This window comes from Vibrio echinoideorum, from assembly GCF_024347455.1.
Classification (GTDB): Bacteria; Pseudomonadota; Gammaproteobacteria; order Enterobacterales; family Vibrionaceae; genus Vibrio; species Vibrio echinoideorum.
The window spans coordinates 864,705-1,095,390 of sequence record NZ_AP025484.1; the positions used below are offsets into that span (position 1 = coordinate 864,705).

Below are 230,686 nucleotides of genomic sequence, written 5' to 3' on the forward strand. Positions count from 1 at the left end.
TAAGGTTAGTCGGACGTGAACATCACGATCTGCCGCTTGCTTTAGCTCGTTTAGAAGCATCAAACCAAGCGTGTCACGCTCCCAAGAGAAGTAAGTCATATCAATCGAGTGTTGTGCTTGGCGAACGAGCTCGATACGACGAGCGAAGGCTTCTGGCGCAGTCGGGATCAGGTACACCTCAGCGTGATGTTCTGTGCTTTTCCAGTTTGCTTCGAAGTCAGGTTCAACATCGGGATAAGGTTGGGCGCAGCCAGTAACTAAGATCGACAAAAATAGCACCATCAGCGCGTGAATACGAGTGAAGTACATTGTGATGTTCCATAAAAATAGGGTAGAGGTGACAATGGCCAGATAACTGGCCATTGCGGGAGTGGTTGATGATTAAACGTTAGTCCTGATTAGGGATTTCGTAATCAGACATGTATTTTAAGGTAAGCCCAAGATCATTTAAGCCTTGAAGTCTGCCGTTAAGCATACTGTCATCTTCAGATTCGTTGAATCGAACATCCCAATTGTCTTCAATGGTTATTTGACCGTCACCATCGACGAACAGTACATTATCTTGTTGCTGGCTGTACTCATAGTCGGTAAACAGATTGTCGCTGAACCATAGGCGAGACATGTCGTTCATCAAAGCTTGGTCTTTTGAACTTAGGCTCACTTCTGAACCGTCTAGTTTATACGGTTTGTTGAAAATAAACGGCAGTTCTGAACCACCACAAGCACCGGATATACAAGCAAACGTTTTTAGCAGGTCACCGATATCTAAATCGCCATCTTCACCTTGAGTGTTGTATGTCCAAACGTTAAAGCTTGGCTTATACGCAAAGTGGTACATAGATACTGGGGTATTCATATCTTCAGAAGAACGAATCGCTTGGTTACGAGCAGGGGCTTGGAATAGCATGTCATTCATCAATGTCTTAAATTGGGACATGTTCTTCGTTGCACCACCAAGTTCATTCTCAGACCATGGCGCGTAATCGGATAAACCTAATACATCATTGTTGAAGTCGGCATTTCCTAGACCGAAAAACAGCTTAGCTACCGCTTCGTACGCCGTTGATGGCAACAAGTCGAGTAGGTCACCCAGTTCTATTTGAGTTTGAACTTCATCTAACGAAAGCGTTGATACCATATCGATTACTCGTTGTTGGTTGTCATCAACTTGAAGCCATACCGCTAACTCCAAACCTTTATTGCCTTCGCTAAGTGATTCAAAAGTACCGTTGTCGATGTCCTCTTGTAATAACTCCAAAATCGTTGGAATCAAGAACGTGAGGGCAGGTAACGTACTCATAGTGTTAGCGTCTTTTTCATTGTTACCGATGACAGTTGGTACTGAAAAACTTTCAAATACCGGTTGGTTGGTTAGGTGTAAACCTTGATTTGTACCATTTCTGTCTATATATGGTGCAAATGGCATTAAATTGGACATTGGAGTATTGCTATCATCATTTATAACCCCTAGCACACTGCTTTCAACCCAATTTAGCACCTTGTTTACTGGTGAAAGTAAGGTGTCACGTTGTGCTTCGAGGATCTTGTCTAGTGTTAAATTTTGTTGTTGATCGATAGAGTCATCTGCACATACAGTTATAGTTGCTAAATATGGCAGGTCATCGGCGATAGATTCCAAAACGTTTTGTATGTCCTCTGGCAGTATATCCAAAGCCAGTAAAGCTTCTAAAGCGACTTTTAAGGCATTCAATTGAGTCTTTGTATCAGTTGTCTCTAATGCTTCACACACAGAAACACTACTATTTTGTGCTGTTGCGTTGCTTTTGTATTCAAAACCGTAAGGATTACTCTGCATAATCGCACGATTAAAGTACTTCATGTCACCGTTAACATTGACTATAGAGTCCACCACGTTATCTTGTTGAAGAACACCCACAGACATCGCACCTGAGCCTTGTCCCATCAAAGTGACATCTTCAGCATTACCGCCAAATTTAGAAATGTTCTTGTTCACCCATTGAAGCGCACGTTTTTGGTCACCAATGCCGAAATTACCACCTTTTTCGTCGTCTACCCACATGGATCCCAAAAGACCCAAACGGTAATTAAATGTCACGTAAATAAACGGGTTACCTTCATCCGCGCCTTGCGCTACAACCGTATCACCTTGGATGAGCGGCTCTGCACCAGAGCCATATTCAAAGTCACCACCGTGGACGAATACATAAACCGGTAGATCTGCATCAGTATCTACGCCTACTGGACGCCAAATGTTAAGGTTCAAACAGTCTTCAGATTGTGTCTGTGAAACGGTCTTCAATTGAGGACATGCATCACCAAAGGAAGTGGCATCGACAATGCCTTCTGAGTTCAACAGCTCAGTCAGTTCTACAGGGGTGCTGTGCTCAAAACGTTCAGCATCCGCAAAGCGAATACCTTTGAAGGTTTCAACAGAAGCCAGTTTGTCGTCTTTGGTATTTGAAGTTAGAACCAACTCTTCTTTGGTCGCTTTTATCGTTACGTCACCGATTTGAGCATCGAATGGTTTAGCCGGTGCCGGAACTAGCGGTTCTGGTTTGTCTGGGAGTGGAACTGTAGGGGCGGTATCTGTATCGCAACCTGCTAACGCAGCAGCAATAGTAAGGGCGATCATAGAGCGGTATGCAATAGTCATAAAAAGAGTTTCCACAATAGTATTCGGCGTAGTCTGTTTAATCGTCATCTACGTAGATAACAGAGCTACAAAATTTCTTATCAAGAACAACCTGGTTTTAAGGGCTAGGCTGGAACCCCAAGCTCAGTGACTAGAATCGATAGCCAAGATTCAGCGTTACAGCCGAACGAGTTTCACCTTTGTTGTACAACACGGTCATGTTGTAATGCTTGCCGATCTGTTTGTTAACCCCTGTTAGGAATGCCCACTGATCGATGTCGACACCAACGTCATAATCAAATTCGATGTCATCGGTTTTTACAGTGCCTTGCATACGAGAATTTAAACCTTGGTATTCAGCACCAACGAAAAATTGAGCTCGATAATCGACAAACTGGTAACCCAACATGGGTTGAACAGTGACAATGCCATCGCCCCAATCATCCATTCCTTTCAGGCGTGTTTGTGAATAGGTACCTGTGACTGAGGCAAAGAACTCTTTGTAACCAACAGATAATGTGGTGCCCGCACCGCGTAAGTCATATTCAAGATGAAGTGGTACATTCAAACGGCCACTGTTACATAAGGCAGAGACACCTTCGCAAAGTGCGTTACCTAGCCCAGGCAATTTGTCATTGAGTTTGTCTTTTAGGTATTCACCTGCTGCGCCGGTATAAGCCGCATCCACATTCGCATCAACGTTTACCTTTCCTACATATCCGAATACATTCCAGAATGGCAGGATATTTACGTCACCGCGTATCGAAATGCTTTCTGCTTTAACTGTCGCAACGCTATCTTCAGGATCAAATAAGTCATTCAAGCGAACACCACCAATCACGTAATCAGTCATTGGAATGTCCATGTCTTGGTTGCGATAAGCCACTGATACACCGAATGGAAGAGGCAAATCAATGCCTTGACGGCGCACCATGTCACCCATTAACGGAAAAACTCGGTCTAGCTTGACGCTCGCTTCTTGCATTCTTGGGTCTGATACTTCCTGAAGTCTTTCTTCATTCAGAACTTGTACACCGTTGTCGTCTTCATATAGTGCAACGGGCTCAACTAAACTCGTCATCTTCATGGGTTTGTTCTTTGATGTACCTATGACTTCAGTTGTTTTACTTGTAATAACAACCTTTCCAGAATCCAATGTGTAAAACTTAATCTCTTGACGATAGTTTTCTACTTTGTATACGTGGTGATTAAATGGCTTATCGTTAGTGATCAGCATGCGCCTAGGTTCGCCATCGATTAACTCAATGTCGACATTCAAAAAACGGAAATACGCGATGTCTTGAGGCAGTCCATACTTAGAATAATCGAAGCTGATGATTACCTTGTTATCGTCAATTTCTTTCACGCGCACTGAGGATGAATCAAAGCTTTCAGCGTAATCACGTAAGCGATATTCGGTACGTGTGAACGCTTCGATCTCATCTAGCAAGTTTTCGTTCTCATCGATTTCTTCTGGGTTGTATTTGATACGAAGATCGATGTTGCCTTTGCTGTCGGTGTTCTTGACGAGGTAGACGCTTGAGTCACGAACGTCATCACCAACTTGCAGAGTACGATGTGCGTGTTCAACTAAGTGCTCACCTTGTACTAGTGAGCTGATTGCTAGCTTTGGCAAGTCATGACTGATGCCATATTTGTCAAACAGTACTCGACCTTGCTCTTTGACTTCAGTGTAAGTCTTGGTTTCTGCTGCTGACGCAAAAGTGGGAGTAGTAAGTAATAGGGCGCTCGCTAACACAGAAAGAGTATGGGTCTTACAGGCGCTGTTGCGGATTTCAAAAAAACTCATGACGGTTTCCACGCTGAGTGGCCTCAAACCTTCGAGGCTCAAACAGTCGATGTAAAACTGAACTTCGTGTTCAGTTGTTATGTATCTATCCATTAGGATTGCTAGTGTGAATGTCGCGACTAAAAATGCATTGCGTCAATCAATGAGAGGATTTTAAGAGCAGGTGGTAAATCGCGTTAATCGCGTTTGATGGATGCTATCCTACTTAAATAAATAACCATTATAAAATATTGATTTTTATAGTTTTTATCGGATATAAAAACGGCTTGCTAAGTAAAATACTTGGCAGACCGTATTGTTATCGTGGTTTATGTATTGAGCTTTAAGCGGTGACCTTCACTCTAAATAGATCAGTAAACAGCTTGGCTATCATTAAAATGATTAAAATATTAACCAACATTAATAGCGGCGTTTCAATTTGGTAAACGGGCGTAAGGTTGAGAGCTCCAGATGTCAGTACAACTAACAAATTAACACCTAGTATCCGATGCACCATGAGTTTAGGCGTGGCGAACACTTTCCATATCACCATAATGTTAAGGAAGTAGAATAGACCGAGCTCCCATAACTCTGTCATTAATGGCATCACAAAGATGTATTGCAACAGAATCACCGATCCTGTGCCCAAAACACCATAGAAGGCATCCTTAATAACGCTTGGTGGCATGGTCGGCACCATAGAAGAGAATACACTGGCTAACATAGGAAATATAAACCCGCCCGGCACTGGGAGATAAATCCAAATCAATAGTGATGTGATAAACATCGACACGCCTTGCAGCACTTTGCGCCCATCTTCATTCAAATGTTCAACAAACGTACGATGAGCATGATGCCAAGACACTTCTTTATGATCGCCCATTACATTGAGTTCACCTTCAACAAGAGATTGATCTGGTGTTAATACATCGAACGTCTTCAAGTTCTTAATAATAACCGACCACTGGATACCCAAGTTAGATTCGCTGTTACTTTGTTTGATTAATACATCTTGGATATGCGCCATTTCATCGATACGCAAACGCCATGTTTGGATGTTCTCTTTAAGGTGGTAACTTCCAGTCAGTGGCAAATCTAAAAGTTGATACAGCTTATCAATATTTGCGGTGTTGTTTTCAAGAGCGGCAATGTCGATGTCGAATGTTTTTTTCATTGCATCTAATAACGCTTGTTTACTTGTTTCGAAACGTTGTACAAAGTTGAGCTCAGTATTCACAGGCCACACGATGCGATACACAAAAGAGAAGACCATAACTCCTAGCAGTGTCTCTTGAAGCCTAAGAACAGCAAAGTGAAAGGTGGTTTGGCTATCAAACCCGCCCATGCATGCAACAATTGAACACACGGCAAATCCAATTGAAAAGATATAACCGTACTTCTCGTCGCTCGACATCAAGATACACACACCAAGGAACAGGGTGAAAAATGTAAGAAACAAGAAACGATCTTGAGAAAACATGGCGATAAGGAAAAAGGCATAACTGGTCCCTAACAAGGTTCCCATTAACCGGTTATGGCCTTTGTTTATTGAATGGGCGAAGCTCTCGTTCAATGCCATCACTGCTACGGCTATCGCAGCCCAATACGGTTTTTCCCAACCAAACCACAATGCTAGGCAGATTGCGATAACGATAGAGAGTGCGGCTTTAATCGCGTCTTTAGTCGATGCATTGAACATTAGAATCACCTAGCTATTTTTGATTATTTTAATCGAGGCAGTCATACCAACGCGCAGTTGTACGTCTTCTGGTATTTTGTTTAGCTTTACTTTGATTGGGATGCGTTGAGCTAAACGTATCCATTGAAAGTTTGGATTAACGTTTGGCAACAAATCATTGCCTGTGCTGCCGTCTTGCTTGGCAATACCAAAGCCAATACTTTTGATATGTCCTTCTAGTTGAACATTGTTGTGCATCATTAAGGTCACATAGGCAGTGTCCTGAGCGTCGACGCCGACTAAATCTGTCTCTTTGAAATAACCTTCAATCCAAAAGCTATCTTCATCAATTAACGCAACCACAGGTGAATTCGCGACAGCTTGAGAACCTACACGTAGGTTCAGGTTAGTGATGTAGCCGTTAGTAGGCGCGTATACCTTGGTGTACTCAAGGTTCAAATGTGCTTCTTCTACGTTAGCTTTTGCTAGTTCTACATTCGCGGCGCTTGTTTCTACAGCGTTGTTTAAGTTGTTTAGAGTAAGAACGGGTACTGCTCCGGGTGTTCTTTTCTCTAAATTCAAGGCGCGTTGCTCTTCATTTTTGGCTTTGGCGAGTAGGGCAAACGCTTGTTTTTGAGTGGCAAGTGCTTTTTTGTAGGTCGCCTTGTAAATACTCGGATCGATTTCAAAAAGAAGATCGCCTTTTTTCACTTTAGAGTTATCTTCGACATGTACTTCAATCACTTGACCCGTTACTCGAGGTGTAATCGAGACAATATAAGCACTAACTTGTCCGTCTCTGGTCCACGGATTGCTTGAGTAAGATTGGTAATAGCTATAAACCACAGTTCCCGCTGCTGCCAATAATAAAAGTGTGATGAGATAACGTTTGATCACAGTAAGTGCCTCAAAAAATGGTAATAAAATGGCCGATAGCGCCAGTAAAAATCACGATTAAGCTCAGTTCTGCTATTGCAGGAAAGGCGACGTACTTATGAAGGCCAAACCTTGTAGCGATTGACCCTGTCAGCATTGTCAATATGTAAGCCAGTGCGATAACCAATAACAGCGGTGGGAAGTAGACTTCACCCCACACAAGTTCATGTGGCATTGTGTTCATGGTTCTTTTCTCTATTTGTTTGATGAATACAAAGATAACGGAATTCGATTTATTGTGATAATCGCGTATAGAGGATCGGATCCATCAAAAGTCCGAATTTATTCGGTGACTATGTTCACTACATCTTTCTTTAGTGCCGTAAGCCAGTAGAACAAGGGCAGGTAGGTTACCGTTCTGGTTTCAAAAACATTTAATCGCAATTTATTTCGAAAATAACCTGCTTCTTCTAGTGTCAGATAAATGCAGTTAAAACAACGACTTTAGAGTTAAATTACGCATTAATAGCTCTCCAAATAGTCAAAGTGATGATTTGATCCATCAAATGAGATTACATATTAAAACCTTTTGTTCTTAATATTCGATTCGAAGCAACGAGATGCTTTATTTATTTTGAATAATCCAACAAATATCATTATTAAGTTATTCGTTAGATTATTTACTCCTTATATTTAGTAACAAGAGTAAATTTGTCATGGACATTATTTCTAATCTGTTTGACATGGCACCATTTGTCGCACTATTTATTACACTTTCATTGGGTTATATGGTTGGTAAAATTACTATCGGCCGATTTGTTTTAGGCGGGGTAGCCGGAACATTATTAATGGGTGTAATTATTGGGCAATTTGGTGTTCAGATTGATCCCGGCGTAAAAAGTATTTTCTTTGCGCTCTTTATTTATGCTGTGGGTTATCAAGGCGGTGCGCAATTCTTTAAAGCCCTTAACTTCAGAACAATTAACATTCTGCTCTCTGCGGTTGTTATGACGGTTTCGGGCTTATTGTGTGTGCTTGCTGCTGCTTGGTTATTTGACCTAGATAGAGGTACAGCTGCAGGTCTAGCGGCTGGTGGCTTAACTCAATCTGCGATCATTGGTACTGCAGGCGATGCGATTGCACGTTTAGGCGGCGTATCTGAAGAAGCCAAACACCTGATGCAAACAAATGTCGCTGTTGGTTACGCGGTAACATATATCTTTGGTTCTTTAGGGCCAATCTTGATGGTGACTTGGGTATTCCCAACACTGATGAAATGGGACATTCGAGCTGAAGCGATAGCCCTAGAAGAAAAAAACTCTAGCGGTAAACGCGAACTGGCACCTGGTGAATTTAATGCGGTTACGGCATTAGTTACCCGTGCGTTTAAAGTGAGTTCTGGAGACAAGTTAGTCGGAAATACCTTAGCACAGTTAAATAACACATCGCTTTCTGCTTGTATCGAATTGATTGAGCGTGATGGCCATGAGCTTAATGCAGACAAGTTCACAGTACTCAAAGAAGGTGACATCATCGTTGTAACTGGTCGTAGAAATGCGGTCCAAGAGTTACAGGGTAGCGCTCGTGGCAAAGAAGTATCTCTTCCTGAAAGCTATGAAATTATAGAAGAAAATCGTCAACTTATCGCTGATAACCGCAAGCTGATTGGTTGTTCGCTAAGAGAAATCAAAGACAGCTCAAACGAACGTTCATTCCGTGGCGTGTATGTGACAGACTACATGCGTGCAGGTACTTCAGTGGCCATTACTGAAAACCTTATTGTTGAAAAGAACGATGTTATCCAGCTAACGGGTACCGCTCAAGACATCAACCGAGTTGAAAAACACATCGGTAAGCGCATGGGTTCAGCAGCCATGACTGACTTTGTCATTCTTGGCTTGGGTATGGTTGTTGGTCTGCTTATTGGTTTGATTAGCTTTGAAATCGCTGGTATCCCAGTAACGATCGGTTCTGGTGCAGGTTGTTTGATCTCTGGTTTATTCGTTGGCTGGATTCGAAGCCGAAACCCTCACATTGCACAGTTTCCAGTTGGAGCCGTTAACTTTATTCGTGACTTTGGCCTAGCAGCTTTTGTTGGAATTGTGGGCCTACAAGCAGGCCCTCAAGCGGTTGATACCATCAAAGAGCACGGTATGTCACTTCTGTTCTTGGGTATGGCAGTCACCATCATTCCACAGATTATTTCATTCTTCTTCTCGTACTTTGTGTTGAAGATCAAGAACCCAGTAGAAGCTTTAGGTTGTGTTACTGGCGGACGCAGCGCAAACCCTGGCTTTGCGGCATTAATGGAAAAAACAGGCAATGCAACACCTGTATTTACTTTCACAGTAACTTACGCAGTAGCTAATGTTCTACTTACATTGTGGGGTCCCATCATCGTCGGCATTATTACGGTTAATGCGGGTATGTAATTGAACCTAAGAATTAATTACCGATTTAAAAGACACTAAAAAATTATCACCTTATTAAAAGGCCTACCCAATAATGAAATAGGATAGGCCTGAATAATCATACTTAAATAAACACTTCATTTTAATTGAAAGTGTTTAAGATTAAATTATTAGGTAAATATCATGACTAAACAAAATACAACTATCGACTTTTCCAAATTCGCTGATTTAAGCCCGTTTGAATTAAAAGACAAATTAATTGAAGTTGCGCAAACAGTACCAGACCGTACTTTATTAGATGCAGGTCGTGGTAATCCTAACTTCCTAGCAACATTGCCACGTAAAGCATTTATTCGCTTGGGTGAATTCGCAGTAATGGAAGCGGAGCGCACATACTCTTACTTAGATGGTAGCTTTGGCGGCATTCCAGATGGTGTTGGTATTGTTGAGCGTTTTGATTCTTACGCAAACAACAATCAACAGAACCCAGGTGTTCAATTCATTGAAAAAGCTCTGAGCTACGCAAAAGATCGCTTAGGTATCGAGAAGCAAGTGTTCTTAAATGAGCTAGTGAATGCGTATTTAGCGTGTAACTACCCAGTACCACCACGCATGCTGACGAATATCGAAAGCGTTGTAAAACAATACATTGCAGAAGAGATGTACGGTCCAATGCCAATGACGACAGATTTCGATCTGTTTGCAACGGAAGGCGGTACGGCATCGATGACGTATACGTTCCAAACCATGTTTCACAACGGTCTACTAAAGAAAGGCGATAAGGTTGCGTTAATCACACCAATCTTCACACCTTACCTAGAAATCCCAGAGCTTTCTGAATACGAACTAGAAATTGTTGAGCTTCGTTTAGATGAGACAACATGGCAGCTACCTATGTCTGAAATCCAGAAGCTTGAAGACAAGGACATCAAACTGCTATGTGTGGTAAACCCAGCAAACCCTGCATCAGTGAAGTTCTCTGATGAGACTCTGAATAACCTTTCAGACTTCGTTAACACACAACGTAGTGATCTGTTCATTATCACCGATGATGTATACGGTACATTCGCAGACGATTTCGTTTCACTGTTTGCCAAACTTCCATACAACACGCTTTGTGTTTACTCATTCTCTAAGTACTTCGGTGCGACAGGCTGGCGCCTTGGCTCGATTGCGATTCAGCACAACAATGTGTTCGATGATGCAATGCGCAGCCAACCAGAAACTCGTCAGCTGGAACTGGATGATCGCTACAAGACGCTAGACCCAGAACCACGCGGCATTAAGTTCATTGACCGTATCGTTGCAGACAGCCGAAGTGTTGCATTAAACCACACTGCCGGTCTTTCACTACCACAACAAGTTCAAATGGCGCTGTTCTCATTGAACTGCCTAATGGACTCAGAGCAAAACTACAAAGAAGCGTGCAAACGTATTATTCGCGAGCGTTACAAAACTTTGTACAAAAATATGGGTATTGAAATTGAAGAAAACGAAGACCGTGTGGACTACTACACATTGCTTGAGCTCGACACTTTGGGCGGCAAATTGTACGGCCCAGCTTTCGTTGAATGGTTCAAAGCGAACGAGAAGGGTAAAGACTTCCTGTTCCGCCTTGCACACGAAACTGGTGTTATCTTGCTTCCTGGCAAAGGCTTCGATGTAGTACACGCTTCTGTTCGTGTGTCACTGGCTAACCTGACTCACCACGAGTACGAACTGATTGGCCGCGCAACACGCAAGGTGTTAGACGAACACTTCGCTGAGTTTCAAGGCGAATAAATTTTAGTCAAACTTAAAACCGAAGACTCGATTTTAAGTCAATGACGTTCAACTCACTAAGAATAAGCCTCGGCGATGTCGAGGCTATTCCGACCAAATAAGCACAATGGTTAGAAGGCAAAAACTGCTTATCTTGACGTTCCGTTGTGTTTATTTAGTCGTCTTACCCTAGTAATCCAAAATCTAATTCAAAATGAAAAAAGAGCGGCGTATGAAAAGCATTATTTCTATTCAATCTCACGTGGTTTATGGGCATGCAGGCAACAGCTCTGTGGTTTTTCCAATCCAAAGAATGGGACTCGATGTGTGGCCAATCCATACTGTTCAGTTCTCTAATCACACTCAATATGAACAAGGTTGGACGGGGCAAACATTTAGTTCGGACGATATTCGAAACTTAGTTCGAGGATTAGACAACATCAGTGCGTTGAAAGATTGTGGGGCGGTCTTATCGGGCTATCAGGGAAGTGCAGACCAATGCAAAGCGGTTGCCGAGGCGGTGAACCTCATTAAAGAAAAGAACCATAGTGCACTCTATGTTTGTGATCCTGTCATGGGTGACCCAGATAAAGGTTGCATTGTTGATGAGGGCGTTAAAGCGGCTATTGCCAAACACTTATTGCCTATTGCAGATGTCATCGTGCCAAACCAATTTGAGCTGAGCGAATTGACCAATACAAAGATCTACTCACTTTATGATGCAGTTACAGCCTGTAAGAAAGCTCTGGAACTTGGGCCAAAGATCGTGCTAGTGAAACATCTGCAATCATTACCTGACGACGCATTCAGTATGATCCTAGCAACGAAAAAAGCATGCTATTTAGCTCAAAGACCGAACATCGAATTTGATAAACAGCCGGTTGGTGTAGGTGACCTTATTTCTGGCCTCTTTACCGCAGGGTTAATGAAAAGGATGTCTCCAGTCGCTGCATTTCGACATACGAATAACGCCGTTTATGGTGTGTTGGAATTGACAAAGAGTTACGGCACTTGGGAGCTACAAACGATTAACGCTCAATATGAATTTGTTGAACCAACCCATGACTTCAATGTAGTCAAGATCGGATAGGCCTATACGTTATTTATAGCGTTAGAACTCATGGAAGCTTGAACCGCACGTAACTGATTGAAGTGTGGTTTTTTCGATGGGTAGCGTCCTCCAAACGAGATTACGAGTTAAGCCGGATCCTAGCTATATTACGACCACAAAGAGATGGACTTCACTTTATCCCTATTTATTAACCTCTCTGTTTTTTATTTCTCTTTTTATTAAACAGAGTCTCTGGATTATTTTAGAGAACATTAAATGAGCCTAAATATGAACCGTCTAATTTCTTCGGGTTTTACTGTAGCTATGTCTTTGCTCGTGGTGGCTTGTAGCTCACCTCACACATTGGATGTACGCGTAAACAAAGACAATTACAAAGAAGTCACTGTAGAAGATGCATCATCAATAGCAGAGCCACTGCGTATTTGGGCGAGTGAGGCGCCAGACTTCTTATACTCTGCAGACGATCAAACCACGCCGATTACTGTATCAGGCGATCAACTGAACATCTTGGCATTGTCAGGAGGTGGCGCAAACGGAGCTTTTGGTGCGGGTATCTTGATAGGGCTTGAAGAATCAGGCCAGCTGAAGGACTACTCCATAGTGACTGGCATCAGCGCAGGAGCATTAATGGCACCGTTTGTGTTTATCGGGGGAGACGCGTTTTCGAAGATGAAAGAAGTAATGTTGAACATCAATGATAAATCAGTGCTCGGAAAAAAGAACTTTTTGAACACTGTCTTTAAAGATGCGTTTACCGATGGAGAACACTTGTACCAGTTTATTGCTGAGGCTTTCCCTGAACCAATGATTGAGCAAATTGCAACGCAACATCGCAGCGGCAAACGTCTGTTTATTGGCACCACACATTTTGATTCTGGCGAACTTGTCATTTGGAATGTGGGTGCAATAGCAAACAGTGACATGCCAAATAAGTCTGAACTCATTTATAAGGTCTTGGCGGCAAGTGCTTCCATTCCCGGAGTATTCCCACCGCAGTTCATCAATGTGGAACATGAAGGTGTAATTTTTGAAGAGTTGCACGTCGATGGCGGTTTAGCGACTCAAGTGTTCTTCAATCCATCTAACTTCGATTATCAACAGATCTCAGATTCACTTGGGTTAAAGGCGCCACCACAACTCGATGTTATTCGAAATGGCTCGCTGAAAGCACCGTATCACTCGCTCAGAGATAAGGGACTCGATTTGGTAGCAAAGAGTGTATCAAGCCTGACTCTTGCTCAAACACGTGGTGACCTATATCGAATGAAATACATCAGTGAAATCAATAATATCGGTATGCAATTCACTTATATGGAACACGACTTTGGATATGCGAAACGCACCAAAGACATGTTTGATGAACATTACTTATTAACCATATATGAATATGGTTATCACAAAGCAACTCAGGGGGAACCTTGGGTAACAGAATTACCTTAATTAGGGATATTGTAAAATGAATAAAACAGCATTAACGCTACTTATCATGGCAACGTCTAGCGCTGCAGTGGCACAAAACGGGACCTCAATGGATCAACAGAAAGTCGATAATGACATGCTACAACTGGTCGACGTTCAACAAGAAGCGGCGTTGCTCATGGTTGAAGAAAATTCAGATTACGTGGCGATTGATTACATTGGTTTGTGGGTTGAAGTGAACAATTACGTTACACACCAAGAAGCCAAGCAACGCCAACTTCAAAAAAACACCAAAAAATACATTTACTCGCAAACGGGTGAAACTCTAGAGTCCATTGAGCAGCGTATTGCTGAACATATTCAAGCGGATCAACCTAGATATTTCAGTGTCGATGTTTACCGCAATTACCACGGTGATTCAGGCGACTTTAACTACTTAGCACGAGTTATCGAATACATTTAAGTTATTCGTTACACATCAATGATAGAACCTACTGACTTAAGTAGGTTTTTTTATTTAAACCAGACGAATTCATTTCACTATTATTATTCTGACAAAGTAGATATTTCGTCAACCTGTGATAATTTAAATACATAACGACTAAAAGTAAGCACAACAAAATGAATTTCAGCATTGAACAACTTCTCGCGTTTGTGACTGTCTATGACCAACTGTCTTTCAGCAAGGCTGCGGTTAAGCTTAACAAGCATAGAACAACAATCGGCCAGGTTATTACTAACCTTGAAGACCAACTCGCGGTAAGTCTATTTGAAAGGGTTGGACGATCGGTTAAGCCAACAGAAGATGGCCACCATCTCTATCACTATGCTAAGCAAACGATTGAACAAGCACGCACTTTCGACAAGGTAGCCTTGAGCTTGTCTTATGGCGGTTTGGAAAACATTACTTTTGCTTATTCAAGTGTGATACCTCATCAAATACTTGTGGATATTCGAAAGAAGTTGCGTCGCGATTTCCCGATGATGCGAGTGAATTTTCTAGTACGAAATAAGAAAGACATTAAACAAGGCCTTCAGAGCGGTGAGTATCATTTTGGACTGGTCAACGTGCATGACAGTCGTGGAATACACAGCTTTGATGCCACCTTTTTAGGCCATATAGAATTTTTTCCTTTCGTCCAAAAAAATGGCGAGTTTTCTACTTTAGCAAAAGAAGATGTACTTTTAGCGCTAAGAAATGCGAAGCAGTTTGTCTTAAGATCCTTCATTGAAGAAGGAATGTCCGAAAAAATAACCGTTAGTTCTGACAATGAAGAAGTAGACCAATTAGCGCTAGTTATCAAAATGGTTGAAGCAGGTCTAGGATGGGCACTTCTACCAAAAACGTTCGCTCATTCTGAATTTTCGCATTACGACATCGAACCTATACAATCGTCTGAAATGGAACAAGGATTTAAATTTGGCTTTGCACTGTGGTGCCCTCATTCTAAACAAATTAGTGAAGTTAAGTCATCAGTATTAGCAGTTATCAAAGAAAACGTAGAGCGATTGCTAAAACGAGATTAATGAACCAATAACACAGTTTATTTGCTTATAGAGGCTCATTTATATGAGCCTTTTTCGTATTTATCATCTTTAGAATGATTTGATTTTGTAGGGCTAGATCCTCCATATGAGAGTAGGGCAATACCACAGTTTGACCTATTCTAACCTTGTCGATTAAGGACCCCCTTTATTGGCAATAAGTGTTTAATTTCTATGTTTATTGCAAGGAAGCAAACTTTCGGCCGGGTTTTATTACCCGGCCTTTTTTATTGAGGCCAATCTTATGAATCGCTGTGGCGGCTTTGCTCTTTTTGCTTGCTCTTTGCTTACAATAACGCCTTCCTTGGCATCGTTTTATGATCCTGTTGATGGTCAATTTGATATGGGACATCACATAGCCGAAAACGCTCATGGTTTCTTGCCTATTCCCATTTTAATTACTGAACCTGCGGTGGGCTACGGTGGCGGTGTAGCAGGGTTGTTTTTACATGAAACTGAAGAAGAAAAGCGACAACGAAAGCAGGCTGCTCTTTCTGCCATTGATGGTGGTGCTCAACTTGTACCCTCAGCAATGTCAGTAGTTGGCGCGGTAGGGACAGAGAACGAAACATGGTTTGTACTTGGGGGGCACAGACGTTCATGGATAAATGATTCAATTCGTTACACGGGAGGTGGCGGCTTTGGTGTTGCGAATTTGGATTTGTACACATCAATTAACTGGGGACCGATAGACCATGATCTTAGAATAGGCACATCAACTTCAGTGGCCGTGCTTTCACAAAAGGTACAGTTTAGGATCGGACAGTCGCCTTGGATGTTGGGGATAAAACAGTTACTAGCTAAGTCTGAGATTGAATTTGATAATACGGTTTTAGACCGAATTTTGGGTAATGAATCGGTTACTTCTGGTCTAGGGTTGGAAGCTGAATATGACACAAGAGATAATCTATTTTATCCAACCAAAGGTTACAAATTGTCTGCAGACTACATGGTGTACGACGATGCGATTGGCAGTGATTACAATTACCGCAATTTGAACATAGATGGCGAAGCCTATATCCCAATCACTCAGAAATGGATGCTAGGGTTAGCCGCGAATTATCAAAACTTCGACCAACAAGATCGCCTTGTCTCCCCAACAGCGAAGCCATATGTGTCGTTGCGCGGAGTATCTTCTTATCGCTACCAAGGTGATGAAATTGAAACGATACAGGGGCAGCTCACCTATAGTATTAATCATCGTTGGAAGGTGTCTGGGTTCTACGGTTCTGGTACTGCAAAGCAAGATAATATCGTAAGTCACGATAGCACCATCAATGCTGGAGGTGTTGGTTTCCGATACCAAATTGCAAGACGTTATGGTTTGCATCTTGGAATGGATTACGCGCAGAGCCATGAAGAGCGAGCTATCTATTTTAATGTAGGCAGTGGTTTCTAGAGCAACCCATGAGTTGAAATTCCCCCAAGAAAAAAGGCGCTAACCAGCGCCTTTTTTTTAATCACTTTCTTACAGTAAGATTACTTCTTACGGCAGAACTCAGCGATTACGTACACTGATTGACCGCCGTTTGTTTTACCAGAAACAAGCTTAGGATCGTCACCAACGCTGATACCACGGATAACAGTACCTTGCTTAATCACTTGGTTAGTCCCTTTGATTGGCAGATCTTTGATCACTGTTACGTCGTCACCTTTTTTAAGCTCAACGCCGTTTACATCAAGAGGTTTGTCGTCATCAGACATGCCGATTTGCGCCCAAACAGACGTTTCTTCTTCAAGGTACATCATGTCTAGCAGGTCTTGAGCCCAACCTTCTGCGTTTAGGCGAGTCAGTTGACGCCATGCAGTAACTTGTACTGGCGCTTCTTGGCTCCACATGCTGTCATTTAGGCAACGCCAGTGGTTGATATCTTTCGGATCGTCAATCTCACCAAGGCATTTGTCACATACCATGATGCCGTGATCCACTGTTACGTGGCTGTGTGGCGGAACTGCGTATGCAGTAAGAGAAGAATCAGAACCACATAGTTCACATTTAGATTGGCAGCGTTCTAGCATCGTAGCTTCAGAAGACATAATGGACTCACATTAATTAGGTATTAAATTACGGGGCTATTATCCACTTTATTTGTAATAAAGAAAGAGGTCGTACGGTATTCTGTCTTGATTAATTTTAGCTGAGATCAACCATTTGTGTTTTAAGGTTCTATGCAAACGGTTAACTTGGGACGATGGGGTATCGATAGATACAAAAATGCCAGCGGTTAGGCTGGCATTTTGTATTGATAGAAATAGAGATGCTATTCCAAAACAGTTCCCGCATTTGAAACGGAATCCAATTTGTTGTCCACTAAAAAATCTACAACTTCAGCTTGCATCTCTGCGTAATGAGCTGAATCAAGAGGTGTCGGAGTCGTTGTATCTCTCGGTAATACAAAAGTACTGTGAAAAGCAACATCATTAAACTTAACAAAGTCTTTGGTGCCATTTGGTGTCGTATTACTTGAATCAACAACAGTTAAACCAAGCTTTGTCGCCAAGGGAGTTGTTCCTGCAAACGGAGCGTTTGCCACAGTGTTTGGCACTGTTTCGTCACCTTGCACTTGACCCATGTAAATTGGCATCAGAGTAGGAGCTTCTAGCAAGTAATCAGCATTTGTGTAAGGGTCAATGGTATCTAACACGGTTTGTGCCGCATACGCGAACTGTTGAAAAGCGGCTGTCATGGTTGCTTTCTGTGCTGCAGTCGCGTTTGCTTCAAACGTTTGGTAGCACTGCTTACTAGAAAGGCTTCCACAGTTTGCGGTTGCGAAACCTGCGTATTCAGTTGAAGCGCTCAATGCAACGCTGTGCTTAACTTGAGGACCAAACTCTGTAGAACCCAGTAGAAGGTTAGATATCTGACCGCCTGAGTTTTCTATAGCTGCTGCACTGAATGAATAAAGCGAATTAGCTGCGACACTACCGAGCGTACGGTTAGAGGCTGCAACTGCAGTCGTTCCAACAATACCGCCTAGTGAGTGACCTAGAAACTTAACTTGCGAGCCTTTGGTTAAATCAAAACCTTTAAGTGGTGACGCGCCTAACAATGTTGCTTGTGATGATACGGCTAAAGCCGCGCGTAAGCCCATTACATCAAGCGCACTTTGGCGCACGTTATCGCGAGCGACGGGTAAGTTCGCTAAGTTTAGATAAGCCAGAACGTCAGCGTTTGCCGAACGAGTATCATCCAAACTACGTGTACCGTGGAGCGGTAAGTCAATCGCTAAAACAGCTGTTCCGGCTCGTGCTAAGTTGTAGGCAAATGCGTAAGCGTTTTCTTTCGCTGAGGTGATACCGTGTTGGTAGATCACTACATTAGCAGGATCAGAACCATTCGGTGTAAACAACAAGAATTCAACAGCTTCCAATGATTTAACTTGTGGGATAGGAGAGTACTTGGTGAGCACTCTTTCAATATCAAGCGGTGAGCCGTCAGCCAGCGTTAAATTTAAACCGATTAACTTCAGCTGTTCAATTTGACTCGTCGCTAATATGCTTGTGTCGATGCCTGCAGCAACTAACTGGGCTGCCATATTGGCTTGCTCGGCACTATTACTTAAAGCATTTGAGACCTTAGCCAGGCTAGGCATACCCGATTCGAATGGCTGTGCATTCCATTCAGTAGCACTTGTTTCTAGATAATAAGGTAATTGAACGAAACCTTGGCTAACATCAACATTGTCAGTGGCACCGTACATAAATTCGATGGCTCCTTTGGCTTTCGCGATTGTTGCTGCTTCTCCGCCGCCAATGTATTTGTCAAAATCAACATCGTTAGTTAATGCGGTTTTGAACGTTTCAGTAGAAACAAACTGCATTGCGTAAGCTGTTGTAAGGTCGACAGAATTAGGGTTTGCACTGCCTTTCCAGACACCATTAAGGTTTGCAGATGCTAATCCTGTTGCGGTTGCAGCCTTTGTTGCGAAAAGAGAGCTGCCAACCGATTCGGTTGTAAACCACGTCGAATAGATGATGTCTTTGCTATCAAGGCTAACCTTGCCGGCTGCATTAGCCCCTGCAAAGATTGTCTCTACACCCTGAGTTACCTTCTGCGCTTGAGCAAGGCTACCTTCTGTGTAAGTTACTGCACTCGATTTCAGCGCAGCATAACTTGCCGACATGCCAACAGGATCGCCATTAACATCCGTTAGTTCATTGGAAAGTGACAATACGTATTCACTTGAAGCATCTAAGGAATCATTGAACACAATTGTGAATGTGTCAGTTGAGGCGCTAGATAGAACGTTGAAGTCGGTACCTAGGGTCAATACTCCAGCAACACTTGGTGCGGTTTCAGAAGTAAGTGAGCCGCTAAGTTTTAGTAGGTAAACACCACCAGTTGCGACACCATCAGCTAAACCAGTACCTTCAAAGTCCATGATTATTGGCATTGAGGTAGACCAACCATCCATTGTATTCATTGCTGCAATAGGGTTGGTTAATGAGTCATTGCCACTAGTTGGCAAGCCAAGTGTACCGTCGGTAGCATCCATTAACGCGAAACTAGGAAGAGGAACAGCAATATCAGCCCCCGTTAATTGAAACTTGATGCTCGTCGCTTGTGCGAGTGAATCTTGAATGTATTGCTCATATTGAATCGTTGTTGATGCACCTGAACTCGAAGAGTCATCACCACAACCTGCAAGAAACATTGCTGACGCAAGCAGCGAAACATTAAATAACTTTTTCATGTTTTAATTCCGTTTAGTTGAAGGTGTAGTTCATTTGAATCGCAGATAGATAAGCAACTGCATCACCAGAGAATTCAAGTTCCTGACCAAGTTCATTGGTTTCAGTGAAATCACCTTCTTTACTTTGAACAAGAGCGAAACCAGCATCGATCGAAAGGTTAGGGCTGTATTGATAAGTCAAACCTGCGCTGTACCAGAAACGGTCGCTGTCAGGGATGCTTAATGTGGCTTCACCAGCTTGCTCGTCATAAGCCAAACCAGCTCGTAAGGTCCATTCTTGGTTCAACTGGTAAGTTGCACCCAGTGAGTAACGGTTATTGTCGTCGTAGTCTTCAGTCTTTTTAAAACACTCGCCATTTGCACAATCTGAACTCGTCGCTTTAAGCTCTTTAAAGCTACTCCATCCAGTTTGTTGCCAGCCGTAGTGAATCGCCCATTGATCGGTCAATTGGTGGAAAGCTGAAATTTCAATAATTGAAGGCAACGTGATCTTTAAACGGCCAGTTGTCGTCGTAGCACTGCCTTGCACGATGCTGCCCGTGTAATCAGTAAAGTCACCATCATCAAAGTCGAGGTCTACCTCTGAACGATAAGCGATAGAGAATCGGTTGTTTTCATTCAGTTCATATAACGCACCTACGTTCCAACCAAATGCAAATGTTTCACCTGTCATGCTGATCAGTTTTGTAGAGGCAGAGTCACCAGTAATGTTCGAGATAGAGCCTTGGTGACGGTTAAGTTCAGCCTCGGCGTAAACAAGGTTTGCACCCGCACCGACACTAAATTGATCATTAATACGATAAGCGACATTAGGGTTTACGTTTACTGATATCAGTGAAGTGTCACCAGCAAGGTCGCCCGCATAAATATCATCTGGGTAATCGGTAGCAACTCCATAGTTAGAGAACATACCTATACCCCAAGCCCACTTGTCATTGATTGGGCTGATGTAGTAAGCCGCAGGTACAACCTGAAGAGGAGCAACATCTTTAGAGGTTTGGCTTTGACCACCAGAACCTGGGACGTTGTTTTGTGTGATGTCTACCTCTGGATCAACGATAGAAACCGCGCCTGAAAACTGGGCTGTATCAAATAGGGTCATTGCGGCGGGGTTTCTCGCTAGTACACTCGCGTTATCAGCTACCGCACCTTCACCAGAGAATGCACGTCCAAGACCTGAAGCAGAATGTTCAGCAACTTGGAAACCAGCAGCAAGTGAATTGCATGCAAATAGCACAGAAAGTGAAACGAGAGAGCGTTGTATTGTTTTCATCCTTGACCCTCCTAGGGCATCAAATCTCATTCTTATTGTTGAAAATACAGGGAGCATTCTTGTTAGTGATGCTCTTATGTGAATGATATGTTAAATACATGTTTCATGCAAAGTCAAAGAATGAGTTGTCATTTTGTGAAGTTATGTTTTAAGGGGGCGGGACTTTAGCACTAATAATATAATTACAATCAATGGTTTATTTGTGGTTGGAGGTGTGACCAGAATGTTTATACACACTATGGGTATAAATAGTGTTCAATTGCTCAATATGTAACAACTTTGTTTATGTTTACCGTTAATCGCTAAATCGGCATAATGTTCATTCATTTGGAACGTCATTAAATTGGAATTTTAGTTTGGAATTACTCGCGATAGAGTTTCTTGGTAAACCGCTTCGTTTAGAGGGGTCAATGGCAGGGTGGCAACAGTTATTTTGGAATAACACATTGGTGTCTCAGTTAGATGCGACCACAGATCAAGATGATGCGAGAACGCATACTTTTACGCTGCGATCTGGCGAAGATACGTTGCAGTGTCACGTAGAGGCATTGGTTCAATGGCAACCATTTGAGATGACGTACAAAGCGTCGGTTAATGACCAAATCATCACCGAAGGCAATCGCAACACTAAAGATATCGAGCAACAAACACCCGTTGTAGCACCTAAGTCAGAAAAGCGTTTTAGCTTAATAGGGTTAGTGTCACTCGGTATGAAAGCCCTCAAGAGTGCCAAACTAATTAAGGTAGTACTCGCCTCTGCGAGTTTAGCGGCTTACTCATGGCTTTTTTCAATTCAGTTCGCTTTGGCCTTGATTGCTTGTCTAATGTTTCATGAATATGGTCATATCAGAGCGATGAAGTACTTTGGTATGAAGACCAAAGGCATCTATTTAATCCCATTCCTTGGTGGCTTGGCGTTATCGGACGAAAAGATTAATACACGCTGGCAAGACGTGGTTATCTCGATTATGGGACCACTGTTTGGGTTGATATTGTCGTTGGTGTTTATGGTGTTGTACTGGGCGACGGGTGAGATGTTCTTTGCTGGGCTTGCGGTATTTAATGCCTTGTTAAACCTGTTCAATCTACTGCCGATCTTGCCTCTTGATGGCGGCCATGTGCTGAAAAGTATCAGCTTTTCGATGAACAGCGTGCTTGGCATTGTGCTTTGTGTTGCAGCAGCGGTTGCTGGCGTCGTATTGAGTTACCAACTGAACTTAACCTTGTTTGGTTTCTTATTGATCATGGGCAGTGTTGAAATTCTATTCGAATGGAAAGGACGGCATCACAGTCATTTATTGCCTTTAGACAAATACGGCCAAGTCGTATCATTCCTTTGGTATGCGGGCTTAGTGAGTAGTTTAATCGGCGTTATCTGGTACTTTGCATCAACTGGCGATCAGTTATTAAGCTTACCGCTCCAAATTCTAGGCACTTAATCTGCAAGTTAACGTGGTTCGAATAACTCGTTAGCTTGATTCACTAAAAACGCCCTAACCAATATGGATAGGGCGTTTTTGTATTTGAGGCTCTAAATTTAATCTAGCATCAGGTTACGCTTTGCAATTTGGCCTTGATGTTCCAGATTGAGGTAACGTTTTTATTTTCGCTTGCAGATCTTTAATACGCGTATTGTGGGAAGGGTGCGTAGAAAGTAATTCGGGAGGTTGGTTCCCACCTGATGCTTTCGCCATGTTTTGCCACAAATCGACACTTTGTTTTGGATCGAACCCAGCTTGAGCCATGTACTCTAAGCCTACAATATCGGCTTCAGACTCTTGAGTTCGGCCATAAGGTAGAACAACACCGTATTGAACACCTAAGCCTAACGCAGCCATCGTCATACCCTGATACTGTTTGTATTCTGATGCGCCTAGCGCGACGCTAGTAATAGATAAGCCCGTATTAGCGATTTGAGACTGAGATAGACGCTCATTACTGTGGTCAGCGAGAACGTGAGCCACTTCGTGTCCGATAACCGTTGCGAGTTGGTCTTGATTAACTGCAACATTGAGTAAACCAGTGTATACGCCAATTTTTCCACCAGGTAGCGCAAATGCATTGACTTGGTCGCTATCAAAAACAACGACCTCCCATTCACTAAAGCCTTGCTTAGGAATGTGTTGAGTAATACTGTTCGCTACACACTGAACATATGCGTTGGTTTTTGCATCTTTACTGATCGGCTGTTCTTTCTTCATTTGTTCAAAAGATTGCGCTCCAAGCTGAGACATATCTTTATCTGAAAAAAGCAGCAATTGGTTTCTTCCTGTTGGGGAAGCGCTACATGCTGTCAGGCCTGCAAGTGTGAGAAGCGAGGCAAACTTCGTCCATGACGTCATACAATATCCTCTGTGTATTCGGTTTTTATGCATGTTAACATCAACTTGCGTAATATCTAATAGCTGTAAGATAACTATTGTATTTAAGAGCATTGTTATCGTTAAGAACACCATTAACGTCAATCAATCTGCTCACGTACTAACAAAGTCAATAATTAAGGAACCCACATGAGTATTTGGAAAAAGCCCGTTGACCTAGATACCTTCAACGCGACCTCAAAAAACACCTTAATTGAGCACCTCAACATTGTTTACACCGAAGTTAACGATAATTCTTTGGTGGCAACGATGCCTGTTTGTCACTTTACACACCAACCATTAGGTATGCTTCATGGCGGCGCGTCCGTCGTTTTAGCTGAAACGTTGGGTTCACTCGCGGCAAACTTTTGCGTTCCTGATGGTTACTATTGTGTAGGGTTAGATATTAATGCTAACCACGTTCGATCGATGCGTGAGGGGCATGTAATCGGCACTGCCGAGCCCATTCACCTTGGCGTATCTACCCAAGTATGGCAGATAAACATCACTGATGAGCGTCAACGCTTGGTGTGTACAAGCCGCTTAACCATTGCGGTTAAGAAGCACAAGCGTTAAATGAATTCGTAATATTTAACCTGTAATTATATTTAAGATAAGCATTTTGAGAAACAGATGGTCATAACGTTTAAAAGTGGAAAAGTTATTGCAACGGCACATGAACTGGTTGTTCGCCTAGATGGAGAGCATAGGGTGACATTACAAGCTCAAGTTGATGCAATTCAATTGATTGGAAAAGGGGCAAATGTTATTTCAGCCAATGGTTCTGAATGCAAATGGTCGATTAAGTTAGACAATGAACAACAGCTCCGCGACATAGCCAATGAAATCGGCTGCGATGTGATGTAATTACCGGCTATAACAGCGTTTATTCAAGCCTTTGTCTTCCTGCTGAGGTTACTCAACCGACTCACATTCATAATCTCTTCGCAAAAAATTATAAGTTCGATTGATTTTGACTCGTAAAATAGGGAAACTGAATTTAATATCCTTTGAATAAGTTTTCCTCTTTATGAGTAGCCCGAGACTTCGCGTTCAATTTGAAACCCTGTTTGAGTACTTTGACGGTAAAGATTCTAATGTTCAGTTAGACGACATTACCGATGTTCTCTGTTGTACGCGCAGAAATGCCCGAATGGTGCTTAACAAACTCGAAGAAGAGGGGTGGGTAGAGTGGCTACCTGCTGCGGGGCGAGGTAAATTATCTCAACTTATCTTTAAGCAGAATCGTTGCGATGTAAGTGAAAACTTAGCACGCCGCTACTTAGAAGAGGGTAAAATTGGGCAAGCACTGTCGGTACTTGACCACAATGCAGCCAAGCTTACTCAAGTTATTCAAAATTACTTGGGCGTACAGTATCAAGAAGGTGAACAAGTTATTCGTTTGCCTTACTACCGTCCACTTTCCATGCTTAACCCAACTAAATCGATGCGACGTTCTGAACAACACATCACGTGTCAGGTGTTCAGTGGGTTAACGCGTCTCGATGAGAACGATCAGCTACAGCCTGATCTTGCGCATTCATGGCAAAAGATTGACGACCACCAATGGCGATTCTTCTTGAGACCGGGCGTTCGTTTTCATAACGGAGAACCGTTGTTAACCAGCCACGTTGTGGATACGCTTCTTTTGCTCGAACCACTCAATATGTTCTCTCATATTAAAGATGTCTCATCACCGGCCAATTGCGTGGTTGATGTCTTTCTAACGCGTCCAGATAAGTATTTTCCCCTCGCGCTCACTGAATCGGTCGCTAAAGTCACCTTACCGATGATTTTACGTGGAGAAGACTATGATATTCGTCCTATTGGTACTGGCCCTTATCGCATTGAAAAGAACGATGAAAAGCAACTGGTATTAACGGCTTTCAACGGATACTTTGGTTTTAGACCGCTGATTGATCGCGTTGAAGTTTGGGTAGTCGATGAAGCTTATTCATCAATGGTTTACCCAAGCCTCTCTAAACCAGTAATGGCAGATCGTGGTGATAGCGATGAAGTTGAACTTGATCCGGGTTGTACGTATTTACTATTGAATAGAAAGAAGGGCATCGCTCAAGATCCTGCATGGGCTCAGTTTCTATCTAACGCGTTGAATGCAGCTGATCTGTTTGTACATATTCCGAAAGAGACGGTTATCGACTTGGGTGTACTGCATGCTTACGGAATCAAACCCGGTTGGTATGACATCAAGTTAAAAACACCAGTTTGTCCACCAGCAAGCGCTAAACCAACCATAAGATTGGCGTACCAATGTCAACACCCAATGTTTCCAACGCTTGCCAAAGCCATCGTTACCGTATTGAAGCAATATAATGTCGACGTAGAACTTCACGGTTACGAAATTGACCCTCCACACGCCGACAATGTTGATATTTGGATTAACCCTATGGGTATCGCCAATAACCGAGATGATGCGTTGGCCGGTTGGTTAATGGATTACAGTTTTCTTGATGAGTCTAGCCCTGAGGAAGATTTTGACCAATGGTGTCACATGATTGATCGTTGGCGCTCAGGTGAGTTCGACCAATTCCCAGCAAGGCAATTGGGTAAGCAACTAGTACAAAGTAACCAGTTGATACCGATGTTCCACTGCTGGTTAGGTGTGAACAAAGATCAGTGTGGTACGTTGCAAAACGCTAAATGCAATGCATTAGGTTGGTTCGATTTTAGCCAAGTTTGGGTTAAGCCAGAAGTTGATTGAAACCCAAGAATACTCAATTAGGACAAAACGATGCAAACTGTGATGATCACATTTATTACGCTGGTGGCATTTGCTGCCAATTCAGTGTTGTGTCGCTGGGCATTAATGGATCAAACGATTGATCCTTTGAGTTTTTCGATCGTGCGTATTTTATCTGGTGCAGGTACATTGCTGATCTTATTAACTTTATCCTTCCAATCTAAACCCAGACCTAAGCCTGATTTTGATGTATCTGCCAAAGTTACATCAACTTATGCAAAGCTCCAGTCTCAGTTTCAACTCACCTCAATATTGTCACTGCTCGTTTATATGTTTGGTTTTTCGTTCGCTTACTTAGAGCTTGGAGCAGGGCTCGGAGCACTGGTGTTGTTTGTCGCAGTACAATTTACAATGATCGCCGCGCATTTATTCTCGGGAAACAGAATGTCATCGCTTGAGTGGTGCGGTTGTTTGTTGTCTGTCGCCGGTCTCGTTTACTTACTCATGCCGACTGAATCTACACGATCTCCAGATCTAGTCTCTATTATATTGATGTCGCTAGCCGGGGTTGGGTGGGGTGTTTACACGTTGGCAGGAAAGAAATCTTCAAACGCACTGCAATCGACGACCGCTAACTTTGGATTTAGCTCGCTAGTTATCCTTGTAGGTTTAAGCTTTCTAGTTGTAATACCTAATGCAATGCCTCAAGTGTCTATCAGTGAGCAGGGTTTGATTTACGCGGTAATATCAGGATCTGTCGCTTCTGGTGTGGGTTATAGCTTGTGGTATTACGTTGTGAAAAAGCTCAATACCGTGGTGGCGTCTATTGCGCAGCTTTCTGTGCCGGTTATCGCGACGCTTGGCGGCGTCTTATTGTTGTCTGAACCCGTAACCATTCAGTTTGTTATCTCATCAACGGTTATTTTACTCGGGATAAGCCTGGTTCTTATCGCTCCAAAACTTAACAAATAGCGAGTAACCCATTAATTTCCATGGCTAAACCAAACAAGAAACAACCAACCAAAACGGTTCAGATTTTCTGTGCGAAATGCAAAGCTCAACTTTTTAAGTATCGAAAGGGAGGCAAAGGCGCGCTCGTCAAGTGCTTTAAAGAGCGCATCGTTGAAGATTTCACAAAAGAGCCGTGTATCTGTCCTGAATGTGGAATTGAATTTGCGCGCGATACCTTAGTTCGAGGCACTCCTGCTTACAAGTTCATCGGCGGCAAAGTGACTATGAAGTAAACGCTAGCTATAAAATGAAAGTTTACGATGAAATAAAAAATGCCACAGCACATAACGTGTGTGGCATTTCAAATCTGTTTTTGAAGTTCAGGATCAAAGGCTAATATGAATGAGTTCTGACTCGCCCTTGAAGCTTAAGCAGTAGTAAGGAAACTACTGCTCCGGTTGTATCGCAAAGCATGTCTTTCTGTGCATCCCAAATATCACCTTGTGAACCAAGGAATGCGATACCTTCATCACCACCTGCAATCTCCGCATACCACCACTCTATAATCTCGTAACCTGCGGCAACACTCATGATCGCAAATAAGGCAAAGAAACATGACAGTACCGGTTGAGCCAGTTTCTTACGAATTAAATACTCAGCGAGCGGGTAAGCGTAAAGGCCAATAGAGAAATGCGCGACACGGTCAAAGTTATTACGCTCAGAACCGATCATATTGTTAAACCAATCGAATGGCACTTCAGCGAACGTATATTTTGCGCCAATCGTGTGCAAGACGAGCCAGATAAACATCAAACCGTAAGCGGTTTTTGAAAACGTTAGTTTTGTGGATAACCACCAGATCCCGATGAGAATACATAATGCAGGCACAATCTCAGCTATCCACACAGCTCGGGATACGGGAGCAAATGCAGAAAATAAAAAAATGACCAAATAGAATGAAGTTAATGCAAGTAAAGGTCTATTTTGAGCAAGAGGCGTAGTTGTCATATCGAGATCTCTCATCGAAGTTTTTAATAGTGTTACATAATAATGAACAGCGTTCAATTGTGGTCAAATTACTAAACTTGTTGAAAACTGGCGTTATCGCCCAGTATCTAGACAAACGGTTGCGAGAGTTTCATAAAAGTTTGATTTACGACAAGGCGAACCATAAAATCCCTCTATAAATACATAACAAGAAAGAAAGTCATGAAACTGGAAACTGTCGATTATCTTGCTGACGATGCAGCAGAACAATTTGTTCGCTCTCTACGTGAAACTGGATTTGGTGTTTTGAAAAACCACCCAATCCCAAAAGAGCTTGTTGAGTCTATTTACGAAAACTGGTACCAATTCTTCATTTCAGAAGATAAAGAAAACTTCCATTTCAATGTTGAAACACAAGATGGATATTTTCCACCTTCAGTGTCGGAAGTTGCAAAGGGCCACACTGTAAAAGATATTAAAGAGTACTTTCACGTATACCCTTGGGGCCAGATCCCTGAACAGCTGAAAGAACAGATTCTAGATTACTACCAACGTGCTAATGCTTTCGCTCAAGAGCTATTAGGTTGGGTTGAAGCGCATGCTCCTAAAGAAGTACAAGAGAAGTTCTCAATCGCGCTTTCTGAAATGATTAACGGTAGCGAACAAACACTGCTTCGCGTTCTTCATTACCCGCCAATGCAAGGCGATGAAGAGCCGGGTGCTATCCGCGCAGCAGCACACGAAGACATTAACCTGCTTACCGTTCTTCCTGCTGCAAACGAACCTGGCCTTCAAGTTAAAGCTCAAAACGATGAGTGGTTAGATGTTCCATGTGATTTCGGTAATATGATTATCAATATCGGTGACATGCTTCAAGAAGCGTCAGGTGGTTACTTCCCATCAACGACTCACCGTGTAATCAACCCATCAGGCGAGCGCCAAGAGAAGTCGCGTATTTCTCTACCGCTATTCTTACACCCGAAACCAGAAGTTGTGTTGTCAGAAAACTACACTGCGAATGAATACCTGATGGAACGTCTGAGAGAACTTGGCGTTATCTAGTTAGGGAAACTTCATATTCCAAAGGGCCAGCTTAATGCTGGCCTTTTCTTTATATAGTCTAACTGATTGAAATTTATTTGATTTGAAACTCGACAAACAGCCATAAATCGCTTTCAATTAAAATACTTCAATGCATCTGATAATGATACGACTTAATTATGTTAGATAAGCTAAATTCATCGAGCCATCAAGATATAAGCCTCAGTTTTCAAGCTCATATGGAAAACCCTTTGCTTTGGCCGATTATGGAAGTGCTTAAGCAAAAGCCAAGCGGCTGGAAAGTACACACATTGGCGGTTCACCTTAACGACCTTGGATTTGTGCCGGTGCTAGACCCAGCGCCTGAGAAAGAGTTGTTTAAAAAGAACTTCCTCATCATGAATGCGCTTTATCAGCTTCAAGAAACCTTACACCCTGATGGTTGGCTACAAGTCCAAGCGATGGACATTGAATTGATGAATGGTCGGTATCACGGAAGCAGTCACAGCATCGATCATCAAGACCCACTGCGAGAATACTACATTAATTGGGTTAACTATGAAGCGGACGAGGGCGAAGTCAAAAGGCTGCTGAACGAGTTCTGGACTCGGTACAGAAAGTTTGTCGGTGGTGATGAACTCGATATGGATAGAAGCCGAGCGTTAAATTTGTTTGAGTTACCGTTGGACGCGACTCACCATGAGATTAGAAAGCGATGGCGACAATTGGCTTTGCGCTGGCATCCAGATCGGGACGAGGGAAATACGGCGAAATTCCAGACGCTCTGTGAAGCATGGAATGTATTACGAAGCTCGTAATCGAAAGTAACTCTTATTGCGCGGTTTATGACCCTTTAGATAAAGTGAAATTTAGGCCCTAATATATAAAATTGAAAAGCCCCACATTGTGAGTGACACAAGTGGGGCTTTGTCGTCATTACGCTATGTTCTGTAACTATATTAAGCGTCGTTACTACTTCATTTAATGGTGCTACGACTGGTCTTTGCTTTCACCACTTTTATGCTCAAATGCATAATCGAGTACTTTACGGATATATGGCGCGCCAACTTTTGAACCGCCGTTGCCGTGCTCAATGACCACCGTCGCGACATACTCAGGGTGCTCGTAAGGTGCGAAAGCCGTGTAAAGCGCATGGTCGAGTAAATGCTTAGCCAACTTCTTCGAGTTGTAGACCTGATCTTTCGCAAGATCAAATACTTGTGCCGTACCTGATTTTCCGCCGCTAGTGTAGTTGGTTCCCTTAAATGCGCGTCTACCGCTACCTCGACTACCGTGGTTTACCAGTCTCATTGCATTGATGGGTACATCCCATATTTTGTCAGGGACTTCAGTGATAGAAGGCATAGGTTCAGGTGTAACGAGTTGTTGTGTGTCAAAATCTTCCCCGTGATCTAACGTTGCTCGCAGAATATGCGGGGGCATGACTTTGCCATGATTGATCAATACCGACGTTGCTTTAGCTAATTGCAGAGGTGTCGAAGTCCAATAACCTTGACCAATACCGATCGGGACTGTATCACCCTGATACCAAGGAGTACGGTAGCGCATCATTTTCCAATCACGAGTCGGCATGTTGGCGTTACTTTCTTCATAGATATCAATACCCGTTGGTTTACCAAAACCAAAACGATTCATCCATGCCGAAATACGATCAATACCTAAATCAAAAGCGGTTTGATAAAAGAATGAATCAACGGACTCTTCTATGGCTTGCGTCACATCGACAGGCCCATGTCCCCAGCGTTTCCAATCTCGCCAAGCTTTAGAGTTTGGTTTAGAACCCGGTATTCGCCAAATACCATGGTCGTTACGAATAGTGTTTTCCGAAATAACATGCTCTTGCAACCCAGCGACCGCCATAAACGGTTTAACGGTAGAAGCGGGGGGATACACGCCTAATGTTGTTCTGTTTACCAATGGGTGGGCTGGATCGTTCAATAAAGCTTGATAATTCTTAGTCGAAATACCATCAACGAACAGGTTTGGATCGTAGCTAGGGCTGGATGCCATCGCTAAAACACTATTATCTTTAGGATCAAGAATCACAGCGCTGCCAGTGCGATTATCGAGTTGTTCGAACACGTATTTTTGTAGCTCGATGTCGATATTCAAGACAATGTCTTTACCCGCGACTGGCGGCACATATTGAATAGTTCTCACGACACGACCACGGCTGTTGACTTCTACCTCTTGGTAGCCTTTCTGCCCGTGGAGTAGATCTTCGTAATATCTTTCTACACCAAGCTTACCAATGGTTGTAGTGGCTTGATAGTTCGATTCTTTGCCTTGCTCTTCCAGTTTTCTTAGGTCGCTGTCATTGATATGTGCGACATACCCTAAAACATGGGTTAACACTTCACCGCTAGGGTAATAACGCTTTAGGCTAGTATCGATTGATAAACCGGGGAATTGATATTGATGAACAGAAAACTTAGCGATCTCTTCTTCAGTGAGGTTTTCCATTATTGTCACTGACTTAAAGCGACGAGTGTTGTGGTAACGCTTTTTGAAACGGACGATTTGCTCATCATTGAGCGGAATGAATTTGTTGAGCTTATCGAGCATTACCTCAACGTCATCAGTTTTCTCTGGAATCATGGTTAGATCAAAGACGAGCTGGTTTTCAGCCAATAACACTCCATTGCGGTCGTATATCAATCCTCGAGTAGGAGCGATAGGCAACACTTTAATCCGGTTACCATCGGCGCGGGTCTGGTAACTTTCAAAACTTTGTACTTGAAGCCTATAAAGGTTTCCAACTAAGACGAGCGTAAAGAGTAAAATCCCGATAAATGCAACGGCTACTCGGTTTCTAAACAGGTTTACTTCTCTTTTATGGTCACGCATTTTTACGCGTTTGTGGTTCATCAAAACCTCAGTTCGTTACATTTGGTTACACTTGTCGAGGCAGGACTTTATCTGAATATCACTATGGCTTTGTAAAAGCTATGTCATGATTTATAAGATAATACGAGATAACTAATGTAACGAGGGTAACTAAACTGAGTTAGTCGCGGGTGGGGTGGAGATTCACGAGAAGAGTTATTAAATATAGGAGAAAAAACGGCCCTCAAAAATGAGAGCCGCAGTTCTGGATTATAGATGCTTAGGTAAAATTTAGTTCGAAGGTTTGAACTGAGATTTACGCATTCTGTTTAGCGCAGCCATTACATCCAATACTCTTGGTTTCGCTAAGTCGCCGTAGTTTGGCATGTTCACGTGCCACTCATCGCTTAAGATAGCGCTAAACTCTTTAGCAGGGTTGTTTGACCAACCTGGGGTTTGTGCAAACTGGAACCATGCCCAACCAATCGCGTTAACTTCTGATGTTGACTCTAACTGCTCTAATGCAGAAAGGTCCGCAAATTCCTTACCAAAACGTAATGACTCTTTACCTTTCGCGTTAACACGGAATTTACCGTCAGTAAGAATATTCATCAGTGCTGCGCGGTTCAACGAGCGAGGAACAAAAGTTTCTAATGCCGTCTCACATTCATTAGTTCGCTGAGTAGGGTGTTGAGCTATCACTTCTTGTGCTTTTTCAGTTACGTCTACCGCTTGGTAGTCGTGCATTTGAATCACAGTGTCTGCCACATCTAAGTAATCGCCAGAACCGCCCATTACCACGATAGTTGAGATGTCCATCTCTTCACGAAGTTGTCCAATACGATCAACAAGTGGAGTGATTGGTTCAGCCCCTTTAGATACTAGCGCTTGCATACGTTCGTCACGAATCATGAAGTTAGTCGCTGACGTGTCTTCATCAATAAGTAGTGTTTGAACGCCTGCTTCAATTGATTCTTGTAACCAAGCCGCTTGTGATGTCGAACCAGACGCATCTTGTGTGCTGAAATCAGACGTGTCTTTTTGCATAGGTAAATGGTTGATGTAGTTTGAAAGGTTCAAGTTATGGACACATCGACCATCTTCTGCGCGGATCTTCATAGTATCAGTAGCAGTCACAATACCTTCACGACCATCGCCTGGAATATGGTTGTAGATAGAACGTTCAACGGCGTTCAATAACGTAGATTTACCATGGAAACCACCACCAACGATCAGTGTGATACCTTTAGGAATGCCTAAACCAGTCACATCACCTTGGTTTGGTGTGTTTAACGTAACACTCAAAGACTCTGGTGCTAGGAAAGGAACCGCGCCTTTCATTGGTAAATCGCAGTTACCCGCAATACGAGGTAATACGCTGCCATTTGCTACGAATGCCGTTAGGTTGTTTTCTTCCAATTGAGCGCGCAATGCGTCTTGGTCTTCAACGGCTTCACAATGTTTAATCATCGCTTCGATGTTGAGTTCGCGTTCCAGAGTTGCGCGACGAATAAACTTAGGCAAATAGAACGTAATGATGTTGATTGCTTTCTTTGCAAGAATACTACGACCATCAGCTGGTAGGTTGATACGAAAACGAATTTCGATACCGTGCTCGGTGAAAACCACAGATGTGTTATCTAAAACAGTTTGACCTGTTAGAGCGATAGACACTGTCGTTTCTTGCTTGGCAAATTCAGAGAAGCTACGTGCAATGAAATCACGTGCTGCTACTTGGTATTCGTAAGACTTTTCTTTAAGCCAATCTAACCCTGTTAACGACCAAGCACGTGTTGCGCGAAAACGCGAAGAAGATGCATAAGGGTCACCTTGAACGTGGTCGATGTGTAATTCGAAATCAGCAAAGTCGTATTGACCTTTAATTTGTTGATATGCGCGGAAGTTTTGTTTTTCGAGCTTTTTAAGCTTTGCAGTCAACTGATCCATAACGAGGAATGCCTATATAAAGGGAAGATAAAACAGAAAGGCGGCGATTATAAAAATCACGACCTATAGAGTAAAGAGAAAGTAGGCCTAAATCCAAAACTAACTGATCTTTTTCGCTTTAAGCGTAGCGAGTTGTCCCTAAATAGTTTTGATTGATTAAGCTGTGTTCGAATTCTTGGCTCGGCATCGGTTTACCATATAGGTAGCCTTGTCCCACATCACAGCCTTCATCAATAATAAATTTCTCCTGAACTTCGGATTCTATGCCTTCAATAGTGACTTTTAAGTCGAGTTTTTTTGCAATTTGGACAATAGAGCGGACAATTTCTGAATCTTCTTTTGAGTTCAACATCTGGTCAATGAAGCTTTTATCAATTTTGATTACATCAAACGGGAATTTCTTAAGATAACTGAATGAGGCGTAACCCGTACCAAAATCATCTAGTGACAATGTAACGCCAATGTCGTGTAATGACTCTAACGTATTCTTGGCAACAACCTCATCTGCGATCAGTCCGCTTTCTGTCACTTCAAGTTCCAAGAACCGAGGTTCAAGGTGATACGTTTCCAATAGATGGACAACTTGTTCAGCGAAATGTGCGTTCTTAAGTTGTATCGCTGACACATTAACGGCCATTTTGAAGTCATCAACGTATTCAGACCATTCTTTGGCTTTTTCAATCGCGCGGCGTAGTACAAAGCTACCCACTTCGAAAATTAGACCGTTTTGTTCGGCCATGTGTATCAAGGTTTCGTTGGAAATGTCGCCTAACACAGGATGGCGCCAACGTAACAGGGCTTCAGCACCAACCCAACGATGAGTTAACGGGCATACTTTTGGTTGAAAGTAGAGCATGAGATCATCATTGCGAACCGCTTGCAGCAAATAACCTTCAATTTTATTGATGTGGCTCTGTTCTTCTGTATGAGATTGAGAGTAGTAAGCGAACTTTTGCCCTGAATCTTTACAGGCAAGCATCGCTTCTGAGGATTTTTGCAACACACTTTCTGCATTGTCTTCACTATTTGTTACCGCAATTCCGATAAACGCATGCAAGTGCACTTTGTCGTTTTCAATAGCAAATTCGGAGTGACCCACTTTAATCAAAGTTTGGCAGAGCTCTTCGAGGCGATGGTCTAAATCCTTAACACTGAACGCAAGTACAAGATCGATAGAAGTAGGGCGCGCTGTTATTACCTCAAGATCGGAAATGCTGTCGATTCGTTGTCGGTATTCGACGAGCACTTGATCTAACGCGTTATAACCATAGCGTGCTTGTATGCGTCTTCCGTTAGTAAATCCAATATGGACAACAGCGAATGAACAATCAGTCAGCTTTGTTTTAGACAATAGTTTGTGATTTAAGCGGGATTCAAAGGCGTTGCGGTTTAAAAAACCTGTCCCTAGATCGTGATTCTTTTGGAAGTTAATCTTTTGTTCGGCAGCTTTGCGCTTGTCTATCTCTTGGTTTAACGAATAGTTAAGACTTGCGAGATCTTTCGTTCGAGTGTAAACACGGTTCTTTAAGTCGCGATTCATCTGAGTCAGTTTCGCGTGTTGGAACAGAGTTTTGAGCTGCGACTCTATAGACGTACGGAAGCTTTCTAGTAATTTGATGTAGGTAGGTGTGTAGTGGTTCTCTTTAGAATCTAAGATACATATGGTGCCGAAGAGTTCACCGTTCGGCCAGAGTAACGGGATACCACAGTAAGAGATTAAACCGAGCTCCACATCTGGGTTGTTTTCCCATTTCGGATCGGCTAACGCATTGGGCACAACGAGTTGTTGCTTAGACTCCATAACACTTTCGCAATAAAGCCCATTTCCCAAGGTTTCCGTATCACCTTTGTTATATGGGTTGTTATCACTGTTACTGGTTGAGAATACTTCGATATAATTGGAGTGAACACGCATGATAAGTGCAGCTGGCACTTGAGTGATTTGAGCTAACAGGTCAACGATATTTTGCCAACTGGACCCCATATCGTCAGGAATATCTAAATCTATAGTTTTGATTTTCTTCATATGACTCCGAGTCAATTATGCTAAATGCATCAACACATCCTGTGTTAATTATGATGAACCCAAAAAATAGTGAACCTTACGCCAACTAAGTATAAGAAATGTTGCAGAAAAAAACCTCTGCAATTTTGCAGAGGTTTTCAAATATGAATCTGGGTCTCAGTAATGAGATAAGTTTCAATTAAGGCTTTAACTTTATAAAATCTTCAGAGCTAAGTCTCTCGTTATAGTCTACCGATGGTTGAGCAAAACCATTTAACTGCAAAAACTCTTCTTTAAACCCTTTGTAGTCACCCAAGGTTTGGAAGTTTTTCTCATCCATTCCCTGGAGTAGCTCCGTAACATGAGCTTGTGTCTCTGGGTCTAGCTCCCACTCATCCATTCGTATGAGGCGTTCGCCATCAAGCGGTACTTTCGATTGGCCGTATAACTTGCTGTTAAACAGACGCTGCATCTGTTGGATACATCCTTCGTGCGTCTCTTTCTCTTTCATGACTTTATACAAAGCGAGCAGGTAAGGGCTTAACCCCGGAATGAATACGCTTGCCTTTGTGACCAATGCCTTACAAACCGTTGCATAAGCATTACCATCAAAATTTGCGAGTTCAAGGTTGAGCGCATGGCTTGTTTGATGAAGATCGATCTTAGCGCGGCCTAGAGTGCCATCTAAATAGATAGGATGTGTGACTTCTGGGCCAACGTAAGAAAACGCGATCGTCTTGCAACCTGGGGCGATAGATTCCGCGTTGATTAGCTCGTCGATCCAGTTTCCCCAATCCTCTCCGCCCATCACCTTAAGTGTACTTTCGGCTTCTTCTTCCGTTGCAGCTTCAAGTGTGTTGTTGTCCCAGCGGTCGTTTTCAAGGGAAATAGTGGCTCCGGTAACGCTTTCACCGATTGGTTTAATCGCAGAACGCCAGTATTCGTCGGAGTCCGGTTTTGGTCTGACGCCTGCTGCAAGGCTGTAAATAATAAGATCGACTTCACCTTCAAAATAGGTTTCGATTGCTTCTACAACTTGGGTTCGTGTCTCTTTTGAAAATGCGTCGCCGACGATGTTGATCGCAGTACGTTGTTCACGTTCCGCTTCTTTTTTGAAGTAGATGTTGTTGTACCAACCGGCACTGCCAAGAGATTTTTCGTTTGGACCACGTTCGAATGAAACGCCGATGGTGTCAGCTTTTGCACCGCCAAAGGTGAGAGCGATGCGGGCGGCAAGGCCGAAGCCTGAGGAAGCGCCGATAATCAGTACTCGTTTAGGGCCGTTTTTGATTTGCGGCGCACTCTTAACAAACTTGATTTGTTGCTTTACGGCTTCTTTACAGCCAAGAGGGTGAGCGCTTTTTGCTACCACACCCTTGATAATTGGTTCGATCAGCATAAATAACCTCACAGTTAACGGTGATATGCACTCAGGCTAACGTAAAGCTGTGTAAAATTTATTGAGCTAGACCATTAAAACCTAAAGATACTGATATAATTCTTCGGCGACGAATTGAGCGATCCAAGGTTGAGCTTCTGGTTTTGGATGCAATCCATCGTTCATCATCCACTCAGGTTTAAGGATGATATGCTCTAGAAAAAAGGGCAGAATCGGTACATTTTTTTGATCAGCAAGAGACGTAAAAACGTATTCAAATTGCTGGTTGTAACGTTTACCGTAGTTCGGTGGGATTTTAATCTGCATCATGATTGGCTCAGCACCGGCCGCTTTTATTTGGTCAATAATTTTTTCTAAATTTACTGACATTAGCTTAGGCGGGAAGCCGCGAAGACCATCATTAGCTCCAAGTTCAATAAGAACGGCATGAGGAGCATGTTCTTCAAGCAGTTGCGGTAAACGTGCTAAACCGTTGCCCGTTGTGTCACCAGAGACACTGCCGTTAACCACAGTAATCGCTTTATCATGCTTGGTTAGGGCGTCTGGCAGCAAACTTGGCCAACTCTGTTTGATATCCATGTTGTAGCCAGCACTCAAACTATCGCCAAGTATCAATAAAGTAGCGTTTGGAGCTGACGTAGGATTTTGAACTAGATCAGTATTTTGAGCCAAAGAAGCCGTTGAAAATAAAATAAAAAATAAAAAGGAAATTAGTCGAGTCATGCATACATCCATCATAAAAGCAGAAGCTGTGTCCAAGACAGTGTCTACTAATCAAGAACATTTAACAATCTTAGAACACGTCGATATTGATATTCGTGAAGGCGAAACTGTGGCGATTGTGGGGACCTCTGGTGCTGGCAAATCGACCTTGATGACATTACTTGCAGGCCTAGATGTTCCAACAACGGGCGAAATCAGTTTGTTAGGTCAGCCGCTTTCACAACTTGATGATGAAGCGAGGGCTAAGATCCGCAGTGAGTCTGTCGGGTTTGTATTTCAGAGCTTCTTGTTAATTCCAAGTTTATCTGCACTGCAAAATGTCACGCTACCTTGTTTGCTTAAAGGCGAAGATGAAGACATCGAACGTGCGACCGCTTTATTAGAATCTGTTGGCTTAAAAGACAGGCTCGATCACCTACCATCTCAGCTATCAGGCGGTGAACAACAAAGAGTCGCTTTAGCCCGCGCCTTTATGATCAAACCAAAAATCTTGTTTGCGGATGAGCCTACCGGCAACCTCGACCAACAAACGGCAGCAAAAATTGTTGAGCTGTTGTTTGAACTCAACTTATCCCATGGCACAACACTGGTCTTAGTGACGCACGATCCTAAGCTAGCACAGCGTTGCCAACGGACTTTGAAAATGCACGTCGGTCATATAGAGGAAGTCTAAATTGAATTCATCAAACGGACTGAATAAACGCCTGTTCTCATGGAGCATCGAAGAGATTCGACACGGTCAGTTGTGGCCAGTTTCCATAGCATTAACATTGATCATTGCATGTGTTTTCGCGCTGTCGGCGTTGGCCGAACGTATGGAGCAGGTGATTGTTAAACAGGGCAAAGATGCGCTGACTGCCGATAGTGTGTTCATCTCAGCAAACCCAATTCCACAACCTTTACTCGACCTCACTCACTTTGAACAGTTAGAAAGCTCTCAGTTAACTCGTTTTTCAACCATGGCATTCAGTGATAACTCAATGCAGTTAGTCACGGTTAAAGCCGTTGAAAGTAATTACCCATTACGTGGTGAAATGATACTGGAAGGCGCAGATAACGCGGCAAGTAATCATGTGGAACCGGGTGAACTGTGGCTTGATGAACGTATTTTTGCGCAATTAGAAGTTGAAATAGGTGACAATGTCACGATAGGCGATGCGGATTTAACGATAACAGGGCGAATCACTCAAGAGCCAGGTTTGAGCTTTAACCCATTCCAGCAAATGCCTGCCGTACTAATTCATACAAGTGACATCGATGCCACTGGAGCGATTCAACCGGGCAGCCGTGTAAGCTTTAGGCTGTTTCTAAATGGTGATGATACAAAACTGAAAGTCGCACAAGACAGTATCGAACTGACGCCGAGCGATCGCTGGCGCACGCAAGATTCAGCAAGTCGCACTAACGACATGTTCGAGAGCACAACTCAATATCTTTCGTTAACCGTTGCTATCGTTGTGATCATGGCTGCGACCACTTTGGTACTTACTTGCCAACATTATGTTGCGAGTCGCCGTAAAACCATTGCGATGCTTAAGAGTTTAGGCGCGAGCAAGCAATGGATCATTAAATGGTTGTCGGTTCAGGTATCTCTACTGGTGCTTATTGGTGCTGTGCTAGGGATTACCATAGGTATCGGCCTGGAGTTTTTACTGCGTATACCATTGGGTGATTTGTTACCAACACCACTTCCTAGCTATGGTATTGAACCCGTCATTTTAGCGATTCTATCAAGTATCCTCATTGGTGTGCCTGCGCTTGGTATTCCGTTAATTGGCTTGGTAAACACCTCGGCAATCAGCGTGATTCAATCGAGTCACCAGTCAAGTGAAAGCTACAAGAAATACTTGTTGTTGCTGGTACCTATAATTCCAATGATGCTGATGTACGGCGACAATCTGTTGGTATGGATAGTTCTAGCAGGTATCGCTTGCTTGTTTTTAGTGCTCGCGATTGTAAGTACGCTTGTTCTGCGTTTGGTTGGTAAACTGCCGACGTCGACATCTATGCGTTTGGCATTAAGCCGAATTAATCGCACACCATTAGCAACAGGGATTCAATTTGGTTCATTAGCGCTGTCTTTGATGCTGCTATCGATCATATGGTTAGTGAGAAGTGACTTGTTGTCAGATTGGCAGCAAACTTTGCCCGAGAACGCCCCCAATGCGTTTGCGCTTAACATTGCGAGCTATGAGAAAGACAGCTATCTGGCGACCATCGATTCGAATGAAGTAGAGCGTACTCAAGCGTTCCCGATTATTCGTGGTCGATTAACCACAATTAACGGAGTGGAAGCTAACGAGTACAGTGATAAGTCCGAAGGGACGGACGCACTGAGTCGAGAAATCAACTTCACTTGGGGTGATAGTCTACCTGAATACAATGAAGTGCTAGAAGGCGTATGGACACAAGAGCAGGGCGTGTCTGTTGAATCTGATGTTGCTGATCAACTCGGATTAAAAATTGGTGATGAACTGTCGTTTACTATTAACAGCCAAAGTGTTTCTGCCAAGGTTAATAGCATCCGCAAAGTAGAGTGGCGAGAAATGAAGCCGAATTTCTACTTCATCTTTACGCCAGATATTTTGAGCGAGATTCCTTCTACTTGGCTCGTGAGTTTCAGACTAGAGGAACAACATAATCAGATGCTCAACGAACTCTCTCGAAATCACCCAACCGTGAGTTTGATGGATATTCGTAAGATGGGTAGCAAGATCCAAGAGTTGCTCAAACAGATTGTTTGGTCGATAACCGTACTTGCGGCTTTGGGTGTGGTGGCGGGATTGTTGCTAATTTTTACTCTATTGCGACTGAGCTTGTCTCAAAGACAACAAGAAATACGTTTGTACCGCACGTTAGGTGCGAGCAAGAAGAGAATTCTCAATACCATTTGGTGTGAGTATGGATTGATGGCATTGGTGGCGGGGTCTATTGCTGCATTGGGTTCAGAACTCAGCGTTGCCGGTGTGATGAACTTTGGTTTCGAATTAGAACCGTCGCTTCATCCAATGCTTTGGGTAGTTTTACCTATCCTTACCTTCATCACATTAGCTGCTGTGGTGAATAGTTTGATCAAACGGTTACTTGCGCCAATGAACAAAGATTTTGGATAGCAATTAACTTTTAACCACTAGTAAATAACCTTTAACCATTAACCATTAGCAAATAACGAATTCGACCCAAACTTAACAAACGGTCTAAAAGTGAATTATTTATACTTAATAATGTACTATTTATAATATCTCGCTTTGGACCATTTTTTATTTGACCAGCTTCTAGCATAAGTAAAAAATTTCACACCTCAAAATCGGTATTTTTTAGCATTATTTGAAAGTAGTTGCGCAATAATGCCTTTTTAGCGAGCAACGGTTAGTCCCTGTAAATAAAGGGTTTGCGCAACTTAGCAAGTACGTTATCAACAGTTATCCACAAAAACGGTGGATAACTTTAGGGATAAGTTAACATCATTGTTTTACGAGTACTGAGGCAGCCTTTATGTGGCGTCACTTAGGACAAATTTGACTGTTAGAATAACCTTTAAAACTCTATCTGGAGTTATTGAGTCAAGAGATTATTTATGTTTTTTACATAGATATTAATAACCGCCAAGCTAAGACCTTGAAAAAAATGTGTTTTAATTCGTCGCAGAACAAAAGTAGAATAGAGGCAGTTAATCATATTCTACAGAACACGATGAACCACAACAAAACGGATACAAATCAACCTTCTATTGCCATTGTTGGTGGCGGCATTGCCGGAGCGACAAGCGCGATTCACTTTAGTGAGTTGGGTTTTAAGGTCACTATCTTGGAAAAAGGGCCGAGTTTGGTTAATGGCCCACCCATTTGCCACCTGCACGCGGGCGGCAATTTGTATCGAGATATTTCTGTAGAGCAATGTCTTCAACTGCTCACTCAGTCAATTGATACCGTCCGCTTATTCCCCCACACGATCAATATTCGCCCAACAATCATTGCTGTGCCGCATAGTGATGGTGGGGAACCGATGGATCTGCTTCCTCGTCTAAAGATAATCAAAGACTCTTATGCTGACCTTGTTAAACAAGACAAAAGCAACCAAGTACTTGGTGACCCGGAAGAGTATTACAAGCTCTATAGCAAAGACGAGTTGTTAGCGCTTTCTACAAGAATTCAACCGCTAAGACCCATTTCACTTGATGACTGGTGTATTCCTTTTGCTAAGCATACTAATTTGGACACGCTTAAGTACCCGGTAGCGATGGTGCAAGAGTATGGCTGGAGCGTATTTCGACTTTCAGCGACGGCTCAATTGTCTTTAGATAAGCAACCTAATTGTACGGTGTTAACTAACAGTCGTTTAAAATCAGTTGAATCGACGGGGCAAGGTTGGTCTTTGACTTACTCGAACCACGATAACCAAAGCCAACACCTAACGACGGACTATTTGATCAATGCGAGTGGGTTTGAAACTGGCATCGTTGATGATTTTGTCGGTTCTAAGCAGCAAAGACTCGTTGAGTTTAAAGCCGCATACGTTACTGAGTGGCCATACTCTCAAGAATGTAAAGAAGAGTGGCCAGAAGTTATCTTTCATGGCCCGAGAGGCACACCACAAGGTATGGCTCAATTGACTCCGTATGCTGATGGCGTGTTTCAGTTACATGGCATGACAGAAGGGATTACGTTGTTTGAAGGCGGGCTGGTATCGTCTTCGACGAATTCGTCACAACCTCAGTTACCCTCTAAACTTCTTAAGAAAATCGTCTCCGGTTGGAGCGAAGAGCAACTTGAGTTAAGAACCCGTGCTGCAATTACTCATATGTCTCAGTTTATCCCAAGTTTTCGTTCTGCACAGGTTGGCGGAAAACCTCTTTTCGGCGCACAGCAGATTCCTGGAACCGATCCGAGTTTAAGAGCTTCTGACGTTTCATTCTGCGGTGATCGCTACGCTCGACTTGAAGTGGTGAAAGCGTCTTCAACGTTAGAGGCTGCGCAAAAGGTTGCTCAGTATTGGTTTGGTGTGACGAACACGGCATCGATCGAGGATGCACACTCAGTGACAATGTCACTTAACCTAAATGATATTGAAAACAAAGCGATAGATTTGACACAGGAACGTGGATATCCAGATGCTCTTGCTAAAATATCAGGGCAAGATCACCACTAAAAGCTGGTTCAGCCCTGTTGGTGCCTAAAACCAAGACCCACAAAAATTAAATCCAGCTTACTAGCAAGCCGTAAGCTGGATTTTTAATTTAAACACCTTTTGATGCGAACTTAATCGCGGAAACTTCGAATAGCAATTCTAAACAAAAAATATCAATAACCGAAAAACTGCGCCCACTGACACCATACATCTTGTAACCCTAAGCGATCGCCTTTGCTAAAAGATATCTGATGCCCCGGTTTTGCTTGTGCCAAACGTGGCAAATCGATTCTAGCCACACATCCAACCTTCGGATACCCACCAATCGTTTGTCGATCATTGAGTAACACAATTGGTTGTCCATCTTGTGGTATCTGAATGGCGCCAAGGGCAATGCCTTCCGACAATAACGTAATGTCAGGTGAGTCGACCGACTCGCCACTAAGTCGGTAACCCATGCGATTTGAATTTTGATCAACGTTATATTGCGCGTTATACAAGGTTTCTTTTGCTAACTCCGAGAATAATTCACTTTGATAACCTTCGATAACTCTCAAGTTTACGGGCAAGTTGTAATCAGGTTTATATCGGAAGGTAACACTCAGCGGTTTAAAAGGGCGAATAAGGGAGTGTTTGATAAAGCCAATTTTTTGTCCTTGCTGGCAGGGTTCTCCATCTTGCGTTAATCCACCAATCTTTTCACGAGTCACTGTAGAACAGCTATCAAGAGTTGATGGAACATCGAAGCCTCCTTTAATCGCTAAATATGCTCTTAATCCATTTTTAGGTAGGCCAAATGAGAGAACTTGCCCTTTGAACGCTTGGAAAGTACTCCAGTTATTTAAAAGCTTACCATCTAACTTCGCTTGTAAATCGCCACCGCATAACGCCATCTCACAGTCAAAATCTACTTTTAGAGCACATTGACCGAGTGTAATTTCCAACGCCGCTAAGTTAACGGCATTTCCTAAAAGATAATTGGCCCAACTATAAGAGTAATCATCAACTGGGCCGCCTTGTGTCAATCCAAGGTGAGCGACACCAAATCGGCCAAAGTCTTGAATCAAACTCAAAGGGCCAGGTTTAACGACTGTAAGCGTCGGTTTATCAATTAATTTACCCATGAATGATATCTCCGCCAAGCTCTATAAACCTAAGATCCATAAACTCATGTTTTGATATCGCTTTAAAACGGACAGTATCGCCAACATTAAGCAGTGACAGTGGGGCTTGTGTAGTATCTGCGTTCTTCAATTGGCTGTGGTCAAACAGTGACAAAGGACAATTGCCAATAATGTTCCAACCACCTGGTGACTCTGATGGGTAAACCGCTGTTTTTGAGCCTGCAATAGCGATACTTCCTTTCGGAACACTTAAGCGCGGGGTTGAGTGACGTGGTAACGCAAGCTCACTAACCACATCCGACATAAAGGCAAAGCCGGGAATAAATCCTATCGCACTGACAATGTAAGTCTGAGAGGTGTGATACTTAATAATGTCCTCCATCGATAAACCTTTTTCTTGATACCTATCTAAATCGAGCGCGGTTTCAGGTGAATAATAGGAGGGGAGTTCAATAATATTGAGCGTTGCTTGAGTCTCTGAGAAGGAAGAAAGCGCTTTAGCTAACAGCGAATTAAGCTGTTCGATAAACTGTTGCTCTGAAATTCGATAAGGTAAGTAGTCAACCAATATAGTGTGATAAGCGGGTGTCACATTCATCAAAACGGTTGTTAAATTCTGGCGAATAGCATCAGAAAAGTGTGCTATATACTGCGCATTGATAGCATTGGTGTCGCCTTTTAAATCCGGCAACGTTAACGTGACTAGAACGCTACATTCGGCAACCGGCACTATATTAAATTCAATCGGATTCGTCGTCATTTCGCTTCCATACGTTTAGCTCTTTTGTTTCCAGACTTAGCTTTTCTAACTTCCATGTTTTAAGTCACACACAGAATTTAGCAGTTAATGGTTAAGCGTGCGATGGAGTTACGCTTCGTACTAATTAAATGCATTAAGATCTTGTCTGATTTTTCTAATGAGTGCGATGGATTGAGGATTATCACCATGCACACAAATGGTATCGGCCTCAATGGGCAGCCTTTCACCCTCAAGCGTCGTTACCGAACCATAATTAACGATCTGCATGACTTGGTTATAGATGTCATCTTGATTAACATAAACCGAGCCTTTCTGAGTTCGTGGCGCGAGTTGGCCATTATTCAAGTAAGCTCGATCTGCGAATGCTTCAAACAATAGAGGTAAGTCGTGATCGTCAGCAATATCTAAATACTGTTGGTTATCAGAAGAAGAGAGAATCATCAGAGGGATATTGAACTCAGCCACCGCTTGAGCGACTGCGTTAAAAACATCGGTGTTTGCCATCATATCGTTATAAAGGGCACCATGAGGTTTCACATACCCAACAGAAGTATGGTTATAACGGCAAAGCGCTTGTAATGCGCCCACTTGATAACAAACTAATTCACTGATTTCATCCATGGTATGCGGAATTGAGCGACGTCCAAACCCTACCAAATCTTGGTAGCCAGGATGGGCGCCAATTTGAGTATGGTAATGCTGCGCAAGTTTGATTGTCTTTGACATCACGTGAGGATCAGACGCATGAAAGCCACAAGCGATGTTTGCCATATCGACCCATTCCATGACCGACTCATCATCCCCCATCTTCCAGTTGCCGAAACTCTCTCCCATATCGCAATTAAGCAAAATCTTCGTCGTCACTTGCCACTATTCCTTTAGCTTTAGGTATCTAATGACACTCTTATATATGAACAAATTAAACAGTGACCTAATTCAAAGTTTTACTACTGTTAATCTAGCACTCATTATTAATGCAGAGTGTTCGTTCAATGTTCGGTTAAAGAATGTTCAATTCTGGACTTTGTGACTAGATCACACGACATAATCACGCGATATATTGAGCCAAATGAAAAGAAATTGGTCAGTTGATGCTCTTTAAAGAACATCAATGAAACTAGGCGTTTGTGAATTCACTGTAAGTTGTTGTATCATAAGCGATAGGTTGAATATTTTAATTAAAAGGTCTGCTAAACATGAATGTTTTAGTTACAGGTGGCATGGGTTACATTGGTAGCCATACAAGTATCCAAATGATCAACGCGGGAATGACACCTGTGCTTTTTGATAATTTGTACAACAGTAAGCCAAGCGTTCTAGATCGTATCGAAAAAGTATCTGGTGTTCGCCCAAACTTCATTGAAGGTGACGTTCGTGATAAAGCACTTTTGACTGAAACCATGAAGCAACACAACATTGAAGCAGTTATCCATTTTGCTGGCCTAAAAGCGGTCGGTGAATCTGTAGCTAAGCCTCTTGAATACTACGACAACAATGTTAATGGATCTCTAGTTCTTGTTGATGCGATGCGTGACGCTGGTGTGAAAGCCCTAGTATTCAGCTCTTCCGCAACGGTCTACGGCGATCCCGCGAGTGTTCCTATCACAGAAGATTTTCCCACAAGCGCAACTAACCCTTATGGTCGCAGTAAGCTAATGGTTGAAGAGTGCTTAACGGACTTCCAAAACGCAAACCCAGATTGGAGCATTACACTACTGCGTTACTTTAACCCAGTAGGTTCACATCCAAGTGGTGAGCTAGGCGAAGACCCGCAAGGTATTCCAAATAACCTAATGCCATTTGTCTCTCAAGTTGCGGTTGGCCGACGCGAATCTCTGTCTGTGTTTGGTAGCGATTACCCAACAAAAGACGGTACTGGCGTACGTGATTACATCCACGTAATGGACCTGTCTGATGGTCACATCGCAGCCCTGGAGAAAGTAGGGCGCAAAGATGGCCTTCATATCTACAACCTTGGTACTGGTAACGGTTCAAGTGTATTAGACATGGTTAAAGCGTTCGAGCAAGCAAGCGGTAAAAAAATCCCTTACAACTTAGTTGAACGCCGTCCTGGTGACATCGCAGAATGTTGGGCGAACCCAGCTAAAGCTCAAAAGGAACTGGGTTGGAATGCAACGCGTACACTGTCTGATATGACCGAAGATACATGGCGCTGGCAGTCAACGAACCCTGATGGTTTCCCTAGCTAACCCATTAGCTTTACGTATGATTAATGTACAAAAAGATGCTTCAGGGCATCTTTTTTGATCTAAATCGAATAAAAAGTAAATTAGTGGTTAAAAAGTATCATTCTGTATCCGCTGTGTTATCATGCTCGCGAATTATATGTTTAATGTTAATTTTCTTTGGAGTTAATCATGGAACTAGGCCTAATTATCACTTTCATCGTTGCTGCTGCAGTAATGGTTAAGAAAGAGATGGCAGAGAAGTAATTTCACTTATTACCTTTTTTATACAATTTTTAGTGAAATAAACAAAAGCCAGCATTAAGCTGGCTTTTTAGTTTCTGCTACATTAGCTTTTCGGTATCAGCTATTTAACGAATTAGAATTCGTAGTTTGCAGATAGACCCCAATTACGACCTGGTTGAGACTTAAAGTCTGTGTTGAACTGAGAGTCGTGTGCGCTGCCAGACATGTCACTGTATAACCAGTACTGCTTGTCTAATGCGTTAAACAGACCCGCTCGCAAAGTTAAATCAGTAATAGGGCGGTAGTAAGCTGTTAAATCAACAACTGTGTATCCAGATACATCTACATTGTCGTCAGCATTCCACTCATCTTTAGCCGCAACCATTTTGATATTTAGAGCAGAACCAAAGGTTTCACGCTCAATACCAAGGCCGATTGTACCTGTTAGAGGTGCTACCGAATCGATTGATTTACCCGTTGACTTATCTTCACCATCAGCATAAGCGACTGCTAATCGAGTGTATGTACCGAATGGTGCATCAATCAAGCTATCAAGGTTTATGGTAGAAGAAAGCTCTGCACCGTAAATCGTCACTTCATCTAGATTTTCTTTAGTAAATACGTCTTTACCGCCTTGTTGGCCAGTTTTCGTCTCATTGATGAAATCAGTGTAGTCGGTGTAGAAGGTACTTAATTCGAAGCGAGCGTGTTCATTGCCACCACGAAGACCAAGTTCGTAAGAGATACTTCTTTCAGCTTTGAGATTTGGGTTCGCTTCTACAATAGCGCCTTGGTTGTAGAAATAGTAAAGGTCATAAACGGAAGGGGCCTTAAAACCTTGGCCAATTTGACCAAATACAGCTAGGTTATCGTTGATGTGGTAAACAGAACCTAACTTAGCAGTGAATGCATCATCTTCATTCTTGTCATATTCAGTCGTGTAACCATCATCTGTTGATGGGTCAGCGACAAATGAGTCGTAACGAAGACCACCAGTTACGATCAATTTATCTTCCATGAAGAACGCTTGATCCTGAACGAACACACCCCATTGAGTAATTTTCGCATCTGGTATACCAGTGCTGCCTGGAGTAACTGTTCCTTGGTCAAATTTATGATCTGAGTTATCTAGTTCAAAGTCGTTTTGTAAGTAAGTGAAGCCATAAGTAAACTCATGATCAGCACCGTCGATATTCACTAACTTAGAAAGCTGTGTATCAAGCTGCATGTTTACATCTGATGCATCACGCTCACGAAGTCGGCGTCCGTAGAAGCCAGTAGTATCGTAGTTTTTATTTAGAGTGCTTGAGTCTTGGTAGCTAAGAGACCAATCCAAAGAATCCGCAATAGATGAATTTAGCTTAAGCTGCTGCTCTAATGTTGCACGAAAACGCTTGTTGGTGTCTTCGTTATAGTTATCCGTGTATACAAAGCCCGGCATGAGCTGATAACCGTTGTAATTCAACTCATCTTCGTCATACTGGCGCTGATAATGTTCTAGAGTCACCCCAATCTTGTTTGAATCGGATATGTTGTAGAATGCTTTAGCTAAGAAGTTACTTAATTCCGTATCGGCTGGGTTAGCAGCACCACGATCTGGGCCTTCAACTTCGCTTCCAGACGAATGAGTTTCAGTTTCATGGCCTTGAGCGTATGTAGCCATAACGATAGTTTCTAACTTATCTTTGCGCATCGCCCATGAAAGGGTATTTTTGAATTGTTCATCAGCTGATGTATAGCTAGATTTGATACCAAAACGATTTTCATCACCATCAGTTCTTAGCATATCTTCTGGGTTCTTGGTTCTTAGCAGTACAGCACCGCCAATTGCATCAGAACCGTACAACGTAGAAGCAGGTCCTTTATTCACCTCAATGACACTCAATGTGTCGACTTCAATCGCATTTGAATATTTACGTTGCTCTGAAGCACCAGGGTTGTATGGGGTAGGTTGTTGAACACCATCGATCATTAATTTAACGCGATCACCTTCAACACCACGGATATTGAAACCCGAAATACCAAAACGGCCACTGCCTTGCGCTTCGACGCCTGGAGTGTATTGAAGAGCTTGCTTAATGTCGTTAGACATTTGATTATCAATGTCTTCCGAAGACACAGATTCAATTGAGCTCGATACATCCTCTTTGTTTTGTTCAGTACGAGTTGCCGATACAACAACCTCGTCAAATAGGGCATAATCTTCAGCAAAGGCCGAGGTTGATGAAAGCGCTAAAACGATTGAAGCAGAGAGTAGGGATTGCTTATACATCTGATAGTTACCTTAATTCCATAGTATTATCTTGATTTGCGAAAGATGATATTGGATCTAAATGATAATTACTATTATTTGTATTTGAATTTATTTTCGATTTTGTCAGTCTAAACCTGCTTTAACCGTATAACTCGTTGTATTTTAAAAGCTTTAAACGTTCCATTTAGCTGGTGAATACTTAAATTTTTGTGATTAACCTCTCATTTATAAAGTTGGATACTGATGTATAGCCCAATAACACTTGAAGCACTACATATACTCGATGCCATCGATCGTCGTGGGAGTTTTGCCGCTGCAGCGAATGAAATGGACCGAGCACCTTCTTCATTGAGTTATCAAATACAAAAGTTAGAACAAGATTTGGATATCATGATTTTTGACCGCTCAGGGCACCGTGCAAATTTCACGGAGGCGGGGCAGTTAATATTAGAGCAAGGTAGAATCATTCTTGGCGCTACTGAACAACTCGTTAATGACGCGAGTATTCTTGCTAATGGCTGGGAGTTAGATCTAACCATCGCCTTTGATGGCATTATCCCTATAAACAACTTTTTCCCACTGGTCGATGAACTCGGAAAAATCAGTAAGACACGCGTTCGTTTGCAAGAAGAAATTTTGGCGGGGTGTTGGGAATCTCTCACTGATGGTCGTGCCGACTTACTCGTATGCCCGAAGCTCGATACAATACCAAACGATATGAAAAGTGACGTGATTGGTAAAATGGAAATGGTCTGGGTCGCGGCATCAAACCACTACGTTCACAAACGTTCCGGTGAGTTTGACCAAAAGGCCAGAGAAAGTTACAGGGTAATCGCAATTGCGGATACAGCCCGTGACCAACCGGCTTTAAGTATCAATATTCTAGAGAAACAACCCCGTTTAACAGTGACGAGCTTCCCTGCAAAAGTAGAAGCTCTGACGACGGGATTAGGGATTGGCACCTTACCGAGTGTTATTGCCGAGCCTTTGATTGAATCTGGCGTTCTACAGCAAATTTCGGGGACAGAATCACAGCCGATCGATATCGTTATGGCTTGGCGACGCAACAAAATGGGCGACGCCAAATCTTGGTGTATTCAACACCTTAAAAAGACATGGTCACTCAAGTAACGGTAACACCATATCCGCAGTACCATCTTCAAAACTAATATCTAGCTCAAACCCCAACTTTTGAGCTAGTGTCAGCATCCCTCTATTCGTTGGCATCGTCATCCCAGACATTTGCTTAGTCTGCTTTGCTCGGCAGTAATCAATAACCTTAGTCAGAAGAATTCGACCTAAGCCGACACCTTTCAGATCAGACCTAATTAATATGGCAAACTCTGCATCTGTGTTCTCAGGGTTAATCAGTGCTCTTGATACGCCGATAATCGCAGGAACACCTTGTTCTTTACGAACAACCACAAAAGCAATCTCTCTATCGAAATCAATCTGAGTAAAGTTAGCTAATGCCTCATGGTTGAATTCTCCAACATCACTAAAGAAACGTTTATAAAGATCTTCTTTAGATACGCGATTAATAAAGTCAGCATGAAGCGGTTCATCTTCAGGAAGAATAGGGCGTAGCAACACTTCGGTGCCGTCCTTGAGTACGATATTCTCTTCAAGCTCGACCGGGTAAGGGCGAATCGCAAGACGTTCTTGTGGATCGCCTTCGTACGCTTTCAAGATGATATCGGCATCTAATATCGTGAACTTGTCACCATTGGCCAGTACTGGGTGGATATCCAAATCATGTATTTCAGGGCAATCCACTACCATTTGCGATATACGAACCAGCAACTCAGAGAGTCCTTCAATGTCGATCGGGTTAGGCAGTTTTTGCAGGCGAATCTTGCCACTTTTTATCGCCCTAATTATCAAGTAACGCGCCAGTGTCATATTCAATGGTGGGAAAGCTGCAGCGGCATCAATTGACTCATCCCACTCAGAGCCCCCTTGACCAAGCAAAATGATTGGACCAAAGGTTTCGTCTGTAGTGACTTTCACTCGTAGCTCTTGGCCGCCCGCAAGTTTCGCCATTCCTTGAATCAACAGGCCATGTATATGTGCCGTAGGGAACGACAACTGAGATCGATCGAGAATCGCCTGAGCCGCATTTGCGACTTCATTACTGTTTCGTAAGTTGAGCATCACACCTTGCACATCTGACTTATGCGCAATATCTGGCGAGCGAAGTTTTACGGCAACCGGATAACCAATTGTTTCAGCGATGTGCACCGCTTCACTAGGGTCAGAAGCAATCCAAGTCGGCAATACCTCTAGGTTGAAATGTTTGAAAAATTGACTGTTTTGGTGGGTATCAAGACTAACTGTATCTTTATCCAGTAGTTGTCGTTCAATCCAGTTTCTTGCATCAGCTAAGTCTTCAATGTGTACTTTCTCGGCCGTGGTTGGCGTTTCCATCAATTGGCGCTGATTACGTCTGTACTCGACCAGGTGCATGAACGCGACGACTGAACTTTCTGGTGTACGATAGGTTGGGATTCCTGCTTCTGTAAACAACTTTCTAGCAGGTCTTGCTGTCAGCTCACCAGACCAATTAGTTAGAATATTGAATCGCTTATGACGAGGGTGTTTCTTAATTGCTTTAATAATTCGCTCAGCTGTTTGGGCTGAATGAGCAATTGCAGAAGGGCTGTGCATAATAAGAATTGCATCTGCTTCATCACCACCAAGCAGAGTGTTAATCGTATCGATATAACGTTGATCACCGGCGTCGCCAACAATATCAATCGGGTTGCTATGCGACCAACTTGATGGCAATACTTTGTTTAATCTCTCTAGCGTTTTTTCTGATAACTCAGCAAGCTTGCCCCCACGATCAAATAAGGTATCCACGGCCATAATTGCAGGGCCACCACCATTGGTGACGATGGCTAACCGCTCACCACGCAGTGGCACTGAGTGAGTTAATGTTTCTACCGCAGCAAACAGTTCATGTAAGTTCTTAACTCGTAACATGCCGCTACGTCGTATGGCTGAGTCATAGATAATATCTAACGTGTCAGCACCGCCAGTATGCGCAATTGCAGCGGCTCTACCTTTCGCAGTTCGTCCGCCTTTTAACACCAGAATTCGTCGGTTACGAGATGCGGCACGTGCAGCCGAAATAAAGCGTCTTGCATCTTTAATGCTGTCAACATAAAGCAAGATTGCTTCGGTGTGAGAATCGGTACTTAGATAATCCAATAGCTCTGAGAACTCAATGTCACTGCCATTACCTATCGAGATAAATGCAGAGAAGCCGATTTCTTTGTCGTTAGCCCAGTCGAGAATAGTGGTACATACGGCTGCCGATTGCGAAACAAAAGCAATTTTACCGGGCAGCGCAGTAACTGGAGAGAAAGAGGCGTTTAGTTTTAACCATGGAACAATGATGCCAAGGCTATTTGGGCCAAGCACACGGATATTGTGTTTTTTGGCAATCGCTAGGCATCGGGAATCAAACGTTTCACCGTTGTCACTAGTCTGATGCATGTCTGACGAAAGAACAATTACGCAAGCAATGCCTTTCTCCGCTAACTCTTCAAAAATGGCCACATTCCGTGTTGCGTTAGTACATAAAACCGCGAGGTCAGGCACGATAGGTAGCGACAAAATGTCCTTGTAAGAAAGTACCCCCGCGACAGAATCATATTTCGGTGTAACGGGCATGACCGCACCTTTAAAATCCCCGTGCAGCAAATTGTTCATAACGATATATCCCGCGCGCGTTTCTTGTTGAGAAGCACCAACAACAGCGATTGAACGGGGTTTGAGTAGGGGATCAAGATGATTCATAGACATATCCTAGCAATGCACGTAGGTTCATCGTAACTTACTTTTCACTCACGGGTTGATGGCAAATTCACCGAATTAAGATGAATAAGCAAACACTGGATAAAGTTTGTGAAATAGGTCACCCACTAATGGTGTATAATCTCAAAGTTAACTTGATTCTAAACCGACGTATCGGCATGATTTATAGTAATTATTATTAAGGATATAGAGCTTTCCATGAAAAAATTTGCAATTGTAACTTTGCCACTGCTCTTGGCTGCATGTGTATCGGACGACTATGTTACAAATGTAACTTCAGATAGTTATCAAGAAGAGTACAAAACTGCCAAGGTTGAAGCTCCAGTTGTATCTCAATCTGAGCAAACAGGTGTTGTTGAAGAGAATGTTGTCAACGTTATCAAGACAGAGCCTGTTGAACAAAAAGTGGCTCAAACAACGAGAGCTAAGCCAGTTACAACAGTGACAGGCCCAACGAAGAAACAACAAGACATGAACCAACGCTTTGGTTACACGGTTCAAGTTGTTGCTGTGGGCAGCCAAAGCAAAGTCGACTCTTTCGTGAAAATGCTACCAACGACTTCTCAGCCAGTTTGGGAAAACTACAAAATGGTTAACGGCACTAAGTGGTTCACAGTCCTTTACGGTGACTACGCAACACGCTTAGAAGCTAAAAAGGCAATCTCAACGCTGCCAACCACTTTCCAAAACTTGAAGCCGTTTGTTAAGAGCATTGATGACATCAAGAACTCTGAATACCCAACGCTTAACAAGTTGAACTAAGTTTTAATTCAGAAAGAGGGAGCAAATGCTCCTTCTTTTGTTTTAAGACGAACCGTTTTGTTTAATAGTTAATCGCTCGTTCTTTCGGACACAAATTTAACGTTCAAAACACTGTACCTATCTCGACTTTTGTTTATCATTGAAGTCAGTATTCCTAGTTTCAAGGACCGAATTTACCCATGAACACCACAAACATCCTTCTACTTTGCGGCGGTGGATCTTCAGAGCATGAAGTGTCTTTAGTTTCAGCCAATTACCTTTTTGAACAACTCAATAGCGTTCCAGATTTTAACGTTGTAAGAGTTGAGATTAAAAACGAAGGCTGGTGTCTTGATTCAGGTGAATTGGTTTATCTCGATATCAACAATCAAGCTTTACGTGGCGATGGACTCGATTCAAAAGTAGATTTCATTGTGCCTTGCATTCACGGCTTCCCAGGTGAAACGGGTGACATCCAGTCACTGTTTGAACTAGCTAAGATTCCGTACCTAGGTTGTGGTTCTGAAGCAAGCAACAACAGCTTTAACAAGATCACTTCAAAGCTTTGGTACGATGCACTGGGCATTCCAAACACACCGTATTTGTTCTTATCAGATAACAACGACCAAGCTCATTCACAAGCGAGTCAAGCTTTTGAAAATTGGGGCAAAGTGTTCGTGAAGGCGGCTCGTCAAGGGTCTTCTGTAGGTTGTTACCAAGTTAACCAAGTGGAAGAGTTAAGCGAAGCGATCAATAAGGCGTTTACCTTCTCGGATCAAGTGTTGGTTGAGAAATCAGTTGTGCCTAGAGAGCTAGAAGTTGCCGCTTATGAAATCGATGGTGAACTACACATTAGTAAGCCAGGAGAGGTGATTGCACCTAATGGCGCATTTTACTCTTACGAAGAGAAATACAGCTCAGACAGCCACTCAATTACCGAAGTTGAAGCAAATAACTTAACAGATGAACAACTAGAACTAATTGCAGACAGTGCACGCAAAGTATTTACGCAAATGAAGCTTCGTCACCTATCTCGTATCGATTTCTTCTTAACGCAAGACAACGAAATTTACCTGAATGAAGTCAATACTTTCCCAGGTATGACGCCAATTTCCATGTTCCCTAAAATGGTTGAGCATGATGGCCACAAATTCAGCCAGTTCTTAGAGAACTGCGTGAGAACGAGCCTCTCTTAGTTCATCTTATCCCAAACGCATCTTAAATCTTAAGATTATCAAAGTAGTGCCTTGAGCTCATAGCCAAGGCACTAGTCATTTTTATAACCAAGTAGTTTATTAACTGGGCCCGATTATTTGATCCCCGAGTGCTTATTGCAAACCTCTTTGGCGATAACCCTTTGGTTTTATCGGCTTATTGCCAAGGTACGATAGCTTTAAATTTCATTTTCTCATTTTCGGCGGTACCAACATAACCCACATATTGCGCGGGCATTGCAGGGCTGAGCCAACGACCAAAATCCTGAATTTCTCTTACCTTAAGACCTTGTTTCGAAAGCTCTTGTGCCGCACCTACACGGATCGAATTCCCTGAAAAGTGATGATTTTCTGCGAGAGCAAGCATATCGCTCGCTCTTCTTAATATCCTGTAAATAGACGAATCATCCAAAGGTTGAAGCCCAATGTTCTCATGCTTATCTATCGCACGAAACACGGGGAATTCATCATCTGTACCAGTAAAAGAAAGCCAACGTTGTAAAGTCACACTTGCTACTGGCGACAACTTATACGCAGAATCTTTAATAGTTATCTTGTAGCCTTCGTTACAGCTATCAACATCTCTCATTGATAATGCTTTGAGCTCTGAACGCTTTAAAGCGCATTCGAACATCACATTATAGATTGCAATATCACGAATCTCTTTTAAGTTTACATTCTCATGCGAAAGCAGCGTGTTCAATTCGGTGAGGTGTGCAGATGTCATTGCATTGGTTTGCTTAGCGTCACCGGCCATCTGAGCTTGCAAGTGGAGCAGGGTAAAGCGAACTTGCCTATGTTTAATTGGGTTGGCAAAATTGAGCACAGTGTGTAACAAACTAAGTGTTGCAGTGTAACGTTTTAACGATGCGTATTTTCTATCGTTAGATTCAGTTTCGAGGAAACGACGAATAGCAGTGATAGATGCAGGGAGAGTGTTGATACGATTTTTAGTACAGAACGCATGATAGCGATTCCAATCACTGTAGATACCTAAAAGTGAATTATGAGAATACTGATGCCCTGTTAACTCATCTATAATTTCAATTGTCGCATTGCTGTTCAATTTTTCAACAAATGAATTAATCGTCACAAAGTCAGTTAAAATAGGGACTTTTTTTCTCAAATTACCATACCTCAACAGCTGTTTTTACCATATTATGCTTGATATCATTAAAAGTATACTTATGATTAATGCAGTGAAAACAAAAAGATGATTAATAGATATGGCTAATTCAATTTACCGAAGCGTCCACCTACAATCGATGGATGCTAACAACACCATTTGGCGTGCTAAGTTAAAAAACAATGTTATTCAGGGCAACCTAGCTGCCGTGAAGAAGAGTATTGATTGGTGGATTGACACTGCGTCTATTATTGACCCTAAAGAGTTCACGGCGTTAAATAAGTCGAGAGGAACTGGTGGCCTAACTGAAAACTTCAACGGCTATCAGATCAAGAATGACACCGGTGAGCCTAACGCGTGGTATTGCATGTTTAACGGGCGTCTTATCAAAGGCGGCAAGATTGCAATTCAGCGTCATATAGAAGCTTACTTACTCGCAAAACAAAAAGCAGAGCAACAAAAGAAGTAAATTATGAGCCTAGTATATTCAACAGAAACAGGTCGTATCACACCTGAAGAAGAGAAAGTCCAACGTCCTAAAGGCGATGGTATCGTTCGAATCCAAAAAGAAACCAAAGGCCGTAAAGGCAAAGGCGTTTCTATCGTAACGGGCTTAGACCTAGATGACGCACCTTTAAAACTAATGGCAGCGGAACTCAAAAAAGTGTGTGGCTGCGGTGGCTCAGTAAAAGATGGCAACATCGAGATTCAAGGCGACGCTCGTGACAAGATCAAAGCACACCTTGAAAAGAAAGGTTACAAAGTTAAATTCTCAGGCGGTTAATCTCTAACTAATACCAGGGTTAAAATCGAAGATTATTATCACTGGATATTAGGTATTTTATGGTAAATAGCCATTATGGTTAAATACACAGTATAATCAGAGAATATCGACACCGAATAAAGGCAGGGCATCACATAGAGATACCTGCCTTATAAACACCAAAACCAATTTAACATAACGTACATAATACGCACTAAGAGTGTAAGCGCAAAGTTGTAATGTCACTATTTTCCAAAGTTAAAATGTCCCTTTAGCTCATCACCACTAGGCTTAATTGATATTGGTAAACGCTATGGACATAACAACATGCTGGTGACTATGAGTGATTCAGAGATCAATCGTTTTAAAGTAATTGAAGATGTGTGTCAGCGACGGATACGTCGGGCCGATGCTGCCGAGATCCTCAGCTTGAGTGTCCGTCACATCCAACGCCTGATGAACCGACTTCGTAAATACGGTGCGAACGGATTGGCTCATCGCGCTCGCGGTAAGCCTAGCAATCATCGTTATTCAAGTGGTTATCGAAACTCGGTGCTAAGCCTTGTCCGTGAAAACTACAGCGACTTCTCACCAACACTCGCTCAAGAAAAGTTATCTGAGCTGCACAACTTGCCCATATCAAACGAAACTTTACGTCAATGGATGATCGCCGACGGACTGTGGCTTCCACATTCACAACGCAAACCTCGGGTCTATCAGCCTCGTTACCGTCGTGATTGCTTGGGTGAACTTATCCAAATTGACGGCTCCCATCATGACTGGTTTGAAGGCCGCTGTGACAAATGCTGCCTATTGGTGTTCATTGATGATGCGACTAGCCGTCTGATGAACCTAAGATTCAGCGAGACAGAATCCGCGTTTGACTACATGATGACCACGCGTGAATACCTCAATGAGCACGGTAAGCCCATCGCATTTTACAGTGACAAGCACTCTATTTTTCGAGTGAATCAGGAGAAACACAAACAAGTTGGCCAAACTCAATACGGGCGCGTGTTGAAAGAACTGGCGATAGAACTCATCTGTGCCAACAGCTCCCAAGCCAAAGGCCGCGTTGAGCGAGCCAACCTCACGCTGCAAGACCGACTGGTTAAAGAGATGCGCTTACAAGGTATCGACACCATCGAACAAGCCAACGCCTGGCTTCCCTACTTCATCGCCGATTTTAACCATCGCTTTGCTAAGCCCGCTCAATACCCAAAAAACATGCATCGTCCGGTTCGAGAGTCCAAGCAAGAACTCGACGATATTTTCAGTTGGCAAGAAACCCGCAAGCTCTCAAAGTCGCTGACATTTCAATACGATAAAGTGATTTATCTCATTGAACCTACTGAAGAAAACAGCCGACTAGCGCACGAACATGTCAAGGTACTCGACTACCCAAACGGTGAAATCGCCATCCAATACGGGCATCGAAAACTCGAATTCAAAACCTTCGACAAACTCGAGCACGTTCAACAAACCCAAATCGTCGACAACAAACGCCTCGGCCAAGTTTTAAAATTTGCTCAGCAACAACAAGAAGAATTCGAACAACAACAGCAACGAACCCGCAGTAAGAAAGCGCCCAAGCGCCGTGCACAACAAAGAGCCCTTCAAACAGCCCCTCGAGCCATCAACCCAGTGCTCACCGAACCATTCAAAACCTCCAGTCGAAAGACCTAACAACGGGACATTTCTATTTGGGACAAATGAGGACATTTTAAAACGGGATTGACAAAGAGTGTAAGCGCAAAGTTGTAATGTCACTATTTTCCAAAGTTAAAATGTCCCTTTAGCTCATCACCACTAGGCTTAATTGATATTGGTAAACGCTATGGACATAACAACATGCTGGTGACTATGAGTGATTCAGAGATCAATCGTTTTAAAGTAATTGAAGATGTGTGTCAGCGACGGATACGTCGGGCCGATGCTGCCGAGATCCTCAGCTTGAGTGTCCGTCACATCCAACGCCTGATGAACCGACTTCGTAAATACGGTGCGAGCGGATTGGCTCATCGCGCTCGCGGTAAGCCTAGCAATCATCGTTATTCAAGTGGTTATCGAAACTCGGTGCTAAGCCTTGTCCGTGAAAACTACAGCGACTTCTCACCAACACTCGCTCAAGAAAAGTTATCTGAGCTGCACAACTTGCCCATATCAAACGAAACTTTACGTCAATGGATGATCGCCGACGGACTGTGGCTTCCACATTCACAACGCAAACCTCGGGTCTATCAGCCTCGTTAAATCTCGCTCTAAAGTTTATGTTTGGGGCATATGAGGACATTTTAAAATGGCATTGACATGTTGACTATTGATGTTAGTGCTCAAACTGAACCCTGCGGAAATGCCGAAGTTCAAGCATGATCAAAACGATTTGTATGATATATCAACTCTAAGTAATATGTGCCGCCTCTCTTCTAGCCAAGCAGAAAACCGCTAGTTTACGCTATTCAAACAAATCAAATTGGTTATCATAATTAATGAAAAATCGTTCTAAAATACTTGTCCCTTTGACATTCGGCATCTTTTCATCATTGTCGGCCTACTCCAATGAAACCACACTCGATCAAAATACATCATACGACAGAGTTTATGTAGGTTACCAAGCGTTAGATGATAAGTACTCAGAATACAATGGTATTAAGATCGGTTATACGAACCAAATATCTAACGGCGGAATTTTGCTTGGCGGTGAATTTAGCTATAACAAGTCAACCAACACTTATTACGACGCAACGTTAGTTGACTTAAACTTCAATGCTGGATTTGATGTGGTATCGTTGTGGTTTGAAAGTGATTACAAAATCGTTCCTTACATAAAACTTGGTCTTGGTTCTTACAAGGAAGATTATGGAAATGTAGACATTTCGGATTTCGGTATCAGCCGTGGTCTAGGAGTACGCTATATAGGAAAGCATGGCTTGTACCTTGACGCTAGCTTACAGAAGCAAAACGTTGACGTAATGGGTTTAACTACTGTAGACATAAAATGGACTGGCCTATCCCTCGGCTGGTCATTCTAAGATCATCTACTAATGAAAATTTTTCAAACAAGGTAACATCGTGGAACTTATATTCTATGTGATTGCATTTGGCATCACGATTTACATTTTTCTACTACCGACAACCATCTCAAGACGAAAAGACCACCCACATAAGACTGCAATAGCAACACTAAACATAGTTGGTAGTCTTTTCTTTGGTACTGGCTGGCTAATAGCCCTAATTTGGAGCTTGATGAACACTAAGCGGCTATAGCGTTAAGATAACCTGTTACGATTCCGTAGCGGTCGTCGAACTAGTCATTTCTAATGAATTCCGACTAAGTAAATATATAAAGACTATACGACGCATGAACTTAAAATTTTCGCAATAGGTATTATTAATTACGAACTGAATTTCTTGTGGATTCAAAGGTTATGCATACTGACGTACTTATAAAGTGACACTGCAACTAATATGGGTACTAACTAGTGAATTAGAAGTCTAAAACCAAACACTTCAAATTACTGTATAAATACACAGTTAAATTATTATCCCCGTAAAACCGCACTTATTGACCAAATAACAATAAAAACGACATATTCCTTTCTGTTTTTTATTTGGCAGTCACCCTGCTATCACCTATCTCTTTCCGTACGATAATGGGCAAGAACCCAAACAGAAACTAAGGGCAGGAACGTTGCTTCATTACGCAAGTCAAAAGATGGAATTGAGGACGCCTTGCGCAACAAGGAAAAACCATTCACATCGCGTTGTTTGATTTAGACCATTTTAAGCAGATCAACGATCAACATGGCCATGAAGTGGGTGACAAAGTACTTATTCAGTTTGTCGCAACGGCGAACGAGAGCCTTGGTGAGCAGTACTTGCTTTATCGCTGGGGTGGTGAGGAGTTTCTACTCGTTTGCCTCGAGCAAACTGCGCTACAGTGTAACGAATCTATCGGTAATCTTTACCTAGCAATGGACCAAAGCCTTTGGCCTAAAGCGCTTAAAGTAACCGTTTCGACTGGAGTAACGCAGCTCAAGGAGCATGAATCGATACGTACAGCCATCAAACGTGCAGACAAAGCACTCTACCAAGCGAAAGACAACGGACGAAACCAAGTCGCTACATTTTATTAAGGCTCGCTAAACTGGACTGCAGTTACACATTCAACGCTCTGCCTATACTCAATCAACACGTAATCAACACCCTGTCGATATCTACTCTCCACTTAAGCACCCGTTAGATTCTTAAGTGCTGACCAAACAAGCCCATAAGCTTTGCTGTCTCATCAGAACTCAAATCGATTCGTATGCCTATAAGCGCACTCTCGCCATCTGCTATAACACCGTTTGCTAGAAAACCATCTGTAATAACGCAATCAATAGCATTCTCAGGTTGATACGTATCGTTCCTGAATCGCTCTATAAACAGCTCTTCCGTACGCCTCTAAGCTTCCTAAGCACTTGTTTTAAAGTGCACATATTTGGCTAGTAAAGCGTGCTCTAACCAGTGGTTAGTCACTCGCGGTATCGGTTTTGAATATTACCATCGTTACTTATCTCGCACTGTTCTTAGATGAAATCCTCATTTGTCTTCTTCTGAACATTCATGCACTCGTATCCGCTAAAAATAGAAGTCACAACGTCACTAGCATTAAAAAACGCAAAATATTTAATCACTTAGACTTGGTGGCATAAATGCTGACACCTAAAGTGGCGATTGTTTTACTTTCAGATTTAGTTGTAATTTAATTACAACCCAAAGCCAAGGAAAGCCTGAAAAGTGGATTACTCCGACGTAACTTACTGAATAAAAGGCATTTAAGGGTTTTGGGTAGATCGGGATCTAGGGTAACTAAAGAGTTCGGATGTACGAGATAATATACTAGAGGGTAATATATTTAGTTATAGTGCACTAAGGCGTTAAAAAAGAAGGGCTGATGCCCTACTCTTCTTTATTACTCATTTCTTCACGAATTTGCTCAGCAACAATTTTGATGGCTTGTCCTGTGCTGATGCCCTGGGTCATCATTTCTTGAATTCGTTCAACAGCTTTCTGTTGTTCTTCGTGAGAAAGGGTTGGTAAGTCGTTTAGCATGCTCTGCTCCTTTATTTAGGAGCAGAACTATATAAGGACTGTTAGTAACTAGCAAGGAAATTGATTGAAGCACCCATTGCATTTTCGTTTGTGTAGTTCGCACTTAGATCTAACTGGAACAGGTTGAGTGGCGAGATACCAATACCGGCTGTGACTGTTCCTTCTGAATCAGAGTAAGCCAGGTTCTTGTAGTACCCTCCCCTTAACTTAAGCTGACGTAGAAGATCGACTTCGGTACCAACACGAATCATCTGTTCGTTATCAGCAAACGAAGTAAACTTCTCAGTCTCATTCAAATCGTAATCGACACTGAACGTAAAGTAGTCAGACACGATACCAGCACCCACAGTGTAAACTGGTTCAAGTTGATAAGTGTATTTACCGCCAACTTGATGTGTAGCACTACTTGTACTGCTGTTTAACGTTTTAGTCGTATCTTTGGTTTCGATGTCTCTAGAGATCAAGTTAGTTGCCGCAATACCCACTCGGAATGGGCCGAAGAACCAAAGCGCACCAGCATCCATGTTGAATGCCGTCTCACCATCACTGTTCTCTCTAACGTCAGACAAGTCGTAATCATTAACCGACGCAACGTAGTTGTATGTGTAAATACGTTGGATCTTCGGTGTGATACCAAATGAAATATGTTGGCCCATAAAGGTTTGGTATTTTGCTAGAGAAATCCCTACTTCTGTTACGCCGATTGAAACTGCTTCAACGGTAGACAGCTCAACTTTATCTTCATCCGAACCTGTCGTGTAAACATTAGGTGTCGCGAATGATTCTGTGTAGGCTTTAGCGAAAAGGTTTGCCGCGATAAATTGATTAGGAAGAGCAAAGGCTACAACGCCACCCAGTTCAACATTGGCTTGGTTGCCGTCTAGTTTATTAAGAGCAGCATCTAACTCAGCGGTATTTGATGCATCAACAACACTATCGATGTTCGATTTCATATCGTTAGGGTCATTATAACTACCGCCAAAACTTGGCGTGATCATGCCCATATCATCGTTACGACGATAAATAGCTACCAATGCTGGGTTATAGAATGGAGCGGTTAGGAAGTTTGCTGAAACAACACCAACACCGCCCATCGCATCGCCACGCGCTTCAATGGCGTAGTTTGCTGCTGAAAGAGGAAGACTGGCGAATGCAATTGACGCTGCGAGTAGTTTATTAGTTTTTTTCATGCCGTTTATCTTTGTTAGATCCCTTACATAGTTAACGGCACAATTTTAAATTACTTTAACTCTTCTTCGCTAGAAATATCATAAGTTTTACTGATAGTTTGTGCTTGTTCTATCGCTATGTCACCTTGCCAACGTGAATGCACCATTGAAACGGCTAATACATAACGATCATTAGGCAATTCTTCACCCGTCAAACTCATCGGATAATCAGATTCATAGCTCTTACCCCACACCTTTTCATAGTGTTCGTCTATATAATCGTACAAACCAACTTCTAATTTAGGCAGTGGACAATAAGGATTAAGCAGTTCTTTTTTATCAATTAGCCATGTATCTTTTGACGCCCAACGAACTTGCTGACGCATGACGATCTCACCAAGGATAATCCAAGTACTCCAAGAGTTACCCCCATCACTTTTAACATTTAAGCGATATAAACCCGAATCAAGCTGAGACGTCAAATTGTAACGCTTATGGTAAAGGCTAGCAGAGGTGTTGTTGACGAGTTCATCGTCTTTAGAGAATTCACTATCAGACGAAACGACCTTATCGACCCACTTTTCAAAGGTGATATCTTGAATGTTGTTTTTAGACTCAACATCAATCGCGACGCGGAAAGTATCTCGGCCTGGGCTCTGAATGATGTGTCTTTTGACAACCACTGAGCTGATCCAATCCGGTAAGGTCTTTTTGGTGAGGGTTTTACCGCAATCTTTGTTCAATGCTTGATGGAACAGTTCATTGAGGTGATCTTCTCGAGACTGAGAAGAGTTAATTTGCCAAACTTCCACTAATGAATCAAACATCTGAGATAAATCGTTATCCAATAGATGTTTATGAACTTGGGTTAGAGCATCGCTACTCTTAAACCAATCTGCGGCGTGCGCGGTATTGAAAACGCTCGACAGCATTAGTAGTGGAAGTAAGGCTTTTTTCATTACGCTTTCATCTTATAACCGACGCCGCGCAGCGTTTCGATTTCTAGACCTGGAAGCTTCTGTCTTAATTGTAGTACGTGAGTATCTACAGTACGTGTTGTTGGGAAGTGGTTGTAACCCCAAACGTGGTCAAGCAGTTCATCACGAGTGAATACGCGGCCGAGGTTGCTTGCCAAGAACAATAATAAATCGAATTCAGTACGTGTTAGCGTGACTTCTAGTTCATTGAAAAACACTTCACGTGTCGCTTTATCTATGACAAGATTTTGAGCCATAACTTTTGATGCATCTTGCCCTTCAGAATCCGGTAGGCGAAGTTGAGCACGAATTCGAGCAAAAAGTTCAGCCTCTGCAAATGGCTTAGTGAGATAATCGTTCGCACCTGAATCTAGGCCCGCTACTTTATCTTTTACTGTTACGAGAGCCGTCAGCAAAATAACCGGGATATCTTTCTTTTTCTTCCAGCTTGGAAGTGAATCTACTGAGTCACCATCAGGAAGTTGACGATCTAGAATGACTAGATCCGCTTGCTCCCAATAGCCTTCAACTTCAGAGATCAGCTCTGCATGCAAACATTCATATCCAGCTTGCTCAAGGCTAACTAATAAACCGTCAGCTAAATTTTTATCATCTTCAACGAGAAGCAATGTCTGTTTCACAAGGTATCTCCAAAATAAATGTTGTTGGGGGGCCTATAAGCGTCATGTGACCGCCCATTTTTCCGACCATAGATTCCACTATCGTCAGACCTAAACCGAGTCCACTCTTACTTACGAATGGCTTTCTTAGTTGTCCCCAATCTTTGCGGGATAAGTCTCCATTATCTATAACTTTGAATGTCAGCTTCTTGTCAGAAGTATTCAGTTCTAGTATCACTGGAGCAACACCGTATTTCACGGCATTTCTGATTAGGTTGTCGATACACGTTCCTAACCAATATACGTTCACTTTTGCAGCAATGTCTTTATTCACACGCAGTTCAATTCCTGGTGCGAAATCTTCTTCAACTTTGTATTGCAGCCACTCTTCTACGCTTGGTACCCACTCTGTCGCTAATGGTTGGTTATCCGACTGCAAATAGTCTTTACTCGCTTCTGCTAGTTGTCTTAAACGGCGAGTGTCTTCACATAATCTACGAAACTCATCATATACCGTTTCCGGTAGCTGTTCGAACTCACGTCTAAAGCCTTCAACAGTCAGTGACAAACTTGCAATCGGTGTTCTTAGTTCATGCGTTAAGATTTGAAGCACCAGCATGCGGCTTTTCATCTCTTGCTTCTTACTATTCCAACGGTAAACCGCCCAACCTAAGACAAGCAAGATGTTAGCTATCACCAAGATAAACATGGCGATTTGAAGAAGCTCGGAATGATCTTCTATCTCCCAACAAACGTTACCGCGTTGGACAAAACAACTGTTACCTTCTGACGATAAGCTGAACGATAAGCCGGCAAGTGTCGCGTTTTCGTTCCAAACTGGCTCTTTATACAAATAGTATCGATCGCCGCGTTTAACCCACATTTCATCTAGTTCAACAAACATACTCGCACCGGCTAGCAGCGCCGTGATGGCTTCATTGTCCATTTGTTGTAAACGAGAGAGCAGTTCGTCATGCTCAGTATTTGGGCGCTCTTGGATATGCATAAAACGCTTTAAAGAGTCGAACTTGTCTGGGTACTTCTCAACGTATCTTGCAGCATATGAACCACCACCCGGATGAATCAAACCACTACGGCTAAACCAACGATCGGAAAGCTTGGTTCCTTTACATAGTGCTCGCGTAAAAACCAAAGGCTCTGTTATTAAAGGACTTAATGGTAATTTTCCGCTACAGGTTTTTGATAACTGGTATAAGCGTTGGATGTCTTTTAATGGATATTCTGCTGTTTGTGGCAGCATCGAAGACGGCATGATCAAACGAGTCGGATAATCAGCTTGAAGCAGTCGAATATCATAAGATTCAACCGCCGTTTCATGATCAAAGAGTTTGGTAAAGTTATCGATACGCTCAGGCAGAGAATCAGCAAACGCGTTTACTGAGACCGATAACGTAGCAATAAGAAGAGTAAATGTTCTTTTGATGATCACAAACCAACGCAAATTCATATAGATCAATCAAATATATACCATTCCCTATCAAAGATAAATTTTTAACCGCATGAAAAATAGTGTTGATTACCAGTGACAACGATTGCGCTGTTGGATTCTGGAAAATATAACGGATACATTTGTCCCTAACCTACAAATAGTAGCTCTGGGCCCCAGATAGGTAAACTGGATCTCTAGAGAGATAAGCAATGGCACTTAATAGATAAACAAGCGCTTCAAAAACAAAAAAAGGAGCTCAAATGAGCTCCTCAGTATTGCAAGGTGTTTAGCCTTTATAGATGCTCTAAGATACCCAAGCAACTCTGTTTAGCATCACCAAACAGCATCTGCGTGTTATCTTTAAAGAACAATGGGTTTTGCACACCTGCATAACCCGTGTTCATAGAGCGTTTGAACACGACAACGTTTTGAGCATTCCAAACTTCCAACACTGGCATTCCTGCAATTGGGCTGTTTGGATCTTCTAATGCTGCTGGGTTCACGGTGTCATTTGCACCAATAACCAATACAGTATCTGTCTCATTGAAGTCATCATTGAGCTCGTCCATTTCAAGAACGATATCGTATGGTACTTTTGCTTCAGCGAGGAGTACGTTCATGTGACCCGGTAATCGACCCGCAACTGGGTGGATACCAAAACGAACGTTGATACCTTGCGCTCTTAGTTTTTCAGTGATTTCATGCACTGGGTATTGAGCTTGAGCTACTGCCATGCCGTACCCTGGAGTGATGATCACTGACTTAGAGTTCTTAAGCATGTCCGCCACATCTTCAGCAGATGTTTCGCGGTGTTCACCCTGTTCTTCATCACTGTCAGAAACAACGACTTCTTGGCCAAACCCACCAGCGATAACGCTAATGAACGACCGATTCATCGCTTTACACATGATGTACGACAGAATTGCACCTGACGAGCCAACCAACGCACCCGTTACGATCAACAGGTCGTTTGCAAGCATGAAGCCTGCTGCTGCTGCTGCCCAACCTGAGTAAGAGTTCAGCATTGAAACAACCACTGGCATATCTGCACCGCCAATCGATGCCACTAGGTGGTAACCGAATGCGAATGCGATAAGTGTCATCAGCATAAGAGCAAACATGCTGCCATCAGCTTTAACGAACATAATCATTAGCAATGTAGAAGCAACGATAGCCGCTAGGTTCCACTTGTGCTTATGGGGGATGTTCAATGCAGACGATGAAATAACACCGCGTAGCTTAGCAAATGCCACAATGGAACCGGTGAATGTAACCGCACCAATAAACACACCAAGGAACACTTCAACCAAGTGGATAACATGCTCTGCATGCGTTGCAGCTACTGGGGCATCAATGTAACTGTTGTAACCAACAAGTACCGCAGCCATACCTACGAAGCTATGCAGAATTGCCACCAGCTCAGGCATTTCCGTCATTTCTACTTTTTTAGCAAAGTGAATGCCAATACCACCACCGATCACCATTGCAATGATGATCCAAACAATACCTGCTGAGTGAGGGCCAAAGATCGTCGCGATCAATGCGATTGCCATACCTGTAATACCGTAATAGTTACCTGCACGTGCAGATTCCTGTTTCGATAATCCAGCTAAGCTCATGATAAAGAATACAGCAGCAACAATATAAGCTGCTTGTACTAATCCTTCAGACATCTGTTACTCCTTAGTCTTTACGGAACATTTCAAGCATACGTTTGGTCACGGTAAAGCCACCAAAGATATTGATACTTGCAATTAATACGGCAATAAATGATAAGAACGTGACAACGCCACTTCCTTGTCCTATTTGTAACAGTGCACCTACCACAATAATCCCTGAAATCGCGTTCGTCACCGACATCAAAGGAGTATGCAGAGAATGGCTTACATTCCAAACTACGTAATAACCCACCACACAAGCGAGAACAAAAACGGTAAAGTGAGATAAGAACGCAGCAGGAGCAACCGAAGCTATCCAAGCAAAAGCACCGACGGCAACTGCCATGCCAGCCGCTTTCTTAATTGGAGAGACAGGTTCTTGAACTTTTGGTTCAGGTCTCACCGCTTTCGGCTTAGCTTGTTGTTGTGGTTGAGCTGACACTTGAATTGGTGGAGCTGGCCAAGTTATCTCGCCTGCTTTAACTACTGTTACACCACGCAGTACAACATCTTCAAAGTCGATATTGATGTTGCCGTCTTTTTCTTTGCAAAGCAATTTCAGTAGATTAACCAAGTTAGTTGCGTACAGTTGAGATGACTGGGTCGGCAATCGACCTACCATATCGGTGTAACCGACAACTTTCACACCATTCGCGGTTGTGATTACTTGGTCTGCAACCGTGTATTCACAGTTACCGCCATTGGCAGCCGCAAGATCCACAATCACGCTACCTGCGCTCATGCTGTCTACCATATCTTTGGTAATCAGTTTAGGTGCAGGACGCCCTGGGATAAGAGCCGTAGTAATGATGATGTCGACATCTTTCGCTTGAGCCGCGTAAAGTTCTTCAGCTTTCTTGTTGAATGCTTCAGACATCTCTTTTGCGTAGCCATCACCAGCGCTTGTATCTTCCTTGAAATCTACTTCCAAGAATTCAGCGCCCATAGACTCTACTTGTTCTTTCACTTCAGAACGAACGTCGAATGAACGAACAATCGCACCTAAACTACCTGCAGCGCCAATCGCCGCTAGGCCAGCAACACCCGCACCGGCAACCAATACTTTAGCTGGTGGAACTTTACCTGCCGCCGTAATTTGACCTGTGAAGAATCGACCAAACTCATGCGCCGCTTCGACAACAGCACGATAGCCCGCGATGTTTGCCATAGAACTTAACGCATCTAACGCTTGAGCTCTCGAAATACGAGGTACAGAATCCATCGCCATCACATTGATGTTACGAGTGGACAGTTGTTCCATTAATTCCGGGTTTTGAGCAGGCCAAATAAAGCTGACCAATGTAGCGCCATCTTTTAGTAATTCGATTTCATTTTTCGTATCGTCAACGATTGGAGCGTTAACTTTAAAGATAATATCGGATTTCCAAGCTTCATCTGCGGTAACAACTTTTGCTCCAGCTTGTTCATAAGCTGTATCGTCAAAACTTGCTAACGCACCTGCTTGTGATTCAACACAGACTTCAAACCCTAATTTTAGAAGCTGTTCTACCGATTTCGGTGAAGCAGCGACTCGCGTTTCACCTGCGAGTGTTTCTCTTGGTACACCAATTTGCATAGCGATTCCTTGACTATTGGCACAATGACTTATTCGTTTGTATCTAACGACAACTAATACTTCAAGCGTTTTGTTCAAAGAACAGGAAAAGTTATTACTTATAACGATTTAGTTGAGTTTTAAGCACTTCATTTCAACAAATGATGGCCTTCTCGAACAAAGAGGTCAAACCACTCACCAATAATCCTTTTAATAACAACCTACTAGCTGTTCTTTATCCCTAAAACTAAAAAGAGCTTTCAGCATATACACTGAAAGCTCTCTAAATGATGACCAACATCAATTCTAACCCTAATTGGTTAGCTAAATATATTGTCGCCCATTTGGTCAATGAACATCTGCGATTTTTTGAGCATCAATCCATTGGCGTCTTCTTTGTTTGAAACAACATCAGAACGAATAAAACGATGCGTTTTGATTTCACCGTCGATCTCTTTCTCAATTCGCCCAGCAACACGGTACTGACCAGATTCTGCAATGGCGTCTTGGTAAATATTGAATCCTTTATATTCCACAGGCTCAATGTCTACTTTTTGTTCGGTTTTTTCTTTGCCACCAAATAATCTAGAAAAGAATCCCACGTTTTTACTCCTTAAATAATCGTACTGACCTTAAACTATCACGACTATTTGCCGTTCAACAATGGCTTTTCATACCATTGCAATTCTACGTCATCATCAAAATTGTGTTGACTAAAGATAACCGGCATATTGTCCTTACGATCACGTCTTCGATCGTCAATGATCATGCTCTCTGCATTTTTAACCGCGATCTCACTATTTCGTTTATAGAGCACCAATTTGTCTTCTGGTAGCGCAGCAAGAAAGTCGATATCAAAACGAATATAAATAGGTTTTAACTGACCTAACGCCAAACAAGCAAGATCAGCTAACTGTTCGTTGGTATAACTAGACACATATTCCTCGGTAATCAAAACATGACCAACGAGTGTTTCCATATAGTTATGTACATCCACACTAATTTGCATACTACACCTCCGTTTGTAGTGTTCAATAATGTTGCTCTTTACTCTTAACAACTTACCATGACTAACCGCTTATTGATGTTAACGACTTACGTTTTGTTAAGTATCTATAACGACTAATTAATTTATCATATATACTGTGTAGTTCGTTCTATGGTTAATAGCAACTCAAATACATATAAATGTGGTTGCACCAATAGCGACCTATGACCATGTTTTTGCTCTAATTTACGCAAAAAGCTTGGCAATCGCTTGTTTAACCGTATCCTACGTATAAAATTAAATTATAAGATCATCAGTACACTTAGGCTCACCACATAAATGGCATTTTCTTTTGTAACGTCGAGCTTGTTTCGATTTTGCTTTCCCTTACTTCTATTAGCAATGTTACTCGTAGGTATGAATAACGTCATTCTTGTGACGAGTTCAAACTTAGGGTTTGCTAGCAACCTCCCATATATTTTGTTGAGTGTTGCCGTTCTGTTATGTCACACATTCAGACAGGGTCGTATGGCAATGGTATCTTTTACCATGCTTGTCGCGTACCTAATCATCCAAATTCGTTTGCAAACGCCACTCAATACTGGCACCACTTTATTAGAACTTTCTCTGCTTGCTACCTTGCTTCCTGTTACCTGTTTGTTGGTATACGCATTTCCCGACAATGGCGTTAACTCAAAGTCGATGTTCTTGTATGCGTTAGTAGTGGTGCTGTTTATGGTTTGGGCACAGCTTATCGTTTCTCACTTCCATGCCGGAGGTTTCGAATCATGGAGCGAAGGTGTGCTGTTTACGGTAAGAGATTTTTCTAAGCTGCCATTTGTTCTTGTTTTGTATAGCCTCTGCTTATTAGGCTTAACGGCAATTTTAGTTCTGGTCTATAACCGCTCTATCGATGTTGTGGTTTATAGCGCGATCTTGCTTGGCTCATGTACTTTCATCTTTTTTGATGTGCAGTACATCTCAAGCACTATGTTTTCTTTGTCTGGGACGTTGATAATCATCTATGTGATGTCAGCAAGCCACGATATGGCCTTTAATGACCAACTGACTAACATTCCTGGCCGACACGCTTTAGAAGTTGATATGAAGCACTTAGGGCGAAAATACTCGATGGCGATGGTCGATATTGATCACTTCAAGAAATTTAATGATACCTACGGCCATGATATTGGTGATGATGTTCTCAAGTTAGTCGCACGCCTTATCACAGAAACTGGTGGAGGTGCTCGCGCCTATCGCTACGGTGGTGAGGAGTTCACTATCATCTTCAAAGGTAAGCGCACTGAACAAGCGAAAGAACACCTACAGACGTTAATCTCTGAGATTCAGAATTACGACATGATTATTCGCAATACTCTCGATCGTCCTGATGACCATGAAGCCGGTATGAAAAAGCGTGGCCAGAGTAGCAATCCGACTAAAGTGGTGAATGTGACGGTAAGTATTGGACTGTCTGATAGTACGACTACTAAACAACCTGAAGAGGTTTTGAAGCTTGCTGATAATGCACTTTACAAAGCCAAGGAAACAGGCCGAAACAAGCTGTGTGTTAGTCGCTAGAAGCGTCAATAGCTGCTGTAGCTATCAACTAACAGCTAACAGCTAACAGCTAACAGCTAACAGCTAACAATAACTAAAAGGCTCAATAGCTTAAGTATCAATAACTAGTTACTAATAACCAGTAAACAGAGCATTAATAACTGTATGCTTTAATGACGAGAAGAACCACTAGTTATAAGTTCCATGTGTAATAGACAGGGAGATTAATCTTGGTTGAAGAAGATAACTAAGCTCCCTCCTTTCAGACTACTTCCGTAATTGATCGTAAACCCAATTCCAACATTATCAACCCAGTCGTTAAATAGATTTGGGTTGAGTAGCCAACCTACACTGCCTTCGTAATATGACGTTGTACCCATAGAAGCAACGGTATCACCACCGATATCAATTCTTCTTATACTGGAGTACATAGAAGTAATGTTCTTATCCCAGCGTATTAAGTCATAGAAAATCTTGGCTTCATTGGCGATATACCAACCTTCGGGATATCCAACGTTGCCATTATTAGCCTCTCCCCAACCTATACCATTGAAGTAATGCCAACTAGTACTTAACTTGTATTTTCCCCAGTCATTCTTGTCTTCAAAGGTCAATTTAATCTTAGGTTCAATGATGTAAGCCCATGCATCGGTATTGAGATAAACGTTATCCAATTGATCTTTAATAGGCTCAAGCAATGATGAACGATATTCGAAGTCATTACGGTAATAAGATATGTGGTTACCAATAGCAGAACTGAAACTCCAGTGCTCATCTAATTGGGATACATTCGCAAATTCTACATAGCCAGAAATGACTGATTCTTTTTGAAAATCGCTTTTCACCGTAGACGCGTACGAAATGTCCTTCTCAATACGCAGTGCTGACAAACGCAATGTTATCTCTTGATGATTATCTTCAATATATTCAGGTAGTTCAAACGTATACGGAAGGCTGATTGAAGTAATATCTTTTCTGCGACTTACAGAGTCTTTTGAACCAATATCTTCGTTATCTAAACTAAAGACTTTGTTTGGATCAAAATTATTAATACCAAAGGTAAACACGTCGGTATCGTTAAGCAGTACGCTCGTCGCGAATGTTCGCTCGATGTCCTTTCTGAATGAATCTGTCAACGAGTTTGCATTACCTATTGTAGGAAAGATAAAACAAAGCAGTGGAAGTATGGTTGCCCTGTTTATATTTACCCTAGAGCATAACTTTGAATGTGGCATTTCTTTTATCACTAAATCGGCTTCCTAGCTCAATGCTATTAGAAGTATAAATTCAATTATCTAAAAGAGCTCACCAACTAACGTGCAAGCTCCAAAATAGTTCGCTGTATAAAGGTATTTCTACCACTTTGCTTTGCTTGATAAAGCGCCTGGTCAACCTTGTCGTAAATAGAGGCCGTAGATTCATCACCTCCGGGTACAAATGACAACACACCTTGTGACACTGTCACCCTATCAGATACTGTTGAATGATCGTGTGCATAGTTCATTTCATGCAGCGCTTCTTTGACTCGGATAGCTTGTAACTTAGCCGTTTCACTGTCGGTATCACTCAGAATCAAAACAAACTCTTCACCACCATAACGCCCCACATACTCACCCGCACGAACGAAGAGTTGCTTTAAGGTCGTGGCAAGGCCTTGTAAGCAGGTATCCCCTTGAATATGCCCGTAATTATCGTTGTAAGGCTTAAAGAAGTCTACATCTAATAAAATGACTGTCATGGGTATATTACGCCTTCCATGCCATGCAATACTTTCTTCAAGCTTAGTGTCCATATATCGACGATTATACAGTTTGGTGAGACCGTCTTCGTTGGCTTGTTGCTGTAGGAGTATGTTGAGTTCTTCGAGTTTGGCAGTACTCTGCTTTAATTCTCGTCGCATGTGCGCGATACGCTGCATTGCGATCAGCTTGGAATTCAAAACAACTTTGTTAACTGGCTTAATCAGGTAATCGTCACCGCCCGCATCAATCGCCTTAGCAATCATTGCGGGCTCTTCGTGACCACTCAAAAAGATGATAGGAACCCATTCAGGGAATCGACTGCGAACCTCATTAGCGACTTCAAAACCATCCATGTCTGGCATGCTGATATCGAGTAGTACGAGTTCAGGATCAAAATCAGAATAAACATTCAGGGCTTCCTTTCCGCTGCCAACAGCTTCAACAATATGACCTAATTGCTTAAGTCGAATAGCAAGTTGCATCCGGTCAAGTTGAACATCATCAACCAGCAATATGCGCATCGAAGATCCCTTTTCTATCATCACATCACCTTTATCTAGTGTTGAATATTCAAAGTAGCTCAAATTTGGGCTTAAATCATGCCCTAATCTCTATATTATATTGACTTTTTTACAGATCTTTTTAGCATTGTTTCTTTTTAAAGAGAAATACTATGTCAGACGCTACAAACAACGAAGTACAAGAAATCGATTTAACCACTATCTCACCAGAGCTTCGCCAAGTTATCGAATTTGATGAAGTGCCTAAAGAGATGCACAACATGGTTACTTCTATTCATGAGGTGTCTGAAGAAGCAGTGCGTGAAACTTGGAGCAGCCTTCCAGCAAGCGCACAAAATGTTTTAGACAACTTTGAGCAATTCCACGCTCTAATCTCTGTTAGCCAAGCTTTCGCTGGCGTAAACATGATGGAGGAGTTCCCTACTCTTAAACTTCCAGAAGGCATGTCTGATGAAGAAAAAGAAGAGTACCGAGCTCAACTGCTTGACCAAATTTTACATAACTGTGTAAAAGACATGGCTAAGCAAATCAAGAAAGCGCGCCGTGATGCTATCTTGAAGCGTGATTTCAAAGAAGTTTTCATCCGCTAAGCTATTCATCGCACCTAAATTTAGGTTGAATGCTTAACGAAAACTTAATGATTAAGCCGCATGTTACTTCAAACACGCGGCTTTTTTATGTCCGCCGCTTTTTCCTGTCGTTGTTCTTATCGTCTGCTACCGCTCTTGCTGTTGTACAGCATTATGCTTGTGCACTCATACAGTGTGGCGCATAACTGACACTTATACCGTATAAAGATGACGCATGTACCCATTCATGGAATCAAGATCGAATTTTGAGATTCCCTTAATCCAAAATACCAAGAGCGACACTAAGACTTTCTATAATGCAGAGAAACGTTGAAACCCTCAGAGGGTTTAAGCACCGCAACACTTTAATGTGTAACCGCAATATCTCTTTGAGCGACACTCACGCCCTTAATTTGCGCGTAAACTCGTTGACCAATTTCTAGGTTTAATTCATCTAGCGCCCACAATGTGATGGTGGCCCAAAGATAACATCCAGGTTCTAACTCCAGCTCAACAGCCACACTCTGTTTGTTAGAGCCCTGCTGATGCGTCTCTACGCTTCGAATGGTTACAGGCAGAATATTACGTATCGAAGTCCTTTGCGGCTGTTCTAGCGCAATAGAGACGTCATTTGCCCTAACTTGCAGCCTTACCGCCGCCCCAATTTCACTCGATACCTTCTGAACCCATAAAGACGTCGATTTTCCTAGCATTAACCGAGACAACGCATAATCATCATTGTGCTCTGCAAGCGTTGCTTCAAATAACGAGCTTTGCTCTGAGAAAGATTGCCATGGCTGCATGGCTCTTGAGGCCCATACATCTTCGGTTACTCCTGATGAAATAACTTTACCTTGATCAATAATCACTAGGTGATTCGCCAAGCGTAAGATCTCATTAAGACTATGGGTGACATAAATGATCGGAATTTGAACGGTTTCGGATAAGTTTTCTAGAAACGGCATCACTTCACGCTTTCGCGGCAAATCGAGAGACGCCAACGGTTCATCCATCAATAAAATACTTGGCTTAGATAACAATGCTCGGCCAATCGCCACACGTTGCTTTTCACCACCAGACAAACGCGCTGGATAACGATCGAGCAATGAACTCAAAGATAGCAACGAAACGATTTGATCGTAGTGCGTGTTATCAATGCCTTTCATGCCATATTTAAGATTAGACGACACCTTCATATGCGGGAATAAACGTGATTCTTGAAACACATAACCGACATTGCGTCTGTGAGTTGGCAAATTAATGCCGTTAGCGCTATCAAACAAAGTCGTACCAGACACACTGATCATGCCTTTATCTGGTTGTTTAAGACCACTAATCGCGTTAATGAGTGAGGTTTTCCCCGCACCGGAACGCCCAAAAATCGCAGTGATACCATGACTAGGTAACGTTAAATCGATATCAAAAAAAGTGTCACCAAGCTGTTGTTGATATTGAAGGATCAGAGCGCTCATGCGTTTCCTCCCAGTCGCTGTGATGATTTTCTATTTAACCACTCAGATAACATCAGCGAGCTAAGCGCAATCACAATAGAAATGACGCACAAACGCGCCGCTTCCATTTCAGCGCCGGGGGTTTCGATAAACGTGTACATGGCCAATGGAATGGTTTGAGTTTCACCGGGGATATTGGAAACGAAGCTTATCGTAGCGCCAAATTCACCCAGGCTTCTCGCAAAAGAAAGCATGGTGCCAGTGATGATCCCAGGGATCATCAAAGGTAATGTGATAGTGAAGAATACTCGAATCGGTGAAGCGCCCAATGTGGCTGCGGCCTCTTCGAGTTTACTGTCTACAGTTTCTAAGCTCAGTCTGATAGAACGGACCATTAACGGCAACGCCACGACTACACAAGCAAGTGATGCGCCCTTCCAGCTAAAGCTAAATACAATACCGAATACGTCATTGAGCCAAGCTCCTATAATGCCTTGCCTACCCATCATCACCAGCAACAAATAACCGATGACCACAGGTGGAAGCACCAAAGGCAGATGGACAACACTTTCTACAATGCTTTTGCCCACAAATTGTTTTTTAGCAAGCAACCATGCTAAACCGATGCCGATAGGAATAAGCCACAAGATGGCAAAACCAGCGACTTTCAAGCTCAGCATTAAGGCTTGGTATTCGTATTCCGATAAATACATCATTTAACGCACTTCAAATCCAAAACTGTTCAAGGTGTCCTTCGCTTTTTCGCTGTTTAGGAAAGTATAAAACTCTTCTGCGACGACTTTATCGCTTAACTTCGCTACAGGGTAACGTATCGGCGTATGTAAATTTGATGGAAATGTCGACACGAGGTTCACTTCTTTAGAAAGCAACGCATCGGTTTTGTAAACAATGCCAAGCTTAGCTTCACTACGCTCTACCAAGGCCAATGCCATACGAACATTGTTACTTGGTGCCAATCGAGTCTTCACATCATCCCATACACCTAACGTTTCTAGCGCTTCTTTCGCATAGATACCCGCAGGAACCGACATAGTGTTGCCAACCGCAAGTCTTTCATTCGTGAGTAGTTTAGCCCATTGCTCACCGTTTGAGAGATCCAAAGATATTGGCGTCTCTTTAGGGGAAATCAGTACAAGCTCGTTTTCACACAAATTTGTGACATTGTCACTAGAAACCAATTGACGGTCGACTAAATGCTGCATCCATTTTTCATTAGCCGAGATAAAAATGTCTGCTGGCGCCCCCCGTTCAATCTGTCGCACTAATGAAGACGTGCTCGCATAGACTGGAATAACATCGACAGAATGGTCTTTCTCAAACTCTTCAACCAACAAATTAACCGCATTCGTCATAGATGATGCGGCATAAACTCGTAGCTTTTCCGCAGCCAAAAGATGACTAGAACTCAAGGCCGAAGTTAAGGCGATGGTTAAAAGGATGACTTGCTTTTTCATTGTGATCACTTATCTATTGTTCGTTTCAGTTCTTGAGCTCGCTTTCAAGTTCAGACTTAACTGTTTAACGCAGGCTAAGGCTTTTAGCTCTGAGTGAAGCTATTAAGTCAGACATAAGCTTTTGAATTCAGGCTAAAGTTTTACATTCGACCTAAATTGTTAATTCCGGCCAAAGCAAGTCAAGATTTAAATGCTCTTCTATGGCATCAGCGATTCGATTAATACCCAGTTCTTTAAGCTGTTCGTGGTCAATCGCTGTCACATCATTGGCTCCTGCCCATTCGCAAATAAGCAACAACGCATCACTGTTATCGAATACGCCATGCAGGTAAGTACCAAAAATTGAGTTATCTTGATTCACAGCGCCATCAAGGCTGCCCGATTCTAACTGAACTGGTAATACTGTTTCTTTGACATCAGTCCTGCCTACGTGGATTTCATACCCTTTTACTTGTGCTGTTTTGCCATCCAGCGTCATAGTAGCGCGAACGTTTGTTAAGGTTTTCTGCTGTGTAAGTGTCGTTTCAGAATCAAGATACCCTAATCCTTCACTGCTGCCGGGCGTACCTTCAACACCATCAGGATCGTGAATGATCTTTCCTAGCATCTGGTAACCGCCACAGATACCCATCACTTTGCCGCCCAGGCGCAGATGACGTTGAATGTCTTTGTCCCAACCTTGCTCTTTTAGGTAATCCAAATCTGCTCTTACTGATTTTGTACCCGGCAAGATAATCAAATCAGCGTTGTTTACACGCTCGCCTTTGCCTACGTAGCGTAGATCAATGGAAGGATTGAGTCTTAGTGCATCAAAGTCTGTGTGGTTACTGATTCGAGTTAGAACAGGCACCACGACTTTAAGTTTAGCTTCTCCTTCAGACTCTTGAGCTGAAGTGATGGCATCTTCCGCTTCTAGGTTAAAACCATGAAGATATGGCAATACACCTATCACTGGCTTGCCGGTTTTCTCTTCTAGCCAATCAAGTCCAGATTGAAGTAGCGCGATATCGCCTCTAAAGCGGTTTATCACAAAGCCTTTTACGCGAGCTTGTTCAGACTCAGATAACAACTCTAATGTGCCGTAGAGGTGCGCAAAAACGCCACCACGATCAATATCGGCAACAATGATCACCGGGATATCCGCCTTTTCAGCAAATCCCATGTTCGCAATATCATTTTCGCGAAGGTTAATTTCAGCTGGGCTGCCCGCACCTTCAATCATCACGCTTTCGTATTCTTCAGAAAGTCGGTCAAACGAGTCAATAACCGTATTCATCGCGATTTTCTTATAATCATGATAACCCGTCGCTTCCATGTTACTGATCGCGCGGCCTTGAAGAATAACTTGTGCACCCGTATCTGAATTCGGTTTTAACAATACAGGGTTCATGTGAACGGTAGGTTCAATATTACAAGCTTGCGCCTGAACCGCTTGAGCACGGCCAATTTCGCCACCATCTTTCGTCACAGCACTGTTTAAAGCCATGTTCTGTGGCTTGAAGGGTGCCACTTTGATTCCTTTTCTTGCCAATACACGGCATAAACCTGCCACCAAAACACTTTTCCCGGCATCTGACGTTGTCCCTTGAACCATAAGGGCGCTTAATGGTGCTCGCATTCGTACTTAAATCCTTAATTTCTTAATTTCTTAATTTCTTAATTTGCAATTTATAGCTGTGGGCAATATTTCTATTACTCCATCTTAACGCCATTGCCGAGTAGATGCTCAATAAAATGAATGGAAAATGAATGTGTTACTCACTCTGGATTCAACCCAAGTGTTGTTTAATAGCTCCATCGAAACGGAACGTCTCCGCAAAAAATTCTTTAACTTAAGAAAACGTTTCAACTAAAAAACAACACTTAAGGATTCATCATGAAAACAACTGTATTAGCTATCGCAACCACTATTATTCTTGCTCCTACTTTCGCAATGGCTGGTGACCACCACAGCAATAGCAAGCACGAGAGCGCTATTGCCTACACTGGACCAATCGAGACGGTTTCTGTTGCTTCTCTACTTGAAAACACAAGCATGTTTTCAGAACAAGACACCGTTGTTGATGGAAAAATTGTTCGCCAACTAAAAAGCGATACGTTTATCTTCTCTGATGGACAAAGCGAAATTCAAATCGAACTGGATGATGACATTCGCCTAGCTGCGCCACTGACTGCTGATACAAAAATTCGTATCTTTGGTGAGTATGAAGGTGGTAAAACACCTGAAATCGAAGTTGATCACATCCAAGTGTTATAAGCAGAAAGCTTAAATAACTTGCTGTAAATAATAAGCTTCAATAAATTGGCCTGCATATTGCAGGCTTTTTTGTATATACTGCCGAAAATACAATTTATATGGAGTCACCATGCTAGGTCGCACAAACAAGACTGTCCTTTTAGGACTAGCTGCACTGTGTTCATTCTCTGCGTCTGCAAACAACTTTAACTACAACACATTCGAGCTGCGCATGGGGACGAGCCCTAGTACGTTTGGTGGTGAAGTCACAACCATGTTTACCCAAAACTCTCATTTTGTTGCTCGTATCGATTCAGAATTTGAAAGTGATTGGGACGCAGCGGTAGGTATGGGATTCCACGGCCCAATTAGTCAATTTGCTGACGTTACTGGTCAAATGTTACTGCATAACATCGAACGTAATGACGACAACCACATCAAAACTGAAGTAAACATCGGTTTGAGAGCATGGATTTTGGCGAATGTTGAACTCAATGCACGCCTTGGTCAGTTGATCGATAACGATGACACACGTTCGATTGTTGGTGTAGGCGCACGTTTTCACTCAACAGACCAACTTTCTGTAGGTCTAGATATGCGTAATAACGGTACTTACGGACACCAAATCTTGATGTCAGCTCGATTCGGCTTCTAAGCTGACTTTGATTTCAATACTGGATTCGCTTTCTTAGCTAGGTTCGGTTTCTTAAATTAAATCTACACCTAAGCTAGAGTTACTTCTAAGTTATAGCTACTTCTAAGTTAGGTGTCGTTCATAAGCAATGATACAACGACATGAATTAAAAAAGCCCCGAGCATAATCATGCTCGGGGCTTTTTATTGTTCGCAGTTATCGCTCGCTTTTAGCTGTGTTAACACTTAGCGAGCAATTTACTTCTACAGAGCAACCATCAGCATCTTTTTCTGATGATCTAAGTACTCTTCGTAAGTACCTTGGAAGCTTACCAACTGTTGGTCTTTCACATCAATAATGTGTGTCGCTAATGACGAAACAAACTCGCGGTCATGGCTGACAAAAATAAGCGTGCCAGTGTAAACCTTCAGTGCATCATTAAGCGCTTGGATTGCTTCCATATCCATGTGGTTAGTTGGTTCGTCCATAACAAGCACGTTGATGTCTTGCATCATTAACTTGCCAAATAATAGACGGTTCTTCTCACCACCTGAACAGTTGCGAGCTTGTTTGTTCGCATCATCAGCAGTAAACAATAGACGACCAAGAATGCCACGTACCATTAGATCATCGTGCTTCACTGTACGCCATTGTGAGATCCAATCAAAGATGCTCAGATCGTTATCAAAGTCAGTTGTGCTATCTTGCGGGCAGTAACCTACAGAAGCATTTTCAGACCACTTAACGATACCTTCATTTTGCTCCAGTTCTTGAACTAGGCATTTTAACAGGGTGGTTTTACCTACACCGTTCTCACCGATAACCGCAAGACGTGTCCCTGCTTCGAGTAACAGATTACCATCAGAGAACAGAGTCTCTCCATCAAAACCATGGCCAAGCTCTTTAAGCTCTAGTGCTTGGCGGTGCAGTTTCTTACCTTCACCAAAATCAATTGATGGGCTCATACGGCTCGATGACTTCACTTCATCAAGCGTGATTTTATCCATCTTCTTCGCACGAGAGCTCGCTTGTTTTGCTTTAGATGCGTTTGCACCAAAGCGGTTTACGAAGTCTTGAAGTTCACTGATCTCAGCCGCTTTCTTAGCATTGTTCGCTAAAAGTTGGTCACGAATCAAGCCAGACGCTTCTAGGAAGTACTCGTAGTTACCTGGGTAAACACGCAGCTCGCCGTAGTCAATATCCGCCATATGCGTACATACCGAGTTCAGGAAGTGTCTATCGTGCGAAATGATGATCATTGTACATTTACGCTGGTTTAACTCTTCAGCAAGCCAGTTAATCGTGTGAATGTCCAAGTTGTTGGTTGGTTCATCAAGAAGCAGGATATCTGGGTTCGCGAACAATGCTTGCGCCAATAGCACACGCAGTTTCCAACCTGGAGCAACTTGCTGCATCAAGCCGAAGTGAAACTCTTCTTCGATACCCGCTTGAATTAGGATGTCACCGGCACGGCTTTCTGCTGTGTAGCCATCCATTTCCGCAAATTCGCTTTCAAGTTCCGCGACTTTCATGCCATCGTCTTCGCTCATTTCTGGCAAAGAGTAAATGCGGTCACGTTCTTGTTTTACTTCCCACAGTTTTCTATCACCCATGATCACAACGTCGATAACGCTGTATTGTTCAAAAGCGAACTGATCTTGGCTTAGGACACCCAGTTTTTCTCCTGGAGTAATAGAAACGTTGCCCGAACTTGGCGCTAATGCCCCACTTAGGATTTTCATGAACGTTGATTTTCCGCAACCATTGGCGCCGATCAAACCATAGCGGTTGCCGTTACCAAATTTAGCAGAGATGTTTTCAAACAGCGGCTCTGCGCCAAATTGCATTGTGATGTTCGCGGTAGATATCAAAGAACTAATTCCTAAGCGTGTACTGACAGATAATTATTAGGCGGATTGACGCGCCTAAATAAGAAATATGAAAATATGGATTAAACATAAAACGAAGCGCGGATTATATAGAGATCAGGATCACATTGTCGAGGTTAAACAGTGAACGGATAGCGAACAATTCACAATTAAGTGCATTTAGTCGGTTATTACGCCATAAATAGAAAAAATCCCCACCAATTCCATTAGCAGGGATTCCATTTATCAAAAATAAAAGTGTCAGATCTCGTCTGAACTACTACAGCTTCTCGCTATTTAGTTATTTTTTTCTGAACATATTTCTGGCCCACATCGACAACCGCAACGTCTCTGAAGAAACTTCTACCCAACAGAAGTGGGAAAGAAAGATGCGTTCGGTCTGCTAACGTAAACTCGGTTTTATCTTTTAGATCACCAATTTGAATCGCAGCTACAACCACAGCGCGTCGTTGTGTACCTTCAGCGCTCGATTGCTTGATCTTAACCCAACGCTCTACAGGTAGGCTGACCTCTTCAGTTGTTATACCGTCATGTTCAATCTTGAACTTAACCCAGTCTTTTCCGTCACGTTCAAAATCAACGATATCCACCGCACTGATTGAAGAAGTTGTAGCACCCGTATCAACACGAGCTTTAAATGCTTCTTTAAGACCAGGGACAAACACCCACTCTTCTTCACCAAGGATCAGTTTACCATCGCTCGTCTTTGTTACTTTTTCTACTGGTTTTTCAACGGGTACAGGTTTTTTCTCTGGCTCAGTTGGTTTTACTTCGTCTGGCTTCTCTGTAGGTTCTGTTACTTTCTCGCCTTCAGTTACATCACCTTTCGAAGAATCATCAACAACCGGTTGTTCTACTTGAGGCTTTTGCTCTGGCTCGACAGGAACCTGAGTCGTCGTCGAACAAGCAAAAAGACCGCCACTTAACATTAGAGTTATAATCGCTTTCCAGTTATACATTCAGTCACCTTCTATTTTGATACGTTGGCTATCGCTTTTGCTACATAAGGGATATGGGATTCAGAAAGACCTGCAATATTGATGCGTCCATCACCAACACCGTAGATTCCATATTCTTCACGTAATTGATTCATTTGAGTTTCTTTAAAGCCTAGTACAGTAAACATACCTTTATGGCTTTCAATGAAATCAAAGTGTGACGTGTTGTAAGTATTCCGCAATTCATCGCATAAGCTTTGACGCAGATTTATCAAACGTTGCTGCATTTCGCTCAGCTCTTGTTTCCAAATCGTGGTTAGCTCTTGATTCTGAAGAATTGTTTTAACCAAAGCGGCACCATGATCTGGCGGCATTGTGTAAGTTGAACGAGCAAGCGTGAGAAGCTTACCTTTGGCATTGCCAACATGTTCGCTGTTTTTACCGATCACGATAGCTGCACCCGTTCTTTCGCGGTACAAACCAAAATTCTTCGAACAAGATGTCGTGATAAGCATTTCTTCAACATTGTTAGCCATATGCTGAAGACCTTTCGCATCTTCTTCTAGGCCGTCACCAAAACCTTGATAGGCGATATCAACGAACGGTAAGAAACCATTTTTCTGTGATAGTTTGGTAATTTCCTGCCATGCTTCAAAGTTGATGTCGGCACCCGTTGGGTTATGACAACAACCGTGCAGTAATACCACATCTGAAGGTCCGGCTTTCGCTAGGTCTTCCAGCATTTTTGCAGTATCAACTTGCTTCGTTTCAGGACTGAAGTAATTATAGTAGCGAACTTTTAAGCCAGCCGCTTCCATCACCGGTTTGTGGTTAACGTAGCTTGGGTTTGAAATCCAAACTGTCGTGTCTGGCTGAGAAACTTTCATCAAGTCACCCAACATACGAAGTGCACCACTTGCACCTGGTGTTTGAATCGCAGCAACGCGACCCATTGCAGAAGTCCCTTTAAGCAGCAGATCAACCATACTCTGGTTAAACTCTTCACAGCCGGCTAGGCCAACGTAAGCTTTGGTTTTTTGAGTTTCGACAACAATATCTTGAGCCATAGAAACGGCTTTCATGATAGGTGTCTCACCTTGATCGTTTTTGTAAACACCAATGCCTAAATCGACTTTATCAGTGCGAGGATCACCGCGGTAAGCGACAGATAGAGATAGAATTGGATCTAAAGTTGGTTTTGGTAGATGTGAAAACATGAAAGTCACAACCCTTTGAAATTCAAGTAATGACCTCCAAGTTATCATTTTATTTACAATTTAAGAAACAGAAATTCATCAAAGTTTTGATTTTTAGGAGATAACTCTAGTTGAATCCAGTGCATCCTAGCAATCCCTACGCCAGATAGTTCAATATTCCATCAATTTACAAATTTAACTACGTCATAAAATAAAAAAGCCTCAGCAAAGGGGCTGAGGCTAACTATTTGTACTAATGTAGCATGTCGTAAATTTACGTTAGTCCACTAAAGCTGGAACCGATGAATAATTTGGTTTGAGCTGCCTCTCCAATCTAACATTGGATCCGCTTTGTCTTGCTCGAAGCGACCGTCAATCAAAGTATCTACGTATTCAAGTACTTGTTTCTGTTTATCATCCAATTCGTCGAGTTCGTAACCCGTCCACATCCAAATGTCTTTCCCAGCACATTCCGCCCTTACTCTCTGAACCAACTTAAGTACTTCAGACACGTTTGCAGGATGCAAAGGGTCACCACCAGAAAGCGATAAACCACGACGTTTGATTCGCGGATCGTTGAGATCAGCAATAATGCGGTCTTGCAGCTCTTGTGTAAACAAGTGCCCAGAATCCAACCTTTGCGTCGACTGGTTATAACACCCACGGCATTGATGCACACAACCCGACACAAACAAAGTGCAGCGAGTGCCAGGGCCATTTACAACGTCGATTGGGTGATATTGGTGATAATTCATAAGGCAGTATTAAAAACTCGTTATTGCTTAAAATTTGATGCGAGAACTTGAAGTTTGATGCTCAGCGGTTGGAACTAGCGACTGACGTAAACTGAAACGAAAGAATTGGTATCGACATAAAGCCGATACCAATCTTGTTTCTTAAAACGTAACGCTTGCTAAGTTAACTAGCTAAAGGCGCTTAAACTAATACACTAATACACTTAGGCACTTAGGCACTTAAAGATGCTTCACACGACGTTTAACTTCTTCTTGCTTGCCGAAGTTAAATGGGCGTGCATCAGGGCTACCAAGGTAACCACAAACGCGGCGTGTTACTGACACTTTCGTTGAGTCGTGATTACCACACTTAGGACACGTAAAGCCCTTACTTGTACAATCAAACTCACCGTTGTAACCACACTCGTAACACTCATCAATCGGCGTGTTGGTGCCGTAGTAAGGAACACGTGTGTAGCTGTAGTCCCATACGTTTTCTAGCGCTTCGATGTTCTTCTGCATGTTCGGGAATTCGCCGTAACAGATGAACCCACCGCTAGAGATTTCTGGATAAGGCATCTCGAAATCGATCTTGTCGTATGGGTTCACTTTCTTCTGTACGTCTAAGTGGAAGCTGTTGGTGTAGTAACCACGGTCTGTTACGCCATCAATCACACCAAACTCTTTGGTATCGATGCTGCAGAAACGGCTACATAGGTTTTCACTCGGTGTGCCGTATAGGCTGAACGCGTAACCTGTTTCTTTCGTCCAAGATTCCACTTCACGCTTCATGTACTCGACCAGCTCAAGCGCTTTAGCACGCATTTCGCCATCGTCGTACAAGTGAATGTCAGTGCCGTAAAGTGCTGTCATCGCTTCATGGATACCAATGTAACCAAGAGAAACAGATGCACGGCCATTCTTGAAGATATCGGCAATAGAGTCGTCCGCTTTCAAACGAACGCCACACGCGCCTTCCATGTATAGGATTGGCGCAACACGCGCTTTCACGTTTTCTAGACGAGAAATACGAGTTTCTAGAGCACGACGAGCCAGCTTCAATTTTTCATCAAGCAGTTCGTAGAACTTAACCATATCTTGCTTCGCGTTAATCGCGATACGTGGCAAGTTCAAGCTAACAACACCTAAGTTGTTACGGCCTTCGTGAATCAACTCACCATTTTCTTCGTAAGTATTCAAGAAGCTACGGCAACCCATAGGCGTTTTAAATGACCCTGTCACTTCTACTACTTTGTCGTAGTTAAGAATGTCTGGGTACATACGCTTAGACGCACACTCAAGTGCCAATTGCTTGATGTCGTAGTTTGGATCTTGCTTCTGGTGGTTCAAACCATCTTTGATTGCAAACACCAGTTTAGGGAATACCGCTGTTTTGCGGTTCTTACCCAAACCTGCGATGCGGTTTTTCAAGATAGATTGCTGGATAAGTTTCGAACCCCAGCTTTCGCCAAGACCAAAGCCAAACGTAACGAATGGTGTTTGTCCGTTAGCCGTGTGCAACGTGTTTACTTCGTACTCTAGAGATTGGAACGCGTCGTAACACTCTTTCTCGGTACGAGAGATAGCAAAAGCTTCTGGGCTATGAATGTCCCACTCTTTCGCTAGCGATAAGTGCTTTTCGTAACTCGCCATCACGTAAGGTTCTAGAACCTCGTCGATACGGTTAATCGTAGTACCGCCGTAAATATGGCTCGCCACTTGCGCGATGATCTGCGCGGTTACCGCTGTTGCTGTAGAAATCGATTTAGGTGTGTCGATTTCCGCGTTACCCATCTTGAAGCCATGCGTTAACATGCCTTTCAAGTCGATAAGCATACAGTTAAACATTGGGAAGAACGGTGCGTAGTCTAGATCGTGGTAGTGAATGTCACCACACTCGTGAGCTTGTACGATGTCACGCGGCAAAATGTGAGTTTTTGCATAGTGTTTAGCCACGATACCCGCCAGCAAATCACGCTGAGTTGGGATAACTTTACCGTCTTTGTTGGCATTCTCATTGATCAGATCAACATTGCTTTCTTCGATCAAACCTTCGATCTCACGTGTTAAAGCGCTTTGCTTTTCACGTGCGATGTCGCGGTCATGACGATATTCAATGTAGGCACGAGCCAGAGACTTATACGGCCCCTGCATTAGCTCGTTCTCGACCAAAGTCTGAATTTCAGAAATATGAACTTCATCGTAGTCTTCGAGCTTTAACTCAACTGCTAATGCCACATTCAGAGCATAAATAGCAATTTCCTTATCGGCTTTGTCTGATGCTGCTTCCACTGCAGCTTGGATACGATCTCTACTGAATGGAGCTCTTGAGCCATCACGCTTGATTACGATTGATTTCACCACTTCTCCTTACTCTTAAGGTATTCACAGACTTATCCACAAACACACTACATAGAGCGATTTATCGTTTAACTAACACTAGATATTGTGGCGTATTTAACGAGAACCACCAACTTTGAGTATTGATTTGGATCAATAAAACGCTCAGGCTGAACAAGATAAATTCAATATTATTACGCTAGTTCTCAAGTCGAAAAGAAACAATGTAACAATAAAAAAACTGCTAAAAAGAGTTGAATTTTTGGTAAGTGTTGTAGGATAACGGCTCAACTATATTGGATGACAGAATTAGGGATATTTGGAATGAAACGACTTCAAAATTGGATATTGTTAGGTTGCTTAATCAGTAGCCATGCATTTGCTGAACCTTTGAGCATATCCAGTTGGAATATCGAATGGTTATCAACCAACGAGGCTGTGAATAAGTTTTCTTCCAAACGTGCTCAAGCGGATTTCGATAAACTCGAACAGTATTTCCGATCCTTAGATGCCGATGTTGTCGCTTTTCAAGAGGTCGATGATGTAAAAGCTATTCAGCGTATTGCTGGCGATCACTACGATATATTAATGTCTGACCGAGCATTGCCAAAAAACAACAACCATCAATTCAAAGAAGTGAACCAATACACAGGTTTCGCGGTACGTAAAGGAATAGCACTGACCAACTACGCTGATTTCCCTCTTGAAACGAGTGCTAATAGTAAGCTGAGGTTCGCCAGTTATATAGTGTTAGAAAGGGATGCAAAGCCAATTCACATGTTGTCAGTGCATTTAAAGGCGGGTTGTAGCGGCGCGTATAAGTCTAACCGTGACTGTTCAAGGCTCAAAGACCAAGCTCAACAGCTGAATAAGTGGATACAGCAAAGGGAACGTAAAGGCGAAGACTACGCGATTCTGGGCGACTTTAACCATAACCTCTCCTATTCAAGAGATTGGATGTGGAAAGATTTGACGCAAAATACCAATGCTCAGTTGGCAACAAGAAAAACTCGAGCAGATTGTAAAGTACGCTCAAACCGCAACAATCACCGTACACATCAGTTTCGTTCGGTGATTGATCATATTGTGGTGAGCAAGTCCTTGGATGCCTCTCCTGCGAAACAAAAGGTATTTGAAACGCAGGATGTGCTGGACTACAAACTCAGTGACCATTGCCCGGTTTCAACGACGATCAACAGTAAGTTATAGATAACTGCAGATTGTAGATAAGTGCAAATAATAGAAAACAGTAGATATAGAAAGAGGCTGACTGGCTTTTACTGAAAGCGAGTCAACCTCTCTATTGTGTCAGCTCAGAGCGAAACATCTCAAAGCCCGTGCTATAAATGATAGGTATCATGCTAACAGGTTTTGCTTGTACGGCCCGCTATCCACATCCCCACCAGCATACTTAAGACGAACAGCCATACCGTAGGGTTACCGCCACTAAGGCTGGTTACTGCAGGTCCCGGGCAAAAGCCTGCAATCCCCCAGCCTAAACCAAAAGCAGTTGAACCCAAGATCAACTTTCTATCTATTAGTGGATTATTACTGCTATCTAAAGGTTCACCATTAATGGCTTTTGCGCGCTTTTTAATGACCAGATGATAAAACGGAGCGAAGACCAACAGCGCGCCACCCATGACGAATGCCAAACTAATGTCCCAGTTATCGGTAATGTTTAGGAAGCCGAGTACCTTCTCAGGATCAACCATACCTGAGATAATCATTCCTGACCCAAACAGAATACCTGCGACCAAACCGACAACGATAGTAAATGAAGCGTTTTTCATTATGCCCCCAAGCCAATCAGGTTCTTGATAAACACGGTTACGATTGCCACGCCCATAAATACGCAGGTCGCAACAATAGAACGTTTAGATAAACGAGCCATTCCCACAATGCCATGGCCGCTAGTACAACCATTTGCTGTTTTAGTACCAAAGCCAACCAAAAGACCAGCAATAATGACTAAAACGAAATTCATCTCTTCTAACTGTGGAAGTTGGTAACCTGTCGGGATTAATAGCCAACCACTTATGATCATTCCCACAACAAAGGCGATGCGCCAGTGCTTTTCGGTCTTCTCAACGTTGTTACCCGTACCTGATTGAGAAGCCTTGCTTGCACTATTATTCGAACCTGATGGCAGTAGTCGGCTAACAATACCGCTGATTCCTGCTACTCGCCCTATGCCTAACATAAGTATAATTGCCGACGCACCTAACAACATGCCACCGAACAATGCATCCCAAGGTATTAAACCCATCACCGACCTCTCCTATCCACAAACATCATAAACTCATAACAAACTATAAATTAGAGTTTACTAATAAATGTAAATTAGTCAATGCTAATGTAGAGCTAGTATGTTTCGTTTTGTAAGTCTGGAATAGAAAGCGCCCCGCATTAAAAAAGCCCCTAGGCGTTAACCTAAGGGCTTATTATTTGATTCGGTTATATTTTATCAGTTATTTAGTCTTGTTCTTTTCAGCTATCCACTGCGACATGTACTTGGTGCTCGCCATGCTGTGGTGCTTGAGCATTGAACCAAAGAAGTTATCCAGTCGATGAGATTCAAGTTCAGACTCTAACGCAGTTAATCGCTCAATCAATGCGTCGCCGAGTTGATTCTGCTCGTAGTACGCTTCAAGGATTGAATGACATTGGCTTTGTGCTTTCAGCCACTTCTCTTCATCTTTATAGAGGGCAACTGCAGCTTCAACAAACTCGTCGATATCATCGGCAACCGCACCAGGCCATTGCAGTTCGCCTTGCGGTAACATGCCTTCGCTACCAATTTCACTGGTCACGTTCGGAGTTTGTAGCTTCATCGCATCTAGCAACTTGCCTTTAATGCCCGCACCAAATCGAAGGGGTGCAACACACACACGAGCTTGTTCCATCACTTCTTGAGCGTCTTTCGCCCAACCTTTGATATGGAAACCGGTTTTAGGGTTATGCAATGCCGTCGCTTTCGGTGGCGGGTACGATCCATAAATGTGAAGTTCTGTGTCAGGCAACTGCTTACGAATCTTCGGCCAAATCTTTTGTAACTGAAGTACGGCATCCCAGTTCGGTGCGTGTCTGAAGTTACCTATCGTCATGAAATGCTTACGCTCTTCAAAGCTTTTCGTGCTTTCAGCTAGAGTGTTGAGATCAACCATGAACGGCAAGTGGTGAAGCAGTGTTGGATCGATATTGAACTCAGATTTAAGCAGATCCATCTCATAGCTAGAAATGATCAACGAAAGATCACAGCGTAAAATCGCGGCAATTTCACGTTTAGCCAAGTCACTGTACAAATGCGCTTTAGTCAGTTCTGTCTCTTTCTTAACAGCTTCATGTCGAGCATTACGTAGGAACTGCAAATCTTCCGTATCCAGCAACTTAAATGCATTCGGGCATACCTTCTCCACACGCCATCCAAATTGCTCTTCCATCATAAAGCGGTCAAACATCACGACATCAGGTTGCAGCTCTTCAATGTACTGGTCAAAGCTATCGCAATTTAACTGTATAGATTGGCTTGTGATGCCCTCTTCAGACAGATCGATCATGTGCTCGGTTTCTTGAGCTGGCGTTGCAAATTCAACGGACCAACCTTGTCTCTTGAACAGGCGTAAAAGAGACATCATATGGCTGCCTGCCGCCGATGAGTTCGGTTCTGGCCAAACGTAGCCAATTGCTAAAACTTTCTTCAAAACACTTCCTAAGAAATAACAAAAGGGACTCTACAAGTCCCTAGTCAAATATTTATCGCTGATGGCCGACTTATATCGCTGACAACTATCAGTTCTAATAAATCAGCTATCAGACCCGCTCACCCACATTGCGAGCGATCATAAGCACTTCATCAGCAGAATAAAGGTTTGAAATCGTGGCTTCGACTTCAGCGCCTAATGTCGACTGATACAGTTTTTGTGCAAAATTGTCTGCTCTGGTGGTAACCAGAACATGCTTTAGTGTTGACCCTTGCTGCGCTAGCTGCTGCTTTACTTGCGGCAGCGAATCAAGAATCAGCTTCTTGCCTAATCCTTTACCCTGTGCACTAGGTAACACGGCAAGTTGTTCTAACTCCAATACAGCTTGAGGTCTAAACCCACTCTTCTGAACCCAAATAATGTAACCCACGATCTCGCCTTCGCTCTCTGCAACAAAGTTAAGAAAGCGCGGCGCGGCATTTAAGTTACATTGTAACCACTCTCGCGAATTTTGCTGTCGAACAAAGGCTGCTTGGTGGACGAAAGCCGCCCCATCGAGGTCGGCTTTCGTCATAAGACGTACTTTGCTTACAAGACGAATTGGGCTCATCAGCGTTATTCGCTCGCTGAATTCGGGTGTGTTTTACAGTGTAAAATGGCTCTTTCTAGAAGCTCTAAAGCGGATTTATCAGCTTCTGGAAGCTTAGCATCCGATTGACCTAACGGTTCAACACGACTACCCCATTTAATATGGCCAGCACCCCACGTTAAACCCGCACCAAATGCCGCAACAAGAATATTGTTGTTAGGCTTAACGAAACCTTGCTCTAGCGATTCACACAATGCAATCGGCACAGTCGCTGCCGATGTGTTGCCGTAGTTTTGGATGTTAACAAACGCTTTTTCGCGCTCGATACCCGCTATATCACACAGGGTTTGAATGATTCGGATGTTTGCTTGGTGCGGGATCACAACGTCAATGTTATCGGTTGAGATACCTGTGCGGCTCAGTACTGTGTGTGCCGCTGCGCCCATGCCTTTCACTGCACGCTTGAAGATCTCTTTACCAACGAAATCAAAGTCCCAGTAACCGTTATCAGCCGCAAAGCGGTCCATAGAAGTACCGAATTTTGGTACCGCTAGAATATCACGGCCTTCAGCATCACAACCGATCTGAGCTTCTTGTAAGCCGACTTGTTCTTCAGTGCGAGATAGAACCACAGCGCCAGCGCCATCACCGAAAAGAACTGCAGTATCACGCTTAGTCCAATCAATGAAGAATGAAAGACGCTCAGCACCCACAACGATAGCATTACGGTAGTTACCCGCTTGAATCAGTCGAGTCGCGGTTTCAACACCGTAAATGAATCCAGTACATGCCGCGTTGAGGTCGAAAGCCGCTGCGCTCTTAATGCCTAAGTTCTGTTGAACTTTAGACGCGGTATTTGGGATAAGGGAGTCTGGGCTGCACGTCGCGATGATCACAATATCGATATCATCAGCGGTCAGGCCAGCACATGCCATTGCATGCTTCGCTGCAACAGTGGCAAGTTCAGAGGTATTTACATGACTGATACGACGGTTTTCGATGCCTGTTCGGGTACGAATCCACTCATCTGAGGTATCAATGAAAGTACTTAAATCGTCATTAGACAGCACGGCTGGTGGCAGACACTTTCCCCAACCAGTAATTTCGGCGTAAAATTTTGTCATCATTTACCTATTTATTGTTTGTTTTTATTTAAGTATCGTATTCTAGTTTTAAACAGTATAAGCGTTCCGTGCTCGATTCGTAAATCGCGTTAGACACGGAAGTGACAATAAAAAGAGAAAGTTATGTCTACATTCAACACACGTTGCCCATCTTGTAAGGGCGTAAACCGAGTTCCTTCAGAAAGAATCTCAGAAACCCCTACTTGTGGTAAATGCAAAGAAGCGTTGCTCGATGGTGCTCCAATCGAAGGAACATCACTTAATTTCCAATCTATCTTAAACAGTTCACAGCCTGTGGTTGTCGATTTCTGGGCAACATGGTGCAACCCATGTGTTGGCTTTGCGCCAGTGTTCAGCGACGTCGCGAAAGAGCGTTCGGGAGATGTTCGATTCGTTAAGATTGATACTGAGGCTCAGCAACAGCTTGCTGCTATGTATCAAATCAGAAGTATTCCCACGGTGATGGTGTTCAAAAACGGTCAACGTGTCGATACGATTAATGGCGCGTTACCAAAAGGTCAATTTGATCAATGGCTTAATCAAGATTTAACCAAATAGATTCGCATTTATCTCGCTTTGGATTTAGCTTGTGCTTTCACAAGCATACAAAAAATAGGTTAGAGAGCCTTACCTAAATAAGATTCTCTAACCTACTGTAAATCAATTAGTTATATCTATTTCTCTCAATTACACAATCATCTCGTCTGCTGCCTGTTCATTGGTATGCTGAATGCTAAACCCATATTGTTCTTTGATCTGAACTGCAATTTTTTCAGCAATCATAATAGTTGGCGCGTTTGTATTCCCACCCACTAACGTCGGCATTATCGAGGCATCTACAACTCTCAAGTTAGTCAAACCATATACCTTAAGATCTTTATCAACCACGGCTAACAAATCGTCATCGGTTCCCATTTTGCAGGTTCCAACTGGATGATATTGGGTGTCAGCGCGATTACGAATATCTTGCTCGATAGCCTCGTCATCATCTGCGTTTACTGGGTAGAAAGCATCACCACTAATGTCACCAAACGCAGAACTCTCTAGCATTTGATACTGCTTTTTCCAGCCCTTAATCATGATATCCATATCTTCAGGGTCACTGAAGAACGCCGGATCGATCCTTGGTGGATCATAGGGATCACTGCTATTTAGCGTTACGCTGCCATGGCTCTTCGGTCGCAACAAGGTGACATGGGAGGTAAAACCATGACTGGTATGGATTTTTCTTGCATGGTCATCGACCACAGCGACCACAAATACAAACTCTAAATCCGGTACGGCGATATGCTCTTCGGAACAAAGAAAACCAATCCCTTCAGCAAAGTTGCTACTCATTTTCCCGCGTCGTTCTTTGTGCCATAGCGGCAGAGCTTTGGTCATTTCAGAGGCCATTTGTAGCGAGATACCAAAAGTTTCACGCTTTTCACTGCATTTGTACGAATGGACTAAGTCGATATGGTCTTGGAGGTTCTTGCCGACACCGGGCAGTTCGTGAACTTGTTCGATGCCATGCGCCTCTAATTCAGACTTAGCGCCTACACCCGACAGTAACAACAATTGAGGAGAACCAAATGCACCAGCAGATAGAATCACTTCTTTGCTGCATTGAATCTTATAACGCTGTCCGTTAGACCCATATTCAACGCCAACCGCTTTCTTACCTTCAAACAAGACCTTATGTGTGGTGGCTTTAGTAACGACCGTGAGATTCGATCGTGAAAGGTTTGGCGTTAAGTAAGCCTTGGCAGCGCTGCATCGTTCACCATTCAGCTGAGTGACCTGGGTCGGCATCGCCCCAAACTGAGCAGCACCGTTAATGTCCTCGTTACGAGGCACGCCTATCGATTCGCAGGCTGTTAAGTAGCGTTCAAGCATAGGGCTTGGCGATCTAAGATTGGCCACATTCAGAGGACCACCTTGGCCATGGTACTCATCTTGGTGAACTTCGTTATTTTCCGCTTTCTTAAAGTAAGGCAAACAGGATTCATAATTCCAACCAGTGTTACCCAAGCTTTCCCATGTATCGTAGTCGTAACGATGCCCACGCGCATACATCATGGCATTGATAGAGCTAGAACCGCCAAGTGTCTTACCTCTCGGTTGGTAACCTTTACGGCCATTCAAACCCGGTTGTTCAACGGTTTCAAAAGCCCAGTTATTGAGTTTGGTTGGCATCATTGCCACCACGCCAACCGGAGTATGGATAAATGGGCTTGTGTCTTTTCCACCCGCCTCCAATAAGCACACCGTAATATTCGGGTCTTCCGACAGCCGCGAAGCCAATACACACCCTGCAGAGCCACCACCAACAACAATAAAATCATAATTATCCATTGATCGTCTCCGCTATTTGTAATGGGTGTAAATCTCGCTTCAATATTTTGCCTGTCGCCGTCATCGGTAACGCTTTTCGTATGAATACCTTACGTGGGTATTTGTAATCAGCTAGCTGCTCACGGCACCATGCTATCAAAGCCTTACTATCACATTCTGTATGTTCATGAAGCACGACATGTGCATGAATCTCTTCGCCTAAATGGTCATGATGTTCACCAACCACCGCGACCATTTCTACATCAGGGTGACACATCAAAACTTCTTCTACTTCACGCGGATACACGTTGTAACCACCACGGATGATCATGTCTTTGACTCGATCGACAATGAACAAATTGCCGTGCTCATCGGTCCGTCCGATATCTCCCGTTAAGAACCAACCGTCTCTGATTGCTTCTGTCGTAGCTTCCGGTCTTTTATAGTAACCCTTCATGACACTTGGGCTTTTGATACACACTTCACCCAGCTCTCCCATCGAGACAGAGTTACCTTGTATATCTGCGATTTTAATTAGATGACCGCACAAAGGTTGGCCAACACTGCCTGACAATCGGTCACCATCAATATGGTTAAACGTAGCAACGGGCGCTGTTTCAGATAAACCATAGCCTTCCAATACAGGAAGCTCAAAGCGCGATTCAAATTGTCGGATAACCTCAAGAGGCATAGAAGCACCGCCAGAAACGCCGAGCCTTAAGCTGTGCTTGACCTGTTCAGAACGTTTGTTTGCGTTATCTGAGCTATCAGGAGATTCTTCACCAGCACGTAATAGCGCGATATACATGGTTGGAACACCAGCAAACACACTCACTTTGTGAGTAATGATCTGTTCAATCACCAGTAACGGTTCAAAGCGCGGAATCAACACCATGGTTGAACCCGTTAACACGCTCGCGTTCATCATGACTGTCTGGCCGAAACTGTGGAATAAAGGGAGTGTGGCCATTGTCGTGTCACTGTATTCCAATCTCATTAAGTACTGAGACGACATCGCGTTAGTTTGCATGTTGGTGTGAGAAAGCTCAGCCCCTTTTGGCTGACCCGTGGTGCCAGAAGTGTAGAGGATCACCGCGGTATCATCACCATGACAAGCCACTGACTCAAAGGTTGTTAAAGGTTGTGCTAACCAGTCAACCATTGATTCATGCGGCTCATATGCTTCAGTAAAAGAAGATGCGATGCTGGTTAGAGTTGACATGGAAATAGCTGGTATTGGCATCTCGATAAAATGCTCACAGTGATCTGCTTGCTCAAAGCCTTGAAATCCATAACGTCCAATGGGTAGCTCTTCACTGCCCTCAAAGCATAAATAAGCTTTCGCATCGGAATCGTTGAGGTGATAAGCAATCTCTCTGGCCTTAAATAGTACGTTCAAAGGCACAACTACACACCCCGCTTTTAAAATCCCGTAATAAGCGATTGGGAAATACGTAACATTCGGACACGACAACGCGACCTTGTCCCCTTTCTGCAACCCAAGCCTTTTCAGGTTGGCGGCAACATTTCCGGAAAGTTGTTCTAACTGCGAAAAACTGAGTTCATCCGTGCCCATACGCAGAGCGGCTTTAGTTGGGAAAAGCGAAGCGCTGCGCTCCAAGTTAACAGCAAGATTGTGCATCCATGATCTCCTTATTCGGCATAGACCTATTAGTCACGGTCACCGTAGACGTTGTATTAAGGCTGTAATGAGTATTGACGTTGTAGCCTGAATGATTTTTGCTTATCTAATTTATGCAGTTGCGAGTTTTGACTAATTGGCAACTTGTTAAATTGCAACATTTTGATAACATTTCGAACGGGTTTCAAAAAGACAAAAAACGGTGATATTCGGACACAGCTTTAATAGAACAAATTAAAGTTTGAACAAGCTAGCGAAAGTTGAAACAAACCTGACGCAATCGCGTTAGAAGTTCGGCTAAGATAATGATCTTCAACAAGAGGCAGCCTATGGAATACACCGCAGTTTACGAACCGGATATGCAAGCATTCGGTATTCTTGATCTTCAATTACTGCATCGCTACATGTCGCCAGCTCTCAGTATCGAACAATTGCTTGAAGGCAGTAACATAGATGATCTCCAACTCAACACGCCAGACACGCACATTACCTTGGCGCAAAAGTTGGCGGTGTTTAGCAACGCGCTAGCGAATACCAACGAAGAAGGTTTAGGGCTCAAAGTCGGTCAACAAGCGCGGTTCAGTGACTTCGGTGTTTTGGGTTACGCGGTGTTCAGTAGTGCTACAGCAACCCTTTCCATCCCAAGTGATTCGATTCCCATATCCCAAACCTGAATACGGCGATTTATATACAGAGATTTTCCGTTGCCCGGTTGAGTTCAATTGTGATCGCCTTGAATGGCAGTTCGACGCGACAAGCTTGTACGCACCACTTCCTACCGCCAATGCCATTACATTACAGATGTGTTTAAAATCGTGTGATGACATGTTGGCGAAAGTCAGTGCACCCACAAGCCTGAAAGAAAAAGTCTCTCAAATGTTGATTGAAAGGCCTGGATGTTACCCTTCGATAGAATCTATCGCTGCAGAATTGGGGATGTCTTCTCGGACGCTGCGCCGACACCTCAAAGCGCTTGATACGAGTTATCAGAAGATTCTTGATCATGTTCGTTTTCACCTTTCACGACACTACCTTTCTTCAACTCAAATGAGCATTGAAGAGATATCCGAACGCGTTGGGTTTTCTGACAGTGCTAACTTTCGACATGCCTTTAGAAAATGGAGTGGAAGCTCGCCACGTCAATATCGTAAAGAGGCCGTCTAACACTAAATCTCACGCCATATAGAAATCAGATAGAGCCAATTACTATACGCTCTACTTACAAATCAAATAGTCGATGAAGAAGAGATTAACGGCTTTTTGACCGCATAAAGCTTTGCTAAATAGTAAAATATCGCAATGGTATTTTTGTTTAGACTGGCGATAAATTTCTTTTATCTTAACGACCATTTTTATTCGTTTTACCCAATTCAGTTTCTCCTACATAGTCGCGGAAAATTCATCGTTTCTTTCACTATTTAGAGGCTCCTGCATTGGACAACATCCAACCAACAACTCGCATAACTGTTCCGGTTATTGCATTGTCTTTTTACGCTATCGCTTCAGGCTACTTAATGAGTTCATTACCATTAATGCTGTCTGAATATGGCTTAGACAGTAATCTATCGAGTTGGTTGGCAAGTGCATTCTATGCGGGACTTTTGGCAGGAACCTTATTGATTGAACGAGCAATCGCTCGTGTTGGTCACAAAGACGCGTTCGTTATCGCACTGGCCATTTTTATCGCAACAATTCTTGTATTACCGTTGGCGCCACATCAATCAGTTTGGCTTTTAGCTCGTTTCGTCGCGGGTGTCTCGGTCGCCGGGATCTTTGTGATTGTAGAGTCTTGGCTAATGAGCGGTGACGAATCTCAACGTGCGAAACGTCTAGGGGTTTACATGTGTTCGTTGTATAGCGGTTCTGCCGTTGGTCAACTTGGCATAGGATACCTTGGTATTACGGGTGGCGTGCCTTTCATTGCAATGTTCACCCTGCTGTTTGGGGCAATCATCGTATTGATGTACGGACAAGCGACAGCACCACAAATTCACGATGCGCAGTCTCTATCACTGAAACAAATCAGCAAGCTAAGCCACAGCGCTTTAATTGGTTGCATTGTTTCAGGGCTAACACTTGGTTCTATTTACGGATTGATGCCTGTAGAGCTTGCTCAACGTAACATCGCACACCAAGATATTGGTGGTTTGATGGCGTTGGTGATCATGGGTGGTATGGCTGTTCAACCGATGGTGACATGGTTATCTCACCACATAGGACAAGTGTTATTGATGGCTCTGTTTTGCCTACTAGGGGTTGCAAGCATTGGCGTGCTCACCATCAACCATGATTTTTACGTACTAGGCATGAGCCTATTTGTACTGGGCATGGCGACGTTTGCACTTTACCCAATTGCAATTAACTTGGGTTGTCGTAACTTAGATCCGAACTACCTAGTGTCAGTGACTCAGGTTATGTTGTTGTGTTACAGCGTGGGTTCAGTCGCAGGGCCATTAGTTGCTGATAGCTTTATGGATTCTCAAGCAGGACTATTCACTTACCTGTTTGCGTCTCTGCTAGCGACAACCATATACATGTTGATTGCAAGCCTAAAGCGCTCTCCACTTCAGATTGCAGGCGAATAACAGCCAGTAACCAAGCAACTAAGTAATAACGTAATAACGTAATAACGTATTAAAATCGGCAGCTAAGCATAAAAGCAAGCCGTTGAATTAGTAGTGAAATTTGGGCTCTGAGTTATGACTTTACGTCTAAGCGAAGGGCCCTTTTTAATTGGTCATCTGGAGGAAAGATCGAGAATAGATATCACTTAGCTCACATTGTTAAGGCTGAAATACGTAGCCTTCGCCAGTAATAGTCATGATTAAGCCGTCTCCAAACAATGACCTAATTTCAGATATCGCAACGATGACTGATGAGTTAGTGACTTTTTCATTTTCCCAGCCAACCTTCTTCAATTGACCGACACTAAGCAACTTACCACGATGTCTATTCATAAACAGAATGATTTTTCTATACGCCAACGGCATAGTGGCTAGCACATAACCATTTTCAACGTTGCGAATTAGCTTAGTGTTAAGCTCAACAATTTTACCGTTTAATTCAAGTACTACGTTATTTTCAGAGCGGTTCGTTTCTATTGCAGGATAAGAGTCCATTTTTATACATTTCCCTTACTATATAGCCAGCGACAAAGTCAGATTCAGTCATTTTTATATAACGCCGCTTATAAGTGGACGTTTAGAATTGACGATAATCAATGGAATTCGTACGGTAAAGAGATTAAATTTTTATTATTAAAATATTAACAGGATGTCAAAGGAGGATTATTTAATAATCCATCACATACCCTTCGTTTGAAACGGTTTGTATACAGTGACAGTCGAGGATCCTCCTGATTTCGTAAATAGCCACAAGTACTGAAGCGGACGTCACAGCTTTACCTGCCCAGCCAACGCTCTTCAAAATTTGTTTGCTGACCACTTGACCTTTATTTAAATAAAGGTAGCAAAGTACCTTACGGTGAGGTTCAGAGAGCGTCCCAATAATCGAACCACAACCCTGTTTTCGCACAATTTTCGTGCCCGATTGAAACTCTTTGTTGTCTAAAATGAGCTTCGGCGGAAGCACAAAATCATCCAATTCATTGATCAGTTGTTGCATTGATTCCTCGAGTTGCATAAGCAGACGTCTTCTAAAATATTTTCCAACAGCACCATACAGTACAGTACAGTACAGTACAGTACAGTATAGAGTAAACCACTAAACTGACAAACATCTATATGCAGTGAATTTATTGCTTATTAGGTAGGCGAATGAATACTTCTAAATGCTATTTTAGATTCCACATACAGAACGCCAGACCTTTACCTATAATGAGTCACAGCTAGACTACTATCTAATATAAAAATCAATTAGTTAGCTTTTCAGCCGATAGCTCTTGCGATATTGGCTTGGCGATAAGCCAAAATGCTTTTTAAATCGATGGGAGAAGTTATAGGGATCTTTGTAGCCTAGACGGTTAGCAATCATCGATACCGACCAATCTTGCTGCTTCAACAAACTGGTCGCTTTGTCCATTCTAAGCTGAATCAATTTGCTACGAGGAGAAACGTTAAACAATGACTTTGTGACCCGATTTAACTGCTCTTCACTGATGAAAACACGCTCGGCCATCCCAGCTACTGTCCACGCTAAATGTAGACTGCTCTCGATTTCATTGTATAACGCCTGCACCCGCGCGGTGGTGCTGGTGGACTTCGGTTCAAACCCTGTGAGGGTTCGAATGATCTCACTCATGAGTAGCTTTCTAAAACTGGCCCTGCCGCCAATTTCAAAGTGAACCAAATTCATCAACGACCAGATTTGTTCGCATTCTCCGAAAGGCACAATGCTTTGGCCTAAGCTCGCAATATGTTGCCATTGCAAGGTGTCGGGCGTCAGCATCCAAGCCATTTTCCAATAGTTGTATTGAGGATCAAGCTCAAAGCGAAATGGGGTTTCCGCAGGCAGAACCACAAGTGTGTATGGCGTGATGGCTTGTACCGAGGTTGCAGTGGTTAGAATTCCGCCCCCTTCTTGGGTAAAAATCAACGTATGAACATTCACAGATTCACGCTCAACCCAATACGCGTCGTACAGCTTCGCCATACCCCCCATGTAGACACCACAGCTTTTCATCTCTGGGATATCTTCAACGGTTAAAAAACGTTCTTTGCAATGTTCCGCGAGAAAAACATCATCTTGCCACGTTGATTTAGGTTTCATGGTATCAATGACGGATTCGCACAGGTTTTGTTGTTTTTTAAACATGTTGTTACTTCGCTCAAATCACTATAGTTCTGCCATAAATCGGAGAGCTTATGACAACTAACATCAACCCTAACTCATCTATGAATAACAAGCCAGATAGCATCTTACCTCGTATCGTTAAACTTGGTTTGCCTGTGGCTTTGCAAAGTGCGCTGGTTGCTATTCTTGCCCTTGCTGACGTCTTAATGGTCAGTGATTTTGGAATGGAAGCAGCAGCCGCTGTGGGAATTGCATCAAAATGGCACTTCGTTGCTATTATGATTATGGCAGGGTTGGCCTCGGCAAACGGTACATTAGTCGCTCAATACTGGGGAAAGAATGACCGTAAAAGCGCACGTACTGTGTCATCCATAGCAATGGTTTTTGGCTTAAAAGTTCTGTTGCCTGTCACTGCAATCATCACTCTTGGTTCTCAGTTTTTAATGATGTTGCAAACCAGCGATCAAACCGTGATTGAGCTTGGTGCGACTTACCTTTGGTACGGCTTCCCTGTTCTGCTGCTGACTCATATTGTGGTCGTGGTAGAAGCGAGCATGCGATCTTCAGGTGACACCGTAACTCCACTATTATTAGGCGGCGTTACCATCGCACTCAACATTGCGTTGAACTTCGTTCTTATTAAAGGTGCTTTCGGCATTCCAGCAATGGGCGTCGCGGGTGCGGCATTGGCGACAACTTTAGCGCGATTGATTCAAGTCGGCTTGATGTATAGTTACATGCGTATACGTAAACACTGGCTGTTAACCACCCCAAGCTCACCACATCGTCCGTCATTGTGGCTGTCTTACCGTCGCATTGCTTTGCCGTTGACGATGAATGCTGTGTTGTGGGCAATGGGCACCATGGCATATCAAATGATTTTCGGTCACATGGGCACGACTGAGCTTGCAGTGTTCTCGATGCTCGCACCATTTGAATCGCTGTGTTACTCAATATTCTTTGGTATTTCGGTGGCGTGTTCAGTATTGCTTGGTCACTCACTCGGCCGTGATGAATTTGATGACGCAATGAGCATGGGTCTGACGTTCATAAAAGCGGTGATTGGGTTTGGCGCGGTTGTCGGCCTTCTTCTCTTCCTAGGCAAAGAGCACGTATTGAGTTGGCTGAACTTAACAGACGATAAGTTATATCCACTCGCCGCGCCAGCAATGATGATCATGTGCTTTGCTGTCGTAATTCGCATGCTAAACATGGTGATCATTAACGGTATTATTCGTGCTGGTGGTGATAACGCTTTTTGCCTGCGAATGGATTTCATTGCGATGTGGATGGTGGGTATTCCAGTATGTGTTTACGGCGCGTTTGTCGCTGGATGGGATTTCAAATACATCTATGGTTTGATGTTGGTAGAAGAAGTAATGAAGTTAGCTATATGCTCACACCGTTACTTGAGCCGACGCTGGATCAACAACCTGACGGTTACCTACGAAGAACCACAAACTGCGTAGCCTTCTATGTTTAATTCCTTTGGTTTAAGCCCTTGGTTTAAGCCCTTGGTTTAAGCCCTTGGTTTAAGCACCGAATAGAAACATGAAAAGGTCTGAGCAATCAGACCTTTTCATGTTTTTGTCTTTCCAGATATCATTACTTCTTATTCATTCGGATATGACGATTAGACACATTCGGCAGTGGCTTCTCTGGCACTTTCCGTTTCTCATGAATCAAATGCCTGATCGCTAAAATCGGATGCTTGAGTAGCATTCTTGGCCCAGCATAACGCATCACCAAACGCATTTGCTCTTTCGGGTCAGGTTTATAGCAGTGAATCGGACACTTATTGCAGGTTGGCTTCGCCTCGCCATAAGGACATCTATCGAGTCGTGTCTCGGCATAACGTAAAAGTTGCTCACACTCTTCACATAACGAATTGATCTGACGAACCGCACCGTGGTGATCTTTACAATAGATGTGCACCATAGCGATAACGGTTTTGTACTCGGTTGCGAGTCCGCCTTGCAGAATATTGTTATGTTGAAACATGATTAATTACTCAGTGATAGACCGTACAGGTTGAGGTTGACGCTTTCACTTAATACGTCCTCGACTCGTTCGAACACAAAGCCTAACTTAGTAAGCAATGCAATGCTTCGAATATTATCAGAGGTCGTGATGGCAACTAAATGATCGATATCAGCATTATGTTGAGCTTGTTCAATTATCGCTTGTGCCGCTTCCTTTGCAAAACCTTGCCCATACACTTCAGGTACAAAACCATAACTAATATCATGCGCCTCTAATGTGTCTCTTTTAATCAAACCACAGACACCGATTGGCGTTGAAGAGGCTTTGATTTCGACCATCAGTAAACACACACCCTTCTCTCTATACATCTTAAGAATGTTGTTTTCGATGTATTCAACAGCCTTGCTAGTATCAGTGATTTCCTTGTTTCCAATGTAACGCAAGAAATCTTCTGAGCTATATAATCGCTGAATAAACGCCGCATCTTGAGATGCGATCATTCTTAATCGTAAGCGTGCGGTTTCGACTGCCTGCATAGTGATATTTTCCTTGCTGGATAGCATGTAAATATTGAGTTCTAGATCTAAAATGATTATCCTCCACCGCATAAACTAAATACAAGGCTATGCAGCAATGAACCGTAAGAAAAAAATCAATCAAATTCTAAAGAAAAGACAGAAACAAGCGACTTCTAAACTGCATGGTAGCAACAAACCTCGCTATATTTCTAAAGCTGACCGCGCAAAAATGGAAGCTGAAGAGCAAGCAGAAGGCACGGTAGAGTCTACAGTAGAAGCTGGTATAGAAACTGAAGAGACAAAAGCTGCAGAGTAAGTTTTAAGCTAGCAGACTTCTTTCCCAACACTCTACCCAGAGCCAACGGACAAGAACAAAAAAGCAGCCTCTATTTGGGCTGCTTTTTTGATCCTACCGTTTTGAACTAGCGACTAGGCTATTTTATTAACCTTTGAAAGGTTCAACTTCCCAGCGTCCGAACGGCGCTTTTGTATTAATGCCTGCACTTCCCCAACGGTCTACCGAGTCTACAACAAGAATTCGCTCATTCGGTACCAGCGACTTAATCAACGTCGTTGGCTTTTTCGCTGTGACTAACCATAACGCGTCGTCTTCTGAAAACATCGCTTTGAGTTTCGCTTTATCTTGCTCTGTCCATTCAAGCTCAGCTTTGAACATACGCTCTTCAACAAACAGTTGGCTGCCCGAAGCAAAATCTTCCAAGCTTTCTGAAAGCAACAACACTGAATCTACGTCGTTATCCAGCAATACCGCTTGTTGCTTGTTAATCAGCTCGCGAACATCAAGCATCACACGTTGTAAGTTGCTATCAATTGTCTTTGCTTGCGCCGGCCACAATAACTTAAAGTCATCAGCCACAATTGCCGCCATACGCGTTAAGTTAGTTGGGTTTAACCACGCGAACTTAGACACATCACCACTCGATAACGTCAGCGCTGCAACACCTTGCGCGCGCGGTGTAATCGCTTGAGCCGCATCCACCTCAACCAAACGGATGTTTCCCTGCCTTGCGTATACAAAAGTAGGGTCAGCTTGCCAGATGGACGACAGCGTTACTGCTACAGTTGCCTTTTCACCTGATTTAAGCACCTTGTTTGAACCCTTAGTACCAAACCAGTTAGGCAGACGATCAATACCGTAGCGTTTCGGCGGTAGATATTCAGTCGTAATATCGGTGCCTTTGGTTAGCTCTGTCGCCAACGCATAAGTCACAGGCGTACTGGTGAGGATATCCTCTGCATTAACGTTGAAAGATACTATTGAGCCACCTAACAACACACCACCAAGAGTACTCACTTGAGCCATTGCTTTGAGTGAACTTGAGATTCGATTCATTAAAGAAGTCATGATTATGCCTTTCTTACAATTCGGTATAGCGTTGCCGCTAGGAAAAAGGTCGCAGAAACGATAATGATTGAAGCGCCCGATGGCACTGGCAGTTTAAGTTCCATAGGTAACACCGTTCCGACCAAACACGCGATGGTTGCCAACAATGCAGACAGCAAAACAAAGCTGCCCATGCGCTTAGTCAGCAACCGAGCGGTAGCGCCAGGTATTAACAACAATGCGCCAACCAGAACAGCACCCACAATCTTCACTGCTGCAATTGTCACTAAGGTGATCATCATGACAAACAAGTAGTCGTAGAAACTTGTGTTATAGCCACGAACCTTGGCAATATCAGGGCTGATACAAGTCAATAGAATGCGGTTGAACGTCGGGATTAAGAGCAAAATGATGAGTGCGCAACTGCCTGCGAGAATGGCTAAGTCTTGATCTGTTACCGTTAGAATCGAACCAAACAACACGTTCTCAAGCATGTGAATATTAATTTTACGTGCCACGTACATCAGCAATGCCGCGCCGACTGCCAACGCTAGAGCTAGAAAAACACCTACTAAGGTATCGTATGGCACGTTGGTTCTATTTCTTACGAAGTGAAGAAGCAAAGCGAAGATCATACAGAAGCTAAACAAGCCAATAATTGGGTTTTCTGGTGGCTCACCAAGCAGAACACCGATAGCGATACCGGTTAAAGCCGCGTGGCCGACAGCTTCAGAGAAGAAAGCCAGACGCTTTGCAATCACCAAAGTACCAAGGCCACCTAGTAACGGGCCCAGTAATAATGCGGCAACCAGTGCATTCACCATGAACGCATACATGAAGCTGTCTGATAACCAACCCGCTTCAACACCACTTACGGCAAGTTGTCGTAACCATTCCATTACGCAACCGCCTTCGATTTGGCGATGGTTGCACCACTGCTGTAGTGCTGGAACAAGCTTTCAATTTTACTTGGATGCAACACTTGTTCATGCGAACCACTATCAACTAAGAATCGATTCACAACATGTACATTGGCTTCAAGGCGACGCACCGCGGTTACATCGTGGTGAACGGCAAGAATCGTACGGCCTTCATCAACGCATTCACGAATTAACGATTCAAGATAACGAACGCCCTGCTCGTCCATACCTGTTGTCGGTTCGTCCAGCATCAACAAACTTGGGTTATCCAGTAGAGCTTGAGCAAACAATACACGTTGCTGTTCACCACCCGATAACTGCCCCATACGGCGGTCGCTACGAGTTGCCATACCCACGCGATCCAATTGCGCTAGTGCAAGATCCAACTGCTTGGACTTACGACGCCAAAATAGCGGAATTCGAGTTTGGTTAAGCAGTACGAAATCCATTACCGTTAGAGGTAAGCTAGATTCGAAGGTCGCTTTTTGAGGGACATAACCAATACTTGGCTTTTCAGGCCAATGAATATCGATTTGCCCAGAGAAAGGAGTGAGGCCAAGTACAGAGCGCAGCAAAGATGTTTTGCCTCCGCCATTTGGCCCCATGATAACATGGCACTCGCCCGCTTTGAGTTCTAGTGATATGTCATCAAGAATCACGTTGTTGTCGTATTGCAGACCGAGTTGATTGATTGAAATTGATGGGCCGAGCATTATGCATTCCCGCTTTTAGCTTGGTTAGCCGCCGCAAATTTCATTGCTTCGATTAACGTTTCTAAGTTCTTCTTCATTTCAACCTCCACTTTATCGTCCTCATATTCGCCATGCGTCATGTGAGAAAAACGGTAAAGCTGCACGCCTGTTTCCGCTTCAATGGTGTCAACAAAACGGTTTGGCATGTTGAGCTCATAGAACAGAACATCAATACCCGATGCGCGGATCTTTTCGATCGTATCTTGCAGTTGGCTCGCACTTGGTTCAACACCGTGTGCAGGCTCAATCACCGCCGCGACATCTACACCAAACTCTTGAAGGATATAGCCGTAAGCATTGTGCGTAGTCGCTACTTTCATGCCTGAAGTGTCTAGCTCACCTAATGACAACATCGCATCACGCTTCATAAAGCGAAATTGCTTGGCGTATTTACGTGCGTTCTTGCGATAAAACGCAGCGTTGTCTGGGTCGAGCTTAGAGACTTCGCTCGCGATGGTGTAAACCTTTTGAATCGTTGTCGAAAGACCAACAAACGTATGCGGGTTCACGGCACCTTGACCAACAGATTGGCCTAATGCTGGAAGCAAAGGCACTTCTTTGTTCGCTTCGATTACCACTAAATCATCACGTTGCGCGGCTGAAATCACTTTTAGTGCGAAGTCATCATGACCAATACCGTTTACCACGATCGCATCCATCTGGCTCAATCGCTTCAAATCATTGGGTTGTGGCAAGTAGTTATGCGGATTAAAACCAGCATCAACCAATGGAAGGATGTTCACTTTGTCACCCACCACGGCTTTTACATAGCTGTAGTAAGGTTGAAGCGTGATACCAATCGTTAGCTTGTCGCTGTCGATCTTGTATTCTTTTGCCAATGCATTGGGTGTCATTAACACCGCCAATAACGACATGAACAGAGTCATAATTCGCATAGTAAATCTCTTATTATTAGTGAGCATTTTTGTAAGCCGGATTGTTTAATGAGAAGAAGCATCATGCTGTTCAACTTCTGATTCATTGACGACCATTTTCCAGCCCGCTGACTCAAGTGTGTGTTGATCAAAAGTACTGGGCTGTTCTGCTACTCCACCGAAGTAGATCCAGATTTCAGGAGAGACGCTGTTCGCGTTTAAAATAAACGAGTCTGCAAAGCCATGTTCGCTTGGTGCAGTATCTTCACTTGATGTAGCTTGTTCACTTGGTATAGCGTATTCGCTTGGCGTCGAAAAGTAATAACCACGCTCGTCCAATAACCAATTATGAGAACCTTTGCGCTTCCAACTCTGGTCTTCAACGAAAGGCGCGACCCATTCATCCTTAAGTGACACAACACTCGGCCATTCGCCGTCTAAGTCCATACGCAGATCACGAACCTCTTCGTGCGCCAAACGTAGCTCTGATAACATCGCCAGGTTTTCTTGCTCAACATCAGTCACCAAGACTTGGTGATCAAGTACCGCTTTCACGTTGGATTCTGCCTGATGAAATGGGATAGCGACCGTGGCAAAGCTCAAGATGAATACAATGATCAGCCCTACCCATTTGCCTTCTCTGCCACCCGTATCAGCACGTACGCCTTGAATCATCATTTCTCGCTGATCTCAACAACGTCGACTTCAACAGGAAACTCATGGCCTGAATCGAATACGAGGTAAAACTCAGTATCGGGGTTCGGAAATTCAACGATAGAGCGCTTATCTGTCATCTCTTTTGCAATCAAGTTGTCTTCGTAATCGTACATCTCAACCGCGTAATCAATCGCTTTACTACCATCAGAGTAACCCGCTTCACAGGCCACGGTTTTATCTTCAAACCAGCAACTCATCAGTGGAAAGTGTGCTTGCGCAGGTAATGCAGCGAAACCAAGTCCCAGTGCTAAGCATGGAGTGATTATCGATTTTAGTTTTGTTTTTATTGTCATGGTTCGTACCCTAGCCACAGTGCAAATTCTCAGAAGTAAACTGAGCGATAAAGGGCTCAAATGAGCCCTTAAGTTTTTTGGTCGTTTAATCAGGGATCGAGCCCCGATATCACCGATTATTGAAGCAGTGTTTCGAACGTTAAGTGAACGTTCGCGCTCGCTTTATCAGCCAGTGGGTTATCAATCAACTCACCTTTGTAGTTAGCTTTCATTACGTAACGACCCGCTACGTCTGGAGTAAACGTAATTTCACCGTTCTCATCGCTCACTACATCAATCTGCTCTTGGTGGTTGCGATAAAGCGTGCCTTCACGAGTGATCTCCGCTTTTACATCTTTCTGGATTTCACCGTTGTAGAAGAATTGGAATGTCACCGGTTCGCCTTCAATGATGTCTGAAGGGTGCGTTACTGGCTTCATTTCAAGTAGCTTACCTTCAATCTTAAATACTGAATCCGATGGCTTACCCACTGTGATGTAGCTTTCTGCACGGGTGAAACTGATTTGTGTTACCACGTCACGCGACTTTTCAGGAAGCACAGAGTCACGTTCCGCTTTGTTTGCTTTAATCCATTTCACTGTGTCACGACGACCGGCCTTGTATTGCGTGTAGTAAGAAGGCTCATTGTTGATCGCCACTTTGTGCGTGCCTTCTTCTTCAAAGTAGAAATCAAAGATTGAACGACGTTTACCGCGAATAACAAAGTTTGGACGCTCGCTGCGACCGTCTGGCATGATGACATGAGCGTTTTCACTGCCTGCTGGCTTATCGAAAACGAACGTACCGTGAGATGCAGTCACGTCGAACGTTAGCCAGTCACCGCCTTCTTTAGACACGGTAAAGTGAGACGGCAGGATCCAACGCGGGTGAGCTTGCGCTGCAGTCGTTGCTGCGAGTCCGAATGCCATCACACTCGCTAGAGCAAGTGCTTTGATTTTTGTTTGTTTCATCATGTTCAATTCCATTATTTATAATTGTTAGCCGTGTCGCTCTATCTGAGCCTACGATGACTGCTGTCTATTCTGTTCAGTTTGCTATTCGCACTTGTTATTTAGCGATGTAATTCAGAGTGATTTCACCCGTCTCTTCCGTCGCCTTTAGCTCATAAGAAGCGTTTGAATCTGTTAGCGATACTTTTTGACGAAGGTAATTACGGCCACCGTGTTCGCGAACAACTTCGATATGAACCGTGTACTCGCCCTGTTCTAGAGTTTGGCCATCATCGCTCTTACCATCCCAAACGAAGCGGTACTGGCCAGCAGGGCGCGTTGCAGACGTCACTGCATCAACCAATTCACGATCGTAACGTCCAACCTTTCTCCACCAGCTACGTAAATCTTTAAGCCATTCATCTTTACCGACCCAAAGCTCAATGGTTTTCACTGACTTTCGTTCGCTGTTCTCTACCCACACCGCCACATAAGGACGTGCGTACATAGAGGTATCAATCTTTGGCAGCTTAAAGTTCACATCAAGTTTTGCCGTATCAGGGATTGCTTGTGCCATACCTAGGCTTGGCAAAAGAGATAAAGCAAGAAGCGCCTTGCTCCAGTTCATTTTTTTCATGTTTAACAACCTTTTAAATCCGTTTAACCTTTAGTTCGTTCTTCAAGTTGATTCACCAAACTGACTCATCAACCTGATTGATCAAGCTAATTAAGGGTTAAGGCACGGCGACAAAATAGATAGCAAGAGAGATTGCAGACCCAAACACCGTCCATTTAATGGAGGTATTGAGCGTTTTTTTCTTAGGTAACAGTAAGCACACGCCAGTAAGCACAAAGAAGATCATCAGTAGCGCAGTGATATCGATAAACCATTTCCAAACTTCACCGCTATTACGCCCTTTGTGTAGGTCGTTCAACAGTGCGATAACGCCGTAATTGGTGGTTTCGACTTCCACCATTTCAGACGTCACGTCAACGAACACAGAGGCGTTGTAGCCTGGTCCTTTAAAATCCATAGACACTTCGCCGATGAGCAACTCACCGTTTTCAATCTCTGCGTAGATGTCTAAACCTGAAGGAACGCCCGATAGGTTGGCTTCTTCAAACAAAAACGTTTCAAAGGCCGTTTCATCGGCTTTTAATCGCCCGTCTTGGATTGAAAATAAACTTGTAGGAAGCGTTAACGTAGATCGTTGGATATTGGGTTGTGTTGATTCAAATAACTCAGGTCGATTAAGGGTGATACCTGTCACTGAGAAGAAAAGAACAACGAACAGAAGCGCCATTGAAATATAAACATGAAGTCGACGAGCCCATGATTGAACCGCCCTACTTTTTAACGACATACAAACCAATACCTATAAATTTTATGGCGACAATTTAGTTGATAATCATTCGTATTGGCATTCAATTTACATTGTTTACGTTTGCCGAGCAGCGTAAGGAAATTTACATAACATTACATGGGAAGTAATCGAACTGTTTGCATATTCTTGCTAACTTATATTCATGGCGCTTAGTAGTCGTTTAAAGGTCAACAAAAAACTGAAGGTCTACAGAAGCTAAAGCTGATGGATTGAGCAACTTTAAGATAAAAACCATGGTGTGAACGGACGAGTATTTAGTGGGTTTTGTACTGATATCACTAAAAGATCATTAGGATCTCGATGTGTTCAGCGATTGATGTGATGTGCTTTAGAGTAGATTAAACTTATCAGTTATAAATTGGATACAGTTACACAAGCTTAAAGGGATTTTAAAAATGCGTATTATTATTTTAGTTTTTGCCATGTTGCTAACGGCATGTACTAACCAAATAGCAAGTAAGCAAGACCGCCTCCAAAAACACATCGGATCAAACATAACCGATGTACAAAAGTTGTATCTAACTGAACGAGCACGTCCTATCAGTTTTTGGGAGTCTCGAAACTATGCTTGGGTTGAGACTAAAAAGCCGTTAGATAATGGCAATATTTTGCACACCTTTAAGGACCCGTATCGTGATTGCACTATCAACTGGATCGCTGATAACAGCGGCGTTATTCAAAGTGCTACTCCGAGCGGCACGATGTGTAATCCTTAAGATCTTAACACTTAAGCTGAGAGCTTAGTTTTTCGCTATTTACTTTCCCAAACAGCAAAGCGAGCAAAATTTTAACGCAAGATATCAAAAAGGGTGCCATTTGAACGTTCAAATGGCACCCTTTTACTTTTCTTATTTCTTATTTCTTATTTCTAGCTTCTATGTGCTGTCTCTTATCTTCTTTTTTAGCTATCAGCAGTTAGACACTTCCGTTATCACTAACTGTTCTTAGCTGAGTCAGATATTTGATCCAACCTTTTGCTTCAGAAGAAGGTTCAATGTTGTTCGCACGTTTGGCTTGAGCAAGGGCGTTATCTAAGTTCTTAAGCTTGTACCAAGAACGTACTTTCGCCAATGCGACGTCGGCTTGTTTGTTTTTGTCTTTCACTTTGTCTAAAACAACCAGCGCTCGGTCATAGTAACCCTGCTGAACCAAAAGCTGAGCCACATTCCAATGATATTGAGTGTCCTTTTTAGACGCTAACGTCCACACTTCAATGGCATTGTCCCATTCTTTAGCTAGCTGCCAGTAAGTTGCTTGCTCAGCCAGAAGTTGAACGTCACTGTTCGCGTCATCTAACTTACTTATTTCTTCAGCAGCACGTTCTGGAATGCCTCGTTTCGCATACAATTGAGCAAGCAGCCTACGGTCTGAGTTTTTAAGCTCAACACCTTGTAGATCGGCCAGCGCCAACGTATTTAATGCATCTCGGTTACGTTCTAACCTTAGTTGAATACCCACTAGTTGACGCCACCAGTTGTCTTTTTCTGGTTGAAGTTCAATAAGGCTTTCCAGTGTTGGAATAGATTGCTTCCACTGCTTTAACTGTAGTTGTGCACCCAGTTTTAGTGATAGAGGCGACAACTCTGGTTTTGAATTGAACTTGTCATGATTACCAATGGCTACTAGTACTTTCGACCAGTTTTCAATTTGGTATTCAGCTTGTGCAATTCGCATCCAAAGCGTGTCTTTCTTTTCCTTTTCTGGCGCTGTTTTCACTAACTCGTAATAGTGCGGAAGCGCGTTTTTAAACTGCTGATCGTTTAGTAATAGATCAGCAAGCATGCGCTTCGTTATCCAAGCTTGCTCATCGACCAACAAATTAGTATCGACGGCATAAGTTAGCTGCTTAATCGCCGCGTCAGTTTTCCCATCTTGCCAGTAAAACACACCAAGCATACGAGCTACGTACGCTTTGTCGTAGCCTTTAGAAAGCTCCAAGCCTGCAAGAACGTCAATCGCCTGTTTAACCTGTTCATCTTGAGCAAGCTTGTGCGCTTTTTGAACACGAATAGCAGTATATTGAGTTAACTCTTTTGCTTGTGTTGAAAGGGGCATTAACAACAAGCCCACTAATATCCATATCTGTTTCATCATTTTGCCAACTTAAACTCTAGTTTCACGGTTTGACCAACCTGAGCTATCGCTTTTCCATCGACGACTTTCGGTTGATATTTCCATTTTTTAAGTGCTCTCATCGCTTCACGTTCAAACATACGACGTGGGTTTGCGTCAGTGACTTGAATATCAACTGGGCGCCCCGTCTCATCGACAGTAAAACTCAATGTAACAAAGCCTTCAGCGCCACGCTTAAGCGCTTTTGCTGGGTAACGAGGTTCTACTCGATACAGAGGCATAGCCTGTTGGTTTGACCCAAAATCAGAAAATGTCGGCGCATTAATCGCTAGGCCATCAATCGATGTATTCAAATCCAATGAAGGCAGCGAAGACATCGAATTCAGAGGCGTGACTTCAGCTTGTGACTGAGACGTTTGCGCTTCTGGTGGCGGTTCTGGCATTTCTGGTTGTTCAGGAACTGCACGTTGTCTTCTTTGAACGTCTTGTTCTTGTTCCACCATCACCATGTTAAAACTTAAAGTCTCACCACTTTCTGGAGAACGTTGATGGCCATTATCAACCATCCAAGCCATGAAGGAAAACAGAGCTAAACCCAGTACCCCCGCTATCGGTAAGGCAAGAAAAAGGCGAATCATTTATGAAGATCCTCCAAGATCATCGCTTTTCAGCAGCAAGTGCAATGTTCTTAACACCCGCACCTTTAGCAGCGTCCATCACTTTAACCACCGTTCCGTTATAAGCGTGTTCATCCGCTTGGATAACCAAAGATGCATCAGGTTGTTCTAGTAATAAATGTTCTAATGTCGCTTGAACACGTTCAACATCAACGACACGTTTATCAATGAAAATGTCATTCGCAGACGTAATCGCAACAAAGATGCCCGCATCCTTTTGGCTTACTACGTTAGAAGCTTGTGGGCGATTGACTTCAACCCCTGATTCACGAACAAATGAACTGGTCACAATAAAGAAAATAAGCATGATAAATACGATATCAAGCATCGAAGTAAGGTCTATTTGAGCCTCTTCGTTTTTAGAATGACGTCGACCGAGTCTCATCGTTGACTCCTTAAAGATTTTTCTAATTTTAATTCTAAACGGTTACACACTTTCGCTAAACGCGCGTGAACAAACATGCCCGCTAGTGCAGCAACCATACCCGCCATGGTTGGCAGCGTTGCTAACGAGATACCTGAAGCCATCAATTTAGGGTCGCTGCTTCCTTGAGTCGCCATGACATCAAAAACAGAGATCATACCGGTAACGGTGCCTAACAAGCCCAACATCGGACAAATAGCGACTAACAGTTTAATAAAATTCAAGTTTTGGTTAAGCAAAATACTCGCTTGTCCTAACCAACCTTCACGAATGGCTTTGGCATGCCAAGAAGAGTGGTCTTCTCTTTCATGCCACTTTGTAATCCAAGCTTGGCGTTGTTTTGGAAAATAGAACGCAAGATAAAGCACGCGTTCTACCACAAGCACCCAATACACTAGGACAACAGCAGCTAGCCACCACAGGACGAAACCGCCCTGCTCCATAAAGCTTGATAAAGACAGCAGCCAGTCACTCGTTAACCAACTCGCTGGTAATAGAGAACCCGACAAAATATCCATTACGCAGCAGTCCCAACTGGTGAAACAACAGCTTTTGATTCAACTGTCTTTTCTGCCTGCTCAGCAACAAGGCCAATACCCTGCTTCTCAAGAATATTGCGAATATTTTCTGATTGAGTGCTGAGAATGTTGTGTGCCAGTAGTAGTGGCATTGCAGCAACTAGGCCAAGTACCGTTGTTACAAGCGCCATCGAAATACCACCAGCCATGACTTTAGGGTCACCATTACCAAACTGTGTGATCACTTGGAATGTTTCGATCATGCCGGTTACGGTGCCCAACAAGCCAAGCATAGGAGCGAGTGCAGCTAGAAGTTTCAGCATCGATAAACCTTTCTCTAAGTGAGTCTGTTCATCAACGACGGCTTCTAAAAGACGTAACTCTAGTGCTTCAACCGTTTGGTTTTGCTCTTTGTTGTAAACTGCAAGAACGCGACCCAGAGGGTTGTCGCCCGCTTGTTCAGGGTTCTTCAGTTGTGCGCGAATTTTCTGACGAGCGATAGCTAAAGAAATACCACGAACCAATGCGATGATTAAACCAATTGCCAACAAGCCAAGAATCACTTTGCCTACTACGCCACCAGCTTGAAGACGATCAGTTAGGCTTGGTTCCAAAGCCAATTGTTCTAGCATGAATCCACGAGAAGGATCGACAACGATATTAGATACGTCGCCATTCGCAAGTGCGGAAAGCGACGCGAATGTTGGACCATTTGATGGTTGTTTCAAATACGCGATTGCATCTTCGCGCTGGGTGTTCCAGCTAACATAGCCCTGGTCAGTCACTAGGCCGATTGAACCTAGGCGATAAGCATTAGCCTTTTGTGTGTTGCCTTCACCATTGATGAACGCAATTTGAGATTTACTAAGCTCCGAACTCGCTTGAATTTGCTCAACCATACTCATCCACAAGCCAGATAGCTGTGGCATTGATGGCAATGATTTAGCATCAATGATTTGCTCAACGGTTGCAGTATGTTCAGCGCGATCAACACTGTTCACTGTAGAACTAAGCTCTGCACCTAGCTCTTTTGCGTTTTGGCGAACGACGCCAAACAACTCACCGAGACTACCCGTTTCTAAACGCAGTTTCTCTTCTAAACGAGCAAGTTTGTTTTCGTTGTCGCTGAACGTTTGAGTCAGAACGTCTGTAGCGCTTTGGATTGAGGTGCGTTTCTCTTCAAGCTGCACTTTGATCGCTTTGAGCTCTTGTTCTGTCTTTTTGAAATCCGCTTCTCGAACCACATTGTGAGAGGCTTGAGTTCGACTCTCTGATTTTGCTTTATTAACTAATTGAGCAGTCGTGTCTGATGCAGAGAAAGCAGAGAATGAAATAGATGTAATGCAAAGTAATGCGGCCAACGGTTTTAAGTTCATTACTTAACCTCCGCAACAGTTAGAGAAACAGGTAAAGTAATCAAGCTTGGCGCCGCTTGTTGACCAGCAATATCGTAGGCTTTATCCAGTTCAGATTTCATTGAAGAGTCAAGCTCTTGCCATTGATCTTCTGTTTGATCCCAAGACCAGTATTGGTTGCCATTTAGATTGCGAGCGACTAAAGAGATGCGACCTAGGTGCAGTACATCAGCCTCAATCGTTTTTTCGCTCGTCAATGCTACGCGACCTTGATAAACACCTAGCTTAATGCCGTAGTCCATCTCGATTTGGTATGCCTCTAAAATACGACGGTATTTTTCAGCATCACTTACGTCAGCGCGAGTCATCATAGCTTGAAGCTTTTCAACTCTCTCTAGGCGTTGCTCTTTTTTAATCGGAATGTCTTGCTCTATTAACTGTTGAAGACCATCAATCATCTGATACATCAAAGGAACAACACCTTGGCGTGTGTACTTGATTTCATCGATCTGCCCTTCAATGCTCTGAGCTTCTCTGTTTTGACTCTCAACCAACGCAGCAAGGTGATCGTGATAGATTTCTAGGTTTTTTACTTCTTCTTGCAGACGCTCAATCTCAGCTTGCAACATTAAGGTCGCTTGTGAGCTTTTATCAATAACCTTTTGGCTCGAAGCCGACGCGTTATTGGTCTTATTCTGAATTGATTGAGCTTGATCCAAGCTGTTTGCCATCGAAGACGTTGCAACCAAACTGATGGCAAGTGCTAGGCTAGTTTTTAAAAGATTCATAATTGTAGTCATTTACTATAAGAAGAAGGTCAAATGAGTTTTATTGATAAGCAGTCTCATTATCATTAAAAGTCACTCGCATTACTAGGGATATTTTTATTAAATAGCAGAATCACGAAAGGGGAAAGTCGAAACCTTCCCCTTAATATTTAGGCTAGCAATAATACCCTACTAACAAATTAGTATTTTACCTGTAAAGTCGCCATGTAGTTACGGCCTTCGCCAACAACTACGCTGCTTGTACTGCCACCTTCTAGGTAATCTGTATCAAACAAGTTCTCTACGTTGAAACGAGCAACGAAATCTAGGTTTTCGTCATACTTAATCGTATGTGAAACACCCATATCTACGCGAGTGTAAGCATCTTTCTTAAAAGTATTAGCGCTTTCTGTGTAACGTTCACCTACATGGTAAACACCTAGGTTTACATCAGTACCGTTATTGAACGAGTAAGTAGACCAAATGCTAGCTGTAAACTCTGGCACATCTGCTGGAGTTTTGCCTTCAAGTGCAGGATCGTTTTGATATTCAGCATCCAAGAACATAGTCGATGCACTCAATGAGAACGCTTCAGTCATGTAACCAGTAGCCGACAGTTCTACACCAGTATGAACTTGTTCACCAACTTGGCTTGTGCGTGTCTCTTTGCCGTTATTACTTGCTGGATCTAGATCTTCAGTCACTTGCATGTTCGATTGAGTAATCTGGAACAATGCTCCTGATACAAACAAACGCTCATCAAACAGTTCCCACTTAGAACCTAACTCGTAAAGAGTGCCTTTCTTAGCATCTTGAGACTGACCAAAGTTCACATCATCTTGGTCTGTGATTTCACCAACAGGTTCGAAGCTTTCAGAGTAAACCGCGTAAATTGAACCGTTTGAAGCCGGAGAGTAAATCACACCAAACTTAGGAAGAATGTTGTTGTAGCTCTCTTCTTGATTAGAACTGCTCGTCGTTTTGTCATAAGCGAAACGTACGCCACCAAGCACTTGCCATTGTTCAGTAAGCGTTACTAAGTCTTGAACATAAAGACCGTAGTGTTGGCTTTCAGAGTGAGACACTTCATTGTCGTTCTTGTAGCTAACGTTAGAAGGCATATCAAAACCGTTGCCACATGCAGCAACAGCTTCTGCTTCTGTTGCGTTAACACATGTGTAGCCAGAGTCGTATAAGCGCTCGTAGTCGTAATGTAGGCCATTCACGCCAACAAGTAGACGGTGATTAACACCAAGTGCGTCAAAGTCACCAGTAAAGTCTACGTAAGCCGTGTCAAACGTCCATTCATCGTGACGGTCTGATACCTTGTAGCCGTAACCGCCGCTCTTATCGCTATATACTGTGTTGTTCGATTCTGTACGTTGACGCTCGTAGAACTGACGGCTGATACCAGTCTTAACAGACCAAGCGTCGTTCAAGTTAGCGGTTACAGATGCACCATAGTTTGCAACGTCGTTATCCGTTTGAGCAAAACGTTGGTCATTAACCGTGTTAGGGTCGATAACTTTACCAGTAGAAGTATCGATTTTAGAACCGTTGTCTAAATCGCCCTCTTCAATGGTGCGGTCGTAGTGCACAGACAGCATGATGTCTTCGTTAATATCGTAATCAACAAATAAGCCACCAACAAAACGGTCAGTCTCTACATCAGTGCCATCAAAGCGGGTACGGTAAGAGTCTTGGTTTTCTTGTGAAACAATAAGACGAGCACGTAAAGTTTGGTCATCATTCAATGAACCACTTACATCTGCTGTAGTACGTGTGTAGCTATCAGAACCAATATCTTGGCTTACGTTTACTTGAGTTTCGTATGTTGGCTTCTTAGAAACCATGTTAACAAGACCGCCAGGTGCTGATTTTCCGTAAAGCAGACCTGCTGGGCCTTTCAATACTTCAACGCGTTCTAAAAGTTCTACCGGTTGACGGTAATGAGACCAGTGTTGAACGCCATCACGTAAGTAACCAGAGCTACTGTCTAAATCAAAACCACGAAGAGTAAAACGCTCACGGTTAGTTGACTTAGAACCAGCACCAACAGATGCGTCGTTTTTAAGAACTTCACCTAACGTGCTAGCACGCTGTTCATCGATGATTTGCTCATCGATTACTGAAACTTGTCCCGGAGTTTCTAATTGAGTCGCCTCCATGCGCATTGCTGTTGTGTTCGTGTCGGCTTTGTAACCGTAGTCACGACCTTCAACAACCATGTGCTCGTCTGTTTTTACTGTTTCTGCCAATACTGCTGGTGAAGCTAATACTGCGCCGATCACTAGGGCCAATGGGCTCTTTGAAAACATGTCCTTTACTCCGCTTTATTCTTTTATTCGAACACTTTTTAGTTATTTGATGTGCTCGTTGAACCGTTTCCGGTACCACTGAATCATTTCGGGAGTGAATATAAGTGATAACTATTACCATTTGCATTAAATTTACATTCTTTGCATTCGTAAAAGTTTGTAAAACCCACTGAACGCACGCTTTCTATAGCTCAACACAATCAATTCAATACGTTAATTGAGCGTGCAGATCTGTAAACATGAATTCAACATTTCACTATAAGGTCATTGGCCTGATCAATCTAAGCTACCAAGATCAATAACAATACTGTCTTGTCTTATTTACTACCTTTGAAACGACTGATTGATGTATAAAAACCTCGATAAATGTAAATAAATGGTGAGTTATTTTGTTTTTATTTGTTTAATTTACACAATTATCGGTGATTCTGATCACATCTATAATTTCAAACTCATTTTTTGTTTTTCGATTTGATCAACCGACTGCTAATCTCCCGCTCACTTTGAAAAGGTATCAAAGTTATAAATAATAAGGAGTGTTCTAAATGAATACCAAGAAACCTATGTCTCTAACTGGTCGAGTTATCCTCGGTATGGTCGTGGGCATATTAACGGGATTTGCCATTCAATCCCTTTTTGCAGACAGCGGATTTGTTAACAACTACATCGTTAATGGACTCTTTGAAGTAGGCGGGCAGATTTTTGTCGCCAGTTTAAAAATGCTTGTTGTGCCTCTAGTCTTCGTTTCACTAGTGTGCGGTACGAGCTCTCTTAAAGATTTATCAACTCTTGGCCGTATGGGTGGCAAAACGCTTGCACTTTATATCGGTACCACAGCCGTTGCTATCACTCTAGCACTCACTATCGGTAACCTATTCCAACCTGGAGCTGGTGCGGATCTTACTGCTGCGAGCTCTTTCAAATCAGCGGATGCCCCTTCTTTGGGTCAAGTAATCATCGACATGTTCCCAACCAACCCTATTCAGGCGATGGCTGAGGGCAAAACGCTGCAAGTTATCGTATTTGCTGTGTTGTTTGGTATTGCAATCAGTGCAGCGGGTAAACCTGGCGAGCGTATCGCTGCGGTTTTCTCTGACTTGAACGAAGTGATCATGAAGCTTGTTGCGCTACTAATGAACCTTGCGCCTTATGGTGTGTTCTTCTTGATGGCGAAGCTGTTCTCCGGCCTTGGTTTAAGCGCAATCTGGAACCTAGCAGAATACTTCTTAGTACTTGCAGGTACCCTACTCCTACACGGTTTGGTTACTTACAGTGCGATGCTAAAAGGATTCACAGGTTTAAGCCCTATTACGTTCTTACGTAAGATGGAAGATGCCATCATGTTTGCATTTTCAACGGCATCTTCAAACGCAACGATTCCAGTAACTATGGAAACGGCTAAAAACCGCATGGGCGTAGATAACAAAGTCGCTTCTTTCACTGTACCACTAGGTGCAACAGTGAACATGGACGGCACTGCTATCATGCAGGGTGTTGCAACGGCGTTTATCGCACAAGCCTACAACATTGACCTTACTATGGGTGACTACTTGATGGTTATCCTAACAGCGACATTGGCGTCTGTTGGTACTGCAGGTGTTCCTGGTGTTGGTCTTGTTATGCTAGCGATGGTATTGAACCAAGTTGGCTTACCGCTTGAAGGTATCGCGCTTATCATGGGTGTTGACCGCCTTCTTGATATGATTCGTACCGCTGTAAACATCACAGGTGATAGTGCCGTAACTATCATTGTGGCTAAGTCTGAAGGTTCTTTTGACGAAGCTCGCTTCAATGACCCAGCAGCTGGTGAGAAAGAAGAAGAAGTTAAGCTAGCACGCCAACAGGCATAATCTAGTTTCTCTGTCGCTCTTACCTTCAAACTGAGGCGTAATTAATGGCTATGCCTTAGCTGATACTCAAAAGCGTATAAAAAAAAACGCCACTGCATCTGCAGTGGCGTTTTTTATTGGGCTATGTTTCTAAGCTATATTACTTAGCTATATTTCTAAGCAATGTTTCTCAGCACGCTTTCAGTCATCGTTATCTATGGAGCACAACGCATAACAACGGGAAGCTAATCGACGATTGGGAACATAAGGTTCACTCTAAGCCCCCCACCGTCTCTGTTTTCAGCAGTTACATGCCCATTCATCACACCCATCGCTTCCTTGACGATCGCGAGGCCTAACCCATAGCCACCAGACTGTTTATCTCGGGCTGACTCTATGCGAGTAAACGGGTCGAAAATCCCTGTAATCTTATTATCAGGAATGCCATCACCGTCATCTTCTACAGATATGACACTGTAACGTTTATCGACTAACAGTTCATAAGTAGTTACGACAACATGTGTATTCTCGCCAGCATATTTAATTGCGTTACCGACCAAATTACCGATAACTCGCAGGAGCAACCTTTCATCAACATTAACCATTGATGTTGGCGTCTCTAAATCACCGACTAAGGTTTGATTCGGCTTTAAGTCATTTTGCATTTGCGCGATGAGCATCGAACAGTAATGCTCAAGGTGCATCAAGCTTAACTTGGAATCATAGCGAGACGTTTCTAGACGGCTGAATTCTAGGATCTCACCAACAAGCTTATTCATCTCTTCCGTTTCGCTTTCCATTCGTTCAAGCAAGCCAATGCTCTTATCATCGACCTTGCTACGCAACAGATGCAATGCGAGGTTCTGCCTTGCTAGTGGCGTTCTAAGCTCATGTGATACATCACGAATCAAACGACGCTGCTTTTCAGCCAGAGACTTAATCTCAACCGTCATGTGATCAAAGTCATGGGCAAGTTCGTTAAATTCACGCGTAGTTGAATCAAGCTCTGAAACAACACTCACCGAGAAATCCCCTTGCGCTAATCTTCGACTTGCTTCCCTTAAACGATCCAGAGGTTGCTGAAGGCTTTTCGCCATAATAATGGAGAACAGTGTCAATACGACCAATGCAATCAAGGCTTTGAGCATATAGGAATATGGAGCAAAGGATTTAGCAGGATGGAACTGGTGCGGCAGTTGAATAACCAGTGTTTTGCCGTTATCAAGTGGCAGTCCGAAGATAGGCTTACTGACACGATCACTTAATTGATGATCTAAGGAACGCAGGTACTTCAGTTTGAATTCAAAGTGCGGGTGCATGTGTCGATGGGTAATTGGTCGATTATTTTCATCGATCACAAATAGATAGTAACCTTGAGCATTGCCCCAGTCAGCTAACTCATCCATATCCCCTTCTTCGATCAGCACATTAGCTTGATACGCAAGATCCAACATTTCGGCTTTGACGGATTCTGGTACCTTCAACAAAGCCTTCATCAACGCTCGTTCAGCCACGCCTTGAAGGATTAATATACTTACCAAAATCACCGTCAGGTAGCTGAACAACTGGAACGTTAAGCCATCCTTACGTTTGGCAATAAAATCAGGGCAACGCAGCAGTTTCTGACTCATACCCCTACCGACTCTAGGTAGCTATAGCCTTTACCACGAACGGTTTTGATGTGTTGCTTAGACAAGCCTGCCTGAACGAGCTTTCGACGTATATTACTGATATGCATGTCTAAATTACGATCGAAAGGACAGAGCTCTTTCTTTAGAACATGGATTTGAAGGTCAGATTTAGATACAACAATACCGTCATTTTTGACCAAGTAATCAAGCAGTTCTTTCTCAGTACCCGTTAACGGTAAACGAGAAAGTTGTTCACACAAGCCTTGATTAGATGAAGCCAAAGATTGCCTTTGACGTTCAAAACCAACGCGGCGCAAGATCACCTTGATGCGAGTCAATAGTTCAGGAACATTGAAAGGTTTGGCGATGTATTGATCGGCACCCGCTTGATAACCGTCTAGCATCGAGGCATCGTCATTAAGAGCCGTCAGCATAAGAATGGGTGTAGCAAATCGCTGGCAAATTCGCCTAGCAACTTGAATACCACTGAGGTTAGGCAACATTACATCAAGTAAGACTAAATCAACTGGGTGAGACTGGATGAACTCAAGCGCAGACTCACCACAATGAACGGTATCGACGTGATACCCTTCATTTTCTAAGACTTCACCCAACAATTCACATAACTGAATATCATCATCAACAACTAAAACGCGCGACATCATACAAACCGATAAGTAATAATAGTTTGCATTCTAATTATCGTTATTATTGATTTCAATTATAAAATACGAGATTTCTCTTAAAGTAAGAAATCTTTTTCAATCGGTACAAATTTTGACGCAGAATCGATAAGATTTTGAGCAGTTAGCCCCGGAACACCATACACTTCAACAGGCTTACTAAAGCGCTCCTTGATTCGCTCAACAAGGATTTCAAAATCGCCATCGCCAGACACCAAAACAATCTTATCAACCGTCTCTGCAAGTTCTATCGCATCTAACGCGATACCGACATCCCAATCCCCTTTTGCACTGCCGTCTCGACGCTGAATAAACGGTTTTAGCTTCACACTAAAGCCAACCCCACGCAGGATATGGTGAAATTGACGCTGTTTAGGATCTTGGCTAGAGATCGCGTAAGCATTGGCAGCAACAACGTTACGCCCTTCAGTGGCAACATACCAAAACTGGTTATAGTCGAAGTTAGAACGGTATTTGTCGCGCGTTGTATAGTAAACGTTCTGAACGTCGACCAATATTGCTATGTTTTCCATAAATTCATACCTTTAGATTTTCCGTATACCCTATTCTACTCAATACCAAAATGCGAGTCGCTTTATTTAATAAAAATGAACCTGTTAGCTATCGTTAACGTAAACCTAAGCCTATTGAACGTATGTCTCTTGAACGTAAGCCTAAATTTATTTAGCGTGAACCCCACTATAGTTAATGCACTTGCTTTCAACTGGAACGTAAAGGCATTGGATTCTACACTTTAGATAGAGAGCATTCAGAGCGCTCTTTGTTTCAACCGCTTATCAAACGGAGTTTGGCTATGCAGCATCGACAAACATTCAAATCGTCCGCAAGCACCGATACGACTGACGTGCTGCTAGTTGCAAATGGTTCACCCGAAGCTATCTGGGGGTCATGGTTAACAAAACTGCTGTGCATCAGCACGGTGTTGATAATGAGCTTAACGATTAACCCAGCCCTTGCGTACCCAGCCTACTCCCACTCAAAAGCTTTGCCACATCGTAGTGTGATTGACTTTGCTCCGACTGAAGACTCAGTAGTCAAAGAATTTTTAAACGAGGTGTTGATAAACAATTGCCAGCTAGACGAACGAGATGTCGTCGTCATGGTCATCGCAGAAAGTGGCTATACCATTCCGACTTGGCTCAATGAAGAGTTTAATTTAGATGCAGTAACCAGCAGTTACGAGATCCCAAAAGGGTCACATACGGCTGTTTTAATTGGAAAAGATGGCAAAGAAAAGCACAGATGGAATGGGAAAACAGATTGGAATTTGCTTACCAACCTCATTGATGAAATGCCAATGCGACAACAAGAAATGCAGCGACAAAACAGCCGCTGCAGTATTTAATCAGGCTTCTTTAGTGACCTACAATGCCAGTTGGCTAGACCTCAAGTGAACGATGAATTAAGTCTACTGAGCATTAAGGTAACTAAATATTAAGGCAACTAGCATTAGTAATGCTGACCTTAGCGCCAGCAACTCACTAGACTTGTTCTTTAAACCAAGCTAATTTTTCATGAAGTTGAGCAACACTACCGACAACGATCAAAGCAGGGCTTTTCGCTTCGCTAGCTAGATTTGCCAAGTCATTTAACCCGCCACGGAATACCTTCTGCTCTTGGCGCGTACCGTTTTCAATAATCGCCACAGGCATGTCTGCACGCATACCATTATCCAGTAAATTTTTCTGAATATTAGGGCTCTCTTTCAAGCCCATATAAAACACGATGGTATGGTTGTGTTGAGCAAGTGAACGCCAATCAATATCTTCGCCATCCTTTTTCAGGTGGCCGGTAATAAACTGAACGCTTTGTGCATGGTCTCGATGAGTCAGTGGAATACCGGCATAAGCTGTTGCACCTGCCGCAGCGGTGATACCCGGAATTACTTCAAATCTCACGTCATTTTCAGCAAGCGTTTCACACTCTTCACCACCACGACCAAAGATAAAGGAGTCACCGCCTTTTAGGCGAACAACGTGCTTATTTTCTTGTGCTTTAGTCACAAGCAGTTGGTTTATTTGATCTTGTGGTACACAATGATGGTCGAGTTTTTTACCCACATACAACATCTCTGCTTTTTCGTTGGCCATGGCCAAAATATCTTTTGATACCAGTCGGTCGTAGACCAAAACATCGGCTTGTTGAATAACTCGTGCCGCTTTAACCGTTAATAAATCTGGATCCCCCGGACCCGCACCTACTAATGAAACAAATCCTTTGTTTCCTGTATTAACATTCGATGGCGATACTTCTGACATGCTTTGCTCCGAAAGTTAGCTTGTTATATTTCAAGCTTAATTCTGTATAGCAATTCACTGTTAATTCATGTGAATTACCAAAATCCCTACTTCTTAGACTATCAGTTGTTGAGACAAAACTTCACGTTTAATTCTAATCAAGATAGAAGTTTATATAACAAAACAATCTATTACGTCGTTTGCTGCTTATTGCCAACTGATAATGAACGTTATCTGTAAATGGCAATTTTTCTAAAAAGCGCCTATCCGTAAATGGCGGCCATAGACCACCACACCATTTGCAAGCTCATCAGTCGTGGTTTAATTTCAGGACAGTTACGATCAAAAAAGCCCCAAAACATTATGCTAGGGGCTTATTAAATTTGTTTTAGCAGCTAGCTCTATTTCAATTCAACAGAGCGAGTTGATTACTTCGCGCCTAGAGCCGGAGCCGTTTTAGCGTGAGTTAAGTATAGAGGAATACAAGTGAACAGCAGACCACCAACAATGTTACCTAGGATAGTAGGTACAAGGTTGTAGCTTAACCAAGTTGTGATACCGAAATCTGCACCTAGCATCATGCCTAGTGGGAATAGGAACATGTTTACAACTGCGTGTTCAAATACAAGTGCGAAGAAGATGAAGATTGGTAGCCACATTGCTGCAATCTTGCCTGCAACCGTACGAGCAGTCATGTTACCGATTACACCGAGACATACCATTAGGTTACACAAAATACCGCGAACGAAACATGTGATCCAACCATCTGCGCCTAGGTTTTCAAAACCAACAGTACGAGCCGTTGCGATAGCCATAAACTTCTGACCAACTGCGTTTGGTTCCATGCTGAAGTTCATTGTTAGTGATTGAGCAATCAGTGCAGCAACAATAAGAGAACCAATTAGGTTACCAAGACCAACTAGACCCCAACAACGTAATACGCGACCCCAAGTAACACCCGGACGGTTATCAAATTTCGCTAGAGGTGCAAGACCAAATACGCCAGTCACTAGGTCGTAACCCATTAAACTAAGGATACAGAAACCCACTGGGAACACGAGTGCGCCTACAATGCCGATACCTGTTTGAGTAATAGCAGTGATAGCAACTACAACAGCAAGAGACAAGATGATACCAGCCATAGTGCCGCGTAAGATAAGATCACGAGTACTCGTTTTGATCTTAGCTTCACCGACATCGATCATCGTTTGTACAAATTCTACAGGTTTTAAAGCAGACATAAGATTGTCCTTAAAAGTTAAAATTAAAAGTTAAAATTGGATAGGAAAAGATTCTAGTTACCGAACTAAGGCAATGTCGGGAACTAGAACCCTTGAACTATCAAATCTTGATATATATCTGATTATGCTGAAATTTCTACAGCACCTTTGGTAATGCGAGTTTTATACGCTTTTACGCTAAAGTTCTCGTCTTCCATGCAAACACCTGTTGCTAGGTTAAAGCGCTGCTTCTTAAGCGGGCTTGCCACCCAAAGCTCACCTTTATGCTCAACCGTTAAACCGCGAGATAAAACGTTTGATTGGAAAAACGGGTCAGTATTGCTAATAGCGAACACTTCTTCAGCTTTGGTTGGGCGAAAGATAGCAACCTGTTCACCACCAACCAACGCACATACACCTGTACCTGGAATAATATCTTCGATCTTACAAACTTTGGTAAATGCCATGATGTCGTCTCCCAATTAAACCAGTTCAACGTGAAGGATGTCGCCCTTCGCTTCTGGGTGTTTTTCTGTAAATGTTGCAGGACGGTGTTGTTCACGGCCATCATCAACAAACACAACATTTTCATCACGGTCATCAGCATTGATGAAGTGTGAGAAACGTTTAAGTTGAGCTTCGTCGTTGATTGTATCTGTCCATTCACAAGCGAAGTTACCCACAAGACCAGCAATGTCAGTTTCAAGTTGCTCGTTGATGCCTAACTTGTTATCAACGATCACTTCACGTAGGTAATCAACACCACCTTCTAGGTTGTCCATCCATACCGAAGTACGTTGAAGCGGAGCAGCCGTTCGAATGTAGAACATCATGAAACGGTCGATGTATTTCAACAGTGTTTCTTGGTCTAGGTCGCTTGCCAGTAAATCTGCGTGACGAGGTTTCATACCACCGTTACCACACACGTACATGTTCCAACCCGCGTCTGTTGCGATGATACCTAAATCTTTACCTTGAGCTTCAGCACACTCACGAGTACAACCAGACACACCAAACTTCATCTTATGAGGAGTACGGATGCCTTTGTAACGGTTCTCGATCATCACGCCTAGGCCAACTGAATCTTGAACACCGTAACGACACCAAGTTGAACCGACACATGTCTTAGCCATACGAAGTGCTTTTGCGTAAGCTTGACCCGTTTCGTAGCCTGCCGCGATTAACTTCTTCCAGATTGCTGGTAAGTCATCCTTTTGAGCACCGAACAGACCGATACGCTGTGCACCAGTAATCTTGGTGTAAAGGTTGTATTCAGCCGCAACATCCGCAAGAACGCTAAGTGCTTGAGGCGTTACTTCACCACCCGCCATACGAGGGATAACAGAGTAAGTGCCGTCTTTCTGAATGTTACCTAAGAAGTTATCGTTGGTATCGTGCAGTTTCACTAGCTCAGGCTTAAGGATGTGCTCACCCCAGCAAGAAGCAAGGATAGAACCCGCTAGAGGTTTGCATACTTCACAGCCGTAGCCTTTACCGTATTTCTCTAGTAACTCGTCGAATGTTTTGATTTCTTCGATACGAATCAGGTGGAAAAGCTCTTGGCGAGAGTAAGCAAAGTGCTCACAAACGTCGTTCTTCACTTCAACACCCGCTTTAGCTAGTTCAGCGTTTAGTACTGAAGTTACTAGTGGAATACAACCACCACAACCCGTGCCCGCACCAGTGACTGCTTTGATATCACCAATAGTGTGGTGACCTTCAGCGACTGCTTGAGCAATCTTGCCCTTGGTTACGTCGAAACAAGAACAGATAACAGCGGTTTCTGGCAATGAGTCAGCGCCAAGCGTTGGTTTTTCACCACCAGCGTGAGCAGGAAGAATCAATGCATCTGGATGTTCTGGTAGGTCGATTTCGTTCAACATAAGTTGAAGAAGGTCACCGTAATCAGAGGTGTCACCCACCATTACAGCTCCAATAAGTTTCTTATTGTCTTCAGAAACGATTAGGCGTTTGTAAACTTCTTGCTCTTCGTTTTGGTAAACGTAGCTCTTACAACCAGGTGTACGACCATTCGCATCACCAATTGAACCTACTTTCACGCCCAAAAGCTTAAGCTTCGCAGACATGTCAGCACCTTCAAATGTGCTGTCATTACCTACAACGTGGTCAACCGCTACAGTCGCCATTTTGTAACCAGGAGCAACTAGGCCATAGAACGTTTGGTTCCAAGACGCACACTCACCAATCGCATAGATGTCTTTATCTGTCGTTTGACAGTGGTCGTTAATCTCGATACCGCCACGAGGTGCGATACCCAAGCCCATTTGACGAGCAAGTTTGTCTTGTGGACGAATACCAGCAGAGAATACGATGAAATCTGTTTCGAGCTCTGTTCCGTCTGCAAAACGCATCACGTTACGAGCTTCAGTGCCTTCAGGAGCAATCTCAAGCGTGTTCTTGCTTGTATGTACGTTTACGCCCATACGTTCGATTTTTTGACGAAGTTGATTACCACCCGCTAGGTCAAGTTGCTCAGCCATTAGCTTAGGAGCAAACTCAACAACGTGTGTTGTCACGCCAAGTGCTTTTAGTGCACCAGCCGCTTCAAGACCTAGTAAACCGCCACCAACAACAACACCAGACTTAGAATTCTTAGCGGTTGCTTCAATAGCTTTTAGATCTTCGATTGTGCGGTAAACAAAACAGTCTTTACCTTCGTTGCCTTTAATTGGCGGAACGAAAGGGAAAGAACCAGTAGCAAGAACAAGTTTGTCGTATTGGATTTCACGGCCAGTGCTTGAGTAAACCGTTTTTTTCTCACGGTTAACGTTGATTGCACGTTCACCGATCAGCATGTTTATGCCGTTTTTCTCGTAGAAGCCTTCTTTAACTAAAGAAAGTTCGTCTGCAGTGTGGTGTGAAAAGTAAGAAGAAAGGTGCACACGGTCATACGCAACACGTGGTTCTTCACAGAACACCGTAATGTCCATGTTCGCAACATCTGTCTTCTCGACTAAATCTTCGATATAGCGATGACCGACCATCCCGTTACCGATTACGACTAGCTTCATCTTGCTCATAAGAATTCCTGAAGGTTATATATTTCTTAACTACGCGAATAATGAATTATGAAAGAAAATGAAAATATGATGTAAATCAATTACGAAAACAAACTACCCCAAAGGGGTAGAACAAAAGAGGTAGATCTGCTTAATTATCAGGCTAAGCAAACGAATAACCGTAGTTTTGATAGGGTTTAGCGGGATTTTATATACACTTTGGCGCACTAGAAAGAGTGTTGTAAAGTTTCACAATAGGTTAGCAAAAACGTAATTGAATGACAATCATTTTCATTTATTGACTTAACACAACACTGAAAATTACGTTAGTTTCAAAATTCATGAAGAACTATGTGCAGTTATGAAGAGGTATCGCCCGAATCAAAGATCAAAAAAGAACATTGAATCATAATGCCATCTATTTTATTCAAGACAAACCGTGACAAACAAGTCGAAAAATGTCCTGTGATTATTAACTAACCTTGAAGAGAAAGCTTTCCCAGTTAGCAAAATGTTAATTTAATTGATCCAGCACATACACCCTTCAAATTCACTAGGGCTATATCAAATCCAACTTCCAACCAAGCGGTGAATAAATTAAGATTATTGAAAATAATTCTCATTTAATAGAGCCAACGACTATGCGTGTACTTCTACTGATTTTAACTATCATTGCCACTCCTGCACTTGCCGAAACGAAAATAATCAAACAAGTCATGGACATGAACTCTGAAAACATTGACAAAATGTACCAATTTATCCCTGACTATGTAGAAATCGAACCCGGTGACAAAGTGTTGTTCCAAGGTACCGTCGGCTCTCATACCGCTCACAGTATTCAAGGAATGCTTCCTGAAGGCGTGAAGCCAATCATGATCTCAGGTTCAAATGCACAAGAAGTCACATTCGATAAGCCAGGTGTGTATGGCATCAAATGTAAAGTTCATCACCGACATGGAATGGTTGCGTTGGTTGTTGTTGGAGATCCAGGTGTCAATATTGAAGAAGCGCGCAATGCAGCTAAAAAACGCGTAAGCCGCCGAGCACAGAAGAAGATGCAAGGTTTACTCGATCAAGCCGAAAAACTTGTCCAGTGACCTGTTGAACAGAAGGTTCTATCAACAAAAACAGCGCAAGTTAGCGCTGTTTTTGTGTCAATGGAAACGTTGAATGCTCTTCCCTAATATACAACTACATCAACCACCCCGTTCTAAACGACACACCCACCACAACAAACAGAATTGAAAGGATTGTGACTGGCACAATATGAAACGCCATATCGACAAGGTTGTCTTTAGATAACTTAGGTATCACCCGAAAACGCGCATCCAGAGCGAATAAAACCGTTAAAAATAACAACGTCAGTTTAGCTGCTATGCCATGCGCCAGCGGAATCGACATATCAAACCATAAGCTAACGTCCGGCAACATATGATAAGCAAGCATCAAACCCGTAACGACTTGTATCACTAAAGCGGGCATACCCACTTTTTCATACCCTTGCTCAAATTCCAGTAACATTTCTGGAGAACGGTGTTTCAAGACTTTCGGCAAGATAACTAGGCTAAGAATAATGTGGCCCCCAGTCCAGATGGTTGCCGCTAATACATGCAAAACTAATAACACGCCAAACATAGACTTCCCTTACACAATGTTACGCGGAGCAAAGGAGAAACCTTGGAACTCTCGCTTATATTTAGACTCACCAATTTTCTTTATTTTGGCGACGCCCATTTTGTAGTTGTAGTTACCACTGATTTGGTCAACTACCCTTGTTGTTAACGCATTCGCTGGGTTCTTCATGTCCATCATATTGCAATAAAGTACACCTTGTTTCGTTGTCGGTGTGACAATCGCCACAGCCTTTATCTCCGCGTAGTCCAATTGAATATGCCCGTTTTTCATCAGACGACTAAACTGAAAGTCGTCCGATTCAACACCCAAGATCGTATCTTTGAAATTTGCGACGCGCTCTGAGTAAACCAACACCTCATCCCCAGCTTCGATTCCTCGTTTTGCCGCGTCTTCTGGATGAACTTCAATCCAATTCTCAGGCCAACGATGGGTTATGTAGGGTCTACGCTCAGTATCATCAAACCCTGATTGCCAAATTTCGTTAATGCGACCGTTGGAAAACCATAACTCGTCTTGTTTGGGAGCAAGCCACGCATGGAAATCACTGAACAAACCCCACGGATGCTTTTGAAGGTTGACCTTCCCTGTCTGACTGTTGAACCGCGTGAGTTGTTTACGCATGATATTCGCGCCTTGTGGGCCGTCTTGTAAGCCTTTCTCGACCAAATCATCCCAGCTCATTTCGGTATCGTGCAATCGCTTAGTGCCAATTAGCTTTTTGGTATCGTAATTGTAAAAAACGGGTCCCTGAATACCTTCAGTACCAAATTCAGCCAGTTTTTGATGGAGAGTTTTACCTTCAGCATGAGCGGCGACTTTGATCATATTGAAATCTTTGCGACTTCCTCGGCTAAAGCGCGATGATTCTTCGGCGACATCATTCGAATTCTGCCAATCAAACCCATCGTACCCCATTCGCGAAGCCATTTGAGCGACAATCCACCAGTCGGGCTTCGCCTCACCCGGTGCATCAGAGAACTTCTGGTAAAGACGTAATCGACGCTCACCATTAGCACGCATGAAATCCTCTTCCCCCCAAGTCGCTGCTGGAAAGATGATATCGGCGAATTGTTTACCAATAGGATCGCGCAAGTAGATATCTTGATTAATGACAACCATTCCGCCTGAATCTGCACGCTTTTTTAGAGCATCAATAATATGTTGTTTATCACGTCGCATCGCTTGGTGTGGGTTACGCGTCGTTAAGTCGGTGAATTTCTCTTTTAGGCCATAGCTACCACACATGGCTTGAATCCAAGTGGTGCCAATAACATGTGCCATGCGTGTGTGCCCAGAATAAAGATATCGGTCGGTATCTATTGAACGTCGGCGCCTACCTGCCAGTTTTTCAGGGGATTTGTTTCGTGGTAATTTCCCACCAGCCAACCCTCCACGTTGGTGACCACCAAATCGACCAATAACGCGCCCTTCTCGCCCACCCGTTCCAATAATGGTTGCAAGTGATGCAATAGCGTTGGTATTACCGGTATTGTTCGACCAATAGAAACCTTTTTCTATACCAATCGACGACTTCACTCGCTTACCGTCAACCGGCATCGCTAACATTTCAGCAGCTTTGTGGATCTTCTCGACATCAATACCAGCAACCGAGGCTGCGTATTCCGGCGCATACTCTTTTTGAGATAAGTTCCACTGCTTATAATCGTCAAAACCGTCTGTTTGGAATTTGCCCCAAGTCGTGCGCCATTGCCAAGGTGTGTTACGCGTACCCTGACCAAAACCTGAGCTCGATTCCCATTTGTTATTGACCCAGTTTTCAATCCACTCGTTATCTTGCCAACCATGTTCAAGGATCACTCGCGCAATAGCGCCAATGACTAAGTTATCGCTTCCAGGGTTTATATCGAGATGTAAGCCACCTTGCGCTTTAAGCCATGCAATACCTGCCGTTTCGCGAGGGTTTAGAATGACGGTTTTCATTCCACGATGAACCGCAGGCATTATGAATTGGGTAAAAATAATTGTTTTAGTTTCATACGGATCGGTTCCGCAGATCATCAAGGTATCTGCCGCGCCCCAATCATCATAACTCGGTGCGAAATTATCAAAACCAGCGTCTCGAAAGCCCGGAGTTGCGGTGACATCTGAAGGCGTGTCATGGAACGAAAAGTTAGCTGTATTAACATGACGCAATGCATATTTTGTTATCGCATACGTATTTTCAATATACTGATAGGAGTAGGTTTTAACGCAGTAACTGTTTGAACCATGAGTATCAATAACGTGGCGCCCGACTTGAGCTGCAATATCTAGCGCGAAATCCCATTCGACAGGCTGCAACTGACCATTGATTCGAATTAGCGGTTGCTTCAAACGATCTTTGGTCGGCGTTTCAGGGTTGTACAATTTCCTTGCAAGCAACCCGCCACGAACCGAAGAGTCGCCACCTTTGTTCACCACCTGTATGTCTTTATCTGCAACCACAACAACATGGTGTGGTTTGCCATTGTGCGAAACAATATTATGTTGCTGTGGCGAAACCCAAGCTTGTAATGCATGAACAGGGAAGTCGACAGCAAATGCATTTTCGTTAGCACGAGCTCCACCTGAAGGGCTATTTACAGGCCAACGATAAACCTTATAACCACACGCCACGATACAATAATCACAGGCTGTCGTGATAACTTCAGCATGAACAGGAGGCAGCAAAGTATTGGTCGGTTGGAGGTACTGACGGTTTAAAGGAGATTGATTGCTTGAAGAAGATTCTCTCATTTAACCTACCTCCACATCGATTAGGTTTTCCATTCGACCAAAGATCAAGCCCATAACCCCTACCGCATAAATATCATCGCCTTCTAGCTCCAGCACTACTTGAGGTAAGCTTTCAAACGCTTGTCCAGAAACCATAATGCCATGGCGTCGTAAATCAAATGTAGACAGATGGAATGGACACTGCCCGACGATACGGTGATCGCCTGTTACTTTATACGCTCCTGCTAATGGCCCACCTTGGTGAGTACAAGTCATTGAATAAGCCACTATGTCGCGCTTTTGCCCTATTCCCCCGCCGCACTCAATATCGGCTTTAACTAGCATCGCAATGGCGTTTTTTCCTTCGTCTGGATACTGAAAATGAACAGGAGTGTGATCACTTAGTTCGCTCAATTTTGCAATTTTCTTACGTGGATAACCCACAATACGGCCTTCAACCTGAATCTCAGAATCCGTGCCTGCAAATAAGGAAAGAGGAACTATTGAAACAGCGGTAGCCGCTCCTGAATACAGTAAAAAATCACGTCGTGACATCATGCATTTATTGTGTTCCTTACTGGAATTTTGCTTCAAATTAGCGATCATTTTTTTACCCCAGCAAGTTCTTCTTTAGTAAATAGCGGTTGGTATTCAGGAATTTTAGGTTCATCAATAGAAATCTGTTCACCTGAGAATGCCTCAACAAAGCTCAATAAGTTCTTTTTATCTTGTTCCGTTAAACCAAGAGGTTGAATCAAAACAGACTTGGTTTGAGGAAACCCTGTCGTGCGTCCGTCATCAGCTACGCCACCTCGGCCATAAAAATCGATCACCGCTTCTAAAGTTGGAATGGTGCCATTGTGCATATATGGTGCGGTGTACTTTGTATAACGTAAGCTTGGCGTTCGAAATTTCCCTAACATTTCTTTACGTTTGGCACGAAAGTAAGCACCTGGGTCAGCCTTCAAAGTACGGTACATTTCTTCAGTGACCCCTTTTGAATAAAGCTCAAAACGAAACGTTATCTGCGCTAAGCCATCATCATTCCACCAAGGGCTTGGCGGTACACCAATGTTGTAGAATTTTTGGTCGGATGCCAAAGAACCGTTGTGACAAGCAATACAGTTCGCTTTGCCTTCAAACAACGCTTTTCCTTTCAATTGGGATTCAGACAAGGCTGTTTCATCACCGAGTAAATAGTTGTCTATTGGTGTGTCACGTTGAACCATAGTGCGTTCAAAGGCAGAGATGGCACGCCAAGCGTTGTGAATTTTTGGCGTATCGTCACCAAACACTTGCTTAAAGCGTTCTACGTATTCTGGTACTAATGCCAAACGCGCTTCCATAATGTCATCTTCGCCATTGCCCGCAACCGCACCTTTCGCAGCATCTTTTGCTTGTGCCTCTAATGACATAGCACTGCCCGCCCAAAACAGTTTATTGTAATAAGCCGAGTTGATAATCGTTTGGCTATTACGCCAGTGCACCGTGCCTGGGTATCCCATAGAAAGATCATCGGGAAAACCCCAACCTTGAGATTGAATATGGCAACCAGAGCATGGGCTTGTAGTGTCACCGCTTAAACGGCCATCAAAAAACAAGATTTTCCCTAGCTCAATTTTTTCGGGTGTTTGTTTGTTGTCCGCAGGAATCGGAACTTCGCCGAGCGGTGCTAGCTTAAGGCTTGCGTTGACAGTATTTGGTAAGAAAACACATCCCATAAACAGAGAAGAAGCCAACAGCCAGGCTGATTTTTTAGTTGCGAGCATTTGACCAGTCCTCCGTAAACTCATAGCCGAAGTCATACTCTAGCCATTCATATTGACTACCTACTAACGGGTCACCGGACAATGATTGCAAAAATGCTATCAACGCCTGTTTCTCTTCAACCGTTAAAGAGAGCGGTTTTATGCGTGGATCTTTATTGGAATCAGTGCCGCCCCCTTGGTTATAAAACTCGACCACTTCCTCAAGAGTGAGCAGCATTCCGTTATGCATGTACGGAGCCGTCTGAGAGAGCTCTCGTAGTGTTGGAGTAATGAACTTACCTCGATCGCTTCCGTCAGCTTTATGGGTTTGAACGTGGGCACCGACGTCACGCTTTAAAATGAGGTAGTCTTGAACACCCATGAACATGTTGTAAGCCAGAAAAGACTGATGCCTCATTGGGTCTAGAAATATCTCGTTGTTCTCAGGTACACCGGTGTTGTGAGCCTTGCCATCAGTAAATAAGGGGCCGCTATGACACTGGCTACACCCGCCCTTCCCTGAGAACAATTGCTCTCCCTGCTTTGCCAACAAGCTAAGTTCGTCTTTATCGAAAGGGGCATTATTCGAAGTCAGTGTTTTGAGATATTCAGGCAGGGCTTTACGCACACCTCCATTTGAAGGTTCGCCTAGGTTGGCCGCTTTAAACATTTTGACGTATATGGGGTCTTGTTTTAGACGCTCTTGCATCAAACGCATGTCCATATTCATCAACCAGTCTTCGGTAATATTCTCCCGAACTACATCGTTTAAATTAGTGCCAATGCGTCCGTCATGAAACCAGACTTCTTTGTAAACAGTATTAATCAGTGTGGGTGCATTACGAAAGCCATCACTGCCTGTATATGCAGGGCTCAAAGGTTCAGGAAACGAAAAACCGTGAGCTGGGATATGGCAACTCGAACATGATATCGAATCGTCTCCAGACAAACGCGTATCGAAAAACAACCTTTTACCTAACTCTGCTTTAGCTGGATCAATATTCAAGGGGGGTAAAGCAGCATGTAGACTCACCGAAAAAAGTGCGCACAATCCTACAAAACTTTTTTGTGCGAAGCTTTGGCCTATAGAGCTTAGTCGTGAAACGCTCATTGGCATTCCTTTTCGGATTACTATTAATGCGCTCTATTATTAACACGTGAAACATTAAAGATATGATTAGGATCATACAATTCGAAATGATAAGAGTTATTATTCAAACTTGTTAATCCAGTGGTGCTTAACCCGATGTCTCTTGATAAATTACTTAACCATGTCGAACATATTTTTCTTACTGGGGACGTGTCCGATCAAATTCTGGCGATACAAATTCTCTCAAGGTTTCCAAACACTAAGCACTTACTGTTAAAAGGATTGGATTCCAACATCATCGATGTCGTTATCACCAGCCTCGAATGCCTAGCTTTAGACAAACACGCTCCTATCGAAAGTATCATTCATACCCTTCAAAATTGGGATGACAGCGAAGTTAAATTGGCCGCACTAAATGCTATTGAACACAATCAAGGTTCAGAACAAGCTGACGAATTCTTGGTAGAACTAATCTGCGACGACAGCGATTATTGGGAAGGTGATTGGAATGACGGTGATGATATACGTTTGAATGCCGCGCGAATTTTGAATCATCACGAACATGACTTAAAACGCGACCAAGCTCTGCGCTTATTATCCCTATTTCAAAATGACCTAGAACCAGACTTGAGAAGCCGTCTTATTTCAGTATTATCTCGTCATTCAACCACTTTACTTGAAGAAGGCGATTACCTAACGCGTATAACCGATACCCGGGTCGCCCTAAAAAGCACATCAAATAAAATTTCGCTGTACAAAGGCACTCAGCACCAAGATTTACGTTGCCAACAAATCGCCTTCCAGCGCTTATCAGAAATGAATTGCCGCGAGTATTTACAACTATTCTTGACTGGCCTTTCACACTCAGATTCAAAGATCAGACGAACATCGCTAGATACATTGGCGAGCTGGAATTATCAAATAGCTCTCAAATACCTTGGAGGTAATGGGCTATGGTCAGAAATACCCATAAAAACCGTTTCCGTATTATTGAGCAGCAGTGACAAGCAACACCTTATTAATCGATGGCAAGTTCAACAACATCCAACCCAAACACTAACGGCGATACTGTGGTTAATTTCGAGCTTAGAGGTTTCGCATATACAACAGCAGCTCGATCGTTTTATGCCGATTTTCTACAAGAAATTCTCTAATTTAGACGAAGTAGTTCAACTCGATTGCCTCAATATCTTATTTGACGAAACAACACATATCCTAAGCGTTGCCTTTATTCGTCAACAGTTGCAATCTAACACCATCAGTAACTCCGTAAGACAACAACTCATTGAACACCTTGCTCATACTTCACTTACCGAACATCAAGCCTATCTAAAAGAGCTCGTTATCGGTTTACCGGAAATTTTCACCACCGATAATATAGAGAAACAAGAACCCCTCGCGCTTGCTCAATCTCAAGGAAAAAATGACTTTGGCGAAGACGATGCGCAACCACTTGTTACTTCAACACTTGAAGCGCTAACTCGAACAACACATTCAAAACCTCAAGCAAAAAGTGTTTCCAAGAAACGAGTCCATATCGAAGAATTGACGAACCAACCTTTGGCAATCAAACATTGTAGAAACGGACAATGGTTAGTTGAGCTGTGCTCTGAGCAAACAGTTGCGAACCTCACGGAAACCACGCTTCATGCATTAATTATTGCCTTACATCGCAATAATATAAGTTTCACCCATATTGAAACGCAGCACCTTAGTCATTTAGTGTTTGAGCTAATCGTGGATGTTGATTGCTCAAACCTAGATAGTATTGTCGATTGGCTAGGTACAAGCTGGATAAAACAACACCGTTTGCAACTTATGGAGTTAGAAAGCCTTCCATTACAAACCTGTTTAGTGCCATATACCACTGACGAACCAGAGCTACTAGCTTTGTTAAAGCACCCATACATTAGCATTCAGATAGCGGCTCTCAAGCAATTAAAACAGTCAACGTCTCATGCTCACGAAGAGTTGATTAACTTGATTTTGGATGAACCAATCCTTTACCCTCAAATCAATCATTTTGAAGCTAATACTGTCTACAACGTACTTCTACAAGAGGTCCAACACTCACCATCAGTCGCGCTTCAGGCAATGCTTTCCTTTATTGGAACATCCGATAGTCACACGATATAAACGTTTGGGTAGTCCACGATAGATAGAACGAAAGATAGGAATTTCAGATACAAAAAAACCAGCCACAAGGACTGGTTTTTTCTAAATGATGGAGGCGCCTCCCGGAGTCGAACCGAGGTCCACGGATTTGCAATCCGCTGCATAGCCACTCTGCCAAGGCGCCTTCAATGAGTGTTTTAAGAGAACTACTCTCTCAATCACTACTAAAAGTAGCAATCAAATAGATGGTGCCCCGGGCCGGACTTGAACCGGCACAGCGCGAACGCCGAGGGATTTTAAATCCCTTGTGTCTACCAATTCCACCACCAGGGCACGCAATTCTTTATTGCGATGCCGATTACTGAAAAGTAAAACACCATCTTAATGTCAAAATGAATCAACATTACAAATTTTGGAGCGATACATCGGGTTCGAACCGATGACCTCAACCTTGGCAAGGTTGCGCTCTACCAACTGAGCTAGTATCGCATTTTCATTCTTCTACTCATCCCTTCGCATAAACAAAAAGAAGAAAGAGAATGGAGGCGCCTCCCGGAGTCGAACCGAGGTCCACGGATTTGCAATCCGCTGCATAGCCACTCTGCCAAGGCGCCTTTATCAACATAAAAATATATTGAAGTGTTTAAAGAGAACAACTCTTTGTTCAACACTCTACTCAAAGTAGAAACTAGATAGATGGTGCCCCGGGCCGGACTTGAACCGGCACAGCGCGAACGCCGAGGGATTTTAAATCCCTTGTGTCTACCAATTCCACCACCAGGGCAACGCAATCATGCGATGCTGATTACTGAAGAGTAAAACACCATCTCTCAGCGACCTAAGCCGTGAGAACGAGGTGTACTTTAACGGATGAAAAAAATTCGTCAACAATAAATTTTATCTTTTAATTCAAGTGATTAATTATCGAACTCAAACGAATGAATTTAGTGCAGCTTGTACGGTTCTTATACGTAGATTTTGATTTTCAATTGCGACTCGCCAGCAAGAATCAAACTTTAAGAGCGAGACTCAACTTTTATACTCCACTTATTCCGTCTATTTTAAGTGGAAAACGAAATACTAAGCCGTTTTAATGTGCGTTTCACATTCAACGACTAGAGTTTTAAGTGACTCTTATTATGAAGTAAAAATGTGAAGCCACTAAAACGATATCAATATGAACGCTATGCCGTGCTCTGCAACCTCGCCTACCCTAGAGTTTTTAAACAAACACGTTATGGGTTTGATCCCAATGGACAACGCATCATAAAGAATCAGTTTGGTAAAACCATGATTCGAGTCTTATGGAGCAGCGACAAGGACGAAGTGGTTGTCGTTATCAAAGGTTCACACAGTGTTTCTGACTGGCTACTCACTTTTGCACTGTGGACCAGAAGCTGTAAAAGGATTGGGTTGAACTACCGTATACATGCTGGTTTCTACCATCTTATGTTCCAAGAAAGTCAACCAAGCCGCAACGAAGACAAACTTGGGCAGACCGTTATCGAACGCTTAGAAGCCACGCTGATGCCTTTGTTAGAACAAGGGAAAAGGATTTCTATCACCGGGCACTCTTCTGGCGGCGCTATTGGTTGTGTATTTGCTGATTACTTCGAGCAAAAATATCCAGGTTGCATAAAACGAATTGTGACCTTTGGGCAACCTGCAATTGGTGATTGGAGTTTTAAAAAAAACTACCGTTTAAGTAAGAAAACCTACCGTATCTGTTGTGACATCGACATCGTGACTTTCATGCCGCCCGTCCCTTTATTATATTGGCACGTCGGAAAAGTGCTTTGGCTTTACAACGGAAGAATCTACGAAAATACACCGACACTTATTCGTCTCGGCCGTTCTATTTTTAGTTGGCTGATAAGACCCTTTTCTTATCACTTAATGAGTAAATACATTCGCAATAAAGATTTCTTTGACAAGCATTAAGCCGATAACACGGATAACTGAGTGAAAAAGAGCACAAACCTGTCATGGTTAGTGCTCTTAGATAGTTGTCACTGATAGTCACTCTAACTAAATAGTTTTAACTTTGATGTTAGAGCTTAAATCGTGACAATTCTTGTTTCAAATCGCTTGCTAAGTGGCTCAATTGATCAGCTTGTGAAACTGCATCTGTTGCATCAAGCGCCATCACGTCACTCACCTCACGAACAGACTCAGTATTCACGTTAATTTCTGCTGTAACCAATGACTGCTCTTCAGCAGCAGAGGCTATTTGGGTCGCCATGTCACTGATCATTTGGATTGCCTCACGGATTTGAGCCAAACTTTCTCCGGCCATGTCTACATCGTGCACGCTTGTTTTCGCCATATCGTGGCTTTGTGTCATCACTTTAACAGCACCGCTAGTCGCTTGTTGTAAGCGCTTGATCTTGTCTTCGATCTCTTCCGTTGAAGCATGAGTTCGTTGTGATAGCACCCGGACTTCGTCGGCAACCACCGCAAAACCACGACCTTGTTCACCCGCCCTCGCCGCTTCAATCGCCGCGTTGAGTGCAAGTAAGTTAGTTTGCTCAGCAATTTCACGTATTGTCGCTAAGATTGAAGCAATTTGCTGACCGTGCTCTTCGAGCTCACTAATAATAGAAACGGCGCTGGTTAACTCAATAGATAGCTCATTGATTGATGATTGGCTCTTCGCCATTTGTTGGAAGCCTTGTTCGCTTAGTTCAACTGAATGGCTCGCACTTTTCGCAGTGTTGTCTGCATTACACGCGATTTCAGAGGTTGCTGTCGCCATTTCGGTTACAGCTGTTGCTACCATAGTTATCTCGTCTTGTTGTCGACTTACGCTATCGCTGCGTTTTAATGCGCTAGTGTTCGCGTGTTCTGCACCGTTATTCATCGCGGTTGAGACTTGGCTAACGTTCTTCATCATTTCATGAAGCCTATCGACAAACACATTAAACTTATCGGCAAGTTGCCCAACTTCATCTTTACTCGATACCTGAAGACGTTGTGTTAAATCACCTTCCCCTTCAGCAATATCAGCTAGAGCTTCGCTCACTCGACCTAATTCAACTAATTGACGAGCCACAAACCACGACGTTGCCGCCGCCATAACGATCAATACAACCAACCCTGTGGTTATCTGACTGACCAGCATATCGAACAACGGTTGCTCTAATACGTCTTTGTCCGTGCGACCTGAGGTCGTATGAAGCGTTGTTCACCGCTTTATGAGTGAACCGTCTGTATCACCAGATGAACCTACGAGCCTGAATAAAGCAGCGGCTCGGACAATGTAACGAAACTTGGCCGTTGGGCTGAGTGGGAAAAGAATCGTGAGAGGACGTTCCTCCTGAAAACCACAATTCGGGTAAGTGCTAGGTAGTCAGTATGATGAACGTATGTGAATCCATTCAAGGTGCGTTATACGTTGAAGCAGCGGAAGTGGTTAATACGCTGTGGCCAAAAGGCAACGAGAGTTGGAAAGAGGTTGGACAGTACTTTTTCGTGATCGCCGTACTCTCCGCACTATAGTGGGCATCTAAGCTGACATTTTACGTAACATACGGAACAGGGTAAGCCTGTATCATTCCCTTTGGGAAAGCCTTTGTGGCCGATAGTGATGCAGGTATAGGAGGTCGGAAAAAGCGAAAGCTACATTGTAATGATGCAGATACAGACTTATGTCTGATCACGAAAGTGAGCCCACTTCCGACTGGTCTCCCATTGCGAGAGAATTTGAAGAACTTAATTCAAGGAGAAAAGCAAATGGTGATCTCGAAAGAGATTAGTGCATCTTCTGACGGCGCTCAATGGCAGTCCATCGACTGGAAATCCGTTGAAGCACACGTATTGAAGCTTCAAATGCGTATCGCAAAAGCAACTAGAGAAAAGAAATACAGTAAGGTGAAGTCCTTACAGTGGCTCTTGACTCATTCTCGCTCAGCCAAGCTTCTTGCGGTTAAGCGAGTCTCTCAGAATAAAGGCAGTAAAACGTCTGGAATAGACGGTGTCACCTGGAACACAGATGTACGCCGTATGAAAGCAGTCAATCAACTGAGCCGCAAGGCTTACTCTGCAAAACCACTCAAACGTATCTACATTCCCAAAAAGAACGGTAAGCTCAGGCCATTGGGTATTCCATGCATGATTGATAGAGCGCAACAAGCCCTCCACCTTCTAGCATTAGAACCAGTGTCCGAAACGCTTGCCGACCTCAATAGCTATGGGTTTAGGACAAATCGCAGCACGGCTGACGCCGTCAGTCAGTGTTTCAAATGTTTGGCTCTAAAGCGATCAGCGAAATGGGTTCTTGAGGGAGATATTAAGGCTTGCTTCGACAAAATCGGGCATCAATGGCTTATGGACAATATCACGGTAGATAAACGTATGTTAGAACAATGGTTAAAGTCTGGCTATGTGGATAAGGGTCTGTTCTATGATACCGATGAGGGTACACCTCAAGGTGGAATAATCTCTCCAACCTTGATGCTAATGACTCTCGCGGGAATAGAGCAACAAATAAAATCTACAGCCCTGAAAAAGGGGGCTAGAGCCAACTTTATCGGTTACGCGGATGATTTCGTGGTTACTTGCTCTTCAAAGGAAGTGCTAGTGAACGACATCAAACCGTTGATTGCTGGCTTTTTGGCAGAAAGAGGGTTAGCCCTCTCCGAAGAGAAAACGAAGATCACTCATATTGATGATGGCTTTGACTTTCTAGGCTTCAATCACAGGAAGTACAAAGGGAAATTGCTCATCAAGCCGAGCAAATCCAACACGTTGTTATTCTTGAGAAATCTACGAGAACTCATTAAAAAGCACGCAACCATCCCTGTTAACGATCTTATCAAGTTGATAAATCCGAAACTCAGGGGATGGGCGAATTACTATCGCCACTGTGTTGCTAAACAAATATTCGGGTATGTCGGCCACAAACTATTCCAAGCGCTATGGCACTGGGCAGTTAGACGTCATCCAACCAAGTCCAAAGACTGGGTTGTTCATAAGTACTTCCTCAATCGTAAAGGCCAGTGGCAATTTCACGGTTGGCAGAAAATCATGAACATGGACTGTCACTTCAATCTGTTCCAAATAGCGAAAGTGCCTATCGAAAGACACGTGAAAATTAGGAGTGCTGCGACCCCTTTTGACCCTCAATACCAAGAATACTTGGCGAAGAGAAAACCCAAAAGGCTAGCTCGTAACTCTTGGAACGAACCTGCTTCGACTGCTTTATAAGTTGCTGGGTATCAATGATGCCTTAGTGGAGGCTTGAGCCGTATGCAGTGAAAGTTGCACGTACGGTTCTTAGAGGGGCGACACTTGGTAACAAGTGTCGTCTACTCGACATTTCAATCACAAGTAGCCAGTCAGTACCTTTAATTGGCTCAGCCATGATAACTCGTTCAGCACCATCCACTTTTGTAAAAATTGTCGTCAGATTTTGTGCAGCGCTGTTTAAACCAGAAACACTCAGCTCAGGTGCTATATCGTTGACTTGCTTTAGGATGAAGTCTTTATTTTTATGAGCAACGACCGTGCCTTGCTTATCAATCAGAATAGCACGCCCATTACCTGGAACCTGAATGGCCAATACATCGTCAATCAGCTTATCCAATGCGAGGTTTGACGCCACAACACCAACAATTGAACCGTTTTCGGTCACTGGGTCTGTTAAGGTCACGACTAAGGTTTGCATTGTGACACTCACATAAGGCTTGGTAGTGACCGCACGGTTTTCCGCTAAGGTTTGTTTGTACCAACCTCGGACTCTAGGATCATACCCAGCTTTATTAAGTGAAGGATCGTGACGGAACATCTCACCTTGTTTGTTACCGTAGTAGCTCAGTCCAAAACCACCAGACACAAGGGTTTGACGTAAATGTGGCACTATATCTAATGACGGGTTGAGCTGAACTTGTTGTTTGAGTCCGTGTACTGCTTGTTTCTTATCGTAAAACCAATCACCGATACCCTTGGCATGCGCCTGGAGTGTGTTTCGACTTTCACTCTCTATAGATTGCCAACTGTTATTTTGAAACGTCTTATAACCCATGAAAAGAAGAATGGCAGATGTAACAGCAATCGCCAAAACTACAGAGAAAACCATTTTTCTCTTTAGACTAAATTGCATATTTAAGAACCTCTTATTGAATAATTAAAGAAAATCAAGAGGGACACTATCACTCATACGCATGTTTTAATTAGGGTTATCCCATAGAATAATGAAACAAATTGAGCATTATGATTAATTGTGACTTTGATTTATTTATCGGTTTATCAACAAAGGCTCGACTTAGGATTCCACCCAAATGGCGTTGGGTTTAGCAAATATTAAAGGGAGAAATGGGGTAGTCAGAGATGAAGAAGCCAGAAACGAAAAAACCAGCCACGAGGACTGGTTTTTTCTAAATGATGGAGGCGCCTCCCGGAGTCGAACCGAGGTCCACGGATTTGCAATCCGCTGCATAGCCACTCTGCCAAGGCGCCTTCAATGAGTGTTTTAAGAGAACTACTCTCTCAATCACTACTAAAAGTAGCAATCAAATAGATGGTGCCCCGGGCCGGACTTGAACCGGCACAGCGCAAACGCCGAGGGATTTTAAATCCCTTGTGTCTACCAATTCCACCACCAGGGCACGCAATTCTTTATTGCGATGCCGATTACTGAAAAGTAAAACACCATCTTAATGTCAAAATGAATCAACATTACAAATTTTGGAGCGATACATCGGGTTCGAACCGATGACCTCAACCTTGGCAAGGTTGCGCTCTACCAACTGAGCTAGTATCGCATTTTCATTCTTCTACTCATCCCTTCGCATAAACAAAAAGAAGAAAGAGAATGGAGGCGCCTCCCGGAGTCGAACCGAGGTCCACGGATTTGCAATCCGCTGCATAGCCACTCTGCCAAGGCGCCTTTTTACATCAACACTTTGGAAAGCCTAGTAAGGTACCCCGCTGTGTTCGGGTGCCTACTTTACGGATTGAAGGAGGATAGTCAAACAAAAAAGTGAATTTAAATTCCGTTTGCCGACATTTAAATCAAATTGCTGCATGTTCGATCTCTTGAATCAAAAAACATACAGCAAAAGGGATTCAATCAGCGTAATCGAACACTACCACTTCTTCATAAAACGACCGACTAAACTTGGGTGATAAGCCCAACAATGGTCAAACATGGTCATAAGTTGCGGGTTGCCGTATTTAGAAAGGCTTACCGCATGGAAACGGTTTTTGTGTTCTTTGAGCTTTTCTACTTGGGCAATCATTTCATCAGATTGCTTTGGCGCGATAAAATCGGATAGCACGATCAAATCTGCATTCTTGTATTTATCACCCGTCATCAAATCAATCGACTTCATTAGAACCGGTTCTAAATCGGTACCGCCGTGGAACGAGTAGCTTAAGAAGTCACTAGCTTCACGCAAACCATCTTGCCTTGTTAACTCATAGGTGATCTGCTCAGAAGAGAACAGAATCACGTAACAGTCTCTCTCTTCCGCAAGAGCAATTTGCATCAACGCATAAGCCATCGCTTTGGCCGATTGCTCTGGGAAGCCACTCATTGAACCTGAAGCATCCACGCAGACGATGAACGGCCCTTTTTCAATATCGATGTTCTTGCTATCTGGCTTTTGCGCTTTAACTTTACGTAACGTACGAGATTTACCTTGTGAGCGATAGCTCAACAGGCGCTTGTCCGCCAAGTGTTTGTAAAAGATAACTTCAAGTTCAGGGTAAGCTAAAAACATGGTTTCGTTTGGAAGCATCTTGTTTAGATCGTCGCTTTCATGAATCCCCACGATATCGTCGACCGCTTCATCACTTTTCTCTTCCACCATCTGCAGTTCTTCTACAGGTGCTTTGTGTAGAGAAGGATCATCTTCCTCACCTGCCATTCGACCTAGTTTTTCAGCTATCTCTCGTAAACCTTTATGCTTGTTCAAAAACTCGGCATGACGCTTCATTACCGTTAAGTCAGTTTTACTGAGCTTAGCTGATGCCATATCCCACAAGCGTCCTACGCTGCCTTCATCACCAGATTCCGTCACTTTATCCATGTTTTTCATGGTTTCCATGCGCTGATATAAGTCGGCGAGTACCTTTTCTTTACTGGTTTCAAGCTCGATCACTTGAGCTTGCTTGATTGCATCAGAAAGTGATTGATACCACTGGTCGCAGAAATAATGAGGGAACATTGCGTTGTAAACGCCCTTGTTATGTTCCATTAGACGTCTTGCTTGTAGATAAAATGCAGAGTGCCACTCCAGTTTTTTGATGACACTGTCTATGTCATCAAAAAACTGGGACTCATTCCAATAAATAACTTCTTGATAGAGCGCAAGTTCCTCTTGGAACCTATCGGTCTCACACACTTTGGTCACGCGTTTTTTCACTTTCCCGCGCCATTTGACCAAGTGGTTTTTTACTGACGTCTTCACGCCTTTGTTTTCAGCAGCCATCATAACTTGAGATCGAGCGATGAGATCATTCATCGCCGTATCAATAATGCCTGAGTCAGCAACCATTAAAGCAAGGTTTAAGCCGTCTGCTCCTAACATACTCGTCTCCCTTACTCGAAGTACTGACTCATAAACTTAATACGTTGGGCGATTTTACTGCTCTTCACTTTTGTGGTCTCAAGATCTTGAGTTACCGCTTGTAAGCTTGACTCCATCGCTTTTGGTAGCTCAGGGTCGATGTAGCTATGAGGTAGTGCATCGTGGAACTCGGTGCGTACTCTCTTTAACTTGAACTCGGCTTCAGTCAACTGTTCTAGTGCTCTCTCCGCGCCACTTAACCACTTGTTGTACAATTCTTGGTCCAATCCATCAGATGTCACGACACTCACCAATACAGAACGATTGGCGATATCTTTAATAACCAACTGGTTTGAAGCATCGAGATCCAGTTTTAAACGGCACAGGTTTTTGTTTTCGTTAACGTAACCATAAATATCACCATGGCCTTCTTTTAGCACACGGTCGAAGTCATCCTTAGCTACGTATACCCAACGGCTATCCCCTTTCTCTGATTCAGAAACTGACATGTTGCTTTGAAGCAATACCAACTTCACTAGGTTGTATGCGCTGCCAACGCTGTACATCTTCGCGTTTTTGATATCGTTTTGATAAACGTCTTTACGCAGCAAGCCGCTGGTTGACTCCATCGACAACGATACAGACAACGTCGATTCGACATCGTCTTGAATTTCTTCTAACTCTTCACGTGACATATCGATCTGAGCTTTCGACTCTTGTTGGTCAAACGCTCGATTCAATGCAAAGTCTTTTACAACACTACGAACCACATCACGCGATTCTGGGCTATGCCATAAACAATCTTGCAGTAGCATAATATCCAATGGATTCACGCTATCTCGACCACTGAAGAACGCACTCGCTTTCAATAGCTTAACGGCTTTCTTCCAACGTCTGTCCGAAACGTACAACTCAGTCTCTGCAGATGAACCTTGTTTCTTGACCGTCTCTTCAAGCATGGTTTTAAGTTCAAACAGCTTGTCAAACGAGTTATCAGTCAGTTCCAACTTATCGAGTTCTTTCTGCCATTGATGGTATTCAATATCAGTAATCGCTAAGCCTTTTGGAATAACCGCCTCTTGAGATGTGCCAGTAGTCAGCATCGATTTAAAGTTTTGTTTGTTTTGAATACGGTTTACAAACACGCGAACCAGCATTCGGTCATACAGTGCTTCTAAGCCACTGTCTTCATCTGGAAGTTCGTTTGATGCAGACACTAACAAACGCATTGGCACGCGTTCAATTTCACTGCCATTTTTGAATGTTTTTTCGTTTACCACAGTCAGCAACGTATTAAGGATCGCAGGGCCGGCTTTCCAGATCTCATCAAGGAATACGACTTGTGCTGTTGGTAAGTAACCTTCGGTCAATCTTACATAGCGACCGTTGTCTTTTAATTCTTGAATGCTTAATGGGCCAAATACTTCCTCTGGTGTAGAGAAACGCGTCATCAAATATTCGAAATAACTACTGTTGTCAAAAGCCTGAATGAGGCGTTTTGCGATAAGGCTTTTTGCAATACCTGGAGGGCCCAATAAAAACACACTTTCGCCAGCCAGAGCAGCCAGCAAACATAGCTTAATCGTGTCTTCTCTTTCATAGACACCATCAGACAGAGCATGCGCTAATTTATTGATTCTTTCAGAGAGTAGCGCCTTGTCAGCATGTGAGGAAATAGAAGGGTTCATGCGTTACTCCGAAAATCTTTGAACAGTTGAGAGTGTAGATATGTTTTTATACATTTGTTAGCACTTTGTTACAAGTGTATTTTATTATTGAGTTGCATTTATATCAGATGGTTACGGTCGTAATTTTGGCGCAATCATAGATTCCAAATATGAGAGTAACCTCACGATCGGTGTGAAACTAAATCTATAGCTAAGCCTAAATTTTCTTTTATTTTCGACACCATAGACGTTAAGGTGGTGCACGTCTTCAGTTATCGACAAATTGGCAAGGAATGTGGCCAGACTGCATGAGTAAAGTTATCCATCAATGGAAAAGTATTTCTCTCATAGAAGAGAACGTGACGCTCCCTACGAATGTCGTGGTAAAACATACAACAATACACCACCCTGGCGCGGCAGTTATTCTACCAATCACTTCGTCTGGAAAGATTATCCTCATTAACCAATTCCGCCCTTCGCTTAAAAAGTGGTTGTTAGAGCTACCCGCAGGAACGATGGAAGTTGATGAGACACCACTTGAGTGTGCACAACGCGAGCTCGAAGAAGAGACAGGCTACAGTGCTTGCTCGTTCCAAAGTTTGGGGCAAGTTACCCCACTCGCAGGGTTCTGCGATGAAATACAATATTTGTTCGTTGCAAAAGATCTCAACCACACAACTCGCTTCGAGTGTGATGAAGATGAAGTAATAGAAGTCATCGAGCTTAGCTTAGAAGAATTGCACGATAAAATACGACACGATCAAATTACCGATACAAAAACCATCGCTTGTTTAAGCAAAGCACAACTATGTGGCTATTTATAAGACTCTAGGAGAGAAATATGGACTTTCGTTCTGATACCGTAACCAAGCCTTCACAAGCTATGCGTGATGTAATGGCGAACGCAGATGTGGGTGACGATGTCTACGGAGATGACCCTACCGTAAACGGTCTAGAGCAATGGGCTGCCAATGAAACCGGCTTTGAAGCTGCAATGTTCACCTCTTCTGGCACTCAAGCCAACTTACTTGGCCTCATGGCTCACTGCGAACGTGGTGACGAGTATCTGTGTGGCCAACAAGCTCACAACTACAAATACGAAGCCGGCGGCGCTGCTGTTTTAGGTTCTATTCAGCCTCAGCCAATCGAGAACAACCCAGACGGCACGTTAGATTTTAAAAAACTTGCAGCTGCGATTAAACCAGATGACAGCCACTTTGCGCGTACTAAGCTTTTGAGTTTAGAAAATACGATTAATGGTAAAGTGCTGCCAATGTCTTACTTAGTTGAGGCTCGTGATTTCGTAAACCAACATGGTCTACAAATGCATTTAGATGGCGCACGTGTTTACAACGCTGCTATCGCTTTAGATGTCCACGTAAAAGAAATCGCACAGCACTTCGACTCAATGACGATTTGTTTATCGAAAGGTTTAGGCGCTCCGGTCGGTTCGCTACTTTTGGGCAACAAAGAGTACATCGCTAAAGCCCGTCGTCTCCGTAAGATGGTTGGTGGCGGTATGCGTCAAGCCGGTATTCTTGCTGCTGCAGGTAAAATGGCGCTGACTGAAAATGTTGCTCAACTAAAAGTTGACCACGAGAACGCGAAAAACCTAGCAATTGGCCTAAGTAAACTGGAAGGTTTCTCTGTTAATCCTGATTTCATTCAAACTAACATCGTGTTTGCTAAGTTAGATGAATCTGTGGATATTAACCGCATCGCGCGCGAGTTAGGTGAACAAGGTATTACGATGTCACCGAGTAATCCTGTTCGGTTTGTTACTCACCGTGATATTAACGCGGAAGACATTGCTCGCTTCCTAGTCGCTATAGAGAAGTCGCTATAAATTCGTAACACAAGATCGATTGAACGTACTGACGACTAAGCACAGTATTGCTACAAAATGACCATTAATACTATTTAGCATTAATGGTCTTTTTTGATTTCTATTACCCATTTCGTTAAACACTCAATTTGCTTACCCGTATTAAATATACTTCTACCTAACCACCCACCAATATACACTTTAAATATCAATCACATCAATTCAATAACTCTGCGTTATTTCCATTAACTGACCATTATAGATACCCTTTCTTTCAAATATCTCAATCAATATTCTTATGCAATCTGGACCGAGTAAATCCAATAACATCGATTGGTTAAATAGCTACCCTAGCGATCAAAGAATTTACCTTGCTGAAGTTTACATTAGCGTAATGCAAGAAGACTTAGAGCAACTAAGGGATACAAAGCCTGAGCGCGCAAAAACCTTGCAAATCATGCACCGCATAAAGGGTGGCCTTTCTTCAATCGGACACCTCCCACTAGAGCAACTCATTAAAGTTGAAGAGCAAGATTTGAAAGCCGGAAATAACAATGTCGAACAGACAAATTTCAATACGATTAAATTAATCTCACACAGTGTCGAGTTAATTGAAGATTGGCTTAATATTAATAGCGTAGGAAATTAATTGAATCATTGTAGGATTTTTCTTGTTTTCACTCTCAGATACTTTTAGCTATTTCCGTTTTGTTACAATTAGCTAAATTTAGTCAACAGTTAAAATAATGAATAACGATATAAAAAAATATACGGTACTGGTTGCAGACGACTCTCGACTCGTTACAAGCAGTGTAACCACAATTTTGCGCCAAATCGGTTTTGAATCCATATCTTATGCATACAAACCTTTCGATGTTATTCATCAATGCCGCCAGAACTCGTTTGACATTATAATCTGTGACTACAACTTCCAAACCCAATTGACGGGCTACCAACTGCTGGAAGAACTCAAACACGCTCGAATTTTAAAATCGACGACGGTTTTTATGTTCCTTACTGGTGAAAATGATTACAACGTCGTGCGATCTATCGTGGATTCAGACCCTGACGATTACCTGCTTAAACCCTTTAATAAACAGTTCTTTATTAAACGGATATTTTCATCCTTAAATCGCAAAGTGGTCCTCTCGCCGATCTTTGAGAAGTTAACTGAACTCGATTTTGCTGGTGTTGTGCGTGAGTGCGACGAGCTTCAGCCATTTCACCCTGAATACTCGAAACTTATCCGAAAGTACAAAGCCTCTGCCTTGCTAAAAAGTAAGCAGTTTAATAAAGCTCAAGAAGAGTATGAAAGCTTACTCGAAGAAGATGACTTGGACTGGATTAAAACCGGCCTAGCGAGCACGCTCATTGAAACAGACCAAGTGGATGAAGCCAAAGAAATCCTCAGCTTAGTAAAATCCAGAAAGAACAACCCATACTTTCACGACGAAATGTCGAACATATACTCAATTGAAGAAGACCTGCCCAACGCGATAGATCATTTGAAACAGTCAGCGATGTTACTTGATGCGGGCGCACATCGTGAATTGGTGATTGCGAATCTATCTATCGCTGCTGGGGCTTATCAAGACTCTTTTACTTATATGAAAAGGTATTACGAGAAGAACATTAATACCTTTCGTGGTGGGTTTTATACAAAGATTAACTACATGCGTACTTTTCTCTATAAACAAACACTTGGAGGTTCAATAAACCTCTTTGAAAGGCAACTTATTTCATACAATTCGATTCTCAATGATATCGGTAAAACGCCAGAGCTTATTCTTCAGGATAAACTTATCTCTGCGCACATTGGATTGATCAAAGGTGACCTAAAAACGGCAACGCTAAGTATCAAACAAGCTCTCAATTATACCTCTGAGTTTCATTTTTATGATTTCTACCACCTTTGCTTCTTATTGGAACAATGCTCATTTTTAAGCGAAACACCGACATTCGTAGCAAGGTTGGAAGACAGCATTAATAAAGACCAACACCCGAGTATTATTCGGAGCCAAATTCATATGCTCAATGGCTTTAAAGAACGCTTGCAAACATCACAGCAACAGTTAAGTAATATCAGAAAAGAAATGATACTCATGAAATCATCGGACCGTCTAACAAAAGACAAACAGCTCGATTACTATCTCGATATTCATAATCTTTTGCCGCATTCGAAAAAGACATGTTTGGCAATTATCAAGCTTTCAGCCTTGCTCAGCACTCCCTATGAAGGTAAACACGATATTCGTATCAAAATAAACAAGTGCAACGACGTATTGGTTAACTTATATACTAAAGAAGAGTTGAGCAGTCTAAATTACAACCAAATACTGTATAAAGCACGAGGTCGCGCTACCTATTAGTCACGTTATCTTTAAGTAAGTAGTAACGCGCATCCTTTGTAAATACCAGATTTTCAAAATGTTAAAATGTCATTTTCACCCTAACCTCTATATTTTTACATAGAATTATCGCTTATCACAATCTTAGAACTCTAAGAGACAGGACGTCACATAGCAATAACGTAGGTGACTTATGACAAATCAGAACGTTCTAATCATAGATGAACAACCTCTTTACCGAGAAGCACTTGCCGAGTTGATCATGGACTCGCTAAATGTTGAAGATCTCTATAAAACTACCGATACCGACAAAGTACTGAAGCTAGTAAAAAACCAGAGCATTGATTTGATTGTTCTCGATGTGACGTTAACAAACAACGATGGTATGAACCTTGCGAAGATAATCAAGGCGCACGGTTACGAAGGAAAGTTACTATTTGTCTCTTCTTTAGATAACTCAAGCTTGTCTGAGGTAGCTCTATCATTAGGTGCCAACGGGTTTCTTAGTAAAAACGAAAGCCATGAATCCATTCGCTTCGCCCTATCCAGCATTATGAAAGGTTATTCGTTGTTCAAATCAGATCAAAAGAACAGTGGCAAAAACACTAAGCTATCCAATAAAGAAGCGATCGTTTTCCAGTATCTGATTCAAGGATACTCGAACAAACTTATCTCAGAAAAACTGTCTCTAAGTGCCAAGACTATCAGCACTTATAAAACGAGAATTCTAAGTAAGTACCGAGCCAACTCGATCGTTGAACTGGTTCAACTTAACGATACAATTTAGCCAATTAGTTTCTTAGATAATATTGATGCCTTACAACGCGATTAACGTGTTCAAGCTATTGAGCTATTGAGCTATTGAGCTAAGTTTAAGTTCTTTTCAATCACGCTAATGAGTAGTTGATGAAGTGCGTTGTTACGGTGTGTCTGTTTAATATATGTCGCAATTTTTGGGCGTCCTGTCGAATAGTAAGATTCCGGAATCTCAATAAATTTAAAACCATCTATCGATTGACCAAAATTCATCATCATAGTCGCACATCTACGTCGCTTTAATAATCTAAGCAAAAGGCCAATATCCCCGACAGTTACCTTAGATTCAATCTGATAACCTTTCTTCTCTAAGATCATTCGCACAACTTGCTTAGGTCCTTTCCAGCCTTTAAGTTCCAAAAAAATAAAAGGCAGTGAGAGTGCCGTTTCTAAAGAGTCTGCTTCCATATCATCAGGAACCACAATTCCTACTGGTAACGCCCCAACCGGTTGTTGGTAGATGCTCTTTGGGCAGTCTTCGTTAAAGTGATGCATATACACATCCACATTACCATCCGAGATACTTTCGATCGGCTTGTCGGTAGGGCTCACTATATTAATCGAAGTGTTCGGCAGTAATTCAAACAGATCATTCAAAATTACCTCGCCCAGAAAGTATTGTGCAACCTGCGGCATCGAGATGGTGATCGGTTTGTCATAAGTTAACGGGTCAAAGGCACTCGTCCCCATACAAGACTCAAGGCTGTCTAACCCAGCCTGAATGGCGGGAAGCTGCTCCTTCAGAAAGTCGGTGCTTTCAAAATGGTGTGCATGTCGGATAAACAACTCGTCACGAAGCTGGTCTCTTAAGCGAGCAAGGTACTTACTGATAGAAGCTTCGCTCTTGCCAAGAATCTTAGCCACAGGCTTAAGTTGTTGGTGTTTATCCAACAACACCAAGATACGTAGAAGATTTAGATCTAAATCTTTATTCACGGCAATACCCTTCATCGTAATATCATAAGCTTAACTAACATGTACACGTTAGTATTTAAGTCTAGTCAATACAAGGAAGTGAATCATTGCTGACGTTATCCTTTCCACTAGCAATAATAAATGACTTCCATCTCACATAACGAAGCGTTAAATCGATAGATTAGATGAAATAGATTCTCGATTAGCGCTGCGCCTTTTGCTCATAAAGCTTTTCATCAGCCTTATGGAGTACACTTTCCAGAGACTCACTCGCTCCTTTAAATGCGACCCCAACACTCACCGAAACATCAAAACCCAATGAAGCAACTTTAGATTCTGTCACTTGTGCTTTTAAAATCTCCGATGCTTTCTTAGCATTTTCAAAACTGCAGTTCGGCATGATGACGATAAACTCATCGCCGCCAACTCTTACCAAGAAATCATCACGGCGGAAAACGTCTTTCATTGAATGAGCGATATGTTGAATCACCTCGTCACCCCAGTTGTGACCAAGGTTATCGTTGATCTTCTTGATTTGGTCACCATCAATGGCGATAACCGAACAAGCTTTGCCTAGTACTGCTTGATTGAATGACGGCTCGTTATAAATTCGACGATTATACAACCCTGTCAGTTCGTCTTTTAACGCCGTGTGTTTTGCATCCACCAATTCGTCTTTAGTAATCTTAGCTTTGCTTACATAGAACAGATAATTAAGGCTCGCCAAAAATAATATGACAAACACCCAACAGTAATCAATAAACAACTTTGAATACGGATAACGATACGTATAGGTTGTTTCGTTATCCGCAACCACCGTTTTAGAGTGATTAAAATTGAGATAGGGATAACCAGGGTATGTCACAATTAAATTATTAATATCATTTACTTTTTCATAGCTAATCTCTAAACCATTGGTTAGATAGTCTCCAATATTAACGTTCGATACATAGTCCCCAATGATTTCCCCTCTTTCATATACAGGAGCGACAATCGAAATGACTTCTTCATTAGTTCTAACATCGGTATGAGGAGGCGATATAATCACTCTATCTGCTAATTGATGTTCTTTGACCTTTGTGGAGCACAACTCTTCACCACTACAAATATCTGACGATAGAAAGTTTTCTATAGGTGTTAGTTTCTCTAACTTATCCGGGAAAATGTACTTGAGTCCAGAATATGAACGATAGAAGTAAACAAAATTATTACTGTCATCTCCTAGGCTTCTGTAGTATGAGATTTTATGCATAATATTTCTAACTATAACTTCAGAACGATTGAGTTCAGGGTCACTCAATGTAAAAATACTATTACTAAAGTTGGTCTCATCAACACTAACCACGTCATAGAGTCCCTTACCTGATGTGTGGTAAATTTGAGATTCAGTGAACAAGCTAAACAGGATTATATTTTCTTTGTGTTTATCTAACTTCAATGTGCTCAAGTCGAACATTTTGATATCATTGTTAATCGTAGAAGCACCAAAAGTCACTATTAGCAATAGAAAGAGCGATGATGAAAAAATTAATGAAATCGTCGCCATTTTAAATTTTGGCATCAACTTGATGATTCGTTTGGTCGTCATAATTCAATCACTCTCGACAACTCGACAATACTGTCAACGCTGTACTTGATAAGCATCCTTCTTTTATAAGTACTGATTGTTTTCTCACTGATAGAGAGAAACTCGGCTGCATCTTTGTTAGTCATCCCCTTCAACAATAACTTTGCAACCGTCGCTTCACGAGCAGAGAGCTTAAGAGCTAATTTGGCCTTCTGTGGGTCATTAACCTCTTTAAAAAACGAGTAACCTTTTGCAATAGCTTCAATCGCGTCTTTGAGCACGCTGTAATGCTCAGACTTGCACACAAAACCATGAGCCCCTACTTTGAACGCCATTTCACTGTAGTAAGCACTGGTTTCGGCAGAATAGAACACCACCCTCCCTTTGAAACCATGCGATCTAATACGGCGATAAAAATCGAAGCCATCGCAATCATTTAGATTCACATCAAGGATCAGTAAGTCGATGTTTGATTTACGAACAAAATCATTGGCAGTTTTCAAATCTGAAGCCACGTTGACTTGAGCAATGTGGGGGGAAGATTCAACAAGTGATTTGATCGCAACACAAACCAGAGGGTGATCATCAAAGATTAAACAGTTCATTAATATCTATATCTATATTTTTGACAAGTTCTAACGGCAATGGCTTTGACACGAAATATCCCTGACACACTTCCACACCGTATTCCTTTAGCAAAGACCAAGTTTCGTGGTCTTCCACCCCTTCAGCGACAAGCTTAATGCCAAGGTTTTTCGCTAAGCCACATATTGATAAAACGATATTCTTCTTTTTTTGATCCCCTTTAATTTCAAAAACAAACGAACGGTCAATTTTCATTTCGTTGAACGGCAGTTGAGCCAATTTTTCCAAGGTCGAATTACCCGTCCCAAAATCATCAATCGATACAGTCACGTCATTCACCCTCAGCTTAGTGAGGTTCTTGTACAAAGAGACACTGTTACGGTAGGTGTCACGCTCGGTGATCTCGATAATGAATGCCGAAGGGCTCACCTCTCGCTCTAGGCATCGAGCAATAAAGGTTTGAGCAAAGTCGCTGTCTTCTAAATTGAACTGATCAACATTAATGGCGATTTTCTTGTCCAGATTTCGAATTTTAATGTCATCTAGCGCGTTGTCTAAAACGGTATCAAACAGCTCTGCTGACAACTTACATCGAGTCACAATAGGCAAGAACACGTCTGGGGTTAGCACACCGTATTCAGGGTGCACCCATCGCGCCAGCGCTTCATAACCCGACAAATGCTCCGTAACAAAGTCAACTTTAGGCTGGTAGTAGTTCTGTATTTGCCCTGTTGCTAATGCAACCAGAAACTCTTCGTCAGTTACCTCAATCTTCTTCCTCGCAGGAAAAGCTGTGGTGGCTGACTTGAGTCTCATCGCTAGCACATCTTCAATCGACTTTTGGGTATATGGCTTTTCAATGATGTCTAACACATCAAATGGAAAGCCTTCGCACATGGCACGAATAGCTGAAATCACTGTCAGTTCCACGGAGCTAATCAAGACAACATTGCCTTGGTAATTTACTTCGTCCAACATAAACATCATGTCTATTCCGTCATGAACTGGCATTTGAATATCACAAAAGATGATATCGTAATTTGTAGTAGTGACACTTTCACAAGCCTCTAACGCGTTATCAAAAACGGTGACCTTGCAGCCTAACTTAGTTAACAGCTGTTTTAGCAACACGAGATGAATCGGGTGATCGTCAACAATCATGATTGTAAGGTTAGTGTTCATTGGCTTTTAACCACGTTTTTGTAAATTCAATTTCCGACACAATGGCCCCGACCAGTTTCTCTAACTTTTCTTTATTTGCTTTTGGCTTACAACATTCAATGTCTTGACACAGGGCGGAAATTTCACTTGCACCGACTGCGTTTAACGCCCCTTTTATTCGATGGATCGTTCGGTTTATGGTTGGCGAATTGAAATCGATATTCTCGACATCTTGACTCATAGTATCGATAAATACGTTGGCCACTGCGATTGCGTCATTTTTGTCAAATCGAGTTAGCCAAGTGGGAACTAGAACAGAAGGCCTAGCATGTTTCCCCAAGATGGCTAACAGCTTAGACACGCTGAATGGCTTATAAAGAATATCATCAATCGCAATATGCTTGGTTTTCTCACGAGCGACTCGAGAATCTTCCGCAGTAATACCTATAACAACAATGTCCTTAAAATTCACACTGGTTTTTATTGATCCGCACCAGAAGTTTTAGACACTGAGTTAAGTGAGAATAATCACTAATGAGGTGAACCATTACAAGCAAGAAAAAACGTTTATCAACTCTCCTGAATTTGAGTTATCTAGTCATGGTAATATTTTGCTCACACATACTAAAAAAATTTTGGCACTATACCGAAGATTAGATGAAAACTTAAACAAAGCTGAACAGTCATCAAGTGTTTCTATTGCAATTGAAGACTCGATTTCAAACAACATAGTAAATCCAATAATAAATCAATTATCAGCTATGGGCATAGTAGACTTCTCAATAAGTAAATTTAGCACAAATTCACCCCCTCAATTAGGTAGCTTTGACCTTATTTTTAGTTCAAATTTTATACCAGAAGAACAGGGGCGAACTTATCAACTCAGAATTATTAACTATGTGATAGCTTATAATAAGGAATATAGTTGCCAATATCGATTTAACCGCGTGGTATACTTTGACCAACTGTCCAAGTTACGCGCTAAATCTATATTAAAAAGCCATAATTTCGACACTAGTCATGTAAAAAGTTGGATTTCTACTAATTCTTCAAAGTACTATCAATCAGAACTACTCGACGATGAAACAATATGTATATTTCCTGAGTTTACATTACTGTGTGATAGGTTTAAAAAAACAACTATCGAATTTCAGATTAAAATGTACGCATGGTGTAGAAATCAACTATCTTCAGATCTTAAAGATTATGAATTTATAGATAAAATAAAAAATTTGTAATATAAAATGTCCGCCTTTTTAGGTGGCAACTTTGTTATACCCCTATAAATCTCTTTGTTGCGTAATTAAATTTAGAGATAGAGCTACCCCCTTTCGTGTATTCCTTAATCAATACGACAAGTTTCAGGCATACCTAACCCAGTAAGCTTGTTCAACGCTTTTATCATTGCGTAAGTTTCATCCACCTGGGCATTGTAATTTCTTAAGCTTATTTTCCCTCCTAGCAACTGTTTAACTCGATACATCGCTATTTCTGACAATGAACGTTTGTGGTATCCATACCGCTCTTTCCAATACTTATTTGAGCCGTATAACTTCTGGCAACCCACGACGAGATTTCGAGGGTGACCACGCTCCCAGAAGGCTGCCCCTTCTCTTGGGGGAATAAGCACAATGGCTCCCTTAATCTTAATAGTAACGTGACGCGCTCTCTTGTCGTAAGCGCCACCACCAGACACCTCAAGGATACTTCGGCGTGTTTGTTTCAGTAAGTTCGGGAGTACTTCTCCATCTGTAACCGTTGATAAACTTAGCTCGGCAGCAATGATCTCATGAGTGCTTGCATTGACTGTAATATGAAGCTTTCGCCAGACTCTACGCTTGCCATCCGCCCCGTGTTTTTTGACTTTCCATTCACCTTCGCCATAAATCTTAAAGCCAGTCGCATCAATGGCTAGGTGTTGTATCGCTCCTCTCGTTTCACCATGAGTGCTATCGTGACAGCTAAATCACTGAACCGACGTGGGCTACCGCGCTTATTCTGTTTGCTTTGTGCCCACCCGCTTATTCCCTCTTCATTAATCCAAAAGGTCAGAGAGCCACGGTTAATAAGTAATTGGTTGTTTTGTAACGGGGTTTAGGCATAGAGCTACGAGAGGTAGTGAACGTAGCTGATCAGATCGTAGGTTCTTGATTTAGTTCCATTGAATTACGCAACACATTCGAAATTATGTAACAGTCCAATTCAATATAAAAGTCATCAAATAGTTTATTCATTATTTATTCACAACGCTTAGTTTATTATCGCCACCATCTTTTCTGGTCGTAAAAAATCATATCGATCTCTTTTCACAGGCAGTTATATGAAAAAAAGCTTAATTGTTGCGATTCTTTGTTCAGTATCCCTCAACACATTCGCTGATGACTATGTCGTCGGTAAACTTGCTCCGGAAAAAACGGTTATAGTCAAAAGTGAAGTTACAGGAGTAGTCGGTCAATTCAACGTCGATAATGGTGATACCGTAACACTTGAATCACCACTACTTTCAATATCAAAAATTGATTATTCATTGAATTTGGAATTAGCGAAATACGACATAGACGTGAAGTATGCGGAGCTAGAAACTCAAGAGAAACAACTCCAACGTTACCAGTCCCTTTTGAAAAGTAATGGTATTTCTAAAGGTAACTTTGAAGAACAACTTCGTGTCACTAACATCAGTAGAGCTCAGTACAACATTAGTAAAACTCAATATAAAATAGCCGAGCGCACACTCAATAAAGCATCACTAAAAGCACCATTTGGCGGCTTTATTACCCAACGTTCAGTTGAAGTAGGTCAATTTATCTCTATAGGTGACCCTCTTTATACCATTGCCGACTTAACAAAATTAACAGTTCAATTTTACCTCTTAGAAACTGATTTTGACCAATTTCAAAAAGGTGACAATGTGAGCGTTTATATTCCTTCAACGGAACAAACCTTATCAGGAACAGTGTCAACATTCTCTCCAGTAAAGCAAGATAACGACCCTGGGTTCTTGGTTAAAGTAACACTAGATAATACCCACAACCAGCTTTATCCAGGAATGGAAGCGTATGTACACTTCAATGAGGCGGTGAAATGAATAAGTTGATATCACTCCTTCTTGAACGTAGGTTTGCTGCAAAACTACTGACATTATTCATTATTACGATTGGAGCTTGGACAGCTTCTAACCTTCCATTGGCTGAAAAGCCTCGCTTTGATATGAGAGAAGGTAACATTGTTACCACTTACCCAGGAGCCACCGCACTTGATATAGAAAGCAACGTAACCAGTAAAATTGAAAAAGAATTATTGTCGATCTCTGGTATAAAGCGTTTTACCTCGACCTCAGAGAATGGTGTGTCGGACATTGCTTTTGAACTCAATACTAATGTGTCTGACTCCAATGCAGTGTATCAAGATATCCGAGATGCCATAGCTCGTGTTTCCGACCTCCCTTTAGGCGTGACTGACGCTCCAATGTTATCTATCAAAAAATCATACAGCTTAGATTTTATGGTTGTAGGTATTTCTGGAGACGTCCCGTACGGCGTATTACGAGATAAAGCCAAAAACCTTGAATTACAACTCAGACGCTTAGATGGTATTGGTGAAGTTCACGCTATCGACCTACGCACACCAGAGTTCATCATCCAGTTAGAGCCAATTTCCCTTAAACGGTATGGTCTGACTATTGATGACGTTGCGACTATTATTGCAGAAAGAAACGTTCTGATTAGTGGTGGTCGACTCGAAGAACTTAAAGATAATCCCGAACTAGTTACCAGTGAAGAGCTCAATAAACTTCAATCACTACAAGAGTTGTTCATCTCTTTTAGCCCAAGCTTACAGCTTAAGGACGTGACAAGTGACATTGTGGATGGTTTTGAAAAAGGGTCATCTTATGGGTCAATTAATGGTGAAAAGAGCATTCTTTTTGACTTACGAACCAATGAGACCGCGGATGTCATTAAAACATCTCAAGCAGTTAAAGCATTACTAGAGCAAGAGGAATTTAACTTAGGAGAACAGTACACTCTCGCGATTGGCTCAGATCTATCCGCTGACATTCAAGAGAAAGCTACTATTGTACAAAACAATGGTCTAATCGGTTTGGCATTAGTACTTGTTGTACTCGCGCTTTTTCTAAATAAGCGTGTCGCATTTTGGGTCGCTATTTCAATTCCTGTTTGTATATTCGGAACATTAGCGGCACTGCCATTTTTCGGCCAGATCCTCGATGTATTCACCCTATCAGCTCTGATTTTAATCATTGGTATCATCGTTGATGATGCCGTTGTAGTAAGCGACAAGATCGTCTCATTAGTCGAAGAAGGTCATGATATAGATTACGCAGTTGTAGAAGGCGTGAAAAGTGTTTTCCCGGCAGTTTTAGCTAGTATTTTATCGACTATGGTCGCTTTTATTCCATTGCTATTTTTTCCGGGAAACACTGGTAACTTAATGTACGTGATCCCCCTCACTGTTGTGATCGCTCTGTGTTTCTCTTTCTTAGACGCATTATTTTTCATCCCTGCTCATTTGAAAGGTGTTCTAAAAAAAGGCGCCTCTCTCAAGCAAGAGCAACGCTTGAACTTTAACGCCATGAACAAAGTCATTGCAGTTACCATCTCTCATTATAAGTTAGTGCTGCCACTAGCCGTTATTTCAATGTTAGCGGTTAGTGCTTTATCGTATAAAAACATCAGCTATTTGTTTTTTCCAACGGACGGTGCTTACTTAATTGAAGTTCAAGCTGAAGCTGACCCAGAGCTTTCACTTGACGATGTATGGCAACAAACGCAGAAGCTTGAAGTTATTTTCAAAGCAACGCCAGAAGTCAGCTATTGGTTTGGTGAGGTAGGCTCACCAACTAGTAGTTGGGTTCTATCACTAACCCCACCAAATGATCGTGAAAGATTGGCAGAGCAAATCGTTGAAGATTGGGAAAATCAAATCCAAGCAATCGAAGGGCTAAGCCAAGTTGAGTTTGATATTGATGGCGGCGGACCACCAGTTGGTCGTCCCATCGATCTTCGAGTTGTCGGTGGCAAAGATGAAGGCAGGCAACAACTTGCTGATGATCTTACTCTCTACCTTAGCTCACTTGACGGAACACGCCGTGTTAAACGTGACACTAGTGAGCCCAGCCCACAGATTGAAGTTAAATTGCAACACCGCTGGTTAAAGTACTATGGTATCAGTGCCACTCAAGTAGGTGACATCATAAAATACGCAATTGAAGGGCAACGTGTTACTCGTATTTTCAACGGTAAAGAGGAAATGCATTTTCGCGTTACTTTAGAAGATAACGATAAAACGCTACTAGAACTAGACAACATAGCTGTAAGAGCTCAAGACGGTCGCCTAGTGCCTCTAAAAGAACTCGTACGTTGGAAGTACAGTGAAGCTACCGCTACTATTGACCACTTTAATAGTGAAAGAGTCATTCGAGTGTCTTCTAGTGTTGACTCTACATTAACCGATCCAATATCGGTTTTTGAGCAGGTTCAAGCTGAATTTACTAACAAGGATTACGGTGGTGCACGCATTGTGCCTATGGGGCAAATTTTAGAAACTCAAGAGGCTCAAACTGGCTTTATCATCGCTATTACTTTAGCTCTTATCGGGATAGCTATAATTTTACTCTTGTTATTTGATAACATCATCGAGTCATTAATTGTCCTAGCTGTTATCCCGTTTGGTATCGGTGGTGCCCTATTTATCCTATTCTTGCATAATCAAGTTCTAAGTTTTTTCTCTATCATAGGGATGATTGCCCTAATTGGGATTATGGTGAACAACAGTTTAGTTCTAGTCTGGCACCTAAAAGATAGTAAAAATGATCGGAAAGTACTTTCTACGGTAGATTTTGTGATCAAAGGAACGCAAAGCCGAGCAAGAGCTATAAGTTTAACGACGATCACAACAGTTGCTGGCTTAATCCCACTTGCGTATGGTTTTGGAGGCTATGATAACTATATGTCACCAATGGCACTAGTTGTTGGTTGGGGGTGTGTAATTTCCTTGATTGTCACTTTAACTATTGTTCCTTCAATCTATTTATGGGTCACAAGATTAACAGAGCACCAAAACCAAGACTCCACCGATTTACGAAGTAATCAAGAACTAAATATTGTAAACACTAAGACATAGCATATAGATTTAACCACTCCAACAAGAAGAAAACATCAAGCAGTCTAATTTTTGACTGCTTGATGTGTTTTCAACAAGACAAAATACTTAAAACTAGTCTCCTCTCATTATCTTGATTTAATTTATTATCTTTAATCCATTAAGCTCGATAAAAATTAAAACCAACATTTGGCATTGCCGACATACCACCCAATCATTTTTTTATCTTCGATTTTGATCTGCTCCAGTAAGACTGGACACCGCATTAAGCGACATATTGTTTTTCAAAGTTAACTGGGCTTAGATACCCAAGAGCACTGTGCCTTCTTGTTCGATTATAATCAACTTCGATGTATTCAAAGAGTGCTTGACGCATCTCTTCTCGGGTCATTATCGACTCGTATTGGACGGCTTCTACTTTCATTGAGTGGAAAAAGCTTTCAACACAAGCGTTGTCCCAGCAATTTCCCTTCCTACTCATACTTTGCTTTAGATTATGAGCTGCGATTAAGTCGCGGTAGTCTTTTGAACAATATTGGCTACCTCTATCACTATGGATAATCACTTCTTCTGGCATGCCTCTGCGGAACAATGCCATTGATAGCGCATCACAGACCAGAGTTGCGGTCATTCTGGTACTCATTGACCAACCAACTACTTGCCGTGAGTACAAGTCGATAACAACGGCTAAATACATCCAGCCTTCGCTTGTCGCTAGATAAGTGATATCTCCAGCCCATTTTTGGTTTGGTGCTGTCGCATTAAAGTCTTGCTCAAGCAAATTCGGGGCTACAGGAAGTCTATGCTTACTGTCTGTCGTACATTTGAATTTACGGGCGGCCTTCGCAACTAACCCCTGACGCCTCATGCTCGCGGCGATGGTTTTTACATCGTGTTTATTACCATTTTCTTCAAGTTCTTTTTGAATGCGCCTTGCACCATCACGCTCCTTTTTATCATCAAAGACTTCACGAACTTTGCTATCAAGCTGCTTTCGGTGTTCGTTGCGTTGGGTGACTTTATGCCGATTATCAATCCAATAATAAAACCCACTTCGAGAAACCCCAAACACCTTAGCCATACGGACAACCTTATACTGCATCAGGTGTTCGAGCATAAACTCATAGCAATCTACTTTAGATTTTTCGCGAAGTAGGTGGCGGCCTTTTTTACGATATCTAGCTCTTCAGCTTGCTCTGCCAATAATCGTTTGAGTTTGGCATTTTCAGTGGCTAGTTCCTTTTCTCTATCGCTGATTTTCGCATCTTTTTTGACGGCTTTACGCCACCCATAAATTTGAGATTCATATAGCGAAAGCTGTCGTGCGGCGGCAGCGACACCGACTTTCTCTGCTAACTTAAGCGCTTCGGCTTTAAATTCAGGAGCATGTTTAATTCGTGTTTTCTTAGTTGTCATTGTTCACCTCGTTAGTGATTGTACTCACTTAACTCAGTGTCCAAAACTTCTGGTGCGGATCATTTCGTCATAATAGCTGTAATGGACATATCTTATTTCCCCTTAATACCATCAAACAAAAACCTATAATCAAAATTGTCTGTGCTCACCAAGGGCTGCTGCACTATCATTCGTAAAACAACATCAAACTAAACAAACACAATGGTGCATCCTGCGTTATTTATAAATAACATATTAATTTATACATTTTTTTCACAACAACAATGACATATTAATACCAATGATAATTATTAACATTAGTATTAAGGTTTAAATATGAAATTATCTTACACCGCTTTATCTATTGCCACAGCGTTATCAGTTGGAGTAGCCCATGCTGAAACAGAGGTTCCAACATTCTACTTAGAAAAAATTACTGTTATTGGTTCCAGAATAAGTAGCCCAGCAGATACGTCTCAATCCATCGATACGATATCTGAGAATGAAATTCGAAATAGTAATGCACAGTCACTCACTGATGTATTCAAAAATTCTCCAAATGTTGAAGTCATCGGCGGTCCTACATCTTCTGTCAAGAGCCTTTCAATCCGCGGGCTAGATCAACACCATGCAACTGTCACTATTGACGGAGCGAGACAAAGCTATTCTCATTCAAAAAAAGGAAGCTGGGCTATTGCCCCTAGCTTTTTAAAAAGTGCAACGGTTACAAACGGAACCTCTTCGGGCGCTGCGGCAGGAGGCATTAAATTAGAGTTTCTATCTGCGCAAGACTTATTGAAATACGGTCAGTCATTTGGGGGAATGGTGAGAAGCGGATACCGGAGCAATAATGAGCAAACCAATATTTCAGCATCATTATATGGTGTTAATGACAACTTTGACTGGTTGTTTTCAGTACTAGATAGCACTCGTGAGCCATACAGCATTGGTGGTGGTTATTCGGCGAATGGAGAAGACAGTTACTATAAAACAGCAGGAGAAAACCAGTCTTATCTATTTAAATCAGGCTACAATCTTACTGAGGCACAGAGGGTTGAACTTAGCGTTTACTTGGACAACTCAGACTGGAATCAAGTCCGTCAAGACTATGGACTCAATACCCGCGATTATACCAATGCTGTATTGACCTACAGCAATAACCCTTCTAGCAATGATTGGTTAGATTTACACGCGAATGCTTATATCAACCAAGTTGACAATTACACGGTTGAGTATACAGATGTTACAGAAGCAATAGCTTCAGATACCCAAGACGTTACCGATGATTCATACGGTTTTAGTCTGACTAACAACACTATATCAAACCAACTATTTAAAGAAACCTTATTTCACTACGGGCTATCTGGTCACTTCACTACTCACACAGGTACGATCAAAACCCTAGATAATGGCAGCTGGGTTGACGAGTCAGCCCAAAGTGAACCCTCCGCAAAATCCCATTTACTTGCTACGTGGTTGAATGCTCAAATGACCATTGGTAATGGTTTGACGATTACTCCGAGCTTACGTTATGACGAGTTCTACGTAGAGTCTAAAAATGCAGAATTTGAAGGCGAAGCTCTTTTACGCAATGGTCGAACAGAAAACCAATGGTCAACGGGTTTACGAATTAGCCAACAGTTTACTGACCAACTAGAATTATTTGTTGCTTACGATGAAGCCTTAACCGCACCCCAAATTTCTCAGTTATTTACATCAGGTCGTGGATTTAAGCCGAATCCAAATCTCAAATCAGAGCGTTCTCAAAACAAAGAAATAGGAATCACATTTGACAATGATTCTACATTCAGTCCGAGCGATAACTTACTAGTAAAAATCAATGTTTTCCAAAACGATATTAAAGATTATATCGGTACCGATTATACCGATAACAACTATAAAGATGGCGTTAAAGTAAACCGAGATCAAATACGTTTACGAGGTGGTGAATTATTAACTCAGTATTCCTACGAGAATTGGGATGCGTCGGCATCTTACGCCATGACCATAGGTGAAGATAAAAAAACAGGTCTTTATTTATCTGATATACCGTCTGACAAATTCATATTTAGTCTCAATAATCAAATAAACAATGAGTGGTTACTCGGGGGAGCTGTAACACATGCCCTTGAGCGCCATCGAGTTCCAACAGCTTCGATAGAAAGTGGTGGGATAATTGTTCCTATCCCTGAAAGTGAACGTCAAAGTGTTCCTTCATGGACAACCGTTGATTTATATGCGGAGTACATACCTTCAAATCTTGAAGACATGATTCTATCAATGTCAATTACTAACTTATTTGACGAAGCTTACGCCATTCAAAACGACAGTGGAGCAAATACGAAAGCTGAATATTACGAAGAAGGCCGAAGCCTGAATATTGATTTGTCTTATCAATTCTAATGACACAATCTGTGCTCATACTTTGGGCACAGACCTATTGGTATATAAAATGAAAAAAATAAATTATTTATTATTGTTTTTTTGTTCACTTTCTGTCGCTGTAAACGCTAGCGAACGTATCATCTCATCAGGGAGTAATATAACTGAAATCATATATGCCCTAGGAGCTGGTGATCAGGTTATAGGGTCGGATAAAACAAGCACATCCCCATCGGAAGCAAAGGCGAATGCAATATTAGGCCATCCGAGTCAACTATCCATAGAAGGTATTATCTCTCTACGACCCACCTTATTTATTAGTGATGATAAATATTTAGATACTACTTTGAACCATCGACTAGAGCGTTCAGGAACAAAAACACTCATCCTAAAGCAAGCAAGAAACATCAATGAACTAAACACCCAAATACAGGAAATATCTGACTTTTTAAATAGGTCAGAACAGGGGGAAATTCTTATTAAAAGTTTAGCAGCCGAGTTAAATGAATTATCAAGACTCAGAGCGACAAGAAAGCCTCCCTTTCGCAAAGCTATTTTCCTTTATGGTAAAGACTCACTTTTAATAGCTGGAAAAAAAACACCCGTTGATTTTCTCATGAATATGGCCGGAGTGATTAACCCTGCAAGCTTTGAGGGCGTCAAGCCTATGACACCAGAATCAATCATAATAATTAACCCTGATGTAATTATTACAGTTGATAAAGCACTTTCTAACGACAGCGATAAAGATCGATTTTTCAGTATCCCAGCAATTTCAGCAACACCAGCGGGAAAAAACAGAAGAATCACAACGATTCCAATTTCACATACCAATCTTGGAATTAACACCATGAAAACGGCTAAAAAGCTATTCATAGAAATATATGGAAAATAACGATGAAATACTTAAATTTTACTGATGCACTGAATCAATATGTAACCAATCACAATAATCAAGACGACGAATTGTTATCAACCCTGCGAGAAGTTACCTATCAAAAGACTGGACGTAAGATGATGATATCATCAGATCAAGCACAATTCTTGCGAACATTACTAGCACTCTATCAGCCCAAAAAAGTCTTAGAAATTGGGGTTTTTACCGGATACAGTTCGACTGTGATAGCGAGGTCTATACCTAGTGATGCTCATATTACTGCATGTGATATCAACGAAGAATGGACAACAATCGCTAAAGAATATTGGCGAAGAGCAGATGTAATAAACAAAATATCATTGTTGCTAGGAGATGCGTCTCAAACCTTAACCTCCTTGATTGAAGCTGGCAATTCAAAATCATTCGACCTTGCATTTATTGACGCAGACAAAGTTAATTATGACACCTATTACGAAAAATCTTATCAGTTATTAAAAAGTGGTGGAGTAATCATTATTGATAACGTTCTTTGGAAAGGTACCGTAGCTCAACCTGAGCGACATGACAAAGACATATCTGCATTACGTCAATTAAACGATAAAGTGGCTAAAGATACTCGTGTTGAATCCACGCTCCTCCCTATAGGGGATGGAATGCTATTAATTGTTAAAAAATGACTTTGATGTTTTCATAAACTAGTTTTTCAGCCTCCAACTTGCTTAATAGGAGGCTGTAGCTCATTAATCTTTATAATCTATTTGACATTTTATCGACAGATTAAAAACTAGTATTAGCCTGAATTATTAAACGTGAAGATAGGTTAAATATGAATTTAAAAGATTTTCTGGTAATCACAAGCCTTGCTTTCAGCTCAGTGGCAGTGGCAGACAACTCTATTATTGGAGCACCCAAATGGGCGACTCCCGAAAGAGGAATTGCTAATGAAAACAACATTCAAGATACAGATAAAAAGCAAAAACTGTTAGGAAGTAATCTACAATATTCGCAAAATGAAATCGATGACAAATTCAGTGCTCCCGATTGGTTTCCAGAACAACATGATCCAATGCCGGAAATCGTCCAGTTTGGTAAAAAGCCTAAAGTATGGGCTTGTGCTTCATGCCATCTAGCGTCGGGGTTAGGCCACCCTGAATCATCTACTTTGTCCGGATTATCTGAAACTTATATGGTTCAACAATTGGAAGCTTTTGCCTCAGGAAAGCGTGTAGATTATTCTGGCCACATGAACAGAATGGCGGCATTGCTCACAAAGGCAGAGATGCAAGAAGTGTCTAAATGGTTTGCAAGCCTCAAGACCGCCTCCGTGATAACTGTTAAAGAAGTTCAATTTGTTCCAAAAACCTATGTTGACGAAACTAGAATGCGTCAGATAGATCTAAGCAAACCAAACGAAGAACCAATCGGTAGCCAGATCATTGAAGTACCCAAGGATAAAACGACTATTCACAAAAGAGCCCCTTACGGAGAGTTCATTAGCTATGTACCTGTAGGCAGTATTCAGCGCGGCGAAGCCTTGGTAAAAACGGGCAACGGAAAAACAATCCCTTGCGCAAGTTGTCATGGTGCAAAATTAGATGGATCAACCATCGGGCCTGCTATTGCAGGTAACTTCGGTATATATACTGTTCGTCAATTACATGGCTTTAAAGGTGGTACAAGAAACTCAAGTCAATCTGTGATGATGGCCCCTGTCGTTGCTTCGCTTTCAGACAGTGACATTGTTGATATTGCCGCTTACCTAAGTTCACTTCCGTTGTAATCGAACAATATACTCTGCCCTATTACAACCGATCCGTCCTCATTCCATACTGACGATCTATTGATAAGCAATCACACAATAACCAAAAAATAGGTATATCAATTGAAAGATACTATATATAAATATTTAATTTACATCGTATTTTTATCAACAGTTTTTTTCTCCATATTTTTAGTTACATCGGACAACCTTTCTCCTTTTACTACTCAAGCATCGCTACATCGTAACATTGCTAATATTGCTCCTGAAGTCTCTGGCGTAATTACGCATGTATTGGTAAAAAATGGGCAACAAATACATATTGAAGAACCATTATTTAACATAGATTCAGCAGGTTATGAAATAATGGTCAAGCAGGCTCAAGCTGAATTACATCAAGCTCAAGAAGCCGATTCCGCAAAGTGGCAAGAACTTGTAGTAGCAGAACAAATACTCAGTCAACGAGAGTTTGAATATATCAATGTCAATCGAAAATACTCACGAAATAAAGCATTATTGAGTAAAGGCTTAATTACATTGCAAGATTTAGATAATACTCTTACAGACAAAAAAGTTGCTAACAGTGCAATTGAAGCCTCAAATGCTGAGGTAAAACGCATTCAAGCTGAATTGTCGAATCAAAATCATACAGCCGCGATTGAGCTAGCTGAAGCTAAACTCGCCAATGCAACGCTAGATCTTGAACACACCCAAGTCATATCAAAGACTCAAGGCGTCATAACCAACCTACAATTACAAGCAGGCAGTTATATTACTCAAGGAACTTCCGCTTTATTCGTAATAGACGAAAAAAATGCGTGGGTAAGTGCTGATTTTAATGAAAAAGGCTTAGATAAACTAACTGTAGGACGACCTGTCTTTGTGGTGTTTGACGCCTTGCCTGGACGGGTATTTGAAGGAACTATTCAAAATCAAGAGCGTGCAATTCGAGATACAGAAAACGCCAATGGACAACTATCTAGCGTCACCAACGATTCACGTTGGATCCGCGAACAACAAAAAGTACGTACCCGAATTAAAGTAAATGAACTCAACCCTGTTCTCATCTCTGGATCTCGCGCGAGCGTCATTGTACAAAGTAACAATACGATCCTCAGCTACATTGGAAATGTATGGATACATTTAGTTGCAATGTTCAGATACATTTACTAAGGACGAAATATGTTCAGTTTTGATTCTACCAACAAACGTAATCAAGCACTGAGAGTTGCACTTACTGTTACCATCTGCATGCTAATTGGCCAACTATTTAACTTTGATTCGCCCGTGTATTTTGCTCTCTACCCAACCATTGTTATGACCAAAGGGAAAGACTACTCTTGGGTAGGATTATTTAGAATGTTTATACCAACACTCGCAGCCGCATCTGCCGCGCTTGCTGTATCAGAAATATTCTCAGAACACCCTTTTATCATCTGGACTACTAGCCTTTTGTTTTTTGATTGGATGCGGCGTAGAGCCGATACGCCAGCTAAATTAGGTCAAATGTTAATGCCCACATTTAACTGGATTTTGATCGTTGTATTTGCAGAACATACCAATATGGATATGCCAATGCGAATTCATGAGATTTTTCTGGCAATGGTGATTACGGCTGTGGTTGCAAAAGGAATGGTCGCATTGTTTCCAGTAAAACGAACCAGTAAGCCAATCATGCCTACACCCGTTCCTGTAAGCATGCAAAGCCGCCTTATCTCATTAATTCTAATCGGTACAGGCGTTGGCTTTTTGATGATTGTTGACATAATTTCCGCGACTTTTTGTATGGTGCCCGTAATTGCAGCTGCAACACAAACAACTCGTCATGGTTTTGCTTCCGTTGTAGACCGTCGCTTTCAAACACAAGTCGGAGGCTGTGCTATTGCCATCGTTTTTACCATCATAATGGCTGGGCATCAATCTACAATCGGATATTATGCGTTAGGATTAGCCGGATTAGCTCTATTTATCAGCGCCTCAATGGCAAAAGCTCATGGTGCTGCCATAGACATTCATGCTGACGCGTTATTAGCAACGATGTTACCAATTCAACTTTATATGACTAACATTAATCCTGGTATTGAGAATATGTTTTTGCGAGCTTGGGAGCTTACTGTAACATTGGCCATACTGTATGGGCTATATCACCTCATTGCAAAAGCTTGGAATAGTGAAACAACAAGCTAGAATCACACACCAGTCATTACTCATAAAGCATCTTCAACTCAATGACTCTCCTCTTTGGGTTGAAGATGCTTTAGTACTCTTTTAAATCTTTAGCTAATCGACTATCTCACGAAAGCTTACGAATCCATGCTATACCTACAGACAGACAAATTTCCGCATCCCTCCCCCTTGAATATTGATAAACATGAGTTATAGATTCACATAAAATACACAGCACCTATATAAAATAAGTGGGATATTATAACGAAATAACAGAGAGAAAATGATGAAGTTAAATCCTATCAAGCATTCCCTATTAGTAGCTGCGTTGCTAAATACCACCTACGCTTCCACTGTCTTAGCACATGCTGACCATATTCATGAAGAAGCTCTCCCTACAAGTGTAAGCAGCTCAAACCAAATGACAACAGAAGCTAATAAATTACTCAATACTTTCAGTGACAGTCAAATAAGCGCCATACTATATAAATTTACTGACAGTAGTAACCGGACTTATTGGACAAATGCACCAGTAGACTCGCAAGCGAGGAACGGACTTCCTATCGGTAGGCTCTCTGTAGAACAACGCCATCAATTACACCAACTATTGATATCATCAACGAGCTCTCAAGGTTATTACAAAATTTGGGCAGCTATTCAAGGTGATAATGAACTAAAGAAAGAAGGAGAGAATAGAGAACTGCTCTCTGAAAAATTTTTCAATAAAAATCAGAGTCTAGGAGCAAACAACTATTGGGTTTCCTTTTATGGAGACCCTAGAAACGAAAGTAAATGGGGTTATATGCTCACCGGTCACCATTTAGCTGCAAACTTTACGGTAGTAGATGGTAAAGCAACCTTCGTTCCCATGTTTTATGGTTCAGATCCCGCAGTAATCAGTGACGGAGCTGAGGCGGGTTATCAATTTTTGCCACAAGAACGACGTAGAGGATATGAGCTGTTAAATAATCTAGATTCAGAACAAAAATCTATTGCTATTATTAACGACTCTGTACCGTTCACTAAATATGGTGCGAAAGACTTTTTTGGTCCAGGAAGTAAAGATAGTGAAATTCAAAAAAGGGGGATAAGAGGTGATCAGCTAAACAATCAGCAGAAAGAGCTTCTTTGGATTCTTATAGAAGAATATGTGCACAATGCAGATCATGATGTCGCAGACGGTCAATTAGATAAAATTAGAAATGACGGATGGGAAAACATCTACTTCATGTGGATGGGACCTAGCGACGGAAGCGAACAAGTATTTTTTAGAGTTAATAGCCCCAGCATACTTATTGATTTCGTTGATCAACGAACAGGGTTCGACTGGAACACACATCCGCATACAATTGTTCGCGATCCATCAAATGATTACGGTGAAGACTGGTTACAAACTCATATTAGTGAACACCACACAAAAGGGATTCGACCAGAAAAACAATAACTCTATGCCAGCATAGTTACATTGCTACTCTAGTATCTTGTCAAATATATCCATGTAGGGTGTTAGGCACCCTACATGGCCTCCACTACGTTGTTACACACCTACGACGATGTTCAAGACTAATCAATTCGGTTTAGGTAATTATCACTTCATCTATATCAACAGGCCATATTTCGGCTTCAATAATATCGGGGTCAAAGCTTTGCTCATTTAAGGGACTTTGTTGCGTAATTAAATTTAGAGGTAGAACCACCCCGTTTCATATATTGCTGACCATGAAGTGCATAGCAAAGATCAACATACCCTAACCATGATTTTCATATGACTTTTGCATTAAAAGGTATTAGACACCTATCCGTAAAAATATTAACAATTAGTATCGTTATTCTATTTTTAATAAATTAAACGTTCAGCTAGATAACATTCGTAGACTATGATTATTTTTATGTGCTCATTTTTGAGCAAAGCAATAAAATTTTCCACTGCCACCAGTTTCATTGAATTTTTCCAAAGTACATCCACTTGTTGCATGAGAAGAATTCCAAGATGTATTCCATGAGCTCATCCGGTCATGATGACCAACCATCGCCTGACCATCAGGACCTGAATAGCTCCAATTGTCACATGTTAAATTATGATATCTCATTGCTCCAGCTGGAAATGCTCGCCCATGAGAGTCTGATCCAGTGAGCATATCGTGTTCATTGGCTATACCTTTATTTCTGATTCTTCCGGCAACTAAATTGCCGGTTTCTGTTAGAGCTGTACTTTGCATTATCAGATTTCTATCTCTTTGGATATCACCATGAAGATCAGCAACATTTTCGGCGATCATCACCCCATTGTAATTGTACCAAGGTCCTTGCCCTATTCTATCTCTCGCATTTATTGCGGGACTCTCTCTAGATCCGTCAGTGCTGAGATATGCATGCCAACGTAAATGGTCAAAACCAACACTTTGGGCTAGTTGTTGACATATTGAGTCAGCACCTTTAATGCCTCCCAAGTCTCCATTATGAGTTGAACTTGTTACAAAAAATGAGAATTTATCATCAGGAAGTTGTGTCTCAGAAGTTTGTGCTAAAGAAAAACCACTTATCGAAGTAAGTAGAAGGAACGTTTTTATTGCAAATAATTTCATTTCTCAACCAGATATTTATAGGAATTACAATAAATATACTTTATACATGTGTATGAAATGTGGATGGGCTTTGTTGCGTAATTCCGTGGAACTAAATCCGGTTTGTCGCAACCAAGGGTGGTAAGTATTGGTCTCTATCTGTTTTATCTATCGCAATCGTCCCTATAGATTTATTTTAAATACTCTCTACGCCTTCACACCTGTTATTCGATTCACGCTAACCCTATAAAGTGTTAAGATCTCTTTATCAAAGTTTATTGTGGCGACGAAACAGTACACGTATTGTGATTTCCTTATCAAATCTTATGTACCCCACTTTGTACCCCACATGAAACAACTAAAAATTAAAGGTAATATTTTCAAATGGTTAACAGTAGCATTCAATGGTTTCCGGGTCACATGCATAAAGCCCGTAAAGAAATCGAAGAAGTTATCCCACAAGTTGATGTGATCATCGAAGTACTGGACGCTCGTATTCCGTTTAGTAGCGAAAACCCAATGATCTCCTCACTGCGCGGCGATAAGCCTTGTGTAAAAGTGTTGAACAAACGCGACCTTGCCGATCCGGAATTAACTCAACTTTGGATTGATCATTTCGAGAAAGAGCAAGGCGTTAAAGCGATTGCTATTACCACCAGCGTAAAAGAAGAAGTTAACCATGTCATGGAACTAGTTCGTAAACTAGCACCGCACCGTGAACAAATGGGTAAGAACATTCGAACGATGATTATGGGTATCCCGAACGTGGGTAAATCGACCATCATCAACTGTTTGGCTGGACGTACGATTGCGGTAACGGGTAACCAACCTGCTGTAACTCGTCGTCAACAACGCATCAACCTTCAGAATGGCGTAATCCTTTCTGATACTCCTGGAATTCTTTGGCCTAAAGTGGAAAACCCACACAGTGGCTTCCGATTAGCTGCTACTGGCGCTGTTAAAGATACAGCAATGGAATACGATGAAGTGGCCTTCTACACGGTGGAGTACCTAGCGAAACAGTACCCGAACCTACTTAAAGAACGTTACCAAATTGAAGAACTACCAGAGTCTGACATCGAATTGATGGAAGCTATTGGTCGTAAGCGTGGAGCACTTCGAGCCGGTGGTCATATAGACATTCACAAATGTTCTGAAATCCTTCTTCACGAACTTCGCAGCGGTACTTTAGGTAAAGTAACGCTAGAGCTACCAGAGATGATTACTAAAGAGTTAGTCGAAGTTGAAGAAGCGGCTGCGCTAAAAGCCGAGCAACAAATAAAGAAAAAAGAAGAACGCCGTAAGCGTTACTTAAAGAACAAGCGTTAATCTCCGCTAGTTTCTATAAACCACTCTTACACCAGCCTTTAAGATATCCACGTTCTATTTTCGGTAGAACGTGAATATTCCCCCTCAACGTTTGTTGATCTAGCTAACATACTGACAAATCGATATAAACTGCCGTTTACAATCACAAACACTGTGACATACTACGCAAATTATTGTGTATCAATTTCGGCTAACTTCTCAATGCGTGCTTATTCTGGGTTCAAAAATCAGAGATTTAAAACCTATTTCGACAATGAAATTTATTTGCCGTACGTAAAATCCATCTACATACCAATCACAATATTTTTTGCATTCATAGTCACCGACCTCATACACTTCGGCGCTGAATGCATCATGCCAGCTCTTCTTAGAGCAATAATCGTTATTGCCATGTGGTTTAGCGCATCCTACTGCATTAAATACCGCCCCAGTTCGTTGCAAAGGTTAGAAGCCGCATTTTTAATCATCAGTGCTCTATTTTTAGTTTACGTAGGCCGTTTCGCTATCGAATTAGGGGATTTTGATTATCAAGGTGGCATCATTCTCGTCATGATCTATGTGGGTACGTTTTCAAGAATGTCGGCGCGTTACAGTATAACGGCACTTACCTTTATATTTTTGAGCTATATTATTGGCCTATCACCGTCCTTGTATGCCGCTGAACCTAATCATGAAATTGAAACTATTTCAGTATATATATCCGCTTATATCTTGATTGCAGCTGCTTGTTTGAGACGAGATTTTGAAGTGCATAAACGCTTTACTCAATCAGAACAACTGCGTAAACAAGCGATACAACTGCGCAAACAGTCTAACGAATATGAAGCTCTTTCATATAAAGATGCGCTAACAGGTTGTTACAACCGATTATATTTGCATCAAGTTATCGAACCTAATATCGACCGACAACTTTCAATGACCACAATCATGATCGATGTCGACCACTTCAAATCAATCAATGACACTTACGGCCACCAAACTGGTGATTTTGTCATAAAAGATCTAGCTGAAGCGATTCAAGGTACGTTACCAAAACACAGTACTTGCTTTCGTTACGGCGGCGAAGAGTTTTTGATTATCATACAAGGTGAGAACAAAGCAAATATTCTAACCCTTGGAGAACATCTCTTAACTTGCGCCAATAAACTCAGATTTGAAGTAACCGTTTCAATCGGAATTAAACACGTTTCTCAGGCACTAGGCTCTGTAGAGCAATTGATTAACGATGCAGACCAAGCTCTTTATTTGTCAAAGAAAAATGGACGAAACTGCATTTCATGGACGGAATAAAGATAGCTTTCCTGTACTTCCAAACTCGCTTTATCAACTATGCGAAGCTTAAAAACAAAAAGCCCCAGACTTAATCAGTCTGGGGCTTTTTCATTTATCTGGTCTCAAACACGGTACGTCAATCGTATATGCTCGTTTTAGGAGAATACCGTACTCATCGTATTTTTCTCTAGCTCTTGTGGAGAACTCCAAGAGATCACTTTCTCGGTAATTTGACTTCCACATGGCGCATTCCAAACCTTTTCTAGCTCTACTTTCCCACCAATAGCTTGATAAAAACCAATGGCTTGGTGATTCTCAGACATCACCTCTAGATAAAGCCCCGAATCCGCATAATATTGCTGTAACCATTTAGTCAGTTCAGATAGTAAACGTTTGCCGATACCTCTTCCGCGGTAATTGTTGTCTACATGTAATGCATCAATGAACGTACCACGTTCAAAATTGTGATTACCAAACGCGCAGACAAAACCAACCAGTAAACCACCTTCTTCAAGCAATAAAACATGTTGGTTGAAAGGAGGATTAATCAAACGAGTCTGCCAAATAACAGATCTGTCCTCCAAAACATCATTTTCTAGGTAATCATCAGCAAGAATGCCACGGTAATATAGCTTCCAGCTATCCGCGTGTAATTGGGCAATCCGCTCATAATCTTTATATTCAGCTACCTTAATTTCCATTTATTAGCCCTTAGTACTTCCATTTATGACTTGCTACTACATTTCACACTACCTTTATACAATATTTAAGCAAAACATACTAATACACGTTTACACTTTCAATATTGACTTACACGTGTACGCTGATATTCTAGCGCACAGATGTAAGCCCAATGGAAATTTGCTAATGAATAGTGCCGACAAACCATCAACCAAAAAGCCACCGTTAATCTGGCTAAATATTTTTGTATTCTCTTCTAGTATGCTGCTTGCTGTTGTCGCGGCTCCCGTTTATGGCTACTTTTTTGGCTATGGTATGGAACACTGGATATGGCTAGCGATCTGTTTTACTTTTTGTAATCTATCCATCACAACAGGCTACCACCGCTTATGGTCACATAAAGCGTTTGAAGCGCATTCAAGCCTAAGATTCTTGTTTGCTTTGGGTGGTGCTTTTGCTCTGCAAAACAGCGCGCTGCACTGGTCTTCTGACCACCGTGTGCACCATAAGCATGTCGACAACAACGACAAAGACCCATACTCAGCCAAACGTGGCTTCTGGTACTCACACATCGGCTGGATGATCCGTAACTACAACACTGCAATGTATACAGATTACGAAAACTGTCGTGACCTGAAAAAAGACAAAATCGTGATGTGGCAGCACAAGCACTACGTTCTGCTAGCGTTACTGATGAACATTGGTGTTCCTATCGCATTAGGTGTTATTTATGGCGATGTGATTGGTATGTTGCTAATCGTGGGTGCGGTTCGTTTGGTACTTAACCACCACACTACATTCTTCATTAATTCTCTTGCTCACATTTGGGGTAGCCAACCTTTTACTGACAAAAATACTGCCCGTGATAACGGTGTGTTGGCAGTACTCACTTTTGGCGAAGGCTACCATAACTTCCACCACATCTTTGAGAACGACTACCGCAACGGTATTTACTGGTGGCAATACGATCCAACCAAATGGTTGATTAAGAGTGCTTCATTGATGGGCTTAGCAAGTAAGCTTAAGAAAACGCCTCAAGCTCGCATCGAAAAAGCAGAAGCGACAATGCTACTTAAACGCACACAGCAGAAAATCATGCACCGTGCCGACAAACAACAAATCGCGGATAAGCTTCAGGCAGAGTTCGATGCACTCGTATCAAATATGAACGAATACTACGAAGTTAAAAAGCAGCTACTTGAAAGTAAACGCGAAGACGTTGTGAAGAAATACGAGCATTCTGTACTTAAGGTTCGTTACCAACAAATCAAAATGAATTTCGAACAGCAAAAGAGAAATTGGGCGATGACAGTGGAACAATATGCTTAAGGCAAAACCATACGCTTAACACCCCAATAACAACGCTGTTTGATTCTTATTCAAAAGCTCTCATCTTGCTATGAGGGCTTTTTTATTTCACAGATCTAATTAAATACATGAATTTTAAGTCTTTATTCAAATAACAGACACTAGTTCCAAATGTCACACTTTCACTGCAACAAGATGTCAACCTGTAGAGCTTGCTGTGACAAATGTCACTTACAGAACGATATCCATCCCATAACATGCGCGTCCCAAAATTCTTTCAGCAATTAGCGGACCCATTATATGAAAATGTTAAAATCATCCCTAACCCTAGCGATTTCTACTTCCCTTTTATTTGGTTGCGGTGACGAAACAACTAATAACTACTACCCTCAAGAACCAACCGTACCATCTTCTACAGAAGCTAAAATCGCCGTATTCAACCTGTCTTTTGACCGTTATACCTACGAAAATCTTGTAGCTGAAATGAAACTGACTAAGCTAGAGCAAGACGCATTGGTTGAAGGCTGGGAAAATGATACTTTGTCTGAAGAAGCCAAAGCCACCGCTCTTAAAGTAATCCAGATTCGTAACGTAGCTGCAATCATCCAGACTGAACGCCCAGAAGTAATCATGATGGCGGAGTTTAACAACGATGGTACCGCTGAAAATAACGATGCTCTTATCGGTTTCCGCTTGAACTACCTATCTGTATCTCAAAATTCAAATAGCTTTGATCAAGACGGCACTCAGTTAGATCCAATCGTATTCCAGTACTTTGCCAACTTCGCGACCAACACTGGCCTTTTAAACGAATTTGGTTTTGACCTAGATAATGACGGTAATCCGGGGCAACTACCAGGCGATGCATGGGGCTTTGGTACCTACCACGGACAATATGCGTTCGCTCTAATGTCTATGTATGAAATTGATCACGACAACATTCGTACTTTCCAAAAGTTCAAATGGAGCGATATGCCTTCGGCTACCATGCCAACTATCACCAACTGTAACGATTCTTGGAACCCTATCCCAGATGGCATGGAGTGTGGTGACGACTGGTATACTGCTGAAGAGTGGGCAGAAGTTCGCCTTTCTTCTAAAAACCACGTTGACGCACCGATCCTAATCCCTCAAGACGATGGTACCTCAGAGACGATTCACCTACTTATGTCTCACCCAACGCCACCTATTTTCGACACGGGTAAGAACAAGGTTCAAAATGCAGATGAAGTTAATTTCTGGGTCGATTACATCGAAGGTCAAAGCTACATGTACGACGATAAAGGCGTGACTGGCGGATTAAGTACAGACGCTAAATTCGTTGTTATGGGCGACCTTAACGCTGACCCTCTTAAAGGTGATGGTGATTTGACAGCAATCAATGCACTGATGGACCACGACAAAGTTAACCGGTTAGCGACGTTCGGTCCATTAGCACCTGCCAGCCTTGGTGGCCCAGAATGTCTAGCTCTTGGCGAATGTAAAGAAGCAAACTGGGATACTCCATACCCTGGTCAAGTGACCAGCACGAGCGGACTACGCCTTGATCATGTTGTACCATCAGAAAACCTAACGATTTCAGACTCTGGTATTTACTGGCCAGCAACGTTCGAAGACGGCCGTCTATTAATGAATGACGAACGTGTAGGTAATTACGGAAACGGTAAGGACATATCTTCTGACCACCGTATGGTTTGGATTAAAGCAGAAATCAACAACTAATACTTTCGAATAAACTCTATCATCCATGTCCGACTATTATAGTCGGACATTTTTTATTAAAGAGACTGGCTTTAATTATGGATTAAAGTATCCATAGTAATTGGATCTAGCCAATCTTTACCCCTCTCATTCAACTGCTTATATTAATTACACTTACCGAGTGGAACACTGAGGAATAAAGAATGGGCAAGCTAACTATTATTGCAACAATCGTCTCTAAAGAAGATAAGATTGAGTTAGTTAAATCAGAGATGATTAAATTGATCGACAAAACCCGTGTTGAAGATGGCTGTATCAACTACGATCTGCACCAAGATAACAGTAACCCTGCTCACTTCGTTTTTCATGAGAACTGGGAGTCTGAAGCTCATCTAGAGAAACACTTAGCGAGCCAACACATCGCCGAGTACATGGCTGCGACTGAAGATTGTATCGAAACCTTTGTGCTTAATAAAATGACGCACATTGCCTAACCAATCACTCAGTACTGATTCAATAGAAAACCCTGCTCTGATCGCAGGGTTTTTCGTTTCTACAAGCTTATATCTGCTCATTTTAATAATGAAAAAACCCGCCAGAGTAGCGGGTATGGTCAATAATCATGACTGTCAAAAACAGATAGGTAACAACCATCAATCCAATATTGAGGACCGCTTTACAGCGGCACTCTGACATTCCTTTTGCTGATCGCTAGCACGGGGGCACTAGTTAAAAGCACGAGCCAAAATGCCATTCCCTTGATATTGGTAAACACTTGAATTACTACTTACAAAGACCGATTCTCCGGGCTTAAGTGATACTGTACGTTCTTCAGAAGTGACGGTCGCCTCTCCTTCCACACAGAACAAGATCTCTGCGCTACGTAGATACTGAGACTTGCTCTCATCAGTCGCAGATAAGATATCAAAACCAAAATCATCCACTGGAATCGGATAGCTCATCTTGCCCTCTTTCAATACAGGCTTAAGGCGAATATCTTCTGGCTTAATCGGCTCAAAGATCGTGTTGTCGATAAGCTCAGGAACATCTATGTATTTGGGTGTGAGACCTGCACGCAACACGTTGTCTGAATTTGCCATGATCTCCAAGCCTGTACCTTGAACATAAGCGTGTGGGGTTTCTGCGAATAGGAACATCGCTTCACCCGGTGCCAGTTCAACCGTATTAAGCATCAATGGTGCAAACAAACCAATATCACCCGGGTAATGTTGTTTGAACTCTTTGCTGTATTGTAGAGCTTCACGCCCCATGACCGTTTTAGCTGGTCGCGCATGCGCAGCATAAAGCTCATTAAGCGCAGACTCTTTGCGGTCACCCTCAAGCGACATAATTGCGCTAAAAAAAGACTTCAGAGAATCACTGTCGGCATTGGCTTTAAGTACATTAAGCTCAATCGCTAACGAAGGAATCTCCACTTCTTCGAACAACGCAATAATATCGTCGATTGGACGAAAGCCATTCATCGCTTTGTAGAAGGTCAACGCATAAACAAGTTCAGGCTTATGGTTTGGATCTTTGTAATTACGATTAGACGCATTCAAAGGGATACTAAGTGCATTCTCTCGCTCAAAACCTAACTCAGATTTACGTTTATTTGGGTGAACCTGAATCGACAACGGTGTTTCAGCGGCCAACACCTTAAATAAAAAAGGTAGTTCACCGAAACGTGCCGCCGTGTACCCACCTAAAACATCGATTCTATTTTCATCAATCATGTGAGAAAGCGGCTCACCTGTATCGCCTACTTTTGAGCAACCATTAGGGTGAGCACCCATCCAAATTTCAGCTTGAGGCTCTTGTTTTGGGTTAACAATACCAAACAATTGGTTTATGGAGTCTTTGCTGCCCCATGCGTAGTTTTGGATAACGTTGTCGAGTTTGAATAGAGACATAATTACTTCTCATTAAAAATCTGGCCGCCAAGCTTGAGCGTGGCAGCGATATTACGGGCACTACGAGTCAGATTTTGGCTCGCTTCTGATAAAACTTGGTCTAAGGACTGCGGTGAACGTACGGTTCCAAATAAGCTAGACATTGAGTCATAAAGCTTTTCAACGTCTTTGCCCAAAGAGCCAGCAATACCAATGGTTGGAATGTTCTGCTTAAGAGCTCGCTGTGCGATACCAAAAGGTGTTTTTCCTTGCAGAGTTTGGTTATCCATCTGTCCTTCTCCGGTCACGACCAGTGAAGCGCCTTCAAGCACCTTATCCGTATCTAAAGCGTCGAGTACCATCTCAATACCCGCTTTAATTTGGATATTGAATGCCAGGCTTAACCCTAGGGGTGTGCCACCTGCCGCACCAAAACCCTTGCTGTCGCGATGATTAACGCCTGTATGGGCTTGAGCGATATCGGCAAAGTGCCCAATGGCAACATCAAGTTGTTGAACTTGAATTTGTGACGCCCCTTTCTGAGGACCAAACACGGCACTTGCTCCGCTTTCGCCACACAGTGGATTACTCACATCGCAAGCGACCACGAACGTCACTTCTTTGCATCTCGGGTGCAGCCCATCAAGATCGATGCTTGCTAGCTGACTTAATTCGGCGCCGCCACCAGATAACTCGTTGCCTTGCTTGTCTAATAACTTGCCTCCCAACGCTTGTAAAATGCCAGCACCAGCATCGTTGGTTGCGCTACCGCCCAAGCCGATAATGATTTGTTCAGCGCCTTGATCTAACGCATCTTTAATCAATAGCCCTGTACCAAACGAAGACGCGGTTAAAGGTGCTCTTTTTCCTACCGTTAATCGGTCTAAGCCCGACGCTTGAGCAAATTCCAACAAGGCAGTTTTCACCTTAATTCCATCAAAAGTCTGCTCTAACGATGCCCAGTAAGCTGTGCATTCACGTCCGATTGGGTCCATCGTTTGCAATCGTTGTTTCTTACCATTGAGCGCCTCTAGCAACACGTCTACCGTGCCTTCACCACCATCAGCGAGTGGCATTATCACAAACTCTGCGTCAGGGAAAACGTCCGTAAATCCACGCTCAATGCAAGACGCAACTTGATGAGCGTCGAGTGATTCTTTAAATGAATCGGGGGCAATTACAATTTTCATTGTCGTTCACCATTCCCGCCCACCAAGGTGAGCGGGTTATCGAAATTAGAATTTGATTTGGAATGTTTTTGCTTGGCAAGATGCCAGTTCACCAAAAGATAAGTCGCCAAAAGACAAGTCACCGAAGGTTTCTGTTGTTACATCACCTTCACGAACGCGCTCATCCATGCTTGTCTCTTTCCAGCTTGAAACGGTTTGAGTAAACGAGATTGAATCTGACACAGAACCTGTTTCTGCCGGGTTGTAAATACGCATGATCAACGCATCTTCATCTTCTGCTTTCTTCAATACACTGAGTACCGCGCCTGATTGTTGCTTAGACAGAAGGCTAAAGCTCATCGGTAGGTTTTGCTCGCCTACGTTTAGCTTCATCGCGTTGTAAGGGATCTTGTTGTAGCACTCAATTTGAGTGACATTGTCACGTGCTTGCGCCATAATGTTCGCGTCAATGTGATTACCAGAGAAACCACACAGCGTGAATTCACACACTAGCTTGCCGCGCACTTGTGAATCAGGGGTCGGGATCTTGATACCTGAAGGACGACCCGGACGAAGCAATAGCTCTTCTTTGCCTAACACGCCGATACCGCGGAATAGTGTCAGTGCGAAGGTATCTCTATTTTCGTCACCTTGTGAGGCAATCACTTCAAATTCACGCAGACCATTCGACATAATAGCCATACCCGCTTTGCCGTTTTCTAGCGCAGCAAAGTTCATTAACTGATACACAGGAACTGGCGCTTCTTTCCACTTCTCTTCTTCCCAAACCGCCATTGCCGGGTCATTGGTTGGTCGAGTAATGCAACCGAACTGGTTATCAGCAACCACAGTTTCAGATACGAATGGTGTTGGTACTAGCACACGTACACGGTGGTCGTCGGCTTGGTTGTCTAGTTCCATGCGCACTTCAATGCGGCGAGAGCCTTGCTTCAACACCACTTGGCATTGCGCTTCAACAAAACCGTTTTGACCCGTGCGTTCTTCACGCTCTGCAAGGTTTGCTGGCACGTTCATGCGGAAAGCGATGTTCGCAACCGATTGGAAGCCTTGGTGGTCAATCGATGTTTCTACCGGGAATTCATCTGAGTACAACAGCCACTCTTGACGAGATGGAGAGTAGTCGTACTCATCGCCGTCATCAGAACCCTCTTCTAAACGGAGTACTTGATCGAATACTTGCTCTGTCTCTTTATCGAAAATAGTCAGAGTACCGTTGTCGTTTACATTAATTCGGTAGTATTCGTTTTCTAATAGATAGTCCTTCTGCTCAGCAACTTTTACTGCGCCCTTCTCATTACCTTGAACGTGTAACGTGGTGAAGCCCATCGCTGGCACAGTGCGTTTGATTTGAATATCAAACTCCATGAACGGGTCGTAGTTACCATAGTGAACGATTTGACGGTCTACTTTACCCGGGTCGATTTGGCGCTTGTCTTGGATGAAGTATTCAACTGGGTTTTCGTTTTCATCAAAGATAGAAAATTCTTGAGCACGGATAGTAACGGTTGTGTTCACCACTTCTTCACGCTCGTATGGAGAAAGGTTAAACATCGCCAGTTTGTCGCAACCTTCGCGATCCGGCATGTGGTCGACAATCTTACGCTTGTAGAAATGAATCAGGTTTGTCGCCATATCGTCCGCAAGGATGTAACGGTTTAGGATTTCAGCGTGAACCTTGTCTGAACAGCAGCAACCAATCGAGTCATGAGCGTGGTTCTTCATGCTCTCTTTCCACATTTTCTCAATCAAGCCGTGGTGGTATTCGAAACCTAATGTCCAAGCGATAGACGCTAGCGGCTCTAAGATGTTTACAATCTTGTTTTCGATTTCTGCGTGGATCAGTTTGATGTCCATACGCGTCGAAGAAATCGTACGGTGAACACGCATGTATTTACCGTCGTTGAATTCGCCTTTGATTGTGTCGAGTTGATCGCGTGCGGCTTCTACTTTTTCGAATACTTCTTCAAAGCGGCTCATTGAGAATTCGCGATCTGGGTAGATTTCACGAAGCTTGTCCATCACTTCAAAGATGTCTTTTTGAATCGGCATTTGATCGTGGCCGTTCGGCAATAGGATGTCTTTCGTTACCGATGGTTTTTCTAACACTGGGAAGTACTTATCTAAACGAGCACGCAGACCTTGTTCATCTTGAGGAAGGTATTTACCAATCGCGTAACCCAGTGGAAGCACTTGTGCCGTTACTTCACTGCCGTCGTTAGACTGCCATAAAAATTCTGTTTTGTTGGTGCCATGACGCTCTGAACATCCACGCCAGAACATTGCACGCGTGATGTCGAAACCGTTGTAGATCATCGGCAGTTGAGAACTCATGCTGAATGAATCTGGTAGGTAACCAATCTTCATTGCATCGCCAAATTTCATACAGTCACGAATGCCATACATCATGTTACGCACAATCGACTCACCAGAAACTTGCATTGTGTCGGTTTGAGAATACCAAGGGCCAATAATTAGCTTGCCCGCTTCAACCAATGCTTTTACGCGTTCTGTATTTTCTGGTTTGATTGCGAAGTAGTCTTCTAGAACGGCTGTTTGACCATCTAGAACGTAGTATTTGTATTCTGGATCGCTCTCCAGACGGTTCATGATTTCTTCCATGTTGTTCACAAGAAGAATGCGAGACTCTTCTGTTGTGAAATACCATTCACGATCCCAGTGCATGTGAGGAGTAATGTGTACGCGTGATGTAGTCATAATCATTTACCTAAATGTATCGCTTCGAGTAAAACTAAAGTTCGAACTCAAATACGACTAAATTAATTTTTTCAAGGGGTTAAAATTGGCTGCCACTAAATTTAGGGTGCAGAAAACCACGCCCAGAATCTGTGTGAATAAAACCGCTAGGAGCACAGGTATTTAGGACAGCCAAGTTGTTCGTTATTTTTTATATGGTGTTTTAATTGCGAACTAGAAGTGAGCTCAAAATTCAGTTAGTTCTGTGTTGCAGTACTTGCTTCAAACTTACCCTTTTTTACAGCGTGACCACGCCACATCAGAAGAGTAACAGTTGAAATCACGGTGCCGACAATCGCAGCACCGAACCAAATTGCAGCAGCAGAGAATGCGCCCAAACCTGAATCGTGTAACAAGAAGATAGAGAAGATACCTGCGCCCGGAGTCGATAGACCAATACCTGCCGCGCCAACCATTGCACCTGTAACGACAGAGCCTAGTAGGAATGAACCGATTACACGGATTGGATCTTCAATTGCCATTGGAATTGCACCTTCGGTAATACCCGCTAGGCCAAGAAGCCACGTTGATTTACCCGTTTCAATCTCAAAGTCTTTGAATAGACGTGGAGCAATCATGGTTGAAGCCGTTACAGTGAACGCCGATACCATTTTTACTGAACCAAAGATTGCGTAAGGGCCATAAACTCCGTTCGCCATTGCACCTAAACAGAATGCGTAAGCGGCTTTGTTTACCGGACCACCCAAATCGAATGATACAAACAGACCAAGAATCGCACCCAATAACAGCGCATTGGTGCCTGACATACCGTTCAACCAGTCCGTTAGACCTTGGTTTAGGAACGCTACAGGTTTACCTATAACAAATAGCATCAAGCTACCCGCCACCAAAGTACCGATCACAGGATAAAGGTAGAAAGTTAGGAAGCCGTTAAACGCAGGGCCTAATCGAACATGCTCTTTGACCCAACGCATCACGTAGCCCGCAATCAAACCACCAACAACACCACCAAGGAAACCAGAGCCAATAATGTTCGCTGCAATACCCGCGGCAAAGCCAGGGCCAAGTGCCGGTTTGTCTGCTAATGAGTAGGCTGTGTAAGCTGCTAGAACGGGAACCATTAATGTACCCAGTAGGCCGCCACCTAGCTTGCGATACATCCATAACCAAGAATCTTTTGTTGCGTAGAGCTCTTGCAGGTCAAAAATTTGCGCGATAAGAACAGCGACCGCTAGAACAGTACCACCAGCAACAATTAGAGGAACTGCATAAGAAATACCAGAAAGTAGAGCTTGTTTTAGCTCAGTTTTCAGTGGCAGTTTCTTTGGCTTGTCGTCAGTAGCAACTTTGCGTTCGGCACCGTTACCTTTTTTCGATTCTTCAACCGCTTCATTTAGAATGCTCTCAGCGTGCTTGATAGGCTTCGCTACTGGTGTTTCTACACGAGGTATTCCGTTGAAACGCTCAACTTCTTTAATCGCAACTTCAGCAGCAAAGACACACGCTACTGCATTGTTTAATTGTTCAGCTGTTAAGCGATCTTCAATACCGTTTGCGCCCTGCTTTTCAACATGCACGTTGTAACCAAGCTTTTTTCCTGCTTTTTCTAGGTACTCTGCTGCCATATAGGTATGAGCGATGCCTGCAGGGCAAGCAGTAACACATACAATTGTCGGTGCATTTGTATCTAATTTGTCTTGTTTATCTTCTTGCTGGTTGTCGCCATCAAGCAGCGCAAAAATTTCATCAGCTGTGGTCGCTTTTAATACGGCTTCACGCACATCGTCATCAACCAGTGTGGTTGTTAGCTCGGTAAGCAGATGCATATGAGTAGAACCCGCTTCTGCATTTGGAATGGCAATAAGGAAGATAAGATTCACATCTTCATCTTCATCTTCATCCAAGCCTTTCCATTTCATATCTTTTGTCAGTGTTGCTACAGCGAAGCCAGCTTCTTTAACCGCGTCAGTCTTACCGTGCGGTACTGCTAAGCCTTCACCAAGCGCTGTTGGGCCTTGCTCTTCACGAGTAAATACTGCATCAAGATACTCTTGCTTATTATGCAGCTTGCCTTGCTGATCCAGTTGGTCAGCAAGTGCGTAAATCGCTTCTTCTCGACTGCTAAACGTAGTTTGCAGATTTACGAGCGACTTATTAGTTAGAGTAGTAAGTTTCATAACCTTTTGTCCCATAGTCACGGATTAGTACGACAGTCGTCCCTGCCGACGCCATGAACAATACAACTTCAAGACATTTAATCCGTGATCACGATCTCATCAATACATATTTGTATCTAATTTGTATTTAAATGGTATTGGTAAATCCTTTAAGAAAGCTTGTTATGTATCATTTAATTTGTATTATATATACTACAAGATACCGATACGATGCTCACCCTAACCTTTTGAATTAGGATTATATAGAGCAAATCTACGCGTTTAAGGTACAGGTTCTTAAACAAAGTCTAGTTGTTCTAGCGTACAAATGAGGCAAAAATGGCAAGACTCCCGATGTATCGCCAAATCGCAGATGCAATAAGAGAAAAGATCGGCTTAGGTGAATATAAAGTTGGCGAAGCACTCCCGACAGAAGCTCAGTTGCGTGAAGTCTTTTCTGTAAGCCGTGTCACCGTAAGGCAAGCACTTAAGCTATTGATCGAAAATGATGAGCTTGAAAGCGTTCAAGGCAGCGGTACTTACGTGAAAGAGAACAAAATCAATTACGACATCTATAAGCAGTCTAGCTTTCAAGAAAAGTGGGCGCATTTGGATGTGGTAACGCACAGTGAGGTTTTAGCCTTTGAAATGAAACCCTGCTCTTTGGCAATGTCTGAACATCTAGATATCAAAGAAGGCGAATTGGTTTTCTACGTCAAGCGTGTCCGTTTCATAGACAACAGCCCAATTACGGTTGAAGAAACTTGGTTGCCGGTTGCCCTATTCCCGGATCTTACCTATCAAGTAATGCAAACATCAAAATACGACTTTATTGAAAACACCAAAGGCATGGTGATTGATAGAAGTGAGCAAGAACTGGTTCCGATTCTTCCACCTGAAGACGTGGCTAAACAATTAGATATCGACCCAGCTCAACCGATTATTGAAAAGCGCACTCGTGGTTACCTTGCCAATAACACGGTATTTGAATACAGCCGAAACTACTTCACATCAAACGATTACCGATTCACTTTGGTCGCAAGACGCCAAAGATAAAACTCAATCAAGTAACGCTATGACTAACACAGAGGACGCCCGTCCTCTGTGAAAATCCTCATTCCCTAACCGATACCCCCCAACGCTACCACTACAAATATTCCTAAACCGATATCAAACAACCTCACGAAAGATCATTCACATTCATTGAAATATTCCGAGTGTCATTTGGCCATAAAATAAACGCCGAATTACAAAAACAACAGTCACAGGAATGTAGATGAATACTAAACAACTTGAGAGCGCGGTAAATGAGGTGACTTTGTTCAACCAGCATCTGCACTTAATCCAATCAGTCCATACCCTTCCGACACCAAAAGTGAACTGGGAATCTATTGCTATGGAACCCGCGCCGACAATGCCAACAGTTCGCTTCGACCATAAAGTCAAAGCCATGGAAGCGCTTGATGAATACAAACCATACTGGCTGGATATGCTGTTGGGTAACAAATCTAAGTTGCACACCCTCACCACGAATATTGAGCGAGCAGCAGAAAAAGACATCGAACAATACAAAACTGAATTTGTACATTGGGTTCAGAACTACAACTACTGGGCAAAAGGCAATCAATTATCGAAAGGCGTTTTAAATAACGATAGCCAAGCAAAGCTGTCTGCCCTTTCTGAAGCTCAGCAGAACCCGATGAACGCGACAGTGGTCGACACCAAGCTGATAAACCACAACTTTAATACCTACAAGAATGGTCACCTCTTAGAAGTCAACATTCAGGTTAATAGGCACAACATCATCCCTAAAGAGAAAAAGGTGTTGTGCCAAGGCGAAGTAAAGTTAGAGACCCTATCCCTTTCTGAAAGTAACGCCTTATATCGTGAGTACGTGTGCAGCTGTATTCTTAAATGTGCGCTGGACTCTTTCAATGTATTACCCGAGACAAGCGTCGTGATCAATGTTGAACAAGTTTCATCAGACCATTCCAGCGAAACGATTCTTTCGTGTCATATCGAAAAAGGATTACTGGAATTCTTATTGATTGAAGATGACAAGCCCTCTGAGATTCTTGAATTCTTTGTACATATTGAAGATTTCAACCCTCATCGAGGCAACGGGTTTTCTGCGATTAAAACCATCTTCTCTCCTTTGCCTATCGCGTCGTAACTCACTCGATCTTTCGGTTAAATCATTGACTACTCATCACGACTAACCTTTTGGTTGGTCGTGTTACATCACTTTATATACCTAACAATTATGTCGACAAACGCTATTTCAAAAACAACACATCCATTAAGAAAGACCGCTCTATGCAAACGATATTGCAACCCGTTACCTTTAGTCGCGATGGTTCTGTCTGTGCAGGTATCCGCTGAAGAAACGGTACTGAAGGAAGAAGCAGCTTCAATTGAAGAACCGGTGCTTACAGAACCACACGAGCTTACAGAAGAGCAAGCCTTCCTAGACGAAGCGATATTGGCAGAAAAGTCGGAGTCGGAATCGGAACAAGAAGACGAGTCGCCCTTCACTACGTTAACCAAGCTGGGCTTTATCTACTCGCAAAACACCAGCTCATCTTTGTCGATCAATTCTGGAATCTCTGTTGGATACAAAAAAGAGAACTGGGGACAGCGAGTTCAGTTCGATACCTACTATACCGATGCTGAAAATGACGAAGATGGTACTAATCGCTATACCACTAACTATGGCATTAGCTATGACTTGAACGAAGTCACCTATTTGGTCGCAACAACACGTTTTGAGCACGACCACTTTGGTACTTATCGTAAGCAATTCATAACAGCTACAGGACTGGGTCGCCATTTTTATGATACTGAAAGAATCAAACTCCAAGGATCTGCCGGTCCGGGTTACCGAATCAGTAAACGACAGTCTTCTGATGAAGAGTTTCCAAACAAAGAGAACTATGAACTGATCGTCAATGCCAATATTGATGGATCATTAACCCTAACAGAAACGTTTTCTATGGGGGCAACGGCTAACATGGCTTACGGTGAAGAGAACACCAATTACAACCTCAAAGGCTATCTAAAGAATATCTTGATGGGTAATTTGGCGCTAACTTTTGATACCGAATACATCTACAACACCACCGTTGCGTCAGACCAAAGTAACGCCGAAATCTACAGCTCAATGAACCTAAACTACGATTTCTAAATAACGCTTCCCCCATCGCACATGCAAAAGGATTTGCATGTTCGTCTAAGCTTCCCATCACTCCGTAATTTGTTCATCACTAACTATTCCGGCCGCTTATTTACTTAAGCAGAACCGCTAAGCCGCTATTTGATTATATAGAAAACGTTAATTCTGTTTTGCCCAGCGCCCCGTTTATCTACAAACCTTGGTGTAATAGATTGGTCGCAAGCAAACAAAAGGAGCGAACACATTATGTTATCTAATCAACTAGAGCGCGCACGAGCCATCGATTTACCAACACGCGAAGCGATGCTTCAACGAGCTCCTTCTGTACAACAGTTTTGGGACAACAATAAGGGCTTGTTCAGCGAGGCTTGGAAAGAATGGGAAGCAAGTGCGGAAGGCAGCCAATTGAATTTCGATGATTCGCTGTTAGATGCTCGCTTAAGTAAAGCTGTCAGAGAAGCTTGGCAAGATCCGACGCAAGAAATCGCGGTAAAAGACTTACTCGAAGAGATCTCTCCTGGAGTGTTTAAGTTCCAATTCTTTGATGCTGAACGTCTCGCTGAATTGCGTGATTACATGGAAGCGGTCTCAAATGCTCAAATCCCGCTGCGCCCACCATATGGCATAGTGCTTAACCGTGGTGGATCAATGTTAGACAGCCGCTCTGAAGGTTATTTAGCCGCGCCAAGTTTCCAAGCGTTTTACCGAGATTTACTCGACAGCTACATGCGCCCTATCGCTCGTTTATTGTTCCCAGAAATCATGGGGTACGATACGCAAACTTTTGGGTTCTCGATTCAGTATCAAGCGAACAAAGACACGTCTTTACGCCTTCATTCTGATGCGTCTTCTGTCACGCTCAACATTAACGTAAATATGCCTGATGAAGAGTTTTCAGGTTCAGAACTTAACTTTTATGACCCTGCTACGGGTAAGATGAACGAAACGACATTTACGCCCGGTGTCGCTATGATTCATAGAGGAAACGTTGCCCATGCGGCGCTGCCGATAACAAGTGGTGAACGTTCAAACTTGGTATTGTGGTTGTATGGTGATCGTGGACAAATACCACACCACAATTCGCTACCAGAGCCTATAGATGCGCATCAACGTTGGACGGTACCAACAGTGGTACATGACAATTTTGCACCGTTTTAGACTGTTTCGTACGGCTCTAGACAGCTTCGTACCGTTCTAGATAGTTTCGCACAGTTCTAGACAGTTTCGTACCATGTTAAATGATACAAACTCTCTTAGCCTTTCTCGGCAATTGAGAGGATAAAATACACAACGCGCCCACCATGGTTCATGGTAGGCGCGTTTTAGTTTTCACTTCAATTGACTCGTCAATCTATATGGCTATTTATGCGGATTTCGTTCTCAATCGAGTCAGTATGTCCATCTGTTTTAGGTTCGCCATACCGACGTAAGCCACTGGCACTAAGAACAGTGAGAAAAAGGTTCCGGCAGTCAAACCTCCGACCAACACTAAACCAATATTGATACGGCCTAATGAACCCGGACCATCCGCTAGTGCCAGTGGCAATGAACCGAGGATCATGGTGAGTGATGTCATCAAGATAGGACGCAATCTTGAACGCGCACTGCTGATCGCCGCCTCTTGAGCACTTGCACCCGATTTACGTTTCTCGTTAGCAAATTCCACCAGTAAAATACCATGTTTGGTCACTAGCCCAACCAGAGTAAGTAAGCCGATTTTTGAGTAGATATTAAGGCTTTGGCCAAATATCGATAGCGTCAGAATCGCACCCACGATACACAACGGAACCGTTAGCAAGATGATCATTGGATCAACAAAGCTTTCAAACTGCGCCGCCAAGATCAAGAAGATAAAAATTAACGCCAATACAAACAACACTTGTGCGCCCGCCGTTGAATCAACCAAGTCTTTAACTATGCCATTGAATTCGTAGCTCTGTGCGGGCTTTAACAAGCTCGGCACCGTGTCGTCGATATAAGCTTTTACATCGCTCGCTGTGTATCCGAGCATCAAATCTGCGGTAATTTCAGCGCTGTCTTTACCCATAAACCTCTTATAGTTAGATTCTGATGTCACTTGTTTGATCGAAACAAACTGAGACAAAGGAAGCCTTTGGCCAGACTGTGAGTCCACATACAGCTTATCGAGAACCTTAAAGTCGCCGAGATCCTTTCGGTTAACTTGAACTTGAATGGGGTATGTATAACCGTCATCGGCTTGTAAATCTGCCGCTTTCACTGAACCTAAGAAAGTAGATAGCGCATTGGTGACATTACTGTAATCCACACCAGACAATACGATAGCATTGCGGTCAATCGACAAGTCATAACGCAATTGGTCACGCAACATCGAATTTTTAATGTTGGTCACGCCCTCATAACTCTCAAGCGCTTCCACCACCTCATTCGCCGTTTTCGACAATACGGTGGTATCACGGTTAACCGTCGTTAACTCTAGGATCATATTAGTGGCAATGTTCAAGTTATCAGCCGAGCGAACCTTGAAAGACATGCCATAAGCAGAGACCGAACTTTGCGCTTTAGCGATAAACTCGTTCACCAACTCATCAGCTGACTGGTCACGCTCGCCCCATGATTTCAATAAAACGTGATTGGTCGGAGTCCCTTCGATGTAAGACAAATTTGCCTCTATCGAACTATCACCTTTGAACACACTGTTAAGTTGCTCGTTGTTGTCTAGGTGATACTGACGTCCGACTCCTGTAGGAGGCGTTGAAGTGACCTCAACAAAACCAGTATCTTCCGTTGGAAGCAACACTTGAGGCATTGTCCAAACCGCCAAAGCAGATAGAGCAATCAATGCCAAGGCAATACCACTCATCAGTGTTTTACGCTCAAACCATTTGCTAAGTTCCTTGGTGTACAAGTCAGACAGAACATTCAGCTTCGCATCAACTTTTTTGTACCACCTTGCCGGCTTTGTAACTGGCTTCATTAAGTAAGCACACATCATAGGTGAGAGCGTTAAAGCCACAAACCCAGAGATGATCACGGCTGCTGCAAGCGTGAACGCAAACTGCCTGAATAGATCGGCGGTTAGGCCTGCCATCAAGCCAATTGGTAAGTAAACAACCGCCAAAGTTAGCGTCATCGCAATCACCGGGAAGACGATCTCTCGACACCCTTTAATTGCAGCATTGAACGGCGTTTCACCCTCTTCGATATGACGGTAGCAGTTTTCAGCCACAACAATCGCATCATCAACCACCAAACCAATGGCGAGAATGATAGCGAGAATCGTCAGTACGTTGATACTAAACCCAAGTAAATGCATGACGGCAAATACGCCTATCACACACACCGGGATGGTGATGATCGGAATTGAAGCGACTCGAAAAGAGCCAAGGAATAGAACCACCACTGCTGAAACCAGAACAATCGCTTCAACTAAAGTCATGAAACCTTCATCAATCGCAGTTTTAATGAAGTCGGCTTGGTTATAAACCATCTTCATCTCAATGCCTTCTGGCAACTGAGGCTGAATCACGTCTATTTGCTTCTTAACCTTATTGGCAACAGTCACTGGGTTTTCACTTTTCAGTGGCAGTACCTGAATCGACATTGCTAAGTTGTCGTCGACTCGAAGAATACTCGGGGTTAAGCTTTCTTCTCCCATTTTAACTTCTGCAATATCACCGACACGAATGATCTTACCGTTATCAACACGAATCACCAGATCTCGCACATCATCAACACTTGTCACTTGGTTGACCGGGTTAATAGAGAAATCTCTCACCTGACCTTTGATAGTACCCGCGGTAAATGTCGCGTTGTATGAGCTTAATGTACCAACTACATCCGATGCACTCATGTTAAGCGCCATCATGCGATCGGGTTGAAGCCAAACACGCACCGCCTTTTCACTGCCGCCGTACGGTCCCCAAATACCGCCAACGCCTTGTATATGCTTAAACTGAGGCACAACCTGTTGGCTAATGTAGTCGTACATATCTTGCTTCGACATCTTGCCAGTATTGACAAAAGTGATGATGTTACTGGGCATACTGGTGTCAGAAGAGTCATCCGTTACCGTTGGCTTATCCGTCATACTTGGTGGAAAATCGCCAATCGCTTCGACACTGCTGCGCAGGTTGTTCATCAAGCTGGTGTATTCGACATCATCAATGTCATCTTCAAAGATGATTTTTAGATTACACGTACCTTCCTGACAGTCCGTCGTCATGGTTTTCACACTGTCGAGACCGGTTGCAGCGGTAATCAGTTTGTCGGCCACGTTACGTGACATGAACTCTGCGCTCGCACCATTAATCGCCGCGGTTACGGTCGCTGACGGTGTTTTATGTTCAGGGAAATATTGGATCGATAATTTCTGAAATGACAGCATGCCAAATAAAACAATTGCGATACTCAGTACTGAAGCAAAAACTGGATGCTTAATACAAATCTCAGGAAGCCTCATTCGGATTCTCCTTCGTTACGGCTTCCTTGCTCTGGGTTTCCTTACTTTGGATTTCCTTGCTTAAAGTTTCCTGGCTTAGGGTTTCGCTCGATAACGGCTCAACAGTCGCGCTTGCCTCTGCTTGCTCGGTGTTTTCGTTGATCGCTTCGTCTACACCTTTCGATGCATCTGTCCAATCAACCGAAGGCTCTACCGGATGTTGTTCATCCACCTTTGTTACGCTCTTTTCTACTTTAGGCTCAACAGTCTGCTGAGTGTTTTCTTTGCCTGTCGGTTCCGTTATTAGCTCAACGGTTTTCTGCTCCGCATTAGGGTTCATTACCTTAACTAGAGACGCTTTCTTTAGGTTCTGTTGTCCCGTCACTACGACCTTATCACCCAGTTTCAAGCCTTTCTCGACAACAACGTATCCGTCGTTAGTATTTACGCCCAATTCAACAATGCGTTGTTCGATCTTTTCGCCATTCACAACCCACACAAAGCGCTCAGCATCTTTTGCTTGAACGGAATTTTGGGAAACCACCATCTGCGTTGTGTCTTCGCTCGTCATTTGGCTTACTTTGGCAAACATACCTGGAACCAAGCGATGGTCTGGGTTGGTTACGTGCGCGTGTACTTCTACACGGCCTGAACTCTCATCCACCGCGGGGGCAATGTAATCCACTACGCCGGAAAAGGCTTCATCGACAAAAGCATCAACTTGGATGGAAACGTTCTGTCCAAGCTGCGCGTTACCTAAATCCGACTGTCCAATGGAATACTGAACTTCGACAGGATCGAGTTTGATCAAGCTCACCAACGCGGTTGCGCTATCAATCTTACTGCCCACTGAGTGGGTAAAATTAGTTAACTGCCCATCAAATGGCGCTACCAATAAATAGTCATTCATCAGCGCTTCTTTCTGTCGGTAATCCGCTGCTGCTAGATTCGCCTGCTCTCCCAGTTCTTCCACATCTTGTTGAGACATAGAGTCAGGCTGTTTCTTTAGTAATTCTTGTACTCGCTTTAATTTCGACTTTGCTAGCGCGAGCGAGCTTCTTGCTTTGTCTAAATCAGCTTTCGCTTTGGTATTGTCCAATTGAGCGATCAGTTCGCCTTTTTTAACTGAATCTCCATCTTTGAAATGGATGTTGAGAATTTTGTCGGAGGCACTAAATGTCAATGCAGCAGAGTCCGTTGCCCTGATTTTTCCAACTTCGTTGATTGAAGAAGTGAATGCTTGTTTGTGCGCTTTTTCGATAGTCACAGGAATCAAGTTCGAGTCTTGGGCAAACGATGGAGAGATATGTAAGGCAAACAGTGCCAGACAGATTGTTTTACTAAGCTTTGTAAATTTCATTTTTAATAACCATAACCGTTGAATTCGTCTGAATTAAAACGTTTTTCTAAGCAGCTATTTCTTACTTAATGAGCTTCCAGCTATTTAAATAATGCTAAAACAGCTAATAATGAGAAAAGGGCTCAACTCACTGTCGAGCCCTGCAATTTTTATATGATTCCTAAATTTTTACGTTCTGAACTCCAAAGTAAAAGTTAAAAACGATGCTGATATTGAACACCAAGCAAGAGAGCATCGGCAGTCACATCAGCAGTTATATTGGAACTCGTTCCTGGAATCGTCGTCAGGTTTTCGTCAATATCTTGTGATTCTCCGATGATAAACCCGACTCCAACGTCCACAGAACTGGCAGCCGTGAAGCTATAAGTCCCTCCAACTGTGAGCCAGTGTCGGTTTACATCAGGTATAGACAAGGATGTAAGTTCATCGGTCGGTGAGATGTCGTACATGTAGCCCGCTCGTAGAACGATGTCTTCTGACATGGTGTATGTACCACCGACAGAAACATGCCCTGCATCTTTCCATTGATACTCTTTGATCGAGTCGTCATAAGAGTTAGATGTTAGCGAGTCAAATTCAGACCAGTTCACCCACTGCAGACTGTAGTGAAAAGCCCACTGATCGTTGAGTTGGTGCCAACCGGAAAACTCCAAAGTATCGGGTAACGGGACGTTCATTTTGTCAGCAGAAACGCCTGCTTTAGTGATGTCACCTTCAACTTCGATATCAGGGCTGTAGCGATAAGAAATACCGAACCTGTTTCGCTCATTCACTTGATAAGTCGCACCAATGTTGGCTCCCAAACCAAAGCCGTCCGCATCTACATTCAACAAGCCCTGACGGTAGATCTCACCTTCACCGTAAATAACGTCAAGCCCTGCACCTAAGTTGATTTTTTCAGACAACTCATAAGCCACAGCAAAACCAACGTTGATACTGGAAAGCGCCGTTTTGCCCCCAAACTCATCTGCTTCGAACGAGTTATCAAATTCAACATCAGTGCCAAAGTTGGAGTGAACCGTCGCACCTAATGTGAACTTTGAATCTTCGATAGGATGAACATAATGAATGTTTGGAACTAATGTCCCTGCGTCTAATGATTGGTCATCCAACATTTCAGTATCACCAATCATTGGCGTGTAGCTAACACTAGACACATCAATACCACTATCGATATAGATAGCGCCGACAGAGAGTGTTGGTTGTTCGATGTAAGCCATCGCAGCACTGTTCTTAGCAACAATCGCAGCGCTATCGGCCATCACAGCATCACCCGCGAATGCACGACCTAACCCTGTTGCGGACTGTGCGTTAAGTTGAAAACCGGCCGCGTTAGTCAGGCAAGGAACAAGAGCAACTGCAGTACCCAATAACAGTTTATTCTTCATTTTGAGGCACCTCTGTTTCGATATGATCTTCGTTCACTATCTCGATTGAGGCACCCTTTGTTGTTACCATCGAGGCAACGGCAACCTGCTGAGTATTGGTCGCATCCCAAACAAAATTAAGCTCTTCTGAATCTGGAAATCCGGGTAATCCCGATTCGTCCATCGTTCCTTCATAAGGGAACAGATAAGTACCATGCCCTCCCGTGGTCGTTCGAATGACCCCGCGAGTTTCAGTAGTAGTTAATGGCTGTCCTGTCGTGCCCGTAATTGGGGCCAATCCCAAAGCCTTAATAAGTGGCTCAGTTCCCGTTCTTATGTTGTCTGGAGCTGAGTTGGGAACGACACTGTCTGGAATGTAATCAACGCCGACATCACATGAGTCACCTACAGCCGCCAACAATAACGTTGGTTGTTCGTTGTTGGCTTGACGGGATGTAAAACTCGCAGGATCTGAGCTGTCGATGGCAGCCTGAACTCCCTGCTTTAAACCAGTCACAAGAAGGTCATAAATATCATTTTCTAACTGGCTAACCGTAAGAGCATTTTCGGAAGATAAACTGACAAATTCGTTCAACGCCGCGATACATTGTTGATTGGTCGTATCTGTCACGCAGCTTTCAGGAACAACTGTCTCAGCAATACTGCGCTGTACATCTGGGGATTTTTTCACTCCTTCAGACATTTCTGGCCCTAAAGTTTGAGATGTTAAAGTTAGATTGGTGAGCCCCTGTCCTGGTACGACGAAGTTAACTGTTTTAAAACCAAACAAAGGGGAGTCTTGACTGAATTCACTCACCATGACTGACATGATTCCACCCAAGGAGTGCCCTACTAAGTGAATATTTTTTCTATCAACCCATGGCTGACCATTCAAAGCAAAACGTAAACCTAAAAAATCCGAAACCGACTGTTGTAAATTGGAGCGAAGAGCAAGAGGCGAGTCGATATTGATGAAGAAAGATTTGTTCGCTTTAGCACTAATTTCAAGCCCATTTACATCGTATCTCATGCGCTCACCATGATAAGGCATATCAATAGCCACCACCGCAAAGCCCTGTGTTGTATAATCTTTTGCCATTAGCGAAGCGGCAGACTTATCAGCTGTAACGCCATGAACAAAAACCACCGTCGGTAGCTGCTCGATTCCATCCCAACGAGCTGGGGTGTAGATATCAGCATTGATAATTTGTGACTCTACGACAATTGGAAGTGGATCATCTTCAGTAGGAAAGCCACCAGAGCCTGTTTTCATCCATTCATATAACGGTGGGCATGATGCTTTAGGCTCGTATTGATCATAATTACATTCAGCCTCACGACTTTCAGTAAAAGGTAAATAAAATGGAAGCTTCAATTTTTGAGTATAAAGATCATATTTAGTCGTTTTATCTTCGACTAAAATGAGCTCTCGTGAGAAAGTCGTTCCTTCAGAAATATGGTTATCCCTCATCGCATCTAAAGTCGAATAAGCACTCTGCGTTGTAAACTGAGCGGCATACACAGGAACACCTTGTTCAGGAAAGTGCTTGTAGTATGCGTCCATAGCACTGAGTACTTGTTTCTGTAATTCAATATCTCTTTCACTTTCAAGGGGAACACCTGAATATAAAAGGTCATTGAAAGATTGCGCAGCTTGAAGCGACTCTCCAAATTCTGTTTTCACACCATCAGTTACAACGACTGAATACAGTTCATGTGGTTTGAGACTAGCTTCACATTGAATCTTAATATTTGAACCATCAGCTTCAACGCGAGTTGCAACTAATTCCCCACTCTCATCAATTAACACGACATTATTTAATAAAGAGTTGTTATCTAATGGATAACGCTTATCTGAATTAACACTTTGCAGAGGAATTAAAATCGGTTCTGCACAAAGGCCCCAGCCATCTAGTGCTGCGTATGAATTGTTGTAATCTTGATAATAGGCATCGTTAGCCGATGACATTACGACAGCGTCTTCTCCAATTCCCGAGATTGTTCCGTCTTCGTCATACCCATACCCATCGTTCGGTTTTGGTAGTTCGTTAAGGTTGTAAGGAACCAAAACTGAAACAGGTTCTTGAGTCGAGTCTTCAGACTGACAGCCGAGTAAGGCAAGCGTCATTAGCCCACATAGATATGGCTTATTGAATTCTTTCAAAACAGCTCCTTCGTAGCTTTCGCATTTAACTGGTGTGGTCATGCGTTTATCGTTATTTGAGTTGCCGATTGAGTCGGAGGTAAACTCGACTTTTATTCGCAGAGAGCAAGGCAACACAGAGATGGAATGACACGTTGATAGAACTACGTAAGAAATTTGAGCACTTTACCCACACCCACTAAATCAGCGTCACCAGTTAATGATCTAATAGCAACGGACACCAAGCACCTGAAACCGCATTAAACAACCTCAAAAAGGTTTATAAGGGAATCTAAATAGGGAAATAAAATAAATTTATTCAATAACTTAAATATCAAAGGAGACAAAGTCAGCGAGTTTATATTTGTAGTAACATTTGTTATATTTAGGTTAGAACGCTTACAACAATGAGAACCCAGATGTCTGCTGAATTTATTATCAATGATGATATACAAGTCAATTTAGAAGAGAGTGAAATCCATCACTTTAAGACAGGTCGTACATACCCAATAGGTTCGAATGAATCAGAGCTACTCAAGTTTTTTATCTCTCGACCGAATGAAGTAATCACTCGCCAAGTTCTGATCGAACAAGTGTGGGTTTCTAAAGGTATATACGTTGAAGATGGAAGCTTAATGCAAACCATCTCTATCTGCCGAAAAGCTTTGGAAGACAAAAGTGGAATGATCATCGTTACTGAACGTGGTAAAGGTTATCGATTTGCAGGCCAAGTAACCCAAGACAAGCAACGCGCGCTGAGCAAAATTCAATCGCAGTTAAAGCAAGAAGCTCAACAGCAAACCGAAAACATTGTAAAAGAGAGTACAACGACAGAAAAAGCAGTTCATACAAAGAAAACAAACAATGTATTAGCACTCATTGCTTTATTTGTGGTTACCACGGGTTTATCCCATTACTTGTTCTCCTATTTAGATAGAAACAGCTTAGGTGAAGATCTTACAGGTCAACATTTTATCTCCTGCAAAATAGAGTCAGACGAGTTCACTTTTAAAGAACTCTACAACGTCACTCTTTACGAATATAAGGGTCGAAAAATCATCATCGATAATTCAGGAAAATCTTTGAGCTTCCCTAGTGAATTTAAAGGAGTTACTTGTGAATAAAGAAAAACAGATCTTCGTTGCCATCGCCATAATCGGTATTTTAGTCGGCTGGCTGACAACCCTTATTCCTCAAACTCACCTTAAAGGTCATTATTTGGCCAACACAGCCTCGGTGGTGAATCCGCCAGAAAAAATCATTTACAATCAGGCTGCCGTTAACATCGAGTTTAAGAAAAATAACAGCTATGAGTTGTTATATGTCTCAACCAAAGAAGCTGGCTTTGCATCATCAGGCACTTATGCGGTTACCCAACACGATATTTCGTTAGACGAAACTCAACATGAGCAAATAATGCCAAATAGAGAACTCACATTTTACGAAAAGGTAATGATCAGTGAAGGTGCAGTGTTGTCTTCGGATGCCATGACTTATATCCCATTGAATGATGAAGAACTGTTATTGGTCACTCAGCGCGGAATGATTCATTTCTGTAGAAAAGTAATCTGTGCCGATCTGCCAGCTTACTCGAATTCAGCTCCTGAATTGAACATCAACTAATAGTTTTGACTGTCAGCTATATCGGTCGATAACTATGCTTAAATCAATACGCTAAGTTGACGAATAAACCGATGCTTTTACACACCGACTCAATTTTCTCTGACGCCTACTTATTTTCTTAATCAAGTAGGCGTTAGCTCATTAAATGCTCAATATTAATGTGAAAATACCCCTTTCCTTATGATTATTCTCGCTAGCCCCGAAAAGTCACAAATTTATAAACTCAAACCTTAATATGCAACTCTTCACAACAAAAGTGATCCAAGTTATATTCTAGCGAGTGATATAATTTGTTTATTAACATCTAAACAACAGTAGTTATTCATGATTTACAACCACAATTAACATCGAAGAAAATGTTTGTTTTAGATCATATCAACCTCAACTATGCCTCGTGCCACAGTGCAGTTTTCTGTACATTCATTGTCATATTCTGAAACACTTTCTTATATTTTTTAAACTTTGTGGAGATTTCTATGTTAGAGCTCTTGATCGGATTAGTGATTACCATCGCTGTTGGTTACTTTATTGTTAAAGGCTATAAAGCAGCAGGCGTATTACTAACTGCTGGCCTTGCCCTACTTCTTATTACTGGCCTTATTGGTCACACAGTCTTACCAGCTAAGGTCGCTTCTACAGGTAACATGGTTACCGACTCACTAGAATTCGTTAAGTACATGCTTCAGTACCGTGGCGGCGGCCTAGGCATGCAAATCATGCTTTTGTGTGGTTTTGCTTCTTACATGACGCACATTGGCGCAAACAACGTAGTAGTCAAACAGTTCTCTAAACCGCTTGCTGCTATTAAGTCTCCTTATGTACTGTTAGTTGCGGCATACATTGTGGCTTGTTTGATGTCACTTGCAGTAAGTTCTGCAACTGGCTTGGGTGTGCTACTTATGGCAACCCTATTTCCAATGATGACGGCAATGGGTATTTCACGCCCAGCAGCGGTTGCAGTTTGTGCTTCACCTGCAGCGATCATTCTTTCACCAACGTCTGGTGATGTTGTTATTGCAGCTGAAAAATCAGGAATGTCTCTTGATGTGTTTGCCGTTCAAACGGTACTACCTGTTTCTATCTGTGCAATCATCGTGATGGCTGCGGCCGCTTTCTTCTGGAACAAGTATCTGGATAAGAAAGAAAACACACCAATGGAAAAAGTAGACGTTTCAGACATTGAAACAACGGCACCCGCTTTCTACGCTGCCCTGCCATTCCTACCAATCATCGGTGTTTTCCTGTTTAACGGTCGTACTATTCCAGGCCTTTCACTTGATATCTACACCATCGTCGTCGGTTCTATCTTTGTGGGCGCTATCATCGATTACGTTGTGAAGAAGTTCGACGGTGAGAAAACATTAGAAGATCTAGACTCTTGCTACCAAGGCATGGCAGAAGCATTCAAAGGCGTGGTAATGCTGTTGGTTGCGGCGGGCGTATTTGCTCAAGGCCTAATGTCTATCGGTGCAATTGATAACCTAATCGGTCTTGCTGAATCAGCTGGCGCTGGCGGCATCGCGTTAATGCTTATCCTTACGGGTCTAACGGTTGCTGCTGCTATCGCGACAGGTTCTGGTAACGCACCTTTCTATGCTTTCGTAGAACTTGCACCATCACTTGCGGCTAAAATGGGGCTGAACCCTGCGTTCCTAATCATCCCAATGCTTCAAGCATCGAACCTAGGTCGTACCATCTCGCCAGTCTCAGGTGTAATTGTAGCGACATCTGGCATGGGTAAAATCAGCCCGTTTGAAGTCGTTAAACGTACTTCCGTACCAGTAATCTGTGGTCTTATCACGGTTATCTTCGGTACGCTTGTTCTAGTACCAATGGCAGCTTAATTCTTAGTAAAATAGACATGATAATTCAGATATAAAATGCTTAAACAAAAGGCGCTGAACTTAATAAGTTCAGCGCCTTTTTAGTATCTCTATTTGCTTATTTGAGTTCCACGCTCAGATTTCAAGAAAAGCTATCGCAATTTGAATTGAGCATCATGACTATGCATCATCATTAAGCATCGAAATTAAGCAGTACGGCTTGAAATAGTTTCATTTCAAAGGAACAAGCCCTACTTCATGTCACCATAGCGTTCTAGATACAAAACCGTTGCAGCAGTACGAGAAGGAACTTGTAGCTTTTTAAGCAAGCTTTTCATATGTACCTTAACTGTCGATTCAGAAATAAACAGATGGTCAGCGATTTGCTTGTTACGGTAACCTTTTGCGACTTCTTGAAGGATCTGCATTTCACGTTCAGTCAATTGGTCAAAAATGTCATTGCGGCTGTCTGCGTCGTTTAAGTAACGAGAAACAACACTGCTGTAGGCTTTGTCACCGCTATGTGCTTGCTTGAGCAATTCAATTAATTCATCAGGTTCAGTGTCTTTTAACAAGTAGCCATCAGCACCCGCTTTAACAATAGCTTCGATGTCTGCAGGGCTATCCGAAACAGTTAAAATGACAATGTTAGCGCTTGAACCATCGGTACGAAGAGCCTTTAAGGTATCGAGCCCAGACATGCCTTTCATATTAAGATCCAGTAGGATCAAGTCAGGCTCTTCTTCATGCGCCAGAGCGACCGCTTCAGTGCCGTTGCTTGCTTCCGCAATCACTTCGAATTCATCTTCAAAGCTCAGTAATTGGCTTATACCTCTGCGCATCAATGGATGATCGTCAACCAGCATTACTTTACAAATCGTCAACTTTAACTTCCTTCAAACTTTTATATTTTAATATGACTGTACAGCCTTTACCTTGCGCCGTTTCAATCGTTAGTTCGCCATTCAGTCTTGCCGCACGCTCCTGCATAATGCTCATCCCGTAATGGTTCATCTTCGAACTATTTGGGTCAAAGCCATCTCCATTGTCTTTAATCACGACGAGTACTTCACCGTCTTCATCGATACAGCATACATCTATCAAATCGGCATTGGCGTGTTTTATGGCGTTTATTGTTGCTTCACGAATCAATTGAAGCAAATGAACCTGGCTATGAGCATCAAGTTCAATGGATGAAAGATTATTATTTAGATTGATCTTTGCATCCGTTCTTTCACTGAGTTGTTCGAGCATTGTGCTCAAAGCGTCTCCAAAGTTACCCTCTTTTATCGTTAATCTAAACGTAGTGAGCAACTCTCTTAATTGAGTATAGGCATCGGCTAAACCGTTGCCGATTTCTAATGCTATTTGTTCGGACTGTTCTCGGTGCTTATGTTCGGGTAGTTTACCAATAACACGCTTCAATAGCGTCACTTGGATTTTTAAATACGAGAGTGATTGAGCTAAAGAGTCATGCAGTTCGCGTGCGATCGTCGCACGTTCTTCCATGATGATCAGCTGTTCTGCTTTTTTCTGAGCACGATTATAATAAATTGCTCTCGATAACAGTTGAATAAAGCTTTCAATCAGCACCTTTGTTGTGTGCCCATGGTGATATGAGCAATAGAGGTAACCTAAAATGAGTTCATTATCATCAAGCTTCATTTCAAACTTTTCATAATCTTGATTCGAGTCGTAACCCTCATCCAAAATCAATGAACGACCTGAATTATCGACAATCTCGAGCCTTAACGATTCAATGCCTTCAAGGCTAACTAAATGCTGCAGAATCGCCCTAAAATTTTCTGGAGCGATACGCGTAACCGTCAATTCTTGTGAGGAATAATAGAGCGCCTGCAATGATTGATTTGCGTTTTGCAGCTCTATTGTTTTCGCGTCAACAACATCTTCGAGGTTACGATAAAGAACCCCTAAGTCCTTAGCCATGGAGTTAAAGGTTTTAGTCAAAATACCCAATTCGTTATTATTCGTGACCTTCAATTGCACCTCAAAATCACTGTTTTTGATCCTCTGACTTGCTCGAACTAACGCATGTAAAGGTTTAACAACTTGCTTACGGACAAAATGAACAACAAAAAGAGATATGACTAAGATACCACCCAGACCAAATCCGCCAGCCCAAGCCAATTTTATCAGTTTATATTCTGAGTACTCTTGTAACTTGAAAACGAAACCATCAATTTCAGCGACGAAGTTTTCAACCAAAACTAAATAGTGCTTTCGGTCTTCGCTATTTAATACACGCTTAAGTTCATGCCAACGACCAATAATCAAATAGTAGTCTTCCGTTATGTCCGTAGGAACATCCCAACTGACTAATTCGGCCATTGAAGGCGAATATAAAGACTTTTCAAATTCATGGATGTGAGAATCGTAATCAACTGATTCTATTTGAATATCATGCGCCAAACGGTAACTCTGCATTCGCATAGAACCTGCCACGTTAACTGCTTCTGCGTCGTTGAGACTAGACGCCAATGTGAAGATTGCAAAACCAGTGGTAGCAACCGAAAGAAGCAATATAAATAGCAATGATTTCGCTATTGTACTTGTTACAGATGAAACCGGTTTAATAAGCAAAAGCAATGTCCTAGATAAAGGTAAGTGGCTAGCGAGAACCTATTGTCACACATCAAAAAACAGAGCTCCATTCAATATGTGACCAAACGCTTCGTAATTTATTGATCTAAGACAATATAGGATCCTATTTAGCCCTTAAGGGGTATTTATACAAATATTTCTAAAACTACACTACTTGTGAGGATAAATGACAAGATATTAACAAAACAATGATCTACAATTACAACATCTTAGCAACATTAGTAGGCATTTAGTGGTAGACCTATCGAGACGACGCCTATTTTCTAGGCGAAAAGTAGATTCAAGCCAAATTCGATTGCCTTGGATTAAAAGCCTAGAAAGCTTCGCAGATGACTGTACACGTTGTGGCAAATGCATCGAAAGTTGCGAAACGCACATCATCATTGTTGGCGACGGTGGTTTTCCTACTGTCGACTTTTCTATAGACGAATGCACGTTTTGTTATCAATGTGCTGACGTTTGTCCTGAACCAATTTTCAAACCCAAGGAAGAGACGCCTTGGTTAGCTAAAGCAAACATCTCTGATAAGTGCTTAGCGCAACAAAACGTTGAATGCCGAAGCTGTGGTGACTTGTGTGAACCTATGGCAATTCAATTTCAACTTAGAGCAGGCAGTGTTGCTCTACCAAAAATCGAGTCAGATAAGTGTAGTGGTTGTGGCGCTTGCGTAGCAGTTTGCCCTACTTCAGCTATTCTTGTGAGTAATGCATAAAACAAAAATAACGAGAGCAATTTATGGCACTAAATGAAGTGCATATATCAAGTTTAGTCGTGCATGTGAGCCCAGAGCACCTGAACGAAATCAAAGCTGAAATCGAGAAATACGATAATGCAGAGATTTACGGAGACAGTCCTGAAGGCAAAATCATCGTGGTCCTAGAAACCGAAAACCAAGGTTTTGTAACGGATACCATCGAAGCAATAAATAACATTAAGAACGTTTTAGGGACAGCTTTGGTTTACCACCAAATCGAAACTGAACTCGACGAAACGGATTTAGAAACTGGAAGCAACAATTCTCAACTTGAGGGTGAAGTATGAAAATGACAAGACGCGCGTTTGTGAAAGCAAACGCAGCTGCATCAGCGGCAGCCGTTGCAGGCGTATCACTACCAGCAACAGCAACCAACCTGATTGCTAGCTCTGATCAAACAAAAATCACGTGGGATAAAGCGCCTTGTCGTTTTTGTGGTACGGGCTGTTCAGTACTAGTAGGTACTCAAAACGGCAAAGTGGTTGCGACTCAAGGCGACCCAGAAGCACCTGTAAACAAAGGCCTTAACTGTATTAAAGGCTACTTCCTTTCAAAAATCATGTACGGTAAAGACCGTCTTGAAACTCCTCTTCTTCGTATGAAAGACGGTGAGTTCCATAAAGATGGTGATTTCACACCAGTATCTTGGGACACAGCTTTCGACGTAATGGCTGAGAAATGGAAAGCGGCTCTGAAAAAGAACGGTCCAACAGGTGTTGGTATGTTCGGCTCAGGTCAGTGGACAGTAATGGAAGGCTACGCAGCTGTTAAGTTGATGAAAGCGGGTTTCCGTTCAAACAACATCGATCCAAACGCTCGTCACTGTATGGCTTCAGCGGTAGGCGCATTCATGCGTACTTTCGGTATCGATGAGCCAATGGGTTGTTACGATGACTTTGAACACGCAGACGCATTTGTACTGTGGGGTTCAAACATGGCAGAAATGCACCCAGTATTATGGACTCGTATTACAGACCGTCGTCTAAGCCACCCACACGTTAAAGTAAACGTACTGTCTACTTACTACCACCGTTCTTTTGAGCTTGCAGACACGGGTTACATCTTTGAACCTCAATCAGATCTTGCGATTGCTAACTTCATTGCAAACTACATCATCCAAAACGATGCTGTAAACTGGGACTTCGTGAATAAGCACACGAACTTCAAGCAAGCAACGACAGACATCGGTTACGGTCTTCGTGATGACGATCCTCTACAGAAAGCAGCAGCAAACCCTAACTCAGGTGCAATGACTGCAATCACTTTTGAAGAGTACAAAGCTTCTGTTGCTGAATACTCCGTTGAGAAAGCATCTGAAATGTCAGGTGTCTCTCAAGATGATCTGATCAAACTTGCGAAGCAATATGCAGATCCAAACATCAAAGTAATGTCACTTTGGACTATGGGTATGAACCAACATACTCGTGGCGTTTGGATGAACAGCCTTGTGTACAACATCCACCTTCTAACAGGTAAGATTTCTACTCCAGGTAACAGCCCATTCTCACTTACTGGCCAACCATCTGCGTGTGGTACAGCTCGTGAAGTTGGTACGTTCTCTCACCGTCTTCCTGCAGATATGGTTGTTGCTAACCCTAAACACCGTAAGATTTCTGAAGAAATCTGGAAACTTCCAGAAGGTACTATCCCAGCTAAGCCAGGTGCTCATGCTGTTGTTCAAGACCGTATGCTTAAAGACGGCAAGATCAATGCGTACTGGATAATGTGTAACAACAATATGCAAGCTGGTCCAAACATCAACACTGAACGTCTTCCAGGTTACCGTAACCCAGACAACTTCATTGTATGTTCTGACCCGTACCCAACAGCAACAGCTCAAGCGTCTGACCTTATCCTTCCAACAGCAATGTGGATCGAGAAAGAAGGTGCTTACGGTAACGCAGAACGTCGTACACAAGCATGGTACCAACAAGTTAAAACGGTTGGTGATGCGAAGTCTGACCTGTGGCAAATCATGGAGTTCTCTAAACGCTTCACTGTTGAAGAAGTTTGGGGCGAAGAGCTTCTTGCTAAAGCACCTGAGTACCGCGGTAAAACAATGTACGACGTGCTTTACAAAAACGGCAACGTTGACGCATTCCCATTGTCTGAAGCTCAAGAGCTTAACGACGATGCACAAGCTCAAGGTTTCTACGTACAAAAAGGTCTATTCGAAGAATACGCAACCTTTGGTCGCGGCCATGGTCACGATTTAGCACCATACGATACTTACCACAAAGTACGCGGTCTACGCTGGCCTGTTGTTGATGGTAAAGAAACACTATGGCGCTTTAAAGAAGGTTCAGATCCATACGCTAAGAAAGGTTCTGACTGGGACTTCTACGGCAAGCCAGACGGTAAAGCACTGATCATCAACGCGCCATACGAAGCGCCACCAGAAGTACCAAATGATGAGTACGACATGTGGTTATGTACAGGTCGTGTTCTTGAGCATTGGCATACAGGTACTATGACTCGTCGTGTACCAGAACTTTACAAAGCAGTACCGGATGCACTTTGTTACATCCACCCTGCAGATGCAAAATCTCGCGGCCTTCGCCGTGGTGATGAAGTTCTTATCGAAAACAAACGTGGTGAAGTTCGAGTCCGTGTTGAAACTCGTGGCCGTAACCGTCCGCCACAAGGCTTGGTATTCGTACCATTCTTTGATGCAAGAATTCTGATCAACAAGTTGATCTTGGATGCAACCGATCCTCTGTCTAAACAGACGGATTACAAGAAGTGTCCAGTTAAGATCACTAAGGTTTCTTAAGCGGAAATTGCTTTTAGAACCTAGATACAAGATCTAACGTATTTAATATTGCGACTACTTTTCTCATCACTTTTTGAAAGAAGTAGTCCACTCAAAGAATTAGCCTTTAGGCGGAGAAATTAACCATGAAAAAACTGATTACTGCCCTACTATCAGCTGGTCTTTTGCTAGCTGGTGCAGTTCAAGCTCAAGCTGAGCTGGATAACCCAGGCGGCATTGGTGGCGTAGAATCTCTACGTGGTGCAAGTGAACTTGAAGCTACTCGCGCAGCAGATGACTTCAAAAAGTTCCCTCGTGACCAAGTACTCGAGAGTGACTACGTATACCAACCACCTCTAGTGCCTCATACTATTCGTAGCTATGAAGTTTCTCTTAACGCTAACAAGTGTCTTTCTTGCCACAGCTGGAAAAACGCAAAAGAAATGGGTGCGACTAAAGTGAGTGTAACTCACTACATGAACCGTGAAGATGCGGTACTTGCAGACGTCTCACCTCGTCGTTATTTCTGTCTACAGTGTCACGTACCTCAAGCTAATGCTAAGCCACTAGTTGAGAACGAGTTCAAACCTGTAGATTCACTGCGTTAATCGTAGCCAGACGGTAAGAGAGGCTATATATGATAAAATTACTTAAAGCGTTTTGGAAAAGACTCGCGACACCAAGTAAGGCAGCGGTAGGCGTTGTACTTTTTTTGGGGTTTGCAGGTGGTCTTTTATTCTGGGGTGCATTCAACACAGGTATGCAAGCAACCAACACGGAAGAGTTCTGTTCTGGTTGTCACGCTCCTATTGTTGCTGAAATCCAAGAAACAATTCACTACTCTAACCGCTCAGGCGTTCGTGCTATCTGTTCAGATTGTCACGTACCTCACGAGTGGACAGATAAAATTGTTCGTAAGGTTCAGGCATCTAAAGAGTTGTACGCGCACTTTATTGCGAAAACCATAAACACTGAAGAGAAGTTTAAAGCACGTCGTGCTCACCTTGCTGAACGTGAGTGGAAACGCATGAAAGGCAATGACTCACTTGAGTGTCGTAACTGTCACCAGTTCGATTACATGGACTTCTCAGAGCAGAGCCCTCGTAGTGCGAAACAACACTCAACTGCGCTAGCTTCTGGTGAAAAAACGTGTGTAGATTGCCACAAAGGTATCGCACATAAACTACCAGACATGCACGGCGTTGAAGGCTGGCAATAAGGAGCGATTGAATGAGTACTTTAGAAAGCGTAATTTGGCACATCCTAGGTTACAGTGCTATGCCAGTTATCATTCTTGGTGGCTTTGCAGGTGTTGCAGCCGTATCTCTTTGGCTTTTATCTATGACTAAAGACAAAGAAATCGATTAGAAATCGAAATTGCGTCAACTTTTACCAACTATTTTTGATCCATTCTGATATGGGTTGACGCAAAAAAGCCACTGAATTCAGTGGCTTTTTTATTATCTGACCATTTTATGTCTACAAGACACACAAAAAAACACCCCTATTGACGAAGAGGCATCACCTACAATTGATTTATTTTTCTAATCGACCAAATAGTGGATTTAGAAGAGAGACACTGCTTATCGCCCTAAGCAGCTAATCACTACAGTGTAAAAGTCTTGCCGGTCTTCACATCAAGATAAATCTTATTTTCAAGAGATAAACCACCGCAGTAAATAAAATAGACATCTCGGTTACTGTATTTAACAGATTTAACCCAACCACCTAACTCTTCAAAGTCACTTGGATCGCACTCTCCTTCAGAAATTAGCTTAGCTACCGTATTTCGAAATTTCTCTTGGTGGATCTTCAGATCGTCGGATTTAACTAAGTAAGAATCCAGTATCTCTTTTTTTTCTTGAGCAGAAATAATTACTTCGTCATTCGACAGTCCAGACATAGCAATCCATTCAGCAATCTGAGGGCCGCCTTCTTTTAGAACAATGTAGTCTGAGATTCTGGCCCACTCGCCTTGCTTCTCGAGTACTTCGACTTTTTCACCTTTATAGAGGTAATCTGTTATCAAGCCATCAATTTCCGGCTGCTCTAATACTTCAAGTTTTCTATCCAGAACGTAAAACTCCGTTTGTTCTGGCTCAGGTTTAAGGTCCATTATGGAGGTTAGATCAGATTCAGATTGTTGAGTTACATCTTCAATTGGTTCTTCAGTTTTCTCTGGTGGTGTTGGGTCTTTTTTCATAACAAGGAAGTAGTACGCCGCTCCCCCTCCGCCCAGTATTAACAATATAAGTAAAGCGATCAGCCCTTTTTTCATCAAATCCACCAGCTCTTCCGTTTTAGGTATGCTTCAGTGTACATCAACTCCTGCTACCACTCATCTATACTCTCTTTAGAGAACACACTAAGTAGAGGAAAGTCATGAGTTTTAGGGTGAAGGTTCTAATGGTAAGTGTATCTTTAAGCGCGAGTGTCGCGTCAGCAAATCATTGTGACCCAAAAAATTGGCAAACACTTTTGGATCGTCAACTATCAACTGAAAACCGCTACAATCAATACACCAAAGAATTCAACCAAGCTCTCTCCAGTTATGAATCGCAAACATTGCTCTCTAAACATTTCACGGAAACGCAGATCATCGAGCTTTGGGCAAAGTACGAAGATAGATTTAATGTACAGCTCAATAGTCACATGAATACTGCTTATCGTATCTCTGAAGTATTGTTAAAGCGGGCTTATGTTGTCTCTACCGAGTTGGAAGACGCTCAATCTCTAATACGTTCGTGGCAATCTATGACTAAGCACTGCGAATTGTCAACGTTACCAAGCCAATCAGAGAGTGCATCGTTACATGTGAAAGGCTCACAATCACTGGCTAAAGACATCAATACACTCAGTGAGAAGTTTCGTAAATTGTCTGTAAGATACCGTAACGAAGCAACCATGATCGATAGTGCACGCCACGAAAATGGGCCTATTCAAGAAATATTTAATTAAGACTTCTACGTTTGCTCCTATACGTTCACGCTTAAATATTCAGATAAATAACAAATCAACGCTTTATCAATGAGTTGTAAAACTGTTGTTCTAACTATCAACAATAAAGTTCAATTTACGACCAACGCAAGCGCTTATATGAGATATTCATCACAAAATAGATTTACAAACGCCAGAAAATTGTTATCATGATTCTTCATATAACTTAATAACAAGAAACATTTTGGCTAGGTAATATGCAAAAAACTATGGCTTTCAACTGCTTGAGTAACACGGAAGGAACTGCAGAGGTAAGAGGTAAACTTTTATCTGTCGCTAAACACATGGAAGAGTTCGGTTCAGTAAGTGAGCTAGAGCTATGTAAGATATTTGGAGAAACAATTTGGAATGATGGCGTGGATTATCATTCACATGCTTTTTCATTCAGAATAAATATAAAAACTGGAGATTGTTCAATCTCTAACTTTAAATATCACTAGTTTTGCACCTATTATATACGGAGTACCTTTCACGAGGTGCTCCGTTTTTTATTGCCGCACGTCTTTCAATTCGTAAGCGATCTTTGACAGCAACCACATTGTTCTTTCGAGATTAAACTATTTCGTTTTCAGCTCACCCAAACCGATACATTAATGCCAACCTCTCAGTTTAATCAATGTAAACGGGAAGCGGCGCATTGCCTTTCACTTGTCTTATAGCAAGGTGAGTATGTATGTCTTTTACGTTAGAGAGCCGTTGTAACTTTCGGGTAAACGCTTCGTAAGCCATAAGGTTAGGGCTAACAACTTCCAACAGATAATCATAAGCGCCAGACACCACGTGGCAACTTATCACCTCTTCCATATCTACAATTGCGCCTTCAAACTTATCGATCGACACTTCTTGATGGTTGTTTAAACTCACTTCAACAAACACACTCATCGCAATGCCAACGTGCTCTCGCGACAAGCTCACGCGATAACCGTCAATGATTCCTTTCTCTTCTAGCCTTTTAATGCGCCTTGCGCACGGTGAAGCCGATAAGCCAACCTCATCAGCTAGCTCAGCCGTGGTTAGCCTGCCGTCTTTCTGAAGCAACTCAAGAAGATGTCTATCAATCCTATCCATAGTAAATACCGATCATTGGTTAAATTCATTAACAATTAGGAAAATATTAGCAGAAATCGTCAACCATGACTCAAGTTAGAACAAAACTTGCCAACCTGTGGCACACCAAGTACCCCATAATGAGGCATCATCCACTTTCCTTGTTTATTATGAAGCTTGGCTATCTATCTATTACTGTCACTCTGCTCATCTGGGCGAGCTTTTTCCTTTCTCTTAAAGGCGGCGCAAATTCAGACTTAACACCTGCAGACATAGCACTGACTCGATTCCTCATCCCTGCATTGGTGCTATTACCTTTGGTGTGGAAAGCACGCAGCACGATCGCTGCTGTCCCGAATCGATACTTGGCCGGTATGTTTGTGGGGTGTGGGTTGCCTTATTTACTCGTTGCTGGGACAGCCATGCAGTTTGTTCCGGTATCACATGGCAGTGCTTTGGTTCCGGGAACGCTTCCTCTGTTCGTAACAGGAATCGCGGTACTCCTTTTTAAACAACCGCTTAGCCGACACCGTGTCGTTGGTTTAGGTCTTGTTTTACTCGGGATATTGTTGTTTCTAGGAAATAGCTTAAGCAGCTTCAACTTTGAATACACCAAAGGTCACTTGTTGTTTTTGTGTGGCAGCTTAATGTGGGCAACTTTTACCATCTCAGCACGTGTTGCCAATCTTAATGCGCTTGTGAGTGCGAGTTTCATTTCATTTTGTTCCACTTTGCTGTTGCTGGTTCTTATCCTTACAGGAACCCTCCCTAGCCATTTAATGAGCACACCAATTGCTCAATGGCCAGTCACAGAGCTTGCCGTGCATTCAGCGGTGCAAGGCGTCGGCGCAGGCCTAATAGCGGCATTCACTTATCTCTATGCTGTTAATACATTAGGGGCAGAGCGCTCAGCCGCTTTTGGCAGTGCAACACCCGCCGTTGCAACGTTGTTGGCGATCCCACTGTTCAACGAGATTCCGGATACGATGACTTGGTTAGCGCTTGGTTCCATATGTATCGGCAGCTTGGTCGCGAGCAACATTTTCATGAGAAACGACCAGTCTATGCAGTATCAACCGCCAAGCCATAGCAAAGCCTGATACTGCGTTCCAACCTAAATACAGTTCCCCTAAACATCAATTTTAGGGCTTGTAGTACACAGATAAGCCTACAAACGTAGGCTTATCTAAAATCTCCTTTTTCTGAGCCCGCTTCTCCATTAAACTGTCCGACCTTTTTGCAGATCCAAGAGAACACCATGCAACGCGATTACACTTTAACTTGCTTAAACAACATGCCTCGTGAAGAACTAGAAGAATTTAGTTTAAGAATGATTCATCGCCTTGTCCCTGAAGATGCAATGACGGAACTGTTTACGTTCGAGCAGGAAGAAGTGACCAATGAAGAGCGTATGCAATCAGCGAAGTTTGATGCGATGCTTCGAATGACTGCAATCGCGCTGAGTGAAGTGAATCTTGCGTTTAGTGAGTCGGATAACTCGCAACAAAACATCGAGCGTATGACTCGCCTATTGCTTTGGCACTTCTATGCAATGTCGTTCAACCTTGAGCAAGCGATCAGCCTTGAAACTCACTGTGACAAAGTCGAGAAAATTTTGTTGAAAGCACCGACAGAAGCATTTGGTTGGGTAAAAGAACTAACAGAGTTGCTGCACTTCTATGCTGAAGTAAATGAAGGCAACGAAGACAAAAAAGACGCATAAAGTCCCTTCAACTTAAAAGCATCTCAACTTCTCAACTTAAAAGCTGCTCAACGAGTTGTTCGTTACTCAAGGAACAACTCGCCTATCCCCTAGAACGGTGGTAAGTAGAACGATATCGAAAGAAAATAGAACTAAACCGAAGGCAGTCAGGGCTATACCGAAGGCAAATAGAAACTTTGTTGAAATGAGTTCTCTGCCTTTGTTGTTTCTAACACGCTGTGATGCAACATCAGTATCGACTGAGCGATTTTAGTCCCAATACCCAGCGATCCATTGGGTGCTTCCAACTCGATCTCATTGTGTATAACCACTTTCACCCGTTTTGAATCAGCTTCTAGACCAACATTCATCGATACCACCGTTCCACTTGGACTATGCCTCAATGCATTATCTAACAGATTCAAGATCAATCTCTCAAGCAGAACACTGTCACCTAGAGCCTTAATCCCATCTGGTATTTCGATATTGATCTGAACATTTTTCTGCAAGTATTGGCTTTGTATCGTCTCTAAGCACTCTCCCATCAACACATTGATATCAATCGAAGCATACTGATAGCTCGGCACAGGGTTATCATTTTTGGCGCTATCGAGTAGTGAATGGAGCTGTTCAGACAACTTGTTACCATTACGGTAAGCAACGTCGATCAACGGATCCGATTGCGGATTTTGAATCTTCCACGTTTCTAAATAACCAAGCACACTGGAAAGCGGCGTTTTCAAATCGTGACTGACCTGTAATAAGCTTTGTCTACGATGCGAGGATTGGTATTCAAGCTGCAAGAATTGTTGTTGAATGTGTTTCGCCATCAATTGATAAGAACGTGCGATGGGCACTAATTCTGGTACTTGGTGTGTGAAATTAGGTTCTAACCTAAAGTCTTGTTCAGCTTGTTGTTGCAATTTATTGGTTACCGCCTCTATTGGGTTCAACAAGCTGCGTTTCACTAACAGATACGCACCAATCGCAAAGCCCAAGATAGAAACCAGCACAAGCCCTGCTAGCGCGATATATGGCGTATCAACCTGAGAGTTGGTGATTACAGTATGGCGATTACTGCCAATCACCACATACAAATACCCCACGGTTGAACCTAACTCTTCAATCGCTGCTACAGAAAATACTTTAGCAGAGCCTGAATTGATCGGGTCTTCGCCCAAAATGGGATATGGCTCGTCGTTTAAAAACTGTTGAATAGGCGCTAAATCGATTTGGCTCGATAATTGGGTACCTTCAGGCGCCGCATGTGTAGTGATATTGCCCTGACTATCAAGAAAATAGATGTCGAAATCAGGTCCTATCAACATCAATGTATGGAATATAGATTTGAGTGCTTTGGGGTTGTAGTCGGTACCAATCATGAGAGGATTATCATCACGCATATGAACGGCCAGATCTTTATGTAAGCTCTGCTTGGTTCTTTGTTCTATGGTCTCTTTTTGCCAATGATAAGTGTAGGCGATGACCACACTCACCAACAGAAACCACAAACTTGTGAACAATACTAAACGCGATTTAAAACTCATGTTCTCTCCTCTATGGCTCGTAGGTCTTACTGGCTTTTTAATAAGCTTAGAAAGCGACACATAGACCTATACTTTCGATTCAAACTTGTACCCAACACCCCAAACGGTTTTAATGAAATCGTCATCGCTATTGGGCATGGCAAGCTTGGTTCTTAGACGGTTTACCGTACTACACACAGTGTGGTGGTAGCCAGAGTGATGAGTATTCCAAACATGATCGAGCAACTCGTCTTTGCTATACACACGCCCCGGGCGCGTGGCTAAAAAGTGAAGTAAGGTAAATTCTGTTGCAGTCAACGGGACATCTTGGTTGTTAAGTGAAACCTGATGGCGCTCAGGTTGGATGGTGAGCCCACCAAAACTCATAATCGATTCTATTGTTGAGGTAGACTGGCCGGTTGATTCAACATGGTTTAGACGGCGTAGTACGTTCCTCACGCGAGCTTGAAACTCCAGCACGCTAAATGGTTTAGTGATGTAATCATCGACACCAGCTTCTAAACCCGACACCTTGTCTAGCTCAGCATCTCTTGCCGTTAGCATCAATACAGGTGTCCAGTCTTCTTGCTGACGTAACATTCGACAAAAATCGAGCCCATCTCCATCAGGCAAGCCTCGGTCAAGTACAACCAAATCAAACTGATCATTACTGTACAACGCGTTAGCTTTATCAATTGAGTTGGTTCTTGTTACATCATGACCTTGGAACTTGAGATGCATTTGCACCAGTTCTGCCAAGTCATCATCGTTTTCGACCAACAATATGTTTACCATCAAATTTACCGCAGCACTATTCATGATCCCTGCTCTATTCGGAGTCCGCCTACCTAAGATTGACCGGAACAGAGCAGGAATTCTTTCATTACAGCTTTAACTCAGTTAATCAGCTACTCAGTTCGAGTAATAGTGATTCTTGCGCCTGGGTTAAGGAAGCGATGGTTACCACTTAATGCCGACGTCGTCAGGCCATCATCTTGGCTTATTACGCCTGCATGGAAGCTCACTACGTCAGTGTCATTTCTTGTAGTGTTAAAGCCTTCACCACCACCGGCAGGCCCCGGAATAGTCGCAGCAAGCTCGTCGTTCAGCTCAGTCCCCGAATCCCAAACATTCATGTTCATGACGAAGGTATCACCCACGGCTAATGACTTGAGCGACAAACCGGATTCACCAACAAACGCATCATTAGTGTTCACCAACATTGAAGCGACGGAGAGGTAGTCTTCTTGGTTAGGATCGACACGGATTGAAACAGTGTCGCTTTCACCTGAAAGAATCAAACCATTGCCAGAGATGCCTTGATAAACATTGGCATCACTGTCGCTTAGTGCCAGCAATTGAGCATTGCTGCCACCTTCCGCTAAGTATTCAAGATCGACCGAGGCACTTTGCCCGATTTCAAACAGATTGAAGCTGTTATTGTGAGTCAATACCGCGAGTGGCGACATAGGTTGGTTAGGCGTTAGGTTAATCACGCTCACATCGTATCGATAGTAATCGTCGTCATCGTCAGGACAACCCGCTAATACGGCGACAGATGCAGCGATAAACAAAATTCTAGCTTTCATACATCCCCCTTACTTCACAACAATAGTGATGGTTGCAACAGGGTTTAACCAACGATGGCTGCCGCTATCGAGGTCACTGATTCCGCCCGCAACATCACTATCACCAATGTTACCCGGATGAATATGAACTTTGGCGTTAGACACCGCGGTTTCTACTCCCGTACCACCAGCACCAAAGGTGATGAATGGAGGGTTAGGCATACTGCCTGCCAGTTCATCATTTGCTTCAGTACCCGCGTCATAACCGTTGAGCGTCGCTTTGTAGGTGCCAGCTTGGGTTGGGATCTTCCAGCTGTCTAAACCCACAAAACCATCATTAGTCGGTAATAGCATTGCGCCTAGCGACAGGTAAGCTAAGTTGCCAGTATCAATATCGAATGTCGTTGCAACACCTGGATCAAGAATACCTGTCGCAGGGTCCTCTACCACTACACCACCCGCATTAGCAATTAAGCTAGATAGGCCTGAAATAGCGCCGCCTTCTGCCATAGCTTCTAATTCCGCAGAAGCGGCTTCACCCGTTCGAAACATATATAAGCTTGAATCGTGGGCTGCTGCCAAGATAGGCGTAAAGTAGATCCCTTTCGTTGCGTTGGTGACCGTTACCTCAAGCTCTGCAGCCTGAACCTGAGCCGTTCCGAAGGCCAACATAGCTGAGCTGATCACTAAGCTGATTTGAGTACGTTTATTCATTTTGATTCCATCCTTTATCGAGTCCTATCGTTGCCAGAAAAACGAATAACAACGATATACTCGTTACATCTTCCAGCCACGAACTGTGGTGTTGTTAACTCTAAGAATGGCGATCAAATCTATCAGCAACTTCCTTGAATTCTCATAAAAGTCTCACAAATTTATTATTACCCAGAAAATTAGGCATAAGAAGCTGATATTTAAATAGAACTCTCATTCTAGAAGAGAGAGGTATAGAAGAATTCATGGATGAATAATAGCGCTGACCAAACGTAAAAAGGCCCAATCGATATATCGACTGGGCCTTTCATCTGATGGGCAAAGTTATCTCAGGAAAGCTCTATTCGCCTTCAACTGAGCTAACACCACCTACTTAGAATGCGTAGTTTGCGTCAACAAGTTCGCTTACTTCAACTTTGCTTACTTCTGTGCGAGCTTCAAGCCATTGTGCAACTTGCAGTTGCTCAGCTTCTGTCACTGAACGGTAGCGCTCAATAGAACATAAGAAACCTTCGAATAACTCTAAACCACCGCCACCAAAGCACAGGCCGATGTTGTCGATAAAATCGATAAATTCATCGATGAACACATCGTATTGGTCAAAATCAGCAATCGAAGTCGTGCAGCTTACTTCAAAACCTAGAATAGCGAATTCACCTAGGTATAACTTCTTGCGTAGGCGGCGGTTTTTGTTTTCGATTTTATCTAATTTCATAACTGTCTCTCTTTTCGTTTGATAAAGCATTTATACACAGTTCCTTGCTGATCCCCAAGAGTTTTGTATTACACGAGACGCTTAATGGCAAAAGTCGTGCTACAGAAACAAAACCTTAATCAAAACCATAACAATCTGTCACTTAACTGCTTCACGATTAGTCACACATTGACCCAGGTTATTAACTTATTCGCTGATAGCCGGGTTACTCATGAACAACTAATAATAAATACAGCCAACAGGAAGCAGTAACAATGAGCAAGGAAACATTTAATAGCACTCGTTTCAACAAGAGCAAAAACAAACCCTTCGACGAAGTCCTAGACGCGAACCTTTCAAGAAGAAATGTATTGAAAGGCGGTTTAGGCATCAGTGCTATGACGGCCTTTGGTGCATTTGGGCTTTCTGGGTGCAACTCTTCTAGCCCAAACACTTCTGTAGGTAATGGTTCTGGCGTCTCAAATGCAGTACTGAATTTCGATTCGATCCCAGGCTCACTTACCGACGCAGTTTCCGTTCCACAAGGGTATGTTGCACAAGTTTTAGTTCCATGGGGAACGCCTCTAAACGCGCAAGGCAGTTCATGGAAGGACGACGGAAGTAATACAAGTACAGATCAACTCAACGCGCTTGGTATGCACCACGACGGCATGCACTTTTTCTCGTTAAACGACAGCGATACTGATGGCTTGCTGTGTATTAACCATGAGTATATAGACACTTCAGCACTGCACCCAAGTGGCCCAACGATTGTGGGTGGTGTTCGTACTATCACCGATGAAGTTCGTAAAGAAATTAACGCGCATGGTGTATCTGTCGTTCGAATTCAACTTGAAGACAATATGTGGAAGCTGGTCGATACTGATCCACTCAACCGCCGTTATACTGGTGCAACCGTAATGGATCTCTCAGGTCCTGTTGCGAACACGGAACTAACAGTAACGCGCTTCTCACAAGATGGCAGCCAAGCACGCGGTACATTAAACAATTGCGGTAACGGCTTTACTCCTTGGGGCACTTATCTAACGTGTGAAGAAAACTGGCCGGGGTACTTTGTGAATACTGGCGTTCGTACTGAAGAACAAGACCGTATTGGCATCGATGATAAAAACACACGTTACTTATGGGAAACTTTGGCAGGTAATGCAGAAGAACGTTTGGATGAATTTACTCGCTTTAACGTAGAGCCTACGGGCACAAGCTCAATCGACGATTACCGCAACGAAGCAAATGGTCACGGTTATATTGTTGAAATTGACCCATATACGCAAAATTCTCGTGCCAAAAAGCGTACTGCCCTAGGTCGTTTCCGTCATGAAGGTTGTACGTTTGGTCAGCTTAAAGTGGGGCAACCAGTAGTATTCTACTCTGGTCACGATTCTCGCTTTGAGTACTTATATAAGTTTGAATCAACAGCTAACTGGAACCCAGCAGATGCAAATCCGTCAAACCGCTTGGCAACCGGTGATAAATACATGGATGAAGGTACGCTGTACGTGGCTCGCTTCAACGAAGACAGCACTGGTACTTGGCTGCCGCTAACGTTAGAGAGTACAACTGCTTCTGGGGGTACGCTGGCGGACAACTTTAACTCGTTAGCAGAAATTATCCTAAACACGGCAGGTGCAGCCGACCTTGTTGGAGCCACTCCAATGGATCGTCCGGAGTGGTGTACAGTAGACCCATACACTGGTTCTGTATATCTAACGCTAACCAACAACACTTCTCGCACAGATGAAACAAACGCAGCAAACCCACGTTTGAACAACAAATTTGGTCATGTGATTCGCTGGGATGAGGGGGAAGACGCAACAGACTTTACTTGGGATATCTTTGTCTTCGGTTCGCCAGCCAATGGTGATGCGGACACGAACCGATCAAGCTTAACAGACATGAACCAATTCGCGAGCCCAGACGGTTTGGCGTTTGATGCTCGTGGCATCTTATGGATTCAAACCGATAACGGTGCAGATGAAGTGACCGGCTACACCAATGATCAAATGCTAGCAGTAGTCCCATCAAAGCTAACGGATGAAAGTGGCACTCAAGAAGTCATTAGTGCCGAGAACCAAGCACAACTCAAGCGCTTCTTTGTTGGTCCTAACGGTTGTGAAGTAACAGGCTTTACCATCAGCCCAGACTACAAGTCATTGTTTGTAAACATTCAGCACCCAGGTAACTGGCCATACAGCGCAGACGCAGCGGAAGAGACTCCGCCAGGAATTTCAGTTCGCCCAAGAGCATCTACGGTTGTGATTCGTCGTGAAGACGGCGGTGAAATCGCGGTTTAATAAGCAAATCTAGCTAAGATCAGCAACCTTACTGTTATCTAGTTTCTGTTCGCTAGCTAAGTAAAATCAAAAAGAGCGATAAGGCCAAATGCCCTATCGCTCTTTTTAAATCCTATACGCTTTTTGATTCAACTAATGATCTGCGGCTTCGTAAACTGCTCTTCACCCCAACGTACCTTCCGTCATCCTCGAGAAGGAGGAATGACTGAGTCGAGGAGCTGTACTCGTTATCGCTAACCAGAATTAACTCACGAACAACCACACACCAACGCCCATCATCAGCGTACCTGCGATACGGTTCATCAACTTGACGTTGTCGGCTTTACCCAGCATATGTTTTAGGCTCTTACCACCTGTCGCGTACAAGGTCATGCAGACAAATTCAGAAACCAGAATAATAGACACTAGAATGAACAACTGAGGCGCTAAATCGACATTGCTATTAATGAAAGGAGGCAGTAATGAAATCATGAACGCCCAACCTTTCGGGTTAGCGATTGCCGTCACGAAACCTTGCACCACCAAATCCCAATCATTACTGACTTTGGTTGTTTGATTATCAGTACTGATCGCCAACTTGCCTCTTGAACGCCACATCTGAACACCCAAATAGAACAAGTAGCTTGCACCCACAAACTTAAAGACCGTAAATAGCCACGGGTAGTTAAGCATAATAGAAGCAATACCTAATACCGCGGCAATAGAAACTACAGCGACACCGGCCAGTTCACCAATCATCATCCATAATGTGCGCTTATACCCCACACTCATTCCTAGTGTCAAAGCCAAGGTCATACACATACCAGGCGTGATTGAAACAAAGAAGAACGTGGGAATAAAAGCCCAAAGTAGTGCGCTATCCATATCATTACCTTACTGGCTTAGTGTTATCTGATAACTGAAGTTACCCAAAATTTAAGTACTGTCTGAGAGCGCTGATTATTGAATCAACACACATTAGAGTTCGCTACTGAATTAGGTTTATTTATACCAAGAGCTTTTATAAACAGAACAGTGTTAAAACAAAAAGAGCCACATCACCGTGGCTCTTTTCAATCACCAACCGTAATTACTTACGACGGTTTTTAATTCGTTTCATCATAGTCAAACGACGTTCAGCGCTTGCTTGATCTTGAGGCTCTTCGCTCGCGTTGTTCTTGCGACCCTGACGGTTTTTGTAAGCCGATTTTGTGTTCAACTTCTCGATGTAAGCATCACGTTTCTTCGGTTCATAACCTGGTTGTTCGACACGGCGAATACGTTGTTGGATCAGTGTTTCAACTTGAACAACAGTCAGCTCTTCTTCGCGGTTAACGAAAGAAATCGCATGACCTTGTTTACCAGCACGACCTGTACGGCCAATACGGTGAACGTAATCTTCCGCTAGGAAAGGCATGTCGTAGTTAATTACGTGTGGTAAGTCTTCGATATCAAGACCACGAGCCGCAACGTCGGTTGCTACCATTACGCGCGCTCTGCCTTCTTTAAAGTCATCCAGAGCACGACGACGAGCGCTTTGCGCTTTATCACCGTGACAAAGTACTGCTTTGATGCCGTCTAGCTTAAGCTCTTTTACCACATCATTCGCTGTTTCTTTGTAGTTCACGAATACAAGAACTTGGCGCCAGTTTTTACGGCCAATAAGCTCAGAAAGCAGTTCTGTTTTACGCTCTTGATCTACTGGGTAAACCACGTGACCGACAGTAGCAGCCGTTGAGTTTTCACGCTCAACACTAATACGTTTTGGTTTACGTAAAATATCAACAGACAATTGATTTAACTGAGTAGAAGTGGTTGCCGAGAACATCATGATTTGTGGAGACGTTTCTACATCTAGCATGATCTTACGAACAGCATTGATAAAGCCCATATCAAGGATACGGTCAGCTTCATCGAATACTAGGAATTCTAGGTTAGCAATAGACACGTTACCCGCTTCTAAGTGCTCTTCTAAACGGCCTGGTGTTGCAACCAAAATATCAACACCCAGTTCTAATTGACGAACTTGTGAAGACATCTTGTTACCACCGTAAACCGCAGAAACGCTCAGTTCAGTGTATTTAACGTAGTCTTTAATGTTTTGAGCGATCTGCGCAGCTAGCTCACGAGTTGGCGCAAGAATTAGGCCACGAGCCGTACCACGAGATGCTTTTTTACCGCTATTCAAAAGGCTCTGAATAACAGGCAATGAGAATGCCGCTGTTTTACCCGTACCGGTTTGAGCAGTAGCAAAAATATCATGGCCTTTACGAGCCATTGGAATCGCTTTTTGTTGAATTGGAGTGAGTTTTTCATAACCACACTCAGTCAACGCTTTGACTAATTCAGGAGCAAAACCTTGAGAAGAAAATGACATTGTTACGGGTTCCTTAAGCAGACAGCCTACATTCTTATTTCAGCCGAGCACTATAAAGTAATTAGAGTGATTTATCTCACATTTATCGTGATATAACGCAAACTTTCTCATTTAATCTGGTGTTTACTTCACCATCCGCGAAGCAAACACCAGAATCATCGTATCAAACAGGATAATTGAGCTATTTGATACCACACAGCTTGAGCAAAATCTGTTCGAGCTCAGCCCAAGGCATCTGTTGTGAGTCAATCACTTCAAGTCTAGATTCGAAGCCATCAAGTGTGATTTCATTCACTGATACGACTTGATTCGCCACGTTAAACGCGTAACAACCTTGGTCAGTATTCACCACCGCTTTTACACGCTCAGCCGTTAGATCCGACAACATAGAGAATAGCTCATCAAAATCAAATTTATGCTCTGCGCCAAATAGCCAACCACAACTAAAGTAGCCTTGTCCTTTGTTCTCTTTTCGGATGAAAGCTTCACCGGGAGGAAGTTGGAATTGAGGCTCTTGCTCAGCGTGATCATGATGGTGCGACTCAATGTTAGACGAAGCACTGCCATGTACCCTTTCAATATCTAAGACTTCTAAGGGTACTTCACCGTCATGGATTAACTTATGAAATACCTTTGATGGTGATTGGTTAGTTACCCAGTCATTGAATACATCGATATCTTCAGAATGCACTAAATCGACCTTGGTTCCTAAAATCACATCGGCACTGTCTAGCTGATCATTAAAGTTCTGATTAGACGTGTACTTTTCGTTAGATAGGTTTCTTGGGTCAACCAAGCCTAGCGTCGCTTTTAAATCAACATACGGTGTGTACTGTTCTGAAGTCAGCGTAGCAATAACCTGTTTGGGATGACCAAGCCCTGTCGGCTCAATCAATAAACGATCTGGCTTTTGGCGCAGCAAAGCATTGATGCCTACCGACATAGGGACACCTGCAGTACAACACATGCAACCACCCGGCACTTCTTTAATCAAAGCGCCTTGATCTGTCATCAATGCGCCATCAATGCCGATTTCCCCGAATTCATTAACCAGAACAGCCCAGTTTTCATTCTCAGGTTTGTTTTTTAGTAGGTTCAAAATAGCGGTCGTCTTACCGACACCCAGAAAACCCGTAATTATGTTTGTAGGAACTTTTTTGGTCATATCAGTTCTCCTTTTTCAGGGAGTATATACTCAATCACCGAAAAGTTGACCCCAATCGATTGTTTATACCAATCACAGTAAGTAAGTGATCAGAAATAGCGCAGGAAAAATGCTTGAGAACAAGGCGTAATTTTTTGATAAGTAGTTATTCTACAATAAAAAATTATAACGCAGTTATCGAGCGTTTTAACCAGCTAGGGTGACCAGTTATTTACTACGATTGGTATTACACTGAGATTCATTAATAGAGATATGGCGCAGATATAATCAGAAGAGATAAGAGTAGAGATAAATAGAGGGGAAATAGATAAGTAAATAGAGAGGTAGATGAGAAAGTTGGATGCTCCAAACGAACTAAAGGCGTACTTTATCAGTACGCCTCACCCTCGTTACTCAATCGTGAGTTCGCGAATCAGGAAGCCTTAAATATCGACCTGAACAATTAACGAGGAACTAAAACTTTGTTTCTGAATCCATCCAAATTGTGTGTAAAACCTCACTTCTCCTTGCGGTTTGTTATGTTGCTTTACGATTTAACTATGGTTCATTTTTGGGGATATTCAAGCTGCCCCCAGATATTCGATCAAAATTGTGACAGTGATTCCACTATTGTCCATAGATTCCATTTATGAAATGAGTATATTCCATAAATGAAAATCAACTTTTCATCTTTATTGCTATAGGATATGTATAGGAGGCGTATAATTCAGTACAGCCCTCCTTTAACGACTCAGGAACCTAGCCTCAATGACCAGAAGAGAGAAAATTAAGCAGTCCTTGCTAGCAAAAATGCCAAGGGATGCTATCAATCAATTTCTCTCAAGAGACAAAACACCCGCTTCTGTTCTCTTTCTTTCTTGTATCGTTGGCGTACTTGCTGGTGTTGTTGGTACCTATTTCGAAGTTGCGGTCCATTTCATTTCAGAAACTCGTACTGACTGGTTGAAAGATGAAATCACCAATTTTGTCCCTCTTTGGTTAGCCGCTTTCATTATCAGTGCTGCATTTGCCTTTATTGGATATTTCCTTGTACATCGCTTTGCGCCAGAAGCCGCAGGTTCAGGTATACCTGAAATTGAAGGTGCTATGGACGGAATGCGCCCTGTTCGATGGTGGAGAGTACTACCAGTGAAGTTCTTTGGCGGTATGGGTGCGTTGGGCTCAGGTATGGTGCTAGGCCGTGAAGGGCCGACCGTTCAAATGGGCGGCAGTATCGGTCGTATGGTCACAGATATTTTTCGAGTTAAAGATGATGATACTCGACACTCACTGTTAGCTTCAGGTGCCGCTGGTGGTTTAGCCGCCGCATTCAACGCACCTTTGGCCGGGATCATGTTTGTGGTCGAGGAGATGAGACCACAATTTCGCTACTCCCTGATTTCAATCAAAGCCGTGATCATCTCTGCTATTTCAGCCAATATTGTTTTTCGTTCAATCAACGGCCAATCTGCTGTTATCACCATGCCCCAATATCAACCACCAGAACTGAACTC

At 42.7% G+C, this 230,686-nt stretch carries 196 protein-coding genes, 9 tRNA genes and 5 pseudogenes (2 of these 210 only partly in view); 86 read left to right on the forward strand and 124 right to left on the reverse strand.

Translation table 11 applies throughout. The features are described 5' to 3' along the window. The 6 genes from OCV36_RS20070 to OCV36_RS20095 form a co-directional block, all read right to left on the reverse strand. Positions 1-309: the 5' end (the start) of a phospholipase D family protein gene (locus OCV36_RS20070; protein WP_135457850.1), read on the reverse strand. It extends 1,149 nt beyond the left edge of the window; the window shows 309 of its 1,458 coding nt (coding positions 1-309); the start codon lies at positions 307-309; its stop codon lies beyond the left edge, outside the window. 79 nt (positions 310-388) lie between these two features. Further along, a complete protein-coding gene (locus OCV36_RS20075) occupies positions 389-2,635 on the reverse strand; it encodes a carboxylesterase family protein (protein WP_135457852.1) in 2,247 nt (748 codons plus the stop codon). Between the two features lie 130 nt (positions 2,636-2,765). After that, positions 2,766-4,424: a hypothetical protein gene (locus OCV36_RS20080; protein WP_135457853.1), complete on the reverse strand. Its 1,659-nt coding sequence runs from the start codon at positions 4,422-4,424 to the stop codon at positions 2,766-2,768. Positions 4,425-4,746: 322 nt separating this feature from the next. Continuing rightward, positions 4,747-6,102: an FUSC family protein gene (locus OCV36_RS20085; RefSeq protein WP_135457855.1), complete on the reverse strand. Its 1,356-nt coding sequence runs from the start codon at positions 6,100-6,102 to the stop codon at positions 4,747-4,749. Positions 6,103-6,111: 9 nt separating this feature from the next. Beyond that, positions 6,112-6,978: an HlyD family secretion protein gene (locus OCV36_RS20090; RefSeq protein WP_135457857.1), complete on the reverse strand. Its 867-nt coding sequence runs from the start codon at positions 6,976-6,978 to the stop codon at positions 6,112-6,114. Between the two features lie 10 nt (positions 6,979-6,988). Next, positions 6,989-7,201, reverse strand: a complete 213-nt coding sequence (locus OCV36_RS20095; protein ID WP_010429574.1) for a DUF1656 domain-containing protein — start codon at positions 7,199-7,201, stop codon at positions 6,989-6,991. Between the two features lie 472 nt (positions 7,202-7,673). Between OCV36_RS20095 and aspT the strand changes: the two genes are divergently transcribed. The 7 genes from aspT (at position 7,674) to OCV36_RS20130 (ending at position 16,564) form a co-directional block, all read left to right on the forward strand. Further along, positions 7,674-9,389 carry an aspartate-alanine antiporter gene (aspT, locus tag OCV36_RS20100; RefSeq protein WP_135457859.1) on the forward strand — a complete coding sequence of 572 codons (1,716 nt, stop codon included), beginning with the start codon at positions 7,674-7,676 and terminating at the stop codon, positions 9,387-9,389. A 162-nt stretch (positions 9,390-9,551) separates the two neighbouring features. Beyond that, positions 9,552-11,150 (forward strand): bifunctional aspartate transaminase/aspartate 4-decarboxylase, encoded by a 1,599-nt coding sequence (locus OCV36_RS20105; RefSeq protein ID WP_135457861.1) that lies wholly within the window; start codon positions 9,552-9,554, stop codon positions 11,148-11,150. A gap of 211 nt (positions 11,151-11,361) precedes the next feature. Further along, the gene (gene pdxY / locus OCV36_RS20110) at positions 11,362-12,219 is read left to right on the forward strand and encodes a pyridoxal kinase PdxY (protein ID WP_135457863.1); all 858 of its coding nucleotides are present in this window, start codon (positions 11,362-11,364) and stop codon (positions 12,217-12,219) included. Positions 12,220-12,468: 249 nt separating this feature from the next. Further along, complete coding sequence (locus OCV36_RS20115) at positions 12,469-13,641, forward strand: patatin-like phospholipase family protein (protein ID WP_135457865.1); 1,173 nt, start codon at positions 12,469-12,471, stop codon at positions 13,639-13,641. A gap of 16 nt (positions 13,642-13,657) precedes the next feature. Then, the gene (locus OCV36_RS20120; RefSeq protein ID WP_135457867.1) at positions 13,658-14,083 is read left to right on the forward strand and encodes a hypothetical protein; all 426 of its coding nucleotides are present in this window, start codon (positions 13,658-13,660) and stop codon (positions 14,081-14,083) included. 158 nt (positions 14,084-14,241) lie between these two features. After that, positions 14,242-15,147 (forward strand): LysR family transcriptional regulator, encoded by a 906-nt coding sequence (locus OCV36_RS20125; protein WP_135457869.1) that lies wholly within the window; start codon positions 14,242-14,244, stop codon positions 15,145-15,147. 262 nt (positions 15,148-15,409) lie between these two features. Further along, positions 15,410-16,564, forward strand: coding sequence for a BamA/TamA family outer membrane protein (locus tag OCV36_RS20130; protein ID WP_135457871.1), 1,155 nt, complete (start codon positions 15,410-15,412; stop codon positions 16,562-16,564). An 80-nt stretch (positions 16,565-16,644) separates the two neighbouring features. Here the strand turns inward: OCV36_RS20130 and OCV36_RS20135 are convergent, their stop codons facing one another. The 3 genes from OCV36_RS20135 to OCV36_RS20145 form a co-directional block, all read right to left on the reverse strand. After that, positions 16,645-17,202, reverse strand: coding sequence for a PhnA domain-containing protein (locus tag OCV36_RS20135; RefSeq protein WP_135457873.1), 558 nt, complete (start codon positions 17,200-17,202; stop codon positions 16,645-16,647). Between the two features lie 224 nt (positions 17,203-17,426). Then, entirely contained in the window at positions 17,427-19,859 is a 2,433-nt protein-coding gene (locus OCV36_RS20140; protein ID WP_135457875.1) for a VolA/Pla-1 family phospholipase, read from the reverse strand. 13 nt (positions 19,860-19,872) lie between these two features. After that, a complete protein-coding gene (locus tag OCV36_RS20145; RefSeq protein WP_102551362.1) occupies positions 19,873-21,132 on the reverse strand; it encodes an outer membrane protein transport protein in 1,260 nt (419 codons plus the stop codon). Positions 21,133-21,488: 356 nt separating this feature from the next. Here OCV36_RS20145 and OCV36_RS20150 point away from each other — a divergent pair, with 356 nt between their 5' ends. Continuing rightward, entirely contained in the window at positions 21,489-22,571 is a 1,083-nt protein-coding gene (locus OCV36_RS20150; RefSeq protein ID WP_135457878.1) for a site-2 protease family protein, read from the forward strand. 114 nt (positions 22,572-22,685) lie between these two features. Here OCV36_RS20150 and OCV36_RS20155 read toward each other — a convergent pair whose 3' ends face one another. Next, positions 22,686-23,474: a M48 family metallopeptidase gene (locus tag OCV36_RS20155; protein ID WP_135457880.1), complete on the reverse strand. Its 789-nt coding sequence runs from the start codon at positions 23,472-23,474 to the stop codon at positions 22,686-22,688. Positions 23,475-23,642: 168 nt separating this feature from the next. Here OCV36_RS20155 and OCV36_RS20160 point away from each other — a divergent pair, with 168 nt between their 5' ends. From OCV36_RS20160 to OCV36_RS20180, 5 genes are all read left to right on the forward strand, one after another. Next, positions 23,643-24,068, forward strand: coding sequence for a hotdog fold thioesterase (locus tag OCV36_RS20160; protein WP_017074330.1), 426 nt, complete (start codon positions 23,643-23,645; stop codon positions 24,066-24,068). Between the two features lie 57 nt (positions 24,069-24,125). Next, positions 24,126-24,359 (forward strand): DUF3389 domain-containing protein, encoded by a 234-nt coding sequence (locus OCV36_RS20165; RefSeq protein ID WP_004730938.1) that lies wholly within the window; start codon positions 24,126-24,128, stop codon positions 24,357-24,359. 163 nt (positions 24,360-24,522) lie between these two features. After that, positions 24,523-26,214, forward strand: coding sequence for an SgrR family transcriptional regulator (locus OCV36_RS20170; protein WP_135457882.1), 1,692 nt, complete (start codon positions 24,523-24,525; stop codon positions 26,212-26,214). A 30-nt stretch (positions 26,215-26,244) separates the two neighbouring features. After that, a complete protein-coding gene (locus OCV36_RS20175; protein WP_135457884.1) occupies positions 26,245-27,165 on the forward strand; it encodes a DMT family transporter in 921 nt (306 codons plus the stop codon). A 20-nt stretch (positions 27,166-27,185) separates the two neighbouring features. Continuing rightward, positions 27,186-27,437: a hypothetical protein gene (locus OCV36_RS20180; RefSeq protein WP_017074327.1), complete on the forward strand. Its 252-nt coding sequence runs from the start codon at positions 27,186-27,188 to the stop codon at positions 27,435-27,437. Positions 27,438-27,537: 100 nt separating this feature from the next. Here OCV36_RS20180 and OCV36_RS20185 read toward each other — a convergent pair whose 3' ends face one another. Beyond that, positions 27,538-28,152, reverse strand: coding sequence for a DUF2238 domain-containing protein (locus tag OCV36_RS20185; protein WP_135457886.1), 615 nt, complete (start codon positions 28,150-28,152; stop codon positions 27,538-27,540). 201 nt (positions 28,153-28,353) lie between these two features. Here OCV36_RS20185 and OCV36_RS20190 point away from each other — a divergent pair, with 201 nt between their 5' ends. Both OCV36_RS20190 and OCV36_RS20195 read left to right on the forward strand, forming a co-directional pair. Further along, positions 28,354-29,193, forward strand: coding sequence for an isopenicillin N synthase family dioxygenase (locus OCV36_RS20190; RefSeq protein ID WP_017074325.1), 840 nt, complete (start codon positions 28,354-28,356; stop codon positions 29,191-29,193). A 158-nt stretch (positions 29,194-29,351) separates the two neighbouring features. After that, a complete protein-coding gene (locus OCV36_RS20195; protein WP_135457888.1) occupies positions 29,352-29,990 on the forward strand; it encodes a DNA-J related domain-containing protein in 639 nt (212 codons plus the stop codon). A gap of 172 nt (positions 29,991-30,162) precedes the next feature. Here the strand turns inward: OCV36_RS20195 and mrdA are convergent, their stop codons facing one another. The 5 genes from mrdA to OCV36_RS20220 all read right to left on the reverse strand — a co-directional run bounded on the left by mrdA (position 30,163) and on the right by OCV36_RS20220 (position 38,093). Beyond that, positions 30,163-32,061, reverse strand: coding sequence for a penicillin-binding protein 2 (gene mrdA / locus OCV36_RS20200; RefSeq protein ID WP_135457891.1), 1,899 nt, complete (start codon positions 32,059-32,061; stop codon positions 30,163-30,165). 249 nt (positions 32,062-32,310) lie between these two features. Then, positions 32,311-33,966, reverse strand: coding sequence for an ABC-ATPase domain-containing protein (locus OCV36_RS20205; RefSeq protein WP_017074322.1), 1,656 nt, complete (start codon positions 33,964-33,966; stop codon positions 32,311-32,313). Between the two features lie 118 nt (positions 33,967-34,084). After that, the gene (locus OCV36_RS20210) at positions 34,085-35,992 is read right to left on the reverse strand and encodes a sensor domain-containing phosphodiesterase (protein ID WP_135457893.1); all 1,908 of its coding nucleotides are present in this window, start codon (positions 35,990-35,992) and stop codon (positions 34,085-34,087) included. A gap of 178 nt (positions 35,993-36,170) precedes the next feature. Beyond that, positions 36,171-37,370: an enoyl-ACP reductase FabV gene (fabV, locus tag OCV36_RS20215; RefSeq protein ID WP_135457895.1), complete on the reverse strand. Its 1,200-nt coding sequence runs from the start codon at positions 37,368-37,370 to the stop codon at positions 36,171-36,173. Between the two features lie 81 nt (positions 37,371-37,451). Next, positions 37,452-38,093, reverse strand: a complete 642-nt coding sequence (locus tag OCV36_RS20220) for an arylesterase (RefSeq protein ID WP_135457897.1) — start codon at positions 38,091-38,093, stop codon at positions 37,452-37,454. Between OCV36_RS20220 and OCV36_RS20225 the strand changes: the two genes are divergently transcribed. From OCV36_RS20225 to OCV36_RS20235, 3 genes are all read left to right on the forward strand, one after another. Beyond that, a complete protein-coding gene (locus OCV36_RS20225; protein WP_017074318.1) occupies positions 38,092-38,766 on the forward strand; it encodes an ABC transporter ATP-binding protein in 675 nt (224 codons plus the stop codon). The genes OCV36_RS20220 and OCV36_RS20225 overlap by 2 nt on opposite strands. A 1-nt stretch (position 38,767) precedes the next feature. Further along, positions 38,768-41,206: an ABC transporter permease gene (locus OCV36_RS20230; protein ID WP_135457899.1), complete on the forward strand. Its 2,439-nt coding sequence runs from the start codon at positions 38,768-38,770 to the stop codon at positions 41,204-41,206. A 580-nt stretch (positions 41,207-41,786) separates the two neighbouring features. Then, positions 41,787-43,241 carry an FAD-dependent oxidoreductase gene (locus OCV36_RS20235; protein WP_135457901.1) on the forward strand — a complete coding sequence of 485 codons (1,455 nt, stop codon included), beginning with the start codon at positions 41,787-41,789 and terminating at the stop codon, positions 43,239-43,241. Positions 43,242-43,393: 152 nt separating this feature from the next. On the opposite strand, the gene OCV36_RS20240 is transcribed toward OCV36_RS20235, so the two are convergent. The 3 genes from OCV36_RS20240 to OCV36_RS20250 all read right to left on the reverse strand — a co-directional run bounded on the left by OCV36_RS20240 (position 43,394) and on the right by OCV36_RS20250 (position 45,968). Next, entirely contained in the window at positions 43,394-44,344 is a 951-nt protein-coding gene (locus OCV36_RS20240) for a 5-oxoprolinase subunit C family protein (RefSeq protein WP_135457903.1), read from the reverse strand. Then, on the reverse strand, positions 44,337-45,104 hold the full coding sequence (locus OCV36_RS20245) for a 5-oxoprolinase subunit B family protein (protein WP_135457905.1): 768 nt from the start codon (positions 45,102-45,104) through the stop codon (positions 44,337-44,339). The genes OCV36_RS20240 and OCV36_RS20245 overlap by 8 nt, the downstream gene beginning before the upstream one ends. 120 nt (positions 45,105-45,224) lie before the next feature. Continuing rightward, entirely contained in the window at positions 45,225-45,968 is a 744-nt protein-coding gene (locus OCV36_RS20250) for a 5-oxoprolinase subunit PxpA (RefSeq protein ID WP_135457907.1), read from the reverse strand. 332 nt (positions 45,969-46,300) lie between these two features. On the opposite strand from OCV36_RS20250, the gene galE reads away from it, so the two are divergent. After that, on the forward strand, positions 46,301-47,314 hold the full coding sequence (gene galE / locus OCV36_RS20255; protein WP_102554312.1) for a UDP-glucose 4-epimerase GalE: 1,014 nt from the start codon (positions 46,301-46,303) through the stop codon (positions 47,312-47,314). A gap of 355 nt (positions 47,315-47,669) precedes the next feature. Here the strand turns inward: galE and OCV36_RS20260 are convergent, their stop codons facing one another. Further along, complete coding sequence (locus tag OCV36_RS20260) at positions 47,670-49,808, reverse strand: TonB-dependent hemoglobin/transferrin/lactoferrin family receptor (protein WP_135457909.1); 2,139 nt, start codon at positions 49,806-49,808, stop codon at positions 47,670-47,672. 225 nt (positions 49,809-50,033) lie between these two features. Here OCV36_RS20260 and OCV36_RS20265 point away from each other — a divergent pair, with 225 nt between their 5' ends. After that, positions 50,034-50,921, forward strand: a complete 888-nt coding sequence (locus OCV36_RS20265) for a LysR family transcriptional regulator (RefSeq protein WP_135457910.1) — start codon at positions 50,034-50,036, stop codon at positions 50,919-50,921. Here the strand turns inward: OCV36_RS20265 and OCV36_RS20270 are convergent. Further along, positions 50,910-53,594 (reverse strand): bifunctional acetate--CoA ligase family protein/GNAT family N-acetyltransferase, encoded by a 2,685-nt coding sequence (locus OCV36_RS20270; RefSeq protein WP_135457912.1) that lies wholly within the window; start codon positions 53,592-53,594, stop codon positions 50,910-50,912. The two genes, OCV36_RS20265 and OCV36_RS20270, sit on opposite strands and share 12 nt — an antisense overlap. Before the next feature lie 216 nt (positions 53,595-53,810). On the opposite strand from OCV36_RS20270, the gene OCV36_RS20275 reads away from it, so the two are divergent. Both OCV36_RS20275 and OCV36_RS20280 read left to right on the forward strand, forming a co-directional pair. Further along, positions 53,811-54,374 carry an SPOR domain-containing protein gene (locus tag OCV36_RS20275; protein WP_017074308.1) on the forward strand — a complete coding sequence of 188 codons (564 nt, stop codon included), beginning with the start codon at positions 53,811-53,813 and terminating at the stop codon, positions 54,372-54,374. A 179-nt stretch (positions 54,375-54,553) separates the two neighbouring features. Then, positions 54,554-55,549: a D-alanine--D-alanine ligase gene (locus OCV36_RS20280; RefSeq protein ID WP_135457915.1), complete on the forward strand. Its 996-nt coding sequence runs from the start codon at positions 54,554-54,556 to the stop codon at positions 55,547-55,549. A 175-nt stretch (positions 55,550-55,724) separates the two neighbouring features. Here the strand turns inward: OCV36_RS20280 and OCV36_RS20285 are convergent, their stop codons facing one another. Continuing rightward, complete coding sequence (locus OCV36_RS20285; protein WP_135457917.1) at positions 55,725-56,693, reverse strand: tyrosine-type recombinase/integrase; 969 nt, start codon at positions 56,691-56,693, stop codon at positions 55,725-55,727. 100 nt (positions 56,694-56,793) lie between these two features. Between OCV36_RS20285 and OCV36_RS20290 the strand changes: the two genes are divergently transcribed. From OCV36_RS20290 to OCV36_RS20315, 7 genes and pseudogenes are all read left to right on the forward strand, one after another. After that, positions 56,794-57,162 (forward strand): DUF3319 domain-containing protein, encoded by a 369-nt coding sequence (locus tag OCV36_RS20290; RefSeq protein ID WP_004730993.1) that lies wholly within the window; start codon positions 56,794-56,796, stop codon positions 57,160-57,162. 3 nt (positions 57,163-57,165) lie between these two features. Then, positions 57,166-57,477, forward strand: coding sequence for a stress response translation initiation inhibitor YciH (gene yciH / locus OCV36_RS20295; RefSeq protein ID WP_135457919.1), 312 nt, complete (start codon positions 57,166-57,168; stop codon positions 57,475-57,477). 318 nt (positions 57,478-57,795) lie between these two features. After that, positions 57,796-59,142 carry an ISNCY family transposase gene (locus OCV36_RS20300; protein WP_261887534.1) on the forward strand — a complete coding sequence of 449 codons (1,347 nt, stop codon included), beginning with the start codon at positions 57,796-57,798 and terminating at the stop codon, positions 59,140-59,142. A gap of 165 nt (positions 59,143-59,307) precedes the next feature. Further along, entirely contained in the window at positions 59,308-59,709 is a 402-nt protein-coding gene (locus OCV36_RS20305; RefSeq protein WP_245300942.1) for a helix-turn-helix domain-containing protein, read from the forward strand. A 236-nt stretch (positions 59,710-59,945) separates the two neighbouring features. Beyond that, the gene (locus OCV36_RS20310) at positions 59,946-60,488 is read left to right on the forward strand and encodes a hypothetical protein (protein ID WP_135458701.1); all 543 of its coding nucleotides are present in this window, start codon (positions 59,946-59,948) and stop codon (positions 60,486-60,488) included. Between the two features lie 58 nt (positions 60,489-60,546). Beyond that, positions 60,547-60,723 (forward strand): superinfection immunity protein, encoded by a 177-nt coding sequence (locus OCV36_RS25560; RefSeq protein WP_390903452.1) that lies wholly within the window; start codon positions 60,547-60,549, stop codon positions 60,721-60,723. A 464-nt stretch (positions 60,724-61,187) separates the two neighbouring features. Then, positions 61,188-61,592, forward strand: a pseudogene (locus OCV36_RS20315) (GGDEF domain-containing protein); the annotation flags it as partial. Between the two features lie 808 nt (positions 61,593-62,400). On the opposite strand, the gene OCV36_RS20320 reads toward OCV36_RS20315, so the two are convergent. The 9 genes from OCV36_RS20320 to OCV36_RS20360 all read right to left on the reverse strand — a co-directional run bounded on the left by OCV36_RS20320 (position 62,401) and on the right by OCV36_RS20360 (position 70,991). Continuing rightward, entirely contained in the window at positions 62,401-62,553 is a 153-nt protein-coding gene (locus OCV36_RS20320) for a YoaH family protein (protein ID WP_017073513.1), read from the reverse strand. A gap of 41 nt (positions 62,554-62,594) precedes the next feature. Then, complete coding sequence (locus OCV36_RS20325) at positions 62,595-63,743, reverse strand: conjugal transfer protein TraF (RefSeq protein WP_135458699.1); 1,149 nt, start codon at positions 63,741-63,743, stop codon at positions 62,595-62,597. A gap of 50 nt (positions 63,744-63,793) precedes the next feature. Beyond that, complete coding sequence (locus OCV36_RS20330; RefSeq protein ID WP_135458697.1) at positions 63,794-64,681, reverse strand: DUF2861 family protein; 888 nt, start codon at positions 64,679-64,681, stop codon at positions 63,794-63,796. After that, positions 64,681-65,340, reverse strand: a complete 660-nt coding sequence (gene vxrB / locus OCV36_RS20335) for a response regulator transcription factor VxrB (RefSeq protein WP_017073510.1) — start codon at positions 65,338-65,340, stop codon at positions 64,681-64,683. Before vxrB ends, OCV36_RS20330 begins: the two co-directional genes overlap by 1 nt. Then, positions 65,315-66,787, reverse strand: a complete 1,473-nt coding sequence (gene vxrA / locus OCV36_RS20340; RefSeq protein ID WP_017073509.1) for a sensor histidine kinase VxrA — start codon at positions 66,785-66,787, stop codon at positions 65,315-65,317. Before vxrA ends, vxrB begins: the two co-directional genes overlap by 26 nt. Positions 66,788-67,062: 275 nt before the next feature. Beyond that, the gene (pntB, locus tag OCV36_RS20345; protein WP_135458695.1) at positions 67,063-68,442 is read right to left on the reverse strand and encodes a Re/Si-specific NAD(P)(+) transhydrogenase subunit beta; all 1,380 of its coding nucleotides are present in this window, start codon (positions 68,440-68,442) and stop codon (positions 67,063-67,065) included. A 10-nt stretch (positions 68,443-68,452) separates the two neighbouring features. Then, positions 68,453-70,003 (reverse strand): Re/Si-specific NAD(P)(+) transhydrogenase subunit alpha, encoded by a 1,551-nt coding sequence (pntA, locus tag OCV36_RS20350; RefSeq protein WP_135458693.1) that lies wholly within the window; start codon positions 70,001-70,003, stop codon positions 68,453-68,455. A gap of 299 nt (positions 70,004-70,302) precedes the next feature. Next, positions 70,303-70,584, reverse strand: a complete 282-nt coding sequence (locus OCV36_RS20355) for an HlyU family transcriptional regulator (RefSeq protein ID WP_017073506.1) — start codon at positions 70,582-70,584, stop codon at positions 70,303-70,305. 44 nt (positions 70,585-70,628) lie between these two features. After that, a complete protein-coding gene (locus OCV36_RS20360; protein ID WP_135458691.1) occupies positions 70,629-70,991 on the reverse strand; it encodes a late competence development ComFB family protein in 363 nt (120 codons plus the stop codon). 318 nt (positions 70,992-71,309) lie between these two features. Between OCV36_RS20360 and OCV36_RS20365 the strand changes: the two genes are divergently transcribed. Continuing rightward, positions 71,310-72,551 carry a GGDEF domain-containing protein gene (locus OCV36_RS20365; RefSeq protein ID WP_135458689.1) on the forward strand — a complete coding sequence of 414 codons (1,242 nt, stop codon included), beginning with the start codon at positions 71,310-71,312 and terminating at the stop codon, positions 72,549-72,551. A gap of 203 nt (positions 72,552-72,754) precedes the next feature. Here the strand turns inward: OCV36_RS20365 and OCV36_RS20370 are convergent, their stop codons facing one another. Beyond that, a complete protein-coding gene (locus tag OCV36_RS20370; protein WP_135458687.1) occupies positions 72,755-73,765 on the reverse strand; it encodes a Solitary outer membrane autotransporter beta-barrel domain in 1,011 nt (336 codons plus the stop codon). 77 nt (positions 73,766-73,842) lie between these two features. Continuing rightward, positions 73,843-74,793, reverse strand: a complete 951-nt coding sequence (locus OCV36_RS20375) for a GGDEF domain-containing response regulator (RefSeq protein ID WP_029224847.1) — start codon at positions 74,791-74,793, stop codon at positions 73,843-73,845. A gap of 152 nt (positions 74,794-74,945) precedes the next feature. Between OCV36_RS20375 and OCV36_RS20380 the strand changes: the two genes are divergently transcribed. After that, complete coding sequence (locus tag OCV36_RS20380) at positions 74,946-75,383, forward strand: DUF3069 domain-containing protein (RefSeq protein ID WP_004731036.1); 438 nt, start codon at positions 74,946-74,948, stop codon at positions 75,381-75,383. 344 nt (positions 75,384-75,727) lie between these two features. Here OCV36_RS20380 and modC read toward each other — a convergent pair whose 3' ends face one another. The 4 genes from modC to OCV36_RS20400 all read right to left on the reverse strand — a co-directional run bounded on the left by modC (position 75,728) and on the right by OCV36_RS20400 (position 79,906). Beyond that, complete coding sequence (modC, locus tag OCV36_RS20385; RefSeq protein WP_135458685.1) at positions 75,728-76,834, reverse strand: molybdenum ABC transporter ATP-binding protein ModC; 1,107 nt, start codon at positions 76,832-76,834, stop codon at positions 75,728-75,730. Then, on the reverse strand, positions 76,831-77,529 hold the full coding sequence (gene modB, locus OCV36_RS20390; RefSeq protein WP_135458682.1) for a molybdate ABC transporter permease subunit: 699 nt from the start codon (positions 77,527-77,529) through the stop codon (positions 76,831-76,833). Before modB ends, modC begins: the two co-directional genes overlap by 4 nt. Then, entirely contained in the window at positions 77,530-78,288 is a 759-nt protein-coding gene (gene modA / locus OCV36_RS20395) for a molybdate ABC transporter substrate-binding protein (protein WP_135458680.1), read from the reverse strand. 151 nt (positions 78,289-78,439) lie between these two features. Then, positions 78,440-79,906, reverse strand: a complete 1,467-nt coding sequence (locus tag OCV36_RS20400; RefSeq protein ID WP_135458678.1) for a cobyric acid synthase — start codon at positions 79,904-79,906, stop codon at positions 78,440-78,442. 258 nt (positions 79,907-80,164) lie between these two features. On the opposite strand from OCV36_RS20400, the gene OCV36_RS20405 reads away from it, so the two are divergent. Together OCV36_RS20405 and OCV36_RS20410 are read left to right on the forward strand one after the other, a co-directional pair. Continuing rightward, the gene (locus OCV36_RS20405; protein WP_135458676.1) at positions 80,165-80,545 is read left to right on the forward strand and encodes a YgiW/YdeI family stress tolerance OB fold protein; all 381 of its coding nucleotides are present in this window, start codon (positions 80,165-80,167) and stop codon (positions 80,543-80,545) included. 109 nt (positions 80,546-80,654) lie between these two features. Beyond that, complete coding sequence (locus OCV36_RS20410; protein WP_017073496.1) at positions 80,655-81,179, forward strand: hypothetical protein; 525 nt, start codon at positions 80,655-80,657, stop codon at positions 81,177-81,179. 242 nt (positions 81,180-81,421) lie between these two features. Here OCV36_RS20410 and OCV36_RS20415 read toward each other — a convergent pair whose 3' ends face one another. The 5 genes from OCV36_RS20415 to nrdD all read right to left on the reverse strand — a co-directional run bounded on the left by OCV36_RS20415 (position 81,422) and on the right by nrdD (position 88,276). Next, positions 81,422-83,029 (reverse strand): ABC-F family ATPase, encoded by a 1,608-nt coding sequence (locus OCV36_RS20415; protein WP_081324464.1) that lies wholly within the window; start codon positions 83,027-83,029, stop codon positions 81,422-81,424. A gap of 290 nt (positions 83,030-83,319) precedes the next feature. Continuing rightward, positions 83,320-84,006: an ATP-dependent zinc protease family protein gene (locus OCV36_RS20420; protein WP_017073494.1), complete on the reverse strand. Its 687-nt coding sequence runs from the start codon at positions 84,004-84,006 to the stop codon at positions 83,320-83,322. A gap of 11 nt (positions 84,007-84,017) precedes the next feature. Then, positions 84,018-85,202, reverse strand: a complete 1,185-nt coding sequence (locus tag OCV36_RS20425; RefSeq protein ID WP_135458674.1) for an amino acid aminotransferase — start codon at positions 85,200-85,202, stop codon at positions 84,018-84,020. Positions 85,203-85,468: 266 nt separating this feature from the next. Then, on the reverse strand, positions 85,469-85,936 hold the full coding sequence (gene nrdG, locus OCV36_RS20430; RefSeq protein WP_108123564.1) for an anaerobic ribonucleoside-triphosphate reductase-activating protein: 468 nt from the start codon (positions 85,934-85,936) through the stop codon (positions 85,469-85,471). Positions 85,937-86,155: 219 nt separating this feature from the next. Continuing rightward, positions 86,156-88,276 (reverse strand): anaerobic ribonucleoside-triphosphate reductase, encoded by a 2,121-nt coding sequence (gene nrdD, locus OCV36_RS20435; protein ID WP_054543078.1) that lies wholly within the window; start codon positions 88,274-88,276, stop codon positions 86,156-86,158. 303 nt (positions 88,277-88,579) lie between these two features. Here nrdD and OCV36_RS20440 point away from each other — a divergent pair, with 303 nt between their 5' ends. Further along, positions 88,580-89,464 (forward strand): endonuclease/exonuclease/phosphatase family protein, encoded by an 885-nt coding sequence (locus tag OCV36_RS20440; protein WP_135458672.1) that lies wholly within the window; start codon positions 88,580-88,582, stop codon positions 89,462-89,464. 152 nt (positions 89,465-89,616) lie between these two features. Here the strand turns inward: OCV36_RS20440 and OCV36_RS20445 are convergent, their stop codons facing one another. The 5 genes from OCV36_RS20445 to OCV36_RS20465 all read right to left on the reverse strand — a co-directional run bounded on the left by OCV36_RS20445 (position 89,617) and on the right by OCV36_RS20465 (position 93,672). Beyond that, positions 89,617-90,048 (reverse strand): YeeE/YedE family protein, encoded by a 432-nt coding sequence (locus OCV36_RS20445; RefSeq protein ID WP_135458670.1) that lies wholly within the window; start codon positions 90,046-90,048, stop codon positions 89,617-89,619. Then, the gene (locus OCV36_RS20450; RefSeq protein WP_135458708.1) at positions 90,048-90,524 is read right to left on the reverse strand and encodes a YeeE/YedE family protein; all 477 of its coding nucleotides are present in this window, start codon (positions 90,522-90,524) and stop codon (positions 90,048-90,050) included. Before OCV36_RS20450 ends, OCV36_RS20445 begins: the two co-directional genes overlap by 1 nt. A gap of 202 nt (positions 90,525-90,726) precedes the next feature. After that, positions 90,727-91,959, reverse strand: coding sequence for a glycosyltransferase (locus OCV36_RS20455; protein WP_135458668.1), 1,233 nt, complete (start codon positions 91,957-91,959; stop codon positions 90,727-90,729). A 109-nt stretch (positions 91,960-92,068) separates the two neighbouring features. Further along, positions 92,069-92,533: a GNAT family N-acetyltransferase gene (locus OCV36_RS20460; RefSeq protein WP_135458706.1), complete on the reverse strand. Its 465-nt coding sequence runs from the start codon at positions 92,531-92,533 to the stop codon at positions 92,069-92,071. Between the two features lie 41 nt (positions 92,534-92,574). Continuing rightward, positions 92,575-93,672, reverse strand: a complete 1,098-nt coding sequence (locus OCV36_RS20465; protein WP_135458705.1) for a ketoacyl-ACP synthase III — start codon at positions 93,670-93,672, stop codon at positions 92,575-92,577. Positions 93,673-93,795: 123 nt separating this feature from the next. On the opposite strand from OCV36_RS20465, the gene trxC reads away from it, so the two are divergent. Next, positions 93,796-94,230, forward strand: coding sequence for a thioredoxin TrxC (trxC, locus tag OCV36_RS20470; protein ID WP_135458666.1), 435 nt, complete (start codon positions 93,796-93,798; stop codon positions 94,228-94,230). A 129-nt stretch (positions 94,231-94,359) separates the two neighbouring features. Here the strand turns inward: trxC and OCV36_RS20475 are convergent, their stop codons facing one another. Then, a complete protein-coding gene (locus tag OCV36_RS20475; RefSeq protein ID WP_135458663.1) occupies positions 94,360-96,009 on the reverse strand; it encodes a GMC family oxidoreductase in 1,650 nt (549 codons plus the stop codon). Further along, positions 96,002-97,630: a long-chain-fatty-acid--CoA ligase gene (locus OCV36_RS20480; protein WP_135458661.1), complete on the reverse strand. Its 1,629-nt coding sequence runs from the start codon at positions 97,628-97,630 to the stop codon at positions 96,002-96,004. Before OCV36_RS20480 ends, OCV36_RS20475 begins: the two co-directional genes overlap by 8 nt. A 329-nt stretch (positions 97,631-97,959) precedes the next feature. Here OCV36_RS20480 and OCV36_RS20485 point away from each other — a divergent pair. Continuing rightward, positions 97,960-98,794: pseudogene (locus OCV36_RS20485) on the forward strand (helix-turn-helix domain-containing protein). Positions 98,795-99,063: 269 nt separating this feature from the next. Continuing rightward, on the forward strand, positions 99,064-100,215 hold the full coding sequence (locus OCV36_RS20490) for an MFS transporter (protein ID WP_135458659.1): 1,152 nt from the start codon (positions 99,064-99,066) through the stop codon (positions 100,213-100,215). Positions 100,216-100,413: 198 nt separating this feature from the next. Here OCV36_RS20490 and OCV36_RS20495 read toward each other — a convergent pair whose 3' ends face one another. The 3 genes from OCV36_RS20495 to OCV36_RS20505 all read right to left on the reverse strand — a co-directional run bounded on the left by OCV36_RS20495 (position 100,414) and on the right by OCV36_RS20505 (position 102,403). Further along, positions 100,414-100,749: a winged helix-turn-helix domain-containing protein gene (locus OCV36_RS20495; RefSeq protein ID WP_017075982.1), complete on the reverse strand. Its 336-nt coding sequence runs from the start codon at positions 100,747-100,749 to the stop codon at positions 100,414-100,416. A 172-nt stretch (positions 100,750-100,921) separates the two neighbouring features. After that, positions 100,922-101,272, reverse strand: a complete 351-nt coding sequence (locus tag OCV36_RS20500; RefSeq protein ID WP_241906781.1) for a winged helix-turn-helix domain-containing protein — start codon at positions 101,270-101,272, stop codon at positions 100,922-100,924. A gap of 237 nt (positions 101,273-101,509) precedes the next feature. After that, positions 101,510-102,403, reverse strand: a complete 894-nt coding sequence (locus tag OCV36_RS20505) for a helix-turn-helix domain-containing protein (protein ID WP_135458657.1) — start codon at positions 102,401-102,403, stop codon at positions 101,510-101,512. Positions 102,404-102,453: 50 nt separating this feature from the next. Between OCV36_RS20505 and OCV36_RS20510 the strand changes: the two genes are divergently transcribed. Further along, positions 102,454-103,851 (forward strand): MATE family efflux transporter, encoded by a 1,398-nt coding sequence (locus OCV36_RS20510; protein WP_135458655.1) that lies wholly within the window; start codon positions 102,454-102,456, stop codon positions 103,849-103,851. 136 nt (positions 103,852-103,987) lie between these two features. Here the strand turns inward: OCV36_RS20510 and OCV36_RS20515 are convergent, their stop codons facing one another. Both OCV36_RS20515 and OCV36_RS20520 read right to left on the reverse strand, forming a co-directional pair. Beyond that, positions 103,988-104,383 (reverse strand): nitrous oxide-stimulated promoter family protein, encoded by a 396-nt coding sequence (locus tag OCV36_RS20515; protein WP_135458653.1) that lies wholly within the window; start codon positions 104,381-104,383, stop codon positions 103,988-103,990. Positions 104,384-104,385: 2 nt separating this feature from the next. Next, positions 104,386-104,901, reverse strand: coding sequence for a GNAT family N-acetyltransferase (locus tag OCV36_RS20520; protein ID WP_135458651.1), 516 nt, complete (start codon positions 104,899-104,901; stop codon positions 104,386-104,388). A 97-nt stretch (positions 104,902-104,998) separates the two neighbouring features. Here OCV36_RS20520 and OCV36_RS20525 point away from each other — a divergent pair, with 97 nt between their 5' ends. Beyond that, entirely contained in the window at positions 104,999-105,199 is a 201-nt protein-coding gene (locus tag OCV36_RS20525) for a DUF2986 domain-containing protein (protein ID WP_017075988.1), read from the forward strand. Positions 105,200-105,325: 126 nt separating this feature from the next. On the opposite strand, the gene OCV36_RS20530 is transcribed toward OCV36_RS20525, so the two are convergent. The 9 genes from OCV36_RS20530 to OCV36_RS20570 form a co-directional block, all read right to left on the reverse strand. Next, entirely contained in the window at positions 105,326-106,249 is a 924-nt protein-coding gene (locus OCV36_RS20530; RefSeq protein ID WP_135458649.1) for an ABC transporter substrate-binding protein, read from the reverse strand. Positions 106,250-106,251: 2 nt separating this feature from the next. Then, the gene (locus tag OCV36_RS20535) at positions 106,252-107,127 is read right to left on the reverse strand and encodes a metal ABC transporter permease (RefSeq protein ID WP_102314040.1); all 876 of its coding nucleotides are present in this window, start codon (positions 107,125-107,127) and stop codon (positions 106,252-106,254) included. Beyond that, positions 107,127-107,861: a metal ABC transporter ATP-binding protein gene (locus tag OCV36_RS20540; RefSeq protein ID WP_135458647.1), complete on the reverse strand. Its 735-nt coding sequence runs from the start codon at positions 107,859-107,861 to the stop codon at positions 107,127-107,129. Before OCV36_RS20540 ends, OCV36_RS20535 begins: the two co-directional genes overlap by 1 nt. Continuing rightward, positions 107,861-108,796, reverse strand: a complete 936-nt coding sequence (locus OCV36_RS20545; protein ID WP_102554172.1) for a metal ABC transporter solute-binding protein, Zn/Mn family — start codon at positions 108,794-108,796, stop codon at positions 107,861-107,863. Before OCV36_RS20545 ends, OCV36_RS20540 begins: the two co-directional genes overlap by 1 nt. Positions 108,797-108,841: 45 nt before the next feature. Beyond that, a complete protein-coding gene (locus OCV36_RS20550; RefSeq protein ID WP_135458645.1) occupies positions 108,842-109,453 on the reverse strand; it encodes a DUF6162 family protein in 612 nt (203 codons plus the stop codon). Next, positions 109,450-109,785, reverse strand: a complete 336-nt coding sequence (locus OCV36_RS20555; RefSeq protein WP_135458643.1) for a hypothetical protein — start codon at positions 109,783-109,785, stop codon at positions 109,450-109,452. Before OCV36_RS20555 ends, OCV36_RS20550 begins: the two co-directional genes overlap by 4 nt. A 116-nt stretch (positions 109,786-109,901) precedes the next feature. Then, positions 109,902-110,738 carry a DUF4198 domain-containing protein gene (locus tag OCV36_RS20560; RefSeq protein WP_135458640.1) on the reverse strand — a complete coding sequence of 279 codons (837 nt, stop codon included), beginning with the start codon at positions 110,736-110,738 and terminating at the stop codon, positions 109,902-109,904. A gap of 94 nt (positions 110,739-110,832) precedes the next feature. Next, positions 110,833-111,351 carry a DUF2271 domain-containing protein gene (locus OCV36_RS20565; RefSeq protein ID WP_061025159.1) on the reverse strand — a complete coding sequence of 173 codons (519 nt, stop codon included), beginning with the start codon at positions 111,349-111,351 and terminating at the stop codon, positions 110,833-110,835. A gap of 97 nt (positions 111,352-111,448) precedes the next feature. Beyond that, complete coding sequence (locus OCV36_RS20570) at positions 111,449-112,078, reverse strand: PepSY-associated TM helix domain-containing protein (RefSeq protein ID WP_017075997.1); 630 nt, start codon at positions 112,076-112,078, stop codon at positions 111,449-111,451. A gap of 416 nt (positions 112,079-112,494) precedes the next feature. Between OCV36_RS20570 and OCV36_RS20575 the strand changes: the two genes are divergently transcribed. Next, positions 112,495-112,815: a hypothetical protein gene (locus OCV36_RS20575; RefSeq protein ID WP_135458638.1), complete on the forward strand. Its 321-nt coding sequence runs from the start codon at positions 112,495-112,497 to the stop codon at positions 112,813-112,815. Positions 112,816-113,014: 199 nt separating this feature from the next. Here the strand turns inward: OCV36_RS20575 and OCV36_RS20580 are convergent, their stop codons facing one another. The 7 genes from OCV36_RS20580 to OCV36_RS20610 all read right to left on the reverse strand — a co-directional run bounded on the left by OCV36_RS20580 (position 113,015) and on the right by OCV36_RS20610 (position 120,231). Further along, complete coding sequence (locus tag OCV36_RS20580; RefSeq protein WP_135458636.1) at positions 113,015-114,193, reverse strand: tetratricopeptide repeat protein; 1,179 nt, start codon at positions 114,191-114,193, stop codon at positions 113,015-113,017. Further along, entirely contained in the window at positions 114,190-114,810 is a 621-nt protein-coding gene (locus OCV36_RS20585; protein ID WP_135458634.1) for an energy transducer TonB, read from the reverse strand. Before OCV36_RS20585 ends, OCV36_RS20580 begins: the two co-directional genes overlap by 4 nt. A 19-nt stretch (positions 114,811-114,829) precedes the next feature. Continuing rightward, positions 114,830-115,234 carry an ExbD/TolR family protein gene (locus OCV36_RS20590; protein WP_004731145.1) on the reverse strand — a complete coding sequence of 135 codons (405 nt, stop codon included), beginning with the start codon at positions 115,232-115,234 and terminating at the stop codon, positions 114,830-114,832. Then, positions 115,231-115,791, reverse strand: a complete 561-nt coding sequence (locus OCV36_RS20595; RefSeq protein WP_004731144.1) for a MotA/TolQ/ExbB proton channel family protein — start codon at positions 115,789-115,791, stop codon at positions 115,231-115,233. Before OCV36_RS20595 ends, OCV36_RS20590 begins: the two co-directional genes overlap by 4 nt. After that, positions 115,791-117,167 carry a MotA/TolQ/ExbB proton channel family protein gene (locus tag OCV36_RS20600; protein WP_135458632.1) on the reverse strand — a complete coding sequence of 459 codons (1,377 nt, stop codon included), beginning with the start codon at positions 117,165-117,167 and terminating at the stop codon, positions 115,791-115,793. The genes OCV36_RS20595 and OCV36_RS20600 overlap by 1 nt, the downstream gene beginning before the upstream one ends. Next, positions 117,167-117,934: a DUF3450 domain-containing protein gene (locus tag OCV36_RS20605; RefSeq protein ID WP_017076003.1), complete on the reverse strand. Its 768-nt coding sequence runs from the start codon at positions 117,932-117,934 to the stop codon at positions 117,167-117,169. Before OCV36_RS20605 ends, OCV36_RS20600 begins: the two co-directional genes overlap by 1 nt. A 179-nt stretch (positions 117,935-118,113) precedes the next feature. Continuing rightward, positions 118,114-120,231: a TonB-dependent siderophore receptor gene (locus OCV36_RS20610; protein WP_135458630.1), complete on the reverse strand. Its 2,118-nt coding sequence runs from the start codon at positions 120,229-120,231 to the stop codon at positions 118,114-118,116. Positions 120,232-120,776: 545 nt separating this feature from the next. On the opposite strand from OCV36_RS20610, the gene OCV36_RS20615 reads away from it, so the two are divergent. Then, entirely contained in the window at positions 120,777-122,081 is a 1,305-nt protein-coding gene (locus OCV36_RS20615) for a dicarboxylate/amino acid:cation symporter (RefSeq protein ID WP_012600580.1), read from the forward strand. Between the two features lie 224 nt (positions 122,082-122,305). Here the strand turns inward: OCV36_RS20615 and OCV36_RS20620 are convergent, their stop codons facing one another. The 3 genes from OCV36_RS20620 to OCV36_RS20630 form a co-directional block, all read right to left on the reverse strand. Beyond that, on the reverse strand, positions 122,306-123,691 hold the full coding sequence (locus tag OCV36_RS20620; protein ID WP_135458628.1) for a sensor histidine kinase: 1,386 nt from the start codon (positions 123,689-123,691) through the stop codon (positions 122,306-122,308). After that, a complete protein-coding gene (locus tag OCV36_RS20625) occupies positions 123,688-124,353 on the reverse strand; it encodes a response regulator transcription factor (protein ID WP_017076006.1) in 666 nt (221 codons plus the stop codon). The genes OCV36_RS20620 and OCV36_RS20625 overlap by 4 nt, the downstream gene beginning before the upstream one ends. An 80-nt stretch (positions 124,354-124,433) precedes the next feature. After that, a complete protein-coding gene (locus OCV36_RS20630; protein ID WP_135458626.1) occupies positions 124,434-124,907 on the reverse strand; it encodes a LabA-like NYN domain-containing protein in 474 nt (157 codons plus the stop codon). 281 nt (positions 124,908-125,188) lie between these two features. Here OCV36_RS20630 and OCV36_RS20635 point away from each other — a divergent pair, with 281 nt between their 5' ends. Further along, positions 125,189-125,740, forward strand: coding sequence for a DUF4174 domain-containing protein (locus tag OCV36_RS20635; protein WP_135458624.1), 552 nt, complete (start codon positions 125,189-125,191; stop codon positions 125,738-125,740). A 136-nt stretch (positions 125,741-125,876) separates the two neighbouring features. Here OCV36_RS20635 and cobA read toward each other — a convergent pair whose 3' ends face one another. The 4 genes from cobA to nirB all read right to left on the reverse strand — a co-directional run bounded on the left by cobA (position 125,877) and on the right by nirB (position 130,893). After that, a complete protein-coding gene (gene cobA / locus OCV36_RS20640; RefSeq protein ID WP_135458622.1) occupies positions 125,877-126,653 on the reverse strand; it encodes a uroporphyrinogen-III C-methyltransferase in 777 nt (258 codons plus the stop codon). 407 nt (positions 126,654-127,060) lie between these two features. Continuing rightward, complete coding sequence (locus OCV36_RS20645; RefSeq protein WP_017076010.1) at positions 127,061-127,873, reverse strand: formate/nitrite transporter family protein; 813 nt, start codon at positions 127,871-127,873, stop codon at positions 127,061-127,063. Positions 127,874-127,995: 122 nt separating this feature from the next. After that, positions 127,996-128,319 carry a nitrite reductase small subunit NirD gene (gene nirD / locus OCV36_RS20650; protein ID WP_017076011.1) on the reverse strand — a complete coding sequence of 108 codons (324 nt, stop codon included), beginning with the start codon at positions 128,317-128,319 and terminating at the stop codon, positions 127,996-127,998. 15 nt (positions 128,320-128,334) lie between these two features. Next, entirely contained in the window at positions 128,335-130,893 is a 2,559-nt protein-coding gene (nirB, locus tag OCV36_RS20655) for a nitrite reductase large subunit NirB (protein WP_017076012.1), read from the reverse strand. A 620-nt stretch (positions 130,894-131,513) separates the two neighbouring features. Between nirB and OCV36_RS20660 the strand changes: the two genes are divergently transcribed. Further along, complete coding sequence (locus OCV36_RS20660) at positions 131,514-131,969, forward strand: plastocyanin/azurin family copper-binding protein (protein ID WP_017076013.1); 456 nt, start codon at positions 131,514-131,516, stop codon at positions 131,967-131,969. Between the two features lie 94 nt (positions 131,970-132,063). Here OCV36_RS20660 and OCV36_RS20665 read toward each other — a convergent pair whose 3' ends face one another. From OCV36_RS20665 to OCV36_RS20685, 5 genes are read right to left on the reverse strand one after another with little or no spacing between them, the layout of a single operon-like run. Further along, a complete protein-coding gene (locus OCV36_RS20665) occupies positions 132,064-132,507 on the reverse strand; it encodes a CopD family protein (RefSeq protein ID WP_135458619.1) in 444 nt (147 codons plus the stop codon). A gap of 9 nt (positions 132,508-132,516) precedes the next feature. Then, on the reverse strand, positions 132,517-135,243 hold the full coding sequence (locus tag OCV36_RS20670; protein WP_210114734.1) for an arsenate reductase (azurin) large subunit: 2,727 nt from the start codon (positions 135,241-135,243) through the stop codon (positions 132,517-132,519). Beyond that, positions 135,244-135,828, reverse strand: coding sequence for an arsenate reductase (azurin) small subunit (locus OCV36_RS20675; protein ID WP_135458617.1), 585 nt, complete (start codon positions 135,826-135,828; stop codon positions 135,244-135,246). Next, positions 135,825-136,991 (reverse strand): cytochrome-c peroxidase, encoded by a 1,167-nt coding sequence (locus OCV36_RS20680; protein ID WP_135458614.1) that lies wholly within the window; start codon positions 136,989-136,991, stop codon positions 135,825-135,827. Before OCV36_RS20680 ends, OCV36_RS20675 begins: the two co-directional genes overlap by 4 nt. Further along, positions 136,978-138,081, reverse strand: a complete 1,104-nt coding sequence (locus OCV36_RS20685; protein ID WP_135458612.1) for a cytochrome-c peroxidase — start codon at positions 138,079-138,081, stop codon at positions 136,978-136,980. The genes OCV36_RS20680 and OCV36_RS20685 overlap by 14 nt, the downstream gene beginning before the upstream one ends. A 135-nt stretch (positions 138,082-138,216) precedes the next feature. Here OCV36_RS20685 and OCV36_RS20690 point away from each other — a divergent pair, with 135 nt between their 5' ends. Further along, complete coding sequence (locus OCV36_RS20690; RefSeq protein ID WP_102556163.1) at positions 138,217-140,196, forward strand: HEAT repeat domain-containing protein; 1,980 nt, start codon at positions 138,217-138,219, stop codon at positions 140,194-140,196. Positions 140,197-140,285: 89 nt separating this feature from the next. Here OCV36_RS20690 and OCV36_RS20695 read toward each other — a convergent pair. The 5 genes from OCV36_RS20695 to OCV36_RS20715 form a co-directional block, all read right to left on the reverse strand. Then, positions 140,286-140,359 (reverse strand) — tRNA-Cys (locus OCV36_RS20695). Between the two features lie 62 nt (positions 140,360-140,421). Further along, positions 140,422-140,508, reverse strand: a tRNA-Leu gene (locus tag OCV36_RS20700). A gap of 80 nt (positions 140,509-140,588) precedes the next feature. Further along, positions 140,589-140,664 (reverse strand) — tRNA-Gly (locus OCV36_RS20705). 51 nt (positions 140,665-140,715) lie between these two features. Continuing rightward, positions 140,716-140,789: transfer RNA gene (locus OCV36_RS20710), tRNA-Cys, on the reverse strand. Positions 140,790-140,872: 83 nt separating this feature from the next. Further along, a tRNA-Leu gene (locus OCV36_RS20715) sits at positions 140,873-140,959 on the reverse strand. Between the two features lie 368 nt (positions 140,960-141,327). Here OCV36_RS20715 and OCV36_RS20720 point away from each other — a divergent pair. Beyond that, complete coding sequence (locus OCV36_RS20720) at positions 141,328-142,116, forward strand: lipase family protein (protein WP_135458610.1); 789 nt, start codon at positions 141,328-141,330, stop codon at positions 142,114-142,116. Between the two features lie 109 nt (positions 142,117-142,225). On the opposite strand, the pseudogene OCV36_RS20725 reads toward OCV36_RS20720, so the two are convergent. Continuing rightward, a pseudogene (locus tag OCV36_RS20725) lies at positions 142,226-143,329 on the reverse strand (methyl-accepting chemotaxis protein); the annotation flags it as partial. 200 nt (positions 143,330-143,529) lie between these two features. Here OCV36_RS20725 and OCV36_RS20730 point away from each other — a divergent pair. Further along, the gene (locus OCV36_RS20730) at positions 143,530-143,673 is read left to right on the forward strand and encodes a hypothetical protein (RefSeq protein ID WP_165910097.1); all 144 of its coding nucleotides are present in this window, start codon (positions 143,530-143,532) and stop codon (positions 143,671-143,673) included. Between the two features lie 234 nt (positions 143,674-143,907). After that, on the forward strand, positions 143,908-145,380 hold the full coding sequence (gene ltrA, locus OCV36_RS20735; RefSeq protein ID WP_198590918.1) for a group II intron reverse transcriptase/maturase: 1,473 nt from the start codon (positions 143,908-143,910) through the stop codon (positions 145,378-145,380). Between the two features lie 109 nt (positions 145,381-145,489). On the opposite strand, the pseudogene OCV36_RS20740 reads toward ltrA, so the two are convergent. The 7 genes and pseudogenes from OCV36_RS20740 to OCV36_RS20770 form a co-directional block, all read right to left on the reverse strand. Then, positions 145,490-146,275 (reverse strand): annotated as a pseudogene (locus OCV36_RS20740) (cache domain-containing protein); the annotation flags it as partial. 282 nt (positions 146,276-146,557) lie between these two features. Then, positions 146,558-146,631, reverse strand: a tRNA-Cys gene (locus tag OCV36_RS20745). A gap of 62 nt (positions 146,632-146,693) precedes the next feature. Continuing rightward, positions 146,694-146,780: transfer RNA gene (locus OCV36_RS20750), tRNA-Leu, on the reverse strand. Positions 146,781-146,860: 80 nt separating this feature from the next. Further along, positions 146,861-146,936, reverse strand: a tRNA-Gly gene (locus OCV36_RS20755). A 51-nt stretch (positions 146,937-146,987) separates the two neighbouring features. Beyond that, positions 146,988-147,061: transfer RNA gene (locus tag OCV36_RS20760), tRNA-Cys, on the reverse strand. A 199-nt stretch (positions 147,062-147,260) separates the two neighbouring features. After that, a complete protein-coding gene (viaA, locus tag OCV36_RS20765) occupies positions 147,261-148,706 on the reverse strand; it encodes an ATPase RavA stimulator ViaA (protein ID WP_135459223.1) in 1,446 nt (481 codons plus the stop codon). A gap of 11 nt (positions 148,707-148,717) precedes the next feature. After that, positions 148,718-150,373 (reverse strand): ATPase RavA domain-containing protein, encoded by a 1,656-nt coding sequence (locus OCV36_RS20770; RefSeq protein WP_017076024.1) that lies wholly within the window; start codon positions 150,371-150,373, stop codon positions 148,718-148,720. A 287-nt stretch (positions 150,374-150,660) separates the two neighbouring features. On the opposite strand from OCV36_RS20770, the gene OCV36_RS20775 reads away from it, so the two are divergent. From OCV36_RS20775 to OCV36_RS20795, 5 genes are all read left to right on the forward strand, one after another. After that, on the forward strand, positions 150,661-151,176 hold the full coding sequence (locus OCV36_RS20775) for an NUDIX hydrolase (RefSeq protein ID WP_029225183.1): 516 nt from the start codon (positions 150,661-150,663) through the stop codon (positions 151,174-151,176). Between the two features lie 17 nt (positions 151,177-151,193). Continuing rightward, positions 151,194-152,198, forward strand: coding sequence for a low-specificity L-threonine aldolase (gene ltaE / locus OCV36_RS20780; RefSeq protein ID WP_135459225.1), 1,005 nt, complete (start codon positions 151,194-151,196; stop codon positions 152,196-152,198). Positions 152,199-152,475: 277 nt separating this feature from the next. Next, positions 152,476-152,826 (forward strand): Hpt domain-containing protein, encoded by a 351-nt coding sequence (locus tag OCV36_RS20785; protein ID WP_135459227.1) that lies wholly within the window; start codon positions 152,476-152,478, stop codon positions 152,824-152,826. Between the two features lie 97 nt (positions 152,827-152,923). After that, positions 152,924-154,546, forward strand: a complete 1,623-nt coding sequence (locus OCV36_RS20790) for a response regulator (protein ID WP_135459229.1) — start codon at positions 152,924-152,926, stop codon at positions 154,544-154,546. A gap of 172 nt (positions 154,547-154,718) precedes the next feature. Then, positions 154,719-155,312, forward strand: coding sequence for a response regulator transcription factor (locus OCV36_RS20795; RefSeq protein WP_135459230.1), 594 nt, complete (start codon positions 154,719-154,721; stop codon positions 155,310-155,312). Positions 155,313-155,383: 71 nt separating this feature from the next. Here OCV36_RS20795 and OCV36_RS20800 read toward each other — a convergent pair whose 3' ends face one another. The 5 genes from OCV36_RS20800 to OCV36_RS20820 all read right to left on the reverse strand — a co-directional run bounded on the left by OCV36_RS20800 (position 155,384) and on the right by OCV36_RS20820 (position 160,041). Continuing rightward, positions 155,384-156,277, reverse strand: coding sequence for a LysR family transcriptional regulator (locus OCV36_RS20800; RefSeq protein ID WP_135459232.1), 894 nt, complete (start codon positions 156,275-156,277; stop codon positions 155,384-155,386). A 181-nt stretch (positions 156,278-156,458) separates the two neighbouring features. Then, a complete protein-coding gene (locus OCV36_RS20805) occupies positions 156,459-157,844 on the reverse strand; it encodes a GGDEF domain-containing protein (RefSeq protein WP_135459234.1) in 1,386 nt (461 codons plus the stop codon). After that, positions 157,841-158,428, reverse strand: a complete 588-nt coding sequence (locus OCV36_RS20810) for a response regulator transcription factor (RefSeq protein WP_135459236.1) — start codon at positions 158,426-158,428, stop codon at positions 157,841-157,843. Before OCV36_RS20810 ends, OCV36_RS20805 begins: the two co-directional genes overlap by 4 nt. Beyond that, complete coding sequence (locus OCV36_RS20815) at positions 158,409-159,590, reverse strand: EAL domain-containing response regulator (RefSeq protein ID WP_135459238.1); 1,182 nt, start codon at positions 159,588-159,590, stop codon at positions 158,409-158,411. Before OCV36_RS20815 ends, OCV36_RS20810 begins: the two co-directional genes overlap by 20 nt. Beyond that, entirely contained in the window at positions 159,580-160,041 is a 462-nt protein-coding gene (locus tag OCV36_RS20820) for an Hpt domain-containing protein (protein WP_135459239.1), read from the reverse strand. Before OCV36_RS20820 ends, OCV36_RS20815 begins: the two co-directional genes overlap by 11 nt. A 46-nt stretch (positions 160,042-160,087) precedes the next feature. Between OCV36_RS20820 and OCV36_RS20825 the strand changes: the two genes are divergently transcribed. After that, the gene (locus OCV36_RS20825; protein ID WP_135459241.1) at positions 160,088-160,807 is read left to right on the forward strand and encodes a hypothetical protein; all 720 of its coding nucleotides are present in this window, start codon (positions 160,088-160,090) and stop codon (positions 160,805-160,807) included. Positions 160,808-160,911: 104 nt separating this feature from the next. Here OCV36_RS20825 and OCV36_RS20830 read toward each other — a convergent pair. Continuing rightward, positions 160,912-161,671: pseudogene (locus OCV36_RS20830) on the reverse strand (IS5 family transposase). Between the two features lie 218 nt (positions 161,672-161,889). Between OCV36_RS20830 and OCV36_RS20835 the strand changes: the two are divergent. Further along, positions 161,890-162,654 (forward strand): efflux RND transporter periplasmic adaptor subunit, encoded by a 765-nt coding sequence (locus OCV36_RS20835; protein WP_135459243.1) that lies wholly within the window; start codon positions 161,890-161,892, stop codon positions 162,652-162,654. Further along, positions 162,651-165,710, forward strand: coding sequence for an efflux RND transporter permease subunit (locus OCV36_RS20840; protein ID WP_135459245.1), 3,060 nt, complete (start codon positions 162,651-162,653; stop codon positions 165,708-165,710). Before OCV36_RS20835 ends, OCV36_RS20840 begins: the two co-directional genes overlap by 4 nt. Positions 165,711-165,954: 244 nt before the next feature. On the opposite strand, the gene OCV36_RS20845 is transcribed toward OCV36_RS20840, so the two are convergent. After that, positions 165,955-167,105, reverse strand: a protein-coding gene (locus OCV36_RS20845) for an IS3 family transposase (protein WP_226980827.1) whose coding sequence is annotated in 2 segments (ribosomal slippage) — positions 165,955-166,862 and positions 166,862-167,105 — 1,152 coding nt in all. Because the reading frame shifts where the segments join, the coding sequence is not laid out codon by codon here. Positions 167,106-167,420: 315 nt separating this feature from the next. Here OCV36_RS20845 and OCV36_RS20850 point away from each other — a divergent pair. From OCV36_RS20850 to OCV36_RS20880, 7 genes are all read left to right on the forward strand, one after another. After that, a complete protein-coding gene (locus tag OCV36_RS20850) occupies positions 167,421-169,487 on the forward strand; it encodes a TonB-dependent receptor domain-containing protein (RefSeq protein WP_135455096.1) in 2,067 nt (688 codons plus the stop codon). A 49-nt stretch (positions 169,488-169,536) separates the two neighbouring features. Then, positions 169,537-170,361 carry a heme/hemin ABC transporter substrate-binding protein gene (locus tag OCV36_RS20855; RefSeq protein WP_135455098.1) on the forward strand — a complete coding sequence of 275 codons (825 nt, stop codon included), beginning with the start codon at positions 169,537-169,539 and terminating at the stop codon, positions 170,359-170,361. A 2-nt stretch (positions 170,362-170,363) separates the two neighbouring features. After that, positions 170,364-171,020, forward strand: a complete 657-nt coding sequence (locus OCV36_RS20860; protein WP_135455100.1) for an O-methyltransferase — start codon at positions 170,364-170,366, stop codon at positions 171,018-171,020. Between the two features lie 149 nt (positions 171,021-171,169). Next, a complete protein-coding gene (locus tag OCV36_RS20865) occupies positions 171,170-172,123 on the forward strand; it encodes a c-type cytochrome (RefSeq protein WP_135455102.1) in 954 nt (317 codons plus the stop codon). Between the two features lie 102 nt (positions 172,124-172,225). Continuing rightward, positions 172,226-173,275, forward strand: coding sequence for an HlyD family secretion protein (locus OCV36_RS20870; protein WP_135455104.1), 1,050 nt, complete (start codon positions 172,226-172,228; stop codon positions 173,273-173,275). A gap of 9 nt (positions 173,276-173,284) precedes the next feature. Further along, positions 173,285-174,289, forward strand: coding sequence for a DUF2955 domain-containing protein (locus tag OCV36_RS20875; protein ID WP_135455106.1), 1,005 nt, complete (start codon positions 173,285-173,287; stop codon positions 174,287-174,289). A 262-nt stretch (positions 174,290-174,551) separates the two neighbouring features. Then, positions 174,552-175,712 (forward strand): DUF3500 domain-containing protein, encoded by a 1,161-nt coding sequence (locus OCV36_RS20880; protein ID WP_135455108.1) that lies wholly within the window; start codon positions 174,552-174,554, stop codon positions 175,710-175,712. 451 nt (positions 175,713-176,163) lie between these two features. Here the strand turns inward: OCV36_RS20880 and OCV36_RS20885 are convergent, their stop codons facing one another. Next, the gene (locus tag OCV36_RS20885) at positions 176,164-176,853 is read right to left on the reverse strand and encodes a hypothetical protein (protein WP_210114708.1); all 690 of its coding nucleotides are present in this window, start codon (positions 176,851-176,853) and stop codon (positions 176,164-176,166) included. Between the two features lie 363 nt (positions 176,854-177,216). On the opposite strand from OCV36_RS20885, the gene ylqF reads away from it, so the two are divergent. Continuing rightward, positions 177,217-178,161, forward strand: coding sequence for a ribosome biogenesis GTPase YlqF (gene ylqF, locus OCV36_RS20890; protein WP_135455110.1), 945 nt, complete (start codon positions 177,217-177,219; stop codon positions 178,159-178,161). Between the two features lie 264 nt (positions 178,162-178,425). Then, complete coding sequence (locus tag OCV36_RS20895; RefSeq protein ID WP_135455112.1) at positions 178,426-179,451, forward strand: GGDEF domain-containing protein; 1,026 nt, start codon at positions 178,426-178,428, stop codon at positions 179,449-179,451. A 137-nt stretch (positions 179,452-179,588) separates the two neighbouring features. On the opposite strand, the gene OCV36_RS20900 is transcribed toward OCV36_RS20895, so the two are convergent. Continuing rightward, positions 179,589-180,134 carry a GNAT family N-acetyltransferase gene (locus OCV36_RS20900; protein ID WP_135455114.1) on the reverse strand — a complete coding sequence of 182 codons (546 nt, stop codon included), beginning with the start codon at positions 180,132-180,134 and terminating at the stop codon, positions 179,589-179,591. A 166-nt stretch (positions 180,135-180,300) separates the two neighbouring features. Between OCV36_RS20900 and OCV36_RS20905 the strand changes: the two genes are divergently transcribed. From OCV36_RS20905 to OCV36_RS20915, 3 genes are all read left to right on the forward strand, one after another. After that, positions 180,301-181,443 carry an acyl-CoA desaturase gene (locus tag OCV36_RS20905; protein ID WP_135455116.1) on the forward strand — a complete coding sequence of 381 codons (1,143 nt, stop codon included), beginning with the start codon at positions 180,301-180,303 and terminating at the stop codon, positions 181,441-181,443. Between the two features lie 279 nt (positions 181,444-181,722). Next, positions 181,723-183,144 carry an endonuclease/exonuclease/phosphatase family protein gene (locus tag OCV36_RS20910; RefSeq protein WP_167853011.1) on the forward strand — a complete coding sequence of 474 codons (1,422 nt, stop codon included), beginning with the start codon at positions 181,723-181,725 and terminating at the stop codon, positions 183,142-183,144. A gap of 182 nt (positions 183,145-183,326) precedes the next feature. After that, positions 183,327-183,617, forward strand: coding sequence for a putative quinol monooxygenase (locus OCV36_RS20915; protein WP_061025548.1), 291 nt, complete (start codon positions 183,327-183,329; stop codon positions 183,615-183,617). A gap of 231 nt (positions 183,618-183,848) precedes the next feature. On the opposite strand, the gene manA is transcribed toward OCV36_RS20915, so the two are convergent. The 4 genes from manA to mngA all read right to left on the reverse strand — a co-directional run bounded on the left by manA (position 183,849) and on the right by mngA (position 191,097). After that, entirely contained in the window at positions 183,849-185,036 is a 1,188-nt protein-coding gene (gene manA / locus OCV36_RS20920; protein ID WP_135455118.1) for a mannose-6-phosphate isomerase, class I, read from the reverse strand. Between the two features lie 2 nt (positions 185,037-185,038). Next, the gene (locus OCV36_RS20925; RefSeq protein WP_135455119.1) at positions 185,039-186,205 is read right to left on the reverse strand and encodes a glycerate kinase; all 1,167 of its coding nucleotides are present in this window, start codon (positions 186,203-186,205) and stop codon (positions 185,039-185,041) included. A gap of 45 nt (positions 186,206-186,250) precedes the next feature. After that, entirely contained in the window at positions 186,251-188,920 is a 2,670-nt protein-coding gene (mngB, locus tag OCV36_RS20930; RefSeq protein WP_135455121.1) for a mannosylglycerate hydrolase, read from the reverse strand. A 236-nt stretch (positions 188,921-189,156) separates the two neighbouring features. Beyond that, on the reverse strand, positions 189,157-191,097 hold the full coding sequence (gene mngA / locus OCV36_RS20935) for a PTS 2-O-a-mannosyl-D-glycerate transporter subunit IIABC (protein WP_135455123.1): 1,941 nt from the start codon (positions 191,095-191,097) through the stop codon (positions 189,157-189,159). A 318-nt stretch (positions 191,098-191,415) separates the two neighbouring features. On the opposite strand from mngA, the gene OCV36_RS20940 reads away from it, so the two are divergent. The 4 genes from OCV36_RS20940 to OCV36_RS20955 all read left to right on the forward strand — a co-directional run bounded on the left by OCV36_RS20940 (position 191,416) and on the right by OCV36_RS20955 (position 195,406). Continuing rightward, positions 191,416-192,132, forward strand: a complete 717-nt coding sequence (locus OCV36_RS20940; protein WP_135455125.1) for a GntR family transcriptional regulator — start codon at positions 191,416-191,418, stop codon at positions 192,130-192,132. A 220-nt stretch (positions 192,133-192,352) separates the two neighbouring features. Continuing rightward, positions 192,353-193,249, forward strand: coding sequence for a hypothetical protein (locus tag OCV36_RS20945; RefSeq protein ID WP_135455127.1), 897 nt, complete (start codon positions 192,353-192,355; stop codon positions 193,247-193,249). A 180-nt stretch (positions 193,250-193,429) separates the two neighbouring features. Next, on the forward strand, positions 193,430-194,260 hold the full coding sequence (locus OCV36_RS20950) for a DUF481 domain-containing protein (protein ID WP_135455364.1): 831 nt from the start codon (positions 193,430-193,432) through the stop codon (positions 194,258-194,260). A gap of 234 nt (positions 194,261-194,494) precedes the next feature. Beyond that, a complete protein-coding gene (locus tag OCV36_RS20955; protein ID WP_135455128.1) occupies positions 194,495-195,406 on the forward strand; it encodes a 2OG-Fe(II) oxygenase family protein in 912 nt (303 codons plus the stop codon). Between the two features lie 205 nt (positions 195,407-195,611). Here OCV36_RS20955 and OCV36_RS20960 read toward each other — a convergent pair whose 3' ends face one another. The 4 genes from OCV36_RS20960 to OCV36_RS20975 form a co-directional block, all read right to left on the reverse strand. Beyond that, positions 195,612-198,689: an efflux RND transporter permease subunit gene (locus OCV36_RS20960; RefSeq protein ID WP_135455130.1), complete on the reverse strand. Its 3,078-nt coding sequence runs from the start codon at positions 198,687-198,689 to the stop codon at positions 195,612-195,614. Continuing rightward, entirely contained in the window at positions 198,676-200,028 is a 1,353-nt protein-coding gene (locus OCV36_RS20965) for an efflux RND transporter periplasmic adaptor subunit (RefSeq protein WP_135455132.1), read from the reverse strand. Before OCV36_RS20965 ends, OCV36_RS20960 begins: the two co-directional genes overlap by 14 nt. Positions 200,029-200,222: 194 nt before the next feature. Then, positions 200,223-201,416, reverse strand: a complete 1,194-nt coding sequence (locus OCV36_RS20970) for an outer membrane protein transport protein (protein ID WP_135455134.1) — start codon at positions 201,414-201,416, stop codon at positions 200,223-200,225. Next, a complete protein-coding gene (locus OCV36_RS20975) occupies positions 201,406-203,601 on the reverse strand; it encodes an alpha/beta fold hydrolase (RefSeq protein ID WP_135455136.1) in 2,196 nt (731 codons plus the stop codon). Before OCV36_RS20975 ends, OCV36_RS20970 begins: the two co-directional genes overlap by 11 nt. Before the next feature lie 356 nt (positions 203,602-203,957). On the opposite strand from OCV36_RS20975, the gene OCV36_RS20980 reads away from it, so the two are divergent. From OCV36_RS20980 to dcuC, 3 genes are all read left to right on the forward strand, one after another. Next, positions 203,958-204,662 (forward strand): winged helix-turn-helix domain-containing protein, encoded by a 705-nt coding sequence (locus OCV36_RS20980; RefSeq protein ID WP_017076054.1) that lies wholly within the window; start codon positions 203,958-203,960, stop codon positions 204,660-204,662. Beyond that, positions 204,655-205,161 carry a hypothetical protein gene (locus OCV36_RS20985; RefSeq protein ID WP_135455138.1) on the forward strand — a complete coding sequence of 169 codons (507 nt, stop codon included), beginning with the start codon at positions 204,655-204,657 and terminating at the stop codon, positions 205,159-205,161. The genes OCV36_RS20980 and OCV36_RS20985 overlap by 8 nt, the downstream gene beginning before the upstream one ends. A gap of 476 nt (positions 205,162-205,637) precedes the next feature. After that, positions 205,638-207,005, forward strand: a complete 1,368-nt coding sequence (dcuC, locus tag OCV36_RS20990; protein WP_016785306.1) for an anaerobic C4-dicarboxylate transporter DcuC — start codon at positions 205,638-205,640, stop codon at positions 207,003-207,005. A gap of 230 nt (positions 207,006-207,235) precedes the next feature. Here dcuC and OCV36_RS20995 read toward each other — a convergent pair whose 3' ends face one another. Further along, entirely contained in the window at positions 207,236-207,868 is a 633-nt protein-coding gene (locus tag OCV36_RS20995; protein ID WP_017076057.1) for a response regulator, read from the reverse strand. Further along, positions 207,855-209,585, reverse strand: a complete 1,731-nt coding sequence (gene narQ / locus OCV36_RS21000) for a nitrate/nitrite two-component system sensor histidine kinase NarQ (RefSeq protein WP_135455140.1) — start codon at positions 209,583-209,585, stop codon at positions 207,855-207,857. The genes OCV36_RS20995 and narQ overlap by 14 nt, the downstream gene beginning before the upstream one ends. A 253-nt stretch (positions 209,586-209,838) precedes the next feature. Here narQ and napF point away from each other — a divergent pair, with 253 nt between their 5' ends. The 6 genes from napF to OCV36_RS21030 all read left to right on the forward strand — a co-directional run bounded on the left by napF (position 209,839) and on the right by OCV36_RS21030 (position 214,480). Beyond that, positions 209,839-210,318 carry a ferredoxin-type protein NapF gene (gene napF, locus OCV36_RS21005; RefSeq protein ID WP_135455142.1) on the forward strand — a complete coding sequence of 160 codons (480 nt, stop codon included), beginning with the start codon at positions 209,839-209,841 and terminating at the stop codon, positions 210,316-210,318. A gap of 23 nt (positions 210,319-210,341) precedes the next feature. Beyond that, positions 210,342-210,647: a chaperone NapD gene (locus tag OCV36_RS21010; RefSeq protein ID WP_017076060.1), complete on the forward strand. Its 306-nt coding sequence runs from the start codon at positions 210,342-210,344 to the stop codon at positions 210,645-210,647. Continuing rightward, positions 210,644-213,133, forward strand: a complete 2,490-nt coding sequence (napA, locus tag OCV36_RS21015) for a periplasmic nitrate reductase subunit alpha (protein WP_017076061.1) — start codon at positions 210,644-210,646, stop codon at positions 213,131-213,133. The genes OCV36_RS21010 and napA overlap by 4 nt, the downstream gene beginning before the upstream one ends. Positions 213,134-213,258: 125 nt before the next feature. Next, positions 213,259-213,720 (forward strand): nitrate reductase cytochrome c-type subunit, encoded by a 462-nt coding sequence (locus tag OCV36_RS21020; protein ID WP_004731324.1) that lies wholly within the window; start codon positions 213,259-213,261, stop codon positions 213,718-213,720. 29 nt (positions 213,721-213,749) lie between these two features. Further along, the gene (locus OCV36_RS21025) at positions 213,750-214,331 is read left to right on the forward strand and encodes a NapC/NirT family cytochrome c (protein WP_004731326.1); all 582 of its coding nucleotides are present in this window, start codon (positions 213,750-213,752) and stop codon (positions 214,329-214,331) included. Positions 214,332-214,342: 11 nt separating this feature from the next. Further along, positions 214,343-214,480 (forward strand): TIGR02808 family protein, encoded by a 138-nt coding sequence (locus OCV36_RS21030; RefSeq protein ID WP_004731329.1) that lies wholly within the window; start codon positions 214,343-214,345, stop codon positions 214,478-214,480. Positions 214,481-214,718: 238 nt separating this feature from the next. Here OCV36_RS21030 and OCV36_RS21035 read toward each other — a convergent pair whose 3' ends face one another. Then, entirely contained in the window at positions 214,719-215,399 is a 681-nt protein-coding gene (locus tag OCV36_RS21035; protein WP_135455144.1) for an SH3 domain-containing protein, read from the reverse strand. A 95-nt stretch (positions 215,400-215,494) separates the two neighbouring features. Here OCV36_RS21035 and OCV36_RS21040 point away from each other — a divergent pair, with 95 nt between their 5' ends. Together OCV36_RS21040 and OCV36_RS21045 are read left to right on the forward strand one after the other, a co-directional pair. Beyond that, complete coding sequence (locus OCV36_RS21040) at positions 215,495-216,070, forward strand: hypothetical protein (protein ID WP_167853012.1); 576 nt, start codon at positions 215,495-215,497, stop codon at positions 216,068-216,070. A gap of 236 nt (positions 216,071-216,306) precedes the next feature. Further along, positions 216,307-216,549, forward strand: a complete 243-nt coding sequence (locus OCV36_RS21045; RefSeq protein WP_017076064.1) for a hypothetical protein — start codon at positions 216,307-216,309, stop codon at positions 216,547-216,549. 169 nt (positions 216,550-216,718) lie between these two features. On the opposite strand, the gene OCV36_RS21050 is transcribed toward OCV36_RS21045, so the two are convergent. Beyond that, positions 216,719-217,177, reverse strand: coding sequence for an Lrp/AsnC family transcriptional regulator (locus OCV36_RS21050; RefSeq protein ID WP_017076065.1), 459 nt, complete (start codon positions 217,175-217,177; stop codon positions 216,719-216,721). Positions 217,178-217,326: 149 nt separating this feature from the next. On the opposite strand from OCV36_RS21050, the gene OCV36_RS21055 reads away from it, so the two are divergent. Together OCV36_RS21055 and OCV36_RS21060 are read left to right on the forward strand one after the other, a co-directional pair. Continuing rightward, positions 217,327-218,256: a DMT family transporter gene (locus OCV36_RS21055; protein WP_135455366.1), complete on the forward strand. Its 930-nt coding sequence runs from the start codon at positions 217,327-217,329 to the stop codon at positions 218,254-218,256. Between the two features lie 137 nt (positions 218,257-218,393). Further along, positions 218,394-218,879, forward strand: a complete 486-nt coding sequence (locus OCV36_RS21060; protein ID WP_081279987.1) for an exoribonuclease R — start codon at positions 218,394-218,396, stop codon at positions 218,877-218,879. Between the two features lie 152 nt (positions 218,880-219,031). On the opposite strand, the gene OCV36_RS21065 is transcribed toward OCV36_RS21060, so the two are convergent. From OCV36_RS21065 to OCV36_RS21085, 5 genes are all read right to left on the reverse strand, one after another. Continuing rightward, complete coding sequence (locus OCV36_RS21065; RefSeq protein WP_135455147.1) at positions 219,032-220,405, reverse strand: sensor histidine kinase; 1,374 nt, start codon at positions 220,403-220,405, stop codon at positions 219,032-219,034. Positions 220,406-220,471: 66 nt separating this feature from the next. Further along, positions 220,472-221,203, reverse strand: coding sequence for a response regulator transcription factor (locus tag OCV36_RS21070; RefSeq protein ID WP_135455149.1), 732 nt, complete (start codon positions 221,201-221,203; stop codon positions 220,472-220,474). An 89-nt stretch (positions 221,204-221,292) separates the two neighbouring features. Continuing rightward, positions 221,293-221,973 (reverse strand): spondin domain-containing protein, encoded by a 681-nt coding sequence (locus OCV36_RS21075; protein WP_135455151.1) that lies wholly within the window; start codon positions 221,971-221,973, stop codon positions 221,293-221,295. Between the two features lie 9 nt (positions 221,974-221,982). After that, positions 221,983-222,666 carry a spondin domain-containing protein gene (locus OCV36_RS21080; RefSeq protein WP_135455153.1) on the reverse strand — a complete coding sequence of 228 codons (684 nt, stop codon included), beginning with the start codon at positions 222,664-222,666 and terminating at the stop codon, positions 221,983-221,985. Between the two features lie 373 nt (positions 222,667-223,039). After that, on the reverse strand, positions 223,040-223,381 hold the full coding sequence (locus OCV36_RS21085) for a YggL 50S ribosome-binding family protein (RefSeq protein ID WP_135455155.1): 342 nt from the start codon (positions 223,379-223,381) through the stop codon (positions 223,040-223,042). Between the two features lie 254 nt (positions 223,382-223,635). Here OCV36_RS21085 and OCV36_RS21090 point away from each other — a divergent pair, with 254 nt between their 5' ends. Continuing rightward, the gene (locus OCV36_RS21090) at positions 223,636-225,672 is read left to right on the forward strand and encodes a PhoX family protein (RefSeq protein ID WP_135455157.1); all 2,037 of its coding nucleotides are present in this window, start codon (positions 223,636-223,638) and stop codon (positions 225,670-225,672) included. Positions 225,673-225,915: 243 nt separating this feature from the next. Here the strand turns inward: OCV36_RS21090 and OCV36_RS21095 are convergent, their stop codons facing one another. From OCV36_RS21095 to OCV36_RS21105, 3 genes are all read right to left on the reverse strand, one after another. After that, on the reverse strand, positions 225,916-226,536 hold the full coding sequence (locus OCV36_RS21095) for a LysE family translocator (protein ID WP_017076073.1): 621 nt from the start codon (positions 226,534-226,536) through the stop codon (positions 225,916-225,918). A 205-nt stretch (positions 226,537-226,741) separates the two neighbouring features. Further along, a complete protein-coding gene (locus tag OCV36_RS21100) occupies positions 226,742-228,028 on the reverse strand; it encodes a DEAD/DEAH box helicase (RefSeq protein WP_054545580.1) in 1,287 nt (428 codons plus the stop codon). 181 nt (positions 228,029-228,209) lie between these two features. After that, entirely contained in the window at positions 228,210-229,193 is a 984-nt protein-coding gene (locus OCV36_RS21105) for a CobW family GTP-binding protein (RefSeq protein ID WP_135455159.1), read from the reverse strand. 747 nt (positions 229,194-229,940) lie between these two features. Here OCV36_RS21105 and clcA point away from each other — a divergent pair. Beyond that, positions 229,941-230,686, forward strand: the 5' portion of a protein-coding gene (gene clcA / locus OCV36_RS21110) for a H(+)/Cl(-) exchange transporter ClcA (RefSeq protein ID WP_017076076.1). Its footprint extends 661 nt past the window's final position; only the first 746 of its 1,407 coding nucleotides appear in the window; its start codon is at positions 229,941-229,943; the stop codon falls past the right edge of the window.

Coding starts and splice junctions, on each gene's coding strand:
- OCV36_RS20330 (WP_135458697.1), bottom strand. CDS start 64,681: ATGAAAAAAGCCTTACTTCCACTACTAATGCTGTCGAGCGTTTTCAAT.
- OCV36_RS20560 (WP_135458640.1), bottom strand. CDS start 110,738: ATGATGAAACAAACAAAAATCAAAGCACTTGCTCTAGCGAGTGTGATG.
- OCV36_RS20795 (WP_135459230.1), top strand. CDS start 154,719: ATGACAAATCAGAACGTTCTAATCATAGATGAACAACCTCTTTACCGA.
- OCV36_RS21065 (WP_135455147.1), bottom strand. CDS start 220,405: ATGAGTTTTAAATCGCGTTTAGTATTGTTCACAAGTTTGTGGTTTCTG.
- OCV36_RS20080 (WP_135457853.1), bottom strand. CDS start 4,424: ATGAGTTTTTTTGAAATCCGCAACAGCGCCTGTAAGACCCATACTCTT.
- ylqF (WP_135455110.1), top strand. CDS start 177,217: ATGGTTAACAGTAGCATTCAATGGTTTCCGGGTCACATGCATAAAGCC.
- OCV36_RS20310 (WP_135458701.1), top strand. CDS start 59,946: ATGAAAAATCGTTCTAAAATACTTGTCCCTTTGACATTCGGCATCTTT.
- OCV36_RS20770 (WP_017076024.1), bottom strand. CDS start 150,373: ATGAACCCTTCTATTTCCTCACATGCTGACAAGGCGCTACTCTCTGAA.
- OCV36_RS20375 (WP_029224847.1), bottom strand. CDS start 74,793: ATGCGCATATTGCTGGTTGATGATGTTCAACTTGACCGGATGCAACTT.
- OCV36_RS20405 (WP_135458676.1), top strand. CDS start 80,165: ATGAAAACAACTGTATTAGCTATCGCAACCACTATTATTCTTGCTCCT.
- OCV36_RS20635 (WP_135458624.1), top strand. CDS start 125,189: ATGCAGCATCGACAAACATTCAAATCGTCCGCAAGCACCGATACGACT.
- OCV36_RS20185 (WP_135457886.1), bottom strand. CDS start 28,152: ATGACAACTACGCCTCTTGCTCAAAATAGACCTTTACTTGCATTAACT.
- OCV36_RS20950 (WP_135455364.1), top strand. CDS start 193,430: ATGGTTCTGTCTGTGCAGGTATCCGCTGAAGAAACGGTACTGAAGGAA.
- OCV36_RS20565 (WP_061025159.1), bottom strand. CDS start 111,351: ATGAAAAAAATGAACTGGAGCAAGGCGCTTCTTGCTTTATCTCTTTTG.
- OCV36_RS20885 (WP_210114708.1), bottom strand. CDS start 176,853: ATGAAATTATTTGCAATAAAAACGTTCCTTCTACTTACTTCGATAAGT.
- OCV36_RS20425 (WP_135458674.1), bottom strand. CDS start 85,202: ATGTTTTCACATCTACCAAAACCAACTTTAGATCCAATTCTATCTCTA.
- fabV (WP_135457895.1), bottom strand. CDS start 37,370: ATGCTGATCGAACCAATTATCAAGGGTGTGGTAGCAAAAAGCGCTCAC.
- OCV36_RS20945 (WP_135455127.1), top strand. CDS start 192,353: ATGAATACTAAACAACTTGAGAGCGCGGTAAATGAGGTGACTTTGTTC.
- nrdG (WP_108123564.1), bottom strand. CDS start 85,936: ATGAATTATCACCAATATCACCCAATCGACGTTGTAAATGGCCCTGGC.
- OCV36_RS21050 (WP_017076065.1), bottom strand. CDS start 217,177: ATGGATAGGATTGATAGACATCTTCTTGAGTTGCTTCAGAAAGACGGC.
- modC (WP_135458685.1), bottom strand. CDS start 76,834: ATGAGCGCTCTGATCCTTCAATATCAACAACAGCTTGGTGACACTTTT.
- OCV36_RS21020 (WP_004731324.1), top strand. CDS start 213,259: ATGAAAAAACTGATTACTGCCCTACTATCAGCTGGTCTTTTGCTAGCT.
- OCV36_RS20550 (WP_135458645.1), bottom strand. CDS start 109,453: ATGATGATTCAAGGCGTACGTGCTGATACGGGTGGCAGAGAAGGCAAA.
- OCV36_RS20675 (WP_135458617.1), bottom strand. CDS start 135,828: ATGATCGCTAATTTGAAGCAAAATTCCAGTAAGGAACACAATAAATGC.
- OCV36_RS20180 (WP_017074327.1), top strand. CDS start 27,186: ATGGCTAAACCAAACAAGAAACAACCAACCAAAACGGTTCAGATTTTC.
- OCV36_RS20810 (WP_135459236.1), bottom strand. CDS start 158,428: ATGAACTGTTTAATCTTTGATGATCACCCTCTGGTTTGTGTTGCGATC.
- OCV36_RS21030 (WP_004731329.1), top strand. CDS start 214,343: ATGAGTACTTTAGAAAGCGTAATTTGGCACATCCTAGGTTACAGTGCT.
- OCV36_RS20360 (WP_135458691.1), bottom strand. CDS start 70,991: ATGCAAATTAGTGTGGATGTACATAACTATATGGAAACACTCGTTGGT.
- napA (WP_017076061.1), top strand. CDS start 210,644: ATGAAAATGACAAGACGCGCGTTTGTGAAAGCAAACGCAGCTGCATCA.
- OCV36_RS21085 (WP_135455155.1), bottom strand. CDS start 223,381: ATGAAATTAGATAAAATCGAAAACAAAAACCGCCGCCTACGCAAGAAG.
- OCV36_RS21055 (WP_135455366.1), top strand. CDS start 217,327: ATGAAGCTTGGCTATCTATCTATTACTGTCACTCTGCTCATCTGGGCG.
- OCV36_RS20460 (WP_135458706.1), bottom strand. CDS start 92,533: ATGACGAAAGCCGACCTCGATGGGGCGGCTTTCGTCCACCAAGCAGCC.
- OCV36_RS21025 (WP_004731326.1), top strand. CDS start 213,750: ATGATAAAATTACTTAAAGCGTTTTGGAAAAGACTCGCGACACCAAGT.
- OCV36_RS20265 (WP_135457910.1), top strand. CDS start 50,034: ATGTATAGCCCAATAACACTTGAAGCACTACATATACTCGATGCCATC.
- OCV36_RS20965 (WP_135455132.1), bottom strand. CDS start 200,028: ATGAAATTTACAAAGCTTAGTAAAACAATCTGTCTGGCACTGTTTGCC.
- OCV36_RS20420 (WP_017073494.1), bottom strand. CDS start 84,006: ATGTATAACTGGAAAGCGATTATAACTCTAATGTTAAGTGGCGGTCTT.
- OCV36_RS20135 (WP_135457873.1), bottom strand. CDS start 17,202: ATGTCTTCTGAAGCTACGATGCTAGAACGCTGCCAATCTAAATGTGAA.
- OCV36_RS20095 (WP_010429574.1), bottom strand. CDS start 7,201: ATGAACACAATGCCACATGAACTTGTGTGGGGTGAAGTCTACTTCCCA.
- OCV36_RS20600 (WP_135458632.1), bottom strand. CDS start 117,167: ATGAACTTAAAACCGTTGGCCGCATTACTTTGCATTACATCTATTTCA.
- OCV36_RS20495 (WP_017075982.1), bottom strand. CDS start 100,749: ATGGACTCTTATCCTGCAATAGAAACGAACCGCTCTGAAAATAACGTA.
- OCV36_RS20225 (WP_017074318.1), top strand. CDS start 38,092: ATGCATACATCCATCATAAAAGCAGAAGCTGTGTCCAAGACAGTGTCT.
- OCV36_RS20190 (WP_017074325.1), top strand. CDS start 28,354: ATGAAACTGGAAACTGTCGATTATCTTGCTGACGATGCAGCAGAACAA.
- OCV36_RS21105 (WP_135455159.1), bottom strand. CDS start 229,193: ATGACCAAAAAAGTTCCTACAAACATAATTACGGGTTTTCTGGGTGTC.
- manA (WP_135455118.1), bottom strand. CDS start 185,036: ATGTCTCTATTCAAACTCGACAACGTTATCCAAAACTACGCATGGGGC.
- OCV36_RS20620 (WP_135458628.1), bottom strand. CDS start 123,691: ATGAGTCAGAAACTGCTGCGTTGCCCTGATTTTATTGCCAAACGTAAG.
- OCV36_RS20865 (WP_135455102.1), top strand. CDS start 171,170: ATGAATTTAAAAGATTTTCTGGTAATCACAAGCCTTGCTTTCAGCTCA.
- OCV36_RS20075 (WP_135457852.1), bottom strand. CDS start 2,635: ATGACTATTGCATACCGCTCTATGATCGCCCTTACTATTGCTGCTGCG.
- galE (WP_102554312.1), top strand. CDS start 46,301: ATGAATGTTTTAGTTACAGGTGGCATGGGTTACATTGGTAGCCATACA.
- nirD (WP_017076011.1), bottom strand. CDS start 128,319: ATGGCATTTACCAAAGTTTGTAAGATCGAAGATATTATTCCAGGTACA.
- OCV36_RS20130 (WP_135457871.1), top strand. CDS start 15,410: ATGAATCGCTGTGGCGGCTTTGCTCTTTTTGCTTGCTCTTTGCTTACA.
- OCV36_RS20400 (WP_135458678.1), bottom strand. CDS start 79,906: ATGCGAGCACCATTAAGCGCCCTTATGGTTCAAGGGACAACGTCAGAT.
- OCV36_RS21075 (WP_135455151.1), bottom strand. CDS start 221,973: ATGAAAGCTAGAATTTTGTTTATCGCTGCATCTGTCGCCGTATTAGCG.
- OCV36_RS20160 (WP_017074330.1), top strand. CDS start 23,643: ATGAGTATTTGGAAAAAGCCCGTTGACCTAGATACCTTCAACGCGACC.
- OCV36_RS20680 (WP_135458614.1), bottom strand. CDS start 136,991: ATGCTCGCAACTAAAAAATCAGCCTGGCTGTTGGCTTCTTCTCTGTTT.
- OCV36_RS20960 (WP_135455130.1), bottom strand. CDS start 198,689: ATGAGGCTTCCTGAGATTTGTATTAAGCATCCAGTTTTTGCTTCAGTA.
- OCV36_RS20235 (WP_135457901.1), top strand. CDS start 41,787: ATGAACCACAACAAAACGGATACAAATCAACCTTCTATTGCCATTGTT.
- OCV36_RS20590 (WP_004731145.1), bottom strand. CDS start 115,234: ATGAGACTCGGTCGACGTCATTCTAAAAACGAAGAGGCTCAAATAGAC.
- OCV36_RS21095 (WP_017076073.1), bottom strand. CDS start 226,536: ATGGATAGCGCACTACTTTGGGCTTTTATTCCCACGTTCTTCTTTGTT.
- OCV36_RS20980 (WP_017076054.1), top strand. CDS start 203,958: ATGTCTGCTGAATTTATTATCAATGATGATATACAAGTCAATTTAGAA.
- pntB (WP_135458695.1), bottom strand. CDS start 68,442: ATGTCTGAAGGATTAGTACAAGCAGCTTATATTGTTGCTGCTGTATTC.
- OCV36_RS21090 (WP_135455157.1), top strand. CDS start 223,636: ATGAGCAAGGAAACATTTAATAGCACTCGTTTCAACAAGAGCAAAAAC.
- OCV36_RS20915 (WP_061025548.1), top strand. CDS start 183,327: ATGGGCAAGCTAACTATTATTGCAACAATCGTCTCTAAAGAAGATAAG.
- modB (WP_135458682.1), bottom strand. CDS start 77,529: ATGATGTATTTATCGGAATACGAATACCAAGCCTTAATGCTGAGCTTG.
- OCV36_RS20275 (WP_017074308.1), top strand. CDS start 53,811: ATGAAAAAATTTGCAATTGTAACTTTGCCACTGCTCTTGGCTGCATGT.
- OCV36_RS20690 (WP_102556163.1), top strand. CDS start 138,217: ATGTCTCTTGATAAATTACTTAACCATGTCGAACATATTTTTCTTACT.
- OCV36_RS20605 (WP_017076003.1), bottom strand. CDS start 117,934: ATGAATCTTTTAAAAACTAGCCTAGCACTTGCCATCAGTTTGGTTGCA.
- OCV36_RS20515 (WP_135458653.1), bottom strand. CDS start 104,383: ATGTTTCAACATAACAATATTCTGCAAGGCGGACTCGCAACCGAGTAC.
- OCV36_RS20685 (WP_135458612.1), bottom strand. CDS start 138,081: ATGAGCGTTTCACGACTAAGCTCTATAGGCCAAAGCTTCGCACAAAAA.
- OCV36_RS20260 (WP_135457909.1), bottom strand. CDS start 49,808: ATGTATAAGCAATCCCTACTCTCTGCTTCAATCGTTTTAGCGCTTTCA.
- OCV36_RS20115 (WP_135457865.1), top strand. CDS start 12,469: ATGAACCGTCTAATTTCTTCGGGTTTTACTGTAGCTATGTCTTTGCTC.
- cobA (WP_135458622.1), bottom strand. CDS start 126,653: ATGTCAGAAGTATCGCCATCGAATGTTAATACAGGAAACAAAGGATTT.
- OCV36_RS20775 (WP_029225183.1), top strand. CDS start 150,661: ATGAGTAAAGTTATCCATCAATGGAAAAGTATTTCTCTCATAGAAGAG.
- OCV36_RS20805 (WP_135459234.1), bottom strand. CDS start 157,844: ATGACGACCAAACGAATCATCAAGTTGATGCCAAAATTTAAAATGGCG.
- OCV36_RS20970 (WP_135455134.1), bottom strand. CDS start 201,416: ATGAAGAATAAACTGTTATTGGGTACTGCAGTTGCTCTTGTTCCTTGC.
- OCV36_RS20440 (WP_135458672.1), top strand. CDS start 88,580: ATGAAACGACTTCAAAATTGGATATTGTTAGGTTGCTTAATCAGTAGC.
- OCV36_RS20955 (WP_135455128.1), top strand. CDS start 194,495: ATGTTATCTAATCAACTAGAGCGCGCACGAGCCATCGATTTACCAACA.
- modA (WP_135458680.1), bottom strand. CDS start 78,288: ATGAAAAAGCAAGTCATCCTTTTAACCATCGCCTTAACTTCGGCCTTG.
- OCV36_RS20540 (WP_135458647.1), bottom strand. CDS start 107,861: ATGCTCGGCCCATCAATTTCAATCAATCAACTCGGTCTGCAATACGAC.
- pntA (WP_135458693.1), bottom strand. CDS start 70,003: ATGCAAATTGGTGTACCAAGAGAAACACTCGCAGGTGAAACGCGAGTC.
- OCV36_RS20170 (WP_135457882.1), top strand. CDS start 24,523: ATGAGTAGCCCGAGACTTCGCGTTCAATTTGAAACCCTGTTTGAGTAC.
- viaA (WP_135459223.1), bottom strand. CDS start 148,706: ATGTTAGGAGCAGACGGCTTAAACCTTGCTTTAATGGTTGCTGACTCA.
- OCV36_RS20860 (WP_135455100.1), top strand. CDS start 170,364: ATGAAATACTTAAATTTTACTGATGCACTGAATCAATATGTAACCAAT.
- OCV36_RS20325 (WP_135458699.1), bottom strand. CDS start 63,743: ATGAAAAAAACTAATAAACTACTCGCAGCGTCAATTGCATTCGCCAGT.
- OCV36_RS20535 (WP_102314040.1), bottom strand. CDS start 107,127: ATGGAATGGTTACGACAACTTGCCGTAAGTGGTGTTGAAGCGGGTTGG.
- pdxY (WP_135457863.1), top strand. CDS start 11,362: ATGAAAAGCATTATTTCTATTCAATCTCACGTGGTTTATGGGCATGCA.
- OCV36_RS20595 (WP_004731144.1), bottom strand. CDS start 115,791: ATGGATATTTTGTCGGGTTCTCTATTACCAGCGAGTTGGTTAACGAGT.
- OCV36_RS20645 (WP_017076010.1), bottom strand. CDS start 127,873: ATGTCTGCTTTAAAACCTGTAGAATTTGTACAAACGATGATCGATGTC.
- OCV36_RS20910 (WP_167853011.1), top strand. CDS start 181,723: ATGAAAATGTTAAAATCATCCCTAACCCTAGCGATTTCTACTTCCCTT.
- aspT (WP_135457859.1), top strand. CDS start 7,674: ATGGACATTATTTCTAATCTGTTTGACATGGCACCATTTGTCGCACTA.
- OCV36_RS20105 (WP_135457861.1), top strand. CDS start 9,552: ATGACTAAACAAAATACAACTATCGACTTTTCCAAATTCGCTGATTTA.
- mngB (WP_135455121.1), bottom strand. CDS start 188,920: ATGACTACATCACGCGTACACATTACTCCTCACATGCACTGGGATCGT.
- OCV36_RS21080 (WP_135455153.1), bottom strand. CDS start 222,666: ATGAATAAACGTACTCAAATCAGCTTAGTGATCAGCTCAGCTATGTTG.
- OCV36_RS20665 (WP_135458619.1), bottom strand. CDS start 132,507: ATGTTTGGCGTGTTATTAGTTTTGCATGTATTAGCGGCAACCATCTGG.
- OCV36_RS20905 (WP_135455116.1), top strand. CDS start 180,301: ATGAATAGTGCCGACAAACCATCAACCAAAAAGCCACCGTTAATCTGG.
- OCV36_RS20580 (WP_135458636.1), bottom strand. CDS start 114,193: ATGATGAAACAGATATGGATATTAGTGGGCTTGTTGTTAATGCCCCTT.
- yciH (WP_135457919.1), top strand. CDS start 57,166: ATGAGCCTAGTATATTCAACAGAAACAGGTCGTATCACACCTGAAGAA.
- OCV36_RS20445 (WP_135458670.1), bottom strand. CDS start 90,048: ATGAAAAACGCTTCATTTACTATCGTTGTCGGTTTGGTCGCAGGTATT.
- OCV36_RS20480 (WP_135458661.1), bottom strand. CDS start 97,630: ATGCACAATCTTGCTGTTAACTTGGAGCGCAGCGCTTCGCTTTTCCCA.
- dcuC (WP_016785306.1), top strand. CDS start 205,638: ATGTTAGAGCTCTTGATCGGATTAGTGATTACCATCGCTGTTGGTTAC.
- OCV36_RS21100 (WP_054545580.1), bottom strand. CDS start 228,028: ATGTCATTTTCTTCTCAAGGTTTTGCTCCTGAATTAGTCAAAGCGTTG.
- nirB (WP_017076012.1), bottom strand. CDS start 130,893: ATGAGCAAGATGAAGCTAGTCGTAATCGGTAACGGGATGGTCGGTCAT.
- OCV36_RS20545 (WP_102554172.1), bottom strand. CDS start 108,796: ATGCGAATTATGACTCTGTTCATGTCGTTATTGGCGGTGTTAATGACA.
- OCV36_RS20210 (WP_135457893.1), bottom strand. CDS start 35,992: ATGAAGAAAATCAAAACTATAGATTTAGATATTCCTGACGATATGGGG.
- OCV36_RS20875 (WP_135455106.1), top strand. CDS start 173,285: ATGTTCAGTTTTGATTCTACCAACAAACGTAATCAAGCACTGAGAGTT.
- mrdA (WP_135457891.1), bottom strand. CDS start 32,061: ATGAACCACAAACGCGTAAAAATGCGTGACCATAAAAGAGAAGTAAAC.
- OCV36_RS20815 (WP_135459238.1), bottom strand. CDS start 159,590: ATGAACACTAACCTTACAATCATGATTGTTGACGATCACCCGATTCAT.
- OCV36_RS20575 (WP_135458638.1), top strand. CDS start 112,495: ATGCGTATTATTATTTTAGTTTTTGCCATGTTGCTAACGGCATGTACT.
- OCV36_RS20660 (WP_017076013.1), top strand. CDS start 131,514: ATGCGTGTACTTCTACTGATTTTAACTATCATTGCCACTCCTGCACTT.
- OCV36_RS20585 (WP_135458634.1), bottom strand. CDS start 114,810: ATGATTCGCCTTTTTCTTGCCTTACCGATAGCGGGGGTACTGGGTTTA.
- trxC (WP_135458666.1), top strand. CDS start 93,796: ATGTCTACATTCAACACACGTTGCCCATCTTGTAAGGGCGTAAACCGA.
- OCV36_RS20555 (WP_135458643.1), bottom strand. CDS start 109,785: ATGACAATAAAAACAAAACTAAAATCGATAATCACTCCATGCTTAGCA.
- OCV36_RS20145 (WP_102551362.1), bottom strand. CDS start 21,132: ATGAAAACAATACAACGCTCTCTCGTTTCACTTTCTGTGCTATTTGCA.
- OCV36_RS20120 (WP_135457867.1), top strand. CDS start 13,658: ATGAATAAAACAGCATTAACGCTACTTATCATGGCAACGTCTAGCGCT.
- OCV36_RS20305 (WP_245300942.1), top strand. CDS start 59,308: ATGCTGGTGACTATGAGTGATTCAGAGATCAATCGTTTTAAAGTAATT.
- ltrA (WP_198590918.1), top strand. CDS start 143,908: ATGGTGATCTCGAAAGAGATTAGTGCATCTTCTGACGGCGCTCAATGG.
- OCV36_RS21045 (WP_017076064.1), top strand. CDS start 216,307: ATGCAAAAAACTATGGCTTTCAACTGCTTGAGTAACACGGAAGGAACT.
- OCV36_RS20500 (WP_241906781.1), bottom strand. CDS start 101,272: ATGCAACTCGAGGAATCAATGCAACAACTGATCAATGAATTGGATGAT.
- OCV36_RS20785 (WP_135459227.1), top strand. CDS start 152,476: ATGCAATCTGGACCGAGTAAATCCAATAACATCGATTGGTTAAATAGC.
- OCV36_RS20975 (WP_135455136.1), bottom strand. CDS start 203,601: ATGACCACACCAGTTAAATGCGAAAGCTACGAAGGAGCTGTTTTGAAA.
- OCV36_RS20365 (WP_135458689.1), top strand. CDS start 71,310: ATGGCATTTTCTTTTGTAACGTCGAGCTTGTTTCGATTTTGCTTTCCC.
- OCV36_RS20850 (WP_135455096.1), top strand. CDS start 167,421: ATGAAATTATCTTACACCGCTTTATCTATTGCCACAGCGTTATCAGTT.
- OCV36_RS20125 (WP_135457869.1), top strand. CDS start 14,242: ATGAATTTCAGCATTGAACAACTTCTCGCGTTTGTGACTGTCTATGAC.
- OCV36_RS20300 (WP_261887534.1), top strand. CDS start 57,796: ATGAGTGATTCAGAGATCAATCGTTTTAAAGTAATTGAAGATGTGTGT.
- OCV36_RS20855 (WP_135455098.1), top strand. CDS start 169,537: ATGAAAAAAATAAATTATTTATTATTGTTTTTTTGTTCACTTTCTGTC.
- OCV36_RS20610 (WP_135458630.1), bottom strand. CDS start 120,231: ATGTTTTCAAAGAGCCCATTGGCCCTAGTGATCGGCGCAGTATTAGCT.
- OCV36_RS20570 (WP_017075997.1), bottom strand. CDS start 112,078: ATGTCGTTAAAAAGTAGGGCGGTTCAATCATGGGCTCGTCGACTTCAT.
- OCV36_RS20630 (WP_135458626.1), bottom strand. CDS start 124,907: ATGGAAAACATAGCAATATTGGTCGACGTTCAGAACGTTTACTATACA.
- OCV36_RS20615 (WP_012600580.1), top strand. CDS start 120,777: ATGAATACCAAGAAACCTATGTCTCTAACTGGTCGAGTTATCCTCGGT.
- OCV36_RS20450 (WP_135458708.1), bottom strand. CDS start 90,524: ATGGGTTTAATACCTTGGGATGCATTGTTCGGTGGCATGTTGTTAGGT.
- OCV36_RS20505 (WP_135458657.1), bottom strand. CDS start 102,403: ATGTTTAAAAAACAACAAAACCTGTGCGAATCCGTCATTGATACCATG.
- OCV36_RS20510 (WP_135458655.1), top strand. CDS start 102,454: ATGACAACTAACATCAACCCTAACTCATCTATGAATAACAAGCCAGAT.
- OCV36_RS20370 (WP_135458687.1), bottom strand. CDS start 73,765: ATGCCACATTCAAAGTTATGCTCTAGGGTAAATATAAACAGGGCAACC.
- vxrA (WP_017073509.1), bottom strand. CDS start 66,787: ATGAATTTGCGTTGGTTTGTGATCATCAAAAGAACATTTACTCTTCTT.
- OCV36_RS21070 (WP_135455149.1), bottom strand. CDS start 221,203: ATGAATAGTGCTGCGGTAAATTTGATGGTAAACATATTGTTGGTCGAA.
- OCV36_RS20790 (WP_135459229.1), top strand. CDS start 152,924: ATGAATAACGATATAAAAAAATATACGGTACTGGTTGCAGACGACTCT.
- OCV36_RS20220 (WP_135457897.1), bottom strand. CDS start 38,093: ATGACTCGACTAATTTCCTTTTTATTTTTTATTTTATTTTCAACGGCT.
- OCV36_RS20165 (WP_004730938.1), top strand. CDS start 24,126: ATGGTCATAACGTTTAAAAGTGGAAAAGTTATTGCAACGGCACATGAA.
- ltaE (WP_135459225.1), top strand. CDS start 151,194: ATGGACTTTCGTTCTGATACCGTAACCAAGCCTTCACAAGCTATGCGT.
- OCV36_RS20140 (WP_135457875.1), bottom strand. CDS start 19,859: ATGAAAAAGTTATTTAATGTTTCGCTGCTTGCGTCAGCAATGTTTCTT.
- OCV36_RS20730 (WP_165910097.1), top strand. CDS start 143,530: ATGATGAACGTATGTGAATCCATTCAAGGTGCGTTATACGTTGAAGCA.
- OCV36_RS20530 (WP_135458649.1), bottom strand. CDS start 106,249: ATGACTTCTTTAATGAATCGAATCTCAAGTTCACTCAAAGCAATGGCT.
- OCV36_RS20195 (WP_135457888.1), top strand. CDS start 29,352: ATGTTAGATAAGCTAAATTCATCGAGCCATCAAGATATAAGCCTCAGT.
- OCV36_RS21040 (WP_167853012.1), top strand. CDS start 215,495: ATGAGTTTTAGGGTGAAGGTTCTAATGGTAAGTGTATCTTTAAGCGCG.
- OCV36_RS20880 (WP_135455108.1), top strand. CDS start 174,552: ATGATGAAGTTAAATCCTATCAAGCATTCCCTATTAGTAGCTGCGTTG.
- OCV36_RS20520 (WP_135458651.1), bottom strand. CDS start 104,901: ATGCAGGCAGTCGAAACCGCACGCTTACGATTAAGAATGATCGCATCT.
- mngA (WP_135455123.1), bottom strand. CDS start 191,097: ATGAAACTTACTACTCTAACTAATAAGTCGCTCGTAAATCTGCAAACT.
- OCV36_RS20525 (WP_017075988.1), top strand. CDS start 104,999: ATGAACCGTAAGAAAAAAATCAATCAAATTCTAAAGAAAAGACAGAAA.
- OCV36_RS20475 (WP_135458663.1), bottom strand. CDS start 96,009: ATGGATAATTATGATTTTATTGTTGTTGGTGGTGGCTCTGCAGGGTGT.
- OCV36_RS20270 (WP_135457912.1), bottom strand. CDS start 53,594: ATGAATCATCTTGATCCCCTACTCAAACCCCGTTCAATCGCTGTTGTT.
- OCV36_RS20625 (WP_017076006.1), bottom strand. CDS start 124,353: ATGTCGCGCGTTTTAGTTGTTGATGATGATATTCAGTTATGTGAATTG.
- OCV36_RS20290 (WP_004730993.1), top strand. CDS start 56,794: ATGGCTAATTCAATTTACCGAAGCGTCCACCTACAATCGATGGATGCT.
- OCV36_RS20900 (WP_135455114.1), bottom strand. CDS start 180,134: ATGGAAATTAAGGTAGCTGAATATAAAGATTATGAGCGGATTGCCCAA.
- OCV36_RS20835 (WP_135459243.1), top strand. CDS start 161,890: ATGAAAAAAAGCTTAATTGTTGCGATTCTTTGTTCAGTATCCCTCAAC.
- OCV36_RS20940 (WP_135455125.1), top strand. CDS start 191,416: ATGGCAAGACTCCCGATGTATCGCCAAATCGCAGATGCAATAAGAGAA.
- OCV36_RS20240 (WP_135457903.1), bottom strand. CDS start 44,344: ATGGGTAAATTAATTGATAAACCGACGCTTACAGTCGTTAAACCTGGC.
- OCV36_RS20465 (WP_135458705.1), bottom strand. CDS start 93,672: ATGACAAAATTTTACGCCGAAATTACTGGTTGGGGAAAGTGTCTGCCA.
- OCV36_RS20840 (WP_135459245.1), top strand. CDS start 162,651: ATGAATAAGTTGATATCACTCCTTCTTGAACGTAGGTTTGCTGCAAAA.
- OCV36_RS20670 (WP_210114734.1), bottom strand. CDS start 135,243: ATGAGAGAATCTTCTTCAAGCAATCAATCTCCTTTAAACCGTCAGTAC.
- OCV36_RS20320 (WP_017073513.1), bottom strand. CDS start 62,553: ATGCTAAACGACTTACCAACCCTTTCTCACGAAGAACAACAGAAAGCT.
- OCV36_RS20280 (WP_135457915.1), top strand. CDS start 54,554: ATGAACACCACAAACATCCTTCTACTTTGCGGCGGTGGATCTTCAGAG.
- OCV36_RS20085 (WP_135457855.1), bottom strand. CDS start 6,102: ATGTTCAATGCATCGACTAAAGACGCGATTAAAGCCGCACTCTCTATC.
- OCV36_RS20925 (WP_135455119.1), bottom strand. CDS start 186,205: ATGAAAATTGTAATTGCCCCCGATTCATTTAAAGAATCACTCGACGCT.
- OCV36_RS20155 (WP_135457880.1), bottom strand. CDS start 23,474: ATGACGTCATGGACGAAGTTTGCCTCGCTTCTCACACTTGCAGGCCTG.
- OCV36_RS21010 (WP_017076060.1), top strand. CDS start 210,342: ATGGCACTAAATGAAGTGCATATATCAAGTTTAGTCGTGCATGTGAGC.
- OCV36_RS20380 (WP_004731036.1), top strand. CDS start 74,946: ATGTCAGACGCTACAAACAACGAAGTACAAGAAATCGATTTAACCACT.
- OCV36_RS20245 (WP_135457905.1), bottom strand. CDS start 45,104: ATGACGACGAATCCGATTGAATTTAATATAGTGCCGGTTGCCGAATGT.
- OCV36_RS20175 (WP_135457884.1), top strand. CDS start 26,245: ATGCAAACTGTGATGATCACATTTATTACGCTGGTGGCATTTGCTGCC.
- OCV36_RS20205 (WP_017074322.1), bottom strand. CDS start 33,966: ATGGATCAGTTGACTGCAAAGCTTAAAAAGCTCGAAAAACAAAACTTC.
- OCV36_RS20410 (WP_017073496.1), top strand. CDS start 80,655: ATGCTAGGTCGCACAAACAAGACTGTCCTTTTAGGACTAGCTGCACTG.